At 61.7% G+C, this 230,686-nt stretch carries 166 protein-coding genes and 6 pseudogenes (2 of these 172 running past the window's edge); 94 read left to right on the forward strand and 78 right to left on the reverse strand.

Annotation, left to right across the window (positions count from 1 at the left end; translation table 11 throughout):
- A protein-coding gene (locus HU742_RS10275) for an HlyD family secretion protein (RefSeq protein ID WP_186642412.1) crosses the window boundary here: on the reverse strand, positions 1 to 555 show its beginning. The gene continues 567 nt to the left of window position 1, outside the view; only the first 555 of its 1,122 coding nucleotides appear in the window; its start codon is at positions 553 to 555; the stop codon falls past the left edge of the window.
- A gap of 70 nt (positions 556 to 625) precedes the next feature.
- Positions 626 to 1,150 carry a transporter suffix domain-containing protein gene (locus HU742_RS10280; protein ID WP_186642413.1) on the reverse strand — a complete coding sequence of 175 codons (525 nt, stop codon included), beginning with the start codon at positions 1,148 to 1,150 and terminating at the stop codon, positions 626 to 628.
- A gap of 221 nt (positions 1,151 to 1,371) precedes the next feature.
- On the opposite strand from HU742_RS10280, the gene HU742_RS10285 reads away from it, so the two are divergent.
- The 4 genes and pseudogenes from HU742_RS10285 to HU742_RS27085 form a co-directional block, all read left to right on the forward strand.
- The gene (locus HU742_RS10285) at positions 1,372 to 2,448 is read left to right on the forward strand and encodes an ABC transporter substrate-binding protein (protein WP_186642414.1); all 1,077 of its coding nucleotides are present in this window, start codon (positions 1,372 to 1,374) and stop codon (positions 2,446 to 2,448) included.
- Between the two features lie 1,286 nt (positions 2,449 to 3,734).
- A pseudogene (locus HU742_RS27075) lies at positions 3,735 to 4,784 on the forward strand (sensor histidine kinase); the annotation flags it as partial.
- Positions 4,785 to 4,994: 210 nt separating this feature from the next.
- A pseudogene (locus HU742_RS27080) lies at positions 4,995 to 5,330 on the forward strand (response regulator transcription factor); the annotation flags it as partial.
- 519 nt (positions 5,331 to 5,849) lie between these two features.
- Positions 5,850 to 6,188, forward strand: a pseudogene (locus tag HU742_RS27085) (ATP-binding protein); the annotation flags it as partial.
- A gap of 115 nt (positions 6,189 to 6,303) precedes the next feature.
- On the opposite strand, the gene HU742_RS10295 reads toward HU742_RS27085, so the two are convergent.
- Positions 6,304 to 9,705 carry a type III effector HrpK domain-containing protein gene (locus HU742_RS10295; RefSeq protein WP_186642416.1) on the reverse strand — a complete coding sequence of 1,134 codons (3,402 nt, stop codon included), beginning with the start codon at positions 9,703 to 9,705 and terminating at the stop codon, positions 6,304 to 6,306.
- 674 nt (positions 9,706 to 10,379) lie between these two features.
- Between HU742_RS10295 and HU742_RS10300 the strand changes: the two genes are divergently transcribed.
- The 7 genes from HU742_RS10300 (at position 10,380) to HU742_RS10330 (ending at position 16,192) form a co-directional block, all read left to right on the forward strand.
- Positions 10,380 to 10,544: a hypothetical protein gene (locus tag HU742_RS10300; protein WP_162835389.1), complete on the forward strand. Its 165-nt coding sequence runs from the start codon at positions 10,380 to 10,382 to the stop codon at positions 10,542 to 10,544.
- 119 nt (positions 10,545 to 10,663) lie between these two features.
- Complete coding sequence (locus tag HU742_RS10305) at positions 10,664 to 11,608, forward strand: SctD/MshK family protein (RefSeq protein ID WP_186642417.1); 945 nt, start codon at positions 10,664 to 10,666, stop codon at positions 11,606 to 11,608.
- Positions 11,605 to 11,964, forward strand: coding sequence for a hypothetical protein (locus tag HU742_RS10310; RefSeq protein WP_186642418.1), 360 nt, complete (start codon positions 11,605 to 11,607; stop codon positions 11,962 to 11,964). Before HU742_RS10305 ends, HU742_RS10310 begins: the two co-directional genes overlap by 4 nt.
- Positions 11,964 to 12,314 carry a tetratricopeptide repeat protein gene (locus tag HU742_RS10315; protein WP_437179879.1) on the forward strand — a complete coding sequence of 117 codons (351 nt, stop codon included), beginning with the start codon at positions 11,964 to 11,966 and terminating at the stop codon, positions 12,312 to 12,314. The genes HU742_RS10310 and HU742_RS10315 overlap by 1 nt, the downstream gene beginning before the upstream one ends.
- The gene (gene sctV, locus HU742_RS10320) at positions 12,314 to 14,455 is read left to right on the forward strand and encodes a type III secretion system export apparatus subunit SctV (RefSeq protein WP_186642939.1); all 2,142 of its coding nucleotides are present in this window, start codon (positions 12,314 to 12,316) and stop codon (positions 14,453 to 14,455) included. The genes HU742_RS10315 and sctV overlap by 1 nt, the downstream gene beginning before the upstream one ends.
- Positions 14,452 to 15,771, forward strand: a complete 1,320-nt coding sequence (locus HU742_RS10325) for a type II and III secretion system protein family protein (RefSeq protein ID WP_186642419.1) — start codon at positions 14,452 to 14,454, stop codon at positions 15,769 to 15,771. The genes sctV and HU742_RS10325 overlap by 4 nt, the downstream gene beginning before the upstream one ends.
- Positions 15,772 to 15,784: 13 nt before the next feature.
- A complete protein-coding gene (locus HU742_RS10330; protein ID WP_186631357.1) occupies positions 15,785 to 16,192 on the forward strand; it encodes a hypothetical protein in 408 nt (135 codons plus the stop codon).
- A gap of 11 nt (positions 16,193 to 16,203) precedes the next feature.
- On the opposite strand, the gene HU742_RS10335 is transcribed toward HU742_RS10330, so the two are convergent.
- Positions 16,204 to 16,986, reverse strand: coding sequence for a tetratricopeptide repeat protein (locus tag HU742_RS10335; protein WP_186642420.1), 783 nt, complete (start codon positions 16,984 to 16,986; stop codon positions 16,204 to 16,206).
- A gap of 217 nt (positions 16,987 to 17,203) precedes the next feature.
- On the opposite strand from HU742_RS10335, the gene HU742_RS10340 reads away from it, so the two are divergent.
- Genes HU742_RS10340 through HU742_RS10400 form a run of 13 tightly spaced genes read left to right on the forward strand, consistent with a single transcriptional unit; the run spans position 17,204 to position 26,169 of the window.
- Positions 17,204 to 17,767: a type III secretion protein gene (locus tag HU742_RS10340; RefSeq protein ID WP_186642940.1), complete on the forward strand. Its 564-nt coding sequence runs from the start codon at positions 17,204 to 17,206 to the stop codon at positions 17,765 to 17,767.
- 53 nt (positions 17,768 to 17,820) lie between these two features.
- Positions 17,821 to 18,039, forward strand: a complete 219-nt coding sequence (locus HU742_RS10345) for a hypothetical protein (RefSeq protein ID WP_186631363.1) — start codon at positions 17,821 to 17,823, stop codon at positions 18,037 to 18,039.
- Between the two features lie 9 nt (positions 18,040 to 18,048).
- Complete coding sequence (locus tag HU742_RS10350) at positions 18,049 to 18,489, forward strand: hypothetical protein (protein WP_186642421.1); 441 nt, start codon at positions 18,049 to 18,051, stop codon at positions 18,487 to 18,489.
- 3 nt (positions 18,490 to 18,492) lie between these two features.
- A complete protein-coding gene (gene sctJ / locus HU742_RS10355) occupies positions 18,493 to 19,275 on the forward strand; it encodes a type III secretion system inner membrane ring lipoprotein SctJ (protein ID WP_186642422.1) in 783 nt (260 codons plus the stop codon).
- Positions 19,272 to 19,907 (forward strand): type III secretion protein, encoded by a 636-nt coding sequence (locus HU742_RS10360; RefSeq protein ID WP_186642423.1) that lies wholly within the window; start codon positions 19,272 to 19,274, stop codon positions 19,905 to 19,907. Before sctJ ends, HU742_RS10360 begins: the two co-directional genes overlap by 4 nt.
- Positions 19,904 to 20,497 (forward strand): type III secretion system stator protein SctL, encoded by a 594-nt coding sequence (gene sctL / locus HU742_RS10365; RefSeq protein WP_186642424.1) that lies wholly within the window; start codon positions 19,904 to 19,906, stop codon positions 20,495 to 20,497. Before HU742_RS10360 ends, sctL begins: the two co-directional genes overlap by 4 nt.
- Positions 20,494 to 21,822, forward strand: a complete 1,329-nt coding sequence (locus HU742_RS10370; protein ID WP_186642425.1) for a FliI/YscN family ATPase — start codon at positions 20,494 to 20,496, stop codon at positions 21,820 to 21,822. Before sctL ends, HU742_RS10370 begins: the two co-directional genes overlap by 4 nt.
- A 13-nt stretch (positions 21,823 to 21,835) precedes the next feature.
- Positions 21,836 to 22,306 (forward strand): hypothetical protein, encoded by a 471-nt coding sequence (locus HU742_RS10375; RefSeq protein WP_186631382.1) that lies wholly within the window; start codon positions 21,836 to 21,838, stop codon positions 22,304 to 22,306.
- Positions 22,303 to 23,355, forward strand: a complete 1,053-nt coding sequence (sctQ, locus tag HU742_RS10380; RefSeq protein ID WP_186642426.1) for a type III secretion system cytoplasmic ring protein SctQ — start codon at positions 22,303 to 22,305, stop codon at positions 23,353 to 23,355. The genes HU742_RS10375 and sctQ overlap by 4 nt, the downstream gene beginning before the upstream one ends.
- Positions 23,352 to 24,005: a type III secretion system export apparatus subunit SctR gene (gene sctR, locus HU742_RS10385; RefSeq protein WP_186642427.1), complete on the forward strand. Its 654-nt coding sequence runs from the start codon at positions 23,352 to 23,354 to the stop codon at positions 24,003 to 24,005. Before sctQ ends, sctR begins: the two co-directional genes overlap by 4 nt.
- Positions 24,006 to 24,009: 4 nt before the next feature.
- Positions 24,010 to 24,279 carry an EscS/YscS/HrcS family type III secretion system export apparatus protein gene (locus HU742_RS10390; RefSeq protein WP_048726514.1) on the forward strand — a complete coding sequence of 90 codons (270 nt, stop codon included), beginning with the start codon at positions 24,010 to 24,012 and terminating at the stop codon, positions 24,277 to 24,279.
- A 6-nt stretch (positions 24,280 to 24,285) separates the two neighbouring features.
- A complete protein-coding gene (sctT, locus tag HU742_RS10395; RefSeq protein WP_186631391.1) occupies positions 24,286 to 25,098 on the forward strand; it encodes a type III secretion system export apparatus subunit SctT in 813 nt (270 codons plus the stop codon).
- Between the two features lie 24 nt (positions 25,099 to 25,122).
- Entirely contained in the window at positions 25,123 to 26,169 is a 1,047-nt protein-coding gene (locus HU742_RS10400) for an EscU/YscU/HrcU family type III secretion system export apparatus switch protein (RefSeq protein WP_186642941.1), read from the forward strand.
- A 4-nt stretch (positions 26,170 to 26,173) separates the two neighbouring features.
- Here the strand turns inward: HU742_RS10400 and HU742_RS10405 are convergent, their stop codons facing one another.
- Positions 26,174 to 28,945 (reverse strand): ATP-binding protein, encoded by a 2,772-nt coding sequence (locus tag HU742_RS10405; RefSeq protein ID WP_186642428.1) that lies wholly within the window; start codon positions 28,943 to 28,945, stop codon positions 26,174 to 26,176.
- 357 nt (positions 28,946 to 29,302) lie between these two features.
- Here HU742_RS10405 and HU742_RS10410 point away from each other — a divergent pair, with 357 nt between their 5' ends.
- A complete protein-coding gene (locus tag HU742_RS10410) occupies positions 29,303 to 30,313 on the forward strand; it encodes a chemotaxis protein CheB (RefSeq protein ID WP_186642429.1) in 1,011 nt (336 codons plus the stop codon).
- Between the two features lie 17 nt (positions 30,314 to 30,330).
- Here the strand turns inward: HU742_RS10410 and HU742_RS10415 are convergent, their stop codons facing one another.
- From HU742_RS10415 to HU742_RS10425, 3 genes are all read right to left on the reverse strand, one after another.
- Positions 30,331 to 31,719 (reverse strand): tripartite tricarboxylate transporter permease, encoded by a 1,389-nt coding sequence (locus HU742_RS10415; RefSeq protein ID WP_186642430.1) that lies wholly within the window; start codon positions 31,717 to 31,719, stop codon positions 30,331 to 30,333.
- Positions 31,716 to 32,186: a hypothetical protein gene (locus tag HU742_RS10420; protein WP_186642431.1), complete on the reverse strand. Its 471-nt coding sequence runs from the start codon at positions 32,184 to 32,186 to the stop codon at positions 31,716 to 31,718. Before HU742_RS10420 ends, HU742_RS10415 begins: the two co-directional genes overlap by 4 nt.
- Before the next feature lie 88 nt (positions 32,187 to 32,274).
- Complete coding sequence (locus HU742_RS10425) at positions 32,275 to 33,564, reverse strand: hydroxymethylglutaryl-CoA reductase, degradative (protein ID WP_186642432.1); 1,290 nt, start codon at positions 33,562 to 33,564, stop codon at positions 32,275 to 32,277.
- Positions 33,565 to 33,701: 137 nt separating this feature from the next.
- On the opposite strand from HU742_RS10425, the gene HU742_RS10430 reads away from it, so the two are divergent.
- Positions 33,702 to 35,078, forward strand: coding sequence for an aminotransferase-like domain-containing protein (locus HU742_RS10430; protein WP_186632902.1), 1,377 nt, complete (start codon positions 33,702 to 33,704; stop codon positions 35,076 to 35,078).
- Between the two features lie 130 nt (positions 35,079 to 35,208).
- Here HU742_RS10430 and HU742_RS10435 read toward each other — a convergent pair whose 3' ends face one another.
- The 10 genes from HU742_RS10435 to HU742_RS10480 all read right to left on the reverse strand — a co-directional run bounded on the left by HU742_RS10435 (position 35,209) and on the right by HU742_RS10480 (position 48,240).
- Entirely contained in the window at positions 35,209 to 36,309 is a 1,101-nt protein-coding gene (locus tag HU742_RS10435; protein ID WP_225923558.1) for a glycosyltransferase family protein, read from the reverse strand.
- On the reverse strand, positions 36,306 to 37,415 hold the full coding sequence (gene wecB, locus HU742_RS10440; RefSeq protein ID WP_186642434.1) for a non-hydrolyzing UDP-N-acetylglucosamine 2-epimerase: 1,110 nt from the start codon (positions 37,413 to 37,415) through the stop codon (positions 36,306 to 36,308). The genes HU742_RS10435 and wecB overlap by 4 nt, the downstream gene beginning before the upstream one ends.
- The gene (locus HU742_RS10445; protein ID WP_186642435.1) at positions 37,412 to 38,998 is read right to left on the reverse strand and encodes an FAD-dependent oxidoreductase; all 1,587 of its coding nucleotides are present in this window, start codon (positions 38,996 to 38,998) and stop codon (positions 37,412 to 37,414) included. Before HU742_RS10445 ends, wecB begins: the two co-directional genes overlap by 4 nt.
- Positions 38,988 to 40,268, reverse strand: a complete 1,281-nt coding sequence (locus tag HU742_RS10450) for an NAD-dependent epimerase/dehydratase family protein (protein ID WP_186642436.1) — start codon at positions 40,266 to 40,268, stop codon at positions 38,988 to 38,990. The genes HU742_RS10445 and HU742_RS10450 overlap by 11 nt, the downstream gene beginning before the upstream one ends.
- A gap of 2 nt (positions 40,269 to 40,270) precedes the next feature.
- A complete protein-coding gene (locus HU742_RS10455; RefSeq protein ID WP_186631424.1) occupies positions 40,271 to 40,678 on the reverse strand; it encodes a GtrA family protein in 408 nt (135 codons plus the stop codon).
- The gene (locus tag HU742_RS10460) at positions 40,675 to 41,361 is read right to left on the reverse strand and encodes a class I SAM-dependent methyltransferase (RefSeq protein ID WP_186642437.1); all 687 of its coding nucleotides are present in this window, start codon (positions 41,359 to 41,361) and stop codon (positions 40,675 to 40,677) included. The genes HU742_RS10455 and HU742_RS10460 overlap by 4 nt, the downstream gene beginning before the upstream one ends.
- 92 nt (positions 41,362 to 41,453) lie before the next feature.
- Positions 41,454 to 42,476 carry a glycosyltransferase family 2 protein gene (locus HU742_RS10465; protein WP_186642438.1) on the reverse strand — a complete coding sequence of 341 codons (1,023 nt, stop codon included), beginning with the start codon at positions 42,474 to 42,476 and terminating at the stop codon, positions 41,454 to 41,456.
- 15 nt (positions 42,477 to 42,491) lie between these two features.
- A complete protein-coding gene (locus tag HU742_RS10470; protein WP_189664229.1) occupies positions 42,492 to 44,897 on the reverse strand; it encodes a phospholipid carrier-dependent glycosyltransferase in 2,406 nt (801 codons plus the stop codon).
- Positions 44,898 to 44,924: 27 nt separating this feature from the next.
- Positions 44,925 to 47,366, reverse strand: a complete 2,442-nt coding sequence (locus HU742_RS10475; protein ID WP_186642439.1) for a glycosyltransferase — start codon at positions 47,364 to 47,366, stop codon at positions 44,925 to 44,927.
- 55 nt (positions 47,367 to 47,421) lie between these two features.
- Positions 47,422 to 48,240: an ABC transporter permease gene (locus tag HU742_RS10480; protein WP_186631435.1), complete on the reverse strand. Its 819-nt coding sequence runs from the start codon at positions 48,238 to 48,240 to the stop codon at positions 47,422 to 47,424.
- Positions 48,241 to 48,421: 181 nt separating this feature from the next.
- Here HU742_RS10480 and HU742_RS26775 point away from each other — a divergent pair.
- The 4 genes and pseudogenes from HU742_RS26775 to HU742_RS10495 all read left to right on the forward strand — a co-directional run.
- A pseudogene (locus tag HU742_RS26775) lies at positions 48,422 to 49,645 on the forward strand (ABC transporter ATP-binding protein); the annotation flags it as partial.
- Positions 49,646 to 49,783: 138 nt separating this feature from the next.
- Positions 49,784 to 51,121, forward strand: a pseudogene (locus HU742_RS26780) (polysaccharide pyruvyl transferase family protein); the annotation flags it as partial.
- A gap of 2 nt (positions 51,122 to 51,123) precedes the next feature.
- A complete protein-coding gene (locus HU742_RS10490; protein ID WP_186631441.1) occupies positions 51,124 to 51,810 on the forward strand; it encodes a 2OG-Fe(II) oxygenase in 687 nt (228 codons plus the stop codon).
- The gene (locus HU742_RS10495) at positions 51,803 to 53,962 is read left to right on the forward strand and encodes a glycosyltransferase (RefSeq protein ID WP_186642441.1); all 2,160 of its coding nucleotides are present in this window, start codon (positions 51,803 to 51,805) and stop codon (positions 53,960 to 53,962) included. The genes HU742_RS10490 and HU742_RS10495 overlap by 8 nt, the downstream gene beginning before the upstream one ends.
- Before the next feature lie 21 nt (positions 53,963 to 53,983).
- On the opposite strand, the gene HU742_RS10500 is transcribed toward HU742_RS10495, so the two are convergent.
- The 3 genes from HU742_RS10500 to HU742_RS10510 all read right to left on the reverse strand — a co-directional run bounded on the left by HU742_RS10500 (position 53,984) and on the right by HU742_RS10510 (position 57,033).
- The gene (locus HU742_RS10500) at positions 53,984 to 54,823 is read right to left on the reverse strand and encodes an NAD-dependent epimerase/dehydratase family protein (protein ID WP_186642442.1); all 840 of its coding nucleotides are present in this window, start codon (positions 54,821 to 54,823) and stop codon (positions 53,984 to 53,986) included.
- 22 nt (positions 54,824 to 54,845) lie between these two features.
- Entirely contained in the window at positions 54,846 to 55,781 is a 936-nt protein-coding gene (locus HU742_RS10505) for a glycosyltransferase family 2 protein (RefSeq protein ID WP_367616108.1), read from the reverse strand.
- A gap of 145 nt (positions 55,782 to 55,926) precedes the next feature.
- Positions 55,927 to 57,033, reverse strand: coding sequence for an NAD(P)/FAD-dependent oxidoreductase (locus HU742_RS10510; RefSeq protein WP_186642444.1), 1,107 nt, complete (start codon positions 57,031 to 57,033; stop codon positions 55,927 to 55,929).
- Positions 57,034 to 57,214: 181 nt separating this feature from the next.
- Between HU742_RS10510 and HU742_RS10515 the strand changes: the two genes are divergently transcribed.
- Complete coding sequence (locus HU742_RS10515; RefSeq protein WP_186642445.1) at positions 57,215 to 57,640, forward strand: VOC family protein; 426 nt, start codon at positions 57,215 to 57,217, stop codon at positions 57,638 to 57,640.
- A gap of 48 nt (positions 57,641 to 57,688) precedes the next feature.
- Here HU742_RS10515 and HU742_RS10520 read toward each other — a convergent pair whose 3' ends face one another.
- The 3 genes from HU742_RS10520 to HU742_RS10530 all read right to left on the reverse strand — a co-directional run bounded on the left by HU742_RS10520 (position 57,689) and on the right by HU742_RS10530 (position 60,240).
- Positions 57,689 to 58,564: a LysR family transcriptional regulator gene (locus tag HU742_RS10520; protein ID WP_186642446.1), complete on the reverse strand. Its 876-nt coding sequence runs from the start codon at positions 58,562 to 58,564 to the stop codon at positions 57,689 to 57,691.
- A gap of 146 nt (positions 58,565 to 58,710) precedes the next feature.
- A complete protein-coding gene (locus tag HU742_RS10525) occupies positions 58,711 to 59,451 on the reverse strand; it encodes an NADPH-dependent F420 reductase (RefSeq protein WP_367616109.1) in 741 nt (246 codons plus the stop codon).
- Between the two features lie 30 nt (positions 59,452 to 59,481).
- Positions 59,482 to 60,240 carry an SDR family oxidoreductase gene (locus HU742_RS10530; protein WP_186642448.1) on the reverse strand — a complete coding sequence of 253 codons (759 nt, stop codon included), beginning with the start codon at positions 60,238 to 60,240 and terminating at the stop codon, positions 59,482 to 59,484.
- A gap of 100 nt (positions 60,241 to 60,340) precedes the next feature.
- On the opposite strand from HU742_RS10530, the gene HU742_RS10535 reads away from it, so the two are divergent.
- The gene (locus HU742_RS10535) at positions 60,341 to 60,967 is read left to right on the forward strand and encodes a TetR/AcrR family transcriptional regulator (protein WP_186642449.1); all 627 of its coding nucleotides are present in this window, start codon (positions 60,341 to 60,343) and stop codon (positions 60,965 to 60,967) included.
- Positions 60,968 to 61,022: 55 nt separating this feature from the next.
- Here HU742_RS10535 and dctA read toward each other — a convergent pair whose 3' ends face one another.
- Positions 61,023 to 62,330, reverse strand: coding sequence for a C4-dicarboxylate transporter DctA (gene dctA, locus HU742_RS10540; protein ID WP_186631468.1), 1,308 nt, complete (start codon positions 62,328 to 62,330; stop codon positions 61,023 to 61,025).
- A 100-nt stretch (positions 62,331 to 62,430) separates the two neighbouring features.
- Complete coding sequence (locus HU742_RS10545) at positions 62,431 to 63,600, reverse strand: mandelate racemase/muconate lactonizing enzyme family protein (RefSeq protein WP_186631471.1); 1,170 nt, start codon at positions 63,598 to 63,600, stop codon at positions 62,431 to 62,433.
- A gap of 99 nt (positions 63,601 to 63,699) precedes the next feature.
- Between HU742_RS10545 and HU742_RS10550 the strand changes: the two genes are divergently transcribed.
- Positions 63,700 to 64,575 (forward strand): LysR family transcriptional regulator, encoded by an 876-nt coding sequence (locus HU742_RS10550; RefSeq protein ID WP_186631474.1) that lies wholly within the window; start codon positions 63,700 to 63,702, stop codon positions 64,573 to 64,575.
- A gap of 2 nt (positions 64,576 to 64,577) precedes the next feature.
- Here HU742_RS10550 and HU742_RS10555 read toward each other — a convergent pair whose 3' ends face one another.
- From HU742_RS10555 to HU742_RS10565, 3 genes are all read right to left on the reverse strand, one after another.
- Positions 64,578 to 65,504, reverse strand: coding sequence for a sugar ABC transporter substrate-binding protein (locus HU742_RS10555; protein ID WP_186642450.1), 927 nt, complete (start codon positions 65,502 to 65,504; stop codon positions 64,578 to 64,580).
- A gap of 80 nt (positions 65,505 to 65,584) precedes the next feature.
- A complete protein-coding gene (locus tag HU742_RS10560; protein WP_186642451.1) occupies positions 65,585 to 66,376 on the reverse strand; it encodes a TIM barrel protein in 792 nt (263 codons plus the stop codon).
- A complete protein-coding gene (locus tag HU742_RS10565) occupies positions 66,373 to 67,395 on the reverse strand; it encodes a Gfo/Idh/MocA family oxidoreductase (RefSeq protein WP_186642452.1) in 1,023 nt (340 codons plus the stop codon). Before HU742_RS10565 ends, HU742_RS10560 begins: the two co-directional genes overlap by 4 nt.
- A gap of 195 nt (positions 67,396 to 67,590) precedes the next feature.
- Here HU742_RS10565 and HU742_RS10570 point away from each other — a divergent pair, with 195 nt between their 5' ends.
- The gene (locus HU742_RS10570) at positions 67,591 to 69,594 is read left to right on the forward strand and encodes a sigma-54 interaction domain-containing protein (RefSeq protein ID WP_186642453.1); all 2,004 of its coding nucleotides are present in this window, start codon (positions 67,591 to 67,593) and stop codon (positions 69,592 to 69,594) included.
- A gap of 51 nt (positions 69,595 to 69,645) precedes the next feature.
- On the opposite strand, the gene HU742_RS10575 is transcribed toward HU742_RS10570, so the two are convergent.
- Positions 69,646 to 70,542, reverse strand: a complete 897-nt coding sequence (locus tag HU742_RS10575) for an alpha/beta fold hydrolase (RefSeq protein WP_186642454.1) — start codon at positions 70,540 to 70,542, stop codon at positions 69,646 to 69,648.
- Between the two features lie 300 nt (positions 70,543 to 70,842).
- On the opposite strand from HU742_RS10575, the gene HU742_RS10580 reads away from it, so the two are divergent.
- Positions 70,843 to 73,020 (forward strand): PQQ-dependent dehydrogenase, methanol/ethanol family, encoded by a 2,178-nt coding sequence (locus HU742_RS10580; RefSeq protein WP_186642455.1) that lies wholly within the window; start codon positions 70,843 to 70,845, stop codon positions 73,018 to 73,020.
- A 67-nt stretch (positions 73,021 to 73,087) separates the two neighbouring features.
- Positions 73,088 to 74,524, forward strand: a complete 1,437-nt coding sequence (gene aldA / locus HU742_RS10585; protein ID WP_186642456.1) for an aldehyde dehydrogenase — start codon at positions 73,088 to 73,090, stop codon at positions 74,522 to 74,524.
- A gap of 75 nt (positions 74,525 to 74,599) precedes the next feature.
- On the opposite strand, the gene HU742_RS10590 is transcribed toward aldA, so the two are convergent.
- The 6 genes from HU742_RS10590 to HU742_RS10615 all read right to left on the reverse strand — a co-directional run bounded on the left by HU742_RS10590 (position 74,600) and on the right by HU742_RS10615 (position 80,768).
- Positions 74,600 to 76,543 carry a sigma-54-dependent Fis family transcriptional regulator gene (locus HU742_RS10590; RefSeq protein WP_186642457.1) on the reverse strand — a complete coding sequence of 648 codons (1,944 nt, stop codon included), beginning with the start codon at positions 76,541 to 76,543 and terminating at the stop codon, positions 74,600 to 74,602.
- A gap of 109 nt (positions 76,544 to 76,652) precedes the next feature.
- A complete protein-coding gene (hisM, locus tag HU742_RS10595; protein ID WP_186631497.1) occupies positions 76,653 to 77,354 on the reverse strand; it encodes a histidine ABC transporter permease HisM in 702 nt (233 codons plus the stop codon).
- Positions 77,351 to 78,040: an ABC transporter permease gene (locus tag HU742_RS10600; protein WP_186631500.1), complete on the reverse strand. Its 690-nt coding sequence runs from the start codon at positions 78,038 to 78,040 to the stop codon at positions 77,351 to 77,353. Before HU742_RS10600 ends, hisM begins: the two co-directional genes overlap by 4 nt.
- A gap of 24 nt (positions 78,041 to 78,064) precedes the next feature.
- Entirely contained in the window at positions 78,065 to 78,835 is a 771-nt protein-coding gene (locus tag HU742_RS10605) for an ABC transporter substrate-binding protein (RefSeq protein WP_186631503.1), read from the reverse strand.
- A gap of 62 nt (positions 78,836 to 78,897) precedes the next feature.
- The gene (locus HU742_RS10610; RefSeq protein WP_186631506.1) at positions 78,898 to 79,752 is read right to left on the reverse strand and encodes a PfkB family carbohydrate kinase; all 855 of its coding nucleotides are present in this window, start codon (positions 79,750 to 79,752) and stop codon (positions 78,898 to 78,900) included.
- Between the two features lie 2 nt (positions 79,753 to 79,754).
- Positions 79,755 to 80,768: an SIS domain-containing protein gene (locus HU742_RS10615; protein ID WP_186642458.1), complete on the reverse strand. Its 1,014-nt coding sequence runs from the start codon at positions 80,766 to 80,768 to the stop codon at positions 79,755 to 79,757.
- Between the two features lie 249 nt (positions 80,769 to 81,017).
- Here HU742_RS10615 and HU742_RS10620 point away from each other — a divergent pair, with 249 nt between their 5' ends.
- Positions 81,018 to 81,812: a GntR family transcriptional regulator gene (locus HU742_RS10620; RefSeq protein ID WP_186631512.1), complete on the forward strand. Its 795-nt coding sequence runs from the start codon at positions 81,018 to 81,020 to the stop codon at positions 81,810 to 81,812.
- Positions 81,813 to 81,856: 44 nt separating this feature from the next.
- Here HU742_RS10620 and HU742_RS10625 read toward each other — a convergent pair whose 3' ends face one another.
- Positions 81,857 to 82,744 (reverse strand): LysR substrate-binding domain-containing protein, encoded by an 888-nt coding sequence (locus HU742_RS10625; RefSeq protein ID WP_186631515.1) that lies wholly within the window; start codon positions 82,742 to 82,744, stop codon positions 81,857 to 81,859.
- 221 nt (positions 82,745 to 82,965) lie between these two features.
- Here HU742_RS10625 and HU742_RS10630 point away from each other — a divergent pair, with 221 nt between their 5' ends.
- From HU742_RS10630 to HU742_RS10670, 9 genes are all read left to right on the forward strand, one after another.
- On the forward strand, positions 82,966 to 84,042 hold the full coding sequence (locus HU742_RS10630; protein ID WP_186631518.1) for an extracellular solute-binding protein: 1,077 nt from the start codon (positions 82,966 to 82,968) through the stop codon (positions 84,040 to 84,042).
- A 67-nt stretch (positions 84,043 to 84,109) separates the two neighbouring features.
- Positions 84,110 to 85,183, forward strand: a complete 1,074-nt coding sequence (locus HU742_RS10635) for an ABC transporter ATP-binding protein (protein WP_186642459.1) — start codon at positions 84,110 to 84,112, stop codon at positions 85,181 to 85,183.
- A complete protein-coding gene (locus HU742_RS10640) occupies positions 85,170 to 86,042 on the forward strand; it encodes an ABC transporter permease (RefSeq protein ID WP_186642460.1) in 873 nt (290 codons plus the stop codon). The genes HU742_RS10635 and HU742_RS10640 overlap by 14 nt, the downstream gene beginning before the upstream one ends.
- A 6-nt stretch (positions 86,043 to 86,048) precedes the next feature.
- On the forward strand, positions 86,049 to 86,846 hold the full coding sequence (locus tag HU742_RS10645) for an ABC transporter permease (protein WP_186642461.1): 798 nt from the start codon (positions 86,049 to 86,051) through the stop codon (positions 86,844 to 86,846).
- Positions 86,843 to 87,985, forward strand: a complete 1,143-nt coding sequence (locus HU742_RS10650; RefSeq protein ID WP_186642462.1) for an NAD(P)/FAD-dependent oxidoreductase — start codon at positions 86,843 to 86,845, stop codon at positions 87,983 to 87,985. Before HU742_RS10645 ends, HU742_RS10650 begins: the two co-directional genes overlap by 4 nt.
- Positions 87,975 to 88,328, forward strand: coding sequence for a (2Fe-2S)-binding protein (locus HU742_RS10655; protein WP_186631533.1), 354 nt, complete (start codon positions 87,975 to 87,977; stop codon positions 88,326 to 88,328). Before HU742_RS10650 ends, HU742_RS10655 begins: the two co-directional genes overlap by 11 nt.
- Positions 88,325 to 89,701, forward strand: coding sequence for an FAD/NAD(P)-dependent oxidoreductase (locus HU742_RS10660; protein ID WP_186642463.1), 1,377 nt, complete (start codon positions 88,325 to 88,327; stop codon positions 89,699 to 89,701). The genes HU742_RS10655 and HU742_RS10660 overlap by 4 nt, the downstream gene beginning before the upstream one ends.
- A complete protein-coding gene (locus HU742_RS10665; RefSeq protein ID WP_186642464.1) occupies positions 89,694 to 90,872 on the forward strand; it encodes an NAD(P)/FAD-dependent oxidoreductase in 1,179 nt (392 codons plus the stop codon). Before HU742_RS10660 ends, HU742_RS10665 begins: the two co-directional genes overlap by 8 nt.
- A gap of 9 nt (positions 90,873 to 90,881) precedes the next feature.
- Positions 90,882 to 91,235 (forward strand): RidA family protein, encoded by a 354-nt coding sequence (locus HU742_RS10670; RefSeq protein ID WP_186631541.1) that lies wholly within the window; start codon positions 90,882 to 90,884, stop codon positions 91,233 to 91,235.
- A 19-nt stretch (positions 91,236 to 91,254) separates the two neighbouring features.
- Here the strand turns inward: HU742_RS10670 and HU742_RS10675 are convergent, their stop codons facing one another.
- Positions 91,255 to 92,157 carry a LysR substrate-binding domain-containing protein gene (locus tag HU742_RS10675; protein WP_186631544.1) on the reverse strand — a complete coding sequence of 301 codons (903 nt, stop codon included), beginning with the start codon at positions 92,155 to 92,157 and terminating at the stop codon, positions 91,255 to 91,257.
- 241 nt (positions 92,158 to 92,398) lie between these two features.
- On the opposite strand from HU742_RS10675, the gene HU742_RS10680 reads away from it, so the two are divergent.
- The 7 genes from HU742_RS10680 (at position 92,399) to HU742_RS10710 (ending at position 98,753) form a co-directional block, all read left to right on the forward strand.
- Complete coding sequence (locus HU742_RS10680) at positions 92,399 to 93,244, forward strand: transporter substrate-binding domain-containing protein (protein ID WP_186642465.1); 846 nt, start codon at positions 92,399 to 92,401, stop codon at positions 93,242 to 93,244.
- Positions 93,245 to 93,257: 13 nt separating this feature from the next.
- Positions 93,258 to 93,920 carry an amino acid ABC transporter permease gene (locus tag HU742_RS10685; RefSeq protein WP_186631550.1) on the forward strand — a complete coding sequence of 221 codons (663 nt, stop codon included), beginning with the start codon at positions 93,258 to 93,260 and terminating at the stop codon, positions 93,918 to 93,920.
- 7 nt (positions 93,921 to 93,927) lie between these two features.
- A complete protein-coding gene (locus tag HU742_RS10690) occupies positions 93,928 to 94,647 on the forward strand; it encodes an amino acid ABC transporter permease (RefSeq protein ID WP_186642466.1) in 720 nt (239 codons plus the stop codon).
- Positions 94,617 to 96,119: an argininosuccinate lyase gene (argH, locus tag HU742_RS10695; RefSeq protein ID WP_186642467.1), complete on the forward strand. Its 1,503-nt coding sequence runs from the start codon at positions 94,617 to 94,619 to the stop codon at positions 96,117 to 96,119. The genes HU742_RS10690 and argH overlap by 31 nt, the downstream gene beginning before the upstream one ends.
- Positions 96,116 to 96,856, forward strand: coding sequence for an amino acid ABC transporter ATP-binding protein (locus HU742_RS10700; protein ID WP_275970778.1), 741 nt, complete (start codon positions 96,116 to 96,118; stop codon positions 96,854 to 96,856). Before argH ends, HU742_RS10700 begins: the two co-directional genes overlap by 4 nt.
- A gap of 20 nt (positions 96,857 to 96,876) precedes the next feature.
- Complete coding sequence (locus HU742_RS10705; protein ID WP_186642468.1) at positions 96,877 to 97,623, forward strand: amino acid ABC transporter ATP-binding protein; 747 nt, start codon at positions 96,877 to 96,879, stop codon at positions 97,621 to 97,623.
- Positions 97,624 to 97,844: 221 nt separating this feature from the next.
- Positions 97,845 to 98,753 (forward strand): MBL fold metallo-hydrolase, encoded by a 909-nt coding sequence (locus HU742_RS10710; protein ID WP_186642469.1) that lies wholly within the window; start codon positions 97,845 to 97,847, stop codon positions 98,751 to 98,753.
- Here the strand turns inward: HU742_RS10710 and HU742_RS10715 are convergent.
- Positions 98,747 to 99,643 (reverse strand): LysR substrate-binding domain-containing protein, encoded by an 897-nt coding sequence (locus tag HU742_RS10715; RefSeq protein WP_186642470.1) that lies wholly within the window; start codon positions 99,641 to 99,643, stop codon positions 98,747 to 98,749. The genes HU742_RS10710 and HU742_RS10715 overlap by 7 nt on opposite strands.
- Before the next feature lie 332 nt (positions 99,644 to 99,975).
- Here HU742_RS10715 and HU742_RS10720 point away from each other — a divergent pair, with 332 nt between their 5' ends.
- From HU742_RS10720 to HU742_RS10735, 4 genes are all read left to right on the forward strand, one after another.
- On the forward strand, positions 99,976 to 100,977 hold the full coding sequence (locus tag HU742_RS10720) for a substrate-binding domain-containing protein (protein ID WP_189664263.1): 1,002 nt from the start codon (positions 99,976 to 99,978) through the stop codon (positions 100,975 to 100,977).
- Between the two features lie 164 nt (positions 100,978 to 101,141).
- Positions 101,142 to 101,567, forward strand: a complete 426-nt coding sequence (locus HU742_RS10725; protein ID WP_186642471.1) for a YciI family protein — start codon at positions 101,142 to 101,144, stop codon at positions 101,565 to 101,567.
- Between the two features lie 23 nt (positions 101,568 to 101,590).
- Positions 101,591 to 101,998 carry a VOC family protein gene (locus HU742_RS10730; protein WP_186642472.1) on the forward strand — a complete coding sequence of 136 codons (408 nt, stop codon included), beginning with the start codon at positions 101,591 to 101,593 and terminating at the stop codon, positions 101,996 to 101,998.
- A gap of 91 nt (positions 101,999 to 102,089) precedes the next feature.
- Complete coding sequence (locus HU742_RS10735) at positions 102,090 to 102,992, forward strand: LysR family transcriptional regulator (RefSeq protein WP_186642945.1); 903 nt, start codon at positions 102,090 to 102,092, stop codon at positions 102,990 to 102,992.
- 41 nt (positions 102,993 to 103,033) lie between these two features.
- On the opposite strand, the gene HU742_RS10740 is transcribed toward HU742_RS10735, so the two are convergent.
- Entirely contained in the window at positions 103,034 to 104,605 is a 1,572-nt protein-coding gene (locus HU742_RS10740; RefSeq protein ID WP_186642473.1) for a TerC family protein, read from the reverse strand.
- 297 nt (positions 104,606 to 104,902) lie between these two features.
- Complete coding sequence (locus HU742_RS10745) at positions 104,903 to 105,772, reverse strand: SDR family oxidoreductase (protein WP_186642474.1); 870 nt, start codon at positions 105,770 to 105,772, stop codon at positions 104,903 to 104,905.
- Positions 105,773 to 105,890: 118 nt separating this feature from the next.
- On the opposite strand from HU742_RS10745, the gene HU742_RS10750 reads away from it, so the two are divergent.
- The 4 genes from HU742_RS10750 (at position 105,891) to HU742_RS10765 (ending at position 110,710) form a co-directional block, all read left to right on the forward strand.
- Positions 105,891 to 106,766 carry a LysR family transcriptional regulator gene (locus HU742_RS10750; RefSeq protein WP_186642475.1) on the forward strand — a complete coding sequence of 292 codons (876 nt, stop codon included), beginning with the start codon at positions 105,891 to 105,893 and terminating at the stop codon, positions 106,764 to 106,766.
- Between the two features lie 695 nt (positions 106,767 to 107,461).
- Positions 107,462 to 108,955 (forward strand): acyclic terpene utilization AtuA family protein, encoded by a 1,494-nt coding sequence (locus HU742_RS10755; RefSeq protein ID WP_225923559.1) that lies wholly within the window; start codon positions 107,462 to 107,464, stop codon positions 108,953 to 108,955.
- The gene (locus HU742_RS10760; protein ID WP_186631574.1) at positions 108,952 to 109,260 is read left to right on the forward strand and encodes a DUF4387 family protein; all 309 of its coding nucleotides are present in this window, start codon (positions 108,952 to 108,954) and stop codon (positions 109,258 to 109,260) included. Before HU742_RS10755 ends, HU742_RS10760 begins: the two co-directional genes overlap by 4 nt.
- A 76-nt stretch (positions 109,261 to 109,336) precedes the next feature.
- Entirely contained in the window at positions 109,337 to 110,710 is a 1,374-nt protein-coding gene (locus tag HU742_RS10765) for an MmgE/PrpD family protein (protein ID WP_186642476.1), read from the forward strand.
- A gap of 49 nt (positions 110,711 to 110,759) precedes the next feature.
- Here HU742_RS10765 and HU742_RS10770 read toward each other — a convergent pair whose 3' ends face one another.
- Positions 110,760 to 111,965, reverse strand: coding sequence for a citrate synthase (locus HU742_RS10770; RefSeq protein WP_186631581.1), 1,206 nt, complete (start codon positions 111,963 to 111,965; stop codon positions 110,760 to 110,762).
- 270 nt (positions 111,966 to 112,235) lie between these two features.
- Here HU742_RS10770 and HU742_RS10775 point away from each other — a divergent pair, with 270 nt between their 5' ends.
- The 8 genes from HU742_RS10775 (at position 112,236) to HU742_RS10810 (ending at position 122,217) form a co-directional block, all read left to right on the forward strand.
- Positions 112,236 to 113,525: a CitMHS family transporter gene (locus HU742_RS10775; protein ID WP_186632922.1), complete on the forward strand. Its 1,290-nt coding sequence runs from the start codon at positions 112,236 to 112,238 to the stop codon at positions 113,523 to 113,525.
- A gap of 85 nt (positions 113,526 to 113,610) precedes the next feature.
- Complete coding sequence (locus HU742_RS10780) at positions 113,611 to 115,008, forward strand: OprD family outer membrane porin (protein ID WP_225923560.1); 1,398 nt, start codon at positions 113,611 to 113,613, stop codon at positions 115,006 to 115,008.
- Positions 115,009 to 115,038: 30 nt separating this feature from the next.
- Positions 115,039 to 116,046: a phosphoglycerate dehydrogenase gene (locus HU742_RS10785; RefSeq protein ID WP_186642477.1), complete on the forward strand. Its 1,008-nt coding sequence runs from the start codon at positions 115,039 to 115,041 to the stop codon at positions 116,044 to 116,046.
- Positions 116,043 to 117,026, forward strand: a complete 984-nt coding sequence (locus tag HU742_RS10790; protein ID WP_186642478.1) for an alpha/beta hydrolase fold domain-containing protein — start codon at positions 116,043 to 116,045, stop codon at positions 117,024 to 117,026. Before HU742_RS10785 ends, HU742_RS10790 begins: the two co-directional genes overlap by 4 nt.
- On the forward strand, positions 117,023 to 118,291 hold the full coding sequence (locus tag HU742_RS10795; RefSeq protein ID WP_186642479.1) for an alpha/beta fold hydrolase: 1,269 nt from the start codon (positions 117,023 to 117,025) through the stop codon (positions 118,289 to 118,291). The genes HU742_RS10790 and HU742_RS10795 overlap by 4 nt, the downstream gene beginning before the upstream one ends.
- A 130-nt stretch (positions 118,292 to 118,421) precedes the next feature.
- Entirely contained in the window at positions 118,422 to 120,488 is a 2,067-nt protein-coding gene (treS, locus tag HU742_RS10800) for a maltose alpha-D-glucosyltransferase (RefSeq protein WP_186631592.1), read from the forward strand.
- A gap of 128 nt (positions 120,489 to 120,616) precedes the next feature.
- A complete protein-coding gene (locus HU742_RS10805) occupies positions 120,617 to 121,312 on the forward strand; it encodes a hypothetical protein (RefSeq protein ID WP_186642480.1) in 696 nt (231 codons plus the stop codon).
- Positions 121,309 to 122,217 (forward strand): hypothetical protein, encoded by a 909-nt coding sequence (locus tag HU742_RS10810; protein WP_186642481.1) that lies wholly within the window; start codon positions 121,309 to 121,311, stop codon positions 122,215 to 122,217. The genes HU742_RS10805 and HU742_RS10810 overlap by 4 nt, the downstream gene beginning before the upstream one ends.
- 30 nt (positions 122,218 to 122,247) lie before the next feature.
- On the opposite strand, the gene HU742_RS10815 is transcribed toward HU742_RS10810, so the two are convergent.
- The 4 genes from HU742_RS10815 to HU742_RS10830 form a co-directional block, all read right to left on the reverse strand.
- Positions 122,248 to 122,778, reverse strand: coding sequence for a cupin domain-containing protein (locus HU742_RS10815; RefSeq protein WP_186642482.1), 531 nt, complete (start codon positions 122,776 to 122,778; stop codon positions 122,248 to 122,250).
- 83 nt (positions 122,779 to 122,861) lie between these two features.
- Positions 122,862 to 123,596, reverse strand: coding sequence for a substrate-binding periplasmic protein (locus tag HU742_RS10820; protein ID WP_186631604.1), 735 nt, complete (start codon positions 123,594 to 123,596; stop codon positions 122,862 to 122,864).
- A gap of 25 nt (positions 123,597 to 123,621) precedes the next feature.
- The gene (locus HU742_RS10825) at positions 123,622 to 124,965 is read right to left on the reverse strand and encodes a GGDEF domain-containing protein (protein WP_186642483.1); all 1,344 of its coding nucleotides are present in this window, start codon (positions 124,963 to 124,965) and stop codon (positions 123,622 to 123,624) included.
- 1 nt (position 124,966) lies between these two features.
- Positions 124,967 to 125,737, reverse strand: coding sequence for a substrate-binding periplasmic protein (locus HU742_RS10830; RefSeq protein ID WP_186642484.1), 771 nt, complete (start codon positions 125,735 to 125,737; stop codon positions 124,967 to 124,969).
- Positions 125,738 to 125,969: 232 nt separating this feature from the next.
- Between HU742_RS10830 and HU742_RS10835 the strand changes: the two genes are divergently transcribed.
- On the forward strand, positions 125,970 to 127,706 hold the full coding sequence (locus HU742_RS10835; RefSeq protein ID WP_186642485.1) for an OPT family oligopeptide transporter: 1,737 nt from the start codon (positions 125,970 to 125,972) through the stop codon (positions 127,704 to 127,706).
- 160 nt (positions 127,707 to 127,866) lie between these two features.
- Here the strand turns inward: HU742_RS10835 and HU742_RS10840 are convergent, their stop codons facing one another.
- Both HU742_RS10840 and HU742_RS10845 read right to left on the reverse strand, forming a co-directional pair.
- Positions 127,867 to 129,651, reverse strand: a complete 1,785-nt coding sequence (locus tag HU742_RS10840) for an IlvD/Edd family dehydratase (protein WP_186631614.1) — start codon at positions 129,649 to 129,651, stop codon at positions 127,867 to 127,869.
- Between the two features lie 46 nt (positions 129,652 to 129,697).
- Positions 129,698 to 130,879: a fumarylacetoacetate hydrolase family protein gene (locus HU742_RS10845; RefSeq protein WP_186642486.1), complete on the reverse strand. Its 1,182-nt coding sequence runs from the start codon at positions 130,877 to 130,879 to the stop codon at positions 129,698 to 129,700.
- A gap of 113 nt (positions 130,880 to 130,992) precedes the next feature.
- Between HU742_RS10845 and HU742_RS10850 the strand changes: the two genes are divergently transcribed.
- The 5 genes from HU742_RS10850 (at position 130,993) to HU742_RS10870 (ending at position 136,210) form a co-directional block, all read left to right on the forward strand.
- Positions 130,993 to 131,931, forward strand: coding sequence for a LysR family transcriptional regulator (locus tag HU742_RS10850; RefSeq protein ID WP_186642487.1), 939 nt, complete (start codon positions 130,993 to 130,995; stop codon positions 131,929 to 131,931).
- A 191-nt stretch (positions 131,932 to 132,122) separates the two neighbouring features.
- A complete protein-coding gene (locus tag HU742_RS10855; protein ID WP_186631622.1) occupies positions 132,123 to 133,505 on the forward strand; it encodes an MFS transporter in 1,383 nt (460 codons plus the stop codon).
- Positions 133,502 to 134,242 carry an SDR family oxidoreductase gene (locus HU742_RS10860; protein WP_186642488.1) on the forward strand — a complete coding sequence of 247 codons (741 nt, stop codon included), beginning with the start codon at positions 133,502 to 133,504 and terminating at the stop codon, positions 134,240 to 134,242. The genes HU742_RS10855 and HU742_RS10860 overlap by 4 nt, the downstream gene beginning before the upstream one ends.
- A gap of 25 nt (positions 134,243 to 134,267) precedes the next feature.
- Positions 134,268 to 135,116 carry an ureidoglycolate lyase gene (locus tag HU742_RS10865; RefSeq protein WP_186642489.1) on the forward strand — a complete coding sequence of 283 codons (849 nt, stop codon included), beginning with the start codon at positions 134,268 to 134,270 and terminating at the stop codon, positions 135,114 to 135,116.
- A 152-nt stretch (positions 135,117 to 135,268) separates the two neighbouring features.
- Complete coding sequence (locus tag HU742_RS10870) at positions 135,269 to 136,210, forward strand: hypothetical protein (protein WP_225923561.1); 942 nt, start codon at positions 135,269 to 135,271, stop codon at positions 136,208 to 136,210.
- 12 nt (positions 136,211 to 136,222) lie between these two features.
- Here the strand turns inward: HU742_RS10870 and HU742_RS10875 are convergent, their stop codons facing one another.
- Both HU742_RS10875 and HU742_RS10880 read right to left on the reverse strand, forming a co-directional pair.
- Complete coding sequence (locus HU742_RS10875) at positions 136,223 to 139,318, reverse strand: multidrug efflux RND transporter permease subunit (protein WP_186642490.1); 3,096 nt, start codon at positions 139,316 to 139,318, stop codon at positions 136,223 to 136,225.
- 3 nt (positions 139,319 to 139,321) lie between these two features.
- Complete coding sequence (locus HU742_RS10880) at positions 139,322 to 140,491, reverse strand: efflux RND transporter periplasmic adaptor subunit (protein ID WP_186642491.1); 1,170 nt, start codon at positions 140,489 to 140,491, stop codon at positions 139,322 to 139,324.
- Positions 140,492 to 140,802: 311 nt separating this feature from the next.
- On the opposite strand from HU742_RS10880, the gene HU742_RS10885 reads away from it, so the two are divergent.
- Positions 140,803 to 144,561 (forward strand): YncE family protein, encoded by a 3,759-nt coding sequence (locus HU742_RS10885; protein WP_186642492.1) that lies wholly within the window; start codon positions 140,803 to 140,805, stop codon positions 144,559 to 144,561.
- A gap of 100 nt (positions 144,562 to 144,661) precedes the next feature.
- On the opposite strand, the gene HU742_RS10890 is transcribed toward HU742_RS10885, so the two are convergent.
- The gene (locus HU742_RS10890) at positions 144,662 to 145,306 is read right to left on the reverse strand and encodes an aldose 1-epimerase (RefSeq protein ID WP_186642949.1); all 645 of its coding nucleotides are present in this window, start codon (positions 145,304 to 145,306) and stop codon (positions 144,662 to 144,664) included.
- On the opposite strand from HU742_RS10890, the pseudogene HU742_RS26785 reads away from it, so the two are divergent.
- Positions 145,298 to 145,387, forward strand: a pseudogene (locus tag HU742_RS26785) (hypothetical protein); the annotation flags it as partial. The gene HU742_RS10890 and the pseudogene HU742_RS26785 overlap by 9 nt on opposite strands.
- A 22-nt stretch (positions 145,388 to 145,409) precedes the next feature.
- Here the strand turns inward: HU742_RS26785 and kdgR are convergent.
- Positions 145,410 to 146,192, reverse strand: coding sequence for a DNA-binding transcriptional regulator KdgR (gene kdgR, locus HU742_RS10895; RefSeq protein WP_186610562.1), 783 nt, complete (start codon positions 146,190 to 146,192; stop codon positions 145,410 to 145,412).
- A gap of 152 nt (positions 146,193 to 146,344) precedes the next feature.
- Between kdgR and HU742_RS10900 the strand changes: the two genes are divergently transcribed.
- The 6 genes from HU742_RS10900 (at position 146,345) to uxuA (ending at position 153,683) form a co-directional block, all read left to right on the forward strand.
- Positions 146,345 to 147,346, forward strand: a complete 1,002-nt coding sequence (locus HU742_RS10900; protein WP_186642493.1) for a sugar kinase — start codon at positions 146,345 to 146,347, stop codon at positions 147,344 to 147,346.
- A gap of 4 nt (positions 147,347 to 147,350) precedes the next feature.
- The gene (gene manD / locus HU742_RS10905) at positions 147,351 to 148,562 is read left to right on the forward strand and encodes a D-mannonate dehydratase ManD (protein WP_186631641.1); all 1,212 of its coding nucleotides are present in this window, start codon (positions 147,351 to 147,353) and stop codon (positions 148,560 to 148,562) included.
- Positions 148,563 to 148,617: 55 nt separating this feature from the next.
- Entirely contained in the window at positions 148,618 to 149,649 is a 1,032-nt protein-coding gene (locus tag HU742_RS10910; RefSeq protein WP_186642494.1) for a Zn-dependent oxidoreductase, read from the forward strand.
- Positions 149,650 to 149,727: 78 nt separating this feature from the next.
- The gene (locus tag HU742_RS10915; protein ID WP_186631647.1) at positions 149,728 to 151,020 is read left to right on the forward strand and encodes an MFS transporter; all 1,293 of its coding nucleotides are present in this window, start codon (positions 149,728 to 149,730) and stop codon (positions 151,018 to 151,020) included.
- 13 nt (positions 151,021 to 151,033) lie between these two features.
- Positions 151,034 to 152,491, forward strand: coding sequence for a mannitol dehydrogenase family protein (locus HU742_RS10920; protein WP_186642495.1), 1,458 nt, complete (start codon positions 151,034 to 151,036; stop codon positions 152,489 to 152,491).
- Positions 152,492 to 152,507: 16 nt separating this feature from the next.
- Positions 152,508 to 153,683, forward strand: coding sequence for a mannonate dehydratase (uxuA, locus tag HU742_RS10925; RefSeq protein ID WP_186631652.1), 1,176 nt, complete (start codon positions 152,508 to 152,510; stop codon positions 153,681 to 153,683).
- Positions 153,684 to 153,846: 163 nt separating this feature from the next.
- Here the strand turns inward: uxuA and HU742_RS10930 are convergent, their stop codons facing one another.
- The 6 genes from HU742_RS10930 to HU742_RS10955 form a co-directional block, all read right to left on the reverse strand.
- Positions 153,847 to 154,554: a FadR/GntR family transcriptional regulator gene (locus HU742_RS10930; RefSeq protein WP_186642496.1), complete on the reverse strand. Its 708-nt coding sequence runs from the start codon at positions 154,552 to 154,554 to the stop codon at positions 153,847 to 153,849.
- 73 nt (positions 154,555 to 154,627) lie between these two features.
- A complete protein-coding gene (locus HU742_RS10935; protein ID WP_186642497.1) occupies positions 154,628 to 156,154 on the reverse strand; it encodes a UxaA family hydrolase in 1,527 nt (508 codons plus the stop codon).
- Positions 156,155 to 156,171: 17 nt separating this feature from the next.
- Complete coding sequence (locus HU742_RS10940; RefSeq protein ID WP_186642498.1) at positions 156,172 to 157,182, reverse strand: zinc-binding alcohol dehydrogenase family protein; 1,011 nt, start codon at positions 157,180 to 157,182, stop codon at positions 156,172 to 156,174.
- 220 nt (positions 157,183 to 157,402) lie between these two features.
- Positions 157,403 to 158,356 carry a sensor domain-containing diguanylate cyclase gene (locus HU742_RS10945; protein ID WP_186631664.1) on the reverse strand — a complete coding sequence of 318 codons (954 nt, stop codon included), beginning with the start codon at positions 158,354 to 158,356 and terminating at the stop codon, positions 157,403 to 157,405.
- 4 nt (positions 158,357 to 158,360) lie between these two features.
- A complete protein-coding gene (locus HU742_RS10950) occupies positions 158,361 to 159,359 on the reverse strand; it encodes a response regulator (protein ID WP_186642499.1) in 999 nt (332 codons plus the stop codon).
- Between the two features lie 152 nt (positions 159,360 to 159,511).
- Positions 159,512 to 160,324, reverse strand: coding sequence for a helix-turn-helix transcriptional regulator (locus HU742_RS10955; RefSeq protein ID WP_186642500.1), 813 nt, complete (start codon positions 160,322 to 160,324; stop codon positions 159,512 to 159,514).
- Between the two features lie 104 nt (positions 160,325 to 160,428).
- Between HU742_RS10955 and HU742_RS10960 the strand changes: the two genes are divergently transcribed.
- The gene (locus tag HU742_RS10960; protein WP_186642501.1) at positions 160,429 to 161,385 is read left to right on the forward strand and encodes a threonine dehydratase; all 957 of its coding nucleotides are present in this window, start codon (positions 160,429 to 160,431) and stop codon (positions 161,383 to 161,385) included.
- Positions 161,386 to 161,424: 39 nt separating this feature from the next.
- Here HU742_RS10960 and HU742_RS10965 read toward each other — a convergent pair whose 3' ends face one another.
- Entirely contained in the window at positions 161,425 to 163,128 is a 1,704-nt protein-coding gene (locus tag HU742_RS10965) for an ABC transporter ATP-binding protein/permease (RefSeq protein WP_186642502.1), read from the reverse strand.
- 226 nt (positions 163,129 to 163,354) lie between these two features.
- Between HU742_RS10965 and fhuF the strand changes: the two genes are divergently transcribed.
- Positions 163,355 to 164,017, forward strand: coding sequence for a siderophore-iron reductase FhuF (gene fhuF / locus HU742_RS10970; protein WP_186642950.1), 663 nt, complete (start codon positions 163,355 to 163,357; stop codon positions 164,015 to 164,017).
- Positions 164,018 to 164,039: 22 nt separating this feature from the next.
- Here fhuF and HU742_RS10975 read toward each other — a convergent pair whose 3' ends face one another.
- From HU742_RS10975 to HU742_RS11010, 8 genes are all read right to left on the reverse strand, one after another.
- Positions 164,040 to 165,683, reverse strand: coding sequence for a cyclic peptide export ABC transporter (locus tag HU742_RS10975; RefSeq protein WP_186642503.1), 1,644 nt, complete (start codon positions 165,681 to 165,683; stop codon positions 164,040 to 164,042).
- A complete protein-coding gene (locus HU742_RS10980; RefSeq protein ID WP_186642504.1) occupies positions 165,680 to 169,510 on the reverse strand; it encodes a non-ribosomal peptide synthetase in 3,831 nt (1,276 codons plus the stop codon). Before HU742_RS10980 ends, HU742_RS10975 begins: the two co-directional genes overlap by 4 nt.
- Before the next feature lie 43 nt (positions 169,511 to 169,553).
- Positions 169,554 to 178,655: a non-ribosomal peptide synthetase gene (locus HU742_RS10985; protein ID WP_186642505.1), complete on the reverse strand. Its 9,102-nt coding sequence runs from the start codon at positions 178,653 to 178,655 to the stop codon at positions 169,554 to 169,556.
- An 86-nt stretch (positions 178,656 to 178,741) separates the two neighbouring features.
- Positions 178,742 to 192,676, reverse strand: a complete 13,935-nt coding sequence (locus HU742_RS10990; protein WP_186642506.1) for a non-ribosomal peptide synthase/polyketide synthase — start codon at positions 192,674 to 192,676, stop codon at positions 178,742 to 178,744.
- A gap of 58 nt (positions 192,677 to 192,734) precedes the next feature.
- Positions 192,735 to 195,797 (reverse strand): non-ribosomal peptide synthetase, encoded by a 3,063-nt coding sequence (locus HU742_RS10995; protein WP_186642507.1) that lies wholly within the window; start codon positions 195,795 to 195,797, stop codon positions 192,735 to 192,737.
- 110 nt (positions 195,798 to 195,907) lie between these two features.
- On the reverse strand, positions 195,908 to 196,954 hold the full coding sequence (locus HU742_RS11000; protein WP_186642508.1) for a TauD/TfdA family dioxygenase: 1,047 nt from the start codon (positions 196,952 to 196,954) through the stop codon (positions 195,908 to 195,910).
- 17 nt (positions 196,955 to 196,971) lie between these two features.
- The gene (locus HU742_RS11005) at positions 196,972 to 200,400 is read right to left on the reverse strand and encodes a condensation domain-containing protein (RefSeq protein WP_186642509.1); all 3,429 of its coding nucleotides are present in this window, start codon (positions 200,398 to 200,400) and stop codon (positions 196,972 to 196,974) included.
- Positions 200,401 to 200,407: 7 nt separating this feature from the next.
- Positions 200,408 to 201,385, reverse strand: coding sequence for a TauD/TfdA family dioxygenase (locus tag HU742_RS11010; RefSeq protein WP_186631699.1), 978 nt, complete (start codon positions 201,383 to 201,385; stop codon positions 200,408 to 200,410).
- Positions 201,386 to 201,633: 248 nt separating this feature from the next.
- Here HU742_RS11010 and HU742_RS11015 point away from each other — a divergent pair, with 248 nt between their 5' ends.
- The 3 genes from HU742_RS11015 to HU742_RS11025 all read left to right on the forward strand — a co-directional run bounded on the left by HU742_RS11015 (position 201,634) and on the right by HU742_RS11025 (position 205,972).
- Positions 201,634 to 203,691, forward strand: a complete 2,058-nt coding sequence (locus HU742_RS11015) for a TonB-dependent receptor domain-containing protein (RefSeq protein ID WP_186631702.1) — start codon at positions 201,634 to 201,636, stop codon at positions 203,689 to 203,691.
- A gap of 119 nt (positions 203,692 to 203,810) precedes the next feature.
- Positions 203,811 to 205,217 carry a diaminobutyrate--2-oxoglutarate transaminase gene (locus HU742_RS11020; protein WP_186642510.1) on the forward strand — a complete coding sequence of 469 codons (1,407 nt, stop codon included), beginning with the start codon at positions 203,811 to 203,813 and terminating at the stop codon, positions 205,215 to 205,217.
- Positions 205,218 to 205,351: 134 nt separating this feature from the next.
- Entirely contained in the window at positions 205,352 to 205,972 is a 621-nt protein-coding gene (locus HU742_RS11025) for a TetR/AcrR family transcriptional regulator (protein ID WP_186631708.1), read from the forward strand.
- Between the two features lie 54 nt (positions 205,973 to 206,026).
- Here the strand turns inward: HU742_RS11025 and HU742_RS11030 are convergent, their stop codons facing one another.
- The gene (locus HU742_RS11030) at positions 206,027 to 207,502 is read right to left on the reverse strand and encodes an efflux transporter outer membrane subunit (protein ID WP_186642511.1); all 1,476 of its coding nucleotides are present in this window, start codon (positions 207,500 to 207,502) and stop codon (positions 206,027 to 206,029) included.
- 220 nt (positions 207,503 to 207,722) lie between these two features.
- Between HU742_RS11030 and HU742_RS11035 the strand changes: the two genes are divergently transcribed.
- Genes HU742_RS11035 through fabF form a run of 3 tightly spaced genes read left to right on the forward strand, consistent with a single transcriptional unit; the run spans position 207,723 to position 213,174 of the window.
- Positions 207,723 to 208,832, forward strand: a complete 1,110-nt coding sequence (locus HU742_RS11035; RefSeq protein ID WP_186642512.1) for an efflux RND transporter periplasmic adaptor subunit — start codon at positions 207,723 to 207,725, stop codon at positions 208,830 to 208,832.
- On the forward strand, positions 208,829 to 211,891 hold the full coding sequence (locus HU742_RS11040; protein ID WP_186642513.1) for an efflux RND transporter permease subunit: 3,063 nt from the start codon (positions 208,829 to 208,831) through the stop codon (positions 211,889 to 211,891). The genes HU742_RS11035 and HU742_RS11040 overlap by 4 nt, the downstream gene beginning before the upstream one ends.
- Positions 211,888 to 213,174, forward strand: coding sequence for a beta-ketoacyl-ACP synthase II (gene fabF / locus HU742_RS11045; protein WP_186642514.1), 1,287 nt, complete (start codon positions 211,888 to 211,890; stop codon positions 213,172 to 213,174). Before HU742_RS11040 ends, fabF begins: the two co-directional genes overlap by 4 nt.
- A 6-nt stretch (positions 213,175 to 213,180) precedes the next feature.
- On the opposite strand, the gene HU742_RS11050 is transcribed toward fabF, so the two are convergent.
- Both HU742_RS11050 and HU742_RS11055 read right to left on the reverse strand, forming a co-directional pair.
- Entirely contained in the window at positions 213,181 to 214,395 is a 1,215-nt protein-coding gene (locus tag HU742_RS11050) for a multidrug effflux MFS transporter (RefSeq protein WP_186642515.1), read from the reverse strand.
- Between the two features lie 119 nt (positions 214,396 to 214,514).
- Complete coding sequence (locus tag HU742_RS11055) at positions 214,515 to 215,828, reverse strand: SDR family oxidoreductase (protein WP_186642516.1); 1,314 nt, start codon at positions 215,826 to 215,828, stop codon at positions 214,515 to 214,517.
- A gap of 149 nt (positions 215,829 to 215,977) precedes the next feature.
- Between HU742_RS11055 and treA the strand changes: the two genes are divergently transcribed.
- Positions 215,978 to 217,582, forward strand: coding sequence for an alpha,alpha-trehalase TreA (treA, locus tag HU742_RS11060; protein ID WP_186642517.1), 1,605 nt, complete (start codon positions 215,978 to 215,980; stop codon positions 217,580 to 217,582).
- Positions 217,583 to 217,645: 63 nt separating this feature from the next.
- Complete coding sequence (locus tag HU742_RS11065) at positions 217,646 to 218,596, forward strand: LysR substrate-binding domain-containing protein (protein WP_186642518.1); 951 nt, start codon at positions 217,646 to 217,648, stop codon at positions 218,594 to 218,596.
- On the opposite strand, the gene HU742_RS11070 is transcribed toward HU742_RS11065, so the two are convergent.
- Positions 218,541 to 218,990, reverse strand: a complete 450-nt coding sequence (locus tag HU742_RS11070; protein WP_186631733.1) for an Lrp/AsnC family transcriptional regulator — start codon at positions 218,988 to 218,990, stop codon at positions 218,541 to 218,543. The two genes, HU742_RS11065 and HU742_RS11070, sit on opposite strands and share 56 nt — an antisense overlap.
- 133 nt (positions 218,991 to 219,123) lie before the next feature.
- Between HU742_RS11070 and HU742_RS11075 the strand changes: the two genes are divergently transcribed.
- A complete protein-coding gene (locus HU742_RS11075; protein WP_186631735.1) occupies positions 219,124 to 220,017 on the forward strand; it encodes a DMT family transporter in 894 nt (297 codons plus the stop codon).
- Positions 220,018 to 220,030: 13 nt separating this feature from the next.
- On the opposite strand, the gene HU742_RS11080 is transcribed toward HU742_RS11075, so the two are convergent.
- The 7 genes from HU742_RS11080 to HU742_RS11110 all read right to left on the reverse strand — a co-directional run.
- Complete coding sequence (locus tag HU742_RS11080) at positions 220,031 to 221,656, reverse strand: NADP-dependent glyceraldehyde-3-phosphate dehydrogenase (RefSeq protein ID WP_186642519.1); 1,626 nt, start codon at positions 221,654 to 221,656, stop codon at positions 220,031 to 220,033.
- A gap of 159 nt (positions 221,657 to 221,815) precedes the next feature.
- Positions 221,816 to 224,236, reverse strand: coding sequence for an autotransporter family protein (locus tag HU742_RS11085; protein ID WP_186642520.1), 2,421 nt, complete (start codon positions 224,234 to 224,236; stop codon positions 221,816 to 221,818).
- Positions 224,237 to 224,404: 168 nt separating this feature from the next.
- On the reverse strand, positions 224,405 to 225,157 hold the full coding sequence (locus HU742_RS11090; protein ID WP_186632936.1) for an endonuclease/exonuclease/phosphatase family protein: 753 nt from the start codon (positions 225,155 to 225,157) through the stop codon (positions 224,405 to 224,407).
- A gap of 186 nt (positions 225,158 to 225,343) precedes the next feature.
- Positions 225,344 to 226,108, reverse strand: coding sequence for a PIG-L deacetylase family protein (locus HU742_RS11095; RefSeq protein WP_186631744.1), 765 nt, complete (start codon positions 226,106 to 226,108; stop codon positions 225,344 to 225,346).
- Between the two features lie 254 nt (positions 226,109 to 226,362).
- Positions 226,363 to 228,522: a glycogen debranching protein GlgX gene (gene glgX, locus HU742_RS11100; RefSeq protein ID WP_186631747.1), complete on the reverse strand. Its 2,160-nt coding sequence runs from the start codon at positions 228,520 to 228,522 to the stop codon at positions 226,363 to 226,365.
- 146 nt (positions 228,523 to 228,668) lie between these two features.
- Positions 228,669 to 229,022, reverse strand: a complete 354-nt coding sequence (locus tag HU742_RS11105; RefSeq protein WP_186642521.1) for a DUF2934 domain-containing protein — start codon at positions 229,020 to 229,022, stop codon at positions 228,669 to 228,671.
- Between the two features lie 21 nt (positions 229,023 to 229,043).
- Positions 229,044 to 230,686: the 3' portion of a malto-oligosyltrehalose synthase gene (locus HU742_RS11110; RefSeq protein WP_186642522.1), read on the reverse strand. It continues 1,144 nt past the right edge of the window; the window shows 1,643 of its 2,787 coding nt (coding positions 1,145–2,787); its start codon lies off the right edge, out of view — the gene reads right to left on this strand; the stop codon is at positions 229,044 to 229,046.

The raw sequence follows: 230,686 nt of genomic DNA on the forward strand, positions 1-230,686 counted from the left end.
TTCCAGGTCGGCCTGGGCTTTGCTCACGGCCGCCTCGGCGGAGCCCAACGAGGCTTTCGCTTCATCCTGGCGGGCGGCGGCGAACACGCCACGCTCGACCAGTTGATTCACCCGTCGGGCTTGCTCGCGTATGTTGTCGCGCTGCGCTCGCGCCGACACCAGCTGCGCCTGGGCGGCATCCACCGAGGCGGTGCTCGCACCCACTGCCTGGCCGGTTTCCTCCAGCCGCGCTTCAGCCTCGCTGACGACAAGTCTGTAGGGTTGCGGGTCGATACGAAACAGCACCTGGCCGGCCTTCACCCGGGCATTGTCCAGCACCGCTATTTCCGTCACACGGCCACCCACTTCTGCAGCCATTTCCACCACATAGGCTTGCACCACGGCTTGCGACGTCGAGGGCGTGCGGCGCTCCATGAAAATGGAGAGGATGAACAGCACGGCGATCAACACCGCAACGCCCAGCGCAATGCGCCGTAGCGGATTGGCGGGTACAGGCTTTTCAGGAAGCGGTTCAGTGTGTAACTCAGGCTCGACGGAACGGGGCGAATCGGGCATATCGGCACCTGCAAGTCATGGCCATTGAAGAAAACTGATAGAGCGCCGGGGCGGCGATCCGGACGTTGTCTCAGATCGCGTCGGCGGTGGTGACCCGTGCGGAGCGGATAAACAGGGCGCGCAGTTTCTCCCAGAAATTGCCGCCCAGGACGAAGAAGCTGCCGACCAACAGTGCATCGGCAAGCAATTGCAACGCCCAGCTATTAGGACGTAGACCGGGTGCGAGGGCATCGACATAAGGTTCAAGAAACGAGCACACCAACGGCAGGCAGAACATCACCAGGCCAATACGGTGGCGGGTGGCGCTTACCTCCTGCTCAGCGCTGGGCACAAGGCCCGACACATAGCCGAACACCTTCTGCTTGAGCTCCTGAAAACCTGCCTTGCCCATCACTGCGATGACCAGCAGCAACAGCACCTTGTTGATGATGAACAGCGCGCCGGTGATCGCCGCGATGGTGGAGCGGGGTACATCCGCAGCCGCTGCCAGCGGTACCAACAACCATAACGCGAGCATCAGGCAAAGAATGGCGATGCCTGTCTTGAAGCGCCATTTCGCAGAACTTGACGTTGCCGGGGGCTGTACCGTGGCCATGCTGCGTTACCTTCTTGGAGTTTTTATTGGTTATGGTCTGGAGCGAAACAAAGCTTAGCAGCTGGACGGCCAATGCGTTGACTGGCGGCACCCCGCAGGATGCGAGTCTGTAAGGCGCCGCTGAGAGCAATCAGCCCGTTCGCCCATTACTTCGTCCAGGCCCCGAGCGAAGCGGGCACCTTGGGACTATGCTCACGGCCACTGCAGCACGTGAGAATGGCATGAACACTAAATCGATCAACGTCTTGTGGGGCATCGCCGGCTGCTTGACCGGACTGGCGATGATCGCCGCCGGTCCGGCCCGAGCTGCCGACGGCCCTACCGCCAGTCATAGCATCGCCTTCAGCAATTCCTACGCGGGCAGCGACTTTCGCAAAGTGATGGTGCGCAACTGGCAGGAGATTGCGGCCCAGGCGCAAAAGGATGGCTTGATCCGCGAGGCTCCGGTGGTCAGCGCCAATAATTCAGCGTCGGAACAAGCGGCGCATATCCAGGACATGATCGTCAACGGCGTCAACGCCATCGTCATCCTGGCCGCGTCCGACACGGCCCTCAACGGGGTGATCCGCGACGCTTGCAACGCCGGCATCGTAGTGGTTGTCATGGCCAGCCTGGTCACCGAACCCTGCGTCTATACCGTGGACTACAACTGGTCCGCCATGGGCCGCGTGGAAATCGACTACATCGCCGAGCGCCTCAAGGGGAACGGAACGCTGCTGGAGATCCGCGGCATTGCCGGCGATGCCACCGATAAAAACATCAGCGACGGCATTCGCAAGGCCGCCAGCGACTATCCGGGCCTGAAATTCGCCAAGACCGTCTATGGGAACTGGACGTCTTCCGTGGCACGCAAGGAAGTGGCGCTGGCGCTGCCGTCGCTGCCCAATATTGATGCCGTCGCAACTCAAGGGGGCGATGGTTATGGCGCGGCCATGGCGTTCAAGGCGGCGGGACGCCCTTTGCCGATCATCGTGATGGGCAACCGTCAGGACGAGCTCGCCCTGTGGAAACAAGAGCGCGACGCCAATGGCTACGAGACCGTCTCTGTTTCCGCCTCCCCAAGCGTCTCCCAAGTGGGGTTCTGGGTGGCCCAGCAGATTCTGGCGGGCAAGCAAGTACCGAAGTTCGTCGAAGTGCCGTTGGTGCGTATCGATGCGAAAGACCTGGACGCCTGGCTCGTCACCATGCCGGTGGGCGGCGCCGCCAATCCTTCCTATGACCAGGCTTCCGTCGTGGCGATGATCGAGGCGGCCAACAACAATACGCCGGCGTCTTTGCCCGAGGTGACGAAGCAGTAGTGGCGGGCAGGGTACGAGGCGCCATGTTGACATTCAAACCCACCACGGACAGGCCCATCGCCGTCAGGATCGGCCTGGCGGTCGCCGCGCTGGTGTTCCTGATGCTGACGGTGTCGCTGGTGAACCTCTACGGCTTGCGCGGCATGGTCCGTGCGGTGGATTCCGCCAGCCATTCCGCGGAAATCCTGGCCTCGGTAAACGGGGCCACCGGACGGGTAGAAAACTTCATTGCCACCCGCGACCAGGAAAGCCTGTCCCAGGCCGAAGGCATGGTGGCGACAGCTATCGCCGGCCTCACCGCCATTCCGGTGGCCGAGGCGCAATCGCTCAAGGGCAGTCTGGAAAGGCTCGCCGCGGCGATCGCCACCTTGGGCGCGGCGAGCCTGACCATGGATGGCGAAACGGAGAACATGACGGCTCACTACGGCCGGATGCGAGAGGCGACGATCCTCGTTGAACAGGGCATTGCCGATGGGCTGAAGGGGCTCGATTCCCGCGCCGATGATCACGAAGCGCGGGTGAGCAACATCGAAAGCGCCCATCGCATCCTGGATATCCTGCGTAACGGCGAACGTATCATCACCGCCAATGTGGCCAAGATGCTGGTGAGCGGTGATGAGGCATCGGCGACTGCGGCGCGCAACGCCTGCGCGGCACTCCAGCCCGTGGTCGAACAATTGCGCGAGGTGATGGGGGCACCACAGGAGAGAGAGGCCCTGGAGCAGTTGGCGACGGCGCTCGCTGCTGCCAGCTTGTCGGTCGAGCACCTTGGCGAGGCGCCCAAGCTTCGGGGAGGCGAGGCTCTACGGCATCTCGCTGCCGTCGGGGATATGGCCGAGCGCCTCGAGATAATGTTGGGTGACACGGATGGGCAGGTTGCCCATGACGCCAGCGACATTCAGGCAGCCACCGGTTTGCTGCAAAATGCAGCCGCGTTGTCCAAGCGTTTCGCCGAGCGTGTGGCCACCCTGGAAGCGCAGACCTTGTCGTTTCGCCTGTCTCCTTCGGCCGAGATCGCCAATTCGGTCGGTGCCATCCTGGACGAACTTTCCCGTCTATCCCGCGTTCTTCCATCGTCAGCAGGGCTGCAAAGCAGGGCTACATCCCTGACGGTCACCGATCAGATTGCCGGGTACCGGGCGGCATTCGCCAGGTTCCATCAAGCGAGCAACGCCTTGAGCGGCGCGCGTGACCAGGTTCGCAACGAGGCTCGAAGCGCCGGCCTGTTGGTGGCGCGCTTCGCGGGTGAAGCGCGCTCCGACGCCTTGGTCCACAATGATCGCGGCATGCTCGCGACGATAGTTGCCGGTACCGTCGCCATCCTCCTGGCGGGCGCCATCGCCTGGAGCACGTCGCGATTCGTCGCGCAGCCGATCGTGGCCCTGGCCTCGGTCATGCGCCGGCTTGCGGCTGGCGACCTGAACGCCGAGATCGCCAGGGCCGGACGCGGCGACGAAATTGGAATCATGACCCGCGCCGTACGGGTGTTCCAGGAAAATGCCCTGCGCATCCGGGTGCTGGAGGCTGAGGCCGAGGCCGAACGACAGCAAGTCCAGGCCTCCTTGGAGAGAATGGTCGCCGAACGGACCGACACGCTGCACCACCAGACCGAAGTGCTGGAGGCGCAAGCCATCGAACTCATACAGGCGCGCAACCAGGCCGAGACGGCTAACCAGGCAAAAAGCGATTTCGTTGCCACGGTCAGCCATGAACTGCGCACCCCCTTGACCCTCATTCTCGCCCCCCTGGAGCAGCTCTCGGCGGCGGCCATCCCGCCGGCGGACTGGCATGTGCAAGTCGAACGCGCCCAACGCAATGCGCTGCGCTTGATGAACCGGGTGAACGACATCCTCGATTTTTCCAAGGCCGAAGCGGGCAAGTTTGAGTTGTGTCCGGCGCCCATCGACTTGAACAAGATGGTGGGTGTGCTGGCCGAGGATGCCGCCATGGTGGCCGAGGGTAAAGGCTGCTCCTTGACCTGCAACATCGATCCTGCGCTGGGCACGGTGTTCCTGGACCCCCGGCACTTCGAGAAGATTCTTCTTAACCTTGTGAGCAATGCCATCAAGTTCACGCCCGCCGGCGGCACCGTGCACCTGGCAGTGACGCCCCTTGATGGCGAGCGATTTGAACTCGCGGTGCAAGACTCGGGCATTGGTATTGCGCCGGACAAACTGCCGTTGTTGTTCCAGCTTTTTTCCCAGATCGACAACTCCGCTACGCGTCACTACAGCGGCACAGGCATTGGTCTCGCCCTGGTCAAGGACCTGGTCGAACTGATGGGGGGCGAAGTTGGCGTCAACAGCGAGCCCGGACGGGGTTCGTGCTTCTTTGTCCGGCTTCCGCTGGGGGCTGAGCAAAACATCTTGCCGGCCGAAGCCAGTACGATGCATGAGCGATCGTCATTGAGCACAGCGAGTACAGCCGAGCAGCGCCACCTGCGTTTCGATGACGGGCGTCATGGCAGTGGCGATGACCGAGCTTCAATGGAAGTCCCGGATGGGCAACACCCGGAACGCGCTTCGCATTCCAGAGTGTTGGTGGTAGACGACAGCCCGGAAATGCTCAGCTACCTGGGCGAACTTTTGCAGAGCGACTACATCGTCGCCACCGCAACGGATGGAGAGCAGGCGTGGGCACTCCTGCAGCGTCGCCCCATTGATGTCGTCCTCTCGGATGTGATGATGCCGAAGCTCGACGGCTTCGGCCTGACCGCCAGGATCAAAGCCAGCGCCGGTTTCGCCCATTTGCCGGTAATCCTGTTGACCGCTCGCGGCGGCGCCGAGGCCTGCGTCTCCGGGCTGGAGAGTGGCGCCGATGACTACATCGCCAAGCCGTTCTCGCCACTGGAGCTCAAGGCGCGCATACGCGCGGCGCTACGCATGAGCCAGGTGCAAGCCGAACTGCAGGCAAAATCCCGCCAGGCGGGCATGGCCGAAATCGCCACCACTGTGCTGCACAACGTCGGCAACGTTCTGAACAGCGTGAACGTCTCGGCAGAACTGGTCAGCAGCCTGATGCGCACCTCCAAAGCCCAGGGGCTGGGCAAGGTGGCCCAACTGATGAACGAACATATTCATGACCTGAGCGACTTTCTCACCAAAGACCACAAAGGAAAGATGCTGCCTGACTACCTGCGCAAGCTGGCGGAGGTGGTGACGGCAGAGCAACAGGGCATCATCGAAGAGCTTGGACAGCTCACCAAGGGCATTGACCACATCAAAACCATTGTCGCTGCCCAACAGTCCTATGCCGTTGCTGTCAGTGTGGTCGAGACCGTGCCGGTCGCAGAGTTGATCGATGATGCCTTGCGCATGAGTGCCGGATCACTGGAGCGCCAGGGGGTGGCGGTGGTCAAGGAAGTTGCCGACTTGCCCCTGTTGTCGCTGGACCGGCACCGGATGTTGTTGATTCTGGTGAACCTGATCCGTAATGCCAAACAGGCCTTGGGCGGTGTGATCGATCGCAGCCCGTGCATCACGTTCAGCGCCGCTCTCACTGACGGGCCAGTGTTGCGTATCACGGTGGCTGACAACGGCAATGGGATCGCGCCTGAGCACCTGACGCGGATCTTTTCCCATGGTTTCACTACGCGCAAAGACGGTCACGGTTTCGGCCTGCACAGCTGCGCGCTGGCCGCGCAGGAAATGGGTGGCAGCTTGAGCGTGCACAGCGACGGGACTGGACAGGGCGCGACCTTTACCCTCGATGTTCCTCTTGATGCGCCGCTGGGTAAGTGATGAGCACCGAAGCGGCAGATTTTCCACTGGGTTGACCAGGCCTGGCTCATCAAATAGACAGCGCAGGCGGCAACGCGAGGAATGTTGCGCCGCCGCCCACGGTCGTCGATTGATGTCAGGACATCGATTCTTCGCCGCCCGGCCAATCTTTCGTCGGGATGTCGCTGATCGTGCCTTCTTTGACACCGTCGATGCCGTAGCGCTCGATCGAGCCGCCGAGCACTTGGGCGAAGTCATCGGCCTTGGCCTGTTGCTGCCCCTCCCTGACCAACCCGGGGATCAGCGCGGCGAGCACGGCGACGCCCCCGGCAAGGACACCCAAGACCCCGGCTGCACCGGCTATACCGGACATGTAAGGGATCAGCCGTGGCAGGCTGGCGCTGAGCAACCCAAGGCCGCCCTCTACGGCTGACGCCGCACCGGCCAAGGCACCCAGCGCGCTGGCCGTGATGCCGAAACCACCGGTCAGCTTGTCGCCGCGACGAATCGCCTGCACGCCGTCAAAGATCCCGTAGGCGCCCATCGCCATACCTGCCAGCCCACCCAGGCCTTTTGCGCTGTCCTCGAATCTGTTGGCAATGATCTTGGCGTTCTTGCCGTCCTTGACGTTGTCCTTGAGCTGCTGGAGCAAATCGCTGGGTAGCTTGCCGGTCCGCATGTCGTCGATCGACTGTTCTCCGTTCTTGATCGCGGTATCCAGATACTCCTTGTAAGCCTTGGTGCCGCCTTCGGTGAGCACGGTGGCGGTCATGACTGAGCCGGTGGCAATATCGACCATGTTCCTTTCGGTCAGCTTGCCTGCGCCCTGTACGCCACGGGCAATCGTCACGCCAGCCAGGAACAGGCCACTTACCCCGTGCAGGACACCGCTGCTGTACGCACCTTTGCCCTCGCCGCTGATATCGAATTTAGCCAGGGCGTTCATGCTGTCCAGGGACTTGATGCCCTGGCGGAACATGTCCCAGTTGCCGCGAAAACCCGCCAGGATCTGGTCGGTTGTGGTCATGGTGCCGTCTTTGTTCATCAGCAGTTCGGGTGATTCGCGACGTATCTCGTCAATCAGCTTGCGCACTTTTCCTTCGTCGAGCTCCGCGCCGCCATCCTTGCCGTAGGCCGCTTTCAGGTCATCGAAGGTTGCGCCCTTGAAGGCGTTCTCCTGGACGATGCTGGAGAAGTTGTCGTTCAGCTGCTTGTCGAGCGTGCCGGTGAACTCCGGGTCCAACGCGCCGTTGTAGAGCGCAACTTCCATGCTGAAAGCGCCGGCAGCCGCTTCCGGCGTTTCGGTCTTGAGCAGCTCGCGCAGACGATCGCCCGAGGCCAGCGTGTCTTTGTAGTAGGCCTTGAATTCTTCACTGTGGGAGGACTTGCCTACGCCTGCCTGGATCTCGTCGGCCTTGTCGATGCCCAACATCGTCTGGAGACTGCGCGCAGTGGCATAGAAATCCGCCAGCGCCTTGGGTTGATCAACCTTGCCGTCCTTGGTAGCGGCGTCCCAGGCTTTGTCCAGTGCCTTGCCGGATTTGATCTGGTCCTCGTAGGTTTTGGTCGCCGCTGCCTTGAGCTCCGGGCTGTCATCAAACAGCTCCTTCATGGCTTCATCGCCACGGGTCTGGAGAAACTCAGCCGTAGGCTTGTCCTTCTGGAGGATGGCGATGTGGTCGTTGATATCCTGCAGCACCTTGTCCGGTTCCCAGAACGCGCCGGAGCCGTTGGCAATGGCTACCTTGCCGTAGTCGTCGCCCCACATCCCGGCGGTGGCGCCGTCGACCACCAGTTTTTGCGCATTCTGCAGGTCCATCAGCACAGCGGCTTTTTGCTCTGCCGTGTATTTTTCGGGGTGCTTGAAGACATCTGGGCCCAGCTTGCTGGTGTCGACATTGTCGGTCACGTTGCCCGATACCACGCTCGACAGCATGCTGGTCAGCCCAGGGGCATCCGCCGGGGCGGTGTTCTTCAGCCAGGTTTGGATGTCGGCCTTGCTGACCTTGCCGTCGGCGCTATTGGCCAGTGGATTGCTGGCGGCGTCGAGCATTTTGAACGCACCCGGCTGTGACCAGAACTCCAGCGCTTCCTTCTCCTTGGCGCTGAGCTGGGGGTTGGCGTCTTTGTAGTCGCTGATGTTCTGTTCGGTCAATGTGCTGTCGGCGCCGGTCTTGCCGCGAATCGAGTCGTACTTCTGCTCCAGGATGGCGGCGTACTGGGCGATTTGTTTGGAGCCAGCGTCGGCGTCGGGTTTGGCTTTGAGAAAGTCCTTGTAGCTGGCGATATCCTCGCTGGCCTGGGCCTTGGGCAGTGACTCGAAGCCGAACTTGCCGAAATCCTGCAAACGTCCTGCCTCGGTGCCGTGTTTGGCTTCGCCGCTTTTGGTGAAGCCGTCGACACTGCTGTTGGCAACGTCGCCGCCGCTGAGAACCTTGCCGCTCTCATCGTAGCCAACCACGCGATCAAGCACCTGGCTGGCCCGGAACGCGGCGTCCGGGTCATTCTCGAAGTCGCCGACACGTTCCTTGAGGGCATCTTTTACGCCGCTCTGGTTACCGAGGTTTTTAAGCAGGGGATTGGCGTCGATGATATCGCTGGCAGAGCGCTTGTCGCCCTCCGGAAGCTCCCAGACGATGCCGGCTTTTTCACCTGCCTCGCGAGCCTTGGGATCGCTGCCAACGTTGGCGGCAGTTTCAAGTTTGCCATTGAGGCTGTCGAAGCCGCCCTTGCCGAAATCCTGCAGGCGACCCGCTTCAGTGCCGTTTTTGGCCTCGCCGCTTTTGGTGAAGCCATCGACGCGGTCGTTGTTTACATCCTTGCCCGCCAGGCGTTCGCCGTTCGCGTCAAACCGCACAATGTGGTCCAGCACCTGCTTGGCGCGATAGGCGGCGTCCGGGTCATTCTCGAAGTCGCCGACCTGCTCCTTGAGCATGTCTTTCACGCCACTTTGGTTGCCGAGGTTCTTCAATAAAGGGCTGTCGTCGATGATCTCCCGCGCGGAACGTTGGTCATTTTCCGGCCTTTCCCATTGGATGCCCCGTGCATCGGCCTTTTCACGCACGGCCGGGTCATCGGCCACCGCGTCGACGTTCTTGAGCTGGCCCTCGAGGTTATCGAAGCCATACTTGCCGAAATCCTGCAGGCGCCCGGCTTCGGTACCGTGCCGCGCCTCCCTGCGGCTGGTGAAACCGTCCACTCGGCCGTTGTTGACATCTTTACTGGCCACGCGGTTACCGCCTTCGTCCAACTGCTCGATGTGTTCGAGCACCTGCGTTGCGCGATAGGCCGCGTCACGGTCGGTTTCGAAGTCGCCCACTCGCTCCTTGAGCTTATCTTTCACGCCAGCCTGATTGCCCAGATTCTTGAGCAATGGACTGCCGTCGATGATCTCTTGCGTCGAGCGATGATCGTTCTCGGACAGTAGCCATTCGATACCGGCTTCCTTGGCCTTGGCGCGCTGAACCGAGCCGTCCCACTGGGATTCGGATTGGTTTTTATCCGGGGTTTTTGTCACATCCGTCACGGTGAGAGACATAGTCGGGCTCCTGTATCGATGAGTATCAAGGCTGTCACTATAAACACTGCTGATTAGCTGTTTATTCGCTGTGTTAAATATCAGTGACGCACAATGAGTAATGTGACGTGGCGCACATATTAGTCCTGAGAGTGGTATGTCTTAGGCGGCGCGCTTCAGTCTTCTGATCGTTTGATTTTTTCGGCAAAGTTGATCGTCGCAGCGACCGAAGCTGAACTTCGGTGAGACGGGGACATTATCAGAATGATGCGCAAAGGAGAGGAGGCGTCCGGAGGTTTCACAACGTTTCACAACGTTGCTTTCCTTAAAATCAAGCTCTAGCTTGAGGCTTAGAGGCGAAAGCATATTCACTGATATTGAGGAGCCAGTACTGAGTGGCAGCGACCACTAATAAAAATAAAGTTCCTGACAGCATCAATGGAAATGTTTTGAATTATATTTTGCAAATAGTTGTTGGGTGAAGGCTAAATGATATTGCGCAGCTGTCTGTTAGTTGTGGGTGCGAGGTTTCACAAGTTTTCACAGCCTTGAATAGTTTCATCTGCGTAGTATCGGTTCGTGCAGGGCGGTGAGCTGAAGTTTAATTGTAATAAAGCTTCCTTACTGTGATGCCTGAAGTATGAACACGCCGCGTTGCGGCTGAAGACATCCCATCTAAAGCAAGGAGATCCAACATGAGTGAAGTCCCTCCAGCAAGCTCCGGCGGCGGCGCAGATGCCGCAATCGCAAAAATGGAAGCCACGTTCAACATGGCTATCGAGAAGTCGGCAAAGATCACCGAGCTGACCACAGCCAAAAAAGCTGAGCTCGATGCGACCAAGCAACGTCCGCAGAACTGACGTCGCTGCGCGGGCAGCCGCAAGGCTGCTCGCCTACCTGGCCCTTACGCTGCATTTCACTCTACGCTTTTCGGTGTCTGACTCGCCCTTGCCTGCGCGCACCACTCGGGTAACCCGATATGACAGCCCTGATTTCCCTGACCCCGGCGCCTGGTTCATCGGCTGCGGGAAAGAGCGTTCCACTGCTCAGCATCACCCATGGCCTGCATCAAGGGGTAACGCTCACCCTCGACAAAGCCACCTACATTATTGGCAGTGCCGGTAGCGCTGATCTGTTGCTCAGTGACGCCGGCATTGCTGAGCGGCACATGGCCCTGCGTTTCGCTAACGGCCGAGTGGCGGTCGAAGCCCTTGGCGGCGATGTCATCGTCATCGGGCCTGATGCCCAGACGCTCAGGATTCCCATCGGCAGCGGCCATCGCACGGGGTTTCCGCTGGCTGTGCGCATTGGCGATGCTCGCTTGACCCTGAACAATGCCTGCAATCAATCCGAGCCTGCGGACCACGTCATGCGCTCATCGCGGCGGGCGCCGCAATGGATCATCGCGTTGCTGTTGATGTTTTTATGCCTCGGCGCGTTTGCCTTTCGCGGTGAACCCGTTTCACCCATGGAGCCGCCGACGCGCAGCCAACTGAGTGCGCCCGTCGATGCAAATCACCCGAGCACCGCAACGGCAGCGCAAGCCGCGACCTGGCTTGAGCAACAGCTGGCGGCAGCCCGTTTGAATCAGATAAACGTCAGCGAATCCGATGGCCAGCTCAACGTGCAGGGCCGCTACGATCCCGCGCAGAAAAGCCAGTGGATGCGCGTGCAACAAGCCTATGACGGCCGCTTTGGCCAACAAGTGGTGCTGCATGCAGATGTCGCTCCTCGCGCCGAAGTCGCCACGCCACGGGTACGTTTCCAGGCAGTCTGGTTCGGCACTAATCCTTATGTCGTCAATGAGAGTGGCAAGCGCTTGTACCCAGGCGCCGCCCTGGCCGATGACTGGACGTTGGAGCGCATCGAAAACGACCAAGTGATTCTCGCCCGGGGCGAAGAACGGTTCACCTTCACCCTATGAAAATCGATCCGCGTCCGCTGCTGCCGACCACTACCGGGAAAACCCCTGCGACCGACCCTGTCCAACCGGCGAACCTGCGTCAGGGCGCGCGTTTCGAAACGGTCCTGAGCAAGCGTGAAGTCCTGGCGCGTCGCTCATTGCGCGGCGACGTCGAGCAGTCTTCAAGTGTCGACGGTATCGCTGCGCAGCTGTTCGGCAGCACTCGTTCCCTGGAGATTCTCGAATACGTCCTGCACAACGTCCTGCCGGGCCTGGACGCAGAGACGGAGGTGAAGACCCTGGCCCATGAACTGATCAGCGAGGAAATCGACATGCGCCGCAGCCTGGAGCAACAGCGCGCCGAGGTGCAGGCCTGATGCGCCACGAAATGCTCAGCCGCCAAGAGCAGGACGCCGTCGAGTTGCTCAAGGGCATGGGCGAGCTCTATCGCCGTGGCGGCCAACCGCAAAAAGGCTTGGTGATGCTGCTGATTGCGGTGCATCTGGCACCGCGCGATCCCATGTTGCTGCGTGGCCTGGCGATGGCCTTCACCGACAGCGCCCAGCCGGCCCGCGCATTAAATGCGTTGGACCGGTTGGTGGCGGCCGAAGGCGAATCGCCGGGCGCGTTGTTGCTACGCAGCCGCGCGTTGTGGGGCGCCGCACGGAAGGAAGAGGCGCGCCAGTGCTTCAAACGTTATCTGATCGCCCGCAGGGCCGCTCGATGATGCGGGTCATGAACCACCTGAATGCCCTGGCACGCGTCGCCGCCACGCGCAGCGACGTGGTCATTGTTGCGTTCATGCTGATGGCCATCGTGATGATGATCATCCCGCTGCCCACTTGGCTGGTCGACGCGCTGATCGGCATGAACATTGCGCTGAGCATCCTGATCCTGATCGTCGCGTTTTATATTTCGCACTCGGTGGAGTTCTCCGCGCTGCCACCGCTGATCCTGCTCAGCACGCTGTTTCGCCTGTCCTTGTCAATCACCACCACGCGTTTGATTCTGCTGGATGGCAACGCCGGTCACATCGTCAAGGCCTTCGGCGATTTTGTCATCGCAGGCCAGGTTGTGGTGGGCCTGGTGGTGTTCTTGATCATCACGGTGGCGCAGTTCGTGGTGATCACCAAAGGCGCCGAGCGCGTCGCCGAGGTCGCGGCGCGCTTTACCCTGGACGCGATGCCGGGCAAGCAAATGAGCATCGATAACGACCTGCGTAACGGCGACATCGATCAGCCCGAGGCCCGTCGCCGTCGCTCGCGACTTGAGCGCGAAAGCCAGATGTTCGGCGCCATGGACGGCGCAATGAAATTCGTCAAAGGCGATGCGATCGCCGGGCTGGTGATTCTTTCGGTCAATCTGCTGGGTGGCATGCTGATTGGCATGCTCGAGCGGGATATGTCATTCGGCGACGCGGCGCATACCTACTCGCTGCTGACGGTGGGCGACGGGCTGATCGCGCAGATTCCGGCGTTGTTGATTTCAGTGGCGGCGGGGACGGTGGTCACCCGCGTCAACAGCGACAACGCCAGCGGAAACCTCGGCACGGAAATTCTGCAGCAACTGGGCGCCAGTCACATGGCGCTGGGGTTGACGGCGTTGATCCTGCTGGGCGTTGCGCTGCTGCCAGGTTTCCCGGCGCTGGTTTTCATTGGCCTGGCAGCGGTGCTTGGAGGCGCGGCATTCGTCATGTACCGCCGTGGCCGGGTGGTCGAGGTGCTTGCCGTTGAAGCTGTCAGCGAAGCGGCTGACGATCAAGCACCCGTGCCCGAACCATCCCAGCTGCTTGGCAAGCCGCTGGACAGCCGGCTGTTGCTCAGCATGGGCTCGGCGTTGGGCCAGGCGGCGCCGGAGCTGCCGCTGCGCCAGCGACTTGAAGCCTTGTGTCATGACATTCGCGCTGACCTGGGAATCGAAGTGCCCGTGCCCGACCTGTATATCGATCCGTCGATGGCGGCCAACCGCTTTGTCATTGAGCTGGAGGGCGTGCCGGTCAGCGAAGGCGACTTGCCCCCCGATTGCTTGTTGCTCAAGGACGATCCGGTGCATGCGCACTTGCTCGACATTGCGCTGCTGGAGCACGATTCGCCCCTCAGCCAGCGGCCGGCGCATTGGCTAGAACGGCATCATCAGGACAGCCTGCAAGAGGCCGGCATCGGTTTCATGCTGCCTGACGAGGTGCTGCGCGCCATGGTCGAGCGCACGGTGCGCCGTTACGCAGCGGATTTTCTCGGGATCCAGGAGACCCGAGCGATCCTCGAGCGCATGGAAGGCCTCTACAGCGAGTTAGTCAAGGAAGTGCTGCGCATCGTGCCGTTGCAACGCATCGCCGAGGCCCTGCGCTTGCTGATCGCTGAAGGTGTCTCGATCCGCAATCAACGCGCATTGCTCGAGGCAATGGTCGAATGGGGCGCGCGGCAAACCGATGCACCGGGTCTGGCCGAACAACTGCGCGCCGCACTGGCCCGCCAGATCAGCCACCAGTTCGCCGACCGCAACCGGGTCATCAGCGCCTTCGTGCTCACCCCGGGCCTGGAAGAACAATTGCGCACGAGCACGCGGCGTCTGGAGAACCCTGGCGATTCATTGCCCGAACACACCAACCGCGCGCTGCTGACGCAAATGCGTCACGCCTGTGAGCGCTTGCCTGAGGAAGGCCAGACGGTATTGCTGGTGCATCCCGAATTGCGGCGTGGCATGCGTCGCCTGGTGGTGCGCGGCGAGCTGGAACTGGCGGTCCTGTCGTTTCGCGAGCTGGCCGGCGAGTACAACCTGCAAGCACTCGGCACCATCAGCCTGAACGAAATCACTCATCGACGCCCAGCCAGCGGCGTCCCGATTACTCAGATGGCGAGCGCCTCATGACGTGTTTTGTGCAGTTTCGTGGCTTCTGGATAGCCGCCGTTGCAGCGTTGGCGCTGCCCGTGATCGCCTGTGCGCAGACCATCGCCGAAGGCAGTACCGGCAACCTTGACCTGGCGTCCGGCGAAGGGCGCATCTTGAGCTTCACGGCACCGGTTGACTCGGTGCTCGTCGCAGACCCCGGTATTGCCGATTTGCAGGTGGTGTCACCCGGGTTGATTTACGTGTTTGGCAAAGCCCCCGGGCAGACCAGCCTGATCGCCCTAAGCCCTGATGGCGAGCAACTGGCGGCGTTGAGCCTGTCCGTCAGCAGCGGTACCCAGGCCATCAGTCGCCCGCTAAAGGCGCTGCATCCAGGCAGCAGCGCGCAGATATCGGCAATCGGTAATCGAGTCGTGGCCAAAGGCAGCGTCAAGAGTGTGGGCGAGGCCACCGACTTGAACGCGCTGCTGAGTACCGAAGGCCAGGATTTCAAGAGCGCAATCAACGGTGCGTCATACGAGGGCTCGGCGCAGGTCAACATCCGCGTGCGGTTTGCCGAGGTGTCGCGCTCCGAACTGCTGCGCTACGGCGTCAACTGGAACGCATTGTTCAACAACGGCACGTTCTCATTCGGCCTGCTCACGGGCGGCGCGTTGGCGGCAGAGGCGGCCAGTGGTGGCTCCAACGTGATCAGCGCCGGGCTGACGTCGGGCAATGTGAATATCGACGCGATGCTTGAGGCGCTGCAAAGCAACGGCATCCTCGAGATCCTTGCCGAGCCGAACATCACGGCCATGACCGGCCAGACCGCGAGTTTCCTTGCCGGGGGTGAAGTCGCCGTGCCGGTGCCGGTAAACCGCGATCTGGTCGGCATCGAATACAAGCAATACGGCGTGTCGCTGCTGTTCAGCCCGACGGTCCTGCCCAACGACCGAATCGCCCTGCAGGTGCGTCCTGAAGTGAGCAGTCTGATGGCCTCCAGTACGGTCAGCGTGGGCGGTTATCAAGTGCCGTCGTTCAGGGTGCGGCGTGCCGATACGCGGGTTGAGGTCGGCAGCGGCCAGACCTTCGCGATCGCCGGGCTGTTCCAGCGCGAAAGCAGCCAGGACGTAGAGAAAGTACCAATGCTTGGCGACATGCCGATCCTCGGCAATCTGTTTCGCTCCAAGCGCTTTCAGCGCAATGAAACCGAACTGGTGATTCTGATCACGCCGTATCTGGTACAGCCGGTACGTGCGCGAACCCTTGCCACGCCACTCGACGCTCGACCTGCGGACACCACCACGGCATCGGCGGGGCCGCGCAACGGCGGGATGTTCGGCTTCTACATGAATTGAACAGGGAGCAACCATGAATCGTGTACTGCTGCTGATTGGCCTGGCGCTGACGCTGCTGGCGGGTTGCAAGACCCAGCTGACACCCGCGAGCTACTCGCCGGATTACCAGGCGCTGACCCGCGCCGACGGCCGGGTCGAACTGGTGCCGGTGGAATGCTTGAAGCCTTCGGTCGAGGATCAGTTGGGCGACGATGAAGAAACGCACGTGCCGTTATTGCCACCCGGCTGCGCCAACAACCTTACGCTTTTGCAGATGGTCGAGCAGCGTTCGGATTTGTTCCAGGGCAGGGCGACCGGTCCGACCATGGCCGCGCCAGTGGGGCGCGCGGCGCAGGTCTACATTGATGGTTATGACCGCGAGGAGCTGCGCCGGCGCCAATCCGAGCAGCAGGCAAGGGCCGACAAGCAGGAGCGCCAATGACTGTCCTTGCCCTAGTGAGTATCGACCAGCCCCAATTCGCGCGCCTGGGCTTGCGGGTCTTCCATGGCCTTGATGCGTCGCGCTTCAGCCAACAGCTTCTCGCGTTGCGCGTTGGAAATGTCGTCAAGGCCCAGGGTGCGGATGTCCTGTTCGCGGCCGGCGAGCACGCTGATCAACAGCGCGTTGCGTTGGTGACGGGGCAGGGCCCGTGCGGACTCGACGACGGTATGGATAGTGTCCAGCGCCCGTTGCGATTTGCCCCCCAGGGCGTAGGCCAGGGCGAGGTTGCAACGGGTGTCGAGGTCGTTGGGCGCGATCGTGAGGCTTTGGTTGAACGCCGCCTGGGCCGCGTCGGGTCGACCCCGCAGAATCTGCGCGATGCCCAGCCGGTTGAACGCTTCGGGTTGATCGGGTTGCGCACTGGCCTGGGTCAGCACCGTCACCGCGCGGTCCAGCTTACCTTGGCGCAGTTGTGCGCTGCCCAGGCCCAGCAAGGCGGCTGCGCTGTCCGGTTGGCGTTCCAGCGCTTGTTGATAGGCGCGCTCGGCGCCTCGTGCGTCACCGTTGGCCAATCGTGTTTCGCCCAGTTTGAGCCAGGCCTCGAGTTGCGCCTGCGGCAGCTGCGTGGCCTTTTCATAAAGCCCGGCGGCGGTCACGGTGTCGCCGCGTTGTTGCAGGTCGGCTGCCAGGCCCATGAAGCGTTCGTAACTGCCGTCGGAGGCGGGCGGGGTGCTGCAGGATACGAGCGTGACGCTGCCAAGCAAGATCAACGTGGGGGCGAAGCGACTGGGCATGGGAAAGACTCTTGGGTCGAGGACAGCGGGGCAATTGCTCGATCAGCTGCGGGGGCCGGTCAACCGAAACGGCTCACCCGACGCGAGCCTCATTTTATCGAGTTGAAGCGCAATAGCGAACGTTATGTGCGCGGTGTTTCCCGTTCCACCGTCGGCACCCGTGGGGGACGCCGTCATGGGTAATCCTTCATTCAAAAAATGGTTTTTCTCGGCACTGATGACGGTTCTGGCCTCGACCGGCATACGCGCCGCAGACGCGCCGGCCGGCGATGCGCCGCAGTGGTTCGCCGAGCCGTATGCCTACGTGCTGGTCGAGCAGGATGTGCGCGCCGCACTCGAAGAGTTCGGCCACAACCTGGGGCTGGTCGTGGTCATGTCGGACAAGGTTCGTGGCAAGTCTCGCAGCAAGGTTCGCGGCGAGTCGGCGGGGGATTTCCTGACGCAGCTGTGCAACGTCAACAGCCTGAGCTGGTACTTCGACGGCAACATTCTGTACCTGAGCGCCGATGCGGAAAACGCCACGCGCCTGTTCAAGGCTCAGGGGCACGACCTTGAGCAGCTTGAAGATTACCTGGGCAGCCTGGACGTCTACGGCAAGCAGCTTTCGTCCCGTGCGGGCCCCGATGGCGATGAGCTGTTCGTCTCGGGACCGCCGGCGTACCTGGGCATGGTCCAGCAGCATGTCGACCACCAGCAACGCCCCGTCACTGCGCCCGTCGCGCGTGAGCGCGGTGTGCGCGTATTTCGTGGGGGCGTGGTGACCCTTGAAGCCAGCCACTGAAACCCGACAAGCAAAAACAGCAAGCCCATAACCCACTGGTAAGGAGCAATACGATGTCAGTCAGCCCTGTCGACAGCACCACCCACATCACCGCCACGCCGGAAGCGCAGTTCAATGCCGCAGTGGACAAATCCAAGGCAGAAATGAGCGATGACGAACTCACCGAAGCCCTGATCACCCAAGCCGTTACCGTCGCCGGGCAGTTCATCATCATGCCCAAGGCCCAGGAAATGCTGAACGAAGCCCAGTCGTCCGAAGACGACGAAGAGTAGGCCGCCGCCATGACCGCAAGTCTCGCAGCACCCGCCACGGCGGCATTGCCGCCGTCAGGCGTACAGACCTCGCAGAATCTCTTCGAACACATGGCCGGCAATGCCAAGGGCATGCCCCAGGGCGCCAGCCCGCATCAGATAGGCGAAGGCTTGATGGAGCGCCTGAACGGATTCATCGACCGCTCACGCAGTTTTTCCGAACGCGCCGATGCCCTCACCAGCGGCTCACCGCCGGGCGCTGCCTCGGGGCCAGGTAATACGCCAGCGGCAGCGCCGGCACAAAACCACGCCAACAGCGGGCAGCCGCCGAAAAAGGTCGGTGAACAGCAGGTCGATCAGATCGTCCATTCGCTGGGCAAGATGTTCGACTATTCCATCGAGACGCAAATGGTGGTGCGCGGTGCAACGCAGATATCCGGCTCCGCCAACACGCTATTGAAAGGTCAATAAGCCATGTCCAACCGCTGTCGTGCCTTGCGTTTGACGATCGTCGTTGCCTTTGCTGGATTGTTGCAGGCCTGCGATATCGACCTGTACACCAACCTGGACGAGCGCGAGGCCAATGCCATGGTCGCCGTCCTGCTGCGCGACGGCGTTCCGGCCTCGCGCAAAGTACAGGACAACGGCCAACTGACGGTGGTGGTGGACGAAAAACGTTTCGCCCAAGCCATGGCGTTGCTCGATGAAGCAGGTTTACCGGGCCAGTCGTTTTCCAACCTGGGCCAGGTCTTCAAGAGTAACGGCCTGGTGTCATCGCCGGTCCAGGAGCGGGCGCAAATGGTCTACGCCTTGAGCGAAGAACTGTCCCACAGCGTGTCGGAAATCGACGGCATCATCTCTTCTCGGGTGCACGTCGTGCTGCCGGACAACGACTTGCTCAAGCGCGTGATATCGCCTTCCTCGGCATCTGTGCTGGTGCGCTACGACCCGGCCACCGATATCAATCAATTGATCCCGCAGATCAAGACGCTGGTCGCCAACGGGATTTCCGGCCTGAGCTACGAAGGCGTTTCGGTGACGGCCATCAAGGCTGCTGTCGCAGGCCAACGCAGCGGTGCCCAGCCGCGCCTGGCGAGCTTTCTGGGCATGTGGATGCTGGAAGACAATCTGCCCCGGGCGCGGCTGATCTTCGGTTTCCTGCTGCTCTGCACTCTGGGGCTTGCCGGCGTTATCGGTTGGCAGCATTGGCAGCGGCGCGGTGCCCAGTCGGTGTACGTGCTGGAAGACGCGCAATGACAGCGGTTCCAAGCCCTCTGCGGCAAGCCTGGCAAACCTTGCTGGACCAACCGCTGGCCTTCGTCAATACGCGCCATCTGCATGAGTGCTGGTCGCAGCCGCTAACCGCTCAACAGCATGCGGCGCTGTACACCATGCCGCGTTTCCAGGAGCGGCTGCTTCAGCAGTTGATGGGCCATTTCCGCCTGCCGGCGCTCGCGCTTGTGCCGCCGCCGGACGAACAGGATCTTGCGGTGCTGTTGCTCTCTCCCGAAGCGTTCAAGCGCTTGCCGCGTCTGTGCGGCGCGATCTGGCACGCGCAGACGTTGAGCCGCGAAATTCGCAGCGACCGGGTCAACTTATTGCGCGATGCGCTGGGCAGCGAGGTGTTCGCGCTGGCCCTCGCGCATCGCATGCTGGCGGGCGCTGCGGACCTGTTGCGCGAACCTGCCGAGTTGCTCGAAGCCATTGACCATGATGGCGCCCGTTGTGTGACGGCCTGGCTGCAGCGCCAGCCGGCCGGGTTGCGTGACTGGCTCCGGTTGCGTCTGGAGTTGACGCAGGTCGACGACTCGCCCAGCACGGCGGACCCGAACATCGTGCGCCGCGCCGCCGCGGCATTTGGCCCGCCAGACGGGGAGGTGGCCGGATGAGCGGACTACCCACCCGTCCCGCAGCGCGCATCCTTCGTGCCGAACAGGCCGACCTGTGGATCGATGGCTATGCCTTTGTCCAGGCCGCGAAGGAGGAGGCGCAGAACCTGCGCAACGACAGCGCGCGTTGGCTGGAGCAGGCTCGCGAGGCGGGCTTCGAAAGCGCTCGCCAACAGGGCGCCGAAGAAGTTGGCGCGTTGCTGGTCGAGACGTCGTTGAAGGTCGATACCTGGTTGTCCGGCCTGGAAGCGTCCATGGCCGATCTGGCCCTGGGCATCGTGCGTGAAGTGCTCGACGACATGGACGACGCTGAGCGAATCGTGCGTTGCACCCGCAAGGCACTGAACGCGTTTCGCCAGGATCAATCCCTGTGCCTGTTCGTACCCCGACAGGACGTCGAGGCGGTACGTCATCGCCTGAACTCAGAGCTGGACAGCCCGCCACTGATCACGGTCGAAGCTGACGATCAACTGGCGCCTGGCCAGGCGCGGCTGAGCTGCCCTGTCGGGTCTGTGGAACTGGGTCTGGAGGCGCAACTGAATAATCTGCGCCGCTACCTGCTGCCGTTTGCAGAAGGTCAGCAGTCGTGAGCGTTGAAGTGACGGCGATTATTCCACGCCTGGCCGAGCGCCTCGGCGAAGCGCGGCCGCGGCCCATGAAAGGCACAGTGCGCAGCATTCGCGGCGTGCTCTTGCGGGCCAGTGTCGCCGGCGTGCGCATCGGCGAGCAATGCCAACTGCGCGATCCGAGCAGCGGTCGCAGCCTGGCGGCGGAAGTCATCGGGTTTGAGCAGGACGAAGCCATTCTGTCGCCCATCGGTTCGATGGAAGGCCTGTCGACCCGCACCGAAATCATTGCCACCGGCGAGACGCTGGGGGTCAGCGTCGGCGACGCGCAATTGGGCCGGGTGATCAGCCCGATGGGGGATTATCTGGACGGCGACGGTGTCCTGCCCCTGGGAATCATGCGGCATTACCCGCTGCATGCCGAACCGCCGCCACCGTTTTCCCGACAACTGATCGTCAAACCCATGTCCCTCGGCGTGCGCTCAATCGATGGCTTGCTGACCCTCGCCCAAGGGCAGCGCATGGGCATCTTCGGCGAGCCGGGGGTGGGCAAGTCTTCGCTCCTGGCGAGCATTGTGCGCCACACCGACGCGGACGTGATCGTCATCGGCCTGATCGGCGAGCGGGGGCGGGAGGTGCGCGAGCTGTTGGATGTGCAACTGGATGCCCAGGCACGCGCACGCACCGTGGCGGTGGTCGCGACCTCTGATCGACCCGCCGCTGAGCGGGTGCGCGCGGCATACGTCGCCACGGCGCTGGCGGAATATCACCGCGATCAGGGCCGCAATGTGTTGCTGCTGATGGACAGCCTGACCCGGTTCGCCCGTGCGCAGCGGGAAATCGGCTTGGCTGTGGGCGAACCACCGACCCGGCGCGGGTATCCGCCGTCATTCTTTTCCGCGTTGCCGCGCCTGCTGGAGCGCGCAGGGCCTGGCCCGGTCGGCAGCATCACCGCGCTGTACACCGTGCTGACGGAGGGCGACGTATCGACGGACCCCGTGGCGGAAGAGGCGCGCTCGATTCTCGACGGACATATTGTGCTTAGCGCTGAACTGGCCCAGCGCAATTACTTCCCCGCGGTGGACGTGTTGCGCAGCCGCAGCCGCTTGATGGATCAGGTTTGCAGCGATGAGCAGCGTCACCTGGCCATGCGCATCCGCGAGCTGATGGCGCGGCGCAATGAAATCGAAATGCTTATCCGCGTCGGCGAATACGCCGCCGGCAGTGATCCGCTGGCCGACGAGGCCATCGCACGGCATGCCGCCATCGAAGCGTTCATGCGCCAGGGCGCGGCTGAACCGAGCGGTGCCGAACAGACGCTCAGCCACATGCGCAAGGTCTTGGCATGAATCCGGAGGCTTTATGAAGACCAATGATTTACGCACCTTGCAGGCCTTGCGTCAGCTGCGCGAGCAGCGTGCCGCCAGCCAGTTGGCCGCTCAGCAGCAACGGTGCAGCGACACGCATCATGCCCTCAATGACGCCAGGGACAAATTGCACTTGCATCGGGAATCGCTTGCTCGCGAGGCCGAGCGCATCTACGGATCTTTCAGTGATGGGCTGTCGATCAATGCCTGGCACGCCGCCCAGGAACATTTGAACGAGCTGGCGGGTAGTCGGCGTCAGTTGGAAGAATCAGTCGAGCAGGCTGCGCAGTTGTTCGAAGTACAGGAGCAGGAGCGCGAAGTGTTTCGCGCGGCCCGCATGGCGCGGCAGCGTCAGGCCGATGCGTGCGACTCGCTGCTCGAGGGGCGCCTGCGAAGCGAGCGTCGCGCTGGGGAATCTCGGGACGATGCCGACGATGTTCCTGCTGCGCCGAGGGGCGCGGCATGACCTGCCGCGAGCGCGAATGCTTGGCGCCGGAGCCAGGCACCGATACAGCACTGAGCGGGTTGCCCATCTACGATCCGCAATGGCTGACGTTGCACAATCGACTGCATCGCCACCGCGCACCCTGGCAGGGGCACTGCGCCGACCAGCCGGTCAGCGTGCTGTTGGCCGGTGTCACCGCGCCGCTCGAGCCATTGCTCGACATCCATTTATCGCTGGGTAATCACCCGCTTGTGTTGCAACTGCCGACTCCGGCGCTCGAGGTGCTCGGGTTGGCGAATTACCCGCTGGAGCATTTGCAGCGGTTACCCGGCGTGCTGCTGCTGGAATTGGCTTTGCTCAGCCTGATCGAACCGCTGGAGCAACTGACCGGCCAGTCGTTGCGGGTTGTAGAACCGGGGGACATGGCTGACTCGCCGCCTGTGCTGAGCCTGATGCTGCAGGTGCAGGTTGCCCAGCATTCACTGTGGGCGGTGCCGCTGCATATGAGCGCTGATGCCGCCCGGCTGATCGCCAAGCTATTGGATCAGTACGCCGCCCCCGCCACCCAATCATTGGCTGCGCTGTGTTTGCCGCTGGCGGTGGAGGGGGGCGAGACCTGGCTGAGCGTGGCCGAGCTGCGCAGCCTGCGGCCGGGTGATGTGCTGATGCTGGAGGACTGGCCCGAGGCGCAGGTTCGGCTGGCGCTGGGCGCTCATCTGCAAGCCCGCGCTGAACGCGATGGCGACACCTTGAAGTTGCTTGAACAACCGACTGCCGTTAACTCTTTGAAGGAACATCCCATGTCTGTAACAACCGTCGGGTCCGATTTGGACACTGCGCTCGACACCACCCTGGACGACTTGCCGCTCAAACTGGTGTGTCAGGTCGGCAGCGTGGACCTGTCGCTGGCGCAATTGCGTGAGTTGGGAGCGGGAAGCCTGGTGCAGCTGGCGCCGCAGTTGCACGCCGGCGTCGACCTTATGGTCAACGGTCGACGCGTCGGCCAGGGCCAACTCGTGAAGATTGGCGACGGTCTGGGCGTACGTCTTCTGAGCTTCTGCACGCCATGAATGGCTACCAGCCCAACCTGATCGAAATCATTCTGGTCGTTGCCACCATCGGCCTTATTCCGCTGGCCGTGGTGACCCTGACGGGTTTCATGAAGATATCCGTGGTGCTGTTTCTGATTCGCAACGCCTTGGGCGTGCAGCAGACGCCGCCGAACCTGGTGCTGTATGGCATCGCCCTGATTCTTTCGGTGTATGTGACCACGCCGTTGATTGGTGACATGTATCGCCAAGTCGAAGGGCGCAACTTGAATATGGAAAACGTCGAGCAACTCCGGGAGCTCGGTGATGCGCTCAGGCCGCCGTTGCAGGCGCATTTGTCGCGGTTCGCCAACGAAAGCGAGCGCGGTTTTTTCGTGCAGGCCACCGAAACGATCTGGTCGCCCGAAGCTCGTGCAGACCTGCGCGACGATGATCTGGTGGTATTGGTGCCGGCCTTTGTCAGCTCTGAGCTGACACGCGCGTTCGAGATCGGCTTCCTGCTGTACATCCCGTTCCTGGTGGTGGACCTGCTGGTCGCCAATGTCTTGATGGCGATGGGCATGTCGATGGTTTCACCGACGCTCATATCGATACCGCTGAAGATTTTTCTCTTTGTTGCCTTGAGCGGCTGGTCGCGCTTGATGCATGGCCTGATTCTAAGTTACGGGTGAAATCATGGGGCAGGATGTTTTTCTTTCGTTGATGAACAAGGCGTTGATGACCGTGCTGTTGCTGTCAGCACCCGCGCTTGGTATCGCCATCGTTGTTGGCCTGGGCGTTGGTTTGCTGCAGGCGCTGACGCAGATCCAGGACCAGACCTTGCCGCAAGTGGTGAAGCTGGTTGCCGTGCTGCTGGTGATCGTGTTTGTCGGGCCGCTGTTGGCCAGCCAGGTCGCCGAGCTTGGCAGCGAAGTGTTGGATAACTTCCCGTTGTGGACGCGCTGAGCCTACATGGATGCCAACGTCGCCAACGCCTTCCTCGAGGTTGCGTACCCGGTCATCAGCTCGGCGGCACTGGCGGCCAGCCGTGCCATGGGCGTGGTGCTCATTACCCCGGCGTTCAATCGCCTCGGCCTGACCGGGATGATCCGCGGCTGTGTCGCGGTGGCGATCGCCATTCCGATGTTCGTACCGGTATTCGGGGCTTTCACGGCACTACCCGAGCACGGCAGCTTTTTCCTTGCGGGCTTGATGGTCAAGGAGATGCTGATCGGCGTGCTCATCGGGCTGTTGTTCGGCATTCCGTTCTGGGCGGCCGAGGTGGCGGGGGAGCTGGTCGACCTGCAGCGCGGCTCGACCATGGCGCAACTGGTCGACCCGTTGTCGTCCGGCGAATCCAGCGTCATGGCGACGCTGTTGACGGTGATGCTGATTACGCTGTTCTTCATGTCCGGCGGCTTCATCATGTTGGTCGACGGCTATTACCACAGCTACCAGTTGTGGCCGGTAACGGCGTTCACCCCGTTATTCGCCAGCTCGGCGCTGATAGCCGTGCTGTCGATCCTCGACCAGGTGATGCGCGTCGGTGTGCTGATGGTTTCGCCGCTGATCATTTGCTTGCTGGTGACCGACCTGATGCTTGCGTACCTGTCGCGGATGGCGCCAAGTCTGCATATTTTTGACATGTCACTGCCGGTCAAGAACCTGTTCTTCACGGTGTTGATGGTGATCTATATCGGCTTCCTGATTCCGGTGATGCTCGATCAGTTGGGCGAATTTCGCGGTACGGTGGAGTTCCTCAAAACCCTGGCAGGTTCGTTATGAGCCCTTGTGCACCGCAGGCCTTGCGTGGGCGATAGCAGCGAAGAAAAATCCCAGCCGGCCACGGACAAGAAACTGCGTGATGCACGGCAGAAGGGCCAGGTCGCCAAAAGCCAGGACCTGGTGTCCGGGATGGTCATCCTGTTCTGCACACTCTGCATATCGATCCTGTTGCCGCGGGCGCAGGCTCAAGTGGCGGCGTTGCTGGACATGGTTGCGCTGCTGTACATCGAGCCGTTTCACTCCGTCTGGCCTCGGGTGCTGGATACAGCTGAACAGCTGGTGCTGACGATCACCTTGCCGGTGGTTTCGGTAACGGTAGGCGTGGTCATCGTCACCAACATCGTTTCAATGCGCGGCGTTGTATTTTCGGTGGAGCCGATCAAGCCGGATTTCAAACGCATCAACCCGGCTGAAGGGTTCAAGCGTATTTTTTCGATGCGCAGTTTCGTGGAATTTCTCAAGGGCTTGGTGAAGCTGGTCATGCTCGCTTTGGCATTTTATGTGGTCGGCCGGCATGCCTTGCAGGCGCTGATGGAATCATCGCGCTGCGGAGCCGGATGCATCGAATCGACGTTTTATCTGGTGCTCAAGCCCCTGATGCTGACTGTGCTGGCTGCCTTTCTGCTGGTCGGTTGCGTCGACGTGCTGATGCAGCGCTGGTTGTTCGGCCGCGACATGAAAATGACCCGCAGCGAGCAGAAACGCGAGCGCAAGGATGTCGACGGTGACCCGCTGATCAAGAGCGAACGTCAGCGCCAGCGTCGGGAAATGCAGGCGCTGGCGACCAAGCTCGGGTTGGGGCGTGCCTCGTTGATGATCGGCACCGGCGGCGGCTGGGTTGTCGGTGTGCGTTATGTCCGTGGCGAGACGCCCGTTCCCGTTGTGGTGTGCCGCGCCGAGCCGCAGGACTCGTCGGCCATGCTGGCGGAAGCGGCGACCTTGGGTATCGCCCACGGCTTGAGCGCCAAGCTGGCCGCTGAAATTGCCAAGCGTGCGGTGCCCGGTGAACCGGTGCCTGACTCTACCTTTCAGGCCGTGGCTGACCTGCTGGTAGCGGCTCGGTTGATTTGAAGGTTCAACTGGCGTTGCAGACGCGCGTCTTCAAACGGTCAAGGTCAGCCGCAATACGCGTCGACCAGAAATGCGCACCCTGGTTGTCAGCCTCGTTCCACGCATCCTGAAGCACGCGATGTGACAGCGGGTTGCCTTGCTTGAGCAGAAGCTGCGCCTTGATGCGCAACAGTTCCGGAACAAACCAGCGCTCCTCGCGGCTTCGAACGGTTTGCAGGGTTTCATCGACAATCTCCAGGCTGCGGTGCTCCAGCCCGAGCATGGCCAACCCCAAGGCGTATTCGCTGCGAAACAGGCTATACAGGGGGCTGCCACCCTGGTCCTGCAACTGCTCAAGGACTTCGCCCAGGCCCGGTACGCCGTCTTCCGCAGCGCCCTGGCGGATGAGCAGTATGTGCTCGAAACACCGGCTGAACTGGCGCCACAAATAAAGATCATGAGCTTCCAAGCTGTCTTGCAGCACCGACAGGTAGTAACGCGCCTTTCGCTCATTCCCCACCAATAAAGCAGTCGGAATCGCGCCAATGCACAACGTGTACCACAGCGTGGCTGGATGATTGAGGCTGATGGCCTGGCTCACGCTTTTTTCCAGTGTCGAGAGCGCCGCCGCGACATCCCCTTGCAACAAATGGATCTTCGCCTTCAGCGACCGCGCGGCGATACGTTGGTCGAAATGCAGGTCGATCAAGTGGGTGTTCGCCGAAAGCGGGGCGCTCAGGGCTTCGACCACCGAGCGTCGTGCATCTTCCAACCGACCCATGTGGAACTGCGCATTGGCACGCATGCGCAGGCCGAGCAACTGGCGGTCGCTGTGGGCCGCGCCTTGACTTGACGCCACATACTGATCGGCCAGCTCAAGTGCGGCAATGTACTGATTCGCGCAGCTTCTATCGTGCCACAGGCCCCACAGCGCACGCAGTTGATGCTCGGTGTCATTGAGCATCAGCGCGTCTTCGCTGACTTGCTGCCATGCGTTGCGGATCTTTGCACCGCCACCAAAGGTAAGCATCATGACGCTGGCCGAGGCGGTCAGTAACAGCATGCGTTGGCGTTGCTGGATGGGCGCACTGTCGTAGATGGGCTGCAGGCCTCGGTTGACCCAGTCGTAGTATTCAGCGCTGAGTGAAAGGCGCAACCAGAGCGGCAGGCTGGCCAGCGTCAGCTCCACCGCCAATCCGTAGTCGCCTCGCGATGAATACGCCCAGTCGAGCGCAGCGCGAACGCTGTCGACTTGTGTCCCATACCGAGCGAGCCAGGCTTGCGGGGGGGTTGTGACGAGGCCTTGTACGGACGCTTTCAACTCATCCAGCGTCCAGTTTGCGTGACGCCGCGCAGTGGTGTCGGTTGCGCCCTGCGCCGCGAGTTTCTCTGCGGCATAGAGGCGGGTGGTTTCCAGCAGCCGGTAGCGTCTGGCCGAGCCTTGCCCGCAGGAGGTCACCAGCGACTTGTCCACCAAGTTTTCCATCAGTTGCGCCGGGTCCTGGTTGTCGACGGCAATCACGGCCTCCACCGCGCGCAAGGTGAACACGCCGGTGAACACCGATAGTTGACGAAGCATGGCTTGTTCAGCGGCGCAGAGCATCGCGTGGGTCCAGTCCAGGGCGGCCCCCAGGGTGCGATGCCTCGGGAGCGCGGTACGCTGACCGGTCATTTGCAAGCGAAAGCTGCCGTCGAGCATCTTCACCAGCGGCTCGATGCCGAACGCTCGTACTCGTGCGGCGGCGATCTCGATAGCCAGTGCATTGCCGTCGAGTTTGCGGCAGATGGCGGCAACGGCAGGGACATCCTGATGCGTGAAAACGTAACCCAGATCGTGCGCTGCGATGCGTTCCACCAGCAACGCGATGGCGGGGTAGGCCAGCGCTTGCACCGTGTCCAGGCGGGCCTCCGGCGTTGGAAACGGCAGGGGGGCCAGGTCATGCACGAACTCGCCTTCGGCGTGCAGCGGCTCGCGGCTCGTGACCAGCACCGAGCATTGCCGGGCACTGCGCAGGATCGTTTCGATGGACTTGGCGATTTCTTCGAGGACGTGCTCGCAGTTGTCCAGAATGAGCAATGCCTTGCTGGTGGCGAGGCTACTGGCGATGACCATTGATGGGTCGTCGGCCGTGCAGTCGATTCCCAAGGCTGCGGCGATGACGAGGTGCACCGACTGACCGCGACTGACTGGGGCGAGATCGATAAAACTGACGCCTTGCGGATATCGGTGCCGCATCCGGTTCGCCAAGGCCAGCGCAACCGTGGTTTTGCCAATGCCTGCAGGGCCGGTGACGGTCACGAAGCGACGCTGCTCAAGCTGTTTTTCCAGCGTGTCCAGCAGTTCTTCCCTGCCGAATATCCGCTTTATTGTGCCTTGAAGTTCAGCGTTTTCAGCCTCGTCGGGCGGCCTGGTGGAGTTCGATGGCGCGGTTATCGGCGCGGCGAAACGATAGCCGCGACCCGGGACGGTGGCGATGTAGCCGAGGTCGCCATTGGCGCCGAAGGTGCGACGTAACGTCAGGATCTGCGCCCGCAGATTACATTCCTCGACCACCACCCTGGGCCAGACGAGAGTGAGCAATTGGGCTTTCTCCATCAGCTCACCGGCACGCGTGGCCATGGCGATCAACAGGAGCATTGCGCGGCTGCCAAGAGGGACGGGTTCGCCGTTTCTCAAGAGCAAATGATGCTGTGGGATCAGAACGTACGCGCCGAAACAGATCGCGTTGTCCGGTACAGGGATGTTCGGCCTGCTATCGCAAAGAGTTCTTTCCGGGCTGGGGCTGTCGAGATTCATCGTATACCTATCAGACTGACGTCTTACCAGCACATCGTGAATGCGCCTTTTCCATGTTCAGTAGGTAACTGGCAGCATCCGAGAGAATCATTACTGTTTTAGTATCGGCTGAAACATTGGCCGTTGTGGGCGTTCCCGAAATCCCGGATCTCAACACCTTGGAAATTGACGGTGAGATTTTCCGAACCTTCGGGTGCTCAAACGTATCAGAAGAGACAGGACAGGCGCTGAATGTAATCCCAGGGACACGTGAGTCGCAGGAAGCACTCCCCAGGAAGATCTCCCCAGGAAAATTCCAGAATAAGCCGCGGTTTGAAACCGTGAACATGCGACCGGGTCGCTAGTCAGGAAGTATTTATGGCGCAACAAAGCCGTACTGACAAAATCATCGTAATTGGCGCTTCCAGCGGTGGACTCGCGGCGTTACGCGAACTGCTCGCCCATCTTCCGAGCGACTTGCGCGCTGCGATCTTCATTACGATGCACATAGGCGATCGACAAAGTCTGTTGCCACGCCTTCTGGCGCAGGTAAGTGCCATGGACATTGATTTTGCGATGTCCGAGGAAGAAATAAAGAGCGGTCGTATTTACGTCGCGCCACCGGACAGGCATCTGCTGATCAAACGGGGAACGTTGCAGTTGGCCCGCAGCGCCAAGGAAAACCATTCCCGCCCGGCGATTGATCCGATGTTTCGATCCGCTGCCATCAGCTACGGGAATAGGACAATCGGTGTCGTGCTGACCGGTGAGCTCGATGACGGTGTCGTCGGCCTTCAGGCGATCAAGGCATACGGTGGCATGGCATTCGTTCAAGATCCGCAGACGGCCGAAGCCCCCTCCATGCCGATGAATACGCTTCGGCATGTTGAGGTGGACGGATGCTTGCCGCTCGATGAACTGGGAAAGACCTTGGGGCAGACCATCCAGCAGTGGGGAACCGAAGCTGACTCGCCTTGGCAGCCGAGACGTATCGAGCCTTTTGCCACGGAAAACGACCTCACTGAGGATCTGAGTTCTGGCGGCGCCCATGCCTTGGAGGCGGTAGGTGAGAAGGCTGGGATGTCGTGCCCTGAATGCGGAGGCGCGCTGTGGGAGCTGGGGTCCACACCGCTGCGTTTCCGTTGCCACACCGGCCATAGCTATACCTATACCGTTTTGTCTAAAGCCCAGAATGAAACAGTGGAAGAAGCGCTCTGGGTCGCGATTCGAGCGCTGCATGAAAAGCAGTTGCTGTTGGGCCGACTGATCCAAAACAGTAAGGACTCCGGACGAAACGCCGCCGTCCAGGAGTATGAACTGACCAGCGAAGGGCTCGAGAGCCATAAGGCGACGCTTCGAGCATTGCTGGCGAAGCTACGCCCCGTTTGAGCCATGTCTGCCGGGAGTCAGGCGCGCATCAGGGCAACGAGTGCAGGGACAGTGAGTACGGCGGTGTAATAGCCCATGAACTGCACCCCAATGTTGAACCCCAGGAAGCGTGAAAGAAATCCGCCCAGCAGCCCGATGGTGATGATGACCAGCAAACCCAAGAGGCCACCTTCCCAGATACCAATCACCAGGATCAGGCCAACGAACGTCGAGATCACAGCTTCGTGGCTGATTTTGCGCGACACGTAGGAGGCCGCTCTGTGCGCGTAATTCATGGTGAAGGGGTAGGCAATCAGGATGGCAATGACCACTGCCAACATGCCATACCCCAAGAACTCCCAAGTGCTCAGAAGTGAGTGCAAGTTGTGCACCTGACCGGTCGCTGTGTCGACGCTAAAGCGCGGGGGCGCATTGAAGAGTGGCGCTGCCGGGCCCGCCGCAACAGGGCTCAGAGGCAGACCAAAAGCGATCAGCGGGATCAATGCTTCCGCGATGTAGGTTGATTCGGTGACTCCGTTTCGCGCGGTTATGACGGTGGTCATGCGATGGTAGACGTGCTTGACCCTGGAACCGACGACTTCGCCCATGATGACGGTCATGGCAACCGGGCTGAACACGAAGGTGGCGCTGGAGACTACGGCGGTGATGGCGGTCCACATGCTTTGTTTGCTGTCCAACACCCTGAGCGGATTTGGAAAAAATCCGCCCCAGCTTTTTACGTCGGGCGATAAGGAAAAAGTGCGCACCTCTTGGCGTCGCATGGTTGCTCGCTCGGCAGGTGCGAGCATGCAGAACAGCGCGGCGATCAGCGGACCGATGGCAATGCCGAGGAAGTAGCTGACACTGAGCTTGACCCCATATTGCCCGGTAATGCTTTGCAGGCCGACGATCACCATGACGAAGGGGATCAGCGTCAACACAGCCGCCAGACGGCCTTTGGAGAACCATGCAATGGCGATCGCCGCCGCCAGGAAAACCCAAGGTGCCGCGCGCTTGATCATGTCACCGAACGGCGCGAGCATCACGGCGAACAGCACGGCCATCGGCACAGCGATCAACGCGGCAATGACCGCACCGGAGATCATCTTGCGCAGCGCAATGTGGGGGACGCCCAGGTTGCGCAGGAAGTTGGCTTCGCGCATCAGTGGCGTTGCCATGGTGTCGCCCGGAATACCCAACAGGGCCGTCGGTACGGCGTGGGTCATGTGTTTGGCCACGGCGCCCGCCAGGAAGAATGTCAGCACCCCTGCGGCAGGCACGCCCAGCAGAACGACCAGTAAAGTCAGCGGCGCGAGCGTGGTGGTTTCGTCGCTACCTGAAATGAGTCCGATCCCGGCGAACACAATGGCTCCCAGGATACCCATGCCCAACGCTATCAGGATCTGATCCAGCAACGGTTCGATCATGACCGACCCCCATTGATGCTCGCCGGGCTGACCGCGGCGGGAGCATCGAAGCCTTCCGCGGAGGTCTGAAGACCTTTCTCGTAGTCAGCGAACAGATCATGAAGGTCCAACTCACGCAGCTCCGCGAGCGTGGCGGGTGGCAGGTCGCTCAGACGGCCAAGGGGACCGTATTCATTCTGCAACTCGATCAGGATCTTTGAACGCCATGCCGGATCTGCCACAAGTTCTACGACATGACGCTTGGGTTTGAACAGCGCGGCACTGATGGCTCCGCCTGCCAGGCAACCGACAATACCCACCAGCATCGCGTACGCGCGGGCCATCTGCGCAGACTCGACCCAGCCGACAAGCAGGTGCTGCGCCACGAAGAAAGCACCCAGGCTGACGACTGCGCCGATGCCAATGGAGTACAGCAGGTGGCGACCGTCTACCGTGTCGCCCCATACTTCAAACAGTTCGGCTTTCATAAAGGTTCTCCCATCGCCCCTGCGGGCTTTTATTGTTATGAACGTGAAGAGAGATGTGACTTGGTTCGTTTCTACGAGACGGTCCTGATCATGACTGTGCACGCTTTTGCTTGAGCAGTTCAGCCGCTTTGTCTGAGCGCACGTCGCCAGACTCGACCATTTGCTTGGCCAGCCAGTTGACCTCTTCACCTCTGGCGCCAGCGGAAAGGGCGATGTTGCGCGCGTGCAACGCCATGTGACCGCGTTGGATTCCCTCAGTCGACAGTGCGCGCAGCGCGCCCAGGTTTTGTGCCAGGCCGACGGCCACAGCGATTTCGGCGAGTTCCTGGGCGGTCTTCACACCGAGGATGCGCAGCGACAATTGTGCCAGTGGGTGAGTCTTGGTGGCACCGCCGACCAGGCCGACAGGCATGGGCATTTCCAGGGTGCCGACGAGATGCCCTTTGGCATCTTTTTCCCACGTGGTCAGCGAACCGTAATGGCCGTTGCGGCAGGCATAGGCGTGTGCACCCGCTTCGACCGCGCGCCAGTCATTGCCCGTGGCGACGATCAGAGGGTCAATGCCGTTCATGATCCCTTTGTTGTGGGTGGCTGCACGATAAGGATCGATGACGGCGAAGTTGTAGGCATCGAGAATCCCTTCGATAACGTCCTCGCCTTTGAAGGCTGCAGTCGCAAGCAGCTCAGGGGCAATGCGGATTTGGGCTCGGGCAAGGCGCAGGTCGGCCAGGTTGGACAGAATCCGCAGTCGTACCTTACCGCCGGTAATTTCTTCCATCAGTGGCGCCACCGCTTCAGCCATTGTGTTCACGGTATTGGCGCCCATGGCGTCGCGCACGTCGACGATAAGGTGGGCAACCAGCATTGGCCCACGAGGGCTCTGGGCGAAGGTGTGCACTTCGATGTCGCGGCAACCGCCGCCCAGCTTGTTCAGCAGTTGATCCTTGCGGTTCGCCAGTTCGATGATTTGGTCTTTATGGCGCAAGAGACTCAGGCGTGCATTGAACGGATCTTCGATGTCGACAATCTGCACCTGGGCGCGCATCAGCGGCAGGGAGCTGGACGTCTGGAAACCACCGGCCTCGCGCGCCAGCTTGGCCATGAACGAGGCTGCCGCGACGACCGAAGGTTCCTCAACCACCAGCGGCACGATGACGTCGCGGCCATTGATCTGGAAGTTGCTCGCGACGGCGTAGGGTAGTTCGAATTTACCGATGACGTTTTCGATCATGCCATCGGCTATTTCCAGGGGCAGGGAGCCGGCATCGCGTAGCAGGGCAATATCGGCTTCTGGCAGCTCGAGCAGCTCTTGCAAGTGACCCAGGCGTTCGGCGGGCGACATGCTGCGGAACATGGGGAGGCGGGAGTCGATACTCATTTGACGAGTCCTGATGCAGTTATTGTTGTCGAGTGGCTGTCACCCTATGCGCATGTGTCTTGGCGAAAAAGGTACAGTTTGGACAGACAGTACCTAAGCTGTACCCTCTGCGATTCATTCACTCAGGATTCCTTTCGATGTCACGGCTGACACTTGCCCAGCAACTGGCGGCGTCATTGGTCGAGCAAATCGGCAATGGCACCTATCGAGTCGGTGACCGCTTGCCATCGCTGCGCGAGTGCATGCGCTTGTTTGGCCATTCGAAAAATACCGTGATCAACGCTTATGAATCGCTGGCCTCGCAAGGGCTTGTCGAAGCGCGCCATGGGCAGGGCTTCTTCGTCAAACAGGGCGCACCGAGCAACAACGAACCGGAAGAGCCGCTGCCGTTCACCCGGGCGATGGACACCATCTGGCTCATGCGCCAGCAATTTGTCCGTGAGCCCAGCCAATCGCCACTCGGTGAGGGTTTTCCGCCCGTCGAGTGGCTGATGGATTTGCGGCTGGACAAGTTCACCCGGCAAATCATGCGCATTGGGGTCACGACACTTTTTCGCTACGGAAATCGGCTAGGGAACGCCGCTCTTCGCCAACACCTGGTGCAAAAACTCGCGACCTATTCAATTGCTGCCAGCCCTCGCCAGATCGTTACCACCCATGGGGCGAACCACGCATTGGATCTGATCATCCGCCGTTTTATTGCCCCGGGGGATCACGTGTTGGTCGAGGATCCCGGCTATTACCCGCTGTTCGGCAAGTTGCAATTGCAAGGAGCGCTGATGCTGTCTGTGCCGAGATTGGCGGATGGACCGGACATGGAGGTGCTGGAACAGCATCTGCTTGTGCATAAGCCAAAGTTGTTCTTCATGCAGTCGGTCGGGCACAACCCGACGGGCTCCGATATTTCACCCGGCAAAGCCCATCGGTTGGTTCAGTTGGCGCAAGCGCACAACTTTATCCTGGTGGACGACGACGCGTTGGCGGATTTCAAACCGGCCTCGGCCATCAAGGTGTCCGCGCTGGACCAGTTGAGCCGCTCGCTGTACGTAGGCAGCTTTTCCAAATCGGTCTCTGCGGCATTAAGGGTTGGGTTTATCGCTGGCAGTAAAGATGTCATCGATGAATTGGGTGACCTGAAAATGCTGCTGCATACCAGCACATCCGAGCTTTGTGAGCGAACCGTGGATGCGATTCTGATGGAGGGGCATTTCCTGCGGCATCTGATCCGTCTTCAAGAACGGCTGAAGACTGCTACCACGCAAGGGTTGCAGATTCTGGACGAAATAGGCGCCGAGGTATTTGTTCGTCCTGAGCAAAGTCTTTATCTGTGGGTCAGGTTTCCTCACATTGACGATGCCAGGGAGCTGACGCGACAACTGCTTCCAAAGGGTTTCATGATCGCCCCTGGACACATTTTTTCACCGGAGCAATCGCGTATCAATCCATGGACGAGATTGAATGTTGCGTATCTGAATGATCCGTTGTTCAAAGCTGTCCTGGGCTTTCGGCCATAGGCAGTCCCAGGTCTTTCACCTCGTCAGATCCAGATCTGAGACCGTGCGCAAGAACTGCGAGCAATCATTCGATTTTTCATCACCGGCACGACGCTAGCGGTGGGCGGCGATGGGCTAGTTCTATCGGCCGTCATTGTCCATTTTGGAGATTTATCGCGGAAAAACGCCGAGCCCAAAGATGCCTTTCACGAAATTGACGAACAGTCGAATAGTCGCTTTGACTGGCGAGCGCTGCAACGGCGGCTTCCCCCAAAGCGGTAACGTTGTCCACGATCCAGACGCCCGGTTCCCGGTCTCGCAGGGCCATTTCACCGAAGCGGGTGGAGATGACGGGCAGGCCGAGGGCGCGGTACTCGTAGTATTTGATCGGATCGACCGAGGCGGTCAGGCGGTTGAGCTTGAACGGGATCAATCCCACCGAAAAGGTTGCCATGGCTGTAATTGCATCAGCGTAGGAGCACTCCGGGAGCAGCTCGATGTTGGCAGGCAGTACGCAAGGCGCCGGCGTGGCGAGGGGGCCGATCAGTTGGATGCGGTTTCCCGGATTGGCCTGCGCCAGGGCGATGACCAGGTCCCAGTCGAACCAGCGACCCAGCGTGCCGACGTAACCGAGTACCTGGTGTTTGGCACCCAGGTCCAGGCTTTCGACCGGCGCCAGTTGGTCAATGTCACACGCATTGAGGGCCAGTTTCACGTGTTCGGTCATCCCCATCAGTTTGTCGCGAAGGGGCGTTGAGGATGCCAGTACTTGGGATGCCCGACGCATGAGCTGAGCCTGGCGACGTTCCATGGACCGGCGTGACAGGCCCTGATAAAAGGCCGGGAAATCATCCATGGCATCGTAGAGGGCATGGCTTTGCGGAAACCGCGCCAGCAGTTGCAAGGCCAGTTCGGAAGGTTTTCCCACGCAGATCATGCTGGGCCCTGGCGCAGAAAATGCCGCGACCGTTTTGAACACGTTGCGCCACAGCCACTTGAGCATCATCGCCGAGCCAGGGATGGGCTCGATGGGTAAGCTTGGAGGTTTGCAGACCTGCAACCAGGGGGGAATGCTGGCGTTTGGCGGGTCGGCCACAGGCGGCTTGAGCCTGAAGTCGTTCAATGTGGGTAAGCGCGTCGGGTACGGATCGATCCACAGTACCGAGGCCCCGGTCTGGTGGTGATACCAGTCGACGAAATGGTGGGGACGCTGGCTGAAGCTCGCCCATGGCACCGGGGACAGATAGATCATGGGCATGCCTGGAAGTACTGCCTGAGAACATCGACGATGCGCGCTGCGGCCTTGCCGTCGCCATAGGGGGAGACCCCGCGTGCCATGGCCTGATAAGCCTGTGGGTCATCGAGCAGGCGCTGCGCCTGTTCGACGATGTTGTCCCGGTTGGCGCCGACCAGCTTGACCACGCCGAGGTCGACCGCCTCCGGACGTTCGGTCGCTTCGCGCAGTACCAGCACGGGTTTGCCCAAGGCCGGGGCCTCTTCCTGCACGCCCCCCGAGTCGCTGATGATCAGGTACGAACGCTTCATTGCGGCGATAAAAGGTGCGTAGTCCAGTGGTGCGCAGAGGATGATGTTCCGGGTCCGGCCGAGCAATCGGTGGGCGATATCCTTGACGTTCGGATTGGGATGGACCGGATAGAGAATCTGGATGCCCGGGTTCCGCTCGGCCAGGCGCTTGAGAGCCTGGCAGATATTCTGCAACGGTTCACCGAAGTTTTCCCGGCGATGGGAGGTCACCAGCACCAGGCGTTTGCCGGGGTCCAGTGGGATAGCCAACGCTGAGTCCTGGGCCGCAGTCATCAGCAAGGCATCGATCACGGTATTGCCGGTCAGGGCGATATCGCTGGCGGCGACACCTTCGCGCAGCAGGTTGTCGACGGCGCGCTGGGTGGGCGCGAAATGCCAGCGGGTCAGCTTGCCGGCTATCACCCGGTTGGCTTCTTCGGGGAATGGATTGCGCAGGTCCCCGGTACGCAGGCCTGCTTCGACATGGCCAAAGGGAATTTGCAGGTAAAAACACGCCAATGCGGCACTCATGACCGTGGTCGTGTCGCCTTGAGCCAGTACGACATCCGGTTGTTCCGATTGGAGCACACCGTCAAGTCCGAGCAGCAGGCGTGAGGTCAGTGCCGCCAATGACTGGTTCGGGCGCATGGTGTCCAGGTCCAGGTCAGCGGTGATGGCGAATCCCTGCAGTATCTGGTCCAGCAGGCCTCGGTGTTGAGCGGTGGCGAGCACCCGGCAATCGATATTCTTTTCAGCCTGGAGCGCCTTGATCACCGGGGCCATCTTGATGGCCTCCGGGCGCGTACCGACGATGCAGAGTACCTTTGGAGTCATGCTTTTCGATTCCCTATCGTTAATGCGAGTGAGCGCGCTATTCGGTCCGCGTTGGCCATGAGGGTCAGCGTGTGGGATTTCTCGGTAAGGCTGGGCAGGCAGGCTCCGTCGACGATATGCACACCACGAAGACCCGCCACTTCGCCAAGGCAATCGGTTTGCCCGATCCTGGGCGCCGAGTGCATGGGCAGGGTGCCTGCGTAATGGATATCCGCCCCTGGCCTGCCGACGGTAAAGCTCATGGGCATCAACAGCGCGCCCATTTTCCGATAGATCCGGCGCAGCTTTGCCTCGGCCATCTTCATGAGCGCGGGGAGCTCGGGATGCACATCGCCGTTGATGCTCAACCAGCCGTCCGGGCGCAAGATCGCGGTGTTGTTCGACAGCTGGCCGGGAAGGAAGATATTCCCGACCACACAGGCGCTGAGCAGGTTTTTCAGCAATTCGATGCTGTAGCGTTTGCCCAGGGGAATCCGGCTGACAAACTCGCTCATTGGCAATCCGGTGGTACTGAACGTCGAACCGAACGCCGTGGCACTGGACGTCAGCGCAAGAGCGAACGACAGCTGGCCCAGGCCAAATGCTGAAACCCGAGGGGTTCCGAGCATTTTCGGCAACCACAGCAGGAAGGCCGCCGTGGGCGATGACAGCAGCGGTATCGGGGCCAAATGGTTCAGGCGCTTGAGGGCGATCCGGGTCGAGGCCAGGGTGCCCGCCGCCAGCAACAATCGCGTACCGCCGAAGCGCCGGGCGGAGCGCTGGTCGGTGATTGTCCATGCACCGTCCTGGTTTAGCAGGTCGTCCACCAGAAAATCCTGCACGTGCTGGAAGCCGGGGTATTGCTTGAGTCTTTGCAACTCTTGCGACGCACTGTACAGGGCCTGGTTGTGGCAGCCCCACAAGCAGGTCCCGGACAGGTCACAGGCCTTGCGCTCCTCCAGAGGCTGGCTCAAGACGGCGACCCGGGAGCGGCCAAGGCGAAATCCCCGCTCGGGAAACCAAGGTCGGCGCCGGGAGTAGTCATCGAGCAGGCGTTGGTGCAGGGTGTCCAGCGGCAGGGGCGGTTGCGACCACTGATCGAGGCCGAAGTAGCCTGAGAGGTCGTCGTCGATCCGGCCACTGATCCCGATCCGGCGAGCCACCGTTTCGTAGGAGGCCTGCATCTCGGAATAATCAATGGGCAGCCCGGCAAAATCGCTGGCGCCGAGCGCTGCCACGCCGCAGCCCCAGGCATTGGACAGGCCTCCGGTTGCCAATGAGCCGATGCCGATAAAGTTGTCGGTCGCGATGCGATTGCCGGCGCTGAACCCCTCGAAGACGTGGGCGTGGGTCGGCGTCTTCAACTTGGGCGATACCGCGTCCAGTCGGTTCAACGCGTGGAAGTTTTCGCCGATCATCCATTTCCATTGATGCTCGTCGTTGGCCCTGGCATCGAGAAAAGAGCGGGTTGGCAGCATCGACGAACCGGCATCGGCCTGGGCATCGACCATGAGCACTCGCAGGCCAGCCTTGACCAGCGGATAGGCGGCTGACGTCCCGGCCGGGCCGCTGCCGACAATGATCACATCGAATTCAGGCTTCACGGGCTTCACGTCCAAGCAACAGCCGGCGGGCAAAGGGACGGCACGCCAGCGCCGCAAGCTCCCACGCCAACGCCTTGACCGAGGTAAGTCCCAACGCAACCAGCGTGGCGATCAGGCTGCGCCGTTGCAGGGAGCCTAGAAACACTTGGGCGCCCTGGGGGCTGGCTTCGGCGATTGCGAGTGCAACCTGCAGGCGCCAGGCCAGCTCCTGGCCGTCGGGCTTTTGCAGGACGCCGGGGTTGTCCAGGAGCGCGAGGAGTATCGGCCAGCCCATCAGCACGCGAGAGTGGATGATGTGGCGGGTTTTAGCCGCACGTTCCAACGCCCTGGCATAGCGCCTGACCAGGCTTTTTTGCGGCGGGTGTTTGAGCAGGTAGTGCAAAAGAACCGTGGCTTCCTGGAGCAGTCCTCGTCGTTGTCCGTGGCCAGAGCGATGCATGCCGTGGGCAAGGGGGCGCAGTTGGATCTCGAGTGTGTGCAGCGAGCGCTCGCTGTCCATGGGCGGCAAGCGGATGAGGGACAAAATCCGCTCCAGGCCCAGTTTCGTGCTCAAGGCCTCCCCGAGTAATCGGCGCAACAGCCTGAGCAAGGCCACCGGCACGGGGATGGGCAGGCGCGGGGCTCGGACCCGGTGCACTGCAATCAACCTCAGGAAGTGGCCGAAGGCAACCGGCTGCACGGCGCCGAGATGGAGGATCTCGGCAGGCACGTCGTCTCGCTCGACGACGGCCAGTATCGAAGCCGCGAGGTCGTCGACGTGGATAGGTTGCACGCGAGGCGCCGGCAACAGAATCGGAATGAACGGGCTTCGGCGAACCAGCCCTGACAGCAGGCCAAAGAGCCCACGTTCGGGGCCGCCATACACCTGGCCGGGACGGATCACAGTGCCTCCGGCGGCCAGCACGTGTTGTTCGATGCGCCATTTTGTCCGGCCATAAACGCTCGATGCGGTGGCTTCGGCGGTTTGACTGGAAATGAAAATGAACCTGGCCGAGCCTTGTTGGGCGCAACGGATCAATGCCTGGGCTGCCTCGACTTCTTCGTCTTCGCCAATGTCAGTACTTGTCGATGTATCAGCCGCCAGATGGATCAATGCCTGAACGCCCGCCGGGCATTTCGGAGCCGGACCCCGCAAATCATAGGCAAGCCAGGCACAGGGCGCGGGGCACGGCTGGCGCGTGGCGCAAATGGCCTCGTGACCGCTTGCCACCGCGAGGGCTGACAAGCGCTGTCCGATGTAGCCTGTCGCGCCGGTAATCAGTAGTTTCATCGTCATGCGCCTTCGACGCGGTCGGCGGGAACCGGCGGCTGCGTATCGGAATGAAACACGAACAATTTGCTGATCCAGTAGGTCAGGGCCACGCAGACCACATCGCAGAAAAATTTAATCGGGACAGGGTTATCGACGAAATACAGTCCAAGGCTGAACAGCGCCGAAGCGATCGGGATATTGATGGCGAGTAACGAGAAATAGCGCACCGCTTGCGCCTTGCTGCTGCCGTGGGTCGACTGGAAGGTGAAGTGCCGATGCAGGAAGAACGCAAACACCCCGGCGACGCTTTTGGCGGCGATGTTGGCCAGGACGGGTTGGTCCTCGAACAAGGCGATCAACAGCAAAAAGGCCCCCATGTCCAGCGCATAGGCTATGAGCTGGACGACGCCGTATCGGATAAAGGTCAAGAGGTCCTCCTGATGACCACGATGTGATGCAGCGCCAACACCCGTCTCAACGGATACAGCATTTTTTCGGCGATTTTGAGCACGGGGATCAGCGCGTCAGGCAACAGCTGGCGAAAGTTCAGGCCGCCGGAAACCAGGTAGCGCGGATAACTGCCGCACACTTCTTGGTGGACGATTTCCAGGCTTGGGTACTTGCGCTCGAATGCTTGCCTGTCGCGCACGAAGACGATGTAGCTAAGGGCCTGGTTGGCGCCGTTCATGGGGCCGCTCGACGGTGTTTCCCAAGAGGGGAAGTGCATGTCGAAGCCTTCGGACTTGAACAGGCGTTTATAGAGAAAAGCGGCAAAGGGGCCGTGATAAGGCTCGATCAAAATGGCGCCGCCGCCGATCTTGAGCGTTCTTTCCAACTCCGTGAAAAACCGCTCGGGATGAGGAAAGTGGTGGAAGCAGTTCTGGCCATAAAAGGCCCTGACCGAATGATCGTCCAGGCTCATCGCCTCGGCATTGAGCGCCATGTCCAGTTGTTCGGTGGCGACAATGTCGGTGGCCAATACCTCAGGGAACGAATTACGCATGGGCGCAATGCCCGCCCCCAGTTCCACCTCAAGGCCCTCGACCTCGAAGTAGCGGTCTGCCAGGCGACGAAACGCGTGGTGGAACTCTACGAAGACTTCCTGGAGCATGCGCTTGCGTTCAAGCACTTTGCCGTGAAGTTCGAAGCGTTCGCTGCCGTCGACATCGAATGCCTTGAGCGACGGGTCCGATAAAAAATCTCTCAGCGTTTTAATGAGTTTTCTTCCCGCAATGACGTTGCCTTACCACGCCTGGATTGTCGTGGCCTGCTGGGTACCGAGGCGATGTCGTAACCGAGGAACGCCATGATCAGTTGCAGCCCCATGAGCATGGGCAGCGCGCTGAGCATCACGGTTCCGGCTGGCGTGGCGATGCCCTGCTGCGCCGACTCATACCAGTGATAGCTGCCGAAGATGATGCCGAACAACAACATGAGGATCCCGATCGGTAATTCGATCGACGCCAGGGACATATCGCGCAAGTAGTAGTTGTACAGCACGCGCTTGGTGAAATTGCGCAGGTGCTTGAACAGGAATTCACCGACGATTTTCGAGATCTTGAGATGACTGACTTCGTCGCCGTAGCGGGCTTCCATCGGAATATCCACCACCACGGCGCGCACGGTGTTCAGGCGGAACAGGATGTCGGTCTCGAAAAAATAGCGCTGGCTGACCTTGTCCAGGGGCAGCAGCCTGGCGACGTCACGGTGAATCGCCGTGTAGCCGTTGGTGGGGTCGAACAGATCCCAATAACCCGTCGAAAGCTTGGCCATCAGCGACAACACGGCGTTGCCGAACAGGCGCAGCCGTGGCATCGATTGGACTTCTTCCAAGTTGAAAAACCGATTGCCCTTGGTGTAGTCGGCTTCTCCCGCCAGGATCGGCTCGATGAACAGCGGGATCAGGGTCGGATCCATCTGACCGTCCCCATCGATTTTGACGATGATGCTCGCACCGTCGGCGAGGGCCGCGCGATAGCCGGTCATGACCGCACCGCCCACGCCTTTGTTGACGTCGTGGGGCAGCACCTTGACCCGGTGATCGTTACAGCAGGCCTGGACGTGCCCGCCCGAACCGTCCGGGCAGGCATCGTCGATGACGTAGATTCGCCACACTTCCGGCCCGATGGCGGCTATGACGCCCGCGATGTGTGCGGTGACCCGGTAGCTGGGGATGACGACGGCGACGCGTTGTTCGTCCGTGAAAAGCGCTGTGTTTGAGTTCATCGATATCGCCCGTTATTACCGGAATGAAAGTGACCTGAACGCCACCGGAGTGTCGGTATGACCGGACGCATAAATGATCACGGACGTGGCATTGGCAGGGGCAACGACGTTCATCTCATGGGTCTCCCATTGCCTGGTGCAGTCAAACGTTTCGATGCTGGCAGTAATGAAATCGCCTTGGTCGTCCATCCAGTTGGCTTGGACTCTGCCGGCAGTAGGTGTCGCTGCGCAGCGAGCGGAAACGCTGTTGATATAGCTAAGCCCCGGTGTGACTTCGACCCGTTGTGTGGCCGGTGTCTTGACGTTGACGGTGAGAATCTTGCGCGACGCGTCATAGGATGAGGAGGACGTCAGGCTCCAGCCCTCGAGGCTGGATAATTCCGGGTTGAGCAGGAGCTCGTAACGTGTGACATCGAGTTTGCGCAGGTCCAGGTCGTCCAATCTGGCATACGACGTGGACACAGCGAGCAGCCGCTCGAGTGGCGCCTGGGGAAGGGATTTGAGGTCGATCAGCAGCCAGTTCACCTGGTGCTGGCGCAGGCGCTGGGTCAGCGCCGCGGGTGTGCGCGCGCCATCGAACTCGTTTTTCCATTTCAGGTTGTACCACGATGCGTAAAGGGCATCGCCGCGCAAACCCGCCATCAACGGCGGTGCAAAGACCGCCACGGGCTGATAGCCACTGTTCAAGGTGTTGACCGTGTCGACCATTTTTCGGATGGGCAGGCGTTCCAGCAGATAGGCCTCCCGGCCTGCCTGGCTCAACAGTGCCGAAGGGTTGATGTCGCCATAGTAAGTCGCGGCCTGAATGAAACGGGTATTGGTCAGGATCAACAAGGTCCCGGCGACGATGGCGAGGTTGCGCGGGAAGATCCTGGCATCGGAAAAGGGCAGGGCCAGGATCACTGAAAAGAGCGCGAAGGAGGGAAAGACATAACGCAGATACGCCGTTGAGTGAAACGTCACGAACATCGCGCCGACGCCGACCAGGAGAATGCCCAAGGCTTTTTTATTGCCGCTCAACAGCACGGCGACGGCAGCCGTGGGCAGCAACAGCCACTGAAAGCCGGCCGCGCCGACTCGCCCCTCAATGAACTGGGACGACTTGAAGACCATTCGATAAAGGGTGTCCCAGGTCATCCCTGTACCGAACGCGGCCGGCGGTTCGAAATTGATGTTCGGCCAGAGCGGCGAGTGGAAAATGGCATTGAAAAACGGGAACACCGGGTTTCCGGTCAAGTACCCGGCAGAAACGTACGGGGTGGCACCGGCCAATAGCAGGCCGGCGCTGCCGAGCAGAAGCGTCTTGCCGAGCCCCTGGATCGCCCAGGCTCTGTACTGCAACAGGAGAATCGCCAGCAGGACCGGCAGGACGCTCAGGGTCACGGCTTTGGTCGCCATGGCGAAGCCGAGCAGGACGCCGGCCAGGAGCAGTTGCGACAGGCGCTCACTGGGATCCGGCGTGAAGCTTGAAACCTTGAGGATCGCCAGGGTCCCGGCCAGCATGAAGGCGGTCCACGCCGACTCTACGTGCAGGCTGCTGCTTTCGGCGAAGGCGAGGGGGGTCGATAGGAAAATCAGGCTTGCCCAGCGGGCACTTGTCGCAGAGCCCCCGGCCCAAAGGGTCACGTTGCGGATCTGCCACGCCAGCAGCAAGGTGAAGGCGCTATTGCCCAGGCGCGCTGCCGTTTCGCCGGCCAGCATATAGACGATGCTGTAGATCCAGTCGGCCAGCATGGGCATGACCGCCCACACATAGGTGCTTGCATCGAACGACCACTGGTGCCGCTGGGCCAGGTGTGAGGGGACGAAGAGATGCATGGCCAGCGCGTCATGCCCAACCTCCGGCATGAAGGCTACCAGCACGTAAAGGCAGGCGAAGCCGCAGACCATGACGTCGAGCCCGGTCTGCAAGGGTGTTTGCGCTGAGCGGGTGGCCTGGATGTGCCTCAGCAGCTCACGACCTATCGCGCTGACGTGTGTGTGCCCCAACAAAAGCGGCAAGGACAGCAGCGTGCCATACAGCCAGGGGTAGTTGATCGGCAGGTACGCAGCCAGGCCTGTCAGCGTACCGAACGTACCGGCGCCCACCAGTAGATGGACGCTCCAGTCGGCCGAGGCTTGTTGCCTGAGCATCCACCGGCCGAGTACGGTGGCAGACAGTGCGAACACGGCGACGACAATCACAGGCCATGTTTGCCCGCAGGCGATGGACATGCACGCCAGCAACCCCAGGCAAAGAATGACCGGTGGCTTGCGCGTGAGAACGGTGAGGGCGGCCAGGCCCGCCAATGACAGCAATATCGTCCGGGTGCTGCTGTTCATGGGCGCCAGTTCAAGCGTCGAAAAACCGTACGCGCCGACCACGGCACTCGCCAGTAACACCAACAACACCACTGCGTATTTCAGGCCGAATCTGGGCAAAATATCATCTCGGTTGCAAAAGGGTGCTCATACATCCCGGTACGTGTGCGGGACCCACAGTCCCCATTTGCTTTCGTAGATCGCCCGGTTTTTCTCGAAAAGTGCCTGTTTTTTTCGCGCCCCCAAGGCGTTGAACGAGGCGGACAGGTGGTGGTGAACGAAGACGTCTTCGGCACAGGCCGCGCGCATGCCAAGACGCTGTACCCGGCGGCAGTAATCGTCATCCTCGAAGAACCCCAGGCCGTACTCTTCGCACAGGCCACCGATCTGTTCGTAGGTCGAGCGCGGGAACATCACGCAGAAGAACGCCAGGGTGTTGATCTCGAACCACTCGCCCATGCGGGCGCGGGTCATTTGCGCGGCTTCGGCGGGCATGTCTTCCATGCGGCTATAGCGGGTGCCCACTTTGGCCTCATTGCCGATGTTGTTGGTGATCGGGCCGATGATGCCGATCTCCTTATGATCCCGCAGGTGGCGGATCAAGCCCTTGACCCAACCGGCGGTGACGACCGTGTCGTTGTTCAGGATCACCAGGTAATCACCGCTGGCCGCTGCGAGGCCCAGGTTGTTGCCGGCGGCGAATCCTTTGTTGTCCGGGTTGAGGATCACGATCCGGTCTGGATGTCCCTCGGCCCAGGCAGTGAGAAAGGCTGGAGTCTGGTCGCTGGAATGATTGTCGACGACGATGATTTCAAGGTTCGGGTACTGGCTCTGGCTCAGCAGGCTGTCAAGGCAGGCCTTGGTCATTTCGAGATTGTTGTAGGTCAACACCACGACGCTGACCTTGGGCTGGGGCAATGTCGCGATGGCTTCGCGCAGGCTGGCGGCCCGGTGCTGCCAGGTTTGGCCCCGGGCGAACGATTGACGAGCCTCCAGCGTAGCGCTGGCCTCTGGCAATGTGCCGAGGACACCGCGTATGGCCGAGATGAACTCAGTCGGCTCTTCAACCGCCCAGACCAGTTTGCCGAACTGGCTCAACTCCGGCAGCTTCACCGACACCACCGGTTTTCCCGCGCTCAGGTATTCATAGACCTTGACCGGGTTGGTGGCGAGGGTCAAAGGCATGACTTTGAATGGAAGCAGGCAAACGTCCATGGCGTGAAGGTAATAGGGCAGGGAGCCATACGGGACTTCGCCTTCCAGGACCACGTTCGGGTAGGCCTTGAAGTGTTTTTTCGCCTGGACGATATCACTGCCGATCAACAGTACCAGGTGCTGCGGAAAGGACTGGGCGACTCGCTTGACCAGGTCCAGATCGAACCATTCGGCTATGACACCGTAGTAACCGATGATCTTCCTGTCGCCGGGGGGGCGGTAGACCTTGTCGGGACGTCGGCTGAAGAAACTGAATTCGCAGGCGTTGCGGATCACCTCTACATTGCGGTTTTCCCGCTTGCCGTGTTGTTCAATCCAGTCGGAGGTCGCCACCAGCAGATCGGCCCTGCGCATCAAGGCAATCTCAAGGTCAAGCAATTCCTGGGCAACGTTGCCGAAGCCTGCGTGATGATCCATGCAGTCATAGACCAGCGTGGAGTTGGGGACACGCCTTGCCAGCGGGAACCAGTAGGCGTGCTGGACGATGCAATCCACGGCTTCGACGCTCGCTGATCGCAGGAGCATGGCCAGGCCTTCGCACAACTGGCGAATCGCCGCCGCTGACGGCGGGGCATGATAGATGGCCGGTGCACCAAGCACCTTGAAACGGATCTGGAACAGTCGGTTGGATCCCCCCAGCGGCTTTGCTTCGAAGCCAGGAGCATCGTCGTCGATGAAGTTGTTCGAGATATAAAAAGTCGTTTGTCCGGCTCGGGCCAACTCCTTGGCCAGGTTCTGTGGACGCTGGATACGAAAATGCCAGTCAATTACACCGAACATCAGGATCACGGGCTGCCCGAGGGTGGATGGCACGGCAAGGTTTACGGGCGGTTGCAGCGGGAGGAAACCAGCGGTTGCCGCTGATTCGCCTGGCGTGGCCTTGCCGGGTTTCAACCAGCTTCGAAGCCGACGCGCCAGTTGGCTTTTTTGCTGTGCGGGAAGGGGCAACCAGGCGTAGACCCAGCGCGATAATTTATACAGCTGCTTGCGTATCGAATACCTCAGCGGTGCGCGTTCAATGGCGTTGCCCCAGTCGGAAAGCTTGAACAGCTCAGCCTGCTTCGCCGTCAGTTGGGCACTCAGATCCTGCGCCCGATCAGAAAGTGTGACGGCCTCGCTTTCTCTTGCCTGGAGTAATGCTTCGGCGTCCTTGAGGCGCTGTTCGGCGACCCGCAGTTGCTCGCGCAGTCGCCCGGTCTTGCCTTCCTGAAGTGACAGGCGCGTGCGAAGCGCTTTTGAACCAAGGTCCAGTTGTTTGATAAGCCGATCTCGACTCTCGATTTCCTTGGCCAATTGCAAGTTTTCAAGGGTTCTGGATTGGGTTGAGCGAGTCAGTTGGTCAATGCAATCAACAAGACGGTTGATCTGGTCCATGCGGTTATCTAGTCCTTTGGTACGGTTGCTGGACACGGCGCCACGGCTAACCCACTCATATGACGTCGGCAAAGCCGTTGCGTGTCCTCTGGAACCAGGCAAACCCGGAGCAGGCAATCAGCACCGAGACAGCCGAATACGCCGCCAGGTGCTCCCATTGCGGTGGCCTGCCCCAGAACAGTACATCGCGAACCATTTCCACCGGCAGCGTCAGGGGATTTGCCTGCAAGGCGGCCTGATAGCTTTGTGGAAGTATCGAAAGTGGATAGAAGATCGGTGAGAGAAACAGCATCGCGGTGATGACAATGCCGATGAACTGGCCGATATCGCGCAGGTAGACGCTGATCGAGGCGAGAAACCAGGAGACTCCCAGCGTCATCAACACCAACGGAAGAAGCACCAACGGCAACAGCAGGGCAGTTACCGGTGGGGTGCCGAACAGGACGACATAGAAAATCAGCCAGGCCAGTACGCTGACCGCCATGTGGAACAGCGCCGCGCCGAGCGACACCAGGGGGAGGGTTTCCAGGGGGAACACGATTTTCTTGACGTAGTTGGTATTGGCCAGCACCAGGCCTGGCGCACGGCTCAGGCATTCGGAAAACAGGTTGAAGACCAGCAGGCCAGCGAACAGCACCAGGGCGAATTCGCTCTTGGATTCATCGCCGCCAGACCAGCGGGCCTTGAAAACGACACTGAACACGAAGGTGTAGACCACCAGCATCAATGCCGGCGTAAAGAACGACCACAAGATACCGAGCACCGAGCCTTTGTAGCGACCGATGACTTCCCTGCGGATCAACACGTAGATCAGGATTCGATTGATCAGGACACTCTTGATCATGGCGGCGGGGGACGTGCTGAACGACTGCATCGGTGCTTGATCCTCAAGACTGTATCTGGAACTCCTTGAATCGCGTCCTCATGGAGGGTAGGCCAAGTGTCGATTCCTTCAAGTTTTTTCCCCCATCTGTGCTTAACTCATCCGCAGCGCCCAAGCAGGACTGATCGGTAGCGCCGCACTATTGGTTGCGATTCATGGAAGGGTTTTGCCGATGTCGTTTGAAGTGGCCATCAGCGCCAAAAGCCTGGGCAAGTGTTATCAGATCTACGACGCACCCAAGGACCGCCTGTTGCAGATGCTGGTGCGCGGCAGGAAGCGTTTCTACCGTGAGTTCTGGGCCTTGGACGATGTTTCCCTGACCATCGCAAGGGGGGAAACTGTCGGTATCATCGGCCGTAACGGCAGCGGCAAATCCACCTTGCTGCAATTGATCTGCGGGACGTTGATGCCCACTCGGGGAAGCGTCCAGTCGCATGGGCGGATTGCCGCGTTGCTCGAACTGGGGTCTGGCTTCAATCCGGAGTTCACCGGCCGGGAAAACGTCTATGTGAACGCGGCGGTGCTGGGCTTGAGTCGCGCGGAAATCGACGCTCGCTTCGATGACATCCTCGCCTTCGCCAATATCGGCGATTTCATCGACCAGCCCACCAAAATCTATTCCAGCGGCATGCTGGTACGGCTGGCCTTCGCTGTTTCGGTCTGTGTGGAGCCCGAAATCCTGATCGTCGATGAGGCCCTTTCCGTCGGTGACGCATCCTTTCAATTCAAATGCCTGAATCGGCTCGAAGCGCTGGCTGCCAACGGCACGACACTGCTGTTCGTCTCCCACGACATGAGTATGGTCAAGCGCTTCTGCCACCGGGTCATCTACCTGCGCGCAGGCCGGGTCGTTGCGAGCGGCTCGCCCGATGAAATGGCCGAGCTGCACTTGCTCGACATGCGTGACGAGCAACGTCGCTGGGCCAGTGGCGGGGTCATCCCGGTTACGCGCAAGTCATTCATGGGCGGGCAGGAGGGCATTGCCTTTGGGACTGAAGAAGGGCACATCAGCGCTGCCTGCTTCACCAGCACCCAGCAGCTATGCTCCAGCTACCTGTATGGCGACAACATCGAGATTTACGTCGAGGCGGTGCTGCATGAGTCGATCATGCAACCCAACATCAGTTTCACCATTCAGGAGGCGAGGCTGCTGGTGATTGGCGGGGGCAATTTCGCACTGCAACCGGGGCCCGTCGAAAACGGCTGGCGGCGTACGGCCATTACGGTGCGCTTCCCGGCCAACCTCGCGCAGGGACGCTATCATGTCACGCTCAAGCTGTTGCACGGGGCGACGGAAGATACCTCGCAGCTGATCGAGAAGCAGGTCGCGCCCTTGGCGTTCGATATGCTGCCCAACCCGAGGAATTTCTTGGGCATGGTTGACCTGGGGTTGCAGAGGATCGATCTACCACCGGTCGAGTCGCTGCCCAAGCCCTGCGGGACTCAAGGAACGAGGCTTTTGACGCAACAACGGGACGAACGCACTTGGCAGGTCGCCATATTTGGCACGTTCGACGTAGAAAACTACGGCGATCTGCTGTTTCCGATCATCGCCGAGGCGGAGCTGACCCGGCGCTTGGGCCCGGTCAATCTGCATCGGTTTTCCTATCACGGGAAAACCCGGCCGGAATGGCCCTATGCGGTCACGTCGTTGACGGAGCTGCCCCACATAGCGCCCAGCCTGGATGGGGTATTGATCGGCGGCGGCTTCCTGATCCGATTCGATAAAGTCGTTGCCCACGGCTATGGTCCGACAACCGACGAGATCCATCACCCTACCGGTTATTGGCTGACCCCTGCGCTCATCGCGCTGCAGCACGCAATCCCACTCATGTGGAACGCCCCGGGGATGCATTGCAACGCAATTCCCGACTGGGCCAGGCCGTTGTTGAAAATGGCCCTTGAGCAAAGCCAGTACGTGCGCGTCCGTGACGCACTGTCGCGCGATGCCCTCGGCGCGCTTGCCGGACAGGCCGAAATCGAAGTGCTGCCCGATACCGCGTTTGGCTTGCCATGCCTGATCGATGAGCAGCAGCCCTCGGCCGAGTTCATTCGCCTGCGCCAGCACGCCGGGTTGAGCGGGCCCTACATCGTGATCCACGCCATTCATGTGGTGGAACCCTTTGTAAGACTGTTCGAAGACCACGCCGAGGCGTTCCAGGGCTATCAGTTCCTGGTGGTGCCGATTGGCCCCGTCCTGGGTGACGATCCGTCGGTGATTGCCGCGCGCTTGCCTGGGGCTGTCACCTTATCGTTCTGGCCGGAACCGTTGCTGATGGCGCAGATCATCAGCCAGGCCCAAGCGGTGATCGGCCACAGCTATCACCTGGCGATCACCGCCCTGGCGTTTGGCGTCCCGGTGTTTTGCTCGGCGGACCTGACCACGGGCAAGTACACCGCGCTGGCCGGGTTCGACACACTCCATGCGTTGCCGGACGTGGCGACGGTCGATCCGCAATGGTTCCGCGCCCGCGTGGGCAAGACCCACCCATCGCCCGCGGCGCGTGCGGCGGCGGATCGGTTGGTCGAGCATTGGGACCGAGTCGCGGCGATCATTCGCCGGGGTAAAACGGCGTCCCAACCAGTGTTAGGGGCTTTTCTACAGCATCTGCCCAATCTGCTCGAGGCGGCGGCCGAGGGGCTTGAACCATCGCCTGCGGAGTGTCCGGCAAGCCCCGTTGTGCCGAAGCCGGACGTCATTGAACCTGCACAAAACCTTGCCCAGCAGCAACGGATCGTCCAGCTCCGTGAGCAACTGGCCCGCAGTGACGCCAGGATGCTGGAGCTACAGAACTCCCATTCATTCCGAATGACCGCACCACTGCGTTCCATCGCCCGTGGTATCAGAAACCTCACAGCGATCAAGAACTGACAATGCTAGATCTCTCGCGTCTCACGCCAGCGGCTCTAAGGACTCATCCCTTCACATGGGCTGAAATCGGCAACCTGTACTCGGCCGAGGATGCCGCCGCGCTGGCGGCGTCCTTTCCCCATGATCACTTCAAGACGGTGAGTGGTTATGGCGGCGAGAAAAATTATGACTACGAGGCTCGCGCCTTGCTGGGCATGGGCACCGATACCATCGCTTTTGCGCAGGAGCTGAGCGAGGCGTGGTTGCGGCTGGCGCAGGACCTTGGCTCGGCCGGCTATCGCGAGGCCATGTCGGAGCTGACCGGAATCGATCTGCGCAGCGTGCCGATGGAGGTCAATGTCTTTCATTACGGCCCCGGCGCGAGCCTGGGAGCGCATCCGGACCTGCCCGATAAACTGGTCACCCATATCCTCTATTTCAATGAGTCCTGGGACCGCAACGACGGCGGTTGCCTGAACATCCTGCACCGCAACGATCCCACTGCCGTGGCGGCGGAGATCGAGCCGCTGGTGGGCAATTCGGCGATCCTGGTGCGCTCGGATAATTCCTGGCATGCCGTCACGCCCGTGGTACGCGGCTGCCATTCTTCCCGACGCAGCCTGACTGCGACGTTTTATCGACCGGGTTCTGTCAGTTCCCTGTGGCCGCCGGGTGACGGCACTGCGCTGCATGAGTATCCACGTGCTTAAGCCTGACAGCCCCTTCATCGACCGCGACGCCGCCTTGGCTCAACGAGACGCGGCCATCAACGAACGCGACATCGCCTTGGCAAAAGTCGACTTCCTGCAAAAGACCCGTTCGTGGCGTTTTACCCGGCCATTGCGGTCGCTTTTCCGGGTGCTGCGTTATGGGTTCGCCGCCACCGAGGAATTACCCGAAACAACCGCTGCGATCGTCTACCCGGCAGCACCGGAGCCATTGCCGAACGTCGAGGTGCAAGCTGATTTCGGCACAAAAGGCCGCCTGGATATTCTCTGCTTCGCCAACATCGACTGGGCCGCACGCTTCCAGCGACCGCAGCAGTTGATGAGCCAGTTTGCGAGCAATGGCTATCGGGTGTTCTATATCGTTCCCTGCGAAGTGCCGGAACAGGGGCAGCCCTATCGATTGACATCGGTGGCGCCCAATATTTACGAAGTGGCACTGCAGCGCGATTTCCAGGAGGCGTATTACGAAAAAATAGTCACGCCTGAAAATCATCAGGCCTTGTTGCGTGCCATGGCTGCGTTGACCGCCGATCTGCAGATCAGAACCGCACTTTCGGTGGTGCATATCGCTTATTGGAGCCCCGTGGCACTCAGCCTGCGCACCAGGTATGGCTGGCGCATCCACTATGACTGCATGGATGACTGGGATGGGTTTCCGAACATCGGCGAACAACTGCTGAGCGAAGAAAAGAACCTGGTTGTCCAGGCGGATCTGGTGACTGTTTCCGCCGCGTTGCTTCACCAGAAATGGTGTGCCCATAACCCCCGCTGCGTGCTGGTCCGAAACGCGGTGGATTTCGCTTTTTTTCGCCAGCACTGTTTCACCAATGATCTACTGGGCGGGCTTGCCGGCCCGGTGATTGGCTACTACGGCGCCCTGGCGCAATGGCTCGATTATCCCTTGCTGGCGGCCATGGCGGACCGGCGGCCGGAATGGAATTTCATCCTGGTGGGGGATGTTTTCGTCGACGATATGGCGGGCCTGGAGCACAAGCCCAATGTGCAGTTGTTGGGTCGCAAGCCTTACTCGCAGATGCCGCTTTACCTGGATCACTTCGATGCCTGCCTGATTCCCTTCAGGCTCTACAACGTGACGCATGCGGTCGATCCGGTGAAGTTCTACGAGTACATGAGCGCGGGCAAGCCGGTGATCTCCACGCCACTGGCGGAAATGAACGTCTATAAGGACTTGCTGTACTTCGCCACCGGGGTCGATGAATTCATCGAGCAGATCGAGCGAGCCTTGGCCGAGCGCGACCTGGCGCTCAACAAGCGCCGCGTGGAACTCGCCCGGGCCAATGATTGGAAGGATCGATTCAACAGCCTGCAAATGGCAATCGCCGGACTGTACGAAAAAGTCTCCATCGTGCTCGTGACGTACAACAACCTCAACCTGACCATTCAATGTGTCAACAGCATTCTGGCTAACACCACCTGGCCCGATTACCAGCTGATTGTTGTCGACAATGGTTCGGACGACGGCACGGGTGACTATCTTGAACGCCTGCGCCAGGAAGTACCGACCGCGAAGATCATCCTCAACCCGGACAACCGGGGCTTCGCCGCGGCGAACAACCAGGGTTTGCGCGAAGCCGACGGTGACATCCTGCTGCTGCTCAACAACGACACGGTAGTGCCTGGCGGCTGGCTGGACCCGCTGGTCATGCATTTGAGGGACCCGAGTATCGGCCTGGTCGGACCGGTCACGAATGCGGTAGGCAACGAGGCGAAAATCGAGGTTTCCTACACCGACATCCAACAGATGCAAAATTTTGCCGACCGCCATACCGAGGCCCACCAGGGACAGTCGTTCGATATCTCGATGCTGGCGATGTTTTGTGTGGCCTTTCGCCGCAGCATCCTCGAAGAGGTGGGGTATCTGGATGAGGCATTCGGTATCGGGATGTTCGAAGACGACGACTACAGTCGACGCGTCCAGTCGGCCGGCTATCGGACAGTCTGCGCCGAAGATGCGTTTATCCACCACTACGGGCAGGCCTCGTTCAGAAAGCTGATCGCCAGTGGCGAATATCAGGCCCTCTGGGATAAAAACCAGGCGTACTTCGAAAGCAAATGGGGCGCTTGGCAAACCCATGTCCAGCGTGACGAGACTGGGGTGGGAGGGAAGGGCTAAGTCGAAGAGGCAGGCTCCAACTCAGCCCCCAGGCAAGTCCTCAGCCATCAGCTGAAAAGCCCTGGGAGTAAACCCGAGCCGGTCCCGGGCATCCGAATGGTCGAACACCAAATCCTCATTCATTCGCCCCACCAGCGCGCTGGAAAGGTGTCGATAGCGAGGCAGCCAGCGCATGATCGAAACGCCCCGGCTCAACGCCTTGGCGGGCAGGCGCAATGTCCGTTCAGGGCGGCCCAGGGCCTGGAAAATGCGTTGCACCATCGTGTGATAAGACAGGACTTCTCCCCCCGAAAGGTCGTAGCCGCCACTGGGCAAGTCAGCTGTGCCGATGGCGGACAGGCACGCCTGGATCACGTCATCGCCATGCACCGGCTGACGCAGCCCGGTACCGCCACCGATCAGCGGAAAAAAACCGAAGCGTTGAATGAACCGCGCTATTTCAGAAATGTTCTTGTCGCGACCAAAGCCATAGATCATGGTCGGGCGCAGGATCACCCATTCGATTTGCCGTTCGATCGCCCACTGTTCGAGCTGCTCTTCGGCATGTATCAAGCGTTGCGTCACCTGTCTTTCGCGAATATCAGGTGATGCTTGCTTGGCAAAACGGCTCGTGGACGACAGGACGACAACGCGTCTGATGCGGGTGCTGGCAAGGCGCCTTAAATAGTCGGCAAGCACCCAGATGGGCGCAAATGACAGGAAAACGTCCAGCTCCAGTGCGTGCCAGTCATCAGCCTTTCGCCACGTCACACCGGAGCAGGGCACCTTGGGTAGGCCTCGGGTGAAGGCGCTCGTTGTGTGACCGCTTTGGGCCAGCAACGGCAGGGCGCGCTCGCCCAGGAGGCTGGAACCGCCCAACATCCCTATCCGCAATTGAGGTCCCTTAGCGTAGATTCCATGTGCCTTTGAGCCGCAGAGTCGCATGGCGAAGGACCATCAGGCTGAATCGAAACCAGACGCCGATCACCACGCTGATCCAGAGGACGGCAGGGTATTTGCGACGGAAGTACTTGCGATAGAAACGCAAGAATCCCAGGTGCTTGTGCCATTCGACAAAATACGGACGGTGCCGACTGCAAACCCCGAATACATGCATGACCCGGGCACCTGGCACGAACAGAACGCGCCATCCGGCCTGATGAAAGCGCATGCACCAGTCCAGGTCCTCGCAATGAAGGAAATAGTCTTCGTCCCACAACCCGACGCTCTCGATGGCTTCGCGCTTGACCAGCATGCACGCCCCCGAGATGGCTTCAACGACAATGGGCGCGCTGGGCAGCGGCTCCTTGTGCAGTAGAAAATCCGACAACACCGACGGGAAAAAAGTTGAGAGCCGCGAAAGCCCGAAAGCCCGCATGAAGGCGCGCCTTGGCGTCGGAAACACCCGTCGTCCGCCGGCTTGCTCGCTGCCGTCCGGATTGCACAGGAACCCTCCGACCATGCCGATCTCCGGCGAGCTGCGCAGCGTCAGCAGCAATCGGCTTATCGCATCAGCGGCCAATACCGTGTCCGGGTTCAAGAAAAATAAATTGGGCGCCGCTGACAGGCGGGCTCCCTGGTTGCACGCCACGGCGAAGCCGAGGTTCGCGGCATTGCGCAGGATATCAAGCGAGTCGCCAGCCGCGTGGGTTCGTTCAAGCAGCTTCAGGCTGTCATCGCGAGAATCGTTGTCCACCACGATCACCCTGGACGCACCGGCGGCAAACGCCGACTCCACGCACTCCAGCAAGTATTCGCCAGCGTTGTAATTGACGATGATCACATCACACTCGCCACGTGGAGACGATGTGGCCAATTCATCAATAGCGAGCAGTTCCACTGCTTCCAACTTCGTCACTCCCTGTACGAACCTGAATACGTATGGGATCGCAACTACTCAGGCCTGTATCCACCATAGCAGGTCCTCGCCCGTCGACCAGTCCGGGCGCGGATGTGTGCTCCGTGGACCGTCACGTCTGGCCGCTTTAACGCTCAATCAGCTCGCGAACGTGCTTGGCGATGGCCAGGCACGACGTCAGCCCAGGGGACTCGATGCCGAACAAGTTGATCAGCCCCGCAACGCCATGCTCGCGCGGGCTGCTGATCAGGAAATCGCAGGCAGGCTCGCCAGGCGCCGAGATCTTCGGGCGAATCCCGCTATAGCCCGGCTGCAGGCTGCCGTCCGGCAAGCCGGGCCAGTAATTGCGAATGGCGGAATAGAAGCCGTCTGCGCGAGCTGGATCGACCTGATAATCCTCGGTTTCGATCCATTCGGTGTCCGGGCCGAAGCGTGCCTGCCCGCCCAGATCGATGGTCATGTGCACCCCGAGGCCATCGGCTTCCGGTGCCGGGTAGATCAGGTGCGTGAAGGGCACAGGCTTTGACACGCTGAAGTAACTTCCCTTGCACAAATAGTCACGTGGCACCGTGTCGGGCGCCAATCCAACGATGCGCCGGGCCAATGCCGGGGCCTGCAGGCCAGCCGCATTGATCAGTCGGCGACAGGCGAGCGCCATGGGGGCCTCCCCACCGACGTCAAGCAGAAAACCGTCGGCCGTCACTTTTGCAGCGAGCAATGGGGCATGGAACGCGATGCTGGTGCCGGCTGCCTCGCAATCCCCTTGCAGCGCCAACATCAGCGCATGGGAATCAACGATGCCAGTCGAAGGTGAATACAACGCAGCAATGCATTCAAGGGCCGGTTCCAAAGCGGTGGCCTGATGACGATCAAGCAGGCGCAGATCATCTACACCGTTCTCACGCCCTCGCTGGAGCAATACCTGGAGCTGGCCTACTTGCGCGTCAGTGTTGGCGACGATCAGTTTTCCTGTTCGACGCGTATTGACGCCGTGGCCGTCGCAATAGGCGTAGAGCGCATGCCTGCCCTCGACGCAGAGTCGGGCTTTCAAACTCCCGGGGGGGTAATAGATCCCCGCATGGATGACCTCCGAGTTACGCGAGCTTATGCCAATACCGATGGCTTCTGCGGCTTCGATCACCAGCACTTCGTGGCCGGCCCGGGCCATTTCGCGCGCGACAGCAAGCCCCACCACGCCCGCACCCACCACCACGCAATCGATATCGACACTCACGTCACAGCTCCTATGAATGCTCATGCACTTAAGTACAAATAAAAATTGTGTTTGTGAAAAATTTATATTGATTTTTATTAGGTTGGTGCGGCTTTAGCATAAATCACCTGCAAAAAAGACGTTGGGCAACGCGTGCAATGCCCAATCTCACAACCCCATGAATAGCTGTATCGGAGTCCTGATGAGTCTTTCTCCTTTCCATCTCGCAATCCCGGTTTATGACCTCGCTGCAGCCCGCACCTTCTACGCAGAGGTCTTTGGCCTTTGCGAAGGGCGCTCCAGCAGCCAATGGGTCGATTTCGACTTCTACGGTCATCAATTGGTGATCCACGAACACCCGAAGACCGCTTCTCAAGACAGCGTCCACAGTAACCCGGTGGATGGTCACGACGTACCGGTCCCGCATTTCGGGATTGTTCTCGAGTGGGCGCAATGGGAGGCCCTGGCTGAGCGTCTCAGGTCCTTTGGTACCGAGTTTGTGATTGAGCCCTACATTCGATTCAAGGGGCAGGTCGGTGAACAAGCGACCATGTTCTTGTTCGACCCCTGCGGTAACGCGCTTGAGTTCAAGGCATTCAAGGATATGAGTCAGCTTTTCGCGAAATAATACTGCCGATAGCGGGCTGCGCTTATCGTCTGGTTGCCGTGGGAGCCGTCAAGGCTTCTTCAAACCCTGTTCGGTAATCAGTTGGACCAGCGCTTTTACCGGTTCGGTGAGGCTGCGGCGGGCACGGTGCACGAGGCCGATATCGCGGTGGAACGTGCGCTGTTTCAGGTCTACGGCGCGGACCGCTGCCGGCCACTCCTGTAGGGTGGCGGTTTCAGGCACCAGGGCCACGCCGACGCCGTTGGCCACCAGCTTGACGATCGCATCCAGCTCGTCGAGCTCGCACACTTCGTGCAATACGACGTGGGTTTGTCGCAAGAAACGGTCTACCTGCCGGCCGCCGAAAGAAGATCGGTCGTAACGAATGAATGGCTGGGTTGAAACCAGCTCCGACCAGTCATCGCCCGGCATATCGGCCGGGACGATGAGGCGATAGGGTTCACGTGTCAACGTTGTCCAGCGCAAGTCACTTTGAAGCGAGAAGGGCGGACGGATGATCGCTGCCATGTCGATTTCGCCGGCATCCACCTGATTGACCAGTTCCATGGAAAGACCCGGAATGACACGTGTCCTGCATTGCGCAAACTGCTGATGAAAATGAGCAATCGCTTGCGGTAGGAATGAGCGTTGCACAGAGGCAATCGCGCCAATCGTTACCAGGACGCTGGTGGGCAGCCCGACGTTTGTCGTGCCCAGATTCTGGAACTGACGGACCAGGTCCTGCCCTTGCAGCAGCACCTGTTGCCCCATTCGGTTGAGCTGGGCTGATCGTCCTTTACGGTCAAACAGCTCGACGCCGAGCTCCGCCTCAAGGCGTTGCATTTGCGCACTGACAGCGGCCTGGGTGAGCCCTATCTTGCTGCCGGCCGCGGCGAAGGTTCCCTCTCTCGCCACCGCAATGAATGTTTTCAGTTCTTTGATCATGGTCAAAGAGTAATGATGTTTCTACGGTGAATACATTTGTTTTTTTGTTGGCGGGTAGCGGATCGTAAAACTTGCATATCGTTATGCAGTAATCACGACAGTTGGTGTCGTTCTCGCGGAGCGAAGGTCCCGCTCAGGCCCATCTGTCAGGCTGTCATTGCCCGATTCGCGGCAATAATTTGCTCATGGGTAAACTGACTGCCCGGGGCCATGAAGCAGGCCAGGAGTGCGTCCCGGTTGTGTGGCGCTTTTATTTTATCCGCTGCACACAAGGCCAGTTTCAGCTCCGGCAGTGTCAGTTCGGTGCAGTACGCCGGCGTGCCCGGTTGCTGACGCCATGAGTCCTCAAGGGAGCCCGCGGCAAGCGCGGTGAAGCCGGTGTCCTCGACAAGACCCTGCGCTAATGCCTCAGCCTCGGTGTCATCCCCCGCTACGGGGATGGCGATACGTGTCGAAGACCCGGCGGGTTGGCCTTTGTCGGCAAGCGTTGCTGCGAGCACGGCGTTCCATGCCTTGACCACCGGGCGGCCGATCTGCTCGCTCACCCAGACGCTTTCGGGCTTGCCACTGTCAATGTCCTCAATCGCCCCGTCACGTCCCGGGTAGTAATTGGAGGTGTCGATGACGACGGCTTTCTCGGAAGCATTGCGCAGCGTCTGCCTGAGATCGGGATATTCAGCGAATGGAACCGAGAGGATAACGGCGTCCACCTCAGACACCGCTTCTTCCCTGGTCACGGCGCGTACGCCGATTTCGTTGGCAAGGGCCTGAATACTCTGCGGCCCCCTCGAGTTCGCCAGTTTGACCTCATGACCGCACGCCGCAAGTTTACGGGCGAGGGTTGCCCCAATGTTGCCCGCGCCGATAATTCCGATTTTCATTTCAATGACCTCTTCACAGATAACAATTGTTGACCGTCACGCTGCCGGTGCTTTGTATTCCGCCAGCATTTTCAATACCTCATCGTGTGAACCGCTCGCTTCAGCAAACCGTAAAGGCTTGGCGCGTTCGACAACCAGTTCGCGCGGGGTAGGAGACAGCTTGAGCAGTTCGAAGATTTCATCCAGGAACTCCTCCAAAGGCATGGCATGTTCGTCGTTTTCCTGACCGAGCAAAGAGGTGCGCACACCCGGTGGCGCAAGCTCGATAACCTCGACTGACGAGGCTTGCAGCTGCACGCGAAGGCTTTGTGTGAATGAATGAACGGCCGCTTTGGTTGCGCTGTAGGTCGGTGTCGCCGGCAGTGGGACAAATGCCAACGCTGAGCTGACATTCACGATCGTGGCACTGGGCTGCTTGATCAGTTGGGGCGTGAAGGCATACACCATGCGAATCGTGCCAAGCAGGTTCGTTGCCACGATGTCTTCGGCTGTGCTCAGGTAGCCGGAGTCAGTCAAATCCTCCCAATGCATGATCCCGGCGTTGTTGACCAGGACGTTCAGATTCGGGTGGCTGACCGCAAGCGCTTCGCTGCTGCGCTGGATCGATTGTGGATCGCAGACGTCCAGCACTACCGATTCAATGCCTGGATGTTCCGAGACAATTTTGTCGAGCAAAGCCTTGCGCCGTCCCGCGATGATGACCCTGTTGCCCGCCTTGTGAAGCCTGAGCGCCAAGCCAAGGCCGATACCTGAGGTGCTGCCGGTAACCAGAATCGTATTGCCAGTGCCGTTCATAGTAAACTCCAGTGAGATGCTGAAACGGACAGATGTCCGCTTTTTCAAACTTAGCGGACAGCTGTCCGCTTTGCAATGCGCTCAAGGAAAAACTTTGCCCATGCCTGACGAATTGGTGATGCGTTCTGACGCCAGGAAGAACCGCGAACGGATACTGGAAGTCGCCGTGGTGGAGCTCACAAATGATCCTGCCGTTGCGCTGAGCACGATTGCCAAGAAAGCCGGAGTCGGACAGGGCACCTTCTATCGGCACTTCGCCACCAGGGAGAGCCTGGTATTCGAGGTGTATCAATTCGAAATGCAGCAGGTGGCCTCGTTGGCGGAACAGCTGCTCGCGACAAAACCGCCGAAAGAGGCGCTCCGAGAATGGATGGACTGCCTCGTTGAATATGCGATGACCAAGGCGGGACTTGCGACCGCGATACGCCAGGCCGCTTCCGCTTACGAGTTCCCTGGAAAATCCGGCTACGCGCCAGTCCAGGAAGCAGCCGAATTGCTTTTGAGGGCTAACGAAAAGGCCGGAACGATTCGTAGCGGGGTCACTCACGACGACTTTTTCCTGGCCACTGCCGGAATTTGGCAAATAGACTCCCGGAGCGAATGGCGCCCACGTCTCGCCAGGTTGATGGACCTGGTGATGGATGGCTTGTGCGCAGGCAGCCCCGAAAGCCTGAAGGCAAGTGCAGTTGATGACGGTCCCAGCGGTCCAGCCTTGAACCAAACCTGAAAACCCCACCGGTCATCGCCGTGCTTGAAACGCGATGACCGGAGTGTCGCACTGGTTACTTCTGCGCCAGTAACGCCTTTCGTGCCGCCTTGTCGTGTTTCATGGCAGCGATTTCACGCTCGCAGGCCTCGACGTCAAAAGAGTTGTCCCACTTGGCAATGGCGATGGTGCCGATGCCATTACCGATCAAGTTGGTTACGGCTCGCGCTTCGTTCAGGAACCGGTCGATGCCCAGGAGCAAAACCAGGCCTACCAGAGGGATTGAGTGAATGGTTGTGAGCGTCGCAGCGAGCGTTACGAAACCCGCGCCTGCAACGCCAGCCGAGCCTTTTGAGGTCAGCAGGAACACGCCCAGCAGGATCATCTGATCCACGAATGTCAGCGGTGTGTTGGTCGCCTGGGCGATAAAGATGGCGGCCATCGTCAGATAGATGCAGGTGCCGTCCGCATTGAAGGTGTACCCGGTTGGCAACACCATGCCCACCACGGATTTTTTGCAGCCGAGTTTTTCAAGCTTGACCATCATTCTCGGCAGCACGGCTTCGGTGGAGCAGGTGCCAAGGGTGATGAGAATTTCATCCTTGAAATAACGAAGAAATTGCATCAGCGGCATGCCCGACCATCGAGCAACCGTGCCCAGCACGACGACGATGAAAAACAAGGTGGTGATGTAGAGCGCGACCAGCAACTGGCCGAGCGACAGCAAGGTCCCAATCCCGTATTTGCCGATGGTGAAAGCCATGCCGGCACCGGCACCAATCGGCGCCAGGCGCATGACCATTGCGACGATCTTGAACAGGCCTTGCAGGAACAGATCGATGGTGTTGATCAGCGGCTTGCTGGTTTCGCCCATTTGAACCAGGGCAACCCCCATCAGCACCGAAAGCAGGATGACCTGAAGCATGACGCCATTGGAGAATGCGCCGACGAAGGTCTGCGGGATGATGTTGAGGAAGAACTCAACGGTGCCGCCTTGCTCACTCGCGACTTGGCTGTATTTGCTGATGGCGCTGCCATCCAGCGCGCCAGCGTTGATGTTCATGCCCACGCCTGGCTTCACGAGATTGACCACGATAAGGCCGATGACCAGGGCGATGGTCGAAAGAATCTCGAAATAGATCAGCGCCTTTACGCCAATCCGTCCGACTTCCTTGATGCTGCCCATCTTCGCGATACCGACAACCACCGTGCCGAAAATAATCGGCGCCAACAGCATCTTGATCAGTTTGATGAAACCGTCGGCAAAGGGCTGGAGCTTGGCGCCAATATTGGGCATGAAGTAACCGATTGCTGCACCGATCACGATACCGATCAGCACTTGCACATATAGCTGGCTGTACCAGCGGGACTGGGAGATTTCCACGGGAGCACCTCATTTTATTTTTGTGATGGGCATGTGGCTTGGCGTCGAGGGGACACCGGGTGCTGCGGCCTCTTTCAAAGAGACCGCAGATCGGCGCTAGTCAGCCTTCGCCCAACTCACGCATGACGGCATACAAGGCGGATTTGGCTTCAAAGCCGACACCGGGAATATCCGGCAGGCCGACATAGCCGTTTTCCACACGAATGCCGTCAGCGAAGCCGCCAAAAGGCTGGAACACGTCGGGATACGATTCGTTGCCGCCCAAGTGCAGGCCCGCGGCGATGTTCAGGGACATCTGGTGCCCGCCGTGAGGCACTACGCGGCGCGAAGACCAGCCCATTTCCTCCATCACTTTCAGGGTGCGCATGTACTCCACGAGTCCGTAGGACAGGGCGCAGTCAAACTGGAGATAGTCGCGATCAGGGCGCATGCCGCCGTGGCGCAGCAGGTTGCGGGCGTCCTGGTGGGAGAACAGGTTTTCCCCGGTGGCCATGGGCAATTCATAGTGATTGGCGAGCTCGGCCTGAAGCGCGTAGTCCAGCGGATCGCCGACTTCTTCGTACCAGAAGAGGTTGTATTTCTTGATGGCTTCGGCGTAAGCGATGCCTGTTTGAAGGTCGAAGCGACCATTGGCATCGACCGCCAGTCGACGACCGTCCCCAACCACTTCGAGTACCGCTTCGATGCGCCGGATATCTTCATCCAGCGGCACCGCACCGATCTTCATCTTGACCACGTCGTAGCCACGATCCAGGTAGCTCTGCATTTCTGCCTTGAGCTTGGTCTGATCCTTGCCAGGGTAGTAGTAGCCGCCCGCTGCGTAGACCCAGACCTTGTCATCTGCCTCGCCGTTACGGTAACGGTCCGCCAGCAGGCGATAGAGCGGTTTGCCTTCGATCTTGGCGACCGCATCCCACACGGCCATGTCGATGGTGCCCACTGCGACCGAGCGCTCGCCATGGCCGCCTGGCTTTTCGTTGGTCATCAGGGTTTTCCAGATGGCGAACGGATCCAGGTTGTTGTTTTCGTGGTCGACCAGCGTATCCGGGTCAGCTTCGGTGATACGCGCCAGGAAGCGATCACGCATCAGCGCGCCTTGACCGTAGCGGCCGTTGGAGTTGAAGCCGTAGCCGATGACCGGCTTGCCGTCGCGAATCACGTCGGTGATGACAGCGACAACCGAGCAGGTCATTTTCGAGAAATCGATATAGGCGTTGGCAATGGGCGAGGCGATGGAAACGGTTTTTTCACGAATGTCTACGATACGCATGGCGGGCTCCTCTTGTTGTTTGCAGCCCCACGTTATGCGTTGAGATGTCACCCGCCCAATGCTATTAATGCCGCACCCTATGCACAGGAGGCATGGCCCTTGGAACTGGTTTGGCTTGAAGACTTTTCAGCGCTTGCGGAGTACGGCAGCTTTGTTCGAGCGGCTGAGGCGCGGCACGTTACCCAGCCGGCATTCAGTCGCAGAGTTCGCTCGCTGGAGAGTTGGATGGGCGTGCAGTTGTTCGTCCGTACGCCTCAAGGCGCGACGCTGACGGACGCAGGGCGGCAAATTCTGCCCAGTGCCCAGGAGGCGGCCAGGCGCTTGTACAGAATCCGCAGCGAGGCTCAAGAGATCGCCGGAATGACAGCGAGGTCGCTGCAATTCGCGGCCACGCACTCGCTGTCATTTACGTTTTTTCCCAAGTGGCTTCGAAGCTCGGAGAACGGTGCGCCCATCGAGGCTGTGCAGCTGCATTCAGACAGCATGGCCGTCTGCGAGCAGATGCTGATTCATGGCCAGGTGCAGTTTCTGCTCTGCCATCGCCATCCCGACGTTCCGCCTCTGCTGGCCCCTGATCAGTTCGTCGGCAAGAAGGTCGGTGAAGACGTGCTCATCCCGCTAGCGAGTGCGTCCGCCCAATTCGGCACCTCGCCCGCGGCATTGCCCTACCTGGCCTACACCCACGAGTCTGGACTGGGACGTATCGTCGCCCATAGGCTGCGTGGTAAAGAAGATTACCTTCACCTCAAGCCCCTTTTCAGCAGCCACCTGGCAGCGGTGCTGATGTCCATGGCCCTGGAAAGCAAAGGCGTGGCCTGGTTACCCAAGAGCCTCACCGAACAAGAAATGCTCGACGGGCGCTTGGTCAGGGCGCTCGACGAAAGTTGGGACATACCGCTGGAAATTCATCTGACCCGTCCAACGGCACCGCTCAGTCAATCGGCCGAAGCATTCTGGGCCCGGGTGGGCACTTGAGGTTATTTGTAATGTTGTTCAAACACCGCCAATTGCTCGGGCTTGATCAACTGGAAGGGCACCCAGACGTCCGTTTCCACCGGTTCGCCCTTGATCATCTTGAGTGCTGATTGCACCGCGCTGGTCGCCTGGGCCTTGGGATCCTGGAAGACCGAGGCGACCAGCATCCCACGCTTGATCGCCGCCAGGCCGTCAGGCAAGCCGTCGATGCCGACAATCGCGACCTCGCCCTTGGCTTTGCCAGCCTGCTGCAAGGCCATGGCCGCACCAATGGCCATTTCGTCGTTGTTGGCGACGATGGCATCGAAACGACTGCCCGCCAGTAGCCAGTTGCTGGTCAAGTCCATGCCTTTGTTACGTTGCCATTCGGCGCTTTGCTGCTCGACGATCTTGATGCCGGGAAAATCCTTGAGCACCTGTTTGACCCCTTCGGTACGGTCGTGGGTGGCGTTTTGCGCCAGGTCACCCATGATGATTGCGAGGTTGCCCTTGCCACCGAGCCTTTCGGCCAAGTAGCGCATTTGCAACTGCCCGGCCTCAATGTCATTGGAGGCCACGGTGACGACGCCTTTGGGCAAAGTGCGCTCGTCCGGGTGACGGTTGACGTAGACCAGCGGCGTCTTCGCTTCGACCGCGGCGCGGGTGATGTTGGCGGTGGCGGAGGTGTCCACCGGCAGGACAATAACGGCGTCGACTTTTTGATTGATAAAACCCTGGACCTGATTGAGCTGGCGTACCACGTCGCCCTGGGCGTCCTCGAACTGGATCTGCACGTTTTCCTTTTTCGCGGCCTCATCCAGGCCGTTACGCACGTAGGTCATGAAGTTGTCGTCGACCCTGGCGATGCTGACGCCGATGCGATAGTCGGCGGCGGCCCATTGGCTGAAGAGCGATAGCAGGGTGGCGAAAAGCAGTGTGCAACGACGCATGATGGTTTTCCTTTTGTTGTTATGGGCTGAAACGTCATCAAGAGCAGAAATTTGCCGCGTGTGCTGATTACATGCGGGCCTCATCCATCAAGCGTGAAGGCCTGCCTGAAGCGCTCAAGCGCGACCTCGCTGTCACCGCTGGCCCAGCCTTCGAGGCCGACGACACCGCTGTATCCCATGCCAAACAAGGTCCTGGCAATGGCGGGGTAATGGATTTCGCCAGTGCCGGGTTCCATGCGACCCGGGACGTCGGCGACCTGGATTTCGCCGATGGCGCTGCCGGCGCGCTGGATCAGTTCGATCAGGTTTCCTTCGCCGATCTGTGCGTGATAGAGGTCCAGGTTCATCTTCAGGTGCGGGCTGCCCACAGCCTCGATCAGCGCCAGGGTCTCGTCAGCGCGGGCGAACGGTGTGCCGGGGTGGTCGACTTCGGTGTTGAGGTTTTCCAGCAGGAAGACCCGACCCGCGTCTTCGCCCAGGCGGGCGATTTTTTCCAGCGTCTTGCAGGCGTTCAACCACATGCGGCCGGTGGTCTGGATCACCGGTTTGACCGGCAGGCCTTGACCATCCAGGCCGGTGCCATGCAGGTTCAGGCTTGGGCAACCCAATTGAGCGGCGATGGCCAAGGATTCCTTGGCGCTGTCGAGCAGTTGCCGGATGCCCTCGGGATCGATCAGGTTGCCCTCGATGTAGCCGGTCATGGAGGTGAAATCCGCGCCGGTCGCCACCAGGGCCTGGATGTCTTTGCTCGTCCAGTTCCATATCTCGACGCTGAAGCCCAGGCCGTGGATGCGCTTGACCCGTTCGACGAAGGGCAGGTCGAGGAAGACCATCTCGGCGCTGATCGCCAGCTTGAACGGTGTGAAACTCATGAGAGCGCTCCTTGCACACGCACCGTTTTGCCTTGTTGGAAGGACTCGATACAGGCACGGGCAATCGCCAATGCCGCTCGCGCGTCTTCACCGCTGGCCAATGGTTTTTCACCACTGCGAACGCAATGGACAAAGTGGTTGAGCTCGGCCACATAGGCATCCCGCAGCAAGTCAGTGTCCATGCGCTGGGTGTCGGCCTGGACGCCATTGGCCAGGTACCGCAGCAAATCAGAGTCGTTGACGTTGCCCATGGTCAACATGCCCGCGCTGCCGAACACTTCGCCACGAACATCGTAGCCATACACGGCCTGGAAATTGGCCTCGGCCGTGGCGATGGCGCCGTTGTCGAAACGGATCGTGACCACGGCGGTATCAAGAAAGCCCTTGTCCTTGTAGGCGGGTGCGATCAGGGCGTCGGCCATGACAAATACTTCAACCGCCTCGGCGCCCGGATTCAGGTAGCGCAGGGTGTCGAAGTCGTGGATCAGGGTTTCCAGGAAGATCACCCATTGCGGCGACGCCGCCGGATTGTTCAGCGCCGGGTCGCGGGTCAGCGAGCGCAGCAGTTGTGGCGTGCCGATCCGACCGTCAACCACGTCCAGATGAGCGGTGCGGAAGCTCCTGGCAAAGCGCCGGTTGAAGCCGACTTGCAGCGTCACCCGTGCATCGGCAGCGGCGGCGATGGCGCGGTCCGCTTCGTCCAGGGTGATGGCCATCGGTTTTTCACAGAACACACTTTTGCCAGCCCGGGCTGCACTGATCACCAGTTCAGCGTGGCTGCGCGCCGGGGCGGCAATCAGCACGGCGTCGATGTCCGGGTCATCAAGCAGTTGCTGTGGATCGGTATAGATCTTTTGTACACCCAACTCTGCCGCCAGGCGCGCGGCTTGGCCGGAGGTAGGGTCGGTGATGGCGGCGAGGCACGCGCCGTGAATGTGCCGGGCGGCGGTCAAACCGTGAAAACTGCCCATGCGGCCGGCACCGATGAGGCCCAGGCGAAGTGGGTTGGATGTGCTCATGAACTTGACTCCCTTAATTGTTTTTACGACTCGGCGGTATGAATGTCCTCGTCTGTCCAGGCAAGGAGCAAGCGCTGTGCCAATAATTAAGTATTTGAAACACAAGAGGATTTACGGTGATCGCGCTTGAGTCGATGTTCATTTGCATGACATGTCTATACTGACATGTCGAAATTATGGACATGGAGCCGGACAATGAACGATCAGCCCGCAGCATTGACCGCCGAAGACCGCGATTACCTCACCGCGCTTGGCCCAGCGTCCTTGAACGAGGGGCCAAGCACTGCGCTGGATGAGGCCTGGCGCGCGTGCCTGGCGGGTGAGATTCATCGGCCCGGCGGGATCAGGCGAGTGATTTGGGAGTCCTGGTTGCGCAGCGTCGGTGCCGGCCTGGATCCGGAAGACGGCGAGTATCGTTTTGTCGCGCCCGCCGCCCTGACCGCGACACTGGCCGCCAACCGGCTGCTGATCGCCGCGGCGGCGCAAGTCATGCGTGGTTTGCTTGCCTACAACCCCAGGGGGCATATCAACCTGACCGATGCCGAAGGCACCACGTTGTACTTCTGTGGCCTGGACCTCACTCCCATAGGCAGCCGACTGTTGGAATCAGTGCAGGGCACCAATTGCACCGGGCTGGCGATCCTCGAAGACCGTTTGGTCTACGTGCTGGCCGAGGAAAACTTCGGGCTTGGCCTGCGTCAGCGCCGCATGCATTGCGCCGCTGCGCCCATCCGCGATGCCCAGGGCCGGACGCTGGGTATGTTGACGTTGACGGCGGAGCCAGGCTGGTTTCATTTCCATACGCTGGGCACCGTCCAGGCCGCGGCCGAGGCGGTCTCCAGGCAAATGGCGCTGCAAGCCTTGCTGGAAGAACAACAAACAGTCCTCGAGGTACTCAACGAGGGCTTGGTGGTTTTGGATGAGCAAGGCCGCATCAAGGCGCTCAATCATTACGCCCGACAGCTGTTTCGCGTGGGCCATGACTTGCTCGGCAGCCCGTTCGAGAGTCTGGGCAAGAGTGAGTTGACCGATGCAGTCCTGCTCGCAAGCGGGGAGACGGTGCGAGACTTGGATTGCACCTTTGAACTGCATGACCGCAGCCATCTGGCCTGCCTGGTATCGGTCTGCCCGCTGGAGCAAGGCGGGCGGATCGTTTCGTTGCGCGAGAATCGACGCATTCGGGAAATCACCCGGCGGATCATCGGCACCCAGGCCAGCTACACCTTTGAAACCATCCTCGGCCGTTCCCGGGCAATTCAAGATGCGATGCACCTGGCGCGGATTGCCAGCCGCAGTGATTCGACCACGCTGATCCTCGGCGAGAGCGGCACGGGCAAGGAGCTGTTCGCCCAGGCCATCCATAATGCCAGCGACCGTTGTGGCGGTCCTTTCGTGGCGGTGAACTGCGGCGCAATTCCCCGTGACCTGGTCCAGAGCGAACTGTTCGGCCATGTCGAAGGTGCATTCACCGGATCGGCTCGCGGTGGGTCGGCGGGCAAATTCGAATTGGCCGATGGCGGGACGATCTTTCTCGACGAAATCGGCGACATGTCTTTTGATGCGCAGGTCAGCTTGCTGCGTGTCCTGCAGGAAGGCGAGGTGACACGGGTGGGGGCGAAAAAATCGCTGCGGGTCAATGTGCGCATCATCGCCGCCACCCACCGCAACCTCAGCCAAGCGGTGGCCGAGGGTGCTTTTCGCGAGGACCTTTACTACCGCCTCAACGTACTGAACCTGACGGTGCCGCCACTGCGGATGCGCCGCGACGATGTGCCGTTGCTGGCGCGGCATTTTCTCGCCCGTTGTGCCCGGTCGCTACGCAAGTCGATGCACGACCTCTCTTCGGAAGCGCTGGACATGCTCAGCAGCTATCACTGGCCGGGCAATGTCCGTGAGCTGGAAAACGTCATTGAGCGGGCGACCAACCTGGCGATGAGCGAACTGATCCTGCCGGGCGATCTTACGCTGGAGATCAGGCAGCGAGGGCGGCCATCGACGGCGTGGGGCAGCGTCCCTGAGCCTCGGGCGGCTGCGGACCTCGGCACCCATGAAATGAACGCAATCATCGCCGCTCTGAAGGACACCCGCGGGAACATCCGCCTGGCGGCTCAGCGGTTGAATGTGTCACGTGGCGGGCTGTACAACAAAATGAGTCGATTCGGATTGAAGGTTGATGCGTTCCGTTCAAAGTCAGACTGAACGTCATCCAGATTGCTCGATTCCTCGCGCAACCCGTTTGACCGCGGGAACTTACCTGACGCCGGGGACCGACGGGAGCAGGAATTCAAGCGCCTCGTCAACTAACCGCTCCGGCACCTGCTCTGCAATGTAATGCCCTGACGGCAACGCTTTTCCTCGCACGTCAGTCGCCACTTTTTGCCATTCGCCGAGCGGATCGAAGCAATGGCCCACGGCGCCGTCAGCCCCCCATAACGCAAGCAATGGCGTTGAAAGTTTCTTCCCGGCTTGCAGATCGCTCTTGTCATGCTCCAAATCGATACTGGCACTGGCTCGGTAATCTTCACACACACCATGGGCGGCGCCAGGAAGTGCCAGGCATCGCAGATATTCAGCGAACGCTGAGTCGGTAAAAGGCGCCATGCCAGCGCTGCGAGCGCCCATGACGCTGCGCAGATACAGCTCTGGATCAGCCTCGATGAGCGTCTCGGGGAAGGGCGCGGGGCGAATCAAGAAAAACCAGTGCCAATAGGCCCGGGCGAAAGCTTCGTTGGTCTGTTCATACATCGCCAGCGTTGGAGCGATATCCAGGGTGATCAACCGCTTCACTGCGTCTGGATGGTCCATCGCCATGCGAAAGGCCACCCGAGCACCTCTGTCGTGAGCCATTACGTCGAACTTTACGAATCCCAGTTCGCGCATGAGACCCAACCCGTCCAGGGCCATCTGCCGCTTGGAGTAGGTGAGGTGCTCGGCGTCGCTTGCCGGTTTGTCGCTATCGCCGTAGCCGCGAAGATCCGCCGCGACCACGGTGAAATACTTCGCCAGGGGCTCGGCGACCTTGTGCCAGATGACGTGAGTCTGCGGGTGCCCGTGAAGCAGTAGCAAGCCATGGCCGCTTCCACCTTTGCGGTAGTTGACGGTTATACCGTTGACTTGGCATCGGCCCGATTCAAATGAGGCAAACATCGCTTGGCGCTCCTTCTGATTGTTGCGCCTATTTTAGAGCGAACGATCCTTCCTGCCAGGGCGCGGCGTGTGAGCGCTTTCTTCACGGATCGTGTGCAACCGCGCAGGGGGTGTGGCAGGCGTGGCACAGCTGTCCCGGCAAATGCGACAACTGTCGCATGCCGATGCAACCCGTAACCTGGCTTGAAAGCCCCGTAAAACGGGACCTGCGACGATTTTTAAAACGGTGGCATGGGGGTTGCTCCTCTTCTGGTGCGCAGCGCAATGGCTTCGCTACTAATAAGAATCAGGAGTTCCCCCATGACACAGATTGGCCTCGCCGTGCCTACTGCTTCTCGGAGCGCGCCCCTTCGTGTTCCGCTCAAGACGCTATTTGTCGTGCTGGCGCTGACTCTCAATGCCGCGCCGGGCTGGGCCCAGGACATGCCAGCGAATGTCGACGGCAAGCGCATCATCGCCGCCGATCAGGAGCCCGGTAACTGGATGAGCACCGGCCGCACCTACGACGAGCAGCGCTACAGCCCATTGAAGAAAATCAGCGACCAGAACGTCGGCCAGCTGGGGCTCGCCTGGAGCTACAAGCTGGACCTGGATCGGGGCGTCGAAGCCACGCCTATCGTGGTCGACGGCGTGATGTACACCACCGGTCCGTTCTCCGTGGTCTACGCCCTGGACGCACGCGACGGCAAGCTGATCTGGAAGTACGACCCCAAGTCCGACCGCAACCGCGCCGGCGAGGCGTGCTGCGATGCGGTCAACCGTGGCGTCGCGGTGTGGAAGGGCAAGGTCTACGTGGGTGTGCTCGATGGTCGCCTGGAGGCCATCGATGCGAAGACCGGCCAGCGCGCCTGGTCGGTGGACACCCGGGCCGATCACACGCGCAGCTACACCATCACCGGTGCCCCTCGCGTGGTCAACGGCAAAGTGGTGATCGGCAACGGTGGTGCCGAGTTCGGCGTACGCGGTTATGTCACCGCCTACGACGCCGAAACCGGCAAGCAGGCCTGGCGTTTCTTCACGGTGCCGGGTGACCCCAAGCTGCCGCCGGAAGACAAGGCCATGGCCATCGCCGCCAAGACCTGGCACGGCGATGCCTACGTTGCTCAAGGCGGTGGCGGCACGGCCTGGGACTCCTTCGCCTTCGACCCGGATCTGAATCTGCTGTACATCGGCGTTGGCAACGGTTCGCTGTGGGACCCGAAATGGCGCAGCCAGGCCAAGGGCGACAACCTGTTCCTGTCCTCGATTGTCGCGGTCAATGCCGACACGGGCGAGTACGCCTGGCACTACCAGACCACGCCCGGAGACGCCTGGGACTACACCGCCACCCAGCACATGATCCTGGCGGACCTGCCGATCGATGGAAAGCCGCGCAAGGTGCTGATGCAGGCGCCGAAAAACGGGTTTTTCTACGTGATCGACCGCGCCACGGGTGAGCTGCTGTCGGCCAAGGGCATCGTTCCGCAAAGCTGGACCAAGGGCATGGACATGAAGACCGGGCGGCCCATCGTCGATGACGAGAACGCCGCGTACTGGAAGGACGGCAAGCGCAAGTTGGTCACGCCCGCGTTCTGGGGCGCCCACGACTGGCAGCCGATGTCCTACAACCCGAACACCGGCCTGGTGTACATCCCGGCGCACATCATGTCCGCCTATTACGAACACATCCCCGAGGCGCCCAAGCGCAACCCGTTCAAGAGCATGTACCAACTGGGCCTGCGCACCGGGATGATGCCCGAGGACGCCGATGGGTTGCTGGAAATGGCCAAGGGCTGGTCGGGCAAACTCATCGCCTGGGACCCGGTCAAGCAGCAACCGGCCTGGGAAGTGCCCTACGTGACGATCTTCAACGGCGGCACCTTGAGCACCGCCGGCAACCTGGTGTTCGAGGGCAGCGCCGATGGCCGGGTAATCGCCTATGCCGCCGATACCGGCAAGAAACTCTGGGAGCAGCCAGCGGCCAGTGGTGTCATGGCTGCGCCGATTACCTACAGCGTGGATGGTGAGCAATACGTCACCTTCATGGCCGGTTGGGGCGGTGCCTTCTCGACGTTCGCGGGTGCCTTGTCCTTGCGCGCCGGGGTCCGGCCGTTTTCCCAGGTGTTGACCTACAAACTGGGCGGCACCGCCAAGCTCAACGAGCCGGCACCGCTTGCCGACACCCCGAAACCGCCGCCATTGACCGGTGACACCGCCGCGGTGGACGCCGGCGGCAAACTTTATGACGGCTATTGCTCGCAGTGCCACGGCATCCATGCGGTCAGCGGCGGCGTGCTGCCGGACCTGCGCAAGCTGACGCCGGAAAAACACCAGATGTTCCTCGGCATTCTCTTCGGTGGCCGAGTGCCCGACGGCATGCCGTCCTTTGCCGACGCCTTCACGCCGGCACAGGTGGAGCAGATTCATCAATACCTGATCAAGCGCGCCCACGACCTGCAGCAGGAAGGCGGCGTCTGGAAAACCTTTAGCGCCAAATGAACGCCCGCGATGCAGGGGGGCGGGGCGCCCCTGCATCGTTTTCGACACCGTCCGCGAGAGCAAGCACATGAACGAAATCATCGATTACCAGAACTTCATCGCCAACGCCTTCGTTCCTGGCGACCCCAGCATCGAAGTGCGCAACCCGGCCAACGACCGACTGTTGGCGCGGGTGCCCGAAGCCAGTGGCGAGCACGTTGAAGCGGCTATTTCCGCGGCGCGCAAGGCGCAGAGAAGCTGGGCGGCCCGACCGGCCATCGAACGCGCCGGCTACCTGCGCAAGATCGCCAGCAAAGTGCGCGACAACGCCGAACGACTCGCCCACATCATTACCGCCGAGCAAGGCAAGGTGCTGGGGCTGGCGCGGGTGGAGGTCAACTTCACCGCCGATTACCTGGATTACATGGCCGAATGGGCACGGCGTCTCGAAGGTGAGGTGCTGACCAGCGACCGCGTCGGCGAAAGCATCTTCCTGCTGCGCAAACCCCTGGGTGTGGTGGCCGGTATCTTGCCGTGGAACTTTCCGTTCTTCCTGATCGCTCGCAAAATGGCGCCGGCCTTGGTGACCGGCAACACCATCGTGATCAAGCCCAGTGAAGAAACCCCGATCAATTGCTTCGAGTTCGCCCGCCTGGTGGCCGAGACCGACCTGCCGGCCGGGGTGTTCAACGTGGTCAGCGGCACGGGGGCGACAGTGGGGCATCAGCTGACCAGCCATGCCGGCATTGATCTGATCAGCTTTACCGGCAGCGTCGGCACTGGCTCGCGGATCATGGCCGCGGCGGCGCCGAACATCACCAAGCTCAACCTGGAACTGGGGGGCAAGGCGCCGGCTATCGTGCTCGCGGACGCCGACCTGGAGCTGGCGGTCAAGGCCGTCACCGCGTCGCGGGTGATCAACACCGGGCAAGTCTGCAACTGCGCCGAGCGGGTGTACGTCGAAAGCAAGGTCGCCGATCAGTTCATCGAGCAGATTGCCGCGTCGATGGCCGCTACCCGGTACGGCGACCCGCTGGCCAAAGACGATCTGGACATGGGGCCGCTGATCAATCAGGCCGCGCTGGACAAGGTCGCGCAAATGGTCAAGAGCGCCACGGGGCAGGGCGCCGAAGTGGTGACTGGCGGCGCCGTGGCCGACAAGGGCCAGGGTTTCCATTACCAGCCAACCGTTCTGGCCGGCTGTGGCAGCGACATGGCGATCATGCGCCAGGAGATCTTTGGCCCGGTGTTGCCGATCCAGATCGTCGAAGACCTGGACGAAGCCATCGCCCTGGCCAACGACAGCGAATACGGCCTGACTTCATCGGTCTACACCCGCAGCCTGAGCGCGGCCATGCGCGCCAGTCATGAACTGGATTTTGGCGAAACCTACATCAATCGCGAGAACTTCGAAGCGATGCAGGGCTTCCATGCGGGCACGCGCAAGTCCGGTATTGGCGGCGCGGACGGCAAGCACGGCTTGTATGAATACACCCACACCCACGTGGTCTACATACAAATCTGATCCATGGCCTGGGCCTAAAAAAATGCCGGCGCCCTGCACGGGGCGTCGGCATTTTCTATTGGCGCGGACGTGGTATCAGGGCTGGTCGTTGGGCGCGACGACGCCGTGCTTTTTCATCTTGCGATACAGCGTCGAGCGCGAGATGCCCAGGTCCGTCGCGGCGGCGCTGATGTTCCAGCGATGCCGGCGCAGAGTGCCCAGCAAGTGGCGGGACTCTTCGCCGCCCAGTTGTTCTTCCAGATTGCCGGCCTGCGGCTTAACGCCGGTAGCCATTGGCAGCCTCTGCGGTGTCAGCAATTCGCAGGGCAGGCAGTCCAGATCGATCACGCCGCCTTCGGCCAGGGCCACCGCGTAGCGCAGGCTGTTGAGCAGCTGGCGAATGTTGCCGGGCCATGGGTAATCGAACAGGCATCGGCGGGCATCGGCGTCCAGCCGCAACCCGCGGGCGTCGGTCTGGGCTGCGAGCAGCGTGTCGATCAGCTCGGCTCGGTCACTGCGCTCGCGCAACGCCGGCAGCGCGAGGTTCATGCCGGCGAGGCGATAAAACAAGTCTTCGCGAAAGCGCTTCTCGCCGATCATGCTGTGCAGATCCTGATGGGTGGCCGAGATCACTTGGACGTCCAGCATCACCGGCGCCTCGGCCCCCAGTGGCGAAATTTCTCGTTCTGCCAGCACGCGTAGCAAGCGGGTTTGCAGGTGGGCGGGCATGTCGCCGATCTCATCGAGAAAGAGGGTGCCGCCGTTTGCCAGTTCCAGCTTGCCTTTCATGCCCTTTCGGTTGGCGCCGGTGAAGCTGCCGGCGCGATAGCCGAACAGTTCGCTCTCGATCAACGTCTCCGGGATAGCCGCGCAGTTCAGCGCAACGAAAGGTCCGGCGCGACGACTGCTGGCATGGTGAATGGCACGGGCAAAGGCCTCCTTGCCGGTGCCGGTCTCGCCGGTGATCAGGATCGCAATGCCCTTGTCGATCACCTTGCGCACGCGCCGCACGTTCTGTTGCAGCCGGGCATCGCTACCTGCGAGTTGTTGCAGTTCCGGGTGGGCCTGAAGGGCGGGGCGGGCGACGGGCAGCGGGCGGTGCTGTTCGGAGGGGATACGCAGGCCGACGTCCAGCAAGGCCTCATCACGCAGGCCACGCAAGCGCACCCCCTGGGCGCCACCCTTGGTCAGCTGGAGCAATTCGTCCACCGTGGTTGGGAGCAGGCTGTCGATGCGAGCGCCGAGCAATCTGGGATTGTCGGCCAGATCCAAGGCGACAAACGCGGCACGGTTGGCCCCGATGATGCGACCGCTTTCATCCAAAGCGAGCAGTTGCTCGTTGGCCAGGTCGGCGATTTCATCGATGGGTTTGAGGGACAGGGTCAGGCGGTCGCGGTAGCTCTGGCGAAAGTGTGCGTTCTCGATCAGGCGGGCGTACATGATCACCAGTTGCAACGTGAGGTACTGGCTTTCCCGAGGACCCTCGTTGTTCATGCAGGTCGCATTCAGGCAACCGCGCAACAAGCCTTGCGCGTCGAAGATCGGCGCCACCGAGCAGCTCAGGCGGAAGTTGGACGCCAGGAAGTGCTCTTCCCGGTGAATGATCAGCGGTTGCGCCGCCGCCAGGGTCGTGCCGATGCCGTTGGTGCCGACCTCCGACTCATCCCACCGCGCGCCCACCACCAGCCCGGATCGGGTGTAGGCATCGTGCTGGCTGGGCAGCCGGGAATCCAGGGTGATGCCGTGCTCATCGCTCAGCAGCACGGCAAAGCCGGCGGGCACCACGCGCCGGGCCAGGCCGTTCACACCCTGGCTGGCAATGGAAAGATATTGCTGATGCTGTTCCTGGTGACGACGGATGTCCTCGGCGCCAAGGATATTCTTGCGGCTCGCCGCGCCCGGATCCAGCCGGTGCTGCACGACGCTGCGGTACCAGGACTGTGCAATGACCCCATCGGGCCTGAGGCCGCGCCCGGAAAAATGGTCGTTGACGAACGCCGCGAGTTCGCTGGGGATCGTCTGCGTGTCATGCAGGGTCATGAAAGGCTCCATCAGCGGTGAAGCCCAAGAGGCTTCACTGGGATCTTGTTATTAGCTATCTACCATAGACGCTGAAGCGTGAATTTTCAGCCTCCCAGGTTTTACCCGCTTAACGCTGATACGCCAACAACCGCCGCTCTGCCAATCGGAACACCGCCACCAGCGCACACGCCAGCAGCATGTAAAGCAGGGCGGCGATGCCATAGGCCTGGAAGGTCTTGAAGGTGGCCGCGTTGACATCCGCAGCGATTTTAAGGATGTCGGGAACCGTCGCGGTAAAGGCGATGGCCGTGGCATGCAGGACAAAGATCACTTCGTTGCTATAGGCCGGGAGTGCCCGGCGCAGCATGCTCGGTATCAGCACCAGAATGAACAGTTGGCGGCGGGTCATGCCCAGGGCAAGGGCGGCTTCGATCTCGCCGCGTGGTGTCGTGCGTAGCACGCCAGCGAGGATTTCGATGGTATAGGCGCACGTGTTCAAGGCCAGGGCCAGGATCACGCAGTGCATGCCGTCACGAAAGAACCACCACAGGCTCGGTGATTCCCTGATGAGGCTCAGGCTCGCCAGGCCGCTGTAGATGATCAGCAATTGCACGAACAGCGGGGTGCCGCGGAACACCAAGGTGTACAGCTGGATCGCCAGGGCCAGCCAGCGGTTGCCGTAGGTGCGAATCAGCGCCAACGGTATGGCCACGAGCAAGCCGATAACGGCGGACGTCACCAACAGCCAGAGCGTGACGGCCAGGCCGCTCCAGCGATAACCGTCCGACCAGAGGAAGCTCGGTCCGAACTCTTTCAGGATCTCGATCATGACACTCTCCGCTGCGGCTCAAGGCTGTAGCGTCGTTCCAGATGTTTGAGCACCAGGTTGGAAAGGATCGCGAAGGCGAAAAATATCACCGCAACCACCAGATAGAAGAACATCTGTCTCGACGTCGCATTGCCCGCCTGTTTGGCCACCTGAACCATGTCGTTGAGGCCCAGCAGCGATATCAGGCCGGCACTTTTCAACAGCACTTGCCAGATATTGCCAATGCCGGGCAATGCGAACCGCATCATCTGCGGCAGGCGGATACGCCGCAGCACTTGCCAATGGCTCATGCCATAGGCGCGGGCTGCTTCGAGTTGGCCGAACGGAATCGCCTGGAAGGCGCCGCGGAAGGTTTCGGCGCAGTAGGCTCCGTAGATGAACCCCAACGTGCCGATCGCGGTGCCATAAGGGTTCAACTGGAACGATTCGCCGCCAAACGCTTCCGCCATCTGGTTGAGTCCGATCTGCGCGCTGTAGTAGATCAGCAGCATCAGCACCAAGTCAGGAACGCTGCGCACCAGCGTGGTATAGACCGTGGCCACCAGTCGTAAAGGTGCCAGTGGCGAAAGTTTCGCCAAGGCGCCGAGCAGGCCCAGGACCAAGGCGACACAGGCAGCCCACGTGGCCACCTGCACGGTCAGCCACGCGCCCTGGAAAATCAGATAGCCGTATCCCTCGAGAAACATGCTGTCAGGCTCCACTCGAGTGGTTCACTTCGGTGAGATATCGAAGTCGAAGTACTTCCTGGCGATGCGTTCATAGGTGCCGTTCTGGTGGATCCGTTCGAGCGCCTGGTTGATTTCGCCGGCCAGGGCGGTGTCGCTTTTGCGCATGCCGATCCCGGTGCCCGGGCCGAAGATCTCCGGTGACTTGACCACCTCGCCGGCATAACCGAAACCCTTGCCCATGGGCTTCTTCAACAAGCCTTCGGCCACCGCGATGGCGTCGTCGAATGCCGCATCCAGCCGACCGTTGATCAAGTCCGAGTAGGTCAAGTCACTGCTCTGATAAGGCACAACTTCCACGCCCTTGGCGCCCCACATCCGCTTGGCATAGACTTCGAAGACACTGCCCTGCTGCACGCCGATGCGCTTGCCACGCAGGGATTCGGCTGTCGGCTGCAACGGGCTGCCTTCAGGGGCGACCAGGCGTGCCGGGGTGTCATAGAGGGTGTTGGAAAAGGCAATTTCAGCTTTGCGTTCTTCGGTGATCGACAGGGCCGAGAGTATCCCGTCGAACTTCTTGCCCTTGAGGGCCGAAACCATGCCGTCGAAGGCGTTTTCCACCCACACGCAACGCCGTTTCAACTCGACGCAGAGGCTTTCGCCCAACTCGATATCGAATCCGGTCAGCGTGCCGTCCGGTCGCTTGGACTCGAACGGCGGGTAGGTGGGATCGACCCCGAAACGTAGCTCTTCGCTGGCGGCCCAAGTCATCAATGGACTGGCCAGGAGCATCAAACCGATCAGACATCTTTTCATCGACAGGGTATCCACGACAGGTGGGTGGAGCCGTCCCGGGCATTGGCCCGCGGCAGCAGGGTTCAGCCTTGAAGGTTCAAGGCGCGTTTGAGTTGTTGGACGCGCTCGGCGTCGACGGCTTGACCATGGCCAAAGCCGCCGTTCCAGCCACACACCTGTCCGGCGTAACCGACACCCTCTGACAGGCAGTCGGCGAGGCACTGGCGTGCCTGCCAGGCCAGCAGGAACGCGGCGATAAAACCGTCGCCGGCGCCCATGCTGTCAACGAACGTGCAGGGCAGCGCAGGTTGTTCGTACGTCCCTCGGGCGTCGACCGCGATGGCGCCTTGAGCCCCCCGCGTGATGACCACTACCGCCGGGCCCATGGCCCGCAGTGAGTTCGCCAACTCGACGGCTTGTTTTGAGGAGTGCTCGGCCGCCGAGAAAAAAGCGATGTCGACGTGCTGGATCAGCGCCTGCCAGTCGAACTCGACCCAGTTGTCCGAGAAGTCGAAGGACAGGCAACCACTGGCCTGGCGAACCTGGGCCAATTGATCTTGCAGGCCGCTGTAGAGGCTGCTGTGGGCCAGCCCAAACGTCCCGATATAGGCCAGGTCGTCGGCATCGAGCCGCAGTTGGCGACACACGCCAGGGTCGCTGCCGAGAAACACCCGCTCGCCATCGATACTGTCGACACACGCCCAGCCATTGTTTCCCGCCAGCATCCGGCAACGGGACGCATCGACGCCTTCCTGTTGCAGGCAGTCGAGCAGGTACTGGCCTTGCCGGTCATCGCCAACGCGGCCCAGGTAGGCACTGCGAACACCCAGCCGGGCGGCCATTACCGACACGTTGAGTGCATTGCCACCGGGGTATTCGATGTTCCGGTCCAAGTACACGTCCATGGTGTTGTCGCCGACCGCGATCAGGCTGGCCATGCTCAGTACTCCGTTTTCCACATGTAGCGGCGCGTCGACAGCGGCTGCTCGTGCCAGACCGCGAGATGAGCGGCGATGCGTTCCACGGCGATGCCGACGATGTAGGGCGCGACAATCGCGCGGATCTCGGGATCGATGCCCTCCATCGTGAAGTCCTTGGCGTCATAGACCATGACCCGTTCGGTGTAGCGCTGGCAGAACCGCACCACGCGTTCCATCTGCGCCCGGCTGGGGTCTTCACCCACCAACAGGAGCAGCGGCGTAGTCGCGTCGATGGCTTCGAACGGGCCATGGAAAAACTCGGCGGCCTCCACCGGCAGGCAGTGCAGCCACTGGCTTTCCATCACCACGCAAACGCCAAATACATAGGCCGTGGTGAACATCGGGCCCGAGGCGAGGAAATACATCACGCGATCATCTTTATACAGGCGTGCTTCCTCGGTGGCGCGCCGGTCGTTATTGACGGCGGCCTCGGCAAGGGCTCGCGGCAGTGCCTTGAGCGAGCGAGTGAGCTTGTCCAGCAACGGCCAGCCTTCGCGCTTGGCGAGGATCCCGCCGACCAGCGCCTGGAGGATCATGAAACAACCGAAATACGCCTCATCGGTACGCCCCAGCAGGAAGCAATGTTGGACCGCCTGGGCCAGCGGCAGCTCGGCGGTTTGCGTCACGCCTACGGTGAGGCAGGGCTTGTCCTGCAGGAAACGGGCGGCGGCGATGGTTTCCTGGGTCGTGCCGGATTTGGAGGCAAGGACCACCAAGGTGCGTTCATCCAAGCGCGGCGGATTGATGTCGATGAAGTCGGCCGGAAAATAACGCCGCACTTCCAGTGTCTGGCTGTAGCGCTCAAGCCAGTACTGCAAGCCGAGCATGATGCGGTTGGGGGCGCCGCAACTGACGAAGTAGATGCGGTCGATTCGCGTGGCCAGCTCTTGGCCGAACTGCTGGGCGTCGTCGACGATTTGCACGGATTGCTGCAAGGAAGAGATGAAGGCTTCCTGGTTGAACTGGATCGCCATGTGAGCTCCTGGGGCTTTGTTACGGTGAATCATGTGCTGTTCATGGTCACCATTTAGACCAAAAGCTATACCACGAAAAATACCATTACAAGGCTTTTCCTCCATGGTCTAATGAGCGCGCGGAGCGGTGCTGAACGCCTGCTCAGGGCCGTTATTTCGGTGGCATCTTAAGGTTGGCGGGTTTGCGACGGTTTTCCGCTGGGTGTCGTTGCAATGCCGTGGCTGAAAAAATAATCCAGGATGTAGACCATGAAAGTAGCCCCTCCGAAGTCCTCCGATGTGGCGCATCTGGCGCCCGAACGCAAGCAGGTGGCCTGGCAGGCCGTCCAGGCACTGCTGGAAATGCTCGAGCGCCCGGAGTTCGGGCCGACTGAGCGGATCCCGGCGGAACGGGACCTGGCCGAGCACTTGGGCATCAGCCGGATGACGCTGCGAAAGGCCTTGCAGACGCTGATCGACCGTGGGGTCCTGGAGCGGCGGGGCAACCGTGGCACCTTCGTGACCGCGCCCGGTGTCGAGCGACCACTCAATACCGTCGCGCGCAAAGGCATCGCCGAAGTCGTCGAGCAGGCGGGGGCGCGGCCCGGGAGTAAATTGCTCTACTTCGAGCAAACCCAGGCCAGCGCGCGCGTGGCGAAACTGCTGAAGATCCAGGAAGGCGACCCGTTGCTGACCATCAGGCGTCTGCGCACCGTGGATCAAAAGCCATTCTGCATCGAGACCAGCTACATCCCGGCCGCCCGTGTGCCGGAACTGGTGGCGGGCGACCTGATTGAGGGGGCGTCGCTGTACGCGTTGCTGCTATCGCGCTACCAGATCGAAATCGAAAGCGACGAGGGCACGCTGAGCATCGCCACGATGAACGATCAGGAGGCGCGCTTGCTCGACGTCGAGCCGGGGACGGCTGCGCTGGTCTATCGGGGCGTGATATTCGATCGCCAGGGGCGGCCAGTGGAATACCTGGTGTCGGTCAACCATCCCCAGCGGGTGGTGTTCAAGTTGGCCGACAGTCGGGTCAATAGCGACTTGCTGGTGGAACGATAGCAGCGGCGATGTCCCAGATTCGCCATATCTGGGTGGCAGCCGCATCAATCACCATCCCGGTAATAGGCCTTCAACGTATCGACGAATTCCTCGGCCAGGCGTGTCCTGGTTTGTGCGGCGGGCCAGATTACGTAGGTCGGAAAAAGGATATCCGGGATGAACGGTCTGATCACGATTTGCCGGTGCAGATAGTCCTTGGCAACCAGCGGATGGGCGAGGGTGATGCCCATGCCGAGCGCTACCATTTCACAGTTGATCGCACTGTATTGCGCTTCGACCGCCATCACCCGCTCGACGCCGGCCTGTTCGAATAACCCGTCCACCTGTGCGCGCGTTCCGTCGCCGTGGCAGAGCGAAACGAAGGGTTGCCCTTCGAGATCTTCGAAGGTGATCTGCGCTCGTTCAGCCAGCGGATGCGCGCCAGGCAACACGCACACGGCTGCTCGCTCGGCGAGCAACTCGACGTGCTGGCTGTTGACGTCGCCGGGATGGACCACGATGCCGATGTCGCAGAACTGCGATTTCACCCATTGCTCCACCGTCGGCGAAGAGTTCACGTGCAGTGACACCGTGAGTTCCGGCCGAGTGCTGGTGAAGTGCTTGATGACCGCCGGAAGCAAGCTCAGGCCAGTCGATGGTACGGCCGCCACGCGCAAGCGCCCGGTGCCCAGGTTGCGAATGTTCTTCGCCGAATGCTTGAGGCTGTCGAGGCCGACATAGGCACGTTCCACTTCATGAAAGAACGCCTGGCCTTCCTGCGTTGGGATCAGCCGTACGCCCGCGCGCTTGAACAGCGTCAACCCGGTGCTCAGTTCCAACTGGGCGATCAACCGGCTGACGTTGGGCTGCGAGGTATACAACACCTCGGCCGCCGCGGTCATCGAGCCCAGTCGCATGACGCTGCGGAATGCTTCGATTTGCCTGAGATTCACACCTGCCTCCCCATATCAAATATGAATAACTCGCCCGCATATTCTGATTTGACCCTATGGATGGTGCATCCAATACTCCAGACCAGCAACCCATAGCGCACATGAAGATGCGCCATCGGCGTGATGGATTCGCCGAACATGCAGCGTGCTGCATGGCTTCGATTGACGCCGAAGCGACTGACGCATTGTTCGATCTGCCCCACGCACTTCGGAGATAGTCTGTGAATAGCCATAACTCGCCTTCAGCCACATCGCCGTTTCGCCCTCTGAGCCGCCTCGCCGCCGCTGTCACCTTGGCCCTCGCCGGGTTGGGCAGCGGCGCCGCTTTCGCCGAACCGACGCTTTATGTCGCCGGTGTAGGCGGCTCCACCGAGCAGATGTACAAGACCAAGGTCATCCCCGCGTTCGAAAAGCAGCACAACGTCAAGGTGGTCTACGTCGCCGGCAACTCCACCGAAACCCTGGCCAAATTGCAGGCCCAGAAAGGACGCCAGCAGATCAACGTGGCGATGATGGACGACGGGCCGATGTACCAGGCGCTGCAAATGGGGCTCTGCGCAAAGCTCAGCGACGCGCCGATCTACAAAGACCTGTATCCGTTGGCGCGAATCAGCCCCGAGGCGACTGGGATCGGGGTGGTCGCCACAGGCATTGGCTACAACGAGGAGGCGTTCAAGCAGCGTGGCTGGACCCCGCCGGACTCCTGGGAAGACCTGACCAATCCGCGCTACAAACAGTTGCTGGGCATGCCGCCGGTGACCAACACCTATGGCTTGCACACATTGGTGCAGATGGCCCGGTTGCGCGGCGGCGGCGAGAAGAACATCGACCCTGGCTTCAAGGCCCTGAAGGACGAGATCGGCCCCAACGTCCTGGCCTGGGTGTCGGCGCCGGGTGAAATGGACGGCATGATGCAGAACGGCGACGTGGTCATGGCGGTGTATGGCAGTGGCCGTGCGGTGGCGTTGCAGGGCACCGGTTTTCCGCTCAAGTTCATCTACCCGAAAGAGGGCGGTATCGCCTTGCAGGTCGCCGCCTGCGGCATCACGCCAAACGCCCAGCCCGAGCTGTCGCAGCAATTCATCCAGTACGTCCTGTCTCCCCAGGTGCAAGAAATCCAGGCCCGGGAAAATGGCTTCGCGCCGGTCAACCAGACCGTCACCCTTGAGCCGGAGATTGCCGCACGGATGCCTTATGGGCCGGAGAAGGTCAATGCGCTGATCCAGGTCGATTGGGACACGATCAACCAGCAGCGCAGCGAATGGACGACACGCTGGAATCGCACGGTCGAACGCTAGCAGCCACTGGCTCGGATCCTTCTCGTAACCATTCTGGAGGCGCAGGCCCGGCCTGCGTGGCACGCCAATGGCATTTCTCACGCTCGAAGGCATCGTCAAGACGTACGGCAGTTTCAAAGCCATCGACGGCTTGGACCTGGAGGTCCGGCACGGTGAGTTCATCGCTTTGCTCGGACCCTCCGGGTGCGGCAAGACCACCACGCTGCAATCCATTGCCGGCTTCGTTCAGCCCACGCAAGGGCGGATCGTCCTCGACGGACGCGACATTACCCACGTGCGGCCCGAGCAACGGGGGCTGGGCATCGTTTTCCAAAGCTACGCATTGTTTCCGCACATGACTGTTGCGCAGAACATCAGTTTCGGCCTGGAAATGCGCGGCGTAGCCAAGGCCGAACGCAGCCAGCGCGTGGACGAGGCGCTGGCGCTGGTGCGCCTTGACGGCCTGGGCGAGCGTTACCCCAAGGCACTCTCCGGAGGGCAACGCCAGCGGGTGGCAATTGCCCGCGCCCTGGCCATCCGCCCGAACCTGCTGTTGCTCGACGAACCGATGTCCAACCTCGACGCCAAGCTGCGCGAAGAGATGCACATCGAACTGCGGGCGATCCAGCGCGACCTGGGTATCACCACCATCCTGGTGACTCACGACCAGGTCGAAGCCATGACCATGAGCGACCGCATCGCGGTGATGCAAAAGGGTCGGATCGTGCAGATCGACACCCCGTATGAAGCATACGAGCGCCCCCATTCACCCTTCGCCTCGGCGTTCCTGGGCAAGACCAACGCCTTCGCCGGTGCCGTGCAAACCCGTAACGAGCGGTGTTGCCACGTGCAGGTCAAGGACACGCTGTTGCATGTGCCCCATGAAGACCGGACGCTGGGCAATGAAGTCAATGTCTACATCCGCCCGGAGAAGATTCGCCTGGCGCAGGCCGGCCACGGGCGTCTGAACGGGCGTATCCGCTTGCGCGTGTTCCTTGGCAATCTTTGGCTGATCGCGGTGGAAACCCACTTGGGCATGGTCCACATGACCCAGCCGAACCTCGGCACTCCGCCGCCTGACGAAGGCCATGAAGTTGGCCTGGATTGGTCCGACGACGATCTGCGCCTGTTGGACCGGGAGGTTGCCCATGGCCAGGTATGATGCCGAACATGTCGGTGCCGTTCCCTGGTTGCTCAGCGGCCCGGCGTTGCTGGTATTCGTCGCGTTGCTGCTGGTGCCTTTGCTCCTGACGGCGGTGTTGTCGCTCAACCTGTTCAGCGACACCGAGGGGGTGTTGCCGACCTACAGCCTCGGCAACTACCTCGAGGTATTCAAGGACGGTTACTTCCACGACATCTTCCTGCGCACGGGCGGCCTGGCGCTGGCCGTCACCGTGTTGTGCGTGCTGCTCGGCGTACCGGAGACCATCATCATTGCGCGCATGGCGCCGCGCTGGCGCTCGTTGTTCCTGCTGGTGGTGCTCGGGCCGCTGTTGATTTCGGTGGTGGTGCGAACGCTCGGCTGGGCGATCCTGCTGGGCAACAACGGGTTGATCAACGATGCCTTGCAGGCGCTGGGGATTACCGACCAACCGGTGAAAATGCTCTTCACCCAACTCGGTGTGATCATCGCGCTGACCCATGTGCTGGTGCCGTTCATGGTGATTGCCGTGTGGGCCACCTTGCAGCGCCTGGACCTGCAAGTGGAGTGGGCCGGATTGTCCCTGGGCGCATCGCGCCTGACGGTGTTTCGCCGGATCATCCTGCCGCAGATCATGCCCGGCATTCTTTCCGGTTCGATCATTGTCTTCGCCCTGGCGGCGTCCGCCTTCGCCACGCCGGCGATCATCGGCGGGCGGCGCCTGAAGGTCGTGGCGACCGCGGCCTATGACGAATTCCTCGGCACCCTCAACTGGCCCCTCGGCGCCGCCATCGCAATGCTCCTGCTGGTTGCCAACCTGATCATCATCCTGGGTTGCAGCAAGTTGGCCGAGCGCCGCTTCAAGCAAGTCTTCGAGTAACCGGCCATGCACAAGAACGGATTTTTCTCACTGCTGTTCCATCTGTTGTTCATCACCTTCATCGTCGCTCCGCTGGTGGTAGTGATGGCAATCGCCTTTACCGACAAGGGCTACCTGTCGTTGCCCACCGACGGTTTGTCGTTGCGCTGGTTCCGGGCGCTGCTTGAAAACCAGGAAATGCTCGACGCCTTCTTCCTGTCACTCAACCTGGGCCTGGTGTCGGCCACCGCTGCGACGCTGCTGGCGGTCCCCGCGGCGTTGGCAATCAGTCGCTACGAGTTTGCCGGACGCAGCACACTGACCGGCTTCCTGCTCTCGCCGTTGATGATTCCGTCCGTGGTGCTGGGCATTGCGTTCCTGCGGTTTTTCTCGATGGCGCAGATTGGCGGCTCGTTCTGGGCGCTGAGCATCACCCATGTCATCGTGGTGTTGCCCTATGCCTTGCGGCTGACGCTGGCTTCGACCATCGGTCTTGAGCGCGACATCGAACAGGCGGCGTTGTCGCTCGGGGCGCGGCGCTGGACCGCTTTTTATCGAGTGGTGTTGCCGCGTATCCGTACGGGGGTGATCGGTGGCTGGATGTTGGCGTTCATCCAGAGCTTCGATGAGTTGACCATGACGGTATTCGTCGCCACACCGGGCACCACCACCTTGCCGGTGGCCATGTACAACCAGATCTCCCAGACCATCGACCCTCTGATCACGGCGGTTTCCACGGTCCTGATCATCGGCACGTTGTTGTTGATGCTGGTGCTCGATCGCATGGTCGGGCTGGATCGGGTATTGATCGGAGAAAGCAAATGAGCCAGGACAGGCACGACGTTGTGCAGTCGGACGTGATCGTCGTCGGCGGCGGACTGGTGGGAATGGCGGTGGCCTACGGCTTGGCGCGCGAGGGTGCCGAAGTTCAGGTGCTCGATCAGGGCGATGATGCATTCCGTGCGTCACGGGGCAATTTTGGCCTGGTCTGGGTCCAGGGCAAAGGCCATGACCTGACGGATTATTCACGCTGGACGCGCTCCTCGGCCACGCGCTGGCCGGCGTTTGCCCAAGCGTTGCTGGCCGACAGCGGCATCGATGTCCAGCTCAAGCAACCAGGCGGCTTCCATATGTGCTTCAACGACGAAGAACTGTTGGAGCGCCAGTCGCGCCTGCAGACCTTGCAGGATGCGTTGGGTGAATATCCTTTCGAAATGCTCGATGCCGCCGAGGTAAAAGCGCGCCTGCCGTTGATCGGTCCTGCGGTGATCGGCGCCAGCTATACGCCCCAGGACGGCCACGTCAATCCGTTGAAATTGCTTCGCGCCCTGCATGCCTCGGCGCAGGCCAAGGGCGCCCGATTGCAGGGTGGCGTGCAGGTCGAGCGCATTGATTATGCCCCCGGTGAGTTTCGTGTGAGGGCCGGGCGCCGCAGCTTCGTCGCGCCCAGGATTGTCCTCGCGGCCGGGTTGGGCAACGCGACGTTGGGGCCGCAGGTGGGCCTGCACGCACCGGTGGCGCCCAATCGCGGGCAGGTGCTGATCAGCGAGCGGGTCCGGCCGTTCCTGCCATACCCGACGCTTAACGTGCGCCAGACCGATGAGGGCACCGTACAGCTGGGCGACTCCATGGAGGAGGTGGGCTTCGACGACAGCACCTCCACCGAGGTGCTGGCCGCTATTGCCCGGCGCGGTGTCTCGACCTTCCCCTTGTTGCGCGACGTTCGGCTGGTCCGGGCCTGGGGGGCCTTGCGAGTGATGAGCCCGGACGGGTTCCCCATCTACCAGCAGTCGAGCGTGCATCCGGGGGCGTTCGTCGTCACCTGTCACAGCGGCGTCACCCTGGCCGCCGCTCACGCCCTGCGTATCGCGCCGTGGATCATGGGTGGGGCCCGGCCGGCGGAGCTGGGGGTGTTCAGCGGCGATCGTTTTCTAACTGACAAGGTATTTTCACATGCGCACTGATCCGCTCTTTCAACCGATTGTCAGCGAAGGCAGGCCGACGCGGACAGTGAGCCTGACCTTCAACGACCAATCGCTGAGCGTACCGGCCGGTACCAGCGTTGCCGCCGCCTTGCTGATGAGCGGCATCAGCCGATTTCGCGCCACGCCGGTGAGTGAGTCGCCCCGGGCGCCGTATTGCATGATGGGCGTGTGCTTCGAATGCCTGGTGGACATCGACGGCGTGCCCAACCGCCAAAGTTGTTTGGTGGAAGTGGCCGAGGGCATGCGCGTGCGCTCCCAGGAGGGCGCGCGGGACCTGGCCTATCAGCCAATGGATATCCAGGCCGTGGAGCAACCGTCATGAATCATGAAACCGTTGATGTGGTAGTGATTGGCGCCGGACCTGCCGGCATGGCGGCGGCGAGCCGGATGGCCGAGCTGGGTTTGCACGTGGTGCTGCTGGATGAGCAGGGGAGTCCGGGTGGGCAGATCTACCGGGGCGTCAGCCTGGCGCCTTTGTCGCGCCGGGACCTGTTGGGAGCCGATTATGCGCAGGGCAACGAATGGGTCCAGGCCTTGGCCGCTTCGAGCGTGCGTTATGAAAAAGCCGCATCGGTGTGGCAGGTGACGCGGGATCGCCAGGTCAGTTATCTGCGTGAAGGGCGCCTGTATACGTTGGACGCCAAAGTCGTGCTGTTGGCAACCGGCGCCATGGAGCGGCCGTTTCCGATTCCCGGTTGGACCTTGCCCGGTGTGATGAGCGCCGGTGCGGCGCAGATCCTCTTGAAAAGTTCGGGCCTGGCACCGAGCGAACCGGTGGTATTGGCCGGCTGTGGTCCGCTGTTGTACCTGCTCGGCTGGCAGTACCTGCGCGCCGGTGTGACGATCAAGGCCTTGGTCGACACCACGCGCGCCGAAGATTACTGGCGCGCCCGTCGTCACCTGTTCTCGGCCCTGCGAGCCTGGCCTTACCTGCGCAAAGGATTGGACCTGATGCGCAGCCTGCGTGCCGCCAATATCCCTCACTACAGCGGCGCCGAACACTTGGCGATTGAAGGCGACGAGGCGGCGCAAGCCCTGACATTCAGTGTGTCCGGCAAGACGCACCGCGTCGCCACGCGCTGCGTATTGCTGCATCAAGGCGTGGTGCCGAATATTCAGTTCAGCCAGGCGTTGCGCGCCCGCCACGAATGGGACTCGCAACAGCTGTGCTTCACCCCGGTCAGCGATCCATGGGGGGAATTGGATGTGCCGGGGGTCTACGTTGCCGGGGACGGCGCTGGCATCGGCGGGGCGCAGGCGGCGGCGTTGCAGGGGCAACTGACGGCGCTGGGGATTGCCGCGCAGCTCAAGGCGATCAGCGGCTCCGATCGCGATGAACAGGCGCGCCGTTTGCGCCTGCAACTGGACGCCAACCTGCGGATCCGGCCTTTTCTCGACGCGCTGTATCAGCCCAAGGAGCACAACCGGATTCCCGCCGACGGGGTGATGGTCTGCCGCTGCGAGGAAGTGACGGCGGGTGAACTGCGCGCCTTCGTCGCCCTGGGTTGCGCGGGTCCTAATCAGGCCAAGGCGTTTGGTCGTTGCGGCATGGGGCCTTGCCAGGGGCGCATGTGCGGCCTGACCGTGACCGAAGTGATCGCCAAGGCTCGCGGCGTTTCGGCGGCCGAGGTGGGGTACTACCGGATTCGGCCGCCGATCAAGCCCATCACCCTGGGGGAACTGGCCGGTGAGTAAGGCAAGCGAACGCGGGGCGGACGTGCTGATCATCGGCGGCGGCATCCATGGCCTGAGCACGGCGCTGTTCCTCGCGCAGGCTGGCGTCCAGGTGACCGTGCTGGAAGCGCAGTATTGCGGTCGCCACGCCTCGGGCGTCAACGCCGGCGGGGTACGTACCCTGGGACGCCACGCGGCGGAGATTCCATTGGCGTTGGCCTCGCGAGACCTTTGGCACAACCTTGAAAGCACCTTGGGCGATGACGGCGGTTTTGTCCCCAGCGGCCAGCTCAAATTGGCGGAAAACGCGGCAGAGCTGCTCGAGTGCCGGCACCGGGTCGAGCACCTCCAGGCGTTGGGTTTCGCCCATGAAGTGTTGATCGATCAGCATCAGGTGTTCGAGAAAGTGCCGAGCATTTCAAGGCATGTGACCGGCGGCATCTGGGTCGAGGACGATGGCTACGCGGTGCCTTACAGGACCGTCACCGCGTTTCGCCTGGCTGCGCAGAAGCGCGGGGTACGGATCCACGAGAACACCCCGGCGCAACGGATCGAACAGGCCGGCGCCCGATGGCAGGTACGCACCGAAAATGGCTGTTTTAGCGCCGAGCACCTGGTGGTGACGGCAGGCGCCTGGGCCGCCGAGCTGGCGGCACAAGTTGGCGAGCCGGTTCCGGCGCATCCCGAAGGCCTGATGTTGATGGTCACCCATCGGGTCGCGCCGTTCTGTGTCCCGGTGCTGGGCGCCACGACGAGGGCCTTGTCGTTCAAGCAATTCGCCAACGGCACGGTGGTGATTGGTGGCAAGCTGATCGGGTCACTGGATTTTCTCTCGCGCCATGGCGAGGTCGACATGGCGCGCTTGGGCAGCAGCGCACGGACTGTCACCGACTTGTTCCCGCATTTGCAACACCTGGGCGTCAATCGCGTCTGGGCCGGTGTCGAAGCCTTTACCACCGATGACCTGCCGGTGATCGGCGCCAGTCGCAAGGCCAGCAACCTCAGTTACTCATTCGGCTTTTGTGGCAGCGGCTTTCAGATGGGCCCTGGCACCGGCCAACGCCTGGCCCAACTGATCCTGGGCGAACACTCGGACATCTCCCTGGAACCCTTCGCCATCGATCGTTTCGACGTTGCCGCAAAAGCGGCAGCTTCAGCTATCCAACCCACCTCAACCCTGTCGCAACACTAAGGAGTTCACATGCTGGATATCACCCGGATTGAAACCAATCAACGCATGAGCCGTGTCGTTCAATGCAATGGCCTGACCTTTCTCGGCGGCCAGACGGCCACTGACCGGACCCAGGACATCAAGGGCCAGACCGCCCAGGTATTAGCGAAAATCGACAGCTACCTGGCCCAGGCCGGCCTGGACAAGACCCGCATTCTCAGCGCCCAGGTCTGGCTGTCGGACATCCAGGCCAATTTCGCCGGTATGAACGAGGTGTGGGACGCCTGGGCCCCGGAAGGTCATGCACCGGCGCGCGCCACCGTGGAATCGCGTCTCGCGGCCCCGGACCTGTTGGTGGAGATCACCGTTATCGCCGCCAGTTGATTGCCAGCGGCGTCATTGCTCACTGCCAGTCTTTCGCGACGTCGGTGAGCATTTCATGAATCAATAGCCCGAACCGTTGCGTGAGCAGGCTCTGCGGCCTGTCTGCCGGCAGCAGCAGGTAGGTCGAGAAGCGTATCTGCGGGCGGAACGGGCGGGTTTCGATGCCGGTGTGCAGGTACTCCAGCGCCACGATCGGGCTGACGATACTCACGCCCAAGCCCAGTCCCACCAGTGAGCAAGCGGTGGCTGCATAAGGTGTTTCCAGGCTCAGCTTGCGGTGGCTCCGGTCCTCGGGAAACGCCCGGTCGACCCGGGCGCGAGAGCCGTCATTTTGCGACAGCGAAATGAACTCCTCACCTTTGAGATCCTCCGGCCCGATGCACGTCAGCGCGCCGAGTCGGTGGCCCTTGGGAAACACGCAAACCCCTGGCACGTCGCAAATTGCCTTGGTCGTCACCCCTGGCATGTCCTCGCCGACGTACGACGCCAGCCCCAAGTCGCAGAACTGCGAGGCCGTCCAATGACCGACCATCGGTGAGTCGTTGGTATGCAGCGATATAGCGACGTCGGGGTTCTCCTGGCGAAAGCGCTGGATCACCCGCGGCAGCACCGTCAGCGACAGTGAAGGGACTGCGGCGATGCGCAAGCGCCCCGTGCCGGCGCGCCGGATGTTCTGTGCCGACTTTTCAAGGCTGTGCAGGCCGATGAACGCTCGTTCGACATCGGCGAACAGCGCGGCCCCCTCATCGGTCGGCAGCAAGCGTCCGGCGACCCGTTCGAACAGCTTGAAACCGGCGTTGCGCTCCAGCTGGGCGATCAATCGGCTGATGTTCGGCTGAGAGGTATGCAGGGACTCGGCTGCGGCGGTCATCGAACCACTCAACATGACCGCGCGAAAGGCTTCGACTTGTTTGAAGTTCATGGCGTCCCATATCAATTCGGTATGAATGACTAATGAATTGTCATTTGTTTGCATGAGCTACAGGCTTTATAAATTCATTACATCGACGTGAACGCCAAGGCGGGAACGGCGATGCGGTTCGAGCATACGGCAGTCATAAGCATAAAAAAACGCCGCTCTTTATCTCATTTCTGCCCTTGTATTTCATGGTGTCGTCCAGCCTCTGCGCCGTTCGATACCGATATGTAAACCAGGAGGCATCATGTCGTTTTCATTCAAGATTCTTGGCAGTGCGCTGACGTTTTCGTGCCTGGCGCTGGGTGGTCTGGCCCAGGTCCACGCGGCCGAGCTGCCTGCGGTTCCCGATGAGATCAAGGAGGCCGGCCAGCTGCGTGCCGGCGTGCGCTGCGATCAACCACCCTACGGCTTCCAGGACGGAGGCGGCCAGTTCGCTGGCGTCGAAGTGGAGATGGCTCGGCAGATCGCATTGTGGTCGCTGGGTTCGAAAGACAAAGTGTCGTTCACCTGTGTCACGGCGGAAAACCGCGTTCCGCAATTGCTTGGGCGCAAAGTCGATTTCCTGATTGCGACCCTCGGCGTCACCCCTGAACGCCTGCGGGTGATCGACTTCACCACGCCGTATCGGTGGGGCGCCAGCGACGTGGTGGTGAAGAAGGACAGTCCGATCAGGAAGATCTCCGACCTCAAGGGCAAGACCCTGGCCACCCTCAAGGGCTCGGTGCAGGCCAAGTGGTTCGAGGACCATATGCCCGAGGTCAAGACCTTGCGCATGAACAGCGCCGCCGATGCGCTGCAGACCTTCCGCCAGGGCCGGGCCGATGCCTACACCCACGATGCCGCGACGCTCGTGGTGGTGGCCGACAACGACAAGGACGCGCGGCTGCTCAACGAGCCGTTCCAGATCTCCGATGCCGCAATCGGCGTGCGCAAGAACGACGAGGCCTGGCGCGATTACCTCAGCGCCGCCATCGCGCGCATGCACGAGGAGAAGCTGTTCCGTGGCTGGATCCAGCAGTTCGTGCCACAGGGTATCCAGGGCTACTACATAAGCGTCTTCGAGCAGCCCAAGCCTGCCGAAGCCCTTTGAGCGGACGTCAGCCATGGATTTCGATTTCAACTACCTGCTGGCCCAGTGGCCAGCGCTGCTCGACGGCGTGCAGATGACGTTGCGAGTATCGGTGCTCGCCATCGTTTGCTCGTTGCTCATCGGTGTACTGGGCGGCGCGGCGCGGGTAATGAAGGTGCCGGTGCTGGCGCAGGTCGTGGCGTTGTATGTGGAGCTGATCCGCAATACGCCGATCCTGGTGCAGCTGTTCTTCATATTCTACGGGCTGCCGGCCATTGGCATGGGCCTGTCGCTGTTCTGGTCGGGGGTGTTGTGCCTGTCGCTCTGGGCCGGGGCTTATCAGATCGAGAATGTGCGGGGCGGGCTGGCGACTGTGGAGCAGGGCATGCGTGAAGCCAGCGTCGCCCTGAGCCTCAAGCCGGCGCATTACTTTTGCCTGGTGGCCTTGCCCATCGCCTTTCGGACCAGTCTGCCGGCGATGTTGAACACCGCCATTTCACTCTTGAAGAACTCCTCCTACCTGCAGGCCATCGGCCTCGCCGAACTGACGTTTGTCGCGGTGGATCGCATCGCCACGGATTTTCGTGCGATCGAAATGTTCAGCGCCATCTGCGTGATCTACCTGGCGCTGGTGGGAATCCTGGCACTGTTGACGGGACGGCTCTCGGCCCGCTTGCAACGACCTTTCCAACACTGAGGCCGGCATGAATTTTCTGATCGAAAACTGGGCCTTCGTTTGCAAGGGCCTGTGGATGACCGTGCGCCTGGCGCTGGTGGTGCTGCTGTTCACCACGCTGATTTCCATTGTTCTCGGCGTGTTGGCGACCTTCAAGAGCCGGCTGTTGCGGTGGACGATCCACGCTTACGTCGAGTTGTTTCGCTCGATCCCGCTGATCGTCAACGTGTTCTTCATCTTTTTTGGCGCGCCGATGCTGGGGCTGGACCTGAGCCCGTTCGCCGCGGTGACCACCGGCCTGACCCTGTGGGGCAGCGCCAATGGCATAGAGATCGTGCGCGGTGGCCTGGAGTCGGTGGCTCGTCATCAATGGAAAAGCGCCTGGGCGCTAGGCCTGCGGCCCTGGCAAATCTACTTGCACGTGATCGCGCCACAGTCGATGCGCGCCATTCTGCCGGCGTACACCGGTCTGCTGACCATGCTGGTACAAGCCACGTCCCTGGGCGCGCTAGTGGGCGTCGGCGAGTTTCTCAAAGTCGGCCAGATCATCATCGAGCGCGACACCGTCATGACCGGCGTCAGCCCCGCGTTCACGGTCTACGGCCTGGTGCTGCTGGTGTACTTCGTCATCTGTTCACTGCTGAGCTGGCTCAGCCGTTATCTCGAACGTCGGCTGGGTCGCCCAGTGACGCGTGCCACTCCTAAAGAGGTTTCAACATGCAAGCATCCAAAGTCAGCCGGCGCCTGAAGGAAGCCACCGCGCCGGAAGTCAACGAATACATCTACCGGCCGCGCCTGCAGGGCTTCGCCGAAGGGTTCGACCTGCTGGGCAACATCAACAAGGCCCATATTGTGATGCTTGCCGAGCAGGGTCTGATCCGGAACGAGCATGCCGCCGTGTTGGCCAGGGGCGTTCTCGAAATGGAGGAGGCCGGACCTGGCGAGGTGACGCTCGACCCGTCCCGCGAGGATGCCTACTTCAACTACGAGGCGCACCTGATCGGGCGGATCGGCACCGACATCGGCGGTCGCCTGCACACTGGCCGCAGCCGCAACGACATCCTCGCCACGCTCGACCGGCTGCGCTGCCGTGAGGTGCTGATGGACTTGATCGATGCCTTGCTGGAAGTCCGGCAGACCGCCGTCAACAATGCCGAAGTGTTCGCCGATGTGGTGATGCCGGGCTATACCCACCTGCAACCGGCGCAACCGATCACCTACGGCTATTACCTGTCGGCGGTGGAGCAGGCGTTGAACCGCGATTGCAAGCGCCTGACCCAGACCCTGGAATCGATGAACCAGAGCCCGCTGGGCGCGGCGGCCTTCGCCGGGACACCGTTCAACATTGACCGAGGGCGTACCGCCGAACTGCTGGGTTTCGACGGCTACCTGGACAATGCCCTGGACGCCGTCGGCTCGCGGGATTTCATTCTCGAAAGCCTGTCGCACCTGAGTCTGCTGGCGGTGTTCTGGAGCCGCGTGGCGCAGGACTATTTTGTCTGGAGCACCCACGAATTCAGCCTGATCGATTTTCCCGACAGCGTGGCGGCGACGTCGAGCATCATGCCGCAGAAGAAAAACCCCACGGTGCTGGAATACCTCAAGGGCCGCAGCGGGCACATCGTCGGCCTGCTGATGGGGGCGAGCATCAGCATCAAGGGCAGCAACTTCTCTCACACCGGCGACGGCAACCGCGAGGGCACCCGTGGCTTTTGGGAGGCCGCCGAAGAAAGCCTGCGCTGCTTGAAACTGCTGGATCTGGTGTTGCGCACCGCGACGCCGAACATCGAGCTGGCCGTGCGCCGGGCGGGCGAGGACTTCTCGACCGCCACCGGCCTGGCCGACCTGATCGTGCAGGAAGCCGACCTGTCGTTCCGTGAGGCCCATCATGTGGTGGGCGCGGTGGTGCGCAGGGCCATGGATGCAGGCCTGTTGGCGCACCAGATCGACACCGCCATGGTCGACGCCTGCGCCTTGGAGCAACTGGGGCATGCGCTGAACCTGCCGGCGCAGAAAGTGCGCGATTGCCTCGACCCGACCGCCAACGTACAGGCGCGGACTTCCGCGGGCGGCCCATCGATGGCGTCACTCAAGCCGAGTCTGCTTCGCGCCAACGCCCGCATCGCCACGGAGCGTCACGCCAACCAGGCCCGGCGTGATCGCCTGGCGGCGGCCCATGAGCGTTTGCAAGCGGCGACCCGGGCGCAGGCGGGGTTATGAAAACGATGCTGACGGTACGCGGGCTGCACAAACGGTTCGGTGAGCACGAGGTGGTCAAGGGCGTGGACCTGGACGTCGCTGAAGGCGAAGTGGTGGTGATCATTGGCCCCAGCGGCTCAGGAAAATCCACGTTCATTCGTTGCCTCAACAGCCTCGAAGCGCCCTCGGCAGGCACCGTGGTCATTGGCAACGGCGAGTCGATCAAGGCCGGTGACCGCAAGGCGCTGGCGAAGCTGCGGGAGGAGGTGGGCATGGTGTTCCAGGACTACACCCTGTTCCCGCATATGTCGGTGATGGCGAACATGATCCTCGCGCCGGTCAAACTCAAGCGAGCATCGAAGGCCCAGGCCCAAAGCGATGCGCTGGCGCTGTTGGACCGCGTCGGGCTACGGCATAAAGCTGAAGGATATCCGTCCGAGCTTTCGGGCGGCCAGCAGCAGCGGGTAGCGATTGTCCGCGCCTTGGCCATGAAGCCCAAATTGCTGCTGTTCGATGAACCCACCTCGGCGCTGGACCCGGAAACCGTGGGCGACGTGCTGAACGTGATGAAGGGGTTGGCCGCTGAAGGCATGACCATGATCGTCGTGACCCACGAAATGGGTTTCGCCCGGGAAGTGGCGGACCGGGTGGTGTTCTTCGACGGTGGGCGGATTGTCGAGATGGGGCCGCCCGCGCAGATGTTTACCGCACCCAAGGAAGCGCGGACGCGGCAGTTCCTGCAAGCGGTCCTTCACTAGAACAACGGGGGGAGTTTGTGATGAATGAAGTGATCGAAAGCATGATCCGCATGGAGGGCGTGCACAAATGGTACGGCCAGTTCCAGGTGTTGAAAGACATCAACCTGAACGTTAGCCAGGGCGAGCGGATCGTGCTGTGCGGCCCGTCGGGCTCCGGCAAATCAACGACCATTCGTTGCCTGAATCGCCTTGAAGCGCACCAGCAAGGCAAGATCGTCGTGGACGGCAGCGAGCTGACCTCGGACCTGAAACAGATCGAGACCATCCGCCGTGAGGTCGGCATGGTGTTCCAGCACTTCAACCTGTTCCCGCACCTGACCATCCTGCAGAACTGCACCCTGGCGCCGATGTGGGTGCGCAAGATGCCCAAGCGCGAGGCCGAGGAAATCGCCATGCATTACCTGGCGCGCGTACGCATTCCAGAGCAGGCGCACAAGTACCCGGGCCAGCTCTCCGGCGGCCAGCAACAGCGCGTGGCCATCGCCCGTGCCCTGTGCATGAAGCCGAAAATCATGCTGTTCGACGAACCGACTTCGGCACTCGACCCGGAGATGGTGAAAGAGGTGCTGGATACCATGATCGGCCTGGCCGAAGACGGCATGACCATGCTCTGCGTGACCCACGAAATGGGCTTCGCTCGCACCGTGGCCAACCGCGTGATCTTCATGGACAAAGGTGAAATCGTCGAACAGGCCGCGCCGAACGACTTCTTCGACAACCCGCAAAACGACCGCACCAAGTTGTTCCTGAGCCAGATCCTGCATTGACCGAGATATTGTCGAAGTGCTTGATCAGCCACACCCACAGCGGCGAAGGCTCACTGAGCGCGCCTTCGCATTTTTTCCCAATACGCATGCCGGATGCTTTAGCTGCCTTGAAGTGTCCCGCTTTAAAAATCGTCCATTGATGGGCGGGGCCGCAGACGGTGAGATAGGCACGACAGCATTGCCTGTCGCCCGTCCACTCGAATAAAAAAGGTCTGCACCCCATGCGCTCGCTCGTCAAAATCTTCGCCCTTGCTGGCTTCACGCTGCTCAGCATTCCCTTCGCCACTCAGGCGCAGGACGCTCCCGAGGCGGCCAGCCCGGCATTCGTGGTTCACAAGCTGACGGACTTCCTCTACGCCATCGGTGAACCCCACTACTATCAGAAAAACTTCTCCTACCTGCTGGTGGGAACGAACCAGGCACTGATGTTTGATTCGGGAGCGAACCAGAAGGAAGACATCACTGAAGTCGCGCGCGGGATCACTGACAAGCCGCTGTCGATGTTGCCTTCGCACCTGCATTTCGACCACCTCGGCGGGTTGCATAACTTCCAGAGCATCTACCTGGTGGATACGCCGTTCACGCGTCGGTTCAAAAGAAAGGATGGCCTCTACCACGTTCCGGAACCGGTCTATCTCGGCAATATTGACCATATGGTCGTGCCCCCTTTCAAGGTAGCGCGGCTGTTACAGCCCGGCGAGACGATTGACCTGGGCGGTCTCAAGGTGCGCCTGATGAGCGTGCCGGGTCACACGCCGGACGAAGTGGCGCTGTACGATGAGACACACAACATTCTGCTGGCCGGGGACCACCTTTATCCATCCTGGCTGCTGGCGGGGAACCTGAAGGACTACGTCGCATCTCTCGACGCCACGCTGAAGGTGATCGATCCACAGACCGCCATCTATGGTGCCCACGCTGACGAGGATCCGACCCAGGTTCCGGCCATGACCTATGGCGATGTGCGGGCGATCCGCGACAAGATGGTCCAGATCCAGGCCGGGCGCGCCAAGGGTGAAGCCTTCAGCGATCCGGAACTGATCAAGAGTTCCGAGCTTTACAAGGTGGAGAAGGACATCAGCATCCTCACCAACATCCGTTTCAACGACGGCCGGGGCTACGGCTACTGATCGGACTGCCCGCTGGTGGTCAGCAACCAGTCGATGAACGCGCGGATTTCCGGGCGTTCGCGGGTCGCCTCGGAGCAGGCCACGTAGTAGTTGTGCACCGCTGGCACCGAGATCGGCAGCGGCCGTACCAGGCGCCCTTGATCGAGGTCCCGGGCGGAGACGAGTTCATCGCTCAGCGCCACGCCAAACCCGTCCCGCGCGGCCTGCAGGACCATGGCGAAGTCTTCGAAGTGGATATCTTCGACGCCACCACGGCTGAAACCGGCCTCGATCAGCCATTGCTTCCACTGGCTGCCATCGTCTTCGTGAAGCAGTCGGTGCCGTGCCAGGTCCGCAACTTCGTGAATGGCTTGGGGTCCGCGCAAATATTGCGGGCTGCACACCGGTGTCATGCGAATGCCGTGCAGCAGGCGCCACCATAAGCCTGGCCAGGGCGGCGTGCCATAGACCACCGCGACATCGGCGCGGCGCCAGTCCACTTGCGGCATGCCCGCCGCGGTGATCACGCTCACCCGCACCGAGCGGGAGGCTTCCATGAAGCGCAGCAGTGGCGTGGTAAGCCAGTCCACACCTTCGGCCGGGGGAATGGATAGGGTGATTTCGATCTGTACCGGTTCATCCGTGCTCCCGCTGCGCAGGGCATCCACCGCATCGCTGATCTCGCCCATGGCGTTGGCCACGCGCTTCTGTAGTTGGCGGCCATTGGTGGTCAACACCAACTGCCGGCCGCGTTTTTCGAACAACTCCACGCCGAGGCTGGCCTGCAGGGCTTTGACTTGCTGGCTCACCGCGCCGACGGTGACGTGCAGTTCCACCGCGGCCGCCGCCAGGCTGCCCAAGCGGGCCACGCTTTCGAATACCTTGAAACTGTGCAAGGGAGGAAGAGTCATCGCGTCTCTCGTGAGAACCGGGGCAGGAAGGATGTTACAAACTTAGTATTCCCTTTCGGGTTGATGACAGCAGAAGCGACTATCCTTGCGGACACTGAAGGTAAACGTTGCATCCATAAAAAAAAAGAGACGCCATGTCAGATTATGCTCGCGCCAGCGCCCCCTACCCAGGCATCAAACGTGATCGAACCTGTTTGATCAGGTCCCGGTTGCTCCGGATAGTTTCAATGACGCTTCTCGGTGTTTTTACAGCAATGCCCAGCTACGGCCAGGACCTGCCAGCCTCGGCGGGTGAGGAAAATTCTGCGGTGACCGTGGCTCAAGCGCAGGACATGGTAGCCAAGGCCACCCTCGGCGCCGTTCCCTGGAGCGGTCCTGAAACCGGCCCGCGCGCCCAGCGCGGCAAGAGCATCGCCATCGTCGCGGAAGATATGCGCAACGGAGGTATCGTCGGCGTCGCCCAGGGTGCTCGCGAGGCAGCCAAGGCGATGGGCTGGACGCTGAGGGTTTTCGATGGCGCTGGAACACCGGCCGGGCGCGCCAAGGCCTTTTCCGATGCCCTGGCGGCCAACCCCGACGGCCTCATCCTGTGCGGTGCCGATGCCCTCGAAAACAAGGCGGCGCTGGGCGTCTTCGCAGAAAAGGGCGTGCCGGTGGTGGGTTGGCACGCCGGGGAGCGTCCCGGGCAGATTGACGGTACGCCGATGGCCATGAACGTCACGACCGACCCGCTCGAAGTGGCTCGCATCACGGCCATGGCGGCGGTGGCGCAGTCAAACGGCAAGGCCGGCGTGGTCATCCTGACCGATTCCAGATACAGCATCGCCATGGCGAAAGCCAGGGCCATGGAGAAGGTCATTCGGGCCTGTCGGGAATGCACGTTGCTGGAGGTGCGCGATGTCGCGATTTCCGAGAGCCGCGAGAAGATGCCGGCGATCACCAAGGAACTGCTTCAGCGCCATGGCAAGCGCTGGACCCACGCGCTGGCCATCAACGATATCTATTTCGATTACTCGGTTGCCGCCTTGAGCAGCGCCGGGATACCGCGGGACGGCATCAGCCTGCTGTCCGCCGGTGACGGCAGCGCGTCGGCGTTCCTGCGCATACAGGAAAAAAATTACCAGACGGTCACGGTGGCCGAACCGCTCAACCTGCATGGCTGGCAGGTGATCGATGAATTGAACCGGTTGTTGGCAGGTCAGCCAGTGAGCGGCTTCGTCGCACCGGTTCACTTGGTCAATGCCGACAATATCGCGTTCGACGGCGGGACGAAGCTCCTGTATGACCCAGCCAATGGTTATCGAGACATCTATCGATTCCAATGGAATCGCTGAGACCTGGACGTTGCTCAAGGAAGAGGGGACTTGCCGTCTCCTTTGCCTTCAAGGCCTGTCGAAAATAATTTCACCCACCTGTCGATTCCGGCCGTTGCCATTCGATTAGTCCGTAGAGCCGCCACACGGGCGGCTTGATCCATCCATTCTCAGGAGGTTCGAGCATGCGATTTATGGTGATCGTCAAGGCCAGTCCGGAATCGGAAGCTGGAGAAATGCCCAGCGAAGAACTGCTGGCGGCCATGGGCGCCTACAACGAAGAACTGGTCAAGGCCGGGGTGATGCTCGCGGGCGAAGGCCTGCATCCCAGTGCCGAAGGCGTGCGTGTGCAATTTTCCGGCAACGACCGGACCGTCGTCGATGGGCCCTTTGCTGAAACCAAGGAGCTGGTCGCCGGCTTCTGGATCTTCAAGGTCCAGTCATTGCAGGAGGCCATCGACTGGGTCAAGCGCTGCCCCAATCCGATGGTCAGCGACAGTGAAATCGAAATCCGCCAGATCTTCGAACTTGAAGAGTTCGGCGAGACCTTTACCCCCGAGTTGCGCGAGCAGGAAGAACGCCTGCGGGCGCAGATATCCGGTCAATCATGAAATCGGAAACAGGAGATCCCACCATGAGAATCATCCCTTACCTGACCTTCAACGGCCAATGCAAGGAAGCCTTTGCGTTGTACAAGGAGGTGCTTGGCGGCGAGTTGTTTTCCATGTCCTTTGCCGAGGCGCCGGAAGATGTCGGCATGCCCAAGGACGCAAACCTCATCATGCACACTTGCCTGACCGTGGGCCATTTCAGCCTGATGGCCTCCGACTGCCCGCCGGGCCAGCCGTATGGCAAACCGCAAGGCGTGTCGGTTTCCCTCAATGTCGACAGCGCTGAGGAGGCCGAGCGGTTGTTCAACGGCTTGAGTGCGGGTGGCAGCGTGCAGATGGCCTTGGCAAAGACGTTCTGGGCGGAGCGCTTTGCCATGTTCGAAGACCGTTTCGGGATTGCCTGGATGGTCAATTACGAGGGAAAGCAATAAACAGGTATCCTGCGTCAGGCTGTGCAATAGCCATGTTTCCCATTACGCTGAAAACCCCGTACCCGGTAAAGCACCCAACAGCGTGAAGAAAATCATTCGAATCGATGACCTCCAGGTGTTCGTGACCACCACGGACGCCGGGAGCTTTTCGGCGGCGGCGCGGTTGTTGGACATCTCTCCGGCGTTGGCCAGCGTCGCGGTGCAGCGGCTGGAAGCGAGCCTGGGGGTGAGGTTGTTCGTGCGCTCTACGCGGCGGCTGCGTTTGTCGGACGACGGTGTGCGTTACCTGACCCATGCCCGGCAAGCGCTGGAGGCACTGGGGAATGGCGAGTTGGCCCTGGCACAGGGACGCGACGAAATTGCCGGGACGCTACGGCTGTCCATGCCTTCGGATATCGGGCGCAACCTGCTGCTGCCGTGGCTGGATGAATTCCAACAATTGCATCCCAACGTGCTGTTGCAGTTGCGTGTCAGCGACCAGGTGGCGGATCTGTTCACCGAGCACCTGGACGCGAGCATTCGCTATGGCCAACTGGCTGACTCAAGCCTCGTGGCCCTGGCGCTGGCGCCTTCCAACCGCAGGACTGTGTGCGCATCCCCCGGCTACATTGCACGCCATGGCCTGCCGAAGACCCCCGCGGAGTTAAGCCGGCACAATTGCCTTCGTTACGTGATGGGTGAACAGACTTTCGAGCGCTGGAGTTTTCAGACGCCCGAAGGAATGGAAATGGTCCAGGTCATGGGCGATCGCATCAGCGACGATGCCGATATCGTCAGGCGTTGGGCGGTATCGGGGCTGGGGGTCGTCTACAAGTCCAAGCTCGATGTCATGGACGATATTCGCGGCGGCCGCCTGGTGGAAGTTTTCCCGCCGGACTACGGCCAGCCGGCGCCGCTGCAACTGGTCTGCGCTCATCGAACCTCACTGACGCCCGCGGTCCAGGTGTTGAGGTCTTTCCTGGCCGCGCGCTTGGAGCGTTATATCAGCGGATGAGCGGGGCGCGAGGCCCCGCGCTTGTGGGGGAGCCCCGACAATCAGTCATGCGCGGCGAAAGCGGGCTCCTCGACACGTAACAAGACCCGGGTCACCCGACGCTCTTCAACTTCCACGACGGTCATGCGCCAGCCCTGCCAACTGAGGGTGTCGCCAATGATCGGCAGGCGATCCAGCAGGCTCATTACCAGCCCGGCAAGCGTCTGGTAATCCTCTGTCGCTTCAACCAGGAAGCCGATGTGCTCGCGAATCTGACTGAGATTCAAGGCACCGCTGACGAGAAAACCACCTTCCTGGGGGACGATGTTAGGGCCTTCGATTTCGCTGGCATCCGGCAATTCGCCGGCAATGGACTCGAGGATGTCGGTCATGGTGAGCAGGCCCACGAAGTCGCCGAACTCGTTCACCACGAACGCGATATGGGTCGACTCCTTGCGCATCTGTTCCAACGCGTTAAGGATCGTGAAACTGTCGAGCAAGTTGATCGTTTTGCGCGCCATGGCTTCCAGGTTCGGCTGGTTGCCCGCCAGTATTTCCTTGAGAAGTTCTTTCTTGTGGACGAAGCCCAGGGGCTCATCCACGCGTCCTTCCCGAATCAACGGCAAGCGCGAATACGACGAGTGCATCAGCGCCGTACGGATCTGTTCCGGCGTGTCCGCCAGGTCAATATGGTCGATTTGCGCGCGAGGCGTCATCACATGGCGGATCGGGCGCTCTGCCAATTGCAGCACGCCACTGATCATGACCCGCTCGCGTCGATGGAAAACCTGTTCGTGTTCACCGTCGGCCAGCATGTCGGCGATTTCTTCGCCAACTTCATCGGCACCCAACTGTTTGCCGCCCAGCAGGCGCATCACCGCATGAGCCGTACGCTCACGCATCGGCAGAAGGCCTTGCAGGCTTTTCTTGCGACGCGAGCGTGCCAATTGGTTGAACAGTTCGATCAGGATCGAGAAGCCAATCGCGGCGTACAAATAACCTTTGGGAATGTGAAAGCCCAGGCCCTCGGCGGTGAGGCTGAAGCCGATCATCATCAGGAAGCCCAGGCAGAGCATGATAACGGTGGGATGGCCGTTGACGAATTTCGTCAGCGGTTTGCTTGCCACAATCATCAAGCCGATGGAGAAAATCACCGCGATCATCATGACCGACAAGTGCTCCACCATGCCCACGGCGGTAATCACCGCATCCAGGGAAAAGACCGCATCCAGCACGACAATTTGCGCGACGATAGGCCAGAACATCGCGTAGGCGGCATTACCGGCGCGTTGCGTCACGTGGCCCTCAAGCCGCTCGTGCAATTCCATGGTCGCTTTGAACAACAGGAACACACCGCCGAACAGCATGATCAAGTCCCGACCCGAGAACGTCTTGTCGAACAGTTCGAACAGCGGGTTGGTCAGGGTCACCATCCAAGAGATGCTGGCCAGCAGGCCAAGACGCATCAGCAGTGCCAGGGACAGGCCGATGACGCGGGCACGGTCACGCTGCTCGGGCGGGAGCTTGTCAGCCAGGATGGCGATGAATACGAGGTTATCGATGCCGAGCACCAGCTCCAGCACGATCAAGGTCAGCAGGCCGAGCCATGCGGTGGGGTCAACGATCCATTCCATGGGTTATGCGTTCCCTTGGACGATCAGTACAAGGGGAGAGGGCTGCGACCGGAAGATACCCGGCGCTCGGGGGCGGAAAACAGTGTTATGGGAAATACGACTGGGAGGTTCCTGAAGCGTGTTCATACAGACCTGGCAATAATTGGGGAAGAAATCCTACAACGGTTTCCAACACTTCATACGAGACGATTTATTACAGAATCTGACGGAGCGACAGCCTGAAACTCTCGTCCAGGCAGTCCTCCGTCATTGGGGAAGACCATAGCGTTCCCCTTTTTACGATGCATTGCCGAGCATTCAAGCTTGGCCAGCGGCCTCGCGGACGAAATCATCGTAGGTGCGTAGAGGGCGTCCCAGAATGGCTTGCAACCGTTCGACCGTCCCGTCTTCGGCCTGCATGCCAAAGGCCTGGATGCCGGCCATCATCAGGCGCATGTCGTACGCCAGCCAGCTGGGGCCGAACGATGCCATCTGTCCTTCGAATGCGGCCACGTCGTCACCGCCATAAGCGACTTCGCGACTCAGTGCCAAGCTCCAGGCCTGTGCCACGGCTGCACCGGTCAATGCTTGCGGGCCTACAAGTTCCAGCGTGACGCGGTCGAGGGCAGTGGGGGCACGGTCCCGTCGCAGCAACTCGGCGACGGCGACATCGGCGATGTCGCGCGCATCGATCATCGAGACGCCCTTCGAGCCGATCGGCATCGGGTAGACGCCGTAGTCACGGAGGGTCTGCTGGACCATGAGCTCGTTCTGCATAAAGTAAGCCGGACGCAGAATGGTTGCCGGAACGCCGTGACTTTCGATCATCCTCTCGACCGTATGCTTGCCGGTGAAATGCGGAACGTTGGTGAACTTGTCGGCATGGATCACCGACAGGTAGACGATGCGCTCGATACCGGCTTCGCGCGCCAGGTTCAGCGTGATCAGTGCCTGTGTCACCTCATCGGGCGTGACGGCGTTCAGCAAGAACAACGTACGCACCGATGAAAGCGCGGCGCGCATGGACGGTACGTCGGTCAAGTCTGCGATGACTTCGGTGACGCCTGCAGGGAAGTCCCGCTTGCCGGCCTGGCGCACCAGCGCTTTTACCTCGGCGCCCGCTTCGGCGAGCCGCGCAGTGATAAGTGAACCAATGGTGCCCGTGGCGCCGGTGATCAAGATGCTCATATGAATCTCCTGTCGTGGATATAAGGGAATGTGTTCCCCGATGACAGGACGATAGGTTGTTGCAGGTGTAAAACGAAGACGCCAATATGTAGACACATTGTCCCGAAAATGGAACACCATGAACCTGAACGCGCTGATCGATTTTGCCTTGGTCGCCACCAATGAAGGGCTTGGAAAGGCCAGCCGGGCGAGCGGCAGGTCGAAAGCGACCTTGTCGCGGCGCATTGCCGACTTGGAGGAGCAGTTGGGCGTCCGGCTGATCGAGCGCAGCGCCCGTGGCTTGAAGCTCACCGAGGCTGGGGAAATGCTGATTGCCCGGACCGAAGGCCCGTTGGGCGAAGTGATCGAGGCCATGACGGCGGCACAGGAAGGGCTGTCCACGCCGCGCGGACGCTTGCGGGTGGCTGCCCCGGTGTTGTTTTCGCAACTGGCGATGGGGCGCATTGGGGCTGAGTTCTGTGCGGCCTACCCGCAGGTTTCGCTCGATGTCGTGGCGGAGGATCGGTTGGTCGACTTGGTGGAGGAACAATACGATGTGGCCATCCGGATCAACCCGAGCCCGGACAGCAGTCTGGTCGGAAGATGTTTCGCCAAGGACCGGTTGGTGGTCGTGGCCGCGCCAGGAATCGCCAAGCCGACACGCGGTGCGGTCAGGCCGGTTCCCAGTATCGTGTTCTCGAACTTCCAACCGACCCACTGGAATCTCGATGACGGGCGCTTGATCCTGGAGCCTGTCCCCAAGCTATGGTTTTCCTCGTTCCTGATGATTCGCGACGCGGCTATCGCCGGGGGTGGGGCGGCACTCATTCCGCAATCCATCGCCGGTAGCCAACTTGCACGTGGCGAGTTGGTTCAATGGGGGACGGTATCGGGAGTTGAAGCGCAGCTCTGGGTGTTGCACACGTCCAGGCGCCTGGCGGCACCGAAAGTTCGCGCATTCGTCGATTTCATGTGCGCCAGGTATCTGGACATGTCATTGGTGCTGGAAGGATAAAAGACTGCACGTCAACTTAGGGTTATGGCTGTTCCTTCACCTTCGTAGAGACGACCGCTTCGTAACTTCCCGCGGGTGCTACTTCGTTTGTCACCCACAACCGCTCACTGCGGCATTTATATTTAACGCCTTTGCGCGGCACCATTTCCCTGGCCGTGTCGACACACATTTGCCTGGAGGCATAGGTGGGTCCGGTTCTTCGCTCTTCGACACAGCCTTCCATGCCACTACAGATCGTCATGACAAGAAAATAGACAGTCATCATCTAATGTTGCTCCATCGAGCGATGCGGTTAGTTACGTCCTGTGTCAGCGCGGATGAGCGCCTGAACGCACAGTGATACCCGGCGGATGATGAGCTTCCCCCCGAATCTTCAGCAATGGACGCCAGCGCCACCTGTCGGAAAAATGGCACCTTATTTAAAAATTTTTATAGGTGCCATTTCTGTGACGGTTTGTTGGCGCCACGAAGGCTGCCATGAAGCATTTTTTATACCCCTGCGAGGCGGTGCTCAGCGGCATATTCGGGACGGTGAAAAAGCGGTTTTTATATAAAATAACTCAGCGTTCCTAACGTGAAGAAACGGGCCTTGGCGCCTATGTTTACACGTCCAATAGTTGAAGTTTCGGGTCGTTCGAAGTTATTCAATTAGCCTCGCGAAGTTACAGCGGAAGAGTCTTCGAGGACGGGGCTATATGGACAAAATCTGTCCACTTGTCAACGTGGTTTCAGCCCCTATTATTGGCGCACTGAATCGCCAAGAAGAGGGTGTTATGGGGCAGTTATTTGAAGGTTGCATAAAGGTGATCGTTCCTTGTGGTTCGTTGGGGGCGGGTGTTCGCGAAGAAGAAATTGCTTATGGGTTGGCGGCGGGGGCGCAAGTCATTGCTTCGGACGCCGGTTCCACCGATAGCGGTGCGGCTTATCTCGCTCTTGGAAAATCCAAGAACAACCGAGGCGCGGTCAAGCGCGACCTGACAATTTTAATGAAAGCCCAAGCGCAATCCGGCGTGCCGATAATTGTCGGCACCGCGGGGCAGGCAGGCGGTGATCTGAACTTGGATTGGACGCGAGATATTGCCCTTGAAATTGCTGCAGAGTTGGGCGTGTCGCCAAAAATAGCGCTCATCTATTGCGAGCAAGACAAGCAGACAGTTAAAAAACTGAACGCTGAAGGTCGTATCAAGCCGCTCCCGCCTCATGGAAGTCTGGAAGACGCGACGGTGGACAGTTGTGAACACATTGTCGCAGCGCTTGGGGTGGAACCCTTTCTCGCCGCCCTTGATGCTGGCGCGGACATAATCCTGGCTGGTCGTTCCACCGATACTGCGGTCATCGCCTGTTATCCCATCTGGAAGGGCGCGCCTTGGGGGCCTTCCTGGCACGCCGGCAAAACCGGTGAATGCGGCGTGCAATGCGCCGTCAACCCGACACTTGGATCGGGCATCCTGCTGAGTGTTGATGCGAATGGCTTCGAAGTCGAACCCTTGAGCCAAGACAATCAGTGCACCCCTCATAGCGTATCGGCCCACATGCTCTACGAGAACAGCGATCCGTTCCGGTTGATCGAGCCAGGCGGCATCTTGAATGTTGCCCAGGCGCGTTATACCGCTCTGAATGGCCGCGCCGTTCGAGTGGAGGGTTCGCGCTGGGAAGAAATGCCCTACACCATGAAGTTGGAAGGCGCCTCGGCTGGTTTATATCAAACGATCATGCTGGTGGGCATCCAGGATCCCGATGTGCTCAATGATATCGATGGTTTTCACGATCGCTTGCTCGAAGCCCTCCATATAAGAACGCGCCAGTCCATACCCGCCGAGGAACTGGGCGAGTTTCATATTTCCCTGCGGATGTACGGATGGAATGGCGTTACGGGTGCAGCGCCTGCTGTCGGGACATTGCCCCCGCCTGAAGTGGGTATGTTGTTTGTCGCAACTGCCGCGACCCAGGAAATGGCCAATACAATTGCTCAAGCCTGCAATCCTTATTTTTTCCATTACCCCAGTGTCATGGGCAAGGAACTGCCTTCCTATGGGTTTGCCTTTACACCGGCCGATATACCTCGCGGGCAGATATTCGAGTTCAAGTTGAATCACGTCGTGCAACTTGAAGATCCATTGGCGTTGGTGCGTCTGAAATGGATTGATCTATCAAACAAGTCGACGGCTATACAGGAGCTTGCACAGTGATCAAGTTGCGTGATGTCTGTCGGCATGTCCGATCCAAACAAGCGGGGCCGTTCTGGATTACTTTCGATATCTTCTTCAATGGGCGCGAGAACTTTGAGCGTTATTCCGATTGCGCCGCACTTTCTCCCGGGCAATTCGCGAGGCTCTACGGCACCGATCCCGAACAAGTCAAGCGCGTTGCCGTGCCCGACCTGGAAATGGTCAAGATCTCTTATCCGCGGGCAACGCCGCAGGGGGGCATGGTCGAGCGCGACATGCATGCCGGCCAGCAATACGTCCGCCTGCTCGACGTGATGGTCGAGTAAGACTCCCTACGCCCAGTGGCGCCTGGATTTGTTCGCCTCACGGACGAGGCCTGACCCACCCATACCTGAGGTAACCATGACGGACTCGACCGTTGCTATGCGGCTGGCGCAATACGCCCACGAATTCAGGAAGCAAAGGCTACCCGTAAAAATCATCCACCTGGTGCGCCAGCGCTTTATCGATAGCCTGGCCTGCGTGCTGGGCGCTTATGGGGCGGACCCGGTAACGGCTGCCGTGTGTTACGCCGCCGCCAACACCGCGAAATCCTCCAGCGTCTTCGGCACGGATTTAAAAACGACGCCGGAAATCGCCGCCTTCGCCAACGGCCTGATGGTCCGCTTCCTCGACTATAACGACGGCTACATGGGCAAGGAACCGGGCCACCCCAGTGACAACATTCCCGCCTGCCTCGCGGTGGCCCAGGCCGAGGGGGCAACGGGTGCCGAGCTGATTTCGGCCATTGTCCTGGCCTACGAGATCCAGATGCGGTTGCAGGATGCGGCCAGCTTGAACAAGCGTGGCTGGGACCACGTCAATTACATCAATGTAGCGATGGCGGTGGCGGCTTCGAACCTGATGAAACTCGACGTGCTCCAGACTGAGCAAGCGATCAATATTGCCCTGAGCGGGCATCTGGCGATGCGCCAGGTGCGCAGTGGGTCGTTGTCCGACTGGAAAGGTTGCTCTGCAGCCAATGCCGCACGCAACGCCATTTTCGCCGCCCAACTGGCGCGCCATGGCATGACGGGGCCGTCGCCGATCTTTGAAGGTGAGATGGGCTTCTTCAAGCAGGTTTCGGGACCGTTTGAGCTGGATACCGATCGTTTTGGTACGCCTGACAATGGCGATTACGCCATATGCCGCTCCCTGACCAAGACATTTCCCACCAATGGCGAGCTGCATACGGCTGTCTGGGCTGCGCTGGATCTACGCAAACGGATCGACGGGGTGGGAGAGATTGCCGCCATTACCATCGAAACCTCGGAATTCAACCGCCGAGTGCTGGCCGATACGCCGGAGAAATGGTTGCCGAAAACCAGGGAAACGGCGGACCACAGCCTGCCTTACAACGTCGCCCGGGCATTGCTCGATGGCGACATCACGATAGGCTCTTATTCTGCTGAAAAAATTGCCGACCCAGCGGCGATTGCCTTGATGGACAAGATTGTCGTCGCTGAGGATCCGGCGCTGACGGCACTGTTCCCACGGCACCTGGCCAATCGTGTCAGTGTGACCCTGCTGTCAGGCAAGCAAGTGGTGAGTGAGATGATCACCGGGCCCGGATCCGTCGAAACCCCGATGAACGATCATGATTTCGAGCGAAAATTCGTACGCATGGCCGCGCCGCATATCGACGCAACGGCCCAGGCCCGAGTGCTGGGGCTCGTTGCCCGGCTTGAAGAACAAGACGAGTTCGAATCGCTATTCGCGGCGATGACGGTCTCGTAACGGGATTGGCGCTCCCAACGGGGCTCGCAGGGAGCGGCCAAGCTGGGGCTCAACGGCGGCCGATTCTGGTCGCCGTCGGCAAGGTCCCCGTATACCGCGCGCGGGGTCGAGCGTCGTGGTGTTGGTTGTATTGCTCGCTGGCGTGGGCTATCCAACCGATCGAGCGACCGACGCCCGCCAGGGAAATTTCCTGCCCGCGCAGTCCCAGTTTCCGGCCAATGAAACTCACCATGAGAATGAATTCTGGTGGGTAGGCAACGAGTTCCGAGGCCACTGAAAAGGCTTTCTGCAGCTTGGCAAACTCGCTGTCGCCGTCGAATACCGCAGTCAACGCCGCCAGGAGATTGCTGGCGCGCGGGTCATTGATTGAATGGACATTGGCGCCGAACCCGACGATATGCCCCTCCTGGCTGTAGCGCTGCAGAATGGGTTGGGCCGGGTCTGGGGCCGTGCAGATTTCCTCGATCATCCTGCTGGCGGCTTCATTTCTTCCGTAGGCGACCTTATGGCCCCTGGCCGCTGCAAGCCCGGCGATCACCGCGTAATAAGGCGTAGCGCCGGTAGTGGCGGCGACGCGGACGCTGTGGGTGGCGTGGTCCAGTTCATGATCGATACTGAGAATCAGCAGGCGCCGGATCAGGTCGGCATGGGCAGGCGGGGCGCCGCAGGCCTGGGTGATGAATTCATGCAAGGGTTGCGTGCTCGGTTCGGTCGCACCCACCACCAATGCGGCAAACCATCTCACGACGTCGGCGCCCGTGCGGGCGTAACTGTCGGTGGAAAGATCGAACGCCTTCGGGTTTTCTCGCTGCACCAGGGGGAAAAGCGCGATGGCTTTCTCTTGTGCGGACATGTGCTCATAGATCTTCAACAGCTTGGCAGCATCGTTGGGGGCACGAGGCAATGACGTGCCGAAGGCCGAAGGCACTTGCCAGATCAATTCGGCGACCTCTTCAACCGTTGCGTGATCAGCCAATTCGACGACGTCGTGTCCCCGGTAGAACAGCCCGTCATCGGTGATCAGCGTAATCGCACTGTCCGACGGCGACAGCCGTTTCGCGGCATGTTTCTCGCCCGCCGGGACTTTTACCAAACGCTGGATGTCCTCGGCCCAGTAGCGACGTTTGGGCGAACCGGCAATCTTGATCGAGCGGATGTTCTTGCGGCTGACATAGGCGTACAGCGTCGCAAGGCTGACCCCAAGCAGGGCCGCGGCTTGCTCTGCCGAGAGGTAGAGGTTTTCTTGATCTGGCATGACGAATCCGATCAGGTTGATTGGGTTTTGTGCATGTTTATTAAATATACCGAGATTTCATCAATGTCTATCGGCGCGTCAATTTCTTTGGGATCAGGGCAAAAGTTGTACGCAGGGTTCGCAATCGATCCGCCGCCAAACAGCTGGATGTTGACGAAAAAAATCAAGATTTACAGCCATTCCACCCCTATGTAGATTTCGGCTGCGCAAGAGCTGTTCACATTGATTTTCGATGACATCGATAACAATAAAAACGAGAAGGTGACACGCATGGCTTGGTTAGGTTTCGCAATGGTCGTCACGTTTATGGCATTGATCATAAGCAAGCGACTTTCTGCCGTGACGGCACTCATCCTCGTTCCAGTTGCTTTTGGACTGGCCAGTGGGGCAGGGCCGGAATTGGGTGGCATGGTGATGAACGGCGTGAAACAGGTCGCGCCCACCGCACTGATGTTGATGTTTGCAATCTTGTACTTCGCAATCATGTTCGACGCCGGGCTGTTTGAACCCGTCGTGCGAAAAATCCTCCGCTACGTAGGCAATGATCCGCTTCGCGTGGTGCTGGGCACCGCGCTGCTGGCCACGGTTATTTCTTTCGACGGGGATGGCGCAACGACGGTGTTGATCGTAACGACGGCGTTCCTGCCGCTTTACCTTCGCCTCGGCATGAATCCGCTGATTCTCGCGCTGATGCTTCTGTTGACCAATACCGTGGTCAACCTTATTCCCTGGGGAGGGCCGGTGGCGCGAGCCGCCAGTGCGCTTCATCTTGATGTCGCTGAGCTGTTCCTGGGCTTGGTGCCAGCCATGTTGGCGGGACTGGCCTATGCGTTCGTCGTCGCCTTCTGGATCGGCCGCAAAGAGCGGCGGCGTTTGGGTTGGACGCCCGCGTCCAACGTCGCCACAGAGGCCGACCCCGCACTACCCATCCTGCAATCTGAAACGCATAGGCCTAAGCTTTTCTGGATCAACCTCGCGTTGACCGCGGGGCTCATGTACGCCATGGCGACAGGCCTGGCGCCTTTACCGATGTTGATGATGGTCGGTTTTTCCTTGGCGCTGCTGATCAACTATCCGCGCCTGGCGGAGCAGAAGGCCAGAGTCGCGGCTCACTCGGAAAGTGTCCTGATGGTCATCGCCCTGATATTCGCGTCAGGTGCATTCACCGGGATCTTGTCAGGCACCGGCATGGTCGATGGCATGTCCGAAAAGATCGTGCATTTGATCCCGGAAAGCGGCGGCCAATATTTCAGCATCATCACCGCGCTTGTCGCCTTGCCGCTTAATTTCCTGTTATCCAACGACGCGTTTTTCTTCGGGATCTTGCCCGTGCTCGGGGCCGCCGGCGCCGAATACGGCATCGACCCCATGCACATCGCTCGCGCATCGGTACTGGGTCAGCCGGTGCATGCATTGAGTCCATTGGTCGCGGCGGTTTATTTGATCAGCGGAATCATCAAGCGCGACATGGGCGACATGCAACGCTATTGCCTGCTCTGGGCCATAGGCAGCAGCCTGGTGCTGATTGTTACGGCTGTTATTACCCGGGCAATTATCTGATTCATTGATTCGCTACGCCAAAGTTTAACGGACGCCTTGTTCGCGTCTGCTCACGTCAAAATAAAAATAATAGATGAGGTGGTCGATGAAATCGATTAACGCCGTCGCGATGACGTTCCTGTCAACATTGTTTATGTCTGATCTTTGTCTGTCGGCGACGATCAGTCATCCGGAAAGGTTTCAGCAGGAGGGAAAGTTGAATGCCTATCTTCGCTCGATGTATATCAACACGCGGATCTCCAATGACTTGATCGAGGACCGTTTTGGTGGTTTTCCGGATGGCTCGGAGCTGGGTGGGACAGGGGTCGGCGCAATACTGGACTATAACTCCGGTTATTGGGCCGGGGTCGTAGGGTTTGACGCCTCGTTGTATGGCGTGGCGATGATTGATTCAAAAGACAATGGCCGAAACTTGTTTGACGATACCGACGGTACCAACGGCGGTTTCGCAAAAGTTGGGCAGAGTTACTTCAAGTTGCGTTATGAAGGCAACGGTTGGGATGCCGACACTCAAGTCGGCCGGGGCCGGTTCGATGCGGGGACATTGGTCACGCTCGATACTCGAATCGTTCCCGGTTCCTACCAGGGTGGCCGCGCCCATTTGAATTTTACCGAGATGGGGATCGGTCCGCTGCCCGGTACGCTAGGGTTTGAAACCGCCTACATCAACCGCACATCCCCTCGGGACAGGGAAGAATTCGAACACCTGCTGAGCCAGACAGGCGAGGAAATAAAGGATCTCTACACCTATGGCGTCAAGTACGACTTGAAGGCCATCGAGCTTGGTTTCGACCAAGGTGTGTCGCGAGACTTCAATAAGAACACGCGTTATGGGTTGACGCTCAAAGCGCCGCTTGGCGATAAAGCCGGCATCGTGTTCGACACTCAATATTATGAATTCGAAAAAGCCGGGCGGATCTGGGAGCGTGATTGGCAGTCCGGCCAGGCCGCCTATGACGATGATGCGACGTGGCTGAACATCAATGTCGGTTTGTTGCTCGACAAACTTCGCCTGGGCGTTTCATTTTCCGAGACGCACGCGCAGTTGAGCAATGGGCAACTGGGTTACGCCTACTTTGACCACGGCGATAACGTCGACGGAAGAATGGATGCGTGGACACGCTCGGGTAACGATTTTAATAACGATGGCGAACGAACCTGGCAACTAGGCGCCGAATATGACTTGAGCGGGAATTCGTTATTGGGTGCTTCATTGGACGGTTTCAAAGTCATGACTATCTACAAGCAAGGTGAGTTTGACGCCACCGATCCCTTTAGCGGCCGGCGCACGGACGTGACCGAGCGGCAAAATGAATACCGTCTCTATTACCGCTTCGATGAAAAAGAGTACGCGGGACTTTCGGTGGGCTTGATTTATATCGACTACCGAATTGACCAGGACTTCGTTGCACTTATCTCCGCGCAAGCCGACAACGTCGTCAGCGGCTCCGAGGCCCGCGTGTATCTGGATTACGCGTTTTGATCATTGGATACCGATATCGGGAGGCCCGAGATGTTTGAACCTCGCCATAAAGTAGTGGTGACACAGCGATTCTTCGACGCCATGGCTAGCGACTTCCTCAAGAGCCATGGCTGTGAGGTCGTCGTCGCGGAACTGGCTCCGGGGCAAGCCGACGGCGACCTGAGTGAACGCCAGCTGACGGACCTCCTGGCGGATGCCGACGGTTGGATCGTCGGGCACGCGAACATCACGTCCAGCCTGTTGGCTTCGCTCCCGCGCATGCAGGTCATCGCCCGTCGCGGCGTGGGCTACGAGCGGGTCGATACGGCAGCGGTAGCAGCGGCGGGGAAGGTGGCGACCATCGCTATCGGCGGCAACGATGCCAGCGTCGCCGACCACACCGTCGCGCTGATGCTCGCTGTGTGTCGTCAACTCAAGCAGTGCCAACTGGGGTTGGCCGCCAACGACTGGTCGATCCCCCTTGGGGGCGATTTGTACCGTAAAACCGTGGGCGTCATCGGGTTGGGCCGGATTGGCCGGGGCGTCCTGCAGCGCTTGTCCGGCTTTGAGGTCAAGCCGCTGATTTATTCCCCTCGCCCGGGTAGCACCCAAGCCGACGGTTGCTTTGTTGGCCTGGAAACACTGCTCGAGGAAAGCGATTTCATCACCCTGCACGCACCGCTCAATCCTCAAACCCACGGGCTGATCGATGGCCGTGCGTTGGCACTGATGAAGCGCTCCGCAGTGCTGATCAACACCGCGCGCGGCGGATTGGTACGCGATGTGGATCTACTCGATGCCCTGCGAGAAAAGCGCCTGGCGGGAGCGGGACTCGATGTTTTCGAAAGCGAGTCGGACCCCAGGTGTTCTTCGGTCACCGAACAACTGATCCAGCTCCCGAACGTCATCGTCACGCCCCATGCCGGGGCGTCCACGGTCGAGGGGCTCAACCGCACCAACCTGATTGCCGCCCAATGCGTTGCAGCCGTCCTGGAAGGCCGCAGCCCGCCCAGCCATTGCGTGATCGCTGACGGACGTCGCTGCGAAGGTCAGCCATGAGTCGCGCTGGAAGCCTGCCGGTGGACACACGGCCGCCGGTTCATGCTGATTTGCTCGCCGTGGCCACGGCGCTGCATGAACAAGGCTTGCTGCCGGTCGTTCAGGGGGATGTGCAAAGCGTCCGTGCGCAACTGGAACGGATCAATGCCTGGGCGGCACGCCGCAGCGTGCCGCTGTCCTACGAACGCACCTTGGGGTTCGCCGTCGATGGCCGGACGGTGCCCTGCAAGCTCTATTGGCCGGAAGGCGATGAGACGCCTTGCTTGATGTTCTACTGCCATGGCGGTGGATTCCGCCACGGGTCGCTCGCCGGCTGGGACGCGCCGCTGCGCCAGTTGGTGCGCGACAGCGGCCTGGCGGTGCTGTCCATCGACTACGCGTTGTCGCCGGAGTATCGCTTTCCGGTCGCATTCAACGAAGTGCTGGCGATCGTCAGCCGGGTCATCAAGCTGGGGACGATCACCGATTGCCCGGTACGCGGTTATGCCCTGGGCGGAGATTCGGCAGGCGCCAACCTCGCCCTGGGCGCTGCCATCGCGCTGCGTGATGCGGGAATCGATGCGCTGCGGCAGTTGTTGCTGTTCTACGGCAGCTACTCGCGGGACATGACCTCCGACTCCTGGCAGCGGCTAGGCGGATACGCTGGCCAGAACCTCTCGGTCGAGACGATGAGTGCCTATTGGGCGAGCTACCTGGCCAGTGATGAAGATGACTGGCGCGTGCAGCCGATCATCGCCGACTTGGCGGGCCTCCCACCGGTGCGATTGGTCGTTGGTGAACTGGACCCGTTGCTGGATGAAAACCGCGAACTCGCGAATCGACTGAGAAGCGCGGGCGTGGCGACGAGCCTGCAAGTGCTCGCAAACATGACCCACGGGTTTGTCCGGTTCAACGAGGTGGCCCCCGTCGCGCGCAACGTCATTGCTGCGCAGGGCAGCGCCTTGCGCAAGGCTCTTTCCGGTCAGGCGAAGGTTTCATGAATATTTTCCGAGTCGCGTTCCTCACACGAGTCTGCATCGGTGCGTTCGTTGTCGTGACGGCCAATGCCATGGCGGCCGGTACGCTGCCGGTCGGCCCCGCGGCAGGCGATATGACGCTGTCGCCGTTCTATCGCTGGGCAGGGCCGATGCCCGGATTACCCGGTGCCGTGCTGCGAAGCGAGACCCTGCCGGTGCAGCCGCAGATGCCCGCCGCCGCTCAGGCCTTGCGCCTGCTCTACAGCTCCACCGACTCACGCTGGCACTCCGGCCTCGTTCCGGTCAGCGGGGCGTTGTACCTGCCGGCGGGCAAGCCTCCCGCCGACGGTTGGCCGCTACTGGCCTGGGCCCACGGTACGCTGGGGATCGCCGATGTCTGCGCACCGTCCTGGGCGGGATGGCGCGAGCGTGATTCGGCCTATATCAACCGCTGGCTGGCCCACGGGTTCGCTGTTGTCGCCACCGACTACCAAGGCTTGGGAGGGCCGGGGCCGCATCCCTATACATTCTGGCAAGCCGAGGGACGCTCGGTGCTGGACTCGATCCGCGCCGCCCGGGCAATCAGGCCAGGGCTCATCGCCAAGCGCGTGATCCTCGCCGGACAATCCCAGGGGGCAGGGGCGGCGCTGGGCGCGGCGATCCTCGCTGGCAGCTATGCACCGGAACTCCCCATCTTCGGTGCGGTGCTCACCGCTGCGAACAGTACGTTCCCCCAAGGGCCGATTGCGCTGGCGCCACGCCAGTCCAATACCCTGTTCCTCGCGTTGGCGTCCGGCGCCCTGGGCGACGACGGGCCACGGATAGAGGAAATCCTGACGGACGATGGCCTGGAACTGCTAAGGGTCGCCCGGCAAAGTTGTACCCGGGACATCGCCGCCAAATCCAAGGGATTGCAGATCGGTTCATTTGCCGAGCTTCTGACCATCGCTCCCGAAGCGTTGACTGCGCTGCGCACCCCGATGACTGATATGCCCCAGGCGTCGGTTGCCTTCCCATTATTCATTGCCACGGGCCAGGCGGATCGAACCATCACGCCAGAGCGCCAGTACGCAGTCGCGGCGGCCTTGTGCGACGCCGATAACGACGTCACCTGGCGCACCTATGAAGGCCTGGGGCATGACGGCGTGCTCCATGGCTCGTTGGACGATGCCTTTGCCTTTGTCGAGGCCCGGCTCGACGGGTCAGGCCATGGCTCCAATTGCTCCACCCTGCAAAGGCCTGGTCCGCCGGGTGCGAGAAATCCGGACGCGCCGTTCAACGGTGATTGAGCGAGCAATGCGTTTTGTAGATGGATACACGATTGCAACGAATGTCGGTCCAAAGCCTCATATGACTAATAAGCGCCGGCCCTGAGCCCAGGGGCGGTGCGACTTTTTCATCACGACAGGCGATTTTTTTATGACGATGGCTGAGAAAAATCATGTCGACTGGCTGGTCGAACAATCGATGCTTCACGCTGCGAGACAGCGAGCCAAGCTTTACTCGGGGCATGGTCGCTTGTGGCAGCAGCCCTTCGCGCATACCCGTCCTCGCGATGCGTCTGCGCTTTCGTCGGTATGGTTTACCGCGTACCCGGCATCCATCGTCACCCGTGAAAATGGCACGGTGCTCGAGGCGCTGGGAGACGAAACCTTGTGGCATGCGTTGTCGAAAATCGGTATCCAGGGCATTCATAACGGGCCGTTGAAAAGGTCTGGAGGGCTTCAGGGCACCGAGTTCACGCCAACCATCGATGGCAACTTTGACCGCATCAGCTTCGACATCGACCCCGACCTGGGTACCGATGCGCAGCTCCAGGCGTTGACCCGCATGGCCGCCGCGCATAACGCGGTGGTCATCGATGACGTCATCCCGTCCCATACCGGCAAGGGCGCGGATTTCCGCTTGGCGGAGATGGCCTATGAGGACTATCCAGGGCTCTACCACATGGTCGAGATCCGTGAGGAGGACTGGCCGCTGCTGCCCGAAGTCGGGGAGGGGCGCGATGCGCAGAACCTCACCGCGCAGCAAGTGGACGCCCTTCGGGACAAGCACTACATCGTCGGCCAGTTGCAACGGGTGATCTTCTTCGAACCCGGCGTCAAGGAAACCGATTGGAGCGCGACACCGGTCGTCATGGGCGTCGATGGCAAGCCGCGGCGTTGGGTCTATCTGCATTACTTCAAGGAAGGGCAGCCGTCGTTGAACTGGCTTGACCCGACGTTTGCCGCGCAGCAGATGATCATCGGCGACGCGTTGCACGCCGTAGATGTCATGGGGGCGAAGATCCTCCGTCTGGATGCCAATGGGTTCCTCGGCGTGGAGCGCAAGCTCGATGGTACCGCCTGGTCTGAAAGCCATCCGCTGTCGATTACTGGCAACCAATTGCTCGGCGGTGCGATTCGCAAGGCAGGCGGTTTCAGTTTCCAGGAGCTGAACCTGACCTTGGACGACATTGCTGCCATGTCCCACGGCGGGGCAGACCTGTCCTACGACTTCATCACCCGTCCGGCCTATCAGCATGCGTTGCTGATGGGCGACACGGAATTCCTGCGCTTGATGCTGCGCCAGATGCACGCCTTTGGCATCGACCCGGGATCGCTGATCCACGCGTTGCAGAATCATGACGAACTGACCCTGGAGCTGGTGCATTTCTGGACGTTGCACGCTCACGATACCTACCTGTATCAAGGCCAGACCTTTCCCGGAAGCATCTTGCGCGAGCACATCCGCGAACAGATGTACGAGCGCCTGTCCGGCGAGCATGCGCCCTACAACCTCAAATTCGTCACCAATGGCGTCTCTTGTACGACAGCGAGCATCATCACCGCCGCCTTGGGCATTCGTGACCTCGATGCGATCACGGCGGCCGATATCCAGCAGATCCGTCAGGTCCATCTCCTGCTGGTGATGTTCAACGCCATGCAGCCGGGTGTGTTCGCCTTGTCGGGCTGGGATCTGGTGGGCGCACTGCCGTTGCCGGCGGAACAGGTCGAGCACTTGATGCGCGACGGCGACACGCGCTGGATTCATCGCGGTGCCTACGACCTGGTGGACCTCAACCCGCAAGCACCGTTGTCGGCCGGTGAGATGCCCCGACCGAAAACCTTGTACGGCAGCCTGCCGAGCCAGTTGAAGGATCCGGACTCGTTCGCTTCGCAACTGCGCCGGATCCTGGCCGCGCGCCGCGCCTACGACATCGCCGCCAGCCGCCAGATACTCATACCGGACGTCGAGCATCCGGGGCTGTTGATCATGGTCCATGAGTTGCCGGCCGGCAAAGGCACGCAAATCACCGCGCTGAACTTCGGCTCGACGGCCATCACCGAAACCCTGCACCTGCCCGGTATCGCACCGGGGCCGGTGGTGGACATCATCAACGAGCGGGTCGAAGGGGACCTTACGCCCGAGGGTGAATTCACAATTACGCTGGACGCATTCGAAGGCTTGGCGCTGCGGGTGGTGAGCAGTTCGCCGATGATCTAGGGCGCAGGGAAGCGAGGAAGTGTATGAGAGTCAAAAGGAATCCGGAAAAAAGTATCAATGTGCCACTAATGTTATTAGCGTAGCTGCCGACACAAGCAGCATCGTTTTTAATCATAAGGACTTGATGCATGTTTTCTCATACGCTTCGTACCCTGGCAGCATTGACTGTGCTTGCCTGCCTGACGCTCACCGGCTGCGCCCACGTCCAACCCCCGGTACCGCTGGACAAACAGTTCTGGGATGCCAAGGAACCGACCATTGGCGTGGCCATCAACGTGGTACCCGAACCCGTCCTCGCGCTGACCGGCAACCAGGGACTGCTGGACCTGGCCATCAACAAGGGCGTCAACAGCAAGCTCAGCGATAATGTCGAGAAATGGCAGGTGCGTGACCTCAACACATTGCCGGACGCGATTGTCGCCAAGTTGCAAGCCAAGGGTTACAAGGCCAAGCGCATCAACGAGCCGGTGGATCTGAGCAAATACAAGGAAGTGAGTTTCCGCGAAGGCTACACCGCCCGCGACCTGACACCAATCAAGGCCACCTACGGTGTCGATCGCCTGCTGTTGGTCAACGTGATCGGGACTGGCGCCACCCGTAGTTATTACAGCATCGTGCCGACCAGCGTGCCCATGGCACAGGTGTTTGGGCAGGGCATGGTGGTCGATCTGGCCGATAACAAGTTGTTGTGGTTCAAGCCGTTTGCTGTCGTGCAGGCCGCCCAGGGCGAATGGGACGAGCCTGACTATCCTAATCTGACCAACGCCTTTTATCAGGCCATGGACTCGAGCCGCCAGCAAATGATCACGCCGTTCGAACAATGAACCGTGGATTGATGGCGGTCGGCTTGCTCGCCCTGTTGTTGGTGGGGGGATGCGCTCAGAAGCCGGCACCGCAGGCCGGTTTCAAATCGGCGGATGCGGTGTCCTACGTCCAGGCCCATGGCGTCAAGGTGGATCTACAACTGCCGCAGGCATTTGTCGGTGCCAGCACGGTGGTCGACGCCGAGGCCGCGCAGAAGGCTGCGTCGTCGAGCCATGCCCTGGTCGCCAGTTCCGGCAACAGCGCCGGGCTCGCCGGTTTGCTGGTTGCCAGCCTGATCAATACCCAGATGGGCAGCGGCAGCTTGCAGCGCGATGCGGAAAATACCGCCGCCAAGGAATCGCGCCCGCTGGCGGATCTGCTTGCTGGCGTGCCGTTGCAGGAGCGCCTGCAACAGCGCTTCCAGCAGGCGTCGCTGGCGGCCGGCCTCAAGCAGGGGACGGGCGACATCAACGCCCGGCTGGTCATCGAGCCTAAACTGATGCTTACACCTGATCGTGGCAGCTTCGTGCTGATCAATCGGGTGCAGGTCCAGGATATCGCCGGTTCGGCGCTGTATCGCATGCGCATCGAAGTCTCCAGCCAGCCGATCAGGCGCTGCGGCAAGCGTTGCATTGATGACGGCGAGCTGGATCTGGCGCAAGTGACGACAGTGCTCGACGAATGCATTGACGAGTCGATGCGGGTGCTGGCAGCCGATCTGATGTTACCGGCGCCGCCGGAAGCGGCCCAGGAAACCCTGCGTTACGTGCTGGATGGACAGCGCGTGGTCGAGCGCGGTTATCAGCTGGCCAACAACGGCAATTACTGGCGTTATCGCAACCTCTACGGCGCGGTAAAATCGGTGCCGGTGCCCTTCGAAGACGCGCTGACCCAGGAGCAGTTGCAGAAGGTTTACGGTCATTGACCGTGAATCGTTGCCTTGGTCCGCCAAGTGTCAGCGTTGGTCCAGCCAATATCGGTTGACCCCACCCCGCGCGCCATACACCGGATCCCGCTGAGGAAACGACAGCGTGTCGATATTTGCCAGCTGAGCCTCGCTCGGCGCTTCGCGGCAGATGTCGGCCTGCTGGCCGGGTGGGTATGCGCCTACCACGAGGAAGTCGTCGCTGGAGCCCAGGTTGCAATGCCCGGTACCGGCGGGTAGCAGCAACACATCGCCGGCCTTGACGTCGAGGACTTGTCCACCCGGACCGCCGATCATCAGTCGCGCCTGGCCGCTGGCAACGCCCAATACCTCGTGGCCTTCGGTGTGATAGTGGTGAAAATCATAAATCCCATAGCGCCATTGCGGCGGCCAGCCGTGGCTGCGGAACGTCTCTTCCAGGTGGGCGGCCAGGTCCGAGGCCTGGGCCGAAACTGCGTCACGGTAAACCAACACCGGCAGGCGCGGGTTATTGGGCACCCAGTCATTGCGCTCCAACATCAGGGTCTGGATGGAGTCCGACATGGCGTTCAGTGTGCTCATCGAAAAATCTCCAGGTCTGTGCACCTATAAACTGGACGATGTTTTCGAAGGAGGAGTTCAACCCGGCTGACGGCTACCGCCCGTCAACGTTCCTCCTTCATGATCCGCGCCACTTCGCCTGAAGCCTTGAGCGCTTCGAACGCGCGTTGGGCCTTGGCGACAGTCTCGTCCGGCGTGCTCAGGCTGAAGGCCAGGTAAACCCGGTGGGGCTGCTCATCAAGGGCATAGACTTCCTCCAGGGCTTCGAAGTCCACTTGGGCATCTTGGCTCATGAGGCGTGCGGTGTTCTCAGGCATCGGCACGAGCTGGACCTGGCGGTTCAACAGTTTCTGGAAGTTATCGTGATTGTTCGCCGACACGACCAGTCGGCTGAAACCACGTCCCTGCAAATAAACCTGCTTAGCGTCATTTCGTACCACGCCGATGCTGTACTGCTTGGCCTCTTCGAGGCTGCCGACCGTGATGCGTTCACCGCCTCGCAGCTTGTAAAGCCTGCTGGTGGACCGATGTATCTCCCCGACCCACTTGAACAGCTGTTCACGGGCCGGGGTGCGATCCAGCGGAAAGATCAGCACGTTGGGCTCGTGCAGCGCCATTTCATAGGCCCGCGCCCATGGATACAGCGCCATGTGGTGGTCGCTGAGACCGGCCTGCTTCAAGGTTTCCGAGGCGATACGGATACCGGGTCCGACCAGCTTCTCGTCTCGCAGATAGGCGTACAGCGAGTCTTCGGTGACGACCTCGATGGTCTCGGCTTGGCTTTTGAAGCTGATCAAGGCCAGGAGCACGCAAGAGTAGAGCATCAGACGGTGGCGCATAGAGACCTCATGGCTGGCGATGATGTCAGAGGGAAACGCGATTGCGCCCCTGGTGCTTGGCTCGATACAACGCCTGGTCTGCGCGCTGCATCAGTTGATCGAAATGATCCATGGCCTCGGGGTCCAGTTCGGCGACGCCGATGCTCAGCGTGACAAACGGCGAGACCGATGAGCCGCTGTGGGGCAATTCCCGCTCGGCCAGGGCGATGCGCAGCCGTTGAGCCGCGTCGCCAGCCTGTTGTGCATTGATGTTGGGCAGTACGACGACGAACTCCTCGCCACCGATGCGCGCGACCAATTCGCCGGAGCGCCCGAACACGTCACGCAGGATTTCGGCAATCTGCTGCAAGCACTGGTCGCCGTTCATGTGGCCGTAGGTGTCGTTGTAGATCTTGAAAAAATCCACGTCGCACATGAGCACGGCCAACGGCGTATGGTGGCGGACCGCGCGGCGAAATTCGATTTCCTTCAGTTCGTCGAAATGGCGACGATTAGCCAGTCCCGTCAAGGCATCGTGACGCGACAAGGCTTCGAGGGCCTGGTTGGCTGCCCGGAGTTCCGCTGTGCGCGCCTCGACCAGTTCAACCAACTGATCGCGGCTGGCGGCGATCGCCAGTTCGTCCGAACGCTGGCGCTCCAGGTGGGCATGCAGATTGTCCTGCAGTTCGTTGACCTGGGATTCGAGCAGGCTCAGTTCGTCCTGGCGGTCCACCGAGCGTTGCAGCTTGAGGTGATGCTTGAGGGTCTGCGGAGCGAGCTCGCCCAAATGCCGGGCAATATGCACCACGTGGATCGTCACCAGGCGATTGAACATGGTCATGACCAGCCCGGCGAGCAGCATCGATTGGATGATCTGCGTGATGACGATGCTGCGCGCTTCACCCCACAGGCGCTTCCAGAGCAGTTGGTTATCGCCTTCGATGGTCAGCTCACCGACTTTTTCATGGGCTCCGAGATAGGGCTGAGCGATTAGCTGGCGCTGCAGCACCGGTGCCGCGCCCGCGTTGCCGGTGGTGTAGCGATTGCGCTCAATGGTTTCCGGCGAACGGCCGGGCCGCAGGACATTGAGCACTACGCGTCCGACCGGCGCGGCATTCGCGACACTGTTGAGCTGCTTGTCCAGGGATTCGCTGTCCATTTCCCAAATGGCATGGGCCAAGGTGTCCTGGAACACCTGGTCGATCAGGCCAAGCTCGGAATTCATCTCCGCCAAATTGCTTTCCCAGGCCAGCCAGGTGCGCCACGTCACCATCGCCAGGGTAAAAAACAGGCAGAACAACAAGGTCGCCAGCACCAGGCGCCGTCCCAGGGAGCTGAGTGCCTTGGTCGGTGATCGGTGAGAGGAGCCCGGTCCGAAGTTGCTGTCCATCTCATAACCACTTGCGCGCGATGGCGTCGTAGACGCCGTTGCGACGAATGGTCTCCAGGCCGGCGCGGAATTTCTCGACAGTCTGTGCCGGTGTGTTGCGGCTGAACGCCATGTTCAAGCCGTCAGCGCTGCTGAGCTCGGGCAGTGGCAGCGACTTGATCAATACTTTTTCCGGATCTTCGCCATTCTGGCGAGTCAGGTACAAGGCGTTGAGTTCGTTGGAAATCCACAACTCCACATGATCGACCTTGAGCTTGCGGTAGTTATGTTCGTATTTGCTGCTGGACTGCAATTCCTCGCCGATGCGAAAACCCTTCGAGACGAGAAATTGCTCCCCCACGTCCTGATTGACGGTCGCGATCTGGTGACCGTGGGCATCGGCCAGGGAGTTGAGCTTCACCGGCCGTTCGGCCAGCGAGTAGATATACCATTGGGTCGGGGCGATGGCGCCGATCCATTGGAACAGGGATTCGCGCGCGGGAGTGCGGACGATCGAATAGATCAACACGTTGCTTTCATTGAGCGCCAGTTCGTAAGCGCGCGCCCAAGGCATGGGCTGGATCGAAGCCTCGACGCCGATTTCCTTGAGCACGGCCTCGACCACCTCGGTGCTCATGCCCGTCACTCGACCGTTCTGGGTCATGTTATAGGGCGGCAATTCCTCCGTCACAATGCGTAACGGCGGCTCTGCTGCGAGGGCCGATGCCGATCCACCTGCAATCAGGAGCATCAAGGCAACCATCGTCAGTAAACGGTTAAGCTGCAGAACCATTGATCATTACCCTATTCAACCAGCAGAGCCCGGCGAGGCCGGAGGGCCGCCGTCATAAGGGTTATCGGCTGGGTGGGGGACTGCTTGAGCGGGCCTTCAAACGCATGGGGCGGACCGCTCTAGCACGTGGCCGCCAGAACGTATCCCCGGTGAACCTTGCGGCGATACAGCACTCACTTGTCAGGTAGCTGCCTTGGCTGAGCCAACTGTTTTTTGCCGATAAGGAATTCGCATGGATCAAATTTCGAGCCCGCACGTGCGCCCCGTAGAGCGCGAATTCAGCCCGCGCGCGGTGATCACGGGAATCGTGCTTGGCATCCTCCTGACGCCTTCCAATGTCTATGCGGGATTGAAAATCGGCTGGTCGTTCAACATGTCGATCATCGCCTTGCTGGTCGGCTATGGCATCTGGCAGGGCTTGGCCAAGCGCTCGACCGGACGACTGCCCTGGACGCTGCATGAAAGCAACATCAACCAGACCGTAGCGTCGGCTGCGGCGTCGATCATTTCCGGCGGGCTGGTGGCGCCCATTCCGGCGTATACCTTGCTGACTGGCCAGCAACTTGACGCGGTGCCGATGGTTGCCTGGGTCTTCTCGGTGAGCTTCCTGGGCATCTGGATCGCCTGGTACCTGCGACCGTCACTGCTCAACGACAAGGCACTGAAGTTTCCCGAGGGGATGGCGACCCTGGAAACCCTGCTGCATATCTACAACCATGGCCATGAAGCGGCGACGCGCTTGAAGGTGCTGCTGGGGGCGGCGCTGTTGTCCGGGGTGACCAAATGGGTCGATACCTTTTGGTGGGCCATCCCACGCTGGTCGCCCAGCGTGCCGTTGGAGCGCCTGACGTTTACCGCCGATCCTTCACTGCTGCTGGTGGGGTTCGGCGGCATCATCGGCATCCGCGTCGGCTTGACCCTGCTGCTCGGCGCATTGCTGGCGTGGGGCGGGCTGGCGCCATGGTTGCTGGACAATGGCCTGGTGCAGTTGCCGCCCGGCAGCAGTGGCCCGCAGTTCGCGGTGCTGGTGGAATGGTTGCTATGGCCGGGCGTGAGCTTGATGGTTTGCGCGACGTTGGCGTCCCTGGCGATTCGCTTGTGGGCGTTGCACACTTCCACCAAGGCCAGCGGCGGCGCGACCTGGGTGATCCCCAAGGCCGGGCCCGCCGTTGGTTTCCTGTTGGCCATTGTCCTGGTGGTGAGCCTGCAAGCACTTTTGTTCGGCATCAATCCATGGATGGCGCTGCTGACCATTCCCTTGGCCATCTGCCTGGCGGCAGTGGCGGCCCGGGTTGTCGGCGCCACGGGCATTCCGCCGATTGGCGCCATCGGCCAATTGTCCCAGTTGAGCTTTGGCATCGTCGCCCCGGGGCAGGTGCCGATCAATCTGATGAGTGCCAATACCGCCGGCGGATCGGCCGGGCAATGCACGGACTTGATGAACGATTTCAAGGTCGGCCGGGCGATTGGTGCCACGCCACGCAAGCAGTTGATGGCCCAGACCCTGGGCATTTTCATCGGCAGTATTGTCGGCGTGCTGGCCTATCTTGCGCTGATTCCAGACCCGCAAACCATGCTGCTCACCGAAGAGTGGCCGGCCCCGGCGGTCGCCACCTGGAAAGCCGTGGCGCAAACCCTGACCCATGGCCTGGACTCCTTGTCAGCCAGCATCCGCTGGGCGATCTTCATCGGCGGCGTTGCCGGTTTGCTGTTGGGCATTCTCGACAGCGTGCTGCCGGCGCATCGTGCCCGCTACCTGCCCAGCACGGCAGCCTTGGGCCTGGCCTTTGTCCTGCCAGCCTCGGTGTCGCTGATGATGGCCCTCGGCGCGGTGCTCACCTGGTTGGTGAGCTGCCGCTGGCCGAGCCTCACCGAACGCTTTGCGATTACGGCCGCGGCGGGGTTGATTGCCGGCGAGAGTATCACCGGGGTGGGGGCGTCGTTGTGGGAGATGGTCGGGAATCTCTGAAGGCCCTGTGGCGAGGGGATTTATCCCCGTTGGGCTGCGCAGCGGCCCCCAGACCAGCCGACCCGGTGTGTCAGCAAGATGGAGCTCACTGTTTTAGGGCTGCTACGCAGCCCAGCGGGGATAAATCCCCTCGCCACAGGAAGCGGGTTGGCGCATCTAGTCAATGAGAATGCCGCGGCTCCCCACTGCGGGCGATCACGCGCAAATGCAAGGTGGCCGGCTCCAGGCAGCCTCCCGTGGACAGCTGCCCAACCAATTGTCGATACAGTTCCTGCCAGGGCGTCTGCGAAGGCGGGATACTCGGGGTCCACTCGCTTCGGCGCCGCTCCATCTCGGCGTCGTCGACCAGCAGGTTCACGGTGCGGGTGTTCAGGTCCACTTGCAGACGGTCGTTGGTCTGCAGCAGCGCCAGGCCACCGCCCACGGCTGCTTCCGGGGACATATTGAGGATCGACGGGCTCGCCGATGTGCCGCTTTGGCGACCATCGCCGAGGCAGGGCAGGGAGTCGATGCCTTGTTTGATCAGCGCCGCCGGCGGGGCCATGTTCACCACCTCGGCGCTGCCGGGATAGCCCACGGTGCCGACGCCACGAATCACCAGGATGCAGCGCTCGTCGATGTCCAGCGCCGGGTCATCGATCCGTGCGTGATAATCCTCCGGTCCTTCAAATACGATGGCCCGTGCCTCGAAGCTGTTCTCGGCACCGGGCTCGGACAGGTAGGTCTTGCGAAACGCTTCGCCCACCACCGACATCTTCATGATCGCGCTGTCGAAGAAATTGCCGCTGAGCACGATGAAGCCGGCACGGTGCTTGAGCGGGGTTTCAAACGGGTAGATAACGTCGGCGTTGCTGGTCAGGCTGCTGCTGACGATCTCGCCAATCGACTTGCCGCTGACCGTGGCGCAGTGTTCGTGCAGGCGCCCGGCCTTCTGCAATTCATGCATGACGGCCGGCACGCCCCCGGCGCGGTGGAAGCCTTCGCCCAGGTACTTGCCGGCCGGCATGCAGTTGACCAGCAGCGGCACGTCTTCACCGATCCGTTGCCAGTCGTCCAGGCTCAACTCGACGCCCATGTGCCGGGCAATGGCGATCAGGTGCGGCGGGCAGTTGCTCGATGCACCGAGTGCCGAGGCGACGGCAATGGCATTCTCGAACGCTTCGCGGGTCATGATCTGGGATGGGCGCACGTCCTGGCGAACCAGGTCGCAGATGCGCTTGCCGGTGGCGTAGGCCATTTGGCCGCGCTCGCGATAGGGCGCCGGAATGCTCGCGCAACCGGGCAGCGACATGCCCAGGGCTTCGGCCAGGGCGTTCATCGACAGGGCCGTGCCCATGGTGTTGCAGTGACCCACCGATGGCGATGCCGCGGTGGTCATTTCCATGAAACCTTCGTAGTCGATTTCGCCGGCGGCCATCAGGTTGCGCGCATGCCAGAGCACCGTGCCGGAGCCGATCAATTCGCCCTTGTGATGGCCGTCGAGCATCGGCCCGCCGGACAGCACGATGGCGGGCAGGTCGGTGGTCGCCGCCGCCATCAGGCAGGCGGGGGTGGTCTTGTCGCAACCGGTGGTGAGCACCACGCCATCCAATGGATAACCATGGAGAATTTCCACCAAGCCCAGATAGGCCAGGTTACGGTCCAGCGCGGCGGTGGGCCGGCGCGACTGTTCGGCAATCGGGTGCACCGGGAATTCCATGGGAATGCCGCCGGCATCGCGGATACCGGCCTTGACCCGTTGGGCCAGTTCCAAGTGATGACGATTGCAGGGCGTCAGGTCGCTGCCGGTCTGGGCAATGCCGATGATCGGCCGGCCCGATTGCAGCTCTTCGCGGGTCATGCCGTAGTTCATGTAGCGTTCGACGTACAGGGCGGTCATGTCGGCGTGGGCCGGGTCATTGAACCATTGCTCGCTGCGCAGGCGGCGTTTTGGCGTGTCACTCATGATTCATTTCTCTCTTGTAATTGGATGAATCGACGATCTGTCGTGCTCAGCGGCCCAGCAGCCCTCGCGCGGCGAGGTTGCGCAGCAAGGCGCCGACGCCGAAGGTCCAGGGTGCGGCGTCACAGCTGTGGGTTACCTGATTGTGCAGGCCGCCAAGCAACGGGCTGCTGATACTGACCCTGTCACCCCGTTTGTGGGTGAAACCGCTGCCGACGTGGTCACGATCATCCGTGGGGGCGAACAGGGTACCGAGAAACAGCAGGAAACCATCCGGGTATTGATGGTTGGCGTTGAGCGTCTGGCCGGCCAAGTCCTGCGGGTCGCGGCTGATCTGGCTCATGGAGCTGGAACCGTGCAGGCGGTAGCCGTCTTCGCCATCTACCTGGAGATCGACTTCGCAGGCACGCACGTCGTCGAGGCTGAAATGCTCATCGAACAGCCGAATGAACGGGCCGATGGCGCACGATGCGTTGTTGTCCTTGGCCTTGCTCAGCAACAGCGCGCTGCGGCCTTCGATGTCCCGCAGATTGACGTCGTTGCCCAAGGTGGCGCCGTGGATCTGGCCACGGCTGTTCACCGCCAGCACGACTTCGGGCTCAGGATTGTTCCATTGGGAGGCCGGGTGGATGCCGATCTGGCTGCCACTGCCCACGGCGGCCAGGACCGGCGCCTTGGTAAAGATTTCCGCGTCCGGCCCGATGCCGACCTCCAGGTATTGCGACCACATGCCCTGTTCGATAAGAAAGGCCTTGAGGCGCATGGCTTGTTCGGAGCCCGGCACGATCGAGCGCAAGTTATCGCCGATCACGCTGTGCACCGTGGCGCGCACGGCTTCGGCCCGGGCCGCGTCACCGCCGGCCTGTTCCTCGATCACCCGCTCGATCATGCTCGCGGCGAAAGTCACGCCGGCGGCCTTGATCACCTGCAGGTCCAGCGGCGGCAGCAAAAAGGCTTTGGACAGATCGGCATGCAGGCCGGTGTTGGCCAGCAGCGCTTCGACGCTGGCGATGAAGGTGCCCGGCGTTTCTCTCACCGCTGCCAATGGCGAGGAGGTTTCCAGCAAGTCGCTCAAGGTCGCGAAACGCTCCGACAAGTCGAACACCCCGTCGCTGCGCAGCACGATGGGCGAGGGCCCGGCAACGGCGCCAGGCACCCAGGCACGACCAATCAGGGTGCCGGCGACGCCATCGACCGGCAGGGTGTTCTCGGGAGTAAGCATGAGCGACATGGGCGATCTTCCTGGTTCGTAAAGCTTTCACGCTAGGGCGCGCTGTCGATGAACTCCAATGAGATATATTCAGTATCTGATAACGTCTGGTTATTACACGTTGAGGAGCACCCATGTCCGACTTGTCCTTCTCCAGCTTCTGCGGCTGGCTCAAATTCCGCCATCTGCTGCTGATCGACACCTTGGGGCGTACCTGCAACATGCATCTGGCAGCCCAGCAGATGAACCTCAGCCAGCCGGCGGTGAGCAAGATGCTCAAGGAAATCGAAAGCCTGCTGGGCTTTGCCCTGTTCGAACGCCGCCCACGAAGCATGCCGCCCACCGCCCTCGGCGAGCACGTACTGCGTTATGCGCAAATCGCGTTGAACGACGCGCGTTCGTTTGTCGAGCAGATCAGCAGCCTGCGCGAAGGCGGTCATGGCTACCTCAAGGTCGGCGGCATCTTTGCCGCGACAGCGGTGGCGTTGCCCGAGGCGATCCTGAAGATCAAGCAGCGCTGGCCTTTGCTGTCCATCGAAGTGGTGGAGCAGACCAGCAACCATCTGATGGAAATGCTTGAAGAGAAAAAGCTCGACCTGGCAGTGGCGCGCTTTACCGATCAAAGCCAGCAGCAGCGCTACGATTTCCAGCCCCTGGCCCCGGAACCGTTCTGCATCGTGGTGAACAACCGCCACCCGCTGGCGGACGCCGGGCCAACGTCCTTGCAGCAACTGGTGGACCAGCCGTGGATCCTCTATCCGGTCGGTACGCCGATCCGCGCGCGCATGGAGCTGGCGTTCGCCGAGGCAGGAGTGGGCATGCCGCGCAACACCATCGACACCATCTCCATGCAGACCTTTCTCCAAGTCCTGAAACGTGGACCGATGATCGGCATGTTGCCCAATGCCATGGTCGATCCGCTGCTCGAAAGCGGCCAACTCAAGACCCTCGACACGCCGCTGCACCTGGTGCCGCAGGACTACGGCATCCTCACCCGAAAGAACGAGCCGCTGATAGGCGCGGCGCTGGAGTTCGCCGAGATCCTCAAGGACAACGCGCGCCTGAGCGGTTGAATCCCTGTGGCGAGGGAGCTTGCTCCCGCTGGGCTACGCAGTAGACCCTTTGGATTCCGATAACAACTGGTTATCAACTAATCCAAAAATGCCATTGGGAATGAATCGATTCCCAACAGTAGAGTCCTCGTTCAATCGCCGGATGATTCGCTCATTCGACGTGACCCAATAAAAACAATCAGGGGTTACTCATGCAAACCATCTCCGAGCATTTGCCCGCACAGGCTCCCGCCGGCGGACTGGATTTCGAAGACCGGACCTACCGCAAGGTGATCTGGCGGATCCTGCCCGTGTTGCTGTTGTGCTACATGGCCGCGTATCTCGATCGTGTGAACATCGGCTTCGCCAAGCTCGACATGCTCAACGAATTGCAGTTCAGCAACACCGTGTACGCCTTGGGCGCCAGCATGTTCTTCTGGGGCTACTTTCTCTTCGAAGTGCCCAGTAACCTGCTGCTGCATCGCTTTGGCGCGAGGTTCTGGATCGCGCGGATCATGCTCAGTTGGGCGGTGATCTCCATGGCCGTGGCCTACACCGTGCCGCTGGCGGGTTTTTTCCACGTTGAATCGAGCACGATGTTCTATGTGCTGCGCTTCCTGTTGGGGATCTGCGAGGCGGGCTTCTTTCCTGGCGTGATTCTCTACCTCAATTACTGGTTTCCGACTCATCGGCAGAGCCGCGTGATGTCCGGATTCCTGCTCGCGTTGCCGGTCAGCCTGACCCTCGGCGGGATCCTGTCCGGCTGGTTGATGAACAGCATGCAGGGCGTGCACGGCATGTCCGGCTGGCAGTGGATGCTGATCATCGAGGGCATTCCTTCGATCATCATGGCCTTCGTGGTGATCGTCTGCCTGGCCGACAACATCGACAAAGCCAAGTGGCTCTCGGCGGCGGAGAAAGCCATGCTCAAGGCCAATCTGCAAACCGACAACCAGGGCAAGGCCACGCGCCTGAGCGAAGTGTTCTTCAACCCTCGGGTGTGGTTGCTGGTGCTGATCCTGCTGACCTTCAACACCGGTTTCTACGGCCTGGCCTTCTGGATGCCGTCGATCATCAAGAGCACCGGCATCTCCAACAGTCTGCACATCGGCTTGCTGACCGCCATTCCTTACTCGGTGGCGATCGTGGCGATGCTGCTCAACGCACGCCACTCCAACCGCACTGGCGAGCGGCGCCTGCACGCGGCCATTCCGGCCTTCATCGGTGGCGCCGGGCTGATCCTCAGCGCGTTCTTTGCCGATAACCTGGTGCTGTCGGTGCTGTTCCTCAGTGTCTCGGCCTCGGGGATCCTCAGCCTGATGCCGATCTTCTGGACCCTGCCAGGCACCGTGCTGTCGGGCGTTGCCGCCGCAGCCGGGATCGGCATGATCAACGCCATCGGCAACCTGTCGGGCTTCACCGGGTCGATGATCACCGCCGTGGCGGAAACCCTTACGGGCAATATCAATAACGGTACCTATGTGTTAGCCCTGTGTCTGTTGGTCAGCGGTGGGTTGATCCTCGCCATCCCTGCGTCGATGCTTGGCAGGACACCCAAGACCGCGCCCACCGCCGCGCAACTGGAGACTGCATGAGCCTGAAGAACAAACGAGTCCTGGTGACGGCGGCGGGGCAAGGCATCGGCCTGGCCAGCGCCATTGCCTTCGCCCAGGCCGGTGCCGAGGTGTTTGCCAGTGATATCGACGTCGGCGCACTGGCGGGCATCGATGGGATCACGCCGATGATCCTGGATGTCACCTCGGCCGGCGCCATCGACGCTGCCCGTGACCGTATCGGTGGGCTGGACGTGCTCTTCAACTGCGCCGGCTATGTGCACAGCGGCAATATCCTCGACTGCGACGAAGCTGCCTGGGCGCGCTCGATGGACCTCAATGTCACGGCCATGTACCGCATGATCCGCGCGTTCCTGCCGGGCATGCTGGCTTGTGGCGGCGGATCGATCATCAACATGTCGTCGGTGGCTTCCAGCGTCAAAGGCGTGCCCAATCGTTTCGCCTATGCTGCCAGCAAGGCAGCGGTGGTGGGGCTGACCAAATCTGTCGCCATCGATTTTGTCAGCCAGGGCATCCGCTGCAACGCGATATGCCCCGGCACCGTGGATTCTCCTTCGTTGCGCCAGCGTATCGCCGACCAGGCGGTGCGCCAAGGCCTCGAGGAGGCAGCGGTCTATCGACAGTTTCTCGACCGCCAGCCCATGGGACGTATAGGTGATACCCAGGAAATCGCGCAATTGGCGCTCTATCTGGGCAGCGACGCGTCCGCCTACACCACCGGGACGGTGCACGTCATCGACGGTGGCATGAGCCTCTGAATTTTCACTTGAGCAGGAGCACTTCATGAAACTGTTGCGTTACGGCGAAAAAGGTTCGGAAAAACCCGGACTCCTGGATGACGACAATCAGATCCGCGACCTGTCCGGCCACGTGCCGGACATCGCCGGGCAGGCCTTGGGTGCTGAAAGCCTGGCAAGACTCGCTGCCATTGATCCACGCAGCCTGCCGCTCGTGGAAGGGCAGCCGCGGATCGGTGCCTGCGTCGGCCAGGTCGGCAAGTTCATCTGCATCGGCTTGAACTACGCCGACCACGCTGCCGAGTCGAACATGGAGGTGCCGAAGGAGCCGATCATCTTCAACAAATGGACCAGCGCCATCTGCGGGCCGAACGACAACGTCCAGATTCCCCGCGGCTCGCTGAAGACCGATTGGGAAGTCGAACTTGGCGTGGTCATCGGCAAGGGCGGGCGCTACATCGACGAAGCCAATGCCATGGAGCATGTCGCCGGTTATTGCGTCATCAATGATGTGTCGGAGCGCGAGTGGCAACTGGAGCGCGGCGGCACTTGGGACAAAGGCAAGGGCTTCGACACCTTCGGCCCGCTTGGTCCCTGGCTGGTGACCCGGGACGAAATCGCCGATCCCCATACGCTGGACCTGTGGCTGGAAGTCGACGGCCATCGCTATCAGAACGGCAACACCCGGACGCTGATCTTCAGCGTGCCGCAACTGATCGCCTACCTGAGCCGGTGCATGAGCCTGCAACCCGGCGACGTGATCTCGACCGGCACGCCTCCGGGCGTTGGCCTGGGCATCAAGCCCAACCCGGTATTCCTGCGCCCCGGCCAGACCATGCGCCTGGGGATCGAGGGGTTGGGCGAGCAGCGTCAGGTCACGGTGCAGGCGGACTGATAGTGGACTCGCTGGCGCTATTGCGAGCGTGCTCGCGATAGCGCTGGTTCAGTGACCGGGATTCAGGACGTGGGTTATGTCTTGAGGGGTACTGTCCACGCCCCGAAAAATCCTCGAAGATGCGCGACTGATTCGAGAGAACGACCCGATCCATGAGCGACGACTCCCACGCACGGTTCTTCCGTTTTCAAACCCCGGATCCCAGCATCGCCCCCCGAGAGCAGGCACCCATGCTCCCGCAGGAGCTGGCTTGGGCGCGCGAGCGTGCATTCATGCACCGCTTCAGCTGGTTCGTGGTCCTGCTGCCGCCATTGAGCATGGGCCTGGTGCTGCCGGGCTTGGTGTTCTTGTCGAGCTTGGCCCTTGTCCAAAAGTTATTCGCCCCGGACATGGATATAGACCGGATCGTCGGTGACTCCTTGGGCTGGCTGGCGCTGGCGACGCTGCTCTTCGTGGCGGGCTGGGCACTGTCCAATTACCTGCGCGACTCGCGGGACCCGACCCACCATTATTGGCAATCGATGCCCGATCACGGGCTGGTCGAGCTCGAACGCCATGCGTTGGTATCGGGCGTCAGCCTCTGGGCCAACGACTTTGACCCGGATTGCAACAGCCTCATGCTCTGGAAGAACGACAAACTGGTGCGCGTGCAAAGCTCCGGCGTGTCGCAGTGGGTCCTGGCCATGACCGAGGCCGGCCACTGGCTGGTGCTCAAGGACGAGTTTCCCGGCGATTTCTGCTATGGACGGGTGGGGCAGATGCCCGCGCCCGAGAAGCAGATGCAACCCCGGCAGCAACTGGCGATCGCCTTCGCGCCCGGAACCCAGTTGGCACTTGGCCGACGTTTTGACGGCGCGCCTTTGCCAATGACGCAGACGTCTTATTGGATGTCTGCCGATGAGATCAAGCGCCTCACCGAAGCCGCCCATCACTGGGTCTTTTTCCCGCCCGATCGTTACGCCGTGGTCAACGCCCACGACGCCGGTTGGGTGCAACGACTGGTGGACCGGGCCCAAGCCAGCGTCGGTCCTCAGCCAGCGCAGCGCTTCCTCGACGAGCGCACCGCCCGCCGGGAAGCCTTCAAGGGCAAGTAGGCCTGCAGCGCCTCAATCGGCTTTGCGACGCCTGACCCGCTTCATCACCACCACGAAAAACACCGGGACGAATACTATCGCCAACGTGGCGCTGATCATCCCGCCGATCACGCCAGTGCCAATCGCCTGCTGGCTCGCCGAACTGGCGCCCGTGGCGATTGCCAGCGGGACCACGCCGAGGATGAACGCCAGCGAGGTCATGATGATCGGCCGCAGGCGCAGGCGCGCGGCCTGGAGCGTGGCGTCGATCAGGTCATGCCCCTCGTCGTACAGGCTTTTGGCGAACTCGATGATCAGGATCGCGTTCTTTGCGGACAGGCCGATGATGGTGATCAGGCCGATCTTGAAGAACACATCGTTGGGCATGCCGCGCAACGACACGGCCAGCACGGCGCCGAGCACGCCCAGCGGCACCACCAGCAGCACCGAGGTCGGGATCGACCAGCTTTCGTACAGCGCCGCCAGGCACAGGAACACCACCAGTAGCGACAGGCCCAGCAGGATCGGCGCCTGGCTGCCGGACAAACGTTCCTGCAAGGACAACCCGGTCCACTCCTGGCCCAGGCCCGTCGGCCCTTGGGCCACCAGCCGCTCGATTTCGGCCATGGCTTGCCCGGTGCTGTAGCCGGGCGCCGGTTCGCCGGAAATGCTCACCGCTGGATAGCCGTTGTAGCGTGTCAACTGCGCCGGTCCCTGGGTCCAGCGGGCCTGGACAAAGGCCGACAACGGCACCATTTTCCCGCTGCTGTTGCGCACGTGGATCTTCAACAAATCCTCGACCTGGCTGCGCTGGTCACCCTCGGCCTGGACCACTACGCGCTGCATCCGCCCCTGGTTGGGGAAGTCGTTGATGTAGGCCGAACCTACTGCCGTGGACAACACGCCGCCGACGTCGGAGAAGGAAATGCCCAAGGCATTGGCTTGCTTGCGGTCGACTTCCAGTTGCACCTGCGGCGCCTCCGCCAGGGCGCTTTCGCGGACATTGATCAGCACCGGGCTTTTTTCGGCAGCGGCGAGCAACTCGCTGCGGGCCTGCATCAGCGTGGCGTGGCCGAGACCGCCGCGGTCCTGCAAGCGGAACTCGAAACCACTCGAAGTGCCCAGGCCGTCCACCGGCGGCGGCAACACCGAGAACGCCATGGCGTCCTTGATCTGGCCGAAAGCCTGGTTGGCGCGGTCGGCGATGGACGCCGCCGAGTCTTCGGCGCCGCGTTGCGACCAATCCTTCAGCGTGGTGAAGGCCAGGGCCGCGTTCTGCCCGCTGCCGGAGAAACTGAAACCGAGGATGACCGTGCTGTCGCCGACCCCCGGCTCACCGGCGTTGTGGGCTTCGATCTGCTCCACCACCTGCACCGTCCGGTTTTTGCTCGCGCCCGGTGGCAGCTGGATGTCGGTGATGGTGTAGCCCTGGTCTTCCACCGGCAGGAACGAAGAGGGCAGGCGACTGAACAGCAGGCCCATGCCCACCAGCAGCACGCCATAGATCAACAGATAACGGCCGCTGCGTTTCAGCGCATAGGCCACCCATCCTTGATAGCGATCGCCGAATCGGTCGAAGCTACGATTGAACCAACCGAAGAAACCGCTTTTGCCGTGGTGATCACCTGGGGCGACGGGTTTGAGCAAGGTCGCGCAAAGTGCCGGGGTCAAGGTCAGGGCGAGAAAGGCCGAGAACAGAATCGATGTCGCCATCGACAGCGAGAACTGTTGGTAAATCACCCCCACCGAGCCCTGCATGAACGCCATCGGAATGAACACTGCCACCAACACGAGGGTAATGCCGATGATCGCCCCGGTGATCTGGCCCATGGCCTTGCGCGTCGCCTCCTTGGGTGACAAGCCTTCCTGGGCCATGATTCGCTCGACGTTCTCCACCACCACGATGGCGTCGTCCACCAGGATGCCGATGGCCAGCACCATGCCGAACATGGTCAACACGTTGATCGAGAACCCCAGCGCGAGCATCGTCGCGAAGGTGCCCATCAACGCCACCGGCACCACCAATGTCGGAATCAGCGTGTAGCGGATGTTCTGCAGGAACAGGAACATCACCGCGAACACCAGCAGCATCGCCTCGCCGAGCGTATAGATCACTTTGGTGATCGAGACTTTGACGAACGGCGAGGTGTCGTAGGGGATCTTGTATTCCACGCCGGCCGGGAAGTAGCGCGACAGCTCGTCCATCTTCGCCCTCACCAGGGTGGCGGTGTTCAACGCATTGGCTCCCGGCGACAGTTGCACCGCCACGGCGGTGGACGGCTTGCCGTTCAGGCGCGTGGAGAACTGGTATTCCTGGCTGCCGATTTCCACCCGCGCGACATCGGCGATGCGCACCGTCGAGCCGTCGGGGTTGGCCTTGAGCACGATGTCGGCGAATTCCTCCGGCGTCGAGAGCTGGCCCTTGAGGACGATGGTCGCGGTGATTTCCTGGGTGCTGCGGCTCGGCAGGTCGCCGAGGCTGCCCGCCGACACCTGGGCGTTCTGCGCCACGATGGCAGCGTTGACGTCCGCCGGGGTCAGGTTGAAGCCCACCAGCTTCTGCGGGTCGATCCAGATGCGCATGGCTCGCTCGGCACCGTACAACTGGGCCTTGCCGACGCCGTCCAAACGCTTGATCTCGTTCATCACGTTGCGTGCCAGGTAATCGCTGAGCGCCACGTCGTCGAGCTTGCCGTCGCTGGAGGTGAGGGTAATCAATAACAGGAAACCGGCGGAGACCTTGTCCACCTGCAAGCCCTGCTGGGTGACCGCTTGCGGCAGGCGTGACTCCACCGCCTTGAGGCGGTTCTGCACATCGACCTGGGCCAGTTCCGGATTCGTGCCCGGTTGGAACGTTGCAGTGATCGTTGCGCTGCCAAGGCTGCTCTGGGATTCGAAGTACAGCAGGTTGTCGGCGCCGTTGAGTTCTTCCTCGATCAGGCTGACCACGCTCTCGTCCACGGTTTGCGCCGAAGCGCCCGGGTACAGCGCGTAGATCTCGATTTGTGGCGGCGCCACGACCGGGTATTGCGCCACTGGCAGTTGCGGGATGGCCAGGATTCCGGCCAGCAGGATGAACAACGCGACGACCCAGGCGAACACCGGACGGTCGATAAAAAACTGCGGCATGGCTTAGTGTCCTGCCTGTGGCCCGGGAACCTGGGCAAGGGGAAGAGGGGAGTCATCGACCTGGACTTGTTCACCGGGGCGGGCGTGCTGGACGCCTTCGACGACCATGCGATCGCCCGGTTTCAAACCGTGGGTGACGATCCAGCGATCCTTCTGCGAAGCACCCAATTGCACCGGTTGCTGGCTGACTTTTTGTTCGGCGTCGAGCAGCAACACCTGGGCGACGCCGGCACTGTCGCGCAAGATCGCCCGTTGCGGCACGGTGATGCCCTGGCTGTCGACCGCCTGTTCCAGGCGCACGCGAATGAAGCTGCCAGGCAGCAGGTCCAGGTCCGGGTTGGGAAACTCGCTGCGCAGGGTGATCTGGCCGGTGCTCGGGTCGACGCTGAGGTCGGTGAACAGCAGTTTGCCCGGTAGCGGATAGAGGCTGCCGTCGTCCTCGATCAAGGTGGCCTTGGCTTCGCCCTGGCCGACTGCCTGCAGGTGCCCGGCACGAAAGGCCCGGCGCAGGTCGTTGAGTTCGCGGGTCGATTGGGTGAGGTCGACGTGGATCGGGTCCAATTGCTGGATCAGCGCCAACGGCGTGCTTTCGTTCTGTCCCACCAGCGCGCCTTCGGTGACCAGGGCGCGACCGATGCGTCCGGAAATCGGCGCGGTCACGGTGGCATACCCAAGATTCAGTTTCGCCCGCTCGAGCGCGGCCTTGCTGGCGGCGACGTCGGCGGCGGTCTGGCGCACGCTGGCCCGGGCGTTGTCATATTCCTGGCCGCTGATGGCTTTGTCGTCGACCAACTGAGCGTAACGCTGCTCTTGTAGACGGGCCTGGAACGCATTGGCCTCGGCCTTGCGCAACGCCGCCTCGGCACTGTCCAGGTCGGCCTTGAACGGCGCCGGATCGATGCGAAACAGCACCTGGCCCTGCTTGACATCGCTGCCTTCGCGAAACACCCGCTGCAGGACCACCCCAGCCACCCGCGCCCGGACCTCAGCCACCCGTGGCGCTGCGATCCGGCCGCTCAGCTCGTTGCTGATCGACAGTGGCCGGGCCTGGACGGTTTCGACACGCACGCTTGCCAGCGGGGTGGAGGCTTCCGGGTTCGAGGCGCTATCACAACCACTGAGTAGCAGCGCGCCGACCAACAGGCCCAGTGTGACGAAAGGAGTCTTGGACATGGTGCTTCCCCAATATTGAACCCGGCATGGTAGGGGGCTGGGGCAATGGCAGGGGTGAAGCTTTGTAAGGGGCTGTGAATTTGTGTAATCCCCTAAATCCGGAAAACGCTGGAAGACCTCAAGCCGCATAGAGTCCAGGCGATGGCGATGGCCGAGTCTGGTGCTTGGCGGGACGACCCTGCCATACGTCTGAAACCTGCCCGCACCTGTAAGTTCTGACAGTAGCGCACCCCGACAAGGCGCGCTTTGATACTCACCTCAGGACGTATTCAGTTCCCCCCTTATGCGCGAGCCCTCGTGAGGTCATGTCCATGTTCAAGTTCCCTCCGCGCTATGTGCCCGACAACAAGGTACTGGCGCTTGATCCTCCTTACTTCCCCGCATGGACCTTTCCCCTGCTGAACGAGCCCCATGATGCCGGCATCCCGGCACGGGCAGTCGAGGGGGGGCTGCGCTGTATCGTCGATCCCTGGGGGAGCATGGACGTCGGCGATGAGTTCAAGCTGTACTGGAAGGACACCACAGCACCTGTGTGTAGCATCACAATTGATGCGGATCAGAAGAACAACCGCCTGGTTTTCGACATCGATGAGAGTCATATCCTCAATGGCGATGCGTCTCCGGTGTACTACACCGTCAAGCGCATCAGTCAGGATCCCGAGGAACCGGATACGAAGTGGAACCTGCTGGTCAAGCTTGACCGACCCGGCGGTTTCGATGATGACCAGGCAACCCCGGGGCACTCCGGCCTGCTCTATTCCATCCCCCAGGACATCATCGACCACGGCGTTGGATCCGGCGATGCGGCGGCGGGGGTGCCAATCACCATCAAGCCCTACGAAAACATGCGTCGCAATGACCGGATCAACCTGGCCTGGGGCTCCAAGAATGTCTACCACACGGTGCTCGATGGCCAGGTGGACAAGGAAATTATCATCCCCGTTTCCAAAGAAATCATTGAAGCAGCCGGTGATAGCAACGGAGTCGCCATCGCTTACCAAGTGGTGGACGTGTGCGGGAACTACCCGGGCGGCGCCTCGACCTGGTCAGCGGTGACTAAGCTGCTGGTCGATCTTGGCAACAACCGCCTTGAGGCGCCGCTGGTACTGGTCGGTGGTTTTCCCGTCGAGGAAATCGACTTGGAGGTGTTGGCTGGTGCCGATGCCATCGTCCGCGTCACCCCCAACAGAACCGACCACGCTGTTGGCGATACCTTGCGCATGACTTGGATCGGTACCCCCGCCGAGGGGACGGCAGTGATCGTAGGCCCCTTGGATCTGCCCGTCACAACGATCCCAAGCTACTGCGATTTCACCATTCCGTATGAGTATGTCGCCGCTATCGCCAAGGGCCGGGCCTCGGTGAACTACGTGCGCATCCGTAGCGGCGAGGCCGATCGCCCTTCCAAAAGCGCGGCGGTGACCGTGATCGGTGAGTTCCGCCGGTATGTGGCCCCCAATATCAACGAAGCGGTGGGAAACACCCTCGACCCGGCGCTGAATTTCTACACCATCAGTGTTCCCTATTATGCGGGACGTAATCCGGGGGACGAACTCTTCATCGTTTGCGAAGGGCGAACCGCCAGCGGCGTTCCGACTTACTACGACAACTATGCCAGCGTGGGCGATGAGGCGGTGGGTGCACCGGTACCGGTCAATTTGCCCAAGGCGGAAGTTCAGCGCCTGGATGGCGGTTCGCTCACGGTTTACTACAGCGTCAATGGTCAGCCGCCTTCGGATGAGTTGACCCTGTCGGTGGGCGTCGCGGCGCCCTCGCTGGCTATCCCGACGGTCGTGGAGGCCGATGCGAACGATGTGTTGAATCCGGACGATGTCAACCCCGCCATTGGTGCCAATGTCATCGTGACTTACACCCAGACCTTGCCCGACGACAAGGTCGTCTTGCACTGGCGCGGTTCGTCAAGCAGCGCACCGGATGCTTCCAGAGACCTGACGGCGAACACGGCGGGCAAGCCAGTGCCCTTTACCGTGCCGTTCACTTATGTCAGTGGCAACCTGAACGGGACGGTGGACGTCAGCTATGCCATCACGCGAGGGATAAACCTGGTGGGCAAATCCATCGTCCGGAGCCTGAGAATTGGTGGGGGCCTGGACCTCATTGCTCCAAGCGTCAAACAGGCCACCGGCAGCGCGCCGACCCAGCAACTCAACCCGGTGGCGGCCAAGGACGCCCTGACCGTGGTGATTCCGGATTACGGCGTCCAGCCGGGCGATAAGGTCAGCGTGACCTGGGCCGGTGCTGCTGGGGACGGTTCTCACATCACACCGGCAGGCGATTTGCCTGCCAATCAAGAGATTGCACTTCCGGTTCGCATGATCGCCTACAACTTGGACCGTTTGGTGACGGTCACCTACACCGTGATCCAGAACGGCAGCGAGTTGCCGCCGTCGGATCCGCTCAGCCTGACTGTGCAGACACTTATTCAAGACGATCTGCTGGCCGCCAAGCCGAGAATCCTGCAAGCCGCCAACAATGGCGAAGGGCCGGAACTGGATGTGGCGACCTTAACAGTCGGCGCCACCATACGTATCGATAACTGGCCGCTTATTGCCCAAGGCCAGTACGTTTGGCTGCGTGTGAAGGGCATAAAAAAAGACGGAACGAACTACGAACGCACGCTATGGCAAGCACCTGGCAGCCGAGTGTCCAGTGGATGGGTTTCAGATGGTTACGCCACCAACACCGTGCCACTGAGCGATTTGCGTGAGCTGCGTGATGGCAGTACGCTCACGGTGGAGTTCAAGACCACCTTCAATCAGAGCACTGATGAAGGTCAGGCAATTACCTTTCCGCTGCGGACTTATACCGTCAAGGCAATTGAGTTGATAAAGCCGGTTATCAGCTCAGTGAAAGGCCAGTCCAGCAATGCCGACATCCCCAACGGTGGCAACACCGTCGAAACCTCGGTGATTCTCAGTGGCACGGCCACGGCGGGCATGAGCGTCGAGATCTTCGACGGCACCACTTCCAAGGGCACCGCGGACGTGAGCGCCGCCGGCGACTGGAGCAAGCAAGTCACCGGACTGGCCGTGGCCGAGCACCGCTTCACCGCCAAGGCGCTGTATGGCAGCGAGCTGATCTCGGCTGTCTGGGTCGTAACAGTGGCTCGGGCCCTTGGGATCCTTGTCGGCTATTACCCTTTTTGCCATGCTGCCAGTCCCGACGGGACCCATGTGTACGTAACTGTTCCTGACAGCAAGTCAACTGCCATCGTTAGTACTGCGAACAATTCCGTAGTCAAGAGGATTGCTCCGTTCGAATCAGGAAACCTTCTGGGAACGGTTGCCGTTGCCCCCAATGGGACACGCGCCTACATTGTGAATGGTAAATGGAATTCCCGCCGAAACATCGTGCAGATAGTCGATACCTCGACCCAATTGGTAGTTGACCAAATAGAGATAGATCCAGCTCGTACAATGTATGAAATGGCGGTAACGAGAAACAGTAGTTATTTATATGTATACACTTCCGGCTATATATTGGTTTATGACACCGCTACACATGCTTTGATCAAAAGCATTTCCTTTTACGGCCACAGCGGGCACACGGTCATGAGTCAGGTTGCTGATCGCGCTTATTGCGTCGGTTGGCAATCGGGAAGCGGAAAAAGTATTTTTTACGTCATTGATACGCTGAATCACACTGTGATTCATGATCTGTCTTCTGGCTTGCCAATCTATGTCCACCGCATTGCGCTCAGTCCAGATGGAACGAAGGCCTATATCATCCATTCTGGGATCGACATACTTCAGGTCTTCGATATCGCGACAAACCAAATTGTCAAGTCCGTGAGCCTGCCAAGCGATGGCAAGGGGGCGTTTTACGGGCTTGCTGTCACTCCCGACGGCGCTAAGCTTTATATTTGCAGGGGGAGGCGCCGTGAGATAATGGTTTTCGATACGCGGACGCAGACACTCCTTTCGAGCATCGTCATCCCGGATGAGATAGACGGCACAGGCGCAACGTCCATCACGCTGAACGGGGTCGGTACGTCGGCATATATTTCGATGAGTGAAGGACTCCATCTTGGATATATTTCTCTCGTCTGAAGTACATTCAGCAATTGATCGAGCTTGGCGAACCGAGCGCTGGATAACCTCGAATCGCGTAGCTGCCATCATGTCCCGTGGCGAAGGAGTTATGTGCCGCTTATAACAGGCTGCACTGCATCGAAAACCCCAACGCCACCGACTGCCCTTGCTCCAGCAAACGCAACCCCGGCCGCCCGGGCAAGTGGTGGGCATTGACCGGGTGGCTGACCGGTTCGATGCAGAAAAAGTCCAGCCCGACGGGGCAGTACAGCAGGAAGTATTTGCTGCCGCTGGCGCGGCATTCCAACTCATAGCCCGTGCGGGCGGTGCGTGGAAAATACGGATGCAAGCCCAGCCCATGCCAGGCAGGCTGTTTGGCTGTGTGGGTAACGAGCATGGCGATCTGCAGTTGGCCGCCACTGAGGCGAATCCGCAAGCTGGCGCAGTAGGCGAACGGGTGCAGGCTGTCGAGTTGCAGCAATGCTTCCTGGCCGCTTTGCTCGATCACTTGCCACGGTTGCTGCCAGGCGCTGCCATGGATCGGAAACGGGTCGTTGGGGCTGTTGGCTTCCAGGGCCAGCCAGCCACCGGGGCAATCGAAACCGCCCTGGGCGATCCGGTTCGACCAGGGAATCAAGGGGAAACAACCCAGCTTGCCCGGCAGGCCATTTTCCAGCGCTTGCGGGGCGGGCGGACGCAGCAGCGGGGCGCCGGTGCTGCGCAAGGTCCATTCAACGAGACTGGCGCCCAAGTGCGGGGCCAGATCATCCTGCGCGACCCGGTCAGCGGCGTGCTGTGCGGCGGGACCGAACCCCGGGCGGATTCACACATTGCCGTCTGGTGAGAGCTGCCCCACAGGTTTGCTATTACCGCCCATGCCAGCCCAATTGACTGGAAATCTGTTGGCTGGCATGCATCAGCTGCTTGACGTAATCCTGCTTCAATTCTTCCCTGAAGCGAAAGCACGGGAATGAAACGCTCATCCCGCCGATCACGTGGCCAAAACGGTCGCGGATCGGTGCCGCCAGGCAACGCATGTTGTCTTCGAACTCTTCGTGATCCTCGGCATAGCCTTGCTGGCGAACAATTTCCAGTTCCTGCAGATACGCCTCGACGGTGGTCAAGGTATTGGCTGTGCGACGCTCGAAACTTTCCTGCTCAAGGTGCGCCAGCAACTCGTCTTCTTCGAGCCAGGCCATCAGCACTTTGCCAATGCCCGTGCAGTACAACGGCGCCCGGCGGCCGATGCGCGAGTACATGCGCAGGTTGTACTTGGAGTCGATCTTGTGCACGTAGACGATGCTGCCTTCGTCGAGAATCCCCAGGTGGACGGTCTCGCCCGTCAACTCGTTGATCCTGCGCATCCCGGGCTCCGCCTCCCGGACGATGTCCAAGTGGGGCAGGGCCTGGGCACCCAGTTCGAATAGCCGGACGCTGAGACGATAGCGATCTTCGGCATCCTGCACCACATACCCACGCGCCTTCAGCGACTGCAGGAAGCGGTAGACCGTGGCCTTGGACATGTCCAGTTTGGTGGCGATTTCCGAAACGCCGCTTTCTTCCGGATGTTCGGCCAGCGCTTCGAGCACGGCCATGGTCCGGCCGACCGCCGACACCAGATCGTTGTTTGGGATGACGCTGTTGTCCATGAAGGCTCCAACGTAAAAGTAAAACCCAAGGATATACGCAAGCAGAACAAAACGCTGTTTCATTTTTGCTTGACGAGGCGAGAAATCTGACTAGACTCGGGCCTTGAGATAAAAATGAAACGCCGTTTTAAAAACAACAAAGGCGCGTAATGATGGATGTAACGCTTAACCACGACCCGCAAACCCGTTTCGACCGTTCGTTGAAAGTGGCGCTGCTGGGTGAGTGCATGATCGAGATGCGCGGTGAGCCGGGTGCGGCAATCACGCAAACGTTCGGTGGCGATACGCTCAACACCGCAGTCTATTTGGCACGATTGAGCCCACGGACGACGATCAGCGTGGATTACCTGACGGCGGTCGGCAGCGACGCGTTCAGCGACGCGATGCGCCAGTCCTGGCTGGACGAAGGTGTCGGTGACGGCCATGTCCGGGTGATCGAAGATGCGTTGCCAGGGCTGTATTTCATCCAGACCGATCCACAGGGCGAGCGGCGTTTTCTCTATTGGCGTGGGGAAGCGGCGGCACGGCGCATGTTCGACGGCCCCGAGGCTGAGGCCATGCTTGATGCGCTGGCCGATTACGACTTCGTCTACCTGAGTGGCATCAGCCTGGCGATCCTCACGCCAGAAGGGCGCGCACGCCTGATCCAAGCCTTGCAGGCAGCTCGCCGAGCCGGCACGCGCATCGTCTTCGACAACAACTACCGTCCCCATCTATGGCCCGATCCCGAAACGGCTCGGCAGGCCCACCGCGACCTGTTGCGCCTGACCGACCTGGCCCTGATCACTTGGGAAGACGATGTCCTTTTGTTCGGTTATCGCGACGCGGATGCCTTGTTCATTGATTACGCCCAAGTGGGAGTCGGCGAAGTCGTCCTCAAGCGTGGCGCCGCCAGCTGCTTGATCCAGTGCCCCGCCGGGCGTTTCGAAGTGCCCGCGCAAACCGTCACCCGTGTCGTCGACACCACCGCTGCCGGTGATTCATTCAGCGCTGCCTACCTGGCCTGCCGCCTGCGTGGCGGCGATCCGGAGCAGGCTGCCCGTTGGGGCCATCGCCTAGCGGCCCAGGTCGTCCAATACCGAGGTGCGCTGATTCCCCAGGCGGCCATGCCGACCATGGGCGCGTCCTCACTTCCTTCAGTTGCACAGGTCTGACTTTATGAAAATCGTTGAAGCGCGCGTCATCGTTACCTGCCCGGGCCGCAACCTGGTCACTTTGAAAATCGTCACCGATGAAGGGATCTACGGCATTGGCGATGCAACGCTCAATGGCCGCGAACTGGCGGTGGTGGCTTATCTGGAGGAGCACGTCCTTCCTGCGCTGATCGGCCGCGACGCCCACCGCATCGAGGACATCTGGCAGTACCTGTATCGCGGCGCGTATTGGCGCCGCGGGCCGGTGACCATGACCGCCATCGCCGCTGTCGACGTCGCACTCTGGGACATCAAGGCCAAGGCCGCGAACATGCCCTTGTACCAGTTGCTCGGTGGCAAGAGCCGTGAGCGGGTGATGGTCTACGGGCACGCTACCGGCAAGGACATCGAGGGGTGCCTGGACGAAGTCGCCCGTCACGTCGAGCTCGGCTATAAAGCCGTGCGGGTGCAATGCGGCGTGCCCGGCATTGCCACCACCTACGGCGTCGCCAAGCGCAGCGGCGAGCGCTATGAGCCGGCCGACAGTGACTTGCCTGCCGAACACGTCTGGGACACCGCCAAATACCTTAACTACGTGCCCAAGCTGTTCGCCGCCGTGCGCGAACGCTTTGGTGACGACTTGCACATTCTTCACGACGTGCACCATCGCCTGACGCCCATCGAAGCCGGGCGCCTGGGCAAGGCGGTGGAACCGTACAACCTGTTCTGGCTGGAAGACTGCACGCCGGCTGAAAACCAGCAGAGCTTCCGCCTGATCCGCCAGCACACCACCACGCCGTTGGCCGTGGGCGAGGTGTTCAATTCCATCCATGACTGCCGGGAGCTGATCCAGGAACAGTTGATCGACTACATCCGCACGACGCTGGTGCATGCCGGCGGCATTACCCATGTGCGGCGCATTGCCGATTTCGCCGCGCTGTTCCAGGTGCGCACGGGCTTTCATGGGGCCACCGACCTGTCACCGGTGTGCATGGGCGCGGCCCTGCATTTCGATACCTGGGTGCCCAACTTCGGCATCCAGGAACACATGCCTCACGAAGAGCGCATCGATGAAGTCTTCCCCCATGCCTATCGCTTCGAGGACGGCCACTTCACGCCGGGTGAAACACCAGGGCATGGCGTCGACATCGATGAAGACCTTGCCCGCCAATACCCCTACAAGCGCGCCAGCCTGCCGGTCAACCGCCTTGAAGACGGCACGCTGTGGCATTGGTGAAGCGGTTCCAACTATTTGAGGAAAACGGGGCGAACGTCCCGTCAGGAGTGACCCGATGAAAGCGTTCCAGGTAAGAGCACCCTTCGAGTTCGGGCTGGCCCAGGTCGACCGCCCCGAGGTTGCCCATGGCGAGGTCCAGGTCGATGTGGCGTATGCCGGCATCTGTGGCTCGGACATGCACATCATTCATGGGCAGAACGCCTTCGTGCGTTTCCCCCGTGTCACCGGCCATGAGTTCTCCGGGGTGATCCGGCAAGTCGGTGAAGGCGTCGAGCACCTGCAGGTGGGCGACCGGGTGTGCATCGATCCGGTGATCAGTTGCGGGACCTGTTACCCCTGCCGTATTGGCCGGCCCAACGTCTGCACGCGGCTGCAAGTGATCGGCGTGCACCGCGATGGCGGCTTCAGCGAGCAGGTCTGCGTGCCAGCCGAGAACGCCCACCGCTTGCCCGATTCGATGTCCCTGAGCCACGGCGCCCTGGTCGAGCCTTATTCCATTGCGTTGAACGTGCTCGACCGCATGCAGCCGCATCCGGGCGACAGCGTGTTGATCTACGGTGCCGGGGTGATCGGCCTGACCTTGGTGCAAATGGCACGGGCGCTGGGATTGACCGATATCACCGTCACCGACGTGATCGACAGTCGCCTGGAAACGGCGCGGGCATTGGGCGCCAGCCGGACCCTCAACGGCCAGCAAGTGGATGTCGAGGCCACCATGCGCGAACTGACCCAAGGCGAGGGCGTGCCATTGATCGTCGATGCCGCCTGCATTCCAGCACTGATGCCGCAGATGGTGCGACTGGCCTCGCCGGCCGGGCGCATCGGATTGCTGGGTTTCAATGCCACGCCCAGCGATCTTGTGCAGCTGGAAATGATCAAGAAAGAACTCACCTTGGTCGGTTCGCGCCTCAACAACCGCAAGTTCCCCCAGGTGATCGAACTGATCGCCAGTGGCAAGTTGCAGGTCCAGGACCTGATCAGTCATCGCGTCACCTTCGACGAAATGCCCGGCGCCATCGACCTGATCGAAAAACACCCCGAGCAAACCCGAAAAGTGCTGGTGGAGCTGACGAACGCCCATCAGTGAGCCGTCGGCGCCACCGGTTTCACCGTGCCTGTCATGGGCACCCTCACCGAATAAACACAACAAGCGGGAGGTTCCACCATGTTTGGTCAAGGACGTAGCTTAATCATCATCATGCTGTTCCTGGCCGGGGTCATCAACTACCTCGACCGGTCGGCATTGTCTGTGGCGGCGCCTTTCATCCAGAAGGACTACGGTCTGAGCACGGGTGAGATGGGCATGATCTTCAGCAGCTTCTTCGTCGGTTATGCCGCCTTCAACTTCATCGGTGGCTGGGCCGCCGACCGTTACGGCGCCAAGACCACGTTGCTGCTGGCCATGGTCTTGTGGTCGTTGTTCAGCGGTCTCACGGTGCTGACGGTGGGCTTTGCTTCGCTGGTGCTCATCCGGATCCTGTTCGGCATGGGCGAAGGCCCGCTGAGCGTCACCACCAGCAAGATGGTCAACAACTGGTACACCCCCAAGCGTAGGGCTCGAGCCCTGGGTGCCTCGATGTCCGGCACGCCGCTGGGCGGGGCGATCTCCGGTCCGGTGGTGGGCTTTATCGCTGTCACCTACGGTTGGAAAGTATCGTTCATCATCATTATGTTGGTCGGTCTGATCTGGGCGGCGGTCTGGTACAAGTTCGTCAAGGAGAAGCCTGAAGGCGAGGGCGCCGAGGACATTCTGCGGGCCGAGGGACAGAGTGAACTGGCGTCGCAACCGGTGTTCCCGCTGCGGTTCTACCTCAAGCAACCGACCGTGCTGTTCACCTCCCTGGCGTTCTTTTCCTATAACTACACGCTGTTCTTCTTCCTGACCTGGTTCCCCAGCTACCTGACCATGGCCCATGGCCTGAACGTCAAGGACATGAGCATCGCCACGGTCATCCCTTGGCTACTGGGTTTCCTCGGGCTGGCACTGGGTGGGTTCATTTCCGACTTCGTGTTCAAGAAGACCGGGCGGATCATGTTCTCGCGCAAGGTGGTGTTGGTGACGTGCCTGTTGGCCTGCGCCGGCTGCATCGGCGTCGCCGGGGTGGTGAAGACCTTGTATCCGGCCGTTATCCTGGTGGCCTTGGCGGTGTTTTTCCTCTATCTCACCGGGGCGATCTACTGGGCGATCATCCAGGACACCGTGCCTGCAGCGCGGGTAGGCGGGGTCAGCGGCTTCATGCATTTCCTGGCCAATACCTCGGGGATCATCGGGCCGACCTTGACCGGCTTCATCGTGCAATTCACCGGCTCGTTCACCAGTGCTTTCCTGCTGGCGGGCCTGCTGACGATCATCGGTGCACTGTGTGTGGCGCGTTACGTCAAGCCGCTGGCGGTGGCGGGTGTCGCACCGCAGGCCGACGGCGGCGCCGAGCCACGTCCAGCGCTGAATCATCCCTGAAAGGAGGACGCCCATGTCGCTCATCCAACGGATCCCCGCCACGGGCCAGCCCAGTGAAATCGGGATCGTGCACCTGGGCCTGGGAGCCTTTCACCGGGCTCATCAGGCGGTGTACCTGCAACGCCATCTCAATCGCCACGGCACGAGCGAGTGGGGGCTGTGCAGTGCCAATATTCGCTCCAACCGCACCTTGGTCGAGCAGTTGCGCGACCAGCAAGGCCGCTACCACGTGGCCGAGTACCTCGACAGCGAGCAGGTGGTGCTGCGGGAAATCAACGTACTGCGCGAAGCCTTGTACGCCGGTGCTGGCGCCAATGAGCTGGAGCAGCTGTTACAGCGCATGGCCGCGTCGCAAACGCGGATCGTCACGCTTACGGTCACTGAAAAAGGCTACTGCTTGAGTCCGTCCTCCGGGCAATTGCGCAGCGAAGATCCATTGATTGCCCATGACATCGAACACCCACACGCGCCGCGTTCGGCTCCCGGCATTGTCCTGGAGGCGTTGCGTCGCCGTCGCGCCGCCGGCGTTCCCGCCTTCACCGTGTTGTGCTGCGACAACATGCCCGACAATGGCCAGCGCACCCGCCAGGCGGTCAGCGCGTTGGCGGCGCTGCAAGATCAAGCGTTGGCGCAATGGGTCGAGCAAGAAGTCGCATTCCCCAGCTGCATGGTCGACCGCATCGTGCCCGCCATGGACGACGAATCTTTCGGTCGGCTGGAGCAACAACTGGACTGTGACGATCGCGCGGCGGTGGTCTGTGAAAGCTTCAGCCAGTGGGTGATCGAAGACAATTTCCCCCTCGGCCGTCCGGACTGGGAAGTCGACGGCGTGCAGATGGTCGACGACGTGCGCCCGTTCGAAACGATGAAGCTGCGCATGCTCAATGGCAGCCATTCGTTGTTGGCCTACGTGGGGCTGCTGGCGGGCCATGAATCGGTCTTCGAAGCCGTCAGTGATGGGCGGTTGGCGGGCCTGATCGGACGCTACATGGCCGAGGAAGCCGCGCCGACCCTGGACATGCCGGCAGGCATCGATCTTTCGGTGTATGCCAACGACCTGCTGGCGCGTTTTGCCAACGACAGCCTGCAACATCGGCTGCGCCAGATCGCCATGGACGGTTCGCAGAAACTGCCGCAACGCTGGTTGCTCGGCGCGCAGCAGTTGCTCGACCAGGGGCGCGGCATCGACTGCACTGCGCTGGGCGTCGCGGCGTGGATTCACTACTGCACGCAGCCGCTGCCCGGTCGTGCGGCGCACGTGGTCGACGATCCTTTGAGCGCGACCTTTGCCGATCTTGCCGGACGATTCGACGGCGCGGCGCGGGTGGACGCTTTTCTTGCCCTGGACGAAGTCTTCCCGCCAGCGCTGGTGGATGACCCGGCGTTTCGCGAGGCCGTACACCGCGCCTACGGCGCCTTGGCCCGAGACGGCGTCGATAGCCTGTTGCACAGCTTTGCCACACCCAACTGACAAAAAGGAAAACAACATGGAACAGACATGGCGTTGGTTTGGCCCCAAAGACCCGATTTCCCTGGCGGACGTTCGCCAGACCGGTGCGACCGGCATCGTTACCGCGTTGCACGAAATTCCTAATGGTCAAGTGTGGCCGGTGGAGGCTATCGCGGCGCGCAAACAGATGATCGAAGCGGCCGGCCTGAGCTGGTCAGTGGTGGAAAGCATTCCGGTGCACGAAGACATCAAGCGTGGCTGTGGGCGGCGCGACGAGTACATCGCCAACTACCAGCAAAGCGTGCGCAACCTGGCGAGCTGCGGCATCGATATCGTCTGCTACAACTTCATGCCGGTGTTGGACTGGACCCGTACCGACCTTTTCCATGAGCTGGCGGATGGCGGCTGGGCATTGCGTTTCGATCAGACCGCGTTCGCCGCCTTCGATCTGTTCATCCTCCAGCGCCCCGGTGCGCAGGCCGAGTACAGTCCCGAGGATATCCAGCAGGCCAAGGCGTACTCCGAGCAACTGACGCCAATTGAGCGCGAAACCTTGGTCAACACCCTGATCGCCGGTTTGCCCGGCGCCGAGGAACATTACAGCCTGGACAACTTCCGGGACTTGCTGCGGACCTACGCCGACATCGACGAAGGCAAGTTGCGTGAGCACCTGGAGTATTTCCTGCGGGCGGTGATCCCGGTCGCGGAGGAGGTGGGCGTGCGCATGGCGATCCACCCGGACGATCCACCCCGGTCGCTGCTCGGCTTGCCGCGCATCCTCTCCACTGCCGCAGACGCCCAGTGGCTGCTGGACGCCGCGCCAAGCCCGGCCAACGGCCTGACGTTCTGCACCGGTTCCTATGGCGTGCGTGAAGACAACGACCTGGTGGCAATGGCCAAGCAGTTTGCGCCATACATCTACTTCACCCACCTGCGCTCGACTCGCCGGGAAGCCGACCCGCGCAGCTTCCATGAAGCCCATCACCTGGATGGCGACGTCGACATGGTGGGGGTCATCAGTGCCTTGGTGGCTGAAGAGCGCCGGCGCGAGCGCGAAGGCGGCCCACGCTTGCCGCTGCGCCCAGACCACGGCCATCAACTGCTCGACGACCAACAACGCAAAAGCAACCCCGGCTATTCATTGATCGGCCGCCTCAAAGGCCTGGCGGAAATCCGCGGCGTAGAACTGGCCGTGCGTCGACAGTTGGGTTAATCAGGAATACAGGGCTTTCAGGTACTGAGCGCTATTGTGGCGAGGGGATTTGATCGTTCCCACGCTCCTGCGTGGGAATGTCGCCAGGGACGCTCCGCGTTCCGCTTCTGGGGCGTGACGCAGAGCGTCACGGGATGCATTCCCACGCAGAGCGTGGGAACGATCAAGCGTCTTCCGGCCCCAGCGCTTGCAGCCAGCGGTTCTCCGAGCAGTTGAGATGCTGGCGCATCGAGGTCTGGGCGCCGAACACGTCCTTGTTGGCGAGGGCGTGCAGGATCGCCTCGTGCTCGGCGACCGCGGCTTCCCATGTCTGGGTGTTTTCCGAGTGTTTGCTCAGGTGAGCCGAAATCGGCGTGTGTCGTTCATCGAACAGAGCCGTGATGATTCGAACCAACGCGGAGTTGCCGCTCATTTTGGCCAAGTGATGATGGAATCTACGGTCATCCTCCAGCGGCGGCTGGCCGTTGGCGATGCTGGCGCGCATGGCGTCGATGCACGCCTGTAGGTAGCGATAGTCGCTTTTCTTGCCATGCAGGCACGCCAGGACGACCGATTCGCCTTCGATCAGGGCGCGCGCCTGCATCAGTTCCGAGGGGCTCTCGCCCAAGGTCATGCTGCGGTTTTTTCCGCTCTCGGGCCTGGCTCGCACGTACACGCCGGAGCCCATCTTGATTTCAATTTCACCGTCTATCTCCAGGGCGATCAGCGCCTCGCGCAGCGAGGGCCTGGAAACCCCCAACAGCTGGGTCAGATCACGTTCGGGTGGAAGCCTGGAACCCGTTTTGAAATCCCCCTGGGCGATGTAATTGCGCAGTTGATCGGCGATTTTCTGATACGGCTTTCGTTCGGCGGTGTTGATCGGTGAGGCCATGGGCTGGTGTCCATCGGATAGTCCGCAAAGGCTACCATAGGCTTGCTTGGGGTAAGTTCGTCTGCCTCGTCATTCACATCACCGCGCCGATCTGCCAGGGCAGGAATTCGTTGTCGCCCAGGCCGTTTTCCTCGCTGCAGGTACGGCGACCGGAAGCGGTTTCCAGCATCATTCGAAACAACCGTTCACCTGCCTGCGCCACGGACTCGAGGCCATCGGCGATGCCGCCAGCGTTGAAGTCCATATCAAGCTCCATGTGTTGGAACAGGCGGGTGTTGGTCGCGATTTTCAAAGAAGGCGTGGGCTTGCAGCCGTAGGTCGAGCCGCGACCGGTGGTGAAACAGATGAGATTCGCGCCGCCCGCCACCTGGCCGGTTGCAGACACCGGGTCGTAGCCGGGCGTGTCCATGAACACCAGGCCTTGGGCATCGATTTTCTCGGCGTAGTGATAGACGCCCATCAGCCCGGTCGAACCGGCTTTCGCCACGGCACCCAGGGATTTTTCCAGAATGGTGGTGATGCCTCCGGCCTTGTTGCCCGGCGAAGGATTGTTGTTCATGTCGCCGTCGTTGTGGTGCACGTAGGTTTCCCACCAGCGGATCCGCTCCATCAGCTTTGTCGCGATGTCGGCGGATGCGGCGCGGGCCGTCAGCAAGTGCTCGGCCCCGTAGATCTCCGGCGTTTCCGAGAGGATCGCCGTGCCGCCCTGTTGCACCAGCAAGTCCACGGCCGCGCCGAGTGCCGGATTCGCCGTGATGCCTGAATAACCATCCGAGCCGCCGCATTGCAAACCCACGCACAGGTGGCGGGCGGAAACGGTCGTCCTTCGGTACTGGCTGATGATGGGCAGCATCGCGTCGATATGGGCGATGCCCTGTCGCACCGCTTCGCGAGTCCCGCCTTCGTCCTGGATGATCAGGCTGGCCTTTAGCACCGGGCAACGATCCCCCAGTTCGTTCATCAACGGCGTGAGCTGGTTGACTTCGCACCCCAGTCCGATCAACAGCACGCCGGCGAAATTGGCGTGATCGGCATAACCGCGCAAGGTTCGCTTGAGAATGTCGATGCCTTCGCCTTTGGCCCCCATGCCACAGCCGCTGCCATGGGTGATCGCAACGACGCCATCGACGTTGGGGAAGTCTTTCAGGCGCTCGGAAGAGAACGCGTTGGCGATGTGCTTGCAGACGGTCGCCGAGCAGTTGACGCTGGAAATCACGCCGATGTAATTGCGCGTACCGACGCGGCCACCGTCCCGTACGTAACCTTCGAAGGTCGCGGGGATTTCGCCGAGCGGGGTGGGCACGTAGGTGTTTTGTACGGGATGCCCGGCGTTGGTGGCGGGCATCTGCAGGTTGTGCACGTGGACGTGATCACCGGGCTCGATGTCCCGGGTCGCCTGGCCGATGGTTTGCCCGTACTTGAGCACTTGCTGGCCGGCCAATACCCTGCGCAGGGCAATCTTGTGGCCGGACGGAACCGGTTGCCGGGCGACCAGGGTGAGGCCGTCGGCGCCGAGGCGTTGGCCTTCGGCGATATCGCCCCGGGCCACCGCGACATCATCTCCTGGTGTCAGCACAAGCAAAGAAGAGGGTGGGTTCATGGCACGTCCTCCGATTCCTAGCACTCGATGATTGCCTTGACGACGCCCTGGCTGGGGTCGAGCAATGTGGAGAAGGAATGGGCCACGTCACCCAGGCTCAGTCGATGGGTGTTCAGGGCTGCATCTGGAATCAATCCGTCGCGCAAGCATCGCTCGACATGCTGGAAGTCTTCGTGGGTGGCGTTGCGGCTGCCCATCAGCGTGGCCTCGCGCTTGTGGAATTCGGGGTCGGAGAAGGTGATGGAGTCCCGCACCACCGAAATCATCACGTAGGTGCCGCCATGAGCGATGAACTCGAACCCGCGCTCCATGGCCCGGGCATTGCCGGTGGCGTCGAACACTACGTTGAAAAAATCACCCCCGGTCAGCTCCGCCAAGGCCTGCTTGTCGCCCTCGCCGATGTGGACGGCCGCATGGATGTTCAAGTGCTGCTTGCAGAACGACAGGCGATCCTTGCGCGTATCCAGGACCGTCACTTTCGCCCCGCGCAGGCTGGCGAAGATCGCCGCCGCCATGCCGATCGGGCCGGTGCCGACCACCAAGGCGTGCGTGTCCGGCTGGACGTTCGAACGCCGCACGGCGTGAGCGCCGATCGACAGGAATTCGATCATCGCCGCCTGGTCGAGGGAAATTCCCACGGCCTTGTGAACGAATTCCTCGGGGACGCTCAGGTATTGGGTGAACGCGCCGTCGCAGTGGACTCCCAGCACCTGGATCCGGGTGCAGCAGTTGGTCTTGCCCTGGCGGCAGGCAATGCAGTTTCCGCAGGACAGATAAGGCATCACGTAGACGACGTCGCCCACCGCCAGGTCGCTGGGGTGGTCTATGTCTTCCACGATCCCGGAAAACTCATGGCCCATGACGCGCGGGTACTCGAGGTACGGTTGATTGCCGGTGAAAATGTGCAGGTCGGTGCCACAGACACCGACGCGCTTGACCCGGATGAGGATTTCGCCGGGTTTCCTGGAGGGTATTTCACGTTCGATGGCGGTGAGCGAGCCGGGTTCGTTACAGATGACAGTCAGCATATCGATGCTCCTTTAGCGAGCGTGCAGGCCGGGGGGCTTGCAGGCGGGAGGAGGGTTGTGAGCGCACGGCTGCCGGGACCGGGGCTCTCTTTCTTGTTGTGCGCGCACAGTGACCTGCGCCGCTGATATTGGCTCGAAACTACACGCGGGGAAAAATATTGGCAAGACCAATCTATAAAAAAATGGATTGGACTGACCAGTGTCAGAGGACGGGTGTTGTCTAGCCGAAGACCGTCACCCGATTGCGTCCGGTCTTCTTCGACGTATACAACGCCTGGTCGGCCCGGGCGATCAGCTCGGCGTGGTCATTCGAGGGCTCGCTCAGGTCGGCGACCCCCAGGCTGATGGTGAAACGGATGTCCTGGCCGTTGTATTGCACCACCAGCTCCTCGACGGCTTTGCGCAGGCGCTCGGCGAAAACCCGGGCGCCGTCCTTGTCGGTGTCTGAAAGCACGACGCCGAACTCTTCGCCGCCATAACGCCCGGCCACGTCGGACTCACGCACATGCTCATGCAGCAGCCTTGCGACGTGCTCGATGACCTTGTCGCCCGCCTGGTGGCCGTAGGTGTCGTTGACTCGCTTGAAGTGGTCGATATCGAGCATCACCAGGCTCAACGCATTGCCGTAGCGCTGATGCCGGGCATAGGCGGATTTCAGGCTGCCTTCCCAATGACCACGGTTGTACAGCCCCGTCAGGCGATCGGTGCTGGAGAGCAGTTGCAGTTGTGCGTTGGCGGCCTGGATCTGGTGCCGGTTGGTGGCGACGTCGGTGACGTCATAGATCACCAGGCAGATATGGTTGATGCGGTTGTCGGGCGAGCGCAGTGGCAACAACGTGGTGTTCTGGTACATGAACTCTTCCTGGCCGGTGATCGGCTGGTAGCTCTTGAACCGCATCAGGTAAGGGCGCTGCTCCCAGACCGTGAACGCGGGCGTGCCGAGGGTCGCGACGCTCTCTACCTTGCGGGTGAACCATTGGCGATCGATCTCGGGGAACAGATTGAAGAAGTTCTGGTTCTGAGCGTCCTTGGGCTGGACCCCGGAGCGGTTCTCCATAAAGGTGTTCCAGACCTGCACTTTGTACTCGCGGTCGAGCACCACCACGCCGACGTCGATACTCTGAACGATGGCCAGCAACCAATGAAATTCGTTCAGATCAATGGAATCGGTCATGGGCTCAGTTCATCAGGTAGGCGAGTTTGTGGGTCAACCGTTCGATGGAGTCTTCCGTGAACAGCAGCAACAGGTCGAAGCGAATATTCTGCCCTTCCAGGCTGTAGCTGATTTCCACCGCCAAGGTCTTTTTCCAATGGGTGCGGTTGGCGCGGATCAGTTCCTCGATAGCCGCGTGTTGACCAAGGATCTGCGGATGGCCTTGGGAGAACACCACGTCTATCTGCTCGGCGATGCTGCTCAGGCAAGCGCCGATCAGGATGCTGGACAGGTCCACCAGCATTTCCAGGTCCGAATAATCAGCGCTCTCGCGATGCATCAAGTGCCCAATGTCGGCGATCTCGGAGTCGTGGAAGATCAGCAGGGCTTCGCCGGCGATGCCGCCGCCGATAAACCCCTGGCAGATGGCAGTGAGCTGCTGGGAGCTGCCGACGTCATTCAACGCCATGTGCAACTCGCCGACTTCGAGGATGTTCACGTTCGGCACCGGCAGTTGCACGAAGACGCCCAACACCTGGGCGATCAGTGCCGCGGCCTGACCGATGGCGACGTTGACGGTCTCGCGGAACGCATCCTGAAAGCTGATGGCCGCGTCCGGTGCCGATCGACTCTGCGGTGTTGCCTTGCCGGGTTGCGTCAGTAGCCCCACTCGGGTAAGCGTCTGGCGCAGCTCGTTTTCATCGAACGGTTTTTTCAGGAACGCCAGCGCACCCAGTTCAAGCACGCGGCGCACCGCCTCATCCTGCACGTCACCGGAAATCACGATGACCTGTGCGTTGAGCCCTTCGGCCCGCAAAGCGCTCAAGACTTGGTAACCGTCCATCTCCGGCATGGTCAGGTCGAGCAACACGACCTGCCCCAGGCCTTGGCGGATGGCTTCCATCGCTTGGCGACCGTTGGCGGCCTCGGTGATCGATACCGGCCAATCTGACGGCAGCGCACGCAGTACTTGCTTGCGCGCCATGGTGGAGTCGTCACACACGACCAGGGGAATCAGCGGCACTGGAAAGTCCAAAGCGGTTCAATGGCGGGGGAGGTGTTTCGTACATCGTTCATAGGCAGCATCGGCCCTCTGATTGTCGAACGGGGAGTTCCGAACGGGGTATCAGCCATAACGCCCTGTCTTTTAAAAACTGGACCATTAAGTCAAGGACGTCAAATGCACTTCGTCATCTGGCGCAGCTGCGCCGGACTCACCCCAAGGCGCTGCTTGAACGTCGTCGTCATGTGCGCCTGTGAGCTGAAGCCGCAGGCGAGGGCGATTTGCGTCAGTGTAGTTGATGTGTCGCGTATCAACGCCCGGGCCTTGGCCAGGCGTCGATCGATCAGGTAACCATGGGGGCTTTGACCCGTGGCGTGTTTGAAGGCCCGCATGAAGTAGCCTTCGGACAGTCCCAGCAGTTGCGCCATCGCCGGCACGCCCAGCGGTTGGTCGAGGCCCGCATCGATGAACTCATCCAGCAGGCGCATCCGGGCGTCGGTCATAGAACCTTGGAGCGTCGCTGGCGAGCGCTTGCCCGGCGCCGTGCATTCAGCCAGCGCCAGGGCCCACGCCTCCCAATCGTCGTCGATCGAGCCGTGCAGCAGCGCGCGCCGCATGTGTTGGGCGAGGGCGATGGCACGGGGATCGAGGTGATTGTTGAAGGCGCGGTCTCCCGCCAACGCCTGCCCGTCGGTACGCAGCACTCGCAGATACTCGCCGCCCTGGGAAGACTCCGAATAGACGTCACACTGGGCCGGGACGAACGCCAGGCCATTGGGCATGGCAAAGAAAGGCTGTATCCGGTCGCTGCCGATGGCGTGCACGCCTCGCTGGCTGTCGAAGGCAAAGCCGATCGCCGCCTGGGTCGCGACGTAGCGGGCGGCATAAGCGCAGCCGGGAAGCAATTCGATTGCCCAAGGGCCGACTTCGATACGACGGATCGATTCAGTCTGGCGCGGCAACGGCGTGCGGTTTCGATGGCCCATGGTGTTCATAGTAGTGAAGCAGCGCCGCAAAAGTCAGGTCAGTTTTTTGAAAGCCCGGATTCGGTGTCCCTGGCTAGACTCGGCGAAACCCCAGGAGGTCCACCATGTACGCACTGACTTATGACGAAATTGAACAAGCCGCCCGCCAGGTCTACCAAGTCATGCCCGCCACGGCCCAGTACGCCTGGCCCTTGCTGGCGCAACGGCTGGGTTGCACGGTCTGGGTCAAGCATGAAAACCATACCCCCACGGGCGCTTTCAAGGTGCGCGGCGGTATCACCTTCATGCATTGGCTCAAGCGTGAGCGCCCGGAGGTGAACGGTATCGTCACCGCCACCCGGGGCAACCATGGCCAGAGCCTGGCGCTGGCAGCCAGCGCGGCGGGGCTGAAGGCATTGATCGTGGTGCCGCAAGGCAACTCGGTGGAGAAAAACAATGCCATGCGCGGCTTCGGTGGCGAGGTGATCGAATATGGTCGCGATTTCGATGAGGCCCGTGAAGAAGCAGCACGTCTGGCGCAGGCACAGGGCCTGTATCTCGTACCGCCATTTCACACCGAGTTGGTCAAGGGCGTCGCCACCTACGCCCTTGAGTTGTTCAAGGCTGTGGCAGACCTGGACACCGTCTACGTGCCCATTGGCTGCGGCTCGGGCATCTGCGCGGTCATCGCTGCACGTGACGCCTTGGGCCTTAACACGCAGGTGGTGGGCGTGGTGTCCACCGAGGCTACGGCGGCGAAACAATCGTTCGAGGCGGGCATGATCTGCGAAACCGCCTCGGCCAACACCTTCGCCGACGGCCTCGCCGTGCGCAAACCGATACCTGAGGCTTTCGCCATCTATCGCGCCGGGGCGGCACGGATCGTTGCCGTCAGCGATCAGGAGATTGCCGAGGCGATGCGGGTCTATTACACCGACACCCACAACCTGGCAGAGGGGGCCGGCGCCGCGGCTTTGGCGGCACTTATCCAGGAGCGAGGGTTGATGAAGGGGAAAAAGGTCGGGGTAATCCTGTCGGGTGGCAATGTCGACAGGTCGGTGTATGCGCAGATCATTGGTTAACTGGAGCAACCGAGCGCCAGCGCTCGGTTGCTCCGCCGGTCATACCGCGCGCTTGACGTTTCGTTGTACCCATTCCTGATCGCTTTGCAACTCCAGGATCTTGTGATGGAAACCTTCCAGCGAAGCGTTATGGCCGACGCTGACCAGGATCGTCTCCGGTAAGGACTGCCTGAGCAACTGGTAGCAACGCGCCTCATTGGCCGAGTCCAGCGCCGAACTGCTTTCGTCGAGAAACAGCACTGTCGGGCGGGTCAGCAACGCCCGGACGAACGCGCAACGCTGCTGTTCGCCGACGCTCAGGGTCTGCGACCAATCACGCTCCATGTCGAGTTGTTCGCCCAGATGTTGCAGTCCGACCTGTTCCATGGCCCGCTGCAAGGCAGCGTCCTCGTGACCGAGAGGTGCATGGGGATACCACAGCGCCTCGCGCAGACTGCCCAATGGCAGGTAAGGCTTCTGCGACAGTGTCAGGGCGCGCTCCCGGTCGTAGCGGCTCGAACCGCAAGCATGGTGCCAGAGCCCGGTGATCGCGCGGATAAGAGTCGATTTGCCGTAGCCCGATGGTGCGCTGATCAACAGGCTGTCACCGGCTTTAAGTGACAGGTTGAAACCCTTGAACAATTGCCGGCCGTTCGGCAGCCAGACATCCAGGTTCTGCACGTCGAGCCCTGAAGCTTGCTGTCCCAGCCTGACCTTGGAATCGATGTCGACCGTGTCCAGGCGATCCTGGAATCCGATCAAGCGGTCGATCACTGATTTCCATTCCGACAGTTCCGGGAATACTTCCACCAGATAAGCGATGGCGGCGTGCACTTCGCCGAAGGCGGCGCTGATCTGCGTCAGCCGACCGAGGGGGAACGCGCCCGCAAAAAACTGTGGTGCCATGATGAACATGGGAATGACCGTGGCGCTGCGCAAATAGAGCGTCGAGTAGCCCATGATCAGCTTTTGCTTTTTCACCAGGGCCCAGAAGTTCTGCAGTGCTGCCTCCAGGCGATGGTCGAAGCGTTGTTTTTCTGCTGCCTCTCCTCGGTATTGGGCGACTGAGTCGGCGTTTTCCCGCAGGCGGATGAGTGAGAAGCGAAAATCCGCTTCGCGTCGCTGCTGCATGAAATTGAGGCCAGGCAGTGCGCGTCCCAACCAGAATGCGACGCCGGTCCCTACGATTGCATACACCAGCGCCACCCACACCAGCAACCCGGGGATGACGAACGATTCGCCGTTGAAAGGCACGCTGACCAGGCTGGAGGCCTGCCAGAGAATGTGCAGGAACGAAAACAGCGACACCACCGACGTCAGTAGCCCCAGGCTCAACTTGAGGGACTTTATGATGAACAGGTCGATGTCTTCGGCGATCCGCTGGTCCGGGTTATCGACGTCCGTCTCGGTCAGTTTCAGTTTGTGGTAACGCTGGCTGCCCAGCCACTGATCAACGGTGTTGCGCGTCGCCCAACGCCGCCAGCGCAGCGTCAGCTTCTGTTGGAAGTGAAACGCGCCTACGGTAAACGCGGCGGTGCCGATCTGCAGCAGAATGAACTGCAAGCTGCCTATCAGGAAACCGTGGTAATCCAAGGCCTGCAAGGCGTTGTAGAAATGCAGGTTCCAGAAATTGGTGAGGATGTTGATGCCGACCATGCACAGGGTCATCAGCACGGTGGCGCACAACAGCAACAGGGCCGGGTACTTTTCCTCGGATGCCCAGAACGGCCGCGCCAGACGCCAGAAATTGCGGAGTGTTTGCATGTGGTCTTGATGAGCCCGGTCGCTGACGACGTTGAGTTTGCAGGGGAGGGAGGATAGGATCAGCCAATGCTAATCGTTTGCATTAGTTAGGGAAAGCCATGGGGGCCACGTTATCGAATTTCCAGAATGGCTTGGCCAGGCTTGGCCGCCAATAACACGGGTCATTCGACAAGAACCCGGCGATCAATCGTTTGTGGGGTTAAGTCATGTTGCCGACCCTGCCGTGCTGAGGCCGTTGCTGTCCCGGTTTGCCCTGCAATACCCAGGCGTGAATCGCGCGGCGGTGGTCTCGCAATGGTCAATGAACTACTTGAGCATCGCCCTGCCGGCCGCCTTGGCGTGTGTGCTCACGCGTGATGGCTCGATCGATTTCTGGGGCGAGGAGGCGGTGCTGTTCCACGCTGACGGAGAACCCATGGCGTTGGGCTTGAATGCCCGGTTGATGCCGCTGTCACCTCAAGGGCGTGCCGACTACTGGAATCGCCTGATTCATGAGCACCTGGCCCCGCTGTTCGTGGCCTTGGCCGCCGCCGGTGGCCTGGCACCAAAAATACTCTGGGCCAATATGGTCGCCATCTGGGACGGCGCCTTCGCCAGGATGGACCCCGAGCTGTCGAGACCGGGGTTCGCCGAGGCACACCAATGGCTGGAGCAGGTCACGGTCAACGACGGGCGCCTGAGGCTGCGAGGCTTGCAACGCATGGTCGAATCACCGGCGCCGCTGATTTGCCCCCGCCTGCCATTGCGCCGGCATTGTTGCCTGCATTACCAATTGCACGAAGCGGTAGAAGGCCAGATGCCGGTGCTTTGCGAGTCCTGTCCCAAGTTGCATCGCCTGCCTGTGGAAGTGCAGGTGAGTTACCTGCACTCCATCTATCAGGACGGCTAATGGCAGCGGCGTCGCGATGCCATTAGGCGTAAGCGGCCTGGGCTTCGACTTGGGTGAGACGGCCGTTCTCGACTTTCAAGACCCGGTCGGCCTGGGAGAAGTAGGCGTCATCGTGCGTGATTACAATCACGGTCTTACCTCGGGCCTTGAGCTCCGGCAACAGCTCCATGTAGAACACCCGCTTGAAGGTCGGGTCCTGGTCGGCCGCCCATTCATCGAACAGGTAAAACGGTTTGTCGTCCAGATACGCTGACACCAGCGCCAGCCGTTTGCGCTGGCCGGTGGAGAGTTCCACGGTGGAGAAGCGATCATCGACGATGCTGACCTTGTGTCCCAGGCCGAGCGCCTTGACGTAGCGTGTGGCATCGGCTGTGCGTTGTTCGGCACCCGGGCCGTCATCTCCCAACAGGTGTTCAAACAAATGGAAGTCGGCGAATACGGCGGCGAAGTGCTGGCGATATTGTTCACGGTTGTCGTCGTCCACCTCCACGCCGTTGAGTACGACGCAACCGGCTTCCGGCGCATACAACCCGAGCAGCAGCATGGACAGCGTGGTCTTGCCGCTGCCGTTGCCGCCGACGACGAACACCAGCTCGCCCGGTTCCAGCGTCAGGTCCACTGGCCCGAGCAGGAAAGGATGGTCCTCATGTTCGCCCGGGTATCGATGACATACCCCGTTAAGCAGCAGGCGCATCGGCCCGTTGCTGGCAAACGCGTTACCGACCGGCGCCGCCATTTGTGCTTCGGTGCTCAGTTCGGCGTCGAGTTGGCGAATGCGGGTCAGGGCGATACTGGCTTGGCGCAAAGAGGGCAGCGCGATCATCAGGTCGGAGATCGGTCGCACCAGATAGAGCAACGTCACCGTGAAACTGGTCAGCACGGTAATTGATTGCGGCAGCCAGAACGGCACGACAAAGAGCAGTACGCCCAGGTTGAGGTAAAACAGTAACGTGCCGAGGTTGGCCACCACCGAATACCCGGCCATCCCGCGCAGGAATCGTACCCGGAACTCATCGGCGCCCGGACGGATGACGCGCTCCACAAACGCTTCGCCACGAGCATTGCTCAGTTGCAGCTCCTTGCTGCCTTCGATCAGGCTGCGAAAGTGCTGGTAAAGCACATCCTTCTGTTGCCGCACCCGTTCCAGATGGCTCAACGGTCCGCGTTCGGCCAGGTGAAACGCGATCAGGCCGACCAGCAGGAACAACGCCAGGATCAACAGCAATGACCACGACAGCCAGGCCAGATAGGCGAAGCACGCCAATGTCACCACGGCGTTGACGAACAGCAGCGGCACCCACTCGAACGCAGCGGTGAAGGTGTGCACGTCTTCGGTCAGAATCACCAACAAGCGGTGCTTGCCCATGGTTTGCAAGCGCTTGAGCGGGGTGGCGAGCAGTTTGCGCGACAGATCGATGCGCATCTGGAAGATGGCGCTTTGGGTCAGGTGCAGCAATGACAGTTCCGAGCAGAGTTTGCACAGCAACATACCCGCACACAGTCCGAAGAACCCCAGGGCCAGGTCCGGCAATTGAGTCGGGTTAGCCAATCCACGGTTGATCAGGATCACCAACCCCGCGCTGGCCAGGCCGCCGAGGGCGCCGCTGATGGAAGCCAGGGCCAGCAGGCGTGCCGATTGGCGGTAAAGATAAAGAATCAGGTTCATGCGACGGTTTCCGTCGAGGCCACGGCCAGCGACTTGTTGAGTTGTTCATGGAAGGCAGGCTGCCCAAGGATCGTGTCGTGATCGGCAACGACCCGATGATGACAGGTTCGCAGGCTGATGGCGTCCCACTGCGCAGGCAGGGTCGGGCGTTCGACCAGAGTCTGCTCGGCCCACCATAGCTGCAGGGTCGCCTGCACGGTGGGCACGCGATAGTCATCGACCCAACGGCGTGCGTCAGCCATCACGTTCAATGTTTGTTCGACGTACGCCAGCGGCGCATTGAGGCTCAGGCCGTTGGCATTCGTCCAATGCAGCAGGGCGAAACGCAATTGCTCCACCCGATCCAGACTTGCGGTGGCCGTGCGCAATTGCGCCAGGTGTTCCGGAGCGAGCGTGGCCAGTCGCTGGCGGCTGTCGCTGGTCAATTCCTGCTGCACGGTTGAACACAACGCATCCCAGGCCAGCGCTTCGTCCTCGGCGTGGAACGTGCTGTCGAACAACCCCAGCCATTCGACCGTTTGCCCCAGGGCTTCCAGTTGTCGAGTCAGCTCCAACGCGAGCAGTCCGCCCATGGACCACCCGCCCAGGCGATACGGACCCTGCGCCTGAATCTGGCGGATCTGCGGTACATAGGCGTTGGCCAATGCAACGAGGTCCTGGTCGCGTAGCGACTCGGGCAACGCTATGCCATACACCGGGATCTCCTGGGACAACCCGTCGACCATCGGCAAATAATGATGAACCCCGCCCGCCGGCTGGTGCAGGCAGAACAGCGGTGTCTGGCCTGCTGCGCCGGGCTGCAAGGCGATGACGGCTGAGCGGTCACGGGGTAGGGCAATCTGCTCGGCGAGCTGGATCAGCTGCGGGTGTTGGAAGATCACGTTGACCGGCACTTCGATACCGAGCAGGGCGCGCAGCCTTGCGGTCATGCGCACCACCAGCAACGAATGTCCACCGAGGGCGAAAAAGTCGTCGTGGCGACCGATGATCTCGACCTCCAGCAGCTCCTGCCAGATCGCCGCGAGCACCTGTTCGACATGACCTTCAGGCGCGGCATAAGCCGCAAGACGGTGGTTCGGCTGTCGGGCCAGCAAGGCACGATGATCGACCTTGCCGTTGGCGGTGCGGGGCAGTTGCATCAGCCACTGGATGTCGGCGGGAATCATGTGCGCCGGCAAAAGTGCCGCAAGGGATTCGCGCACGACGCTGGCCTGAAGCGCGTTAGCCGACTCAACGAAAGCGCGCAAGCTGGGTTCGGCCTGGGTGGTGTCCAGCAACACCACCGCGAGTCTGGCACCAGTGACCTTGCACAGGGCGGTTTCGATCTCGCCGAGCTCGATACGGTAGCCACGCAATTTGATCTGCGAGTCGCTACGCCCGAGGAACAGCAGTTGCCCGTCCAGGTCCTGCCAGGCGAAATCGCCGGTGTGGTACAGACGTTGGCCGTCGAGTGCCGGATGGCTGGCCTGGATAAACTTCTCGGCCGTCATCTGTGGCAGCCCCAGGTAACCTTCGGATAACCCGGGCCCGGCGATGTGAATTTCGCCCTTGAGCCCCCGTGCAACAGGCGCGCCGTCGCTATCGAGTAGATACACCCGCGTGTGGGCAATCGCTCGGCCGATGGGCACGGGACCCGTACCGTGATCGGGTTGGCAGAGGGCGACGGTGCTCCATACCGAGGCTTCGGTCGGGCCGTACTCGTTGTACAACTGCGCGCCGGGCTGGCGGCGATAGTGATTGTCCACCAGCGCCGGCGGGCAGCTTTCGCCGGCGACAATCGCCGTGTTCAGCGGGCTCGGGCTGTCGCCCAACTCATCCAGCAACAACGCATACAGCGAAGGCAACGCCAGCAGGTGTGACACATCGTGGCTGCGGATCAACCGGGCCAGTTGCAGCGGATCTTTTTGTTCGGTTTCACTGGCCAGGTGCAGGCAACCGCCCTGGGCCAGGCTCCAGAACAGCCCGGCGATGGAACTGTCGAAGGCGAACGACGACAGCAGCAGGAAGCGTTGCACGGGATGTGGATAGCCCGACAGCCGCGCCGCCAGCGAATGCAGGGCGTTGGCATGACTGATAAGCACGCCCTTGGGCTGACCGGTGCTGCCCGAGGTGTAGATCAGATAGGCCGGTTGATCTCGCGAAACCTGCGGCTCGTCCTGAAGCGGCACCACCGCCGTTGCTTGATCGATTGCCAGCGCACTCGGCTGCCAGTCTGTCGGCAGGTCTTGCATTCGAGCCTGAAGGGTAAGCACCAGGCGTGCCTGGCTGTCACGCAAGATATGTTCGATGCGCTCGGTGGGGTAGCTTGGGTCGATCGGTACGTAACAGGCACCGGCGCGCAGAATCGCAACCAGTGCCACCACCGCATCGACGTCGCGCGGCAGGAAATGTGCAATCCGCGCACCCGGCTCCAGGCCCTGGGCGAGCAGTTGCTGGGTCAGGGCGCTGACGCGTTGGTCCAGCTCGGCGTAGCTCAAGGTGCCGCTGGGCCCGCTGACTGCCGGGCGCTGGGCGCGGTCGGTGGCGTCGAGGGTGAAGCAAGCGGCCAGGTTGGGCAGCGCGAAGATAGCGGCATACAGCTGTTCCTGCGCCGGACTCTGGATTGGCGAAGCCGCCAGCGCGCCGGTGACACGCTGCTGCTCGGCGGCGTTGCAGGTGGCCAATTGGCCCAGGCTGGCAGACGGCTCATGCAGGCTGTGCTCGATCACGCTCAGCAGTTGCTCGGCGAGGATTTCGACGTGGGCCGACGTGTAGAGCGCGGCGTCGAAATGCAGTGACAAACCATTGGATGACGACGGCTGATATTGCAACAGCAGCGCGCAGCCGGCACTGACACTGTCAGCCTGTTCGATCCGCCACCCGGCATCGTTCAGGGCACTGTCCGGCGTCACCGCAAGTTCGCGAAAACCTACGCTCGTCAGCGATGGCGCGTCGCTCAAGTGGCTGGGATAGCTGTCCCGGGCGTCGTTGAGCGCGCCAGCATGTTCGCTCAGTTGCCGACACAACGCGGCAAACGACAACCCGGACGCGACGTCGATCGTCAACGGCAGCGGTTCGGAAAACAACCCGAGGGCATCGCCGAGCACGTCAGGACGCACCTGGCTCTCGTAGGCGAGCGTCAGGCATTCAGCTTCGCTGTAGCGGTGCCACAAGGCGACCCAGGCGCCGAGCAGGAAAACTCCCGTGCTGACACCGAGGTTGTTCGCTTGATGTTCAAGGCGCAGCAGGATTGAGTCGTCGAGTTGCAGTTGTACTCTGCCAAGGTTGATCGCTGCGGACGACGCCGGGTTCTGGCGCTGCCAAGGTAACGGCACGTCCGCAATCATGGCGTTGAACTGCGCATCCCAGAACCGGCGGCCTTGCTCGTCCACCGACTCCAGGCGCCAGGCCGCGTAGTCGGCGTACTGCAGCGGTGGTTCCCCAGGTGCTGCTTGCAGGTAGCACAGCGCCCATTCTTCGGCGAGATAACCCAGGCTGGTGCTGTCCAAGTGCAAGCTCGGCAAGTGCAAGGTGGCCGATTGAGCGTCCACTTGCAGTTCGATGCCCAGCGCCTGCCAGTCGGCGGCTGATTCGTCGATCACTTGCATCGGCAGCAACAGCCCCGGCAGTTGCGGATAGCGGGTGCGCAGGATCTCGTGGCGTTGCACCAGTGCCAATAAACTGTTCGTCAGCCGTGCACCGTCCAACGGTTGCTCACTGCGAATACGCAGCGTGGCCCGCTGCGCTGCCGCCGATGCCAAGCGGGTTTGGTGCAGGCGCCACAGGCGGGCCTGTTGCGGTGACAGTTCGAAACCTTCGACGGACGTGTCTTCGTGGGACTGAGTCATGCTGAGACCTGTACAAAAAGGTTGGAAATGAGCTCGGGGGCGATCATTGTTCGGCATCCTTCACGACAGTGCGACGACGGGCCTGGCCCAGGGCACTCTGACGTGCGCTGCCGGCTTCGCGCAGTGCGGCCTGGGCCTGTTCACGACGGGTCTGTTGCAGCTGATTGAGTGGCTCCAGCAACTGGGCGACATGGGTGTCGGCGCTCAGGCTGAGTTGCTCCAGCAGGCAAACGAACAGGCAGTCGAACAGTTCGATGTAGTCGCGGGTATAACGGCCGGTGTCGTAGTCGTACACCACCAGCAGTCCCGCACCGTCATCGACGACGTTGATCAGCAGGTCCACGTCCGAGGCCTGCGGCTCCAGTTCCCGTTCGCTGATCGCCAGCCCCGGCAAATGCAGGTCCTGCTGACGGGTGTTCTGCACCACCAGTTTGACCTGGAAGAACGGCGTGTACCGCGCGTCCCGCTGTGGCAGCAGGTCAGCCACCAGCGCATCGAACGGCAAGTCCTGATGGGCAAACGCATCCAGCGCCACGCGTCGGGCATCGCCCAGCAGTTGTCCAAATGTCTGCTGTGGGGTGACGCGGCAACGCAGCACCAACTGATTGACGAAGAATCCGACCATATCTTCGGTCTGTTGCTGATGGCGGTTGGCGATATCGGTACCGACCAACAGGTCTTCACGTCCGGTCTGCTGATGCAGCACGACGTTCAGCGCGCTGTGCAGCACCATGAACGGCGAGGCCTCGCGAGCTGTCGCCAAGTCGCTGATAGCCCGGGCCAACGACGCCGGCAGGCGGCTGCGATGGCGGGCGCACCCGCCGTGATCGCGGGTCTGGGCGCCTGGCAACAGCAACGGTGCCGGACTGGCTTGCAGCTGTTGGCGCCAATAGGCCAGTTGTTGCTGCCAGACCGGGCCCGGCAGATGCTTGCGCTGCCACACGGCGAAGTCGGCGTACTGCAGGGGCGCGGGGGCGATGCGGGTCGCGGGGTTGCCAAAACCGGCGTAATCGCTGGCCAGTTGATCGACCAGTTGGGCGATGGACCAGGCATCCACGGCAATGTGGTGCAAGGCGATGGCCAGCACATGGGTCTGTGGGTCTAGCTGCAATAGCCGTGCGCGAATCAGTGGCGCTTGGGTCAGGTCGAACGGCTGGCCGAAGACCTCGGACAATTGCGCCTGAATGGCCGACTCCTGTTCCTGCGCCGGAACCTGTTGCAGATCGGTGATTGGCAGCGCGAAGGCCTGCGCCGCTTCGATCCGCTGCCAAGGCTCGCCATGGTCGCTGTGTACGGTGCTGCGCAGCACTTCATGACGGGCAACTAACTGCTCGAAAGCCAGGCGCAGGGCTTCGACGTCCAGCGCTCCGGTCAACGTCAGGGCGAACGGAATGTTGAAGCCGCTGGAGCCAGGATTCAGTTGTTCGAGGAACCACAAACGCTGTTGGGCAAACGACAGCGGCAGGGCTTGCGAGCGATCTGCCGGAGTGATGGCCGGCAGGGCCAGAGGTGCTGTTTGCAGGCGGGCGCTGTCGATGGCGCGGGCCAGGTTCGCCAATACCGGATGATCGAAGACTGCACGCAGCGGCAGGTCCACCGCGAGCTGGCCGCGAATCCGCGAAACCACCAAGGTCGCCAGCAACGAATGTCCGCCAAGGGCAAAGAAATTGTCGTCAGCCCCGATCGCTGGCACGCATAGAATCTGCGCCCAGATGGCGCCCAGTTGCCGCTCGGTGTCGCTGCTCAACGGTCGTTGTTCGATCAGGTCGTTGTCCAGCGTTCGCGACGTCAAGCCTTTGCGGTCGACTTTGCCGTTGGCATTCAACGGCAATGCCTCCAGCTGTTGCCAATGGGCCGGCACCATGTACGACGGCAGGCGTTGGGCCAACCATTCGCGCAGTACCGCCACCGGCGTGTCGTCGCCCGTCCAGTACGCGACCAGTTGCAGATCGCCGCGCTGGTCGGCGTTGACGATCACGGCCACGGCTTGCACGGCGGGATGACGACCCAGGTGATCTTCGATTTCCCCCAGTTCGATACGGTGGCCACGGATCTTCACCTGCTGATCGCGGCGACCGAGGAACTCGATCACTCCATCTGCACGCCAGCGGCCCAGGTCACCCGTGCGGTAGAAACGGGCCTCGGGTTCGAACGGGTGCGCGACGAACGCGGCCCGGGTTTTCTCCGGATCGTTGAGGTAGCCGCGACCGACCCCCACGCCACCCACGCAGATTTCCCCCGGCACACCCACCGGCACCGGCCGCAGTTGCGCGTCAACCAGGTACAGATGGTTGTTGGCGGTCGGCCGGCCGATCGGCATGGCATTGCCGCCTTCCTCCGACACACGGGTCAGCGGGTGGAACGCCACATCGTCCGAGCATTCCGCCGGACCATAGGCGTTCATCAACGGTACATGGGCAAAGCGGCCCAGCCAGGCTTGGGCCAGGGCCGGAGGCAGGGCTTCGCCGGTGGGCAGCAACCAGCGCAGTGCCGACAGTCGGGTGTCGGCGCCCGCGAGGTCGAGCAGGGCGCGGATCATCGTCGGCACGGCTTCAAGCACCGACAGTTGTTGGGTTTCCAAGGCCCCCAGCAGGCGCTCGGGATCATGGGCAATCTCGTCCGGCAGGATGTGCACGGTGGCGCCGAGAACCGGTGCGGCGAGGAACTGCCAGACCGAAATGTCGAACGCCGGGGAGGCGGTCTGGGCAATTCGGTCGGCGCTCGACAGGCCCAGCGTCGGCACCTTGCCGAAGATGTTGTTGAGCATGCCGCGCTGTTCGATCATTGCGCCTTTGGGTGTGCCGGTGGAACCCGAGGTGAAGATCACATAGGCCAGGTCGTCAGGGCTGCCCGCCACTGGCAATGGCGTCGCATCGCCGCTCAGCCAGAGCGCTTCGGTGCGCAGGCGTCGTGGTGTCGCGGTACACGCGGCCAGTGCCGGGTCGATGACCGAATCGGCGCTGTCGCTGGTCAACAGGAGCGTCGCCTCGGACAGTTCGAGAATTTCACTCAGGCGTTGTGGCGGATGCTTGATGTCCAGCGGCAAGTAGGCGGCACCGGCCTTGAGCACGGCGATCATCATGCTCAGCAGCGCCAGGCCACGTTCGCTGGCCAGGGCCACCAGGGTGTCACGACCGGCACCGGTTTCCACCAGTGCACGGGCCAGGCGGTTGGAACGCTGATCCAGCTCGGCGTAGCTCAGGCTGTCGGCGCCACACACCGCAGCGATGCGCTGTGGATGCGCTGCCACCTGACGGGCGAACAGCTGGGCGTAGGTTTGATCCAGTGGGAAGTCCAGCTCGCTGCGGTTCCAGTCCACCAGCAGGGTCTGGCGTTCCTCCGGCGTGAGCAACGACAGCGCGGCCAGCGGTGCATCCGGTCGGGCAACCATTTGAGTCAACAGCTGGCGCAAGTGGCCGAGCATGCGCTGCACCGTCACCGTGTCGAAACGTGCGGCGTCGTAGGTCAGCCGAATGCCCAGGCGATCGCCAGGATAAAGCACCACCGTCATCGGATAGTTGGTGTGTACCCGGTCTTCATAGATGTCGATGTTGAAGTCGATTTGACGATCCGACAGGCCCGCGTCGAACGGCGCGTTTTCGAACACCACCAGGCTGTCGAACAGCGAACGACCATGCTCGATTTCACTCCAGCGCTGGATATCCAGCAGCGGTGCGTGTTCGTAGGCACGCAACTCGACGTTGTGTGCGAACAGCGCTTGCAGCCACGGCACCACGATTTGTTCATCGTCAACCTTGACCCGCAACGGCAGGCTGTTGATGAACAGGCCGACGATGTCTTCCACGCCGGGCAGGTCGGTTGGACGGCCTGACACCGTGACGCCGAACAGCACGTCGTCGCTGCCACTGTAGCGCGACAAGAGCAGGGCCCACGCACCTTGAATCCAGGTGTTGGGCGTGAGTTGGTGCTGTTGGCACAACGCGGTCAATGCTCGGGTGTCGGCAATCGACAGGGTGACGTCGAGGTTGGCCACGGTCTCGACCGCTTGCTCGGCCTCGGCCGGGCGATCCACCACCAGCGGTGTCGGCGCGCTGAAGCCGGCCAGTTCGCGGGTCCAGAATTGCTCGGTGATGGACGTGTCCTGGCATTGCAGCCAATGAACGTAGTTACTGAACGACGGCAGCAACGGACGCGCCACCGGCTGGCCGAGCACGCGCGCCTGGTAGTGGGCGAAGAGGTCGGCCATCAACAGGCCGAAGCACCAGGCGTCGGTCAGGATGTGGTGGAAGCTGCGTACGATCAGGAATTCCCGGTCGGCCACCTGGAACACCCGCAGGAAGGTCAAGGGTGGCCGGCGCATGTCGAAACCCTGACGGCATTCAGCGTCCAGCACAGCGTCGAGTTGACGCTGGCGGCTCGCCTCGTCGAGGTGCCGCCAGTCGTACCAGGCGAAGGCCGGATCGGTGTCGTGGTAGACGCATTGCAGCGCCGCCTTGCCGTCCTGCCACCAGAAACCGGTACGCAGCATTGGATGCCTGGCCAACTGTTGTGCCCAGGCATATTCGATGGCACTGCGGTCCAGTTCGCCGTCCCAGCGATAACGTTGCTGCATCAGGTAGATGCCGCTGTTGGGGCGCAGCAGGGTGTGCAGCAACATGCCTTCCTGCATCGGCGACAGGGGTAGCAAGTCGTCGACGCCGGCCCAGTCGAAGTTTGCGCCCAAGGCAGTGAGGTCGTGCCCGGCGGCGCGGCACAACGGGAACGCATGGGCGCCGGGGATGGCGTGCTCGGCTTCGGCGGCCAACAGGGCCAGACGTTGTTCCAGCACCTGGGCCCACTGTTCGGCGCCTGGGCCACGGCAATCGATTTTCAGCTGACCGCGTTGCAAGCTGACGGATAAGGTCAGTCCGGATGCATCGATCGGCGTGCTGCTGGCAACGACGTCGCCCAGCGGCCCTTCATGAGTTTGCCATTCGCCGGCCATGGCGATATGCACGGTCGGCCGGGGCAGGCTCAGCAGCGGGTCGCGCAAGTAGTCGTTGTCCGCCAGATAACGCAACACGCCATAGTCGTCACCGGTGTTCGGGGCAGCGGCCAATTGCGCGTCAACCTGCGCCAGCATCTGTGCGGCGCTGGCAGTCGGTGCCAGGGTCACACGCAGGGGAACGGCATGGCTCAGCGCGCCGATGACGGTGGCCGGGTCGAAGTCGGTTCGGCTCAAAGCGCTGGTGAGCGGTAGGCGATCGCGCTCGCAGCGACCACGATCCAGGCTGAGCCAGACGTCTTGATTGGCGCTTTGCTGTGCCAGTTCCGCTGCGACGGCGGTGGCCACCAGCGAGGCCCAAGGCGCGTGGCTACGGCGTTTGAGCAGGTTCAGACGTGCGCTGAGGGACGGCGAAATCTGCACGCGGCTTTCGCTGGCCGGACCTTCATGTTGCGGGGTGGGCGGCAGGGTTTCGCCGGCGTATTGCAGCCAGTATTCCCACGCGGGTTCCAGTCCGTCCTCGTCCTTGGCGCGGGTATTCTGATGTTCAGCCCATTCATCCAGATTGCCGCCGTGATGCGGCAACTCGATCGCACGACCGTGCTGTGCTTGAGCCACCGCCAGCGCCAGGTCGGTCATCAGTAACGCCCATGAACTGGCGTCCAGGCGCAAGGCATGCGCCACCAACAACACAGCGTCGCCCTGCTCGCCAAGGCAGGCATGCCAGCCTTCGCCTGCGGGGTGGTCCAGCCTGGCCAGGGTGGTTTCAGCCAGCTCGGCCAGTGCATTGACGTCGTCAGTGTCCAGCGGTTGGCGACTGACGCTGGCCGGTTTAGGCGCGGCCGGCAGGGTTTGCACCCAGGTGCCGTCAGCCTGTGGGGCCAGACCCAATTGCAGCGCCCGGTGCCGCTGTTGCAGGGCCAACACGGCGCGGCTCAATACCTCGACGCTGATCGGCCCATGCAGCGCCACGCAACGCCAGTCTGCCGTCAACGGGCCGGCTTCGAGGCGGGCATGCTGGCCCGCAGTCAGCGGTACATTGTGCGCCTCGCTGCCGGCATCGCGGCTGTAGTTCGCGCCTTGGCTGATCACCGCGGAGATCTCGGCAATGGTACGGTTGTCGAACAACTGCTTGGGCGTCAGCTTCATGCCGCGTTGATGGGCTCGGGCGATGATCTGCAAGTTGAGAATCGAATCACCGCCCAGGGCAAAGAAATTGTCGCGAATGCCGACGCGTTCCACCCGCAGCACATCCTGCCAAATCTCGACAAAGGCGCTTTCCACCGCATCCCGCGGGGCTTCGTAGGTGTCCTGGCTGGCTGGTGCATCGGGCAAAGGCAGGCGGGCGATGTCCGGTTTGCCGTTGGCGTTCAGCGGGATTTCATCCAGCGCGATGAAATCTGCCGGCACCATATAGTCCGGCACGCGCAGGGCCAGGTCGTGGCGCAACTTGTCGGTGGACAGCGAGGTGCTGGCGACTAACCAGGCGATCAGGCGTGGCGTCTCGTTGGCCGGTTGCACCACGCGCACCAGCACTTGCTGGATGTTGCTGGACAGGTGTTTGATCTGCGCTTCGATTTCACCCAACTCCATGCGATAGCCGCGCAGTTTGACTTGGTTGTCGAGGCGCCCGAGGAACGCCAATTCGCCGGATTCCAGCCAGCGCACACGGTCGCCGGTGCGGTAGGCCCGGGACAGGTCGGCGACGGCGGTGAAACGCGCAGCGGTTTGTGCCGGATCGCCAAGGTAATCGATGGCCAGGCCTTCACCGCCCACCCACAACTCGCCCGGCACACCGACGGGCACGGCGTGGCCCTGGTTGTCGAGTACCCGCAGTTGCCGATTCGGTTGCGGGTGGCCCAGCGGTTGCACACCGGCCAGTGGTTGATCGATGCGCGACAGGCAAATGCCCACGGCGCTTTCGGTCGGACCGTAGTGGTTATAGACAGCGAGCTGCGGACACAGCGCGCGGACAGTCTCCAGCAAGGTGCCTTGCAGCGCTTCGCCGCCTAGCAACAAGGCACGGCGCGGGAGCAGATTGGCGTCGGGGTGAGCGGCGAGTAAACCGTGCAAGTGGTTGGGGGTGAGCTTGATCAGGTCCGGGCTGAATTCGGCAAAACACTGGGCCAGGGCGTTCGGATCAGCGCGCGTGTCGTCGTCCACCAGCAGCAGGCTGCCACCGCTGACCAGCGCGCCGAACAGCTGGGTGTAGCCGAGGTCTGCCGCCAGGGTCGAGAGCAGCGCATGGCGCCAGGGTTGTTCGGCCTCGGCGCAACCCAGCTCGGTCAGAATGCCGGTGATATAGGCGACGATCGCCCGATGAGACAGGCGCACACCTTTCGGCGTACCGGTGGAGCCGGAGGTGTAGATCACATAGGCGCAGGCCAGTTGATCCAGCGCAGGCAGGTCGATGTCGGTGGCGCGGGCCGAGGCCTCGATCACTTGCGCGGAGGCGCTTTCGAAGGTCGGTGTGCCAATGATGAAATCGACGTCGGCACTGGCGATCAGCGCACTCAGGCGCGAGGCGGGTTGACTCAGGTCGAGCGGCAGGAAGCAGCCACCGGCCTGCATCACCGCCAACAGCGAGATGACCGCGTCGTTGCTGCGGGGCAAGGCCAGCGCGACTCGATCACCCTGTTGCAGGCCACGCTGGCGCAAAGCCTTGGCCAGTCCGGTCGATGCTTCAAGCAGTTCGCCGTAGCTCAAGACACCGTTGGCGTCGCGCACAGCTTCTCGCGCGGGATGGCGGCGCGCCTGGGCGGCGATCAGTTCGTGCAGCGGCGCTACAGGCAACGGGAGGGGCGCACCGTTGCCCCAGTGGCCGGTCAGTTCCAGTTCCTGCGCCGGGCACAGCGGCACGTCGGCCAGTAGTCGATTGGCGTCACGGCTCAGCTCCTCGACCAGCGCGGCCAATTGCTGCAGCAAGCGCGCGCCTGCCGCATCGGACAAGCGTTTGCGTTGATGCACCAGATGCAGTTGCAAGCAGTCGCTTTCCATCGACGCGATCAGCGACATGGGGTAGTTGTTGCGCCCGCCGGTGTGGCGCAATGGCGCGGCGTGTTCGGCGTCCGGTAGTCCGAACAGGCCGTCGTCGATCTGATCCAGTTCCTGGGGAAACGGGAAGTTTTCGAATACCAGGATCGCTTCGAACAACTCGCCACCGGGCGGCAGGGCCGTCAGTGCCCGCAGACTGGCCAGCGGCGTGTGCTCGTGCTCGCGCATCTCGGCATTCCAGTCCTGGATGCCCGCCAGCCATTGGCCAACGGTCGGTGCATCGTCCCAACGAACGCGCAACGGCAAGGTGTTGATGAACAGACCGACCATGCGCTCGACGCCGCTCAGACGCTGGGGGCGTCCGGCCACGGTGACGCCGATCAGGCTTTCGTCGGTGCCATTGTGGCGGCCCAGCAGGTAAGCGTAAGCCGCTTGCAGCAAGGTGTTGACGGTCAGGTTGTGGTTCCGGGCGAAGCCGGCCAGGCGAGCGGTCGTTGCGGCGTCCAGCCTCAGCGAATGCTCGGTGCAAGGCAGGTGCGCGTCTACCGGATCGGCGAGCAGGCCACGGGGGTCCGACTCGGGCACGCGCGTGGTGTTGGCGAAGTCCGCAAGGCGGCTGCGCCAGAACTCATCGGCCGCTGGGCGCTCGCTGAGGTAGGCCACGTAATCCTGGAACGGTCGCACCGCTTCCAGCGCCGCGTGTTGACCGCGCCGTGCCGCGCGATACAGATCACGCCAGTCCGCCAGCAGTGAGCCGACACTCCAACCGTCGAGCAATAAGTGGTGGTGTGTCCAGACCAGCGACCATTGTGCCTGTCCGTTCACATCGTCCAGTCGCGCCAGGGTCAGGCGCATCAACGGGGCGCTGCCCAGTTCGAAGGCCTGAGCGCGGTCTTCGGCCGCGAGGGCTGCGACGCCTTGCGCGTTACCGCGTAAATCGACTTCACGAAGGGGCAAGTCGACTTCCTTGAGAATGACCTGATAGGCGTCGTCCAGCTCTTCCCAGAGAAACGCCGTGCGCAACACCGCGTGGCGTTGCATCAGGGCCAGCCAGGCCTGGCGGAACGCATCGAGGTCGAGTTCACCGGCCAGGCCGATGCTCATCTGCTGGTAATAAACCCGGGACTCGGGCGCATAGGCCTCGTGGTACAGCAGGCCTTTTTGCAGCGGGGTCAGCGAATAGATGTTTTCGATTTGATCATGCATGGCGGCAGTGTTCGATCCAGAAAAACGGGGAGACACGTGCGCCGCTAACGGCGCACTTCGAAGTCAAATACAGGTCGTGCCGGGGCTCACTTCTTCGGCCCCAGGCGTTTGAGCAAGGTGTCGAGGGTCGCCTGGTTCATGCCTTTTGCCAGTGGGAAGTCCGCCGGCATCAGCGAACCGGCCTGCGGGTCGAGGCAGTGTTCGACCAGCGCCTGCAAACGTTCCAGCAGGCGAGCAGGCAAACGGCTGTCGGCTTGCGGCGTGATGCTGTGCCATTCGACACGCAACACGCCGTCCTCCAGCCAGGCCACCACTTCCCGGGCATGGGTCACTCGGTTCACCGGGGCCACGTCCGCTGGCGGGACCAGGCTGCTGGCGCGCAACCAGCCCGCTGGCGTTTGCTCATGCCCCAGGTAGTTGAACAGCACATCGCCGTGGCTGGCCGGCAACTCGCCGCGCTGGCGCAGCAAGCCGTAGCCCAGGCCCTGGCCAGGTACGTCACGCAAGGCTTGCTTGGCGTTGCGCACCTGGTCGCCGGCGGCGCCGCTGGCACTCACGCGCAGTGGGTAAAGAGTGGTGAACCAGCCGACGGTGCGGCCGACGTCCAGCCCGGCAAACGGTGCGTCACGCCCGTGGCGTTCCAGGTCCACGACTATGTCACTGCGCTGTTCAACCTCAGCCAGGGTCGCGGCGAGGGCGGCGATTAGCAGTTCTTCCGGTTGCGTGCGGTAAGCGGCGTGGGACTCGGTCAACCATTGGTGCGTGCGGCGGGCATCCCAGCGCGCCGACAGGGTCTGGCGTTCGGCAACCGTGGCCATGGGCGGCCGGTTCGCAGAGCTCTGGGCACTCCAGTAGCGCTGCTCGGCGGCAGCTTTCGCGGCATGGGCTTGCAGGTGCTCGGCCCATTGACGATACGAGGTGGTTTTCGCCGGCAACGTTGGCTGCTCGCCACGCTCCAGGGCGGGGTACAACTGTTGGAAGTCTTCCAGCAGCGGCGTCCACGACACCGCATCGACCACCAGGTGATGGGCCACCAGGTACAGGCGTTGCGGCGTGCCGTCCAACAGGGCCGCGGCGAACAGCGGGCCGTGTTGCAGGTCCAGGCTTTGCGCGACTTCCAGCAGTTGTTCCGGGTGCTCGCAGCAGGTCAGTTGGGCCGGTGCCACTGGCGCGATGTGCGCCTGCCATTGGCCGTCGACGTCGGTGAAACGCAGGCGCAGGGCGTCGTGGTGGGCCACCAGCCGGTCCAACGTGGCTTGGACGATGGCCGGTTCCAGGCGACGGTCGCTGTCGGCCAGCACCGATTGGTTCCAATGCGCGGCTTGGACCTGCTGCTGGTCGAAGAACCACTGGTGCAACGGCATCAGCGGCATCGGCCCGGTCACGTCGCCTTGGTCGGCCTGGGTCAGCAGGGCCGTGGTCACATGGGCCAGGGCCGCCGGGGTCGGCGAGCGGAACAGGTCCCGTGGCGTGAGCGAATAACCCTGTTCACGCAAGCGTGAGATCAGTTTCAGGCCGAGGATCGAGTCACCGCCCAGGGCGAAGAAACTGTCCGAGGTGCCGACTTCACGGCCGCCGGTCAAGCTTTCCCCGAGCATTTCGCCGAACAGCTGGCAGAGCAGGCGTTCCAGGTCGTTGCGCGGTGCCGCGTAGTCTTTCTGGGTATCTGGCAAAGGCAGTGCGGCCAGAGCCTTGCGGTCGATCTTGCCATTGGTGCTCAGGGGCAGGGCCGGGATCTGCACCCATACCGCCGGCACCATGTAGGCCGGCAGCTCGGCCGCCAGTTGGGTGTCGAGGTCCGATTGCGCGGTGCTACTGCTATAGAACGCCACCAGGCGGTTGTCGATGACCAGGGTGCAGGCGCCAGTGATGACCGGCAAGCTCAGCAGTGCCGAGTCGATTTCCCCCAGCTCGATGCGCTGGCCGCGCAGCTTCACCTGATGGTCGAGACGCCCCAGGTACTCGATGTTGCCATCGGCCAGGAAGCGGCAGCGGTCGCCGGTGCGGTACAGGCGATCACCGGCCGCGAACGGGCTGGCGAGGAAGCGTTCTTCGGTCAGGTCCGGGCGTTTCAGATAACCGCGGGCCACGCCGACGCCGCCGATGTACAGCTCGCCGATGCTGCCAATCGGCAACGGCTGCATGGCTTCATCGAGGATGTACAAGCGCAGGTTGGCGATGGGCTTGCCGATCGGCACGATGGCGTCGTCCGCCGAGCAGCGCCAGACCGAGACGTCGATGGCCGCTTCGGTCGGGCCGTACAGGTTGACCAGCGCCGCCGGGTGTTGGCCCATGAAACGCCGCACCAGGTCCACCGGCAAGGCTTCGCCACTGGCGAAGACCTGGCGCAGGCTGTGGCAGTCGGTCAGGCTCGGTTCCTCGACAAAGGCACGGAGCATGGAAGGGACGAAGTGCAGCGTCGTGACCCGTTCCTGCTGGATCAACTGGCTGAGATAGGCCGGGTCGCGATGACCGTCCGGACGGGCGACCACCAGGGTCGCGCCGGTGATCAGCGGCCAGAAGAACTCCCACACCGAGACGTCGAAGCTGTATGGGGTTTTCTGCAAGACGCGGTCGTTCGGGCCAATCGGGAAAGCGTCCTGCATCCAGTGCAGGCGGTTCATCAAGGCGCCGTGTTCGTTCATCACGCCTTTGGGTTGGCCGGTGGAACCGGAGGTGTAAAGCACGTAGGCGAGGTCGTGGGCCTCGACGCTGATCGGCTCGCCAACTTCAGCGTTTGGCAACGCGTCCAGCGTCCAGGCGTCATGCCCGGCTGGCAGTCGCGACAGCCACTGGGTTTGGGTCAAGGTGACCTTGGCATCGGCGTCTTCGATCAGGAAGGCCAGGCGTGCGGCCGGCAATTCCGGATCCAGCGGCAGCCACGCGGCACCGGCATGGACGATGCCAAGCAAGGCCACGACCATGTCCACCGAGCGTTCCATGCACACCGGCACGATGCTGTCGCTGCCCACGCCGGCGGCGCGCAGGGCCCGGGCGACAGTTTGTGCCCGCTGATCCAGCTCGGCATAGCTCAGCCGCTGGCCTTCGAACACCAATGCCGGAGCGTTGGGGCTCAGGGTCGCTTGTTGGCTGAGGGCGGTGTGCAGGTTGGTCGGGCCGCTGTAGTGACGTTCAGTGGCGTTCCAGCGGTCGAGTTGCTGCTGATCCTGCTGTTGCGGGAACAGTTCGATCAAGGTGCGCCCAGGGCTGGTCACCAGGGCGTCGAGCAATGCGCACCACTGCGCGCTCCAGCGTTGCATGGTCGTTTCGTCGAACAAGGCCGATTGGTATTCCAGCGCCAGCGTCATGTCGCTGCCGTCGTCCTGGACTTCCCAGCTCTGTTCGAATTTGGCGTCGATCACCGGCAGCATCTGCTCTTCGACGTTCAGTCCCGGCCATTGGCTGCTGTCGACGCGGCCATAGTTGAGGGAGAACAGCACCTGGAACAGCGGTGTACGGTTCAAGTCGCGGTTCTGCGCGACGGCACCGACCAGGGTGGCGAACGGCAGGTCGGCGTGGGCCTGGGCGGCGCGCAGGTCGGCCTCGAGGCTGGCGAGCAGTTGCTCGGCCGGGGCCCGTTGATCGACGTCGCTGCGGATCACCAGGGTGTTGACCAGGCAGGCCAGCAACGTCTGGGTTTGTGCGTGCTCACGTTGGTCCGCCGGGGTGCCGAGGCGAATCTCCCGCTGGCCGCTGTAGCGGGCCAGCAGTGCGCTCAGGGCCGTGGCCAGCACCACATAGGGGGTGGTGCCGCGCTGACGGGCGAACTGGCGGATGGCTTCGGCGCGCGGGTGGCCGAGGCGCACGCTCAGTTGCCGGGCGCGACGGTCGGCTTCGGCGCCACGTGGATGGTCGATGGGCAGGTCGAGCTGGTAGTCGTCCTGGCCCAGGTGGTTTTTCCAGTAGTCCAGGCTGGCACTGCGCTGGGCCTGGGTGTCCGGGTGCTGCTGCCACAGGGCGAAGTCGACATAGTCGATCTCCAACGGCGTCCAGGTGGGCGACTGCCCCTTCAGGCCGGCGGCGTAGGCCTGGGTCAGCTCGTCGATGAGCAACTGCATGGCCCAACCGTCGGTGGCGCTGTGGTGCAGGCACACCAGCAACCGGTGTTCGTCGCTGCCCTGGCGTTGCAACAGGTGCGCACGCCAAGGCGCGGCGGCGGCCAGGTCGAACGGGGCCATCAGTTCGTCTTGGGCGCTGGCGCAGGTCGCGGCCCAATCCTGGGTGGCGACGCCAGTGACCGTGAGCGCCGGTCCATGATCGTCAATCAGCAATTGCGGCTCGCCGTCGACCTCGACGATCCGGCTGCGTAGCACCAGGTGACGCTGGCTGACCTGCTCGAAGGCTTCGCGCAAGACCTCGACTTGCAGCTCGCCGCGCAAGGCCAGGGCGAACGGCATGTGGTACTCGCGGGACTCCGGCACCAGGCGGCTGAGCATCCAGAACCGGCGCTGAGCCAGACCCAGGGGTAACTGCGCCGGGCGCGGTTGCGCGGTGATCGACTCACCGGGCAGGGCCGCACGCAGGTGCTCGGCCAGGGCCGCGACCGTCGGTTGGGCGAACACCAGCGGCAAGGGCAGGGAAACCCCGAGGCGCTCACGAACCTGGCTGACCAGGCGCGTGGCCAGCAAGGAGTGGCCGCCGAGTTGGAAGAAGTGGTCCTCGATGCCGACATCTGAACAACCCAGCACTTCGCCGAACAGTTCGCAGAGCACGGTTTCAGTGGCATTGCGTGGCGCGATGCGTGGCTGGTCGCTTTGGCTCTGTGGCAGCGGCGTGGCGGCCAGGGCCTTGCGGTCGAGCTTGCCGTTGCTGTTGAGCGGCAGGTGATCGAGCGGCACGAAGAGGCTGGGTTGCATGTGCGCCGGCAGGCTGTCGGTGAGGTCGGCACGCAGGGTCGCCTCATCGGCATCACCGCACCAGAAACTCACCAGGCGCTGGTCCAGCAACAAGGTGGCGGCGTCGCGAACACCGGCCTGGGCCAGCAGCACCGAGTCGATTTCCCCCAGCTCGATGCGCTGGCCGCGCAGCTTCACCTGATGGTCGAGACGCCCCAGGTACTCGATGTTGCCATCGGCCAGGAAGCGGCAACGGTCGCCGGTGCGGTACAGGCGATCACCGGCCACGAACGGGCTGGCGAGGAAACGTTCCTCGGTCAGGTCCGGGCGTTTCAAGTAACCACGGGCCAAGCCGATGCCGCCGATGTACAGCTCGCCGATGCTGCCAATCGGCAACGGTTGCATGGCTTCGTCGAGGATGTACAAGCGCAGGTTGGCGATGGGCTTGCCGATCGGCACGATGGCGTCGTCCGCCGAGCAGCGCCAGACCGAGACGTCGATGGCCGCTTCGGTCGGGCCGTACAGGTTGATCAGCGCCGCCGGGTGTTGGCCCATGAAGCGCCGGACCAGGTCCACCGGCAAGGCTTCGCCGCTGGCGAACACCTGGCGCAGGCTGTGGCAGTCGGCCAGGCTCGGTTCCTCGACAAACGCACGCAGCATCGATGGTACAAAATGCAGTGTCGTGACCCGTTCCTGCTGGATCAACTGGCTGAGGTAGGCCGGGTCGCGATGACCGTCCGGACGGGCAACCACCAGGGTTGCACCGGTGATCAGCGGCCAGAAGAACTCCCACACCGACACGTCGAAGCTGTACGGCGTCTTTTGCAGGACACGGTCGTTCGGGCCAATCGGGAAGGCGTCCTGCATCCAATGCAGACGGTTCATCAAGGCGCCGTGTTCGTTCATCACACCTTTGGGTTGGCCGGTGGAACCGGAGGTGTAGAGCACGTAGGCGAGGTCGTGCGCCTCGACGCTGATCGGCTCGCCAACTTCAGCGTTTGGCAACGCGTTCAGCGTCCAGGCGTCATGCCCGGCTGGCAGTCGCGACAGCCACTGGGCTTGGGTCAAGGTGACCCTGGCATCGGCGTCTTCGATCAGAAAGGCCAGGCGCGTGGCCGGCAGTTCCGGATCCAGCGGCAGCCACGCGGCACCGGCATGGACGATGCCGAGCAAGGCCACGACCATGTCCACCGAGCGTTCCATGCACACCGGGACGATGCTGTCGCTGCCCACGCCGGCGGCGCGCAGGGCCCGGGCGACAGTTTGTGCCCGCTGGTCCAGCTCGGCATAGCTCAGCCGCTGGCCTTCGAACACCAATGCCGGGGCGTTGGGGCTCAGGGCTGCTTGTTGGCTCAGGGCGGTGTGCAGGTTGGTCGGGCCGCCGTAGTGACGTTCGGTGGCGTTCCACTCGATCAGTTGGCGCTGACGCTCCGCTGCTGGCAACGGCGTCCAATCGCCGAGGCGGGTTTGTGGTGCGTCGAGCATGGTTTCCAGCAGTTGTTGCCACTGCTCCAGCCAACGTCGGGCGGTGGTGTCGCTGAACAGCGCGGCGCGGTATTCCAGCAACACCGACAGCACCTCGCCGTCATACACTTCCCAGTTCAGGTCGTACTTGGTGGCCTGGGCGGTCACGGCGCGTTCCCTGACCTGCAACTGCGGCCATGGCTGGCTCGACGAGTCGGCGTTTTGCATGGCGAACAGCACTTGGAACAACGGCGTCTGGCCGAGGCTGCGCGACGGCTTCAGGTGCTCGACGACCTGGTCGAACGGCACGTCCTGATGCTGCTGGGCATCCAGCACACGGTTGCGCACTTGGTCGAGCAGGCCTTCGAAGTCCAGCGCCGGATCCAGGTCGGCACGCATGACCACGGTGTTGACGAAGCAGCCGATCAGCGGTTGCAGCTCGGCGAATGGACGCTGGGCCACCGGGCTGCCGACCCGCACGTCGCGTTGGTTGGCGTAGCGACCCAGGAGCAATTGCGCGGCAGCGAGCATGAGCATGTACAGCGTGGCCCCGCGTTGCTGGGCGAACTGCCGCAGGCGTTCCACCAGGGCGGGCGGCAACTGCAATTGCACCGCGTCGGCCGTCGGGTCGAGCTGGTTCGGGCGGCCCTGTTCGGTCGGCAGGTCCAGCAGGTAGTCGCCGTCCTCCAGTTGGTTGCGCCAGTAGTCCAGTTGGCTGCTGAACGCGGTCTGTTGGCCGGGCTCGCGCTGCCAGAGGGCGTAATCGGGGTATTGCAGCGCCAGTGCCGGCAGTGTCGCCGGGGTGCCTTGGCACTGGGCGGTGTAGAACTGTCGCAGTTCCTCCAGCAGGTTCTGGCTGGAGGCGTCATCGATGGCGCAGTGGTGCACGCTGAGCAAGAGCAACGACTGGTTGCCGCCGCTGCGTTGCAGCAATTTGGCCCGGACGGGTATTTCGGCGGCGAGGTCGAAACGGCGGCCGGTTTCTGCGTGAATTACCGCGTCGGTCAGTGCCTGCCATTGCTCGTCACTGGCGGCCTGCACGGGCTTCACCTGCACGGTGATGTCGACCTGCGCGTCGATAACCAACTGCAATTCGCCGTCGCCATCGCGCACGATGCGGCTGCGCAGGATCTCGTGGCGTTGGACCACGCTGTTCAGGGCCGTTTGCAGGGCCTGGGCATTGAGTGCGCCGTCCAGCTGCACGGCGCTGACTACGTTGTACTCGCCACCGCCGGCGCTCAGTTGTTCGAGGAACCACAAGCGTTGCTGTTCGAACGACAGCGGCAGGCGCGCCGGACGAACCGCTGGGACGAAGGTCGCCGTCGGGGCTTGCAGGGGATCGCCCAGCAGCGCGGCCAAGGCCTCGAGGGTCGGGTGTTCGAACACCGCCCGCAACGGCGGCACGCTGGCGAACTGTTGGCGCAAGCGGGCGAACAGCGCCGCCGCCAGCAGCGAGTGACCGCCAAGGTAGAAGAAATGGCTGTCACGGCCGACCTGCGTCGTCGGCACGTTCAGCAACTCGGCCCACAGGGCCGCCAGTTTTTGTTCGGCGGCGCTGCACGGCGGGTCGAGGGCGTCTGGCGCGGCTTGGATATCCGGTGCCGGCAAGGCCTTGCGGTTGAGTTTGCCGTTGTCGGTCAATGGCAGTTCATCGAGCACCACAAACGCTGAGGGCACCATGTAGTCGGGCAGGGCGGCGCCAATGGTTTTGCGCCAGGCGTGGATGTCTGCCTGCTGGTCGCAGGTCACGTAGGCCACCAGGCGCTTGTCGCCGGGCACGTCTTCACGGGCCAACACCACGGCCTGGCGCACGCCCGGCTGGGCACCGATCAGGGTTTCGATTTCCCCCAGTTCGACGCGGAAGCCACGGATCTTCACTTGATGATCCATGCGTCCCAGGTATTCGAGCTGGCCGTCGGGCAACCAGCGCACCAGGTCGCCGGACTTGTACATCCGCGCGCCTGGCTGCGACGAGAACGGGTCTTCGATGAACACCTTCGCCGTCTGCTCGGCGCGGTTGAGGTAGCCCAGGGTCACGCCGGCACCGCCGATGTGCAGTTCCCCCGGGACGCCCACCGGCATCGGGTTGAGGAAGGCATCGAGCACATAAGTGCGCACGTTGGCGATGGGCCGGCCAATGATCGGCCGCTGCGGGAAGTCATCCACCGCGCAGCCGGTGGCGTCCACGGTGCATTCGGTCGGGCCGTAGGTGTTGAAGAAGCGGCTGCCGGCAATCGACGGCAGGCGTTGCCACAGCTGTGCGTCCACCGCATCGCCACCAAACAGCACGAAGCGCGGCAGGTACACCTCGCCCCGGCGAACGCCGTCGCTTTCGAGCAGGGCCTTGAGCTGCGCCGGGGTGCACTCGAAGGCGTCCAGGCGGGTGTCGCGGAAGAAGCCGGCGAGGGCCTCGGGGTCGTAGCGCACGTCTTCCGGGGTCAGGTACAGACTGTGGCCGTCGAGCAACAGGATCAGCTCCGCCACCGAACTGTCGAAGGCGAACGAGTAGTTGAAGCTGGTGCGCATCGGCTGGTCGGTGTAGCGACGATACAAACCGTGGATGCGCGCCCAGGCCAGGTTGACCACCGAACCATTGGTCACCAGAGTGCCCTTGGGCTTACCGGTCGAACCGGAGGTGTACATGATGTACGCCAGGTCTTGCGGCCCGGCCAGTGGGGCCGGGTTGCTGTCCGGCTGGTTGGCGAACAGCGCTACGTCGCTGTCCAGGCGCAGGCGTGGCAGTCCGGCCCCCAGCTGTTCCAGCAGGCCCTGCTGGCCGAGGAACAGTGCCGGTCGGGCGTCTTCGAGCATGTACGCCAGGCGATCCGCTGGGTAGGTCGGGTCCAGCGGCACATAGGCGCCACCGGACTTGAGAATGCCCAGCAGGCCGACCAGCAGCTCCAGCGAACGCTCGACACACAGCGCCACCGGGCTGTTCGCGCCGACGCCACGGCTGCGCAGGTAATGCGCCACTTGGTTGGCGCGACGGTTCAGTTCGCCGTAGCTCAGGCTGCGGCCTTCGAAACACAGCGCGTCTCGCTCAGGGGTGCGCTCGGCCTGTTGTTCGAACAACTGGACGAAGGTCAGGTGCGTCGGCACCGCCATCTCGGTACGGTTCCACTCGACCACGCTGCGTTGCCACTCCGCCTCCATCAGCAGCGGCAAGGCGGCGACCGGACGCTGGGGCTCGGCGAGCATGTGTTCGAGCAGATGTTCCAGGCGTGCGAGGGTTTGGCGGGCGCTGTCGGCGACGAACAGGTCGAGGGCGAACATCAGCTCCAGCTGGATCGGCGCATTGGCCGGGCACAGCACGTGCAGGTCCAAATCGCATTCGGAGTGCCGCAGCGGCGTGTCCAGTGCTTCGAATTCCAGCCCGGGGAAGCGCAACCGCGACTCCATGGCCAGTTGCTGGGCGACCATCACCTGGTACAGCGGCGCATGGCTGAGGCTGCGTGGCAGTTGCAGGCTGTCCACCAATTGCTCGAACGGCAGGTCCTGATGTTGCAGGCCACTGCGCAGGCGCTCGGCCACTTGCTTGACCAGGGCAGTGAAGTCCGCTTGCGGCTTGAAGTCCGCGCGGATCGCCAGGTTGTTCAACAGGATGCCCAGCAGGCCTTCGGTGCCCGGCTGTTCACGGTGGGTGACCGGGGTGCCGAGCAGCACCGTGGCGTCGCCGCTCAAGCGGTGCATCAGCACGGCGAAACCGGCGAACAGGACGGTGAACGGCGTGGTGCCGAGGCGACTGGCGAAGGCTTGCACCCGGGCGCTGAGGTCGGCGCTGAGTTCACGCTGTACGATCCCGGCGCGGTAGCTTTGCACCGAGGGCCGTGGATGATCGGTGGGCAAGGCCAGCAGCGGGCTGGCGTCGCTGTCACGGCGGTCGAGGGTGGTGGTCCAGTAATCGAGTTGGCGCTTGAGTTCGGCGCCTTGCAGGTGTCCGCGCTGCCACAGGGCGAAGTCGGCGTATTGCAGCGGCAGGGCCGGCAGTTCGGCGGGGGCGCCGTTGCAACGGGCTTCATAACCCAGGGCCAGTTCGCGCAGGGCGATGGTGGCCGACCAGGCGTCAGAGACCAGGTGGTGCAGGGCAATGCCGAGCACGTGCTCGCCCGGCGCCAGGCGCAGCAAGCGCGCCCGCAGCAGCGGCGGGCTGGTCAGGTCGAACGGCTGCTCGAAGGTGTCTTGCAGGGCATTGAACTGCGCGCCTTCGCGGGCGGTGGCGGTCAGGCCCGACAAGTCTTCGAAGGGCAGCGCGATGGCCAGCGCCGGGCTGATGCGCTGGCACGGCACGCCGTCGGTGCTGTGGATGCCGGTGCGCAGGATTTCGTGGCGCACCAGCAGGTCGTTGAGGCTGGCATGCAGGGCCTCGATGTTGAGTTCACCCTTGAGGTGCAGGGCGAACGGAATATTGAACAGGGTGGTGCCGGGCGTCAGTTGCTCGATGAACCACAGGCGCTGTTGCGAGAACGACAGCGGCAGGAGCGTCGGGCGTGGCTGGGCCTTGAGCAGGCCGGGGGCGTTGGCTTGCGGTGCGGCGGCCTCGGCCTGGCGGGCGCCGATGGCCACGGCCAGCAAGGCCACGGTCGGCTGTTCGAACAACACCCGCAGCGGCAGGTCGAGCTTGAACTGGGTACGCAGGCGCGCCACGATCTGGGTCGCCAGCAGCGAGTGCCCGCCGAGGGTGAAGAAGTTGTCTTCCACGCCTACCGTGTCACGCCCGAGGACTTCGGCCCAGATGGACGCTACGGTGGTTTCCAGCGCGTTGCGTGGGGCGATGCTTTCCTGGGTGTCGGCCTGCCAGTCCAGCTCGCGCGCAGCGAGGGCCTTGCGGTCGACCTTGCCGTTATTGTTCAGGGGCAGTTTGTCCAGGCAGACAAAGGCCGCCGGCACCATGTATGGCGGCAGTTGCGCCCGCAAGTGTTCGCTCAGGCCGTCACTGCCCTGGGTCTCGTCATGGGCCGACCAGTACGCCACCAACCAGGCTTCGCCGACGGTGTTTTCCCGCAGCAGGACGGCGGCTTCGCGCACGTTCGGGTGCTGGGCGAGGCGGTGTTCGATTTCCGTCAGTTCGATCCGGTGCCCGCGCAGTTTCACCTGCTGGTCGCGGCGGCCGAGGTACTCGATCACGCCGTCTGTACGCCAGCGTCCCAGGTCACCGGTGCGGTACAGGCGACCCTCGAGCTGAGGGTGGTCGATAAAGGCCTCGGCGGTGCGTTGCGGGTCGTGCAGGTAGCCGCGGCCGACGCCGACGCCACCGACACAGATTTCCCCGGCCACGCCAACCGGCACCGGGCGCAGGGCTTCGTCGAGCACATACAGGCGGTTGTTGGCGGTCGGCTGGCCGATGGGCATGTGGCTGACCTCGGCCCCCGGTGCTTCGACGATCGGCTGGAAGGCTACGTCGTCGGCGCATTCGGCCGGCCCGTAGGCGTTCATCAAGGCGATGTCGGGGAAGCGCGCGAACCAGTCCCGGGCCACGGTTGGCGGCAGCGCTTCACCGGTGGGCAGGACCCAGCGCAGGTCCGGCAGCTGCAAGTCGCACGGGCACAGCGCGAGCAGGGTGCGCATCAGGCTCGGGACGATTTCCAGCACGTTCAGGCGCTCGCTGGCGAGCACTTGCAACAGGCGTTGTGGGTCGTGGGCGACGTCATCCAGAAGAATATGCACAGTGGCGCCGAGCACCGGCGCGGCGAGGAACTGCCACACCGAAATGTCGAACGCCACCGACGCGGTCTGGGGAATCCGGTCGGCGGCGCTGAGCCCCAGGGCCGGCACCTTGCCGAAGATGTTGTTGAGCATGCCGCGCTGTTCGATCATCACGCCCTTCGGCGTGCCGGTCGAACCCGAGGTGAACAGCACGTAGGCCAGGCTGTCGGGGCGGGCGAGCACCGACAATGGCGTGTCGTTGCCGCCGGTCCAGCAGGCCTCGGCGAACAGCGCCTTGGGCGCCGGCTCGAGGCCGCTGAGCAGTTGATCGAGCAGGCCGTTGCAACCTTCGCTTGCGACCAGCAACGGCGCGCGGGAAAGCCCGAGGATCTCCCGCAGGCGCTCGGGCGGGTGATTGACCTCCAGAGGCAGCATCGCCGCGCCGGCCTTGAACACCGCCAGCATCATGGTCAACAGCGCCAGGCCACGGGGGGCCACCAGCGCGACCAGTTGACCCTCACCGGCGCCGGCCTCGCGCAGGGCATGGGCCAGGCGCGTGGAACGCAGGTCCAGCTCGGCGTAGGTCAGCGATCCACCGGCGCAGATCGCGGCGACCTGATCACCGCGCTGGGCGACCTGGGCGGCGAACAACTCGGCGTAGCTTTGATCCAGCGGGAAGTCGTGAGGGTTGAGTGCCCACTCGCCCAACAGCTGTTGACGTTCGTCGGCGGCCAGCAGGTCGAAGCTGGCCAATGGCGCGTCGGGCGCGGCGAGCATGTTGCGCACCAGACTGGCGATGTGGCCCAGCAGGCGCTGCACGGTGGCGGCTTCGAAGCGTTCGCGGTCATAGGACACGCGGATGCCCAGCTGTTCGCCCGGCAGGATCACCACGGTCAAGCCGTAGTGGGTGTGCACGCTGTGGTCCATGCCTTCGAGGCTGAACTGGAAACCGCCTTCGAGGATCTGCTCGTCGATGGGCGCGTTTTCGAACACCAGGATGCTGTCGAACAGCGTCTCGCCCCGGGGGAAATCGCTCCAACCCTGGATGTCGGTCAACGGCGTGTGCTCGAAGTCGCGCATGTCGACGTTGAGCTTTTGCAGGTCGCCCAGCCAATTGCCGAGCGCGGCGTTCGGGTCCACCGAGACCCGCAGCGGCAGGGTGTTGATGAACAGGCCGATCATTTCCGCGACGCCGGTCAGGTCGGCCGGACGCCCGGCCACGGTAACGCCGAAGACCACGTCCTGCTGCCCGCTGTAGCGCGACAGCAGCAACGACCACACGCCTTGGAAAAACGTGTTCGGGGTGATCCGGCGACGGCGGCAGAACGCTGCCAGCGCCTGGGTTTCCTGTTCGTCGAGGTGAATCAGCTGGTCGTCCACCAGCACCGCATCGGTGTAGCGGTCGCGCGTCACGCCGTTGTCCACGGTCAGTGGCGTGGGCGCATTGAGGCCTTGCAACTGGCCGCGCCAGAATTGCTCGGCCTTGCCGGCGTCCTGGCGTTGCAGCCATTGGATGTAGTCGCGAAACGGCCGAGGGCTTTTCAGCTCGGGCGTGCGGTCGTTGCACAGCGCTTCGTAGACTTTGAGGAAGTCCACGGTCACCAGGGAAATACACCAGGCGTCCATCAGGATGTGGTGGAAGCTGCGAATGAATTCGTAGGACTCGTCGGCCAGGCGCACCAGCCGGAAGCGAATCAGCGGTGGCTTCGACAGGTTGAAGCCGACTTTCTGCTCGTCTTCCAACAGCGTGCGGATCCGCGCTTCCTGCTCATGGGGAGCGAGCCCGCGCAGGTCGAGGGTGTCCAGCGGCACCTTGACCTGGCGATGGATCACCTGCACCGGTTGCTTCTGGCTTTTCCACTGGAAACTGGCGCGCAGGGAAGGGTGCAGCGCCACCACCTGGCGCCACGATTCGAGGAACGCCCCTTCATCGATGGCCCCGCCGATGCGGTAGCGATCCTGCATCAGGTATACCCCGGAGTCTTCGTGCAACAGGGAGTGGAACAACATCCCTTGTTGCAGCGGCGACAGCGGGTAAATGTCTTCGATCGGGTTACCGGCGGTTTTATCGGTGGTCATTTAAAGCGTCCTGCGTAAAAAGGGGCAACGGTGATGGCGTAGCAACGCAAGGAGCCGTTCACAGGTCGGCCTCGTTCAGTTCGGCCATCAGCGCTTGCATTTCATCATCGGACAGGCCCGAGGCGCTGAACTCGGTGCTGTCGGCTTGCGGCTCGGCGGCGCTCGGGTCCAGCGCTTGCGCGACCTCGGCCATGGCGGCGATGGTCTGGCGTTCGAAGACTTGCTTGGCCGAGAGCGCGATACCTTGCTCGTGGGCCTGGGCCACCACTTGCAGGCTCAGGATCGAGTCGCCGCCGATGGCGAAGAAATTGTCGGTGACGCTCACCGTGGAAAGCTTCAAGACCTTGGCAACGATGGCTTGCAACGTGGTTTCCATGGCGTTGCGCGGCGCCACATGGGCGCTTTCGTCGAGCTGGTCCGGATCGGGCAACTGGCGGGTGTCGAGCTTGCCGTTGGGCGTGCGCGGAAAACTCGCCAGGGTCAGCACCAGGGCCGGCACCATGTACGACGGCAGGCGCTCGCCGAGGAAGCGCTTGATTGCCTCCGAATCCGGTGCGTAGCCGTGGGCGGCCAAGATGTAGGCGAGCAAGCGTTTGCCGGCGGCCTGTTCCTGGACGATCACTGCGGCTTCGCGCACGTCGCTGTGGTTGCACAGTTGACGCTCGATTTCACCCAGCTCGATGCGGTAGCCGCGCACCTTGACCTGATGGTCCTTGCGCCCCAGGAACGCCAAGCGCCCGTCGGCCAACCAGCACGCCAGGTCGCCGGTGCGATAGGCGCGAGTGCCGTCAGCCAGAGTGACGAAGGCCTTGGCGGTTTCTTCGGGTTTGTTGCGATAGCCGCGGGCCAGAGTCGGGCCAGCGAGGACGATTTCACCCGGTTCGCCAATGGCGCAAGCGGTGTCGAATTCGTTCAGCAGGCGCAGGTCCATGCCGGCGATGGGGCGGCCGATGCTGACGTTCCGGCTCGGCTCCAGCACCTCATAGGTAGCCCAGACCGTCGCTTCAGTGGGGCCGTATTCGTTCACCAGCCGGGCCTGTGGCAGGGTCTTGCTGTGTTGCGCGATCAGCGACGGCGGGCAAGCCTCGCCGGCGACGATCCAGCAGGCGAGGGGATGGGTTTCCCCGCTGCGCTGCAATTGATCGAGCAGGGCCTGGTACAGCGACGGCAATGACAGGCCGTGGCTGACCTGATGTTGGACAATCAGCTGCGCCAGGCGGGCCATTTCAAGTTCTTCACCCGGCGCGGGCAACACCAGGCGTCCGCCTTGGGCCAGGGTCCAGAAAATCCCGGCGACCGAGCTGTCGAAGGCAAACGACGACAGCAGCAGGTAGGCGCGCACCGGGGCTTCGTACGTGGCCATGCGCACCTGGGTCGAGTAGCTCAGCGCGCCGTGGCTGATTTCCACGGCTTTTGGCGCACCGGTAGAGCCGGAGGTGTAGATCAAGTAGGCGAGGTCGTTCGCGTCTGGCAGGGGGAGCGCCGGCATATCGCCGAGATCCTGGGCTGTCAGGTCACTCAGCACGAAACGCTGCAAACTGGCCGGCACACTGTCGGCCAGTTCGGCGCTGACCACGATGTGGGCGATGGCGCTGTCGGCAAGCATGTAGGCACGGCGGTCGGCCGGGTAGGTCGGGTCGATCGGCACGTAGGCGCCGCCGGCTTTCAAGACGGCGAGCATGGCGACAATGGCCGCGTTGCTGCGGGCGAACAGGATGCCGACAGGCACTCCCGGGCTGATGCCGGCGGCGACCAGTCGATGGGCCAACTGGGTGGCGCAGGCATTGAGGCGGCCATAGCTCAGGTCGCCGTGCTGGTCGCTGAGGGCGATGGCGTCCGGTTGTTGGCGAACCTGGCGGGCAATCAGTTCCACCAGTGTCACGGGTTCGATGGATGGCACGCTCGCACCGGTGCCGATCAGTTGCGCTTGCAGCGCACCATCCAGGGACAGTTGGGCCCAGGCCCGTTGCGGTTCAGCCAGGGCGCCTTGCAATAGTTGCAGCCATTGCTCGGCGAGGCATCCTGCGGCTTCGGCACTGAGGGCATGGCGGTCGTAGACCAGCTGCGCGTGCAGGTTGTCGGGCAACTGGCGTACGTTCAGGCACGCCTTCAGCGGGTTCATCACCGCGCTGGCTTGGCGTTCCCGGGCATCGCCCGAGCGCCAGGCAAAGGCGTATCCGGCATCGAGGGTGCCGGTGTAATAGTCCTGCCAGCCAACCGCTCGTTCCAGGGCGACGGCCATTTGCACGCTTTGTTCCTGCAAGGTCGCCTGGGCATCCAGTTTGATGCACACGGGCAGGCACTGCTCGAACAGGCCCAGGGTGTCCGCCAGTTCCGCGCCGCGACTTTCATGGATCAGGGTGAGCGGCACCTGTTGCTGGCCGGCCAGTCGTCCCAGCACCGCTGCCCAGGCCGTCAGCAGCATATCAGCCGTCAGGATCGGATTGCGGGCGAGGGCGGCAGGCAGTGTCAGGTCCAGTCGGGTCGGCGCAAATCCCTCTCCGAAGGTCGATTCGAGGGGCAGTTGCAACGTGGCCTGTTCGGTTTCCCCCGACGGTGTCCAGAAGCTCACGCCCGGGTGGTCCGGCGCGTCTTCAACCAGGCTCCAGCGCCATTCGGCGTAGTCGGCGTACTGCAAGGTTTCGGATAGGTCCGGTGCGGTGTCGTGCAGCAATCCAGCGGCCAGCCATTTCAGGCTGGCAAGGTCGAAATGGCTGCTGGCCGCGGCCAGGTCCAGGACAGTTTGCTCGTCGTCCAGGCGCACCAGGGTCACGCATAAAGGGTTCGTCCAGTCGCGAGGCTGGGTGGCGAATTGAGCCAAGGCCGCGTCCTGGTCGGCGCGGCTGTGCTGACGCAGGTCTTGGAGGTTCACCGCCAGCGAAGCGGTTTCGTCGATTACCTGCACTGGATGGCGCAGGCCAGCCACGGGCATCAGGCGCGTGCGCAGGATTTCACTGCCAGCCACCAACGCCTGCAGGCGGTTGTTCAGGGCGTCGAGATCCAGCGGTTGTGACAACGTCCATTGCAAATGACAGCTGAACGGGTGCTCCGCCGCGCCGTTGATGTGGGGATACACCGATGCCTGTTGCGGGGAAATACGAAAACCTTGAAGTCCGCTCATGTTCATCTCGACTAGAAAAGGGCTTGCGCCAGGTCACCACGCAGGCACTGGGGCTTGCTGGACATGCGTCGGGCAAGCCACCTGCGCACGGCGGGTGGCCTCGTTGAATGTCAGACGGCAACGTCGCTCGACAGCAGGGCTTCAGCCATGCCGGTCATGATGGCGCGCTTGCCGGTAAAGGGTTCGCGACCGTGCACGGCGAGCATGTTGTCGATGAACAACACGTCCCCCTGCTGCCAGCTGAAGCGCACCAACGAATTGAGGTACGCCGCACGCAGCGATTCCAGGACTTGCGGCTCGATTGGCTCGCCGTCGCCATAAAAGGTGTTGGTGGGCAGGTCGAGGTCGTTGAAATTGCTTTGCAACGAATCGCGAATGCGCTCGGGCAGAGTGCTGATGTGGAAGAACGTGGCGTGGTTGAACCAGACCTCTTCGCCGGTGCGCGGGTGGCGTACCACGGCCGGCCCGCGTTGACGGGTGCGCAGGCGATTGTTGTCTTTCCATTCCACTTCGATGCCGACGCTGGCGCAGTAGGCTTCCACTTCGCCGCGGTCTTCGGACTGGAATACGGTCTGCCACGGCAGGCCGAAACCGTCGCCGTAGTTGCGCACGTATAACACGCCTTTTTCCCGGAACCGCGCTTCAATCTGCGGGCTGATCCTGGCCTTGACGGCGCGGGTCGAGCCAATCGGTGTTTCACCACCGGTTTCGGACGGAAGATGGCAATAGAAGAACAGCCGCAGGGGGAAGCGTGGTGAGTAGGAATGCTCGTTGTGGGGAAAGATCATCTGGTCGGCCGGGTAGTCGGTCGAGGTGTAGATATTGCCGCCGACACGTGTCCGGGGCGAGGCGCGGAACATGTATTCCAGCGCGCCAGGGGAAAGCGCGGCGATCACTTGGTCGAACTGCTCGACGGACGTGACGTTGAAGCCGCGAAACAGCAGGGCGCCATATTGCAGCAGTTTCTTTTCTAATGACTCGCGTTCCCGTGCGGCCCAGGCAACCAGGTCGACACCGCTGACGGCTGGCTCGATCACCAGCGGCAGGGCGTGGTCCGGGCTGAGCAGGCGCTCGGTCACCAACTGTTGTTCCGAGACGTTCATGGCTTTGCGACGCACTGCGCCGAGGGCGCGTGGCGATGGGGGCACGATAGACATAGCGGCATCCGACTCGGTTAAAGGGACAAGGAGCGACGTTTGGCTTGCATTATCTGGCTGCGACCGGCCTGCGCCTGGGACTGTTGCCGCTCACGGGCAAAGGCCTGGTCCCAGCTGCCGATGCGCTCGGCCAGCGCCGGCAGCGGCTCGTCCAGCAGGGTGGGGAGTTGCTCCAGCAGGCACGTCCACAGATGTTGCAGGCGCAACGCACGGCTTTGGTCGAAGTATTCGCCGCGATACTTGAGGGTTGCGGCGAGGCCCTCGCTGCCATGCACGAGGTCGAGCACCAAGTGAAAGTCGCCCGGTGCCTGGGCCACGTCCAGCGCAGACAACTGCGCGCCGGCAATGGCGGTCGGGGACACCCGCGACGGTTGATAGTTGAGCTTGACCTGGAACAGCGGTGAGTGACCGGCGCGGCGCTGCGGCGCGAGGGCCGAGACCACCAGGTCGAAAGGCAGGCCTTGATGGGCGTAGGCCTGGCGCGCTTCATCGCGAACCTGCTCGAGGAAATCGGCCAGGGTCGGTTCGCCGCGCAGGTCACAGCGCAAGGTCAACTGGTTGACGAAGAAACCGATGACGTCGTTGTGCTCGGCCAATGGCCGGCCGCTGACGTCGGTGCCCAGCAAAAATTGCGCTTGCCCGCCCAGTTGCTTGAGCACCAGTTGGTAACTGGCGAGCAGCAGCATGAACAAGGTCATGCCTTGTTCGCGGGCCAATTCAGCCAAGCGCTCGCAGCGGGCCTGGGACACGTTGAAGTTCAGGCTGTGTTCGCCCGGGGCCGGGCCGCTGCCACCGAGTTCCAGGGTTTGTGGCATGTCGGCCAGGTATCCACGCCAGAAGTCCTGCTCGCTGGCGATCCGCTGTTCACTCCAGTGCCGGGCTTCCCATTGAGCGAAATCGAGGTATTGCCCCGGCAGCCCGGCGCCCACCGTAGCGGCCAGCTCCGCCAGCAGCACTTGCGCCGAGCGTCCGTCGAAGGCGATGTGGTGCAGGGTCAGCAGCAGGTCATGTTGTTGGTCATTTCTGCTGAGCAACTGCGCGCGCAGCAGCGGGCCGGCTTGCAGATCCACCGGAGTGGCGTGTTCATCGGCCAAACGCTGGCTCAGCGCCTGCTGTTGCTGGGTTTCGTTCCGGTCACGTAAGTCATGCTGGACCAGCGCTACAGGCGTGGCTTGCAGCACCTGTTGTTGCGGGCCATCGACGCCGTCGCGGTACACCGTGCGCAACACGCCGTGACGCTCGACCAGCGTGTTCAGGCGCAGGGAGAGCGTCTCGATGTCCAGTGGACCTTGCAAGCGCAAGTGCAGTACGAGGTTGTGGCGCGTGTCGTCCGGGTTCAGTTGGCGCAGGAACCACAGGCGACGCTGGGCGAACGATTGATGCGCCTGGCTGAGGCGGGCCTGCACGGACGCAACCTCGGCTGTTGGCGCCGGTTGATTCAGGAAGCCTTGCAGGGCGAGCGCCCATTGTCCGAGGGTGGTTTCCCCAAACAACTCATGGGTATCGAGGCTCCAGCCCAGGTCCCGGTGCAGGCGCGCGGCGAAGTCGGCGACGCCGATGGAATCCAGGCCCTGGCCGATCAGGCTGCGGTCGAAGTCGGCCGAAAAATACGGGTTGACCGCGTGAAGCGTCTGTTCCAACCATTGACGGCAGGCGATTTGGGCCTGTTGCGGTGTTTCAGTGGCCAGGCGCTTGAGCTGGGCAAGGTCAAGGGCTTCGTCATTCGAGGCCAGGGTCCCACCGCTCTGGGCGATGATGCTCAACGTGCCCGCAGCGAGTTGTTTACGCGCGCCTTGACGGGCGATCTTGCCGCTGGTGGTCATCGGGATGGTGCCGGCTTGCACCAGCACGATCTGGTCGATGCCACAGTCGGCGGCTTCGCGCACGGCGTTTTGCATCGACGCGAACAGCGCCGGGTGATGGGCCGGGTCAACGAATTTGCGCTGCGGCTCGGCGACGATCACCAGCTTCTCGCGGCCCAGTGCCGGGTCCATTTCCGAGAAAGCGGCGATGCGTCCGGTGCGGATGCCCGGCTCGGCGTCGGTAATGGCGAATTCGATGTCGTGGGGATAGAGGTTGCGCCCGTTGAGAATCAACAGGTCCTTGAGCCGCCCGCAGATCACGACCTGGCCTTCGTGCATGAAACCCAGGTCGCCGGAGCGCAGGTAATGCTCCGATGAGCCGGCGATCCGCGCCTCAAAGGCTTCGCGAGTGGCCTCGGGATTCTTCCAATAGGATTCGGCGTTGCTCGGGCCCTTGAGCCAGACTTCGCCGATGCGGTCAGGGGCGCAGCGCTCATAGGTCTGCGGGTCGACGATGGCGATGCTGTGCAAGGCTTGCGGGTAGCCGCAGGCGACGAACTCCACGGCGGCAGCACCGGCCGCCGCCAGCGCCACACGGCCGGTCTCCAGCACGGACTTGTCCAGGCGCAGCACCACCGGCAGCGCGTCGGCCGGGGTGGCGCTGACGCACAGGGTCGCTTCGGCCTGGCCATAACCGGGGCTGATGGCCAACGGGTTGAGGCCACAGGCGGAAAAACGCTGGACGAACGCTTCCAGGGTGCCGGGATGGATCGGTTCGGCGCCGTTGATCGCGTGTTTCCAGGCGCTCAGGTCAAGCTGCGCGATCAGGTTGTCGCTGACCACCCGGTTGCACAGGGCGTAGGCGAAGTTAGGAGCGAAACTGGCGGTGGCACGGTAGCGACTCAACGCCTGCAACCAGGCCGATGGCGCATTGACGAAGGTCTGGGAAGCCATCAGATAACAAGGCATGCCGCTGTAGAGCGGCGCCAGCATGCCGCCGATCAGGCCCATGTCGTGGTACAGCGGCAGCCAGTTGACCATGGCGCCTTGTGCATCGAAACCATAGGCCTGGCGCATCAGTTCGACGTTGGCGATCAGGTTGCGTTGACGCACCTCGACACCCTTTGGCGAACCGGTGGAGCCGGAGGTGTATTGCAGGAAGGCCACGGTCGAACCGTCGATGGCCGGGCGTAGCCACTGGCTGGCCGGTGGCGTGCCAAGAGCCTGGACGGTCAGCACATCGACGCGACCCTCCGCCAGTTCCAACAAGCCTTCGCAATACTCCGCCGGGGCGAGAATCAGCGCCGGCTCGGCATCCACCACTACATTGCGGACGCGGTCGAGGTGACGCGGTTTGCGCGACGGCGGCGGGAACAACGGCACCGCGATCAGGCCGGCATACAGGCAGGCGCAGAAGGCGCGGGCGTAGTCGAGGCTGCTGGGCAGCATCAACAGCACGCGGTCGCCCGGTGCATAGCGCGCTTGCAGCGCGGCCGCCAGGGATTGGGACTGCTCGTGCAATTGGAAGAAGGTCAGGGATTCGCCGATCTCGACGCCGTCTGGCAAAAAGTGCAGTGCGGCGTGCTGAGGAAAAAGCTGGGCGTTGGCTTCCAGCACGTCGATCCAGTGTTCGAAGGAAAACATGTTCAATTCACGCCATGGCCACGATGACTTTACGGTCACCGGTAAAAGGATTGCGACCGTGTGCCACCAGTCGGTTGTCGAGCATCAGGATGTCGCCGGGCTGCCAGGGGAAGCTGACGGCAGTCTGGCGATAGACTTCGCGCACGGTATCGAGCATGTCGTCGGCAATGGCCGAGCCGTCGCCGAAATAGACATGGCGCGGCAGGTTCTCCTCACCCACTGCCGCCAGCAGACTGGCGCGTACGCTGGGTTCGATGGCCGAGACATGGAACAGGTGCGCCTGGTTGAACCAGACCCATTCGCCGGTCTCGGGATGCTGCTGCACCGCGGCGCAACGCTGGCGGGTGCGCAGGTCACCATCGGCTTTCCATTCCCACTCGATGTCGTTGTCCTGGCAGTAGCGTTCGACCTGGGCGCGGTCCAGGGTGTTGAAGACTTTTTCCCAGGGAAGGTCCAGGGCGCCACTGTAGTTGCGTACATAAAGCAGCTCGCGGCTGGCGAACAGCTCGCGGATCTCGTCCGGTATGCGCTGGTAGATCAGGCGGCTGTCGGCAATCGGCGTCTCGCCCCCGGTTTCACTGGCCTTGATGCAGTGGAACCAGATGCGCGAAGGCCAGGGCCGGGTGTACGCCTGTTCGTTGTGAAGAGGGATGAATTGATGGGCCGGGTATTCAGTGGAGCTATAGACCCCTGCGAAGACTTTGCTACGCGGCGTGGAACCGAATTCGTAACTGGCCAGTGGTGCACCGAAGCTGGCGGCGAAGCGCTTGAAATCGATGGGCGTGGCAACGGCAAAACCGCGGAACAAAACCCCGCCAACCGTAGCCAGGAGGTGGGGCAGGCTGTCGCGAGTCGAGGCGTCCAGATCGTGAATCGACTGACCTGGCGCCGCCTGTACCAAGACGGGCAACGATGGTGCGCCTTCATCCATGGAAGCCACTGAAATAGGCGCAGGACGCCCGTCCAAGTGTTCGATTGAGGTCATCCTTGTGCATCCTCTTTTATCTTCTTCGACCAGTCACAAGACCTTGAAAGCAGCGCAGCGGTCGGGTGTGTAGGACTCGTCTGTAATGTATCTGGATAAATACAAGACGGCATATTAGGTACAAATGAGAGAGATTATCAATACTGTTTATTTATATTTTTTTTTGGATTAGACTCCGCTCCGCTGGTACCAACAGGCGGTCAGGCCGGCTAAAAAAACCAAAAATATCTGTCGCAGGGGAGCGGGGCGTGAATTTCAAAAAGAATACAATTGCGTTGGCTGTAGGGTCTGCGGTAGGCCTGGCCAACTGTGCTTGGGCAGCTGAAGAGTCCAACGCGATGGAGCTCGCTCCGATCACCGTTTCGGGTGAGAAAATCGACCGCACCCTCGAGAAGACCCAGTCCAGCGTGGTGGTCGTCACGGACAAGAATCTGCGCGAGCACGGCGACAAGGACTTGGTGGATGTGTTTGCCCGCACGCCCGGTGTCTATAGCCAGGCCGGCAACGAGAACTGGGGCATTCGTGGCGTGCCGGTGTCCGGTTTTGACGATCAGGGCCCAGCGACGCTCAATGGTGCTGTGTCGGTGTATGTCGACGGTGCCGTGCAACCGAACCGCGCGCTGACCCTCAGCCCGGTCCCGCTCTGGGATGCGGAGCAGGTCGAGGTGTTCCTTGGCCCGCAATCCACCACCCAGGGGCGTAACTCCCTTGCTGGCGCGGTCGTTATCCGGACCAAGAACCCCACCTTCGAACCGAGCTTCTCGGCGCAGACCAACGTGGGCAACGACGGCGAGCGCGGTGCGGCCGTGGCCGGAGGCGGGGCCATCGTCGATGACAAGATCGCCGGGCGTATCGCGGTGGACTATGGCGAAGGTGACGGTTACATCCGCAACACTGCGCTCAATGATGACGCCAACCCGCGTCGCACCAGCAACACACGCGGCAAATTGCTGATCCTGCCCAATGATGACACCGACGTCCTGCTGACCTACGCCCACAGCGAGCACCGTCAGGGCGACCGTTCGACCATGCGCGTCAACGGCAAGCCGAGCTATTACGACATCTCGTCCAACACCAAGGCCTTCGACAACCTCAAGCAGGATACGCTGAGCGCCAAGATTGACTACCGGCTGAACGATGCTTGGACGTTGACGAGCATGACCGCCAATACCCGTTCGGACTATAGCGCTCGACTGGATTTTGACCAGAGCGCTCTAGCCAACGATGTCATTCTTCGCAAACAGGACGGCGACCTGTTTAGCCAGGAGTTGCGCCTGAATTACGCCTCGGACACGGTGAAAAGCTTCGTTGGTGCGTACTACGGTCGTAGCACTAATAACTTCCATGACCGCTTGTTGTCCGGCGCTGATCTATTTACGGTCAAGGGTGATACCAAGATTGAAAACAAGGCTGTATTCGGCGAAATCAACTGGACGTTTGCTCCGCGCTGGACATTGATCACCGGCCTTCGTTATGACCATGAGACCAACGACACTGACATCGAAGAGGACGCTTTTTCCAGTTCGGGAAAAGTCAGCAAGTCGTTTGACGCGGTACTGCCGAAGCTCGGTGTCGATTACGAGTTGGCCACCGATCAATACCTCGGTTTCATGGTGCAGAAAGGCTATCGTGGCGGTGGCGTCAACGTGCGAGCCGGTGGCGGTCATGAAGCTTACGATCCGGAATACACTACTAACTACGAACTTTCCTACCGTGGCTCGTTCTTCGACAAGACGCTGCGTACCCGTGCCAACCTGTATTACACCGACTGGAAAGATCAGCAAGTCAGTGTTCTGGAAAGGGGCGCTAGCTTCGCACGCATCTACAATGCGGGCCGCAGCGATATCAAGGGTCTGGAAGTCTTCGTCGAAAAAGACCTTACCGAACAGCTGACCCTGAACGTCGGTGGTGCCTACACCGATGGCAAATACAAGGATTTCGTCACCGGCGAAGGTCAGGACATGAGCGGCGAATCGTTCCTTTATTCGCCCAAGTACAAGATGTCGGTGGGTGGTGTCTATCGCTTCGACGACCGTCTGATATTCGGCACGGACGTTGTCTACCAGAGCGCCGCGCCTTCGGAGTACGAGTTCGATGCCAGCGGCAACGTCACCGGTGAGCGCCGCAGCGACAACTACGTGCTGGTGAACTTCAATACCGAGTACAAAGTCACCAAGAACGTCGCGGTGTCCGCCTACGTGAAGAACGCGTTCGACAAGGAATACGTCACCAACAACCGCAACGACACCATCATCGACGTCGGCGCACCGCGCACGGTGGGGATGATCCTTCGCTACGACATGTAAGCTACGACATGTAAACCCGCGGGCGCGGGAAGGCAATCTTCCCGCGCCCGGCCTGTTGCTCCCGGATGTTTGTTCCAGGCTGTTTGTCCCTTCCAAACCCAGCCTCCATGGAGGAAATCATGAGTGCTTCTTCGAATGTCACAGCAGGTGGCGCGCAACAGCTACGCCTGTTGCATACCGGTCTGTCGAGCCCATACTGCCTCGATCCGACGCCGCTGCTGGAGCGTCAGCAACAGCAGGAGTCCAACGCCCGCAGTTACCCGCGGCGCATTCCCCTGGTGCTTGAAAGGGCCTATGGCATTTATGTGCAAGACAGCCGGGGGCAAGTATTCGTCGATTGCCTGGCCGGTGCCGGAACCCTGGCGCTGGGGCACAACCACCCGGTAATCATCGAAGCTATCACGCAGGTCATGGCTGCCGGTGTGCCGATGCACACACTGGACCTCATGACGCCGGTGAAGGACGCATTCGTCCAGGAAATTTTCGCCTGCCTGCCCAGCGAGTTCGCGCGTAACGCACGCATCCAGTTCTGTGGCCCGAGTGGGGCCGATGCGGTCGAGGCCGCGCTCAAGCTGACCCGTACCGCCACGGGACGCCATTCGGTCTTGGCATTCGAGGGGGCTTATCACGGGATGACCCTCGGCACCTTGGCCATCAGCGGCAACCTGTCACCAAAGAATGCCCTAGGCGCCTTGATGCCGGGTGTGCAGCGCTTGCCATTCCCTCACGATTATCGCTGCCCATTTGGTGTAGCGGGCGATCAAGCCGTTACGCTGAATGTCCGTTACCTGGAGCACTTGCTCAACGATCCGGAAAGCGGCGTAACTGCTCCGGCGGCAATGATCCTGGAACCAATCCAAGGGGAGGGCGGGGTGATCGCCGCGCCGGACCGTTGGCTGCAGGAGCTGCGCCGGTTGACCCAGGCTCATGGCATCCCGCTGATCGTCGACGAGATCCAGTGCGGCATCGCCCGTAGCGGCCGGATGTTCGGGTTCGAGCAATCGGGTATCACGCCCGACGTCATCACCCTGTCCAAAGCCATCGGAGGCGGCTTGCCGCTTTCGGTCATGGTGTATAACGACTCACTTGACGTCTGGCAGCCGGGCGCTCACGCCGGCACGTTCCGCGGCAATCAGCTGGCGATGGCGGCGGGCACTGCGACCTTGCGCTTCATCCGCGATGAAGGCCTGGTCCAGCACGCCGAAACGGTGGGCGCCCACTTGCGCAACCAACTGCAGGCGCTGCAAAACGAGTTCGCCTGGATCGGCGATGTGCGTGGGCGCGGCCTGATGCTCGGGATGGAAATCGTCGACCCACAAGGCGCCCCCGACGTGCAGGGCCATCCACCGGCGGACTCGATACGGGCCAAGGCCTTCCAGCAAGCCTGTCTTAAGCACGGCTTGATCGTTGAGCTTGGCGGGCGTCACGGCGCAACTGTGCGCTTCCTGCCGCCGCTGATCATTACCGAAGAGGAAATCGATTTCGTTGCGCAGATACTGTTTCAGGCAGCTCGCTCGATCAGCTAGTTTTTTTCGTTGATTTCCAGGCGGCCGACGTTGAGTCGGCAGTCCTGCCGAGCAAATTCTGCATCGCTGTTAGTGACGATATCTTGCATGGGTCATGAGTTGTCACCGACCTTGCGGATGCGTAAGCTGCCCCCATGAACCAGCCATCAGTTATTTCCCCCGGCGCTCGCGGCCCAGTCGATCACGACATTCGAGATCAGATCGTCGCGGCAGCCAATGAACATTTCAGCCAGTATGGCTATGGCAAGACCACGGTTTCCGACCTGGCCAAGGCCATCGGCTTTTCCAAGGCGTACATCTACAAATTCTTCGATTCCAAGCAGGCGATCGGCGAAGCCATCTGTGCCAATTGCCTGTCGACTATCGTTGCGGCCGTCGAGAAGGCCATCAACGAAGAGGGCCTGTCAGCAACGGAGCGTTTTCGTCGGCTGGTCAAGACCGTGGTGGCCACTGGGGTGGACCTGTTCTTCAACGACCGCAAACTTTATGACATCGCGGCGTTTTCGGCCTCGGAGCACTGGCCCAGTTCGCAGGTCTACAACGCGCAGATCAAAAGCTTCGTGCTGCAGATTGTCCGCGAAGGGCGTGAGCTCGGCGAGTTCGAGCGCAAGACACCGCTGGACGAAACCGTAGATGCCATTCACCTGGCCCTGCGGCCATTCGTCAATCCGCTGCTGCTGCAATACAACCTCGATTTCGTCGAGCAAGCCCCCACGCTCACCTCCAATCTCATCCTGCGCAGCCTGATGCCCTGAACGTTGGCTGAAGGGCCGCTCACGTCGCGAAAAAGTGACTGTTCTGGAAATCAATCACCTTGTCGCTACGGGTAGCTCTTCAGGCGGTTGCCAGCCACCACCTAGCGCCCGAAATGCCGCGACCGCCGCCCGTGCCGACTCCGTTCGTGCTTGGGCATGGGCATCGGAGGTGCGCAGCAGCGTGTCGTCGGCGTTGAGCACATCGATCAGGCTGGCGGTGCCTTTCTGATAGGCAACGAACGATGACTGCCGGGCCTGGGTCAATGCCGTTTCGCCCTGGGCGAGGGTGGTCGCCTGGGTTTCCCGATTGACCAAGGCGCTGAAGGCATTTTCGACTTCTTCGGTGGCGCGCAATACGGACTGGCGATAAGCGGCCAGCGCTTCGGCCTCCTGGCCTTTTGCCTGATCGATCTGAGCGTTGATTCGGCCGAAATCGAAAAGCCTCCAGCGCAGGCCCAACACACCCGCCGACTGGCTGGCGCCGCTGCTGAAAAGATTGCCGCCGGACACCGCCGTGGCGCTGCCGAGCAAGGCGCTGAGGGAGAACTTCGGATAGTACTCGGCGACGGCCTCGCCGATGCGCGCATTGGAAGCCGCGAGGCGCCGCTCCGCGACCATCAGGTCAGGCCTGCGCCGCAGCAGGTCGGCCGGTGTTCCCGTTGCCGTTAGCTGCGGGGCAAGAGGAATATCCCGTAGTGCAGCCAATTGCGGGCGATGGGTGCCTGGCGGTGTACCGAGCAGGACATCGACTGCGTTCATGGCCGCATCAAGCCCAGTCTGCAATATCGGAACCGTGGCCTGCACTTGTGCCAATTGCCCTTCGGTCTGTCGGACCTGATAGCTGGCGGCAAGGCCCTTGCTGTAGAGCAGTTGGACTTTTTCCAGCAGGTCTTGCTGCGTTCTGACTTGACGGTTCGCGATGTCCAGTCGGCTCTGCAATCCGCGCAAGGTGATGTAGGTGTCGGCAATTTGCGCGGCGACGGCGAGTCGCGTGGCGGCGACGCCCGCCTCGGACGCCTGGTAATCGGCCAATGCCGCTTCGCGTCCGCGTCGCAGGCCGCCGAAGGCGTCAATCTCCCAACTGGCGCCGAGGTTGAGTTCGTAGGAACTTCCGTACCGGTCAAAACCGGGCGTTGAGTCCAACACCTGGCCGAGCGGCGTTTCCACCGACTGATAAGCGCGCGCGGCTTGGCCGCTGATGTTTCCCGACGGTAGTAAAGCGGCGTTGGCGGCGCCGAGGCCCGCCCGTGCCTGCGTGAGTCGCGCCGAGGCCTGTGCCAGGTCCAGGTTCTGTTCAAGAGCCTGGACGACCAATCCGTTGAGCGTGGGATCATCAAAGCCTTCCCACCAGGCGGCCCAGTTGGCCGGTGTGCTCGCGGAGCTCTGTTCGAGCGAGGAATGTTCGACCGAAGACTGACCCAGGTACCGACTCGAAAGTGGGACCTCGGGACGCTGGTAGTCCGGGCCGACCGCGCAGCCCGCCATCAAGCTGGCGCTCATCAAAAGGGCAATGGGACGCAAGGGTGGCATTGAGGTTCCTTGGGCTGGGATGGATGTGACCATATTACGTTGTGGTCACAGTCTGTCAATCCGGCTTCTCTTAGCTTGCAGAAAGTGCAGTTTGATTGTCTGGTGCCACCGGACTGTGGGTGAGTGAAGGGATTCGGTACGGGAGGTAGTGACGATTGACAGATATGGTCACTGGACTGAGAATGCGATTCCCATCCTATCCATTCAAGTAAGGGACCCTATGTTCCGGCACCGATCCGTCACCCTTGCCGCTTGCTTGTTGCCACTCGTCCTGACGGCGTGTGGCGAGTCATCCACCGCGAATGATCCGCGCACGCTTGCGCCGTTGGTGAGGGTTGCCGAAGTCCAGGGCTCGTCCGCGACTTCTCGTACATTTTCCGGTGTCGTCACGGCAAGGGTTCAGAGCGACTTGGGTTTCCGGGTGTCGGGCAAGGTGCTCGAGCGTCTGGTCGATACCGGCCAGAGTGTAAAAAAGGGACAGCCGCTCATGCGCCTGGACCCGATCGACTTGGGGTTGCAGGCGCGGGCGCAACAGGAGGCTGTCGCCGCCGCTCGGGCCAGGGCCAAGCAGACCGCTGATGACGAGGCGCGCTACCGCGACCTGGTCGCCGCCGGCGCTATTTCCGCTTCGGGGTACGACCAGATCAAGGCCGCCGCCGATACCGCCAAGGCGCAGCTCAGTGCCGCCCAGGCGCAGGCCGACGTGGCTCGCAATGCCTCCGGCTACGCCGTGCTGCTTGCTGACGCGGACGGCGTCGTGATGGAAACGCTCGCCGAGCCCGGGCAAGTCGTCAGTCCTGGGCAAATTGTGGTCCGACTCGCGCGGGCCGGACAGCGCGAAGCCGTCGTGCAGTTGCCCGAGACCCTGCGGCCGGCCGCAGGCTCCTCCGCCCAGGCGACGCTTTATGGCAACGCCAAGCAGGTGGTGAGCGCCAAGCTGAGGCTGCTGTCGGATTCGGCCGATCGGGTGACGCGTACCTTCGAGGCGCGGTATGTGCTAGAGGGCGCGCTGGCTAACGCGCCGCTGGGTTCGACGGTGACGCTTCGGATCGCCGAGGGCGCTCAAGCAGGGCAAGCACTGCAAGTGCCGATTGCCGCCATTCTCGACTCGGGCAAAGGCACCGGTGTGTGGGTCATTACCGCAGAGCCGGCGAAAGTTGCCTGGCGTCCCGTCCAGGTCCTCGCCTTGAGCGACGATGCCGCACAAGTCTCGGGCGACCTGGAAATGGGCGAGCGGATCGTCGCGCTGGGCGCCCATCTGTTGCGTGAAGGAGAAGCGGTGAGGCTGGCTCCGCCGGGCGATGTGAACGTCGCGGGGAATCGCCCATGAGCTTCAACCTTTCGGCGCTCGCCGTCCGCGAGCGCTCCATTACCGTGTTCTTGCTGTTGCTGATCGCTGTCGCGGGCGTCCTGGCCTTCTTCCAGCTTGGGCGCGCCGAGGATCCACCGTTCACAGTCAAGCAACTGACGGTGATTACCGCATGGCCGGGCGCGACGGCCCAGGAGATGCAGGACCAGGTCGCCGAGCCGCTGGAGAAACGCCTGCAAGAACTGAAGTGGTACGACCGCACGGAAACTTATACCCGCCCGGGGCTGGCGTTCACCATGGTATCGCTGGTCGACCGCACGCCACCGTCGCAGGTGCAGGAAGAGTTTTATCAGGCGCGCAAGAAGCTCGCCGACGAGGCTATCAAACTACCGGCCGGTGTCATCGGGCCGATGGTCAACGATGAGTTCTCCGATGTGACCTTTGCCTTGTTTGCCCTCAAAGCCAAGGGCGAACCGCAGCGACTGCTGGTCCGCGACGCCGAGGCGTTGCGCCAACGGCTGCTGCATGTTCCGGGCGTGAAGAAGGTCAACATCATCGGCGAGCAGCCCGAACGGATCTTCGTGTCTTTTTCCCATGATCGGCTGGCGACGCTGGGCGTTTCGCCCCAAGAGATTTTCGCCGCCCTGAACAGCCAGAATATGCTCACGCCCGCCGGCTCGATCGAAACCGCCGGGCCTCAGGTCTTCCTGCGCCTGGATGGTGCCTTCGACAAGCTGCAGAAAATTCGTGATACGCCCATTTCAGTCCTGGGACGCTCGCTGAAGCTTTCGGACGTGGCGACCGTCGAGCGCGGTTATGAAGACCCGGCCACGTTCCTGGTGCGCAACGGCGGCGAAGAGGCGCTGTTGTTGGGTGTGATCATGCGCGAGGGCTGGAATGGCCTGGACCTGGGCAAAGCGCTGGACGCGGAGACGAACTCGATCAACGAGGGCATGCCGCTGGGCATGACGCTGAGCAAGGTCACCGACCAGTCAGTGAACATCGACTCGGCCGTCGGTGAGTTCATGGTCAAGTTTTTCGTCGCGCTGTTGGTGGTGATGATCGTGTGTTTTGTCAGCATGGGCTGGCGCGTCGGTGTGGTGGTCGCGGCGGCGGTACCGCTGACGCTGGCCGTGGTGTTCGTGGTCATGGCCGCCACCGGCAAGAACTTCGACCGCATTACCCTTGGTTCGCTGATCCTCGCGCTCGGGCTGCTGGTGGACGATGCGATCATCGCTATCGAAATGATGGTGGTGAAAATGGAGGAGGGCTACGACCGGATCAAAGCCTCGGCCTACGCCTGGAGTCATACGGCTGCGCCGATGCTGTCCGGCACGCTGGTGACCGCCATCGGCTTCATGCCCAACGGCTTCGCGCAATCGACCGCTGGCGAATACACCAGCAACATGTTCTGGATCGTCGGCATTGCACTGATCGCTTCCTGGGTGGTCGCGGTGGCGTTCACGCCGTACCTGGGCGTGAAACTGTTGCCGGACATCAAACAGGTCGAAGGTGGCCACGCGGCCATTTACAACACCCGCCATTACAACCGCTTTCGTCGGGTACTGACGCGGGTCATTGCGCGCAAATGGTGGGTGGCCGGTACCGTGATCGCGACATTCGTGGTGGCGATCCTCGGCATGAGCCTGGTGAAGAAGCAGTTCTTCCCCACCTCGGATCGGCCAGAGGTGCTGGTGGAAGTGCAGATGCCCTATGGCACGTCCATCGAGCAGACCAGCGCCACCGTCGCCAAGGTTGAAGCCTGGCTACAAAAACAGGACGAGGCCAAGATCGTTACCGCCTACATCGGCCAAGGCGCACCGCGCTTTTACCTGGCGATGGCGCCGGAACTGCCCGATCCGTCTTTCGCCAAGATCGTCGTGCTGACGGACAGCCAGCAATCGCGCGAAGCCCTCAAGTTCCGTCTCCGTGAAGCGGTCGCCGAAGGGCTTGCACCGGAAGCGCGCGTGAGGGTGACCCAACTGGTGTTCGGCCCGTATTCGCCGTTCCCGGTGGCGTATCGCGTGATGGGGCCTGACCCGGCGAAACTGCGCGAGATCGCCAGCCAGGTCCAGGACGTCATGCAGGCGAGCCCGTTGATGCGGACCGTCAACACCGACTGGGGACCGCGGGTGCCAACCCTGCATTTCAATTTGGATCAGGACCGTTTGCAGGCCGTGGGGCTGACCTCCAACGCGGTTGCGCAGCAGTTGCAGTTCCTCCTCGCAGGGGTGCCGATCACGGCGGTCCGCGAAGACATTCGGTCGGTGCAGGTGGTCGGTCGCGCCGCCGGGGATATTCGTCTGGATCCCGCCAAGATAGAAGGCTTCACCCTGGTGGGCGCGACGGGACAGCGGATCCCGCTGTCCCAGGTCGGCGAGGTGGATGTGCGCATGGAGGACCCGATCCTGCGCCGTCGTGATCGCACACCCACCATGACCGTGCGCGGCGATATCGATGAAGGCCTGCAACCGCCGGACGTTTCCAGTGCTATTTTCAAGCAACTGCAACCGGTCATCGACAGGCTGCCCAGCGGCTACCGGATCGAGCAAGCGGGGGCCATCGAAGAATCGGGCAAGGCCGGCAAGGCCATCGTCCCGTTGGTTCCGATCATGGTCGCAATGACGCTGCTGATCATCATCCTGCAAGTCCGTTCGGTCTCGGCGATGATCATGGTGTTCCTCACCGCACCGCTGGGTTTGATCGGCGTGGTGCCGACCCTGCTAATCTTCAACCAGCCGTTTGGTATCAACGCGCTGGTCGGCCTGATCGCCTTGTCGGGCATTCTGATGCGCAATACGTTGATCCTGATCGGGCAGATCCATCAGAACGACAAGGAAGGTCTCGATCCGTTCCACGCGGTGATCGAGGCCACGGTGCAACGGGCCCGTCCGGTGCTGCTCACGGCACTGGCGGCAATCCTCGCGTTCATTCCGCTGACCCATTCGGTGTTCTGGGGGACGCTGGCCTACACACTGATCGGCGGCACGCTCGTCGGCACCATCATGACGCTGGTGTTCCTGCCGGCGATGTATTCCATCTGGTTCAAGATCCGTCCTGAGACGAAGAGGGCTTCATGAAAAATCGCCAAGATCAAACACGCATCATCGTCACTGGCGTCGGTATTGTCGGCCCCTTGGGCTGTGCCGTGGAAGAAGTGTGGAAGCGCCTGCTGGCTGGGTATTCCGGGATTCGCAACCTGTCCGAGGACATCGTCGAAGGAACCGGCGTTGCCGTTGGCGGGCAGGTGCCTTCCCTCGAAGAGGATGGGATTGCCGGCTACGACCCGGAACGTCTCATCGCGCCCAAGGACCGCAAGAAGATGGATCGCTTCATCGAGTTCGCCCTGGTGGCCGCTCACGAAGCCCTCGAACAAGCGGGCTGGCATCCCGTCGATGCCATCGATCAAGAGCGGACCGCGACGATCATTTCCTCGGGCGTGGGTGGGTTCGCCACGATTGCCGAGGCCGTGCGCACCACGGACAGTCGTGGCCCGCGCCGGTTGTCGCCGTTCACCGCCCCGGCTTTCCTGGCCAACATGGCGGCCGGGCAGGTGTCGATCCGGCATGGTTTCAAGGGGCCGCTTGGCGCGCCTGTCACGGCTTGCGCTGCCGGAGTGCAGGCCATCGGTGATGCCGCCAGGCTCATTCGAAGTGGCGAGGCGGACATCGCCATCTGCGGCGGCACCGAAGCGGCGATAGACCGTGTGACCTTGGGTTGTTTCGCAGCGGCCCGCGCACTGTCGACGGGGTTCGCCGAGCGCCCGCAAGAAGCTTCGCGGCCCTTCGACCGCGAGCGTGACGGTTTCGTCATGGCCGAAGGCGCCGGGCTGCTGGTGATCGAATCGCTGGAACACGCCCTGGCCCGTGGCGCCAAGCCGCTGGCGGAGCTGGTGGGTTATGGAACCAGCGCCGATGCCTATCATTTGACGGCCGGGCCGGAGGATGGCAACGGCGCACGGCGCGCCATGGAGCAGGCGCTGCGCCAGGCTGGGGTCAGCCCCGCCGAAGTGCAGCACATCAACGCCCACGCGACGTCGACCCAGGTCGGCGATGCCGGTGAACTGGCGGCGATTCGCGCGGTATTTGGCACCGGCTCGGGCGTGGCGATCACGTCGACCAAATCCGCCACCGGCCATCTCCTTGGAGCGGCGGGAGGCATTGAAGCGATCTTCACCGTCCTCGCGCTGCGCGACCAGGTCGTGCCACCGACGCTGAACCTGATTCATCCCGATGAGGCGGCCAGCGGGCTCGATCTGGTTGGTTTGAAAGCTCGGAAAATGCCGATCACCCATGCGCTGTCGAATGGCTTCGGCTTTGGTGGCGTCAACGCCAGCGTGCTGTTTCGCCGTTGGGAAGACTGATACCGATCAGCGCCGCAGGACGAACAGGAGCAGCGCGACCAGGCACGTCAGCGCCTGGATCGCGCCCAGCGTGGTGACGGGTGAAAAGCTCAGCACAGAGGCCAGCCAGGTCGTCAGCGCAGCCGCACCCATGGAAAGAAAACCCAGCAGTGCGGAGGCCATCCCGGCCTCCTTGCCAAACGGCCCCATGGTGATGGCCGTGCCCAGCGGATTAGCCAGTCCCATGCCCCAAAGAAACGTGATCATCGCCACCGCATACCAGCCAAGGCCAGGCTCGGCCGAGCCAACAAGCAGCAAACCGCCGCCGACCATGGCGCAGGCAATGCCCAGCAAGGCGATGGTTCGCGGACCGTGGCGGTGCGCCAGGCGAGGGGCCGCCATGCCGGCGGCGAACACGACGAACACCGTTGAGGCGAAGTACAAGCCAGCCTGCACCGACGTCAGGCCGATGCCTTTCATCAGGATCGCGGGGGCGGCGGCGAAGGAGGCGAACAAGCCGCTCAGCAGCAGGCTCATCGACAGGGCCGGCAGAATGAAGCGCGTGTCCATCATCAACCTGGCATAGGCGCGCAGCACGCTGCCGGTGGAATGCGGCGCCCGGCGGTCGGCGGGATGGGTTTCTCCAAGGTCACGCACATAGAAAAAAGCCAGTACCACGGCGGCCAATCCGACGAGAATGAAGATGGCGCGCCATCCGAGCGTGACGGACAGGACGCTGCCGGCCAAGGGCGAAAAACCTGGCGCTGCGGCGGTGGCGACCATCGTCAGCGACAGGGCGCGCGCCAACGTTTCGCCCTCGAACAGGTCCCGTGCGATAGCGCGCGACAACACCGAGGCTGCGCAGACGCCCAATGCCTGGACGACGCGTCCGGCGATCAGCAGGTCGAGGGACGTGGCGAAGCCCGCGATGACGGTGCCGGCCACGAACACGGCAAGTCCACCCAGCACCAGTTTCTTGCGCCCATAGCGGTCGGCCAACGGACCGACCAGCAATTGGGCGAACGCAAAGGTCACGAAGAAGCTGGAGAGGGTCAGGCCGAGTTCGCGGGCGGTCACGCCGAGTTCTTCGCCGATGACCGGGAAGGCCGGGAGGATGATATTCGTGGAGAGCATGCCGATCGCCGCGAGGCCCGCGAGCAGCGCCACGATTCGGCCGGTCAGGGGTTGGCTGGAGACGTGTGGCGCCGTCGCGGCCATTGCCGATGCATTTCCCGTGTCCATGTGTTATCCCCTGCTGCGAGCGCTTATGATGGTCGTCATATTTTATGTGTAATATGACGACCATCATCTGGTGCGTCAAGCCGAAAGGCTGCGAGGATTTGCATCCTTGTGCGGGCCGATCACTCTCGACCCCGCTCCCGCCCCAACGCCACCAGACAACCGCCAATCAACAGCGCCGCGCCCGCCACCAGCAAGGGTGTCGGCCGTCGTGCGGGTTTGCGCCAGCCGCCCTCGATACGTCGCTGGCCGCTGGGTGGGGCGAACAGGTTGCCCGTAGACGAAGCTAACCGCGGGCTGCGGTCCAGGCTCCGGCGTGTCAGCCAGCCGGAGAGCTGCGGGAATCCCGGCAGCAGGAAATGCGCCGCTCTGGCGAGTATCGCCGCGCTGCCCACGGTGGTGCTGGGCTTGGGGTTGAGCGCGCAGTTGACCATCGCTGCGGCGACCCGCTGCGGATCATAGACCGGAGGCGGTGGCTTGAGAGCATGCCCCGTGAAGTTGGCGCCGTCGCGAAAGCCAGGTGTATCCATGACAGCAGGATAGATATCGCAAACGTGGATATCGGGGTGTTCGCCCAATTCACCGCGCAACGCTTCGGACAAACCCCGCAACCCGTATTTGCTGGCTGAATAGGCAGCGGCATACGGCTGCGCGACCCAACTGCCCAACGACAGTGTGTTGATCAGGATGCCGCGCTTTTGCGCCTTGAAATAGGGCCAGGCGACGTAGGCTCCACGCAGATAGCCAAGCAAATCGGTCTGCAGAACCTGTTCATGCACATCGAGCGGGGTCTGCTCGAAACTGCCCACCGCGCCCACGCCGGCGTTGTTGATCCAGATGTCGATGCGACCGTCACCGAATGTCGCGGCCTCGGCCGCCAGGGCCTGCATCTGCTCGCTGCGGGTGACGTCGGTGCGCACCGCCAACGCAGTGGCACCTTGTGCCTGGCATTCATTGACCACCTCGGCGAGTGCGGCACGGTCGCGTGCCGCCAGGACCAGGCGCGCGCCTTGCCGGGCAAACGCCTGGGCGGCTGCGCGGCCGATCCCGCTGGACGCTCCGGTGATGACCACCAGTTTTTCCGCCAAGGGGGATGTCTTGGATCCCTGGGCGGGATCGGCGCGATCCTTGAGTTGTTGGGAGGGCTTGTCGGTCTCTGCGTGGATGGGCGCAAGTTTCAGACGCACACCGTCGGCCATGATTAACGTCAGGTCTTCAATGGTGCCGGCGACCCTGTCGGGGTACACCGGTTCACCCTCGGGATCGAGCTGGTCATAGAGAAAATTCTGACCCTCCAGCCAGCCCACCGCCATATTCAGTTCAGGGCCCAGGTAGTACTTTCCATCGAGAAAAAAGCCAGGGAAATGTGGCGCTCGCTCGACGCTTTCGATGGTATAGCGCTCGCCAGTCCGCATGCCGGTTGCCGGTGAAATCATGATCAACACCTCCGCTCTGTTGTTCTGCGATAGAGAGGAGGGGCAAACCGGGGTTCCATTGAAGTGAGGAAAGGCGTTTTAAGTGAACTGAGGCGCATCCTTTTCTGTCAGTTATTTCTGAAGGAAATGACAACATCATGGAGCTTCAGATGCGTCCTATTTATCTCGCCAGCCTATCCTTCACCGCGCTGCTGTGCGTAGCGTGTTCAAACCCATCGCCTGCGACATGGAGCTACGAGGATGCTCGAAGTCGCGCCAACGTGCCGCCCGACCAGGCGTATCCCGAGTTGTTCGAAGCGGTGCAAGGTAAACAGTTGTTTACGGACCAGAAGCATTTTGTCGATGCACTGCCCAAGCGCGACCCCTCGAAGATCCGCGCCGATTACCTGGCCCGTCGTGACAGCGCCGACTTCGACCTCAACGAATTCGTGAAAGACAACTTCATCGAATCCGGCCAAGCGCAAAGCCCGGCCCCGCAACCCGGGGTGCCGATCAAAGAGCATATCGACAACCTCTGGCCCGTGCTCAGCCGAACCTATCCCCACGTCCCCCGATACAGCAGCCTGCTGCCGTTGCCGCTGCCCTATGTGGTCCCGGGCGGACGTTTCCGAGAGATGTATTACTGGGACTCGTATTTCACCATGCTGGGGTTGGAGCAAAGCGGTGAGAAAGCCCAGATTCGCCAGATGACCGACAATTTCGCCTACGTGATCGACACCTATGGCCACATCCCCAATGGCAATCGCACCTACTACTTGAGCCGATCACAGCCGCCGTTCTTCGCCTACATGGTGGAACTGCAAGCGCACATCGAAGGCGATCAGGCCTACGGGCGCTACCTTCCCCAATTGCAGAAGGAATACGCCTATTGGATGGCCGGTGCGCAAGCGCTCAAGGCCGGCGAGGCCGGGAAACACGTGGTCAAGCTCGCCGATGGCAGCGTGCTCAATCGGTATTGGGACGCCAGCGCGACGCCTCGGCAGGAGTCCTGGTTGCAAGACCTCAAGACCGCCGGACAGGCGCCCGACAGGTCGCGGCAGGAAGTCTGGCGCGACCTGCGCGCCGGCGCCGAGAGCGGCTGGGATTTCAGTTCGCGCTGGCTGGACGACGACAAGAACCTGGCCACAATCCGCACTACATCCATTGCCCCGGTGGATTTGAACAGCCTGATGTATCACTTGGAACGCACCATCGCCAAGGCCTGTGAAACCATCCAGAACTCGCCGTGCACCCAGGCCTACGGCCAGCGCGCCGCCCAGCGGCAACGGGCCATCGAAACGCATCTATGGAATGCCGAAGGCGGTTACTACGTCGACTACGATTGGCAGCGGAACCGGCAACGCCCGGCGCTCACCGCTGCAACGCTTTTCCCGCTTTACACCGGCCTGGCCTCCGCCGAGCATGCCAACCGTACGGCCGATGCGGTGCGTGAAGGCTTGTTGCGTCCGGGCGGTATTGCTACCACCCAGGTCAACAACGGTCAGCAGTGGGACGAACCCAATGGCTGGGCGCCGTTGCAGTGGGTGGCAGTCGAAGGGCTTGAACGATATGGGCAAACCGAGCTGGCCAGGCAGATAGGCAGTCGCTTCTTGCAGCAGGTCCAGGCGGTTTATGGCAAAGAGGACAAGCTGGTCGAGAAGTACGACCTGTCCGGGCAAGGCGACGGTGGCGGAGGCGGTGAGTATGAATTGCAGGACGGCTTCGGCTGGACCAACGGAGTGACGTTGAAGTTGCTGCAAAAATACGGCGGTTGATCCAGGCGGGTTCAATGCTATTCTTCGCGAAATCTGGGAAGAACGCCGTTGCCATTGGGGTATATGAACACGCATCGTGATCAATTTCCGTTGCCAGAGGATTTGAAAGTCTTTCTGACGGTCATCCGTAAGAACGGCTTTGCAAGTGCGGCGCAAGCGTTGGGTTTTTCACCGGCCTATATCAGCAAGCGCATCTCAGTCCTTGAAGCGACCCTGTCCACCAAGCTGCTGCACCGCACGACACGGCGTATCGCGTTGACTGACGACGGTGAGCGTGTGCGGGTGTGGGCCGAAAAGCTCTTGGGTGATTTCGATGAGTTTGTCGGCGATATCGCCCAGGCACGTCATCAACCCACCGGGTCGTTGCACATCTGCAGCAGCTTTGGTTTTGGCCGCAATCACGTTGCCCCGGCCATCGGCAAACTGTCCCAGACCTATCCCAGACTCGATATCCGCCTGGATGTGTTTGACCGTGTCGTCGATATCGTCGGCGAGGGGTTCGACCTGGAAATCCGCGTGGGCGATGACCTGCCGGGTCAACACCTTGGTCGCAAGTTGGCGAGTAATCGGCGGGTGCTTTGCGCAAGCCCTGATTACCTGGAGCGACGGGGCGAGCCGCGTTCGCTGGACGACCTCAAGGCGCATGATTGCCTGGTGCTCAAGGAGCGCAACAACGCCTTCGGCATGTGGACACTGACTAAAAATGGCCAAGAGGAAACGGTGCGCGTCGGCGGCCCGTTGTCGTCCAACAGCGGTGAGATCGTTTTGGAGTGGGCCTTGAGCGGCGGCGGCGTCCTGCTGCGCTCGATGTGGGATGTCAGGTCCATGCTGGACCAGGGACGTCTGGTCCAGGTGCTGCCCGAGTATTGGCAAAGCGCGAATGTCTGGGCGGTGTATCCGACCCGGCTTAGTCAGTCGGCCAAGCTGCAGGTGTGTGTCGAATTTCTCGAAGATTGTTTTAGGGATTTGTCGGTTCCATGGGCGGCAAACGCCGCTTCACCGGTGTCTTCTTGACAATGGCCGTATTGGTCTCGGCATGAACATTGAGCTTGTCCAACAAGACATCCAACTGTTCCATCGAACGCACATGCAGACGAGCGATGAAACAATCCTCACCCGTCACCTTGTCGCATTCAGTAAATTCGCCGATGGCCTGAATTTGTCGCTCCACTTCCTGCAACTGCCCCGGTAACGGGCGGATGCGCACGATAGCCTGGAGCTGATAGCCAAAGCTTTTTGGGTCGACCTCAACCGTATAACCCTTGAGCACGCCGCGCTCTTCGAGTCGGCGCAGGCGCTCGGCGACGCTGGGTGAGGACAGGCCGCTCAGGTTTGCCAAGGCCTTGAGCGAGCGCCGGGAGTCTTCCATCAGGGCGCTGATGAGGATCTGGTCGATATCGTCAGTCATTTCTGCTCCGTTAGGCAAAAGTCGCAAGTGGCCTTGATAAAAAAGGTCGAAACGCAGTTTAGCCTTTTTCAAACCATGGAGAAGCGGCCTGGCGGCTCGGCATACTGTGCGCACTGACTGGAGGAGCCTGAAGATGGACAAGACCTTACGCCGCGGTTCGCTCGAAATGACCGCCGCCATGCTGATTTCCGGAACCATAGGCTGGTTCGTGCTGGTTTCCGGCGTTCCGGTGCTGGATGTGGTGTTCTGGCGCTGCGTATTTGGCGCTGGTACGTTACTGCTGATTTGCGCCGGTTTTGGTTTCTTGCGCCGGGACCTGCTGACACGGACGACTTTCCTGCTCGCGGTGCTCAGTGGTGTAGCGATCGTGGGGAACTGGGTGTTGTTATTCGCTTCGTACTCCCACGCTTCGATTGCCATCGGTACGGCCGTGTACAACGTCCAGCCGTTCATGTTGGTGGGGTTGGCGGCGCTGTTCCTGGGCGAGAAGATCACCGCGCAAAAACTGTTCTGGTTGGCGGTTTCGTTTCTCGGAATGTTGGCCATCGTCAGTGCCCACGGTGAGCAAGGGCAGGGGGGCGGAAACTATCTGCTGGGTATCGCCCTGGCATTGGGCGCGGCCTTTCTGTATGCCGTTGCGGCGTTGATCATCAAGCGCCTGACCGGCACGCCGCCCCATCTGATCGCGCTGATCCAGGTCAGCACCGGGATATTGCTGCTGGCGCCGTGGGCGAATTTCTCGGCCTTGCCACAGCAACCCGAGGCTTGGGCCAGCCTGCTGACCCTTGGCATGATTCACACTGGCGTAATGTATGTGCTGTTGTACAGCGCGATCCAGCGCTTGCCGACTGCGGTGACGGGCGCACTGTCCTTTATCTACCCGATCGCAGCGATCTTCGTCGACTGGTTTGCCTTCGGCCATCGCCTCGAACCGCTGCAATGGCTGGGTGTGGCGGCGATTCTCCTGGCGGCTGCCGGCATGCAGCAGGGCTGGAGCATCAAGTGGCGCCGTCCAGCCCTGCCGTAACCGGCCATCGCTGTCAGAAGATGTAGTCGGTGGTCAGGAAGTTTGAATCCCGTTCCCGGATGATGTCGCTGATCAGTGCCTTGTTGCTCTCCTGGAATTTGGTTGCCACCAGCGTACGGATCGAGAAGGTACGCAATGCATCGTGCACCGACAACGTGCCCTCGGCCGAGTTTTTCCGGCCATTGAACGGGAACGTGTCCGGGCCGCGTTGGCACTGGGCGTTGATGTTGATGCGTCCGACCTGGTTGGCGAACGTGTCCACCAGTTTGCCGACTTCGGCCGGGTTGGTGCCGAAAATGCTCAGTTGCTGGCCGAAGTCGGACTCGAGTACGTAATCGACCACGGTGTTGAGGTCGCGGTACGGCACGATGGGCACGACCGGGCCGAACTGCTCCTCATGGTAGACGCGCATCGCGGTATTCACGGGATAGAGCACAGCCGGGTAGAAAAACGAAGCCCTGGATTCAGCACCGTGTGCGTTCATGATGCCCGCGCCCTTGGCGATTGCGTCGGCCACCAGCGAATGCAGGTAATCGACCTTGCCGGCCTCGGGCAAAGGCGTCAGCGCCACGCCGTCTTCCCAAGGCATACCCGGTTTCAACGCGGCGAGCTTGGCGTTGAATTTCTCGATGAACGCCGGGGCGACGTCCTCATGGACAAACAAGATCTTCAGTGCCGTGCAGCGTTGGCCATTGAATGACAACGAACCGGTCAGGGCTTCGCTGACGGCGTTGTCGAGGTCGACGTCCCGCAGCACCAGGCCGGGATTCTTCGCGTCCAGCCCCAATGCGGCACGCAGGCGGTGCGGGCGCGGATGGAGTTTCTTCAGGTCGCTGGCGGCCTTGTTGGTGCCAATGAAGGCGAAGATGTCGATTTTACCGCTGGCCATCAGCGCGCTGACCGTCTCCCGGCCGCTGCCGTAGATGACGTTGATCACGCCCGCCGGAAAGCTGTCGCGAAAGGCTTCCAACAATGGACGTATCAGCAATACGCCAAGCTTGGCCGGCTTGAACACCACGGTATTGCCCATGATCAGTGCGGGGATCAGCGTGGTGAAGGTTTCATTCAGTGGATAATTGTAGGGGCCCATGCACAGGGCGACGCCCAAGGGGACGCGGCGAATCTGCCCGAGCGTATCCTGTTCCAGTTCGAACCGACTGGAGCGCCGATCAAGCTCCTTGAGGGCATTGATGGTGTCGACGATGTAATCGCAGGTGCGGTCGAATTCTTTCTGGGAATCCTTGAGGTTCTTGCCGATCTCCCACATCAGCAGCTTGACCACCGCCTCGCGCTGTTCGCGCATGCGCGCCAGGAAGGTTTCGACATGGCGGATACGTTCGGCGACACGCATCGTCGGCCACTGGCCCTGGCCGCGATCATAGGCGCGGACAGCCGCGTCGAGGGCGGTCAGCGCAGTTTCGGCATCGAGTAATGGCGTGCTGCCGAGAATCACTTGTTCATCGCCATGTGGATCTGCCAAGTACACCGGGCTGCGCACCGTGGCCAGCGGACCTTGCCAAGTTCTCAGGACACCATCGACCAGGTATTCACGTTGCTCGACCTGCCCATCGAGACGGTAGGCCTGCGGAATATCGGCGGCACTTGGAAATAGGGTGGCGAGGAGGTTGGCTGTGGTCATGTCGTTACTCCATCAATGAAATGAGCCATGGGCTGCAGCTTCAGGCGTATATCGCTTTTAGCGTTATACGCCTTAATGGAGGTGTTTTTTAAGTGGTAGGGGCCGATGGGCATGCCATTCGTTTGGACGCGGCCCCCTCTATCGAAAGATCGCCAGGATTTACCAACTGATCCGCAGGCCAATATTGCCGGCCATGCCGCGTTGCTGGTTGCTGTCAATGTTATTGCTGTAGTCCACGCCGGCGTAGGCACTGACGGTAGGCGCCAGGCTGACGATAACGCCCGCGCCCAGATCGGCGGTGGAAGCGCGTTGTTCGGTCTCGATCCGTTGCGTGTCGTCGAATGTCACCGTATCGGTGCCGGAGAAGGTGTGCCAGAGATTGGCCCGCAGATAAGGCTCCACCGGCATACCGCTGACCTGGTAACGACCCTTGAGCCGCGCGCCCAGGCGACCGGTCCAGGCGCTGTCGGAGTCGAACTCTACCTTGGAGATACCGTCGTCCTGGGTGTCCAGGGATATTTTCTGATGAATGATCTGCGCCTGGGGTTCGAGCACCCAGTCGCGCCCCACGGCAAACGGATAACCGGCCTCCGCCGACAGGGTCAGGGCGTGCCCGCGATTGTCGATTTTGACGCCGCGATCGGAGCGGCTGTCGCCATTCAATCGCGTGCCCATGACTACCGCATCGACATACCCGCCGGAGGGGTCGATCAGGGTCCAATAGAGCCCGTAGCTGTCGCCGTCGAGTCCGACCTTGCCGGCGCGCCGGCCTTCGAAACCCAGGTTGAAACCGTCGACGTTGCCGTTCAGTTCGGTATGGCCGACAAAGAACCCGATACGCTGGGTCTGGCCGCCAGAGGTTGGCGCGGCATAGAGGTCGTTGCCTACCTGGAAACCTTTGATTGAGCCGTCGAACCGCGGCGCAACCGTCCCGGCCCAGGTCTGGTCGAGGTCCTTGCCGTAGGCTCGGCCCCAGCCCGCGCCGAACGCCCCGGTTTCGGTCAGCAGGCGTTGGTCGCCCTGGCGATCATGAAACGTACCCAAGGCCATCAGGGTCAGCTGTGCCGCGGCGGGGGGCAACACTGACCAGGTGGGGACTTCCGGGCGATACAGTGGAATCGGCGCGGCGCCCGGCACCGCGGCAGGCAGGGCCGGCAATGTAGGGCTGGGCGCTGCGATCGGACCTGCCACGACGGTCGAGCGCAGATACCAGTTGTTGGCATTGCCGGACACGCCGCCCTTGAACAGACGATAATCGAACGCACCGGCCGAGACCGATTGCGCCAGTGAGAAAGCGCTGCTGTCGCTGACGGCTCCGCCCTGGGCCTGGACCAGCTCGATGCCGTCCTGGGTGGTCAGGCCGCCTGCGCCTCCAAGGTTGGTGACGGTGATGGCGGTGCTGCCGGTGAGCGAGCCGCCGTTGACCACCAACTTGTCGCTGGCGGCGCCGTCTGCTCCGACTGCTGTTTGCAGGCGTAACTGGCCGCCATTACCCACATAATTACCTTGAACCGTGAGGGTGTCATCGGTGCGGGTATTACCACCGGCGAGGTCAATCACCCCGGAGTTGTTAAGAGTGGTCATCTGGCCAGCGGTAAACGGTGCAATGGCGCCTTGGGTCGATGTCAACACGCTGCTGCTGTCAATCTCAAGCACCCCCGTTCCGGTAGTGCTGTCGCCTAGCACCAGTGTATCGGTCAAGTCCAGGCGTGAGCCTTGAGCAAGCTTGACCGTTTCCCATAATGTGTAACGGGCACCGGTGCTGGACGTGCTGCCCTGGAATGCCAGAACGTCTTGGCCCAACCCGCCGTCGACACGGGGTGTAGGGCCAAGCCCCGCTTCGGTGAGTGTGTTCAACAGTGCGGTGTCACTGCCGTCGCCCATCAGGATTGCTGAGCGAATGAGGCCGCCACTCCATTGGAATCGATCATTGCCGTTGCTGGTGCGGACCTCGCCGCCAATTTCCCCGCCACTGACAGTAACGCTGTCATTGCCACCGCTGACGCTGACGTTCCCACCGATGCGTCCGGCAGACAGAATGATCGTATCGTTGCCAAAACCGGCGACGAGGTTGCCGATGATCTGCCCGCCCGACATGTCGAAAACGTTGTCGTCGAGCTTCATGTCGACGCGGCCGATGCTGCCGCCGGTCATCTTGGCGATGTCGCCGTCTTCGAACGCATCGACAATGGTCCCGCCGGTCATCGTGAATTGATCGAGGCCATCGCCTTGGGAGATCGACAGGATCCTGCCACCGCTCATCAGGAATTCGTCAGCTTCCGAGCCCTGCTCGACGTCCCCGTCAATTACACCGCCGACGTTGATTTCGATTCGGTCGACTCCGTTGTCGAAAACGACATCGCCTTGGATAAGGCCAGTGCCTGAGACGGTCAGGCTGTTGTTGCCCGACAGATCCGTAAGCCCGACGGCACTGGTGCCGCTGTCGCAGACATTAGTGTCATCACCTGCCGTGGACGTCAGTGTGCACGCTGCCATAGTGGATGACACAGGTAGCAGCAACGGAGCCGCTACCCACCAAACGCTCAACAACCGATTGAAGCCCTGATTGCGCCGAATCATCTGCTATCCCTCTGCTTCAGCATCCCTGGCGTGCCGGTTTCCAGCAGTGGTTGCACGACAAATGGCACGCAGGACCTGGCAACGCTCGCTGTATGCAAGGCACGCTAGCAACGATTGAAAAGCGTCGCTACTGTCAGATCTTACAGGTCGCGTTGCCGATATCCGCGATTACAGATGCACTTCCACCGACAGCGGCAGATGATCGCTCAGGTGTGTCCAGGGCTTGTTGCCGAGGATTTGCGGCGCGTGGCTGGTGGCGTTGCGCAGATAAATGCGGTCCAGGCGTAGCAGCGGGAAACGGGCGGGGTAGGTCCGAGCAGGGCGGCCGTGATGGTGTTCGAAGGCTTCGTGCAGGTATTGACGACGAGCGAGCGTGATGTTGCCGCGCAATTGCCAATCGTTGAAATCGCCGGCGATGATCACCGGGGCGTCGTCGGGCAACGAGTCAAGTAGCTTGCAGAGCAGCTTGAGTTGCAGCTGGCGATGACTTTCCAGCAGGCTCAGGTGCACGCAGATCCCATGGACTTCGGCGTGGCCTGGCACGTCCAGCACACAATGCAACAACCCACGCCGTTCCGGACCGGTGATCGACACGTCGAGATTGCGGAACTGGCGGATAGGGTATTTGGAAAGCAGTGCGTTGCCATGGTGGCCGTCGGGGTAAACCGCGTTCCGCCCGTAGGCAAAATCGCTCCACATGCTGTCGGCCAGGAATTCGTATTGTGAGGTTTGCGGCCAATTGTCATAGCGCGAGGCATGTCGATCATGTTCGCCAAGGACTTCCTGCAGGAAAACCAGGTCGGCCCCTGTACTGCGCACCGCTTCCCGCAGTTCGGGCAAGATGAAACGACGGTTGAGGGCGGTAAACCCCTTGTGGGTATTCACTGTCAGCACGCGCAACCGATGAACCGCCGCTGGCATCTCCAGCGCCACTGGTTCCTCGGCCCGCCAGTCGGGATCGCGAGTCACGTTCACTCCTGCGTCAGACGTATCTGTTCATGCGACTGATGGCGGCTGCGGCAGTTCCGGAATTCTTGGTGGCATGGCATCACGGGCGACTGGAACTGCGGGATCAACTTGGGCGTCAGGTCCCGCAAATTTCAACGATCAGATGAAAACAATCTCATACGGCATGCCCATGCGCTCAAGGATTACCCGCGGTACCAGCGGTGCAATGCCACTGGCGGGTTCACCGCTGAGCTGACTGGCATAAGCGTGCATGGCGTGGCGCTTGCGCGCAGTGGTCCAGACGTCCAGGCGCAACTTGCGAGCCCGATGCCAGGGTATCTTGTTCTGTTCGCGAACCGGCCAATGCCAGGCCCACACGGGCACTTCGTTGAACACCGCCCCGATCTCTTCCGCGGCCAAGGCTCCGGCGCGGCCGACAGTGTCGTGATCGCTGTCGCCATCCAGGCGCCAAGTGCCGAAGACTACGTCGCCTGGCCGCAGGTGATGGCTGATGAACGCGGTGAGCTGCGCTTCATGCTCGTCCAGGCTTTTTTCCGGGAAGCCGGCACGTACCCATTGCAAGCCATGGGAAGGCACGCCCAGGCGATGCAGGGCGTCCACGCTTTCCTGGGGATGCGGACGGAACGTGCGCAGTCGTTCATCGGACCACAATGGCGAGCCGGGGTGGCTGAGACTGCCGTCGGTGACTGAGATCAACAACATGGGTTGGTCCAGGTTGCTCAACAACTGGAGCAGCCCGCCACAGGCGCCCACTTCATCGCCAGGGTGCGGGGCGAGGATGACCGCGCGGGCGCCTTGGGGAATGAGGGTCTGGGTACTGATGATGGGAATGTCGGCCAGTTGCGGCGCGCTGTTCCATATCTGGGGGTGATGCCGGCCTTGCAAGCGAGAGGCGGGTTTCATGAGGTACGTCCTTGTCGTGTCCAATCTTGCAGCCATGCATCGGGCCTGCCGCCCGGTGTGGTCCGTAAGGACCTGGCTGTGATTCGCGATGCTTCCAGTCCTGGAATCTACCGCACGCGAAGTATTGACCATGCGGGCGGTTTCGTCGCGTCGGAATGTGTATCTGAACAGTTATTTTTATTCTAGCTGCATTATGCGCGGTAGAGGAGCGCGTCCTTGCGGTCCTCTCCCTCTGCAAGGGGTTTGAGCCGACCTCAATCCTCTTCTTCACGTTGAAGTTCGAACAACAGCAACGAGCGCCCGGTGACAGAGTATTCCGATTCGAAATCGAAACGCTCCTGCCCCCGTACAGCCGGCTGGTTGGTGTCCACCATGCACGTCCAGAAACTGCCTTCGGGCACTTCCGGCAGGCGGAAGTTGACGATGTCATGATGGGCATTGACCACCAGCAGCAACGTCGCGTCTGCACCCTTGCGACGGATGCCGGTTTCCTGGGCGCGTCCGTCCATCAACATGCCCAGGCAGCGCCCTTGGCCGTCTTGCCACTGTTCAACGGTCATCTCGCTGCCGTCCGGGGCCAGCCAGGTGACGTCCTTGACGCCGATGTCCTCGTTGTAATTGCCCACCAGGAATCGTCCGCGCCGCAGGATCGGGTAAGACAGGCGCAACTTGATCAAGCGCTTGACGAACTTGAGCAACGCCTCGCCATCCTCGCTCAGGTCCCAATTGACCCAGCCGATCTCGCTGTCCTGGCAATAGGCGTTGTTGTTGCCGTGTTGGGTACGAGCGAATTCGTCGCCAGCGACGATCATCGGCGTGCCTTGGGCCAACAGCAGAGTCGCGAAGAAGTTGCGCATCTGCCGATGGCGCAGTGCATTGATCTCCGGATCGTCCGTCGGACCTTCTACGCCGTGGTTCCAGGACAGATTGTTGTTGCTGCCGTCCTGGTTGTTTTCGTCGTTGGCTTCGTTGTGCTTGTCGTTGTATGACACCAGGTCATGCAGGGTAAACCCGTCGTGGGCAGTCACGAAATTCACTGAGGCATAAGGACGACGACCGCGCTGGTTGAACATTTCGCCCGAAGCGGTCATGCGGCTGGCGAAGTCGGCGAGCTGGCCGTCATCGCCTTTCCAGAAGGCGCGCACGGTGTCGCGGAACTTGTCGTTCCACTCGGCCCAGCCAGGCGGGAAGCCTCCCACCTGATAGCCACCGGGGCCACAGTCCCACGGTTCGGCGATCATTTTTACCTGGCGCAATACCGGGTCCTGCCGACAGGCGACGAGGAAACTGTGGCGTTCGTCGAAGCCGTCGTGATATCGGCCCAAGATAGTCGCCAGGTCGAAGCGGAACCCGTCCACGTGCATTTCCGTGGCCCAATAGCGCAGGGAATCGGTGACCATCTGCAGGACGCAGGGATGGCTCAGGTCCAGGGTGTTGCCGGTGCCGGAGTCGTTGATGTAGTAGCGTTTGTCGTCGGGCATCAGCCGGTAGTACGAAGCGTTGTCGATGCCGCGCATGGACAGGGTCGGGCCCTGTTCGTTGCCTTCGGCGGTGTGGTTGTAGACCACGTCCAGAATGACTTCCAGGTTGGCCTCGTGCATGTGCGCGACCATTTCCTTGAATTCGGCGATCTTGCCGCTGGCCAGGTAGCGCGGGTCCGGGGCGAAGAAGGCGATGCTGTTGTAGCCCCAGTAGTTGGTCATGCCCTTGTGCAGCAGGTGCTGGTCGTTGACGAAGGCATGGATAGGCATCAACTCCACCGAGGAAACGCCCAGCTTGCGTATGTGTTCAAGCACATCATCGACCATCAGGCCGCCGAACGTGCCACGCAGGTTCTCAGGCACCGAGGGATGGCGCATGGTGATGCCGCGCACATGGGTTTCGTAGAGGATGGTCTTGTCCCACGGCACGCTGACCCGATGGTCGTGCCCCCAGGTATGCGCCGGGTCGATGACTTTGCACTTTGGTACGAAGGGCGCGCTGTCTCGTTCATCGAAACTGAGGTCGCCGTCGGGGTGGCCAATGGTGTAGCCAAACAGCGCCTCGGACCACTTGAGCTCCCCGACCAATTGTTTGGCGTACGGGTCGATCAGCAATTTGTTGGGGTTGAAGCGATGGCCGTTCTCCGGATCGTATGGACCATGGACCCGATAGCCATAGATCATGCCCGGATGGGCATCGGGCAGATAGCCGTGGTAAATCTCATCGGTGTATTCCGGCAGCTCGATACGCTCGAGTTCGACCTCGCCGGTGTCATCGAAGATGCACAGTTCGACCTTGGTGGCGTTGGCTGAGAACAACGCGAAATTGACCCCGAGGCCATCCCAGGTCGCGCCGAGCGGAAACGGCAGCCCCTCACGAATCCGCGAAGCCTCGATAACGGGCGGCGGCGTGGTTTTGTTTGGACGGGTCATAGTTGCTCCTGCAGAAGACGGATACGGTGATGCGGTGCACGCAGGACTGCGTGCCTTGCGCTTGTGGCGCGCAGATAAACTTCCGCGCCACAAGCAGGCCCCTTCGCTAAAAGGAGCACTGGCTTGAGAACGACGAGTTCGGGAGGTCAGACCGCCGGTGGCTTGCGCGTCGCTCGGGGCTTTTTCGCGGCGGCCTTGTCGGCAGGCGGAACCACTGCGGCCGCTGCCGGCGACGGTTTTGCCGCTGGCTTGGCCTTGGGCGTGGTGTTCTTGGTGACCGTCTTGGCGGTGGCGCTCTTGACGGTTGCCGGCTTGGTGCCGTCAGTCTTGCCGGCGGCGGTCTTGCTGGCTGCCTTCGCTGGTTTGCTTGGCGCCAAGGCCTCGGCTTCGGCCAGCTTGCGGGCCATTTCCCAATGACGTTTTTCCTGCCCGGCAGGCTTACCTTCCGACTCCCAGATCTGGTAAGCGAATTCACGAATGCGTTTATCGTCGGTACTCATCGCAGTGCTCCTGACTTTGACTCAAGATTCAATAAAGACATTGACCGGGAAATCCCCCAGTGCGGCGCTGACCATCAGCTCCCTTTGGGGTGTGACTGCTGCGCTTGCAAAAAGTCCCTTCAGTTTTTCATCCTTGGCGGCAAACGGTAACGACACGCGTGTGTCGCCCCAGTCCGATGCAGCCACGTGGGGCAGGGCACCGTTTTCCAGCAGGCTGGCCGCGTGAATCGGCACCACGACGACTGCCCGTTGCTGCTGGTATTCACGCATGAAAGCCAGTACCTGTGAGGCGTGTTTGCCGAGCACCGCAAGCGGCTGGTAGCTGCCTTGGCCGAACAGTTGCGGATACTCGGACCGCAAGGCCAGCGTCCGCGCGATCAGCGCCTGCTTGACGCGCCCGTCGCGCCAGTTGTGTATCAGCTCGTCGGGTGCGTTGTCGGCATGCATGCCTTGGCGGCGCGCCTCGAAATCCACCGGGCGACGGTTGTCCGGGTCCACCAGGCTGAAATCCCAGAACTCGTTGCCCTGGTACAGATCCGGTACGCCGGGCACGGTCATGCGCAGCAAGGTTTGCGCCAAGCTATTCAGCGCGCCGGCCGGAGCGATGGTCTGCACCGCCTCGGCGATGGCAGAGCGCAGAGGCAAGCCCTCGTCGCACAGCAGCAGCCGTTCGAGGAACATCTGGGTCGCCTGCTCATAGGCGTCATTCACGGCCGCCCAACTGCTTTGCAACTTCGCCTCGCGCAAGGCCTTGCGCTGCCATTGCCACAGGCGTTCGGCGTAGTCGGCCAGTGCCTTGTGATCTTGCAGGTCGAGGTTCAGCGGCCAACTGCCGAGCAGCGCCTGGTAGAGAATCAGCTCGTCACCGGCCGAAGGGGCCGCGGGATCGCTGTGCAGGGACGGCGAGAGAATGCGCCATTGCTCCACGCACGTGGTGTACCAATCGGTGCGTTCGCTGATGACTGCCAGTCGGGCCCTGGTGTCTTCACCACGCTTGTGGTCATGGGTGGCCGTGGTGATCAGGTTATCGGGAAAATGCTGCATACGCTCGATGCAGGCGTCGTGGAAATCCTCGGCCGGGGCGCTGAACCGTTCAGTGTTGTAGCCCACGTCGTTGCGCGACAGCAGCACCGCCGAGCGATAGAGCGCGGTGTCTTCCACAGCCTTGGCGGCGGCCGGCGAGGTCAGTTGCTGGAAACGCACGCAGGCGTGGCGCAACCGTTTGCGTTCGCCGCCGCGAGGGCGTTGGCGCCAAGGCATGCCGCCGAGCCAATTGGCCAGGTAATCGAGGACCGGCCAGTCGGCTTCGCTGAGGGTTTGTCGAGCGCCTTCCACGGCTTTCTGGAAAAACACTTCGTCTTCGGCCGAGCGGCCGAGAGGACTGATGTAGGTGCGGTACACCGGGAAATGCACGATCAGTTCCTGCAATGCCCGACGTATCGCGCCCAGGGTCAGGTCCCGGGTCATCACGTCGTCCCGCGCAACTTGCAACAGGGCTTGGGCGACGCTTTCGAAATCCCCGGCCAGGGAGCCGTTGAGAATCTGCTGGCGGGCCAGGCGCGCTTCTTCGATGAAATGCGCGGGGCGTTCAGTGTGCCGGCTCCAGAACTCCGCAAGGGGCTCGGCGCCCACGGGGGCGTGTTGCAGCAGCGAGATCTGGTTCA

It is taken from the genome of Pseudomonas marvdashtae (assembly GCF_014268655.2).
Taxonomy (GTDB): domain Bacteria; phylum Pseudomonadota; class Gammaproteobacteria; order Pseudomonadales; family Pseudomonadaceae; genus Aquipseudomonas; species Aquipseudomonas marvdashtae.

Coding starts and splice junctions, on each gene's coding strand:
- HU742_RS10600 (WP_186631500.1), bottom strand. CDS start 78,040: ATGTTTCTCGAGGGATACGGCTATCTGATTTTCCAGGGCGCGTGGCTG.
- HU742_RS10340 (WP_186642940.1), top strand. CDS start 17,204: ATGACGGTTCTGGCCTCGACCGGCATACGCGCCGCAGACGCGCCGGCC.
- HU742_RS11085 (WP_186642520.1), bottom strand. CDS start 224,236: ATGATTCGGCGCAATCAGGGCTTCAATCGGTTGTTGAGCGTTTGGTGG.
- HU742_RS10875 (WP_186642490.1), bottom strand. CDS start 139,318: ATGCCGCAGTTTTTTATCGACCGTCCGGTGTTCGCCTGGGTCGTCGCG.
- HU742_RS10915 (WP_186631647.1), top strand. CDS start 149,728: ATGTTTGGTCAAGGACGTAGCTTAATCATCATCATGCTGTTCCTGGCC.
- HU742_RS11075 (WP_186631735.1), top strand. CDS start 219,124: ATGGACAAGACCTTACGCCGCGGTTCGCTCGAAATGACCGCCGCCATG.
- HU742_RS10985 (WP_186642505.1), bottom strand. CDS start 178,655: ATGCATGATCAAATCGAAAACATCTATTCGCTGACCCCGCTGCAAAAA.
- HU742_RS10450 (WP_186642436.1), bottom strand. CDS start 40,268: ATGAAACTACTGATTACCGGCGCGACAGGCTACATCGGACAGCGCTTG.
- HU742_RS10790 (WP_186642478.1), top strand. CDS start 116,043: ATGAGTCGCGCTGGAAGCCTGCCGGTGGACACACGGCCGCCGGTTCAT.
- treA (WP_186642517.1), top strand. CDS start 215,978: ATGCGTCCTATTTATCTCGCCAGCCTATCCTTCACCGCGCTGCTGTGC.
- HU742_RS10545 (WP_186631471.1), bottom strand. CDS start 63,600: ATGCGTATCGTAGACATTCGTGAAAAAACCGTTTCCATCGCCTCGCCC.
- HU742_RS10570 (WP_186642453.1), top strand. CDS start 67,591: ATGAACGATCAGCCCGCAGCATTGACCGCCGAAGACCGCGATTACCTC.
- HU742_RS10740 (WP_186642473.1), bottom strand. CDS start 104,605: ATGGAATGGATCGTTGACCCCACCGCATGGCTCGGCCTGCTGACCTTG.
- HU742_RS10680 (WP_186642465.1), top strand. CDS start 92,399: ATGTCGTTTTCATTCAAGATTCTTGGCAGTGCGCTGACGTTTTCGTGC.
- HU742_RS10285 (WP_186642414.1), top strand. CDS start 1,372: ATGAACACTAAATCGATCAACGTCTTGTGGGGCATCGCCGGCTGCTTG.
- HU742_RS10945 (WP_186631664.1), bottom strand. CDS start 158,356: ATGACCGATTCCATTGATCTGAACGAATTTCATTGGTTGCTGGCCATC.
- argH (WP_186642467.1), top strand. CDS start 94,617: ATGCAAGCATCCAAAGTCAGCCGGCGCCTGAAGGAAGCCACCGCGCCG.
- HU742_RS10360 (WP_186642423.1), top strand. CDS start 19,272: ATGACAGCGGTTCCAAGCCCTCTGCGGCAAGCCTGGCAAACCTTGCTG.
- fabF (WP_186642514.1), top strand. CDS start 211,888: ATGAAAAATCGCCAAGATCAAACACGCATCATCGTCACTGGCGTCGGT.
- HU742_RS10350 (WP_186642421.1), top strand. CDS start 18,049: ATGACCGCAAGTCTCGCAGCACCCGCCACGGCGGCATTGCCGCCGTCA.
- HU742_RS11095 (WP_186631744.1), bottom strand. CDS start 226,108: ATGAAACCCGCCTCTCGCTTGCAAGGCCGGCATCACCCCCAGATATGG.
- HU742_RS10650 (WP_186642462.1), top strand. CDS start 86,843: ATGAGCCAGGACAGGCACGACGTTGTGCAGTCGGACGTGATCGTCGTC.
- HU742_RS10325 (WP_186642419.1), top strand. CDS start 14,452: ATGACGTGTTTTGTGCAGTTTCGTGGCTTCTGGATAGCCGCCGTTGCA.
- HU742_RS10640 (WP_186642460.1), top strand. CDS start 85,170: ATGGCCAGGTATGATGCCGAACATGTCGGTGCCGTTCCCTGGTTGCTC.
- HU742_RS10555 (WP_186642450.1), bottom strand. CDS start 65,504: ATGCGTCGTTGCACACTGCTTTTCGCCACCCTGCTATCGCTCTTCAGC.
- HU742_RS10825 (WP_186642483.1), bottom strand. CDS start 124,965: ATGGACAGCAACTTCGGACCGGGCTCCTCTCACCGATCACCGACCAAG.
- HU742_RS10995 (WP_186642507.1), bottom strand. CDS start 195,797: ATGAGCGGACTTCAAGGTTTTCGTATTTCCCCGCAACAGGCATCGGTG.
- HU742_RS10390 (WP_048726514.1), top strand. CDS start 24,010: ATGGGGCAGGATGTTTTTCTTTCGTTGATGAACAAGGCGTTGATGACC.
- HU742_RS10765 (WP_186642476.1), top strand. CDS start 109,337: ATGACGGACTCGACCGTTGCTATGCGGCTGGCGCAATACGCCCACGAA.
- HU742_RS10880 (WP_186642491.1), bottom strand. CDS start 140,491: ATGTCCAAGACTCCTTTCGTCACACTGGGCCTGTTGGTCGGCGCGCTG.
- HU742_RS11025 (WP_186631708.1), top strand. CDS start 205,352: ATGAACCAGCCATCAGTTATTTCCCCCGGCGCTCGCGGCCCAGTCGAT.
- HU742_RS10785 (WP_186642477.1), top strand. CDS start 115,039: ATGTTTGAACCTCGCCATAAAGTAGTGGTGACACAGCGATTCTTCGAC.
- HU742_RS10635 (WP_186642459.1), top strand. CDS start 84,110: ATGGCATTTCTCACGCTCGAAGGCATCGTCAAGACGTACGGCAGTTTC.
- HU742_RS10520 (WP_186642446.1), bottom strand. CDS start 58,564: ATGATCAAAGAACTGAAAACATTCATTGCGGTGGCGAGAGAGGGAACC.
- HU742_RS10330 (WP_186631357.1), top strand. CDS start 15,785: ATGAATCGTGTACTGCTGCTGATTGGCCTGGCGCTGACGCTGCTGGCG.
- hisM (WP_186631497.1), bottom strand. CDS start 77,354: ATGATCGAGATCCTGAAAGAGTTCGGACCGAGCTTCCTCTGGTCGGAC.
- glgX (WP_186631747.1), bottom strand. CDS start 228,522: ATGACCCGTCCAAACAAAACCACGCCGCCGCCCGTTATCGAGGCTTCG.
- HU742_RS10610 (WP_186631506.1), bottom strand. CDS start 79,752: ATGGCCAGCCTGATCGCGGTCGGCGACAACACCATGGACGTGTACTTG.
- HU742_RS11105 (WP_186642521.1), bottom strand. CDS start 229,022: ATGAGTACCGACGATAAACGCATTCGTGAATTCGCTTACCAGATCTGG.
- HU742_RS10935 (WP_186642497.1), bottom strand. CDS start 156,154: ATGAACCCACCCTCTTCTTTGCTTGTGCTGACACCAGGAGATGATGTC.
- HU742_RS10930 (WP_186642496.1), bottom strand. CDS start 154,554: ATGGCCTCACCGATCAACACCGCCGAACGAAAGCCGTATCAGAAAATC.
- HU742_RS10690 (WP_186642466.1), top strand. CDS start 93,928: ATGAATTTTCTGATCGAAAACTGGGCCTTCGTTTGCAAGGGCCTGTGG.
- HU742_RS10900 (WP_186642493.1), top strand. CDS start 146,345: ATGGATGTAACGCTTAACCACGACCCGCAAACCCGTTTCGACCGTTCG.
- HU742_RS10605 (WP_186631503.1), bottom strand. CDS start 78,835: ATGAAAAGATGTCTGATCGGTTTGATGCTCCTGGCCAGTCCATTGATG.
- sctL (WP_186642424.1), top strand. CDS start 19,904: ATGAGCGGACTACCCACCCGTCCCGCAGCGCGCATCCTTCGTGCCGAA.
- HU742_RS10920 (WP_186642495.1), top strand. CDS start 151,034: ATGTCGCTCATCCAACGGATCCCCGCCACGGGCCAGCCCAGTGAAATC.
- wecB (WP_186642434.1), bottom strand. CDS start 37,415: ATGACTCCAAAGGTACTCTGCATCGTCGGTACGCGCCCGGAGGCCATC.
- HU742_RS10490 (WP_186631441.1), top strand. CDS start 51,124: ATGCTAGATCTCTCGCGTCTCACGCCAGCGGCTCTAAGGACTCATCCC.
- sctQ (WP_186642426.1), top strand. CDS start 22,303: ATGACCTGCCGCGAGCGCGAATGCTTGGCGCCGGAGCCAGGCACCGAT.
- HU742_RS10300 (WP_162835389.1), top strand. CDS start 10,380: ATGAGTGAAGTCCCTCCAGCAAGCTCCGGCGGCGGCGCAGATGCCGCA.
- sctV (WP_186642939.1), top strand. CDS start 12,314: ATGCGGGTCATGAACCACCTGAATGCCCTGGCACGCGTCGCCGCCACG.
- HU742_RS10725 (WP_186642471.1), top strand. CDS start 101,142: ATGCGATTTATGGTGATCGTCAAGGCCAGTCCGGAATCGGAAGCTGGA.
- HU742_RS10745 (WP_186642474.1), bottom strand. CDS start 105,772: ATGAGCATCTTGATCACCGGCGCCACGGGCACCATTGGTTCACTTATC.
- HU742_RS10715 (WP_186642470.1), bottom strand. CDS start 99,643: ATGACTCTTCCTCCCTTGCACAGTTTCAAGGTATTCGAAAGCGTGGCC.
- HU742_RS10515 (WP_186642445.1), top strand. CDS start 57,215: ATGAGTCTTTCTCCTTTCCATCTCGCAATCCCGGTTTATGACCTCGCT.
- HU742_RS10335 (WP_186642420.1), bottom strand. CDS start 16,986: ATGCCCAGTCGCTTCGCCCCCACGTTGATCTTGCTTGGCAGCGTCACG.
- HU742_RS10710 (WP_186642469.1), top strand. CDS start 97,845: ATGCGCTCGCTCGTCAAAATCTTCGCCCTTGCTGGCTTCACGCTGCTC.
- HU742_RS10685 (WP_186631550.1), top strand. CDS start 93,258: ATGGATTTCGATTTCAACTACCTGCTGGCCCAGTGGCCAGCGCTGCTC.
- HU742_RS10775 (WP_186632922.1), top strand. CDS start 112,236: ATGGCTTGGTTAGGTTTCGCAATGGTCGTCACGTTTATGGCATTGATC.
- HU742_RS10480 (WP_186631435.1), bottom strand. CDS start 48,240: ATGCAGTCGTTCAGCACGTCCCCCGCCGCCATGATCAAGAGTGTCCTG.
- HU742_RS10500 (WP_186642442.1), bottom strand. CDS start 54,823: ATGTTGGGCGGTTCCAGCCTCCTGGGCGAGCGCGCCCTGCCGTTGCTG.
- HU742_RS10770 (WP_186631581.1), bottom strand. CDS start 111,965: ATGCCAGATCAAGAAAACCTCTACCTCTCGGCAGAGCAAGCCGCGGCC.
- HU742_RS10730 (WP_186642472.1), top strand. CDS start 101,591: ATGAGAATCATCCCTTACCTGACCTTCAACGGCCAATGCAAGGAAGCC.
- HU742_RS10535 (WP_186642449.1), top strand. CDS start 60,341: ATGCCTGACGAATTGGTGATGCGTTCTGACGCCAGGAAGAACCGCGAA.
- sctT (WP_186631391.1), top strand. CDS start 24,286: ATGGATGCCAACGTCGCCAACGCCTTCCTCGAGGTTGCGTACCCGGTC.
- HU742_RS10560 (WP_186642451.1), bottom strand. CDS start 66,376: ATGAGTTTCACACCGTTCAAGCTGGCGATCAGCGCCGAGATGGTCTTC.
- HU742_RS10430 (WP_186632902.1), top strand. CDS start 33,702: ATGTCACGGCTGACACTTGCCCAGCAACTGGCGGCGTCATTGGTCGAG.
- uxuA (WP_186631652.1), top strand. CDS start 152,508: ATGGAACAGACATGGCGTTGGTTTGGCCCCAAAGACCCGATTTCCCTG.
- HU742_RS10750 (WP_186642475.1), top strand. CDS start 105,891: ATGAACCTGAACGCGCTGATCGATTTTGCCTTGGTCGCCACCAATGAA.
- HU742_RS10435 (WP_225923558.1), bottom strand. CDS start 36,309: ATGATCTATCTGTCCCCGGTGCCATGGGCGAGCTTCAGCCAGCGTCCC.
- HU742_RS10955 (WP_186642500.1), bottom strand. CDS start 160,324: ATGGGCCATCGAAACCGCACGCCGTTGCCGCGCCAGACTGAATCGATC.
- HU742_RS10990 (WP_186642506.1), bottom strand. CDS start 192,676: ATGACCACCGATAAAACCGCCGGTAACCCGATCGAAGACATTTACCCG.
- HU742_RS10410 (WP_186642429.1), top strand. CDS start 29,303: ATGGCGCAACAAAGCCGTACTGACAAAATCATCGTAATTGGCGCTTCC.
- HU742_RS10965 (WP_186642502.1), bottom strand. CDS start 163,128: ATGCAAACACTCCGCAATTTCTGGCGTCTGGCGCGGCCGTTCTGGGCA.
- treS (WP_186631592.1), top strand. CDS start 118,422: ATGACGATGGCTGAGAAAAATCATGTCGACTGGCTGGTCGAACAATCG.
- HU742_RS10345 (WP_186631363.1), top strand. CDS start 17,821: ATGTCAGTCAGCCCTGTCGACAGCACCACCCACATCACCGCCACGCCG.
- HU742_RS10305 (WP_186642417.1), top strand. CDS start 10,664: ATGACAGCCCTGATTTCCCTGACCCCGGCGCCTGGTTCATCGGCTGCG.
- HU742_RS11090 (WP_186632936.1), bottom strand. CDS start 225,157: ATGCCAGCGGCGGTTCATCGGTTGCGCGTGCTGACAGTGAATACCCAC.
- HU742_RS10780 (WP_225923560.1), top strand. CDS start 113,611: ATGAAATCGATTAACGCCGTCGCGATGACGTTCCTGTCAACATTGTTT.
- HU742_RS11005 (WP_186642509.1), bottom strand. CDS start 200,400: ATGTTTTCCTTCGAACACTGGATCGACGTGCTGGAAGCCAACGCCCAG.
- HU742_RS10670 (WP_186631541.1), top strand. CDS start 90,882: ATGCTGGATATCACCCGGATTGAAACCAATCAACGCATGAGCCGTGTC.
- HU742_RS10845 (WP_186642486.1), bottom strand. CDS start 130,879: ATGTCGCTCATGCTTACTCCCGAGAACACCCTGCCGGTCGATGGCGTC.
- HU742_RS10475 (WP_186642439.1), bottom strand. CDS start 47,366: ATGGACCAGATCAACCGTCTTGTTGATTGCATTGACCAACTGACTCGC.
- HU742_RS11055 (WP_186642516.1), bottom strand. CDS start 215,828: ATGATTTCACCGGCAACCGGCATGCGGACTGGCGAGCGCTATACCATC.
- HU742_RS11035 (WP_186642512.1), top strand. CDS start 207,723: ATGTTCCGGCACCGATCCGTCACCCTTGCCGCTTGCTTGTTGCCACTC.
- HU742_RS10375 (WP_186631382.1), top strand. CDS start 21,836: ATGAAGACCAATGATTTACGCACCTTGCAGGCCTTGCGTCAGCTGCGC.
- HU742_RS11065 (WP_186642518.1), top strand. CDS start 217,646: ATGAACACGCATCGTGATCAATTTCCGTTGCCAGAGGATTTGAAAGTC.
- HU742_RS10460 (WP_186642437.1), bottom strand. CDS start 41,361: ATGCTCCAGGAAGTCTTCGTAGAGTTCCACCACGCGTTTCGTCGCCTG.
- HU742_RS11010 (WP_186631699.1), bottom strand. CDS start 201,385: ATGACCTCAATCGAACACTTGGACGGGCGTCCTGCGCCTATTTCAGTG.
- sctJ (WP_186642422.1), top strand. CDS start 18,493: ATGTCCAACCGCTGTCGTGCCTTGCGTTTGACGATCGTCGTTGCCTTT.
- HU742_RS10590 (WP_186642457.1), bottom strand. CDS start 76,543: ATGACCCTGCATGACACGCAGACGATCCCCAGCGAACTCGCGGCGTTC.
- HU742_RS11030 (WP_186642511.1), bottom strand. CDS start 207,502: ATGCCACCCTTGCGTCCCATTGCCCTTTTGATGAGCGCCAGCTTGATG.
- HU742_RS10295 (WP_186642416.1), bottom strand. CDS start 9,705: ATGTCTCTCACCGTGACGGATGTGACAAAAACCCCGGATAAAAACCAA.
- HU742_RS11000 (WP_186642508.1), bottom strand. CDS start 196,954: ATGTCTATCGTGCCCCCATCGCCACGCGCCCTCGGCGCAGTGCGTCGC.
- HU742_RS10830 (WP_186642484.1), bottom strand. CDS start 125,737: ATGGTTCTGCAGCTTAACCGTTTACTGACGATGGTTGCCTTGATGCTC.
- HU742_RS11020 (WP_186642510.1), top strand. CDS start 203,811: ATGAGTGCTTCTTCGAATGTCACAGCAGGTGGCGCGCAACAGCTACGC.
- HU742_RS10975 (WP_186642503.1), bottom strand. CDS start 165,683: ATGAACCTGATTCTTTATCTTTACCGCCAATCGGCACGCCTGCTGGCC.
- sctR (WP_186642427.1), top strand. CDS start 23,352: ATGAATGGCTACCAGCCCAACCTGATCGAAATCATTCTGGTCGTTGCC.
- HU742_RS10675 (WP_186631544.1), bottom strand. CDS start 92,157: ATGAACTTCAAACAAGTCGAAGCCTTTCGCGCGGTCATGTTGAGTGGT.
- HU742_RS10565 (WP_186642452.1), bottom strand. CDS start 67,395: ATGAGCACATCCAACCCACTTCGCCTGGGCCTCATCGGTGCCGGCCGC.
- HU742_RS10840 (WP_186631614.1), bottom strand. CDS start 129,651: ATGAGTGACACGCCAAAACGCCGCCTGCGCAGCGAGCAATGGTTCAAT.
- HU742_RS10810 (WP_186642481.1), top strand. CDS start 121,309: ATGAACCGTGGATTGATGGCGGTCGGCTTGCTCGCCCTGTTGTTGGTG.
- HU742_RS11080 (WP_186642519.1), bottom strand. CDS start 221,656: ATGACCACAGCCAACCTCCTCGCCACCCTATTTCCAAGTGCCGCCGAT.
- HU742_RS10705 (WP_186642468.1), top strand. CDS start 96,877: ATGAATGAAGTGATCGAAAGCATGATCCGCATGGAGGGCGTGCACAAA.
- HU742_RS10580 (WP_186642455.1), top strand. CDS start 70,843: ATGACACAGATTGGCCTCGCCGTGCCTACTGCTTCTCGGAGCGCGCCC.
- HU742_RS10575 (WP_186642454.1), bottom strand. CDS start 70,542: ATGTTTGCCTCATTTGAATCGGGCCGATGCCAAGTCAACGGTATAACC.
- HU742_RS11070 (WP_186631733.1), bottom strand. CDS start 218,990: ATGACTGACGATATCGACCAGATCCTCATCAGCGCCCTGATGGAAGAC.
- HU742_RS10865 (WP_186642489.1), top strand. CDS start 134,268: ATGAAACTGTTGCGTTACGGCGAAAAAGGTTCGGAAAAACCCGGACTC.
- HU742_RS10860 (WP_186642488.1), top strand. CDS start 133,502: ATGAGCCTGAAGAACAAACGAGTCCTGGTGACGGCGGCGGGGCAAGGC.
- HU742_RS10415 (WP_186642430.1), bottom strand. CDS start 31,719: ATGATCGAACCGTTGCTGGATCAGATCCTGATAGCGTTGGGCATGGGT.
- HU742_RS10820 (WP_186631604.1), bottom strand. CDS start 123,596: ATGCGCCACCGTCTGATGCTCTACTCTTGCGTGCTCCTGGCCTTGATC.
- HU742_RS10870 (WP_225923561.1), top strand. CDS start 135,269: ATGAGCGACGACTCCCACGCACGGTTCTTCCGTTTTCAAACCCCGGAT.
- HU742_RS10960 (WP_186642501.1), top strand. CDS start 160,429: ATGTACGCACTGACTTATGACGAAATTGAACAAGCCGCCCGCCAGGTC.
- HU742_RS10885 (WP_186642492.1), top strand. CDS start 140,803: ATGTTCAAGTTCCCTCCGCGCTATGTGCCCGACAACAAGGTACTGGCG.
- HU742_RS10655 (WP_186631533.1), top strand. CDS start 87,975: ATGCGCACTGATCCGCTCTTTCAACCGATTGTCAGCGAAGGCAGGCCG.
- HU742_RS10720 (WP_189664263.1), top strand. CDS start 99,976: ATGGTAGCCAAGGCCACCCTCGGCGCCGTTCCCTGGAGCGGTCCTGAA.
- HU742_RS10315 (WP_437179879.1), top strand. CDS start 11,964: ATGCGCCACGAAATGCTCAGCCGCCAAGAGCAGGACGCCGTCGAGTTG.
- HU742_RS10425 (WP_186642432.1), bottom strand. CDS start 33,564: ATGAGTATCGACTCCCGCCTCCCCATGTTCCGCAGCATGTCGCCCGCC.
- HU742_RS10530 (WP_186642448.1), bottom strand. CDS start 60,240: ATGAACGGCACTGGCAATACGATTCTGGTTACCGGCAGCACCTCAGGT.
- HU742_RS10420 (WP_186642431.1), bottom strand. CDS start 32,186: ATGAAAGCCGAACTGTTTGAAGTATGGGGCGACACGGTAGACGGTCGC.
- HU742_RS10405 (WP_186642428.1), bottom strand. CDS start 28,945: ATGAATCTCGACAGCCCCAGCCCGGAAAGAACTCTTTGCGATAGCAGG.
- HU742_RS10855 (WP_186631622.1), top strand. CDS start 132,123: ATGCAAACCATCTCCGAGCATTTGCCCGCACAGGCTCCCGCCGGCGGA.
- HU742_RS10280 (WP_186642413.1), bottom strand. CDS start 1,150: ATGGCCACGGTACAGCCCCCGGCAACGTCAAGTTCTGCGAAATGGCGC.
- HU742_RS10620 (WP_186631512.1), top strand. CDS start 81,018: ATGAAAGTAGCCCCTCCGAAGTCCTCCGATGTGGCGCATCTGGCGCCC.
- HU742_RS10310 (WP_186642418.1), top strand. CDS start 11,605: ATGAAAATCGATCCGCGTCCGCTGCTGCCGACCACTACCGGGAAAACC.
- HU742_RS10980 (WP_186642504.1), bottom strand. CDS start 169,510: ATGACTCAGTCCCACGAAGACACGTCCGTCGAAGGTTTCGAACTGTCA.
- HU742_RS10940 (WP_186642498.1), bottom strand. CDS start 157,182: ATGCTGACTGTCATCTGTAACGAACCCGGCTCGCTCACCGCCATCGAA.
- HU742_RS10850 (WP_186642487.1), top strand. CDS start 130,993: ATGTCCGACTTGTCCTTCTCCAGCTTCTGCGGCTGGCTCAAATTCCGC.
- HU742_RS10465 (WP_186642438.1), bottom strand. CDS start 42,476: ATGAACTCAAACACAGCGCTTTTCACGGACGAACAACGCGTCGCCGTC.
- manD (WP_186631641.1), top strand. CDS start 147,351: ATGAAAATCGTTGAAGCGCGCGTCATCGTTACCTGCCCGGGCCGCAAC.
- kdgR (WP_186610562.1), bottom strand. CDS start 146,192: ATGGACAACAGCGTCATCCCAAACAACGATCTGGTGTCGGCGGTCGGC.
- HU742_RS10615 (WP_186642458.1), bottom strand. CDS start 80,768: ATGGCGATCCAGTTCAACCAGGAAGCCTTCATCTCTTCCTTGCAGCAA.
- HU742_RS10910 (WP_186642494.1), top strand. CDS start 148,618: ATGAAAGCGTTCCAGGTAAGAGCACCCTTCGAGTTCGGGCTGGCCCAG.
- HU742_RS10835 (WP_186642485.1), top strand. CDS start 125,970: ATGGATCAAATTTCGAGCCCGCACGTGCGCCCCGTAGAGCGCGAATTC.
- HU742_RS10795 (WP_186642479.1), top strand. CDS start 117,023: ATGAATATTTTCCGAGTCGCGTTCCTCACACGAGTCTGCATCGGTGCG.
- HU742_RS10700 (WP_275970778.1), top strand. CDS start 96,116: ATGAAAACGATGCTGACGGTACGCGGGCTGCACAAACGGTTCGGTGAG.
- HU742_RS10660 (WP_186642463.1), top strand. CDS start 88,325: ATGAATCATGAAACCGTTGATGTGGTAGTGATTGGCGCCGGACCTGCC.
- HU742_RS11040 (WP_186642513.1), top strand. CDS start 208,829: ATGAGCTTCAACCTTTCGGCGCTCGCCGTCCGCGAGCGCTCCATTACC.
- aldA (WP_186642456.1), top strand. CDS start 73,088: ATGAACGAAATCATCGATTACCAGAACTTCATCGCCAACGCCTTCGTT.
- HU742_RS10645 (WP_186642461.1), top strand. CDS start 86,049: ATGCACAAGAACGGATTTTTCTCACTGCTGTTCCATCTGTTGTTCATC.
- HU742_RS11050 (WP_186642515.1), bottom strand. CDS start 214,395: ATGGACACGGGAAATGCATCGGCAATGGCCGCGACGGCGCCACACGTC.
- HU742_RS10805 (WP_186642480.1), top strand. CDS start 120,617: ATGTTTTCTCATACGCTTCGTACCCTGGCAGCATTGACTGTGCTTGCC.
- HU742_RS10755 (WP_225923559.1), top strand. CDS start 107,462: ATGGACAAAATCTGTCCACTTGTCAACGTGGTTTCAGCCCCTATTATT.
- HU742_RS10815 (WP_186642482.1), bottom strand. CDS start 122,778: ATGAGCACACTGAACGCCATGTCGGACTCCATCCAGACCCTGATGTTG.